217 protein-coding genes, 3 tRNA genes and 2 pseudogenes (2 of these 222 running past the window's edge) are annotated in these 230686 nt (G+C 66.7%); 116 read left to right on the top strand and 106 right to left on the bottom strand.

What is annotated here, in order from left to right; translation table 11 throughout:
- The 12 genes from ORI27_RS03570 to rpsF all read right to left on the bottom strand — a co-directional run.
- Nucleotides 1-1373 carry the 5' portion of an oxygenase MpaB family protein gene (locus tag ORI27_RS03570; RefSeq protein ID WP_265995127.1) on the bottom strand. The gene continues 16 nt to the left of window position 1, outside the view, so the window shows 1373 of its 1389 coding nt (coding positions 1-1373); the start codon lies at nucleotides 1371-1373; the stop codon falls past the left edge of the window.
- 418 nt (nucleotides 1374-1791) lie between these two features.
- Nucleotides 1792-2343, bottom strand: a complete 552-nt coding sequence (locus ORI27_RS03565) for a nuclear transport factor 2 family protein (RefSeq protein WP_265995126.1) — start codon at nucleotides 2341-2343, stop codon at nucleotides 1792-1794.
- 1458 nt (nucleotides 2344-3801) lie between these two features.
- Nucleotides 3802-4452 (bottom strand): TetR/AcrR family transcriptional regulator, encoded by a 651-nt coding sequence (locus ORI27_RS03560; RefSeq protein ID WP_265995254.1) that lies wholly within the window; start codon nucleotides 4450-4452, stop codon nucleotides 3802-3804.
- Nucleotides 4453-4489: 37 nt separating this feature from the next.
- Entirely contained in the window at nucleotides 4490-5269 is a 780-nt protein-coding gene (locus tag ORI27_RS03555; RefSeq protein ID WP_265995125.1) for an SDR family NAD(P)-dependent oxidoreductase, read from the bottom strand.
- Nucleotides 5266-6405 (bottom strand): acyl-CoA dehydrogenase family protein, encoded by a 1140-nt coding sequence (locus tag ORI27_RS03550; protein ID WP_265995124.1) that lies wholly within the window; start codon nucleotides 6403-6405, stop codon nucleotides 5266-5268. Before ORI27_RS03550 ends, ORI27_RS03555 begins: the two co-directional genes overlap by 4 nt.
- Nucleotides 6398-8554, bottom strand: a complete 2157-nt coding sequence (locus tag ORI27_RS03545; protein WP_265995123.1) for a 3-hydroxyacyl-CoA dehydrogenase NAD-binding domain-containing protein — start codon at nucleotides 8552-8554, stop codon at nucleotides 6398-6400. The genes ORI27_RS03550 and ORI27_RS03545 overlap by 8 nt, the downstream gene beginning before the upstream one ends.
- Before the next feature lie 11 nt (nucleotides 8555-8565).
- Entirely contained in the window at nucleotides 8566-9777 is a 1212-nt protein-coding gene (locus ORI27_RS03540) for an acetyl-CoA C-acetyltransferase (protein WP_265995122.1), read from the bottom strand.
- A 908-nt stretch (nucleotides 9778-10685) separates the two neighbouring features.
- Nucleotides 10686-13313, bottom strand: a complete 2628-nt coding sequence (gene dnaB, locus ORI27_RS03535; RefSeq protein WP_265995121.1) for a replicative DNA helicase — start codon at nucleotides 13311-13313, stop codon at nucleotides 10686-10688.
- A gap of 484 nt (nucleotides 13314-13797) precedes the next feature.
- Nucleotides 13798-14256, bottom strand: a complete 459-nt coding sequence (gene rplI, locus ORI27_RS03530) for a 50S ribosomal protein L9 (RefSeq protein ID WP_265995120.1) — start codon at nucleotides 14254-14256, stop codon at nucleotides 13798-13800.
- Between the two features lie 18 nt (nucleotides 14257-14274).
- Nucleotides 14275-14529, bottom strand: a complete 255-nt coding sequence (rpsR, locus tag ORI27_RS03525) for a 30S ribosomal protein S18 (RefSeq protein WP_094483921.1) — start codon at nucleotides 14527-14529, stop codon at nucleotides 14275-14277.
- A 62-nt stretch (nucleotides 14530-14591) separates the two neighbouring features.
- A complete protein-coding gene (locus tag ORI27_RS03520; protein ID WP_265995119.1) occupies nucleotides 14592-15110 on the bottom strand; it encodes a single-stranded DNA-binding protein in 519 nt (172 codons plus the stop codon).
- An 84-nt stretch (nucleotides 15111-15194) separates the two neighbouring features.
- Nucleotides 15195-15485 (bottom strand): 30S ribosomal protein S6, encoded by a 291-nt coding sequence (gene rpsF / locus ORI27_RS03515; RefSeq protein WP_265995118.1) that lies wholly within the window; start codon nucleotides 15483-15485, stop codon nucleotides 15195-15197.
- Nucleotides 15486-15671: 186 nt separating this feature from the next.
- Between rpsF and ORI27_RS03510 the strand changes: the two genes are divergently transcribed.
- Together ORI27_RS03510 and ORI27_RS03505 are read left to right on the top strand one after the other, a co-directional pair.
- Nucleotides 15672-15944 carry a type II toxin-antitoxin system Phd/YefM family antitoxin gene (locus tag ORI27_RS03510; protein ID WP_265995117.1) on the top strand — a complete coding sequence of 91 codons (273 nt, stop codon included), beginning with the start codon at nucleotides 15672-15674 and terminating at the stop codon, nucleotides 15942-15944.
- Between the two features lie 5 nt (nucleotides 15945-15949).
- A complete protein-coding gene (locus ORI27_RS03505; RefSeq protein ID WP_265995116.1) occupies nucleotides 15950-16357 on the top strand; it encodes a type II toxin-antitoxin system VapC family toxin in 408 nt (135 codons plus the stop codon).
- A gap of 39 nt (nucleotides 16358-16396) precedes the next feature.
- Here the strand turns inward: ORI27_RS03505 and ORI27_RS03500 are convergent, their stop codons facing one another.
- The 3 genes from ORI27_RS03500 to ORI27_RS03490 form a co-directional block, all read right to left on the bottom strand.
- Entirely contained in the window at nucleotides 16397-18007 is a 1611-nt protein-coding gene (locus ORI27_RS03500) for a glycosyltransferase family 87 protein (RefSeq protein WP_265995253.1), read from the bottom strand.
- Between the two features lie 101 nt (nucleotides 18008-18108).
- Complete coding sequence (locus tag ORI27_RS03495) at nucleotides 18109-20499, bottom strand: transglycosylase domain-containing protein (protein ID WP_265995252.1); 2391 nt, start codon at nucleotides 20497-20499, stop codon at nucleotides 18109-18111.
- A 97-nt stretch (nucleotides 20500-20596) separates the two neighbouring features.
- Nucleotides 20597-21031, bottom strand: coding sequence for a DUF5318 domain-containing protein (locus tag ORI27_RS03490; RefSeq protein ID WP_265995115.1), 435 nt, complete (start codon nucleotides 21029-21031; stop codon nucleotides 20597-20599).
- A gap of 112 nt (nucleotides 21032-21143) precedes the next feature.
- Here ORI27_RS03490 and ORI27_RS03485 point away from each other — a divergent pair, with 112 nt between their 5' ends.
- From ORI27_RS03485 to ORI27_RS03460, 6 genes are all read left to right on the top strand, one after another.
- The gene (locus ORI27_RS03485; protein WP_265995114.1) at nucleotides 21144-22001 is read left to right on the top strand and encodes a DUF1707 SHOCT-like domain-containing protein; all 858 of its coding nucleotides are present in this window, start codon (nucleotides 21144-21146) and stop codon (nucleotides 21999-22001) included.
- Between the two features lie 114 nt (nucleotides 22002-22115).
- Nucleotides 22116-22661, top strand: a complete 546-nt coding sequence (locus ORI27_RS03480) for a PadR family transcriptional regulator (protein WP_265995113.1) — start codon at nucleotides 22116-22118, stop codon at nucleotides 22659-22661.
- Nucleotides 22662-22719: 58 nt separating this feature from the next.
- Nucleotides 22720-23811, top strand: coding sequence for an inositol-3-phosphate synthase (locus ORI27_RS03475; RefSeq protein ID WP_265995112.1), 1092 nt, complete (start codon nucleotides 22720-22722; stop codon nucleotides 23809-23811).
- A gap of 73 nt (nucleotides 23812-23884) precedes the next feature.
- Entirely contained in the window at nucleotides 23885-24808 is a 924-nt protein-coding gene (locus ORI27_RS03470) for an alpha/beta fold hydrolase (protein WP_265995111.1), read from the top strand.
- A gap of 76 nt (nucleotides 24809-24884) precedes the next feature.
- Nucleotides 24885-26966, top strand: a complete 2082-nt coding sequence (locus ORI27_RS03465; protein ID WP_265995110.1) for a PhoX family protein — start codon at nucleotides 24885-24887, stop codon at nucleotides 26964-26966.
- A gap of 78 nt (nucleotides 26967-27044) precedes the next feature.
- Nucleotides 27045-27833, top strand: a complete 789-nt coding sequence (locus ORI27_RS03460; protein WP_265995109.1) for an LLM class F420-dependent oxidoreductase — start codon at nucleotides 27045-27047, stop codon at nucleotides 27831-27833.
- A gap of 19 nt (nucleotides 27834-27852) precedes the next feature.
- Here ORI27_RS03460 and ORI27_RS03455 read toward each other — a convergent pair whose 3' ends face one another.
- Nucleotides 27853-29016 carry a cytochrome P450 gene (locus ORI27_RS03455; protein ID WP_265995108.1) on the bottom strand — a complete coding sequence of 388 codons (1164 nt, stop codon included), beginning with the start codon at nucleotides 29014-29016 and terminating at the stop codon, nucleotides 27853-27855.
- Between the two features lie 111 nt (nucleotides 29017-29127).
- Between ORI27_RS03455 and ORI27_RS03450 the strand changes: the two genes are divergently transcribed.
- Nucleotides 29128-29793, top strand: a complete 666-nt coding sequence (locus ORI27_RS03450; protein ID WP_265995107.1) for a GntR family transcriptional regulator — start codon at nucleotides 29128-29130, stop codon at nucleotides 29791-29793.
- 154 nt (nucleotides 29794-29947) lie between these two features.
- A complete protein-coding gene (locus ORI27_RS03445; RefSeq protein WP_096312612.1) occupies nucleotides 29948-30406 on the top strand; it encodes a MarR family winged helix-turn-helix transcriptional regulator in 459 nt (152 codons plus the stop codon).
- 117 nt (nucleotides 30407-30523) lie between these two features.
- Here the strand turns inward: ORI27_RS03445 and ggh are convergent, their stop codons facing one another.
- Complete coding sequence (gene ggh, locus ORI27_RS03440; RefSeq protein WP_265995106.1) at nucleotides 30524-31864, bottom strand: glucosylglycerate hydrolase; 1341 nt, start codon at nucleotides 31862-31864, stop codon at nucleotides 30524-30526.
- An 89-nt stretch (nucleotides 31865-31953) separates the two neighbouring features.
- On the opposite strand from ggh, the gene ORI27_RS03435 reads away from it, so the two are divergent.
- A complete protein-coding gene (locus ORI27_RS03435; protein WP_265995251.1) occupies nucleotides 31954-32619 on the top strand; it encodes an SDR family oxidoreductase in 666 nt (221 codons plus the stop codon).
- 67 nt (nucleotides 32620-32686) lie between these two features.
- Here the strand turns inward: ORI27_RS03435 and ORI27_RS03430 are convergent, their stop codons facing one another.
- Both ORI27_RS03430 and leuS read right to left on the bottom strand, forming a co-directional pair.
- On the bottom strand, nucleotides 32687-33742 hold the full coding sequence (locus ORI27_RS03430) for an IS110 family RNA-guided transposase (protein ID WP_265995105.1): 1056 nt from the start codon (nucleotides 33740-33742) through the stop codon (nucleotides 32687-32689).
- 259 nt (nucleotides 33743-34001) lie between these two features.
- Nucleotides 34002-36875 (bottom strand): leucine--tRNA ligase, encoded by a 2874-nt coding sequence (gene leuS / locus ORI27_RS03425; protein WP_265995104.1) that lies wholly within the window; start codon nucleotides 36873-36875, stop codon nucleotides 34002-34004.
- Nucleotides 36876-37130: 255 nt separating this feature from the next.
- Here leuS and ORI27_RS03420 point away from each other — a divergent pair, with 255 nt between their 5' ends.
- Genes ORI27_RS03420 through ORI27_RS03410 form a run of 3 tightly spaced genes read left to right on the top strand, consistent with a single transcriptional unit; the run spans nucleotide 37131 to nucleotide 39443 of the window.
- On the top strand, nucleotides 37131-38078 hold the full coding sequence (locus ORI27_RS03420; RefSeq protein ID WP_265995103.1) for an LpqN/LpqT family lipoprotein: 948 nt from the start codon (nucleotides 37131-37133) through the stop codon (nucleotides 38076-38078).
- A gap of 23 nt (nucleotides 38079-38101) precedes the next feature.
- Nucleotides 38102-38440, top strand: coding sequence for a hypothetical protein (locus ORI27_RS03415; RefSeq protein ID WP_265995102.1), 339 nt, complete (start codon nucleotides 38102-38104; stop codon nucleotides 38438-38440).
- A gap of 16 nt (nucleotides 38441-38456) precedes the next feature.
- Nucleotides 38457-39443, top strand: coding sequence for a bile acid:sodium symporter family protein (locus tag ORI27_RS03410; RefSeq protein WP_265995101.1), 987 nt, complete (start codon nucleotides 38457-38459; stop codon nucleotides 39441-39443).
- Here ORI27_RS03410 and ORI27_RS03405 read toward each other — a convergent pair.
- Nucleotides 39430-40035: a YqgE/AlgH family protein gene (locus ORI27_RS03405; RefSeq protein ID WP_265995100.1), complete on the bottom strand. Its 606-nt coding sequence runs from the start codon at nucleotides 40033-40035 to the stop codon at nucleotides 39430-39432. The genes ORI27_RS03410 and ORI27_RS03405 overlap by 14 nt on opposite strands.
- A gap of 71 nt (nucleotides 40036-40106) precedes the next feature.
- Here ORI27_RS03405 and ORI27_RS03400 point away from each other — a divergent pair, with 71 nt between their 5' ends.
- The 4 genes from ORI27_RS03400 to ORI27_RS03385 all read left to right on the top strand — a co-directional run bounded on the left by ORI27_RS03400 (nucleotide 40107) and on the right by ORI27_RS03385 (nucleotide 45381).
- Nucleotides 40107-41393 carry an MFS transporter gene (locus tag ORI27_RS03400; RefSeq protein ID WP_265995099.1) on the top strand — a complete coding sequence of 429 codons (1287 nt, stop codon included), beginning with the start codon at nucleotides 40107-40109 and terminating at the stop codon, nucleotides 41391-41393.
- Nucleotides 41394-41435: 42 nt separating this feature from the next.
- The gene (locus ORI27_RS03395; protein WP_265995098.1) at nucleotides 41436-42209 is read left to right on the top strand and encodes a TIGR03084 family metal-binding protein; all 774 of its coding nucleotides are present in this window, start codon (nucleotides 41436-41438) and stop codon (nucleotides 42207-42209) included.
- A 128-nt stretch (nucleotides 42210-42337) separates the two neighbouring features.
- On the top strand, nucleotides 42338-42916 hold the full coding sequence (locus tag ORI27_RS03390) for a molybdopterin-dependent oxidoreductase (RefSeq protein WP_265995097.1): 579 nt from the start codon (nucleotides 42338-42340) through the stop codon (nucleotides 42914-42916).
- Nucleotides 42913-45381 carry a putative bifunctional diguanylate cyclase/phosphodiesterase gene (locus tag ORI27_RS03385; RefSeq protein WP_265995096.1) on the top strand — a complete coding sequence of 823 codons (2469 nt, stop codon included), beginning with the start codon at nucleotides 42913-42915 and terminating at the stop codon, nucleotides 45379-45381. Before ORI27_RS03390 ends, ORI27_RS03385 begins: the two co-directional genes overlap by 4 nt.
- Here the strand turns inward: ORI27_RS03385 and ORI27_RS03380 are convergent.
- The gene (locus ORI27_RS03380; RefSeq protein ID WP_265995095.1) at nucleotides 45291-45806 is read right to left on the bottom strand and encodes a pullulanase; all 516 of its coding nucleotides are present in this window, start codon (nucleotides 45804-45806) and stop codon (nucleotides 45291-45293) included. The two genes, ORI27_RS03385 and ORI27_RS03380, sit on opposite strands and share 91 nt — an antisense overlap.
- Before the next feature lie 7 nt (nucleotides 45807-45813).
- Nucleotides 45814-47313: a CCA tRNA nucleotidyltransferase gene (locus ORI27_RS03375; RefSeq protein WP_265995094.1), complete on the bottom strand. Its 1500-nt coding sequence runs from the start codon at nucleotides 47311-47313 to the stop codon at nucleotides 45814-45816.
- Between the two features lie 166 nt (nucleotides 47314-47479).
- Between ORI27_RS03375 and ORI27_RS03370 the strand changes: the two genes are divergently transcribed.
- The 8 genes from ORI27_RS03370 (at nucleotide 47480) to ORI27_RS03335 (ending at nucleotide 58207) form a co-directional block, all read left to right on the top strand.
- Nucleotides 47480-48283 carry an NUDIX hydrolase gene (locus ORI27_RS03370; protein WP_265995093.1) on the top strand — a complete coding sequence of 268 codons (804 nt, stop codon included), beginning with the start codon at nucleotides 47480-47482 and terminating at the stop codon, nucleotides 48281-48283.
- Nucleotides 48280-50613 (top strand): hypothetical protein, encoded by a 2334-nt coding sequence (locus ORI27_RS03365; protein ID WP_407666206.1) that lies wholly within the window; start codon nucleotides 48280-48282, stop codon nucleotides 50611-50613. The genes ORI27_RS03370 and ORI27_RS03365 overlap by 4 nt, the downstream gene beginning before the upstream one ends.
- Nucleotides 50610-54212 (top strand): murein biosynthesis integral membrane protein MurJ, encoded by a 3603-nt coding sequence (murJ, locus tag ORI27_RS03360; RefSeq protein ID WP_265995092.1) that lies wholly within the window; start codon nucleotides 50610-50612, stop codon nucleotides 54210-54212. The genes ORI27_RS03365 and murJ overlap by 4 nt, the downstream gene beginning before the upstream one ends.
- A gap of 63 nt (nucleotides 54213-54275) precedes the next feature.
- A complete protein-coding gene (gene sigM / locus ORI27_RS03355; protein ID WP_265995091.1) occupies nucleotides 54276-54824 on the top strand; it encodes an RNA polymerase sigma factor SigM in 549 nt (182 codons plus the stop codon).
- 67 nt (nucleotides 54825-54891) lie between these two features.
- Nucleotides 54892-55404 (top strand): hypothetical protein, encoded by a 513-nt coding sequence (locus tag ORI27_RS03350; protein ID WP_265995090.1) that lies wholly within the window; start codon nucleotides 54892-54894, stop codon nucleotides 55402-55404.
- 110 nt (nucleotides 55405-55514) lie between these two features.
- Complete coding sequence (trxB, locus tag ORI27_RS03345) at nucleotides 55515-56486, top strand: thioredoxin-disulfide reductase (protein WP_265995089.1); 972 nt, start codon at nucleotides 55515-55517, stop codon at nucleotides 56484-56486.
- Complete coding sequence (trxA, locus tag ORI27_RS03340; RefSeq protein WP_265995088.1) at nucleotides 56483-56815, top strand: thioredoxin; 333 nt, start codon at nucleotides 56483-56485, stop codon at nucleotides 56813-56815. Before trxB ends, trxA begins: the two co-directional genes overlap by 4 nt.
- A 144-nt stretch (nucleotides 56816-56959) precedes the next feature.
- Nucleotides 56960-58207: an N-acetylmuramoyl-L-alanine amidase gene (locus ORI27_RS03335; protein WP_265995087.1), complete on the top strand. Its 1248-nt coding sequence runs from the start codon at nucleotides 56960-56962 to the stop codon at nucleotides 58205-58207.
- Nucleotides 58208-58211: 4 nt separating this feature from the next.
- Here the strand turns inward: ORI27_RS03335 and ORI27_RS03330 are convergent, their stop codons facing one another.
- The 9 genes from ORI27_RS03330 to rpmH all read right to left on the bottom strand — a co-directional run bounded on the left by ORI27_RS03330 (nucleotide 58212) and on the right by rpmH (nucleotide 64292).
- Nucleotides 58212-58943 (bottom strand): acetyltransferase, encoded by a 732-nt coding sequence (locus ORI27_RS03330; RefSeq protein ID WP_265995086.1) that lies wholly within the window; start codon nucleotides 58941-58943, stop codon nucleotides 58212-58214.
- Nucleotides 58944-59170: 227 nt separating this feature from the next.
- Complete coding sequence (locus tag ORI27_RS03325) at nucleotides 59171-60139, bottom strand: ParB/RepB/Spo0J family partition protein (RefSeq protein ID WP_265995085.1); 969 nt, start codon at nucleotides 60137-60139, stop codon at nucleotides 59171-59173.
- On the bottom strand, nucleotides 60139-61095 hold the full coding sequence (locus ORI27_RS03320) for a ParA family protein (protein WP_265995084.1): 957 nt from the start codon (nucleotides 61093-61095) through the stop codon (nucleotides 60139-60141). Before ORI27_RS03320 ends, ORI27_RS03325 begins: the two co-directional genes overlap by 1 nt.
- A complete protein-coding gene (gene rsmG, locus ORI27_RS03315) occupies nucleotides 61092-61796 on the bottom strand; it encodes a 16S rRNA (guanine(527)-N(7))-methyltransferase RsmG (protein ID WP_265995083.1) in 705 nt (234 codons plus the stop codon). The genes ORI27_RS03320 and rsmG overlap by 4 nt, the downstream gene beginning before the upstream one ends.
- Nucleotides 61797-61845: 49 nt before the next feature.
- Nucleotides 61846-62373 carry a Jag family protein gene (locus ORI27_RS03310; protein ID WP_265995082.1) on the bottom strand — a complete coding sequence of 176 codons (528 nt, stop codon included), beginning with the start codon at nucleotides 62371-62373 and terminating at the stop codon, nucleotides 61846-61848.
- Nucleotides 62374-62408: 35 nt separating this feature from the next.
- On the bottom strand, nucleotides 62409-63503 hold the full coding sequence (gene yidC, locus ORI27_RS03305) for a membrane protein insertase YidC (protein WP_265995081.1): 1095 nt from the start codon (nucleotides 63501-63503) through the stop codon (nucleotides 62409-62411).
- Entirely contained in the window at nucleotides 63496-63777 is a 282-nt protein-coding gene (yidD, locus tag ORI27_RS03300) for a membrane protein insertion efficiency factor YidD (RefSeq protein WP_265995080.1), read from the bottom strand. Before yidD ends, yidC begins: the two co-directional genes overlap by 8 nt.
- Nucleotides 63774-64130: a ribonuclease P protein component gene (gene rnpA / locus ORI27_RS03295; RefSeq protein WP_265995079.1), complete on the bottom strand. Its 357-nt coding sequence runs from the start codon at nucleotides 64128-64130 to the stop codon at nucleotides 63774-63776. The genes yidD and rnpA overlap by 4 nt, the downstream gene beginning before the upstream one ends.
- Nucleotides 64131-64148: 18 nt before the next feature.
- Nucleotides 64149-64292 (bottom strand): 50S ribosomal protein L34, encoded by a 144-nt coding sequence (gene rpmH, locus ORI27_RS03290; protein WP_005142265.1) that lies wholly within the window; start codon nucleotides 64290-64292, stop codon nucleotides 64149-64151.
- Between the two features lie 577 nt (nucleotides 64293-64869).
- On the opposite strand from rpmH, the gene dnaA reads away from it, so the two are divergent.
- The 10 genes from dnaA to ORI27_RS03240 all read left to right on the top strand — a co-directional run bounded on the left by dnaA (nucleotide 64870) and on the right by ORI27_RS03240 (nucleotide 76910).
- Complete coding sequence (gene dnaA, locus ORI27_RS03285) at nucleotides 64870-66372, top strand: chromosomal replication initiator protein DnaA (protein WP_265995249.1); 1503 nt, start codon at nucleotides 64870-64872, stop codon at nucleotides 66370-66372.
- A 506-nt stretch (nucleotides 66373-66878) separates the two neighbouring features.
- Nucleotides 66879-68072, top strand: coding sequence for a DNA polymerase III subunit beta (gene dnaN, locus ORI27_RS03280; RefSeq protein WP_265995078.1), 1194 nt, complete (start codon nucleotides 66879-66881; stop codon nucleotides 68070-68072).
- Nucleotides 68072-68992, top strand: coding sequence for a phosphogluconate dehydrogenase (NAD(+)-dependent, decarboxylating) (gene gnd, locus ORI27_RS03275; protein WP_265995248.1), 921 nt, complete (start codon nucleotides 68072-68074; stop codon nucleotides 68990-68992). The genes dnaN and gnd overlap by 1 nt, the downstream gene beginning before the upstream one ends.
- A gap of 9 nt (nucleotides 68993-69001) precedes the next feature.
- On the top strand, nucleotides 69002-70147 hold the full coding sequence (gene recF / locus ORI27_RS03270) for a DNA replication/repair protein RecF (protein ID WP_265995077.1): 1146 nt from the start codon (nucleotides 69002-69004) through the stop codon (nucleotides 70145-70147).
- Nucleotides 70144-70716 (top strand): DUF721 family protein, encoded by a 573-nt coding sequence (locus ORI27_RS03265; protein ID WP_265995076.1) that lies wholly within the window; start codon nucleotides 70144-70146, stop codon nucleotides 70714-70716. Before recF ends, ORI27_RS03265 begins: the two co-directional genes overlap by 4 nt.
- Before the next feature lie 220 nt (nucleotides 70717-70936).
- Nucleotides 70937-72952 (top strand): DNA topoisomerase (ATP-hydrolyzing) subunit B, encoded by a 2016-nt coding sequence (gene gyrB / locus ORI27_RS03260; protein WP_265995075.1) that lies wholly within the window; start codon nucleotides 70937-70939, stop codon nucleotides 72950-72952.
- A 39-nt stretch (nucleotides 72953-72991) separates the two neighbouring features.
- Nucleotides 72992-75523, top strand: coding sequence for a DNA gyrase subunit A (gene gyrA, locus ORI27_RS03255; RefSeq protein ID WP_265995074.1), 2532 nt, complete (start codon nucleotides 72992-72994; stop codon nucleotides 75521-75523).
- A gap of 30 nt (nucleotides 75524-75553) precedes the next feature.
- Complete coding sequence (locus tag ORI27_RS03250; protein ID WP_265995073.1) at nucleotides 75554-76465, top strand: DUF3566 domain-containing protein; 912 nt, start codon at nucleotides 75554-75556, stop codon at nucleotides 76463-76465.
- A gap of 165 nt (nucleotides 76466-76630) precedes the next feature.
- Nucleotides 76631-76704, top strand: a tRNA-Ile gene (locus ORI27_RS03245).
- Between the two features lie 133 nt (nucleotides 76705-76837).
- Nucleotides 76838-76910: transfer RNA gene (locus ORI27_RS03240), tRNA-Ala, on the top strand.
- Between the two features lie 47 nt (nucleotides 76911-76957).
- On the opposite strand, the gene ORI27_RS03235 is transcribed toward ORI27_RS03240, so the two are convergent.
- Both ORI27_RS03235 and ORI27_RS03230 read right to left on the bottom strand, forming a co-directional pair.
- On the bottom strand, nucleotides 76958-78094 hold the full coding sequence (locus ORI27_RS03235) for a tyrosine-type recombinase/integrase (RefSeq protein ID WP_265995072.1): 1137 nt from the start codon (nucleotides 78092-78094) through the stop codon (nucleotides 76958-76960).
- A gap of 6 nt (nucleotides 78095-78100) precedes the next feature.
- A complete protein-coding gene (locus tag ORI27_RS03230) occupies nucleotides 78101-78604 on the bottom strand; it encodes a helix-turn-helix domain-containing protein (protein WP_265995071.1) in 504 nt (167 codons plus the stop codon).
- A 122-nt stretch (nucleotides 78605-78726) separates the two neighbouring features.
- On the opposite strand from ORI27_RS03230, the gene ORI27_RS03225 reads away from it, so the two are divergent.
- From ORI27_RS03225 to ORI27_RS03190, 8 genes are all read left to right on the top strand, one after another.
- A complete protein-coding gene (locus tag ORI27_RS03225) occupies nucleotides 78727-78942 on the top strand; it encodes a helix-turn-helix domain-containing protein (RefSeq protein ID WP_265995070.1) in 216 nt (71 codons plus the stop codon).
- A 94-nt stretch (nucleotides 78943-79036) separates the two neighbouring features.
- The gene (locus ORI27_RS03220) at nucleotides 79037-79501 is read left to right on the top strand and encodes a hypothetical protein (protein WP_265995069.1); all 465 of its coding nucleotides are present in this window, start codon (nucleotides 79037-79039) and stop codon (nucleotides 79499-79501) included.
- Nucleotides 79502-79633: 132 nt separating this feature from the next.
- Nucleotides 79634-81502, top strand: a complete 1869-nt coding sequence (locus ORI27_RS03215; RefSeq protein ID WP_266073872.1) for an AAA family ATPase — start codon at nucleotides 79634-79636, stop codon at nucleotides 81500-81502.
- Nucleotides 81499-81786 carry a hypothetical protein gene (locus ORI27_RS03210; RefSeq protein WP_265995066.1) on the top strand — a complete coding sequence of 96 codons (288 nt, stop codon included), beginning with the start codon at nucleotides 81499-81501 and terminating at the stop codon, nucleotides 81784-81786. The genes ORI27_RS03215 and ORI27_RS03210 overlap by 4 nt, the downstream gene beginning before the upstream one ends.
- Nucleotides 81783-82301, top strand: a complete 519-nt coding sequence (locus tag ORI27_RS03205; RefSeq protein ID WP_265995065.1) for a hypothetical protein — start codon at nucleotides 81783-81785, stop codon at nucleotides 82299-82301. The genes ORI27_RS03210 and ORI27_RS03205 overlap by 4 nt, the downstream gene beginning before the upstream one ends.
- Nucleotides 82302-82460: 159 nt before the next feature.
- Complete coding sequence (locus tag ORI27_RS03200; RefSeq protein ID WP_265995064.1) at nucleotides 82461-83288, top strand: phage major capsid protein; 828 nt, start codon at nucleotides 82461-82463, stop codon at nucleotides 83286-83288.
- A gap of 459 nt (nucleotides 83289-83747) precedes the next feature.
- Nucleotides 83748-83891 (top strand): hypothetical protein, encoded by a 144-nt coding sequence (locus ORI27_RS03195; RefSeq protein ID WP_265995063.1) that lies wholly within the window; start codon nucleotides 83748-83750, stop codon nucleotides 83889-83891.
- Nucleotides 83888-84397 carry a hypothetical protein gene (locus tag ORI27_RS03190; RefSeq protein WP_265995062.1) on the top strand — a complete coding sequence of 170 codons (510 nt, stop codon included), beginning with the start codon at nucleotides 83888-83890 and terminating at the stop codon, nucleotides 84395-84397. Before ORI27_RS03195 ends, ORI27_RS03190 begins: the two co-directional genes overlap by 4 nt.
- A gap of 163 nt (nucleotides 84398-84560) precedes the next feature.
- Here ORI27_RS03190 and ORI27_RS03185 read toward each other — a convergent pair whose 3' ends face one another.
- Nucleotides 84561-85772 carry a hypothetical protein gene (locus tag ORI27_RS03185; protein WP_265995061.1) on the bottom strand — a complete coding sequence of 404 codons (1212 nt, stop codon included), beginning with the start codon at nucleotides 85770-85772 and terminating at the stop codon, nucleotides 84561-84563.
- A 642-nt stretch (nucleotides 85773-86414) separates the two neighbouring features.
- Here ORI27_RS03185 and ORI27_RS03180 point away from each other — a divergent pair.
- The 10 genes from ORI27_RS03180 to ORI27_RS03135 all read left to right on the top strand — a co-directional run bounded on the left by ORI27_RS03180 (nucleotide 86415) and on the right by ORI27_RS03135 (nucleotide 96826).
- Nucleotides 86415-86768 (top strand): hypothetical protein, encoded by a 354-nt coding sequence (locus ORI27_RS03180; protein ID WP_265995060.1) that lies wholly within the window; start codon nucleotides 86415-86417, stop codon nucleotides 86766-86768.
- A 324-nt stretch (nucleotides 86769-87092) separates the two neighbouring features.
- Entirely contained in the window at nucleotides 87093-87263 is a 171-nt protein-coding gene (locus tag ORI27_RS03175) for a hypothetical protein (protein ID WP_265995059.1), read from the top strand.
- A gap of 450 nt (nucleotides 87264-87713) precedes the next feature.
- Complete coding sequence (locus tag ORI27_RS03170; RefSeq protein WP_407666210.1) at nucleotides 87714-88424, top strand: MlaE family ABC transporter permease; 711 nt, start codon at nucleotides 87714-87716, stop codon at nucleotides 88422-88424.
- Complete coding sequence (locus ORI27_RS03165; RefSeq protein WP_265995057.1) at nucleotides 88421-89269, top strand: ABC transporter permease; 849 nt, start codon at nucleotides 88421-88423, stop codon at nucleotides 89267-89269. The genes ORI27_RS03170 and ORI27_RS03165 overlap by 4 nt, the downstream gene beginning before the upstream one ends.
- 4 nt (nucleotides 89270-89273) lie before the next feature.
- Nucleotides 89274-90725 (top strand): MCE family protein, encoded by a 1452-nt coding sequence (locus ORI27_RS03160; protein ID WP_265995056.1) that lies wholly within the window; start codon nucleotides 89274-89276, stop codon nucleotides 90723-90725.
- A gap of 10 nt (nucleotides 90726-90735) precedes the next feature.
- Complete coding sequence (locus ORI27_RS03155) at nucleotides 90736-91764, top strand: MCE family protein (RefSeq protein WP_265995055.1); 1029 nt, start codon at nucleotides 90736-90738, stop codon at nucleotides 91762-91764.
- Nucleotides 91761-93038, top strand: coding sequence for an MCE family protein (locus ORI27_RS03150; protein WP_265995054.1), 1278 nt, complete (start codon nucleotides 91761-91763; stop codon nucleotides 93036-93038). Before ORI27_RS03155 ends, ORI27_RS03150 begins: the two co-directional genes overlap by 4 nt.
- Nucleotides 93038-94294 (top strand): MCE family protein, encoded by a 1257-nt coding sequence (locus ORI27_RS03145; protein ID WP_265995053.1) that lies wholly within the window; start codon nucleotides 93038-93040, stop codon nucleotides 94292-94294. The genes ORI27_RS03150 and ORI27_RS03145 overlap by 1 nt, the downstream gene beginning before the upstream one ends.
- Entirely contained in the window at nucleotides 94291-95421 is a 1131-nt protein-coding gene (locus tag ORI27_RS03140) for an MCE family protein (protein WP_323055534.1), read from the top strand. The genes ORI27_RS03145 and ORI27_RS03140 overlap by 4 nt, the downstream gene beginning before the upstream one ends.
- 1 nt (nucleotide 95422) lies before the next feature.
- Complete coding sequence (locus ORI27_RS03135) at nucleotides 95423-96826, top strand: MCE family protein (protein ID WP_265995052.1); 1404 nt, start codon at nucleotides 95423-95425, stop codon at nucleotides 96824-96826.
- A gap of 2 nt (nucleotides 96827-96828) precedes the next feature.
- Here the strand turns inward: ORI27_RS03135 and ORI27_RS03130 are convergent, their stop codons facing one another.
- Both ORI27_RS03130 and cwsA read right to left on the bottom strand, forming a co-directional pair.
- Complete coding sequence (locus tag ORI27_RS03130) at nucleotides 96829-98187, bottom strand: L-serine ammonia-lyase (protein WP_265995051.1); 1359 nt, start codon at nucleotides 98185-98187, stop codon at nucleotides 96829-96831.
- Between the two features lie 4 nt (nucleotides 98188-98191).
- On the bottom strand, nucleotides 98192-98602 hold the full coding sequence (gene cwsA / locus ORI27_RS03125) for a cell wall synthesis protein CwsA (RefSeq protein ID WP_265995050.1): 411 nt from the start codon (nucleotides 98600-98602) through the stop codon (nucleotides 98192-98194).
- Between the two features lie 88 nt (nucleotides 98603-98690).
- Here cwsA and ORI27_RS03120 point away from each other — a divergent pair, with 88 nt between their 5' ends.
- Entirely contained in the window at nucleotides 98691-99236 is a 546-nt protein-coding gene (locus ORI27_RS03120) for a peptidylprolyl isomerase (protein WP_265995246.1), read from the top strand.
- Between the two features lie 76 nt (nucleotides 99237-99312).
- Here ORI27_RS03120 and ORI27_RS03115 read toward each other — a convergent pair whose 3' ends face one another.
- Nucleotides 99313-99729: a PH domain-containing protein gene (locus ORI27_RS03115; protein WP_265995049.1), complete on the bottom strand. Its 417-nt coding sequence runs from the start codon at nucleotides 99727-99729 to the stop codon at nucleotides 99313-99315.
- A gap of 156 nt (nucleotides 99730-99885) precedes the next feature.
- Entirely contained in the window at nucleotides 99886-100167 is a 282-nt protein-coding gene (gene crgA, locus ORI27_RS03110; protein ID WP_265995048.1) for a cell division protein CrgA, read from the bottom strand.
- Nucleotides 100168-100216: 49 nt separating this feature from the next.
- Here crgA and ORI27_RS03105 point away from each other — a divergent pair, with 49 nt between their 5' ends.
- Complete coding sequence (locus tag ORI27_RS03105) at nucleotides 100217-101008, top strand: DUF881 domain-containing protein (RefSeq protein WP_265995047.1); 792 nt, start codon at nucleotides 100217-100219, stop codon at nucleotides 101006-101008.
- A gap of 28 nt (nucleotides 101009-101036) precedes the next feature.
- Nucleotides 101037-101756 (top strand): aminodeoxychorismate/anthranilate synthase component II, encoded by a 720-nt coding sequence (locus tag ORI27_RS03100; RefSeq protein WP_265995046.1) that lies wholly within the window; start codon nucleotides 101037-101039, stop codon nucleotides 101754-101756.
- Here the strand turns inward: ORI27_RS03100 and pknB are convergent.
- From pknB to ORI27_RS03065, 7 genes are all read right to left on the bottom strand, one after another.
- The gene (gene pknB, locus ORI27_RS03095) at nucleotides 101740-103629 is read right to left on the bottom strand and encodes a Stk1 family PASTA domain-containing Ser/Thr kinase (protein ID WP_265995045.1); all 1890 of its coding nucleotides are present in this window, start codon (nucleotides 103627-103629) and stop codon (nucleotides 101740-101742) included. The genes ORI27_RS03100 and pknB overlap by 17 nt on opposite strands.
- A complete protein-coding gene (locus ORI27_RS03090; protein WP_265995044.1) occupies nucleotides 103626-104903 on the bottom strand; it encodes a serine/threonine-protein kinase in 1278 nt (425 codons plus the stop codon). Before ORI27_RS03090 ends, pknB begins: the two co-directional genes overlap by 4 nt.
- Before the next feature lie 31 nt (nucleotides 104904-104934).
- A complete protein-coding gene (gene pbpA, locus ORI27_RS03085; RefSeq protein WP_265995043.1) occupies nucleotides 104935-106410 on the bottom strand; it encodes a D,D-transpeptidase PbpA in 1476 nt (491 codons plus the stop codon).
- Nucleotides 106407-107810: an FtsW/RodA/SpoVE family cell cycle protein gene (locus ORI27_RS03080; protein WP_265995042.1), complete on the bottom strand. Its 1404-nt coding sequence runs from the start codon at nucleotides 107808-107810 to the stop codon at nucleotides 106407-106409. The genes pbpA and ORI27_RS03080 overlap by 4 nt, the downstream gene beginning before the upstream one ends.
- Nucleotides 107807-109414, bottom strand: coding sequence for a PP2C family protein-serine/threonine phosphatase (locus ORI27_RS03075; RefSeq protein ID WP_265995041.1), 1608 nt, complete (start codon nucleotides 109412-109414; stop codon nucleotides 107807-107809). The genes ORI27_RS03080 and ORI27_RS03075 overlap by 4 nt, the downstream gene beginning before the upstream one ends.
- Nucleotides 109411-109878 carry an FHA domain-containing protein FhaB/FipA gene (locus ORI27_RS03070; protein ID WP_265995040.1) on the bottom strand — a complete coding sequence of 156 codons (468 nt, stop codon included), beginning with the start codon at nucleotides 109876-109878 and terminating at the stop codon, nucleotides 109411-109413. Before ORI27_RS03070 ends, ORI27_RS03075 begins: the two co-directional genes overlap by 4 nt.
- Before the next feature lie 151 nt (nucleotides 109879-110029).
- Nucleotides 110030-111427, bottom strand: a complete 1398-nt coding sequence (locus ORI27_RS03065; protein ID WP_265995039.1) for an FhaA domain-containing protein — start codon at nucleotides 111425-111427, stop codon at nucleotides 110030-110032.
- A gap of 225 nt (nucleotides 111428-111652) precedes the next feature.
- On the opposite strand from ORI27_RS03065, the gene ORI27_RS03060 reads away from it, so the two are divergent.
- The 4 genes from ORI27_RS03060 to ORI27_RS03045 all read left to right on the top strand — a co-directional run bounded on the left by ORI27_RS03060 (nucleotide 111653) and on the right by ORI27_RS03045 (nucleotide 113904).
- A tRNA-Leu gene (locus ORI27_RS03060) sits at nucleotides 111653-111735 on the top strand.
- A gap of 150 nt (nucleotides 111736-111885) precedes the next feature.
- Nucleotides 111886-112173 (top strand): type VII secretion target, encoded by a 288-nt coding sequence (locus ORI27_RS03055; protein ID WP_265995038.1) that lies wholly within the window; start codon nucleotides 111886-111888, stop codon nucleotides 112171-112173.
- A 4-nt stretch (nucleotides 112174-112177) separates the two neighbouring features.
- The gene (locus ORI27_RS03050; RefSeq protein ID WP_265995037.1) at nucleotides 112178-113470 is read left to right on the top strand and encodes a hypothetical protein; all 1293 of its coding nucleotides are present in this window, start codon (nucleotides 112178-112180) and stop codon (nucleotides 113468-113470) included.
- Nucleotides 113467-113904 (top strand): hypothetical protein, encoded by a 438-nt coding sequence (locus ORI27_RS03045; protein WP_265995036.1) that lies wholly within the window; start codon nucleotides 113467-113469, stop codon nucleotides 113902-113904. Before ORI27_RS03050 ends, ORI27_RS03045 begins: the two co-directional genes overlap by 4 nt.
- On the opposite strand, the gene ORI27_RS03040 is transcribed toward ORI27_RS03045, so the two are convergent.
- From ORI27_RS03040 to ORI27_RS02995, 10 genes and pseudogenes are all read right to left on the bottom strand, one after another.
- Nucleotides 113901-114128 (bottom strand): hypothetical protein, encoded by a 228-nt coding sequence (locus ORI27_RS03040; RefSeq protein ID WP_265995035.1) that lies wholly within the window; start codon nucleotides 114126-114128, stop codon nucleotides 113901-113903. The genes ORI27_RS03045 and ORI27_RS03040 overlap by 4 nt on opposite strands.
- A gap of 14 nt (nucleotides 114129-114142) precedes the next feature.
- Nucleotides 114143-115240: pseudogene (gene arsB / locus ORI27_RS03035) on the bottom strand (ACR3 family arsenite efflux transporter); the annotation flags it as partial.
- Nucleotides 115237-115611, bottom strand: a complete 375-nt coding sequence (locus tag ORI27_RS03030; RefSeq protein ID WP_265995034.1) for an ArsR/SmtB family transcription factor — start codon at nucleotides 115609-115611, stop codon at nucleotides 115237-115239. The pseudogene arsB and the gene ORI27_RS03030, both read right to left, overlap by 4 nt.
- 60 nt (nucleotides 115612-115671) lie before the next feature.
- Nucleotides 115672-118374 (bottom strand): molybdopterin-dependent oxidoreductase, encoded by a 2703-nt coding sequence (locus ORI27_RS03025; RefSeq protein ID WP_265995033.1) that lies wholly within the window; start codon nucleotides 118372-118374, stop codon nucleotides 115672-115674.
- A complete protein-coding gene (locus ORI27_RS03020; protein WP_265995032.1) occupies nucleotides 118371-119204 on the bottom strand; it encodes an FAD binding domain-containing protein in 834 nt (277 codons plus the stop codon). Before ORI27_RS03020 ends, ORI27_RS03025 begins: the two co-directional genes overlap by 4 nt.
- 15 nt (nucleotides 119205-119219) lie before the next feature.
- On the bottom strand, nucleotides 119220-120386 hold the full coding sequence (hpxO, locus tag ORI27_RS03015) for an FAD-dependent urate hydroxylase HpxO (protein WP_265995031.1): 1167 nt from the start codon (nucleotides 120384-120386) through the stop codon (nucleotides 119220-119222).
- Nucleotides 120387-120389: 3 nt separating this feature from the next.
- Nucleotides 120390-120710 (bottom strand): hydroxyisourate hydrolase, encoded by a 321-nt coding sequence (gene uraH, locus ORI27_RS03010; protein ID WP_265995030.1) that lies wholly within the window; start codon nucleotides 120708-120710, stop codon nucleotides 120390-120392.
- Between the two features lie 7 nt (nucleotides 120711-120717).
- Nucleotides 120718-121218, bottom strand: coding sequence for a 2-oxo-4-hydroxy-4-carboxy-5-ureidoimidazoline decarboxylase (gene uraD / locus ORI27_RS03005; RefSeq protein ID WP_265995029.1), 501 nt, complete (start codon nucleotides 121216-121218; stop codon nucleotides 120718-120720).
- Nucleotides 121215-123119 carry a solute carrier family 23 protein gene (locus tag ORI27_RS03000; protein WP_265995028.1) on the bottom strand — a complete coding sequence of 635 codons (1905 nt, stop codon included), beginning with the start codon at nucleotides 123117-123119 and terminating at the stop codon, nucleotides 121215-121217. Before ORI27_RS03000 ends, uraD begins: the two co-directional genes overlap by 4 nt.
- A gap of 71 nt (nucleotides 123120-123190) precedes the next feature.
- A complete protein-coding gene (locus ORI27_RS02995) occupies nucleotides 123191-124291 on the bottom strand; it encodes a GGDEF domain-containing protein (RefSeq protein ID WP_265995027.1) in 1101 nt (366 codons plus the stop codon).
- Nucleotides 124292-124381: 90 nt separating this feature from the next.
- On the opposite strand from ORI27_RS02995, the gene ORI27_RS02990 reads away from it, so the two are divergent.
- A complete protein-coding gene (locus tag ORI27_RS02990) occupies nucleotides 124382-124651 on the top strand; it encodes a YdeI/OmpD-associated family protein (protein ID WP_265995026.1) in 270 nt (89 codons plus the stop codon).
- 4 nt (nucleotides 124652-124655) lie between these two features.
- On the opposite strand, the gene ORI27_RS02985 is transcribed toward ORI27_RS02990, so the two are convergent.
- Nucleotides 124656-125255, bottom strand: coding sequence for a TetR/AcrR family transcriptional regulator (locus ORI27_RS02985; RefSeq protein ID WP_265995025.1), 600 nt, complete (start codon nucleotides 125253-125255; stop codon nucleotides 124656-124658).
- Nucleotides 125256-125324: 69 nt separating this feature from the next.
- On the opposite strand from ORI27_RS02985, the gene ORI27_RS02980 reads away from it, so the two are divergent.
- The 7 genes from ORI27_RS02980 to ORI27_RS02950 all read left to right on the top strand — a co-directional run bounded on the left by ORI27_RS02980 (nucleotide 125325) and on the right by ORI27_RS02950 (nucleotide 130462).
- Nucleotides 125325-126071: a hypothetical protein gene (locus ORI27_RS02980; protein WP_265995024.1), complete on the top strand. Its 747-nt coding sequence runs from the start codon at nucleotides 125325-125327 to the stop codon at nucleotides 126069-126071.
- Entirely contained in the window at nucleotides 126068-126811 is a 744-nt protein-coding gene (locus ORI27_RS02975; RefSeq protein WP_265995023.1) for a hypothetical protein, read from the top strand. Before ORI27_RS02980 ends, ORI27_RS02975 begins: the two co-directional genes overlap by 4 nt.
- Nucleotides 126812-126819: 8 nt before the next feature.
- Nucleotides 126820-127401: a cytochrome c oxidase subunit 3 family protein gene (locus ORI27_RS02970; RefSeq protein ID WP_265995022.1), complete on the top strand. Its 582-nt coding sequence runs from the start codon at nucleotides 126820-126822 to the stop codon at nucleotides 127399-127401.
- Between the two features lie 4 nt (nucleotides 127402-127405).
- Nucleotides 127406-127675 carry a cytochrome C oxidase subunit IV family protein gene (locus ORI27_RS02965; RefSeq protein ID WP_265995021.1) on the top strand — a complete coding sequence of 90 codons (270 nt, stop codon included), beginning with the start codon at nucleotides 127406-127408 and terminating at the stop codon, nucleotides 127673-127675.
- An 83-nt stretch (nucleotides 127676-127758) separates the two neighbouring features.
- On the top strand, nucleotides 127759-129411 hold the full coding sequence (locus ORI27_RS02960; RefSeq protein WP_265995020.1) for an amidohydrolase: 1653 nt from the start codon (nucleotides 127759-127761) through the stop codon (nucleotides 129409-129411).
- 16 nt (nucleotides 129412-129427) lie between these two features.
- Nucleotides 129428-130177 (top strand): YqjF family protein, encoded by a 750-nt coding sequence (locus ORI27_RS02955; RefSeq protein WP_265995019.1) that lies wholly within the window; start codon nucleotides 129428-129430, stop codon nucleotides 130175-130177.
- 9 nt (nucleotides 130178-130186) lie between these two features.
- Nucleotides 130187-130462, top strand: a complete 276-nt coding sequence (locus ORI27_RS02950) for a hypothetical protein (RefSeq protein WP_265995018.1) — start codon at nucleotides 130187-130189, stop codon at nucleotides 130460-130462.
- A gap of 3 nt (nucleotides 130463-130465) precedes the next feature.
- Here ORI27_RS02950 and ORI27_RS02945 read toward each other — a convergent pair whose 3' ends face one another.
- The 5 genes from ORI27_RS02945 to ORI27_RS02925 all read right to left on the bottom strand — a co-directional run bounded on the left by ORI27_RS02945 (nucleotide 130466) and on the right by ORI27_RS02925 (nucleotide 133171).
- Nucleotides 130466-131299, bottom strand: a complete 834-nt coding sequence (locus ORI27_RS02945; protein WP_407666205.1) for an acyl-CoA thioesterase domain-containing protein — start codon at nucleotides 131297-131299, stop codon at nucleotides 130466-130468.
- Between the two features lie 29 nt (nucleotides 131300-131328).
- The gene (locus ORI27_RS02940) at nucleotides 131329-131616 is read right to left on the bottom strand and encodes a GNAT family N-acetyltransferase (RefSeq protein ID WP_265995017.1); all 288 of its coding nucleotides are present in this window, start codon (nucleotides 131614-131616) and stop codon (nucleotides 131329-131331) included.
- Between the two features lie 95 nt (nucleotides 131617-131711).
- The gene (locus ORI27_RS02935) at nucleotides 131712-132137 is read right to left on the bottom strand and encodes an EVE domain-containing protein (protein ID WP_265995016.1); all 426 of its coding nucleotides are present in this window, start codon (nucleotides 132135-132137) and stop codon (nucleotides 131712-131714) included.
- A 32-nt stretch (nucleotides 132138-132169) separates the two neighbouring features.
- Nucleotides 132170-132457 carry a hypothetical protein gene (locus ORI27_RS02930; RefSeq protein WP_265995015.1) on the bottom strand — a complete coding sequence of 96 codons (288 nt, stop codon included), beginning with the start codon at nucleotides 132455-132457 and terminating at the stop codon, nucleotides 132170-132172.
- Between the two features lie 75 nt (nucleotides 132458-132532).
- Nucleotides 132533-133171: a TetR/AcrR family transcriptional regulator gene (locus ORI27_RS02925; RefSeq protein WP_265995014.1), complete on the bottom strand. Its 639-nt coding sequence runs from the start codon at nucleotides 133169-133171 to the stop codon at nucleotides 132533-132535.
- Between the two features lie 98 nt (nucleotides 133172-133269).
- On the opposite strand from ORI27_RS02925, the gene ORI27_RS02920 reads away from it, so the two are divergent.
- Nucleotides 133270-134409 carry a Rieske 2Fe-2S domain-containing protein gene (locus tag ORI27_RS02920; RefSeq protein WP_265995013.1) on the top strand — a complete coding sequence of 380 codons (1140 nt, stop codon included), beginning with the start codon at nucleotides 133270-133272 and terminating at the stop codon, nucleotides 134407-134409.
- Between the two features lie 207 nt (nucleotides 134410-134616).
- Here ORI27_RS02920 and ORI27_RS02915 read toward each other — a convergent pair whose 3' ends face one another.
- Nucleotides 134617-135027 (bottom strand): WhiB family transcriptional regulator, encoded by a 411-nt coding sequence (locus tag ORI27_RS02915; protein WP_265995012.1) that lies wholly within the window; start codon nucleotides 135025-135027, stop codon nucleotides 134617-134619.
- A 129-nt stretch (nucleotides 135028-135156) separates the two neighbouring features.
- Here ORI27_RS02915 and ORI27_RS02910 point away from each other — a divergent pair, with 129 nt between their 5' ends.
- The 6 genes from ORI27_RS02910 (at nucleotide 135157) to ORI27_RS02885 (ending at nucleotide 139210) form a co-directional block, all read left to right on the top strand.
- On the top strand, nucleotides 135157-135897 hold the full coding sequence (locus ORI27_RS02910; RefSeq protein WP_265995011.1) for a helix-turn-helix domain-containing protein: 741 nt from the start codon (nucleotides 135157-135159) through the stop codon (nucleotides 135895-135897).
- Nucleotides 135894-136688 (top strand): C40 family peptidase, encoded by a 795-nt coding sequence (locus ORI27_RS02905; RefSeq protein ID WP_265995010.1) that lies wholly within the window; start codon nucleotides 135894-135896, stop codon nucleotides 136686-136688. Before ORI27_RS02910 ends, ORI27_RS02905 begins: the two co-directional genes overlap by 4 nt.
- Before the next feature lie 81 nt (nucleotides 136689-136769).
- Nucleotides 136770-137129, top strand: a complete 360-nt coding sequence (locus tag ORI27_RS02900) for a DUF4226 domain-containing protein (RefSeq protein ID WP_265995009.1) — start codon at nucleotides 136770-136772, stop codon at nucleotides 137127-137129.
- Nucleotides 137130-137188: 59 nt separating this feature from the next.
- Nucleotides 137189-138589, top strand: a complete 1401-nt coding sequence (locus ORI27_RS02895; RefSeq protein WP_265995008.1) for a DUF4226 domain-containing protein — start codon at nucleotides 137189-137191, stop codon at nucleotides 138587-138589.
- 1 nt (nucleotide 138590) lies between these two features.
- A complete protein-coding gene (locus tag ORI27_RS02890; protein WP_265995007.1) occupies nucleotides 138591-138908 on the top strand; it encodes an ESX-1 secretion-associated protein in 318 nt (105 codons plus the stop codon).
- Nucleotides 138905-139210: a DUF2694 family protein gene (locus ORI27_RS02885; protein ID WP_265995006.1), complete on the top strand. Its 306-nt coding sequence runs from the start codon at nucleotides 138905-138907 to the stop codon at nucleotides 139208-139210. Before ORI27_RS02890 ends, ORI27_RS02885 begins: the two co-directional genes overlap by 4 nt.
- Nucleotides 139211-139215: 5 nt before the next feature.
- Here the strand turns inward: ORI27_RS02885 and ORI27_RS02880 are convergent, their stop codons facing one another.
- The 7 genes from ORI27_RS02880 to ORI27_RS02850 all read right to left on the bottom strand — a co-directional run bounded on the left by ORI27_RS02880 (nucleotide 139216) and on the right by ORI27_RS02850 (nucleotide 143174).
- Nucleotides 139216-139353: a hypothetical protein gene (locus ORI27_RS02880; RefSeq protein WP_265995005.1), complete on the bottom strand. Its 138-nt coding sequence runs from the start codon at nucleotides 139351-139353 to the stop codon at nucleotides 139216-139218.
- Between the two features lie 37 nt (nucleotides 139354-139390).
- A complete protein-coding gene (lipE, locus tag ORI27_RS02875; protein WP_265995004.1) occupies nucleotides 139391-140644 on the bottom strand; it encodes a lipase LipE in 1254 nt (417 codons plus the stop codon).
- Nucleotides 140641-141126, bottom strand: a complete 486-nt coding sequence (locus ORI27_RS02870; protein WP_265995003.1) for a peroxynitrite isomerase — start codon at nucleotides 141124-141126, stop codon at nucleotides 140641-140643. The genes lipE and ORI27_RS02870 overlap by 4 nt, the downstream gene beginning before the upstream one ends.
- Nucleotides 141127-141152: 26 nt before the next feature.
- Nucleotides 141153-141560 (bottom strand): VOC family protein, encoded by a 408-nt coding sequence (locus ORI27_RS02865; protein ID WP_265995002.1) that lies wholly within the window; start codon nucleotides 141558-141560, stop codon nucleotides 141153-141155.
- 49 nt (nucleotides 141561-141609) lie between these two features.
- Nucleotides 141610-142017, bottom strand: coding sequence for a VOC family protein (locus tag ORI27_RS02860; RefSeq protein WP_265995001.1), 408 nt, complete (start codon nucleotides 142015-142017; stop codon nucleotides 141610-141612).
- Nucleotides 142018-142036: 19 nt separating this feature from the next.
- Nucleotides 142037-142672 carry a class I SAM-dependent methyltransferase gene (locus ORI27_RS02855; RefSeq protein WP_265995000.1) on the bottom strand — a complete coding sequence of 212 codons (636 nt, stop codon included), beginning with the start codon at nucleotides 142670-142672 and terminating at the stop codon, nucleotides 142037-142039.
- A gap of 61 nt (nucleotides 142673-142733) precedes the next feature.
- Complete coding sequence (locus ORI27_RS02850) at nucleotides 142734-143174, bottom strand: STAS domain-containing protein (protein ID WP_265994999.1); 441 nt, start codon at nucleotides 143172-143174, stop codon at nucleotides 142734-142736.
- A 378-nt stretch (nucleotides 143175-143552) separates the two neighbouring features.
- Here ORI27_RS02850 and ORI27_RS02845 point away from each other — a divergent pair, with 378 nt between their 5' ends.
- Together ORI27_RS02845 and ORI27_RS02840 are read left to right on the top strand one after the other, a co-directional pair.
- Nucleotides 143553-145313, top strand: a complete 1761-nt coding sequence (locus ORI27_RS02845; RefSeq protein WP_265994998.1) for an N-acyl-D-amino-acid deacylase family protein — start codon at nucleotides 143553-143555, stop codon at nucleotides 145311-145313.
- 44 nt (nucleotides 145314-145357) lie between these two features.
- On the top strand, nucleotides 145358-146221 hold the full coding sequence (locus tag ORI27_RS02840) for a rhomboid family intramembrane serine protease (RefSeq protein WP_265994997.1): 864 nt from the start codon (nucleotides 145358-145360) through the stop codon (nucleotides 146219-146221).
- A gap of 13 nt (nucleotides 146222-146234) precedes the next feature.
- Here the strand turns inward: ORI27_RS02840 and ORI27_RS02835 are convergent, their stop codons facing one another.
- The 4 genes from ORI27_RS02835 to ORI27_RS02820 form a co-directional block, all read right to left on the bottom strand.
- Nucleotides 146235-146684, bottom strand: a complete 450-nt coding sequence (locus ORI27_RS02835; protein WP_265994996.1) for a hypothetical protein — start codon at nucleotides 146682-146684, stop codon at nucleotides 146235-146237.
- 78 nt (nucleotides 146685-146762) lie between these two features.
- On the bottom strand, nucleotides 146763-147383 hold the full coding sequence (locus tag ORI27_RS02830; RefSeq protein ID WP_265994995.1) for a LutC/YkgG family protein: 621 nt from the start codon (nucleotides 147381-147383) through the stop codon (nucleotides 146763-146765).
- Complete coding sequence (locus ORI27_RS02825; RefSeq protein ID WP_265994994.1) at nucleotides 147380-148873, bottom strand: lactate utilization protein B; 1494 nt, start codon at nucleotides 148871-148873, stop codon at nucleotides 147380-147382. Before ORI27_RS02825 ends, ORI27_RS02830 begins: the two co-directional genes overlap by 4 nt.
- Entirely contained in the window at nucleotides 148873-149613 is a 741-nt protein-coding gene (locus ORI27_RS02820) for a (Fe-S)-binding protein (RefSeq protein ID WP_265994993.1), read from the bottom strand. The genes ORI27_RS02825 and ORI27_RS02820 overlap by 1 nt, the downstream gene beginning before the upstream one ends.
- A gap of 154 nt (nucleotides 149614-149767) precedes the next feature.
- Here ORI27_RS02820 and ORI27_RS02815 point away from each other — a divergent pair, with 154 nt between their 5' ends.
- Complete coding sequence (locus ORI27_RS02815; RefSeq protein WP_265995243.1) at nucleotides 149768-151663, top strand: potassium transporter Kup; 1896 nt, start codon at nucleotides 149768-149770, stop codon at nucleotides 151661-151663.
- Between the two features lie 17 nt (nucleotides 151664-151680).
- The gene (locus ORI27_RS02810) at nucleotides 151681-152889 is read left to right on the top strand and encodes an FAD-dependent oxidoreductase (protein ID WP_265994992.1); all 1209 of its coding nucleotides are present in this window, start codon (nucleotides 151681-151683) and stop codon (nucleotides 152887-152889) included.
- Here ORI27_RS02810 and ORI27_RS02805 read toward each other — a convergent pair.
- Nucleotides 152886-153944, bottom strand: a complete 1059-nt coding sequence (locus ORI27_RS02805) for a phosphotransferase family protein (RefSeq protein WP_265994991.1) — start codon at nucleotides 153942-153944, stop codon at nucleotides 152886-152888. The two genes, ORI27_RS02810 and ORI27_RS02805, sit on opposite strands and share 4 nt — an antisense overlap.
- A gap of 44 nt (nucleotides 153945-153988) precedes the next feature.
- Nucleotides 153989-154612: a TetR/AcrR family transcriptional regulator gene (locus ORI27_RS02800; protein WP_265994990.1), complete on the bottom strand. Its 624-nt coding sequence runs from the start codon at nucleotides 154610-154612 to the stop codon at nucleotides 153989-153991.
- Nucleotides 154613-154651: 39 nt separating this feature from the next.
- Between ORI27_RS02800 and ORI27_RS02795 the strand changes: the two genes are divergently transcribed.
- Together ORI27_RS02795 and ORI27_RS02790 are read left to right on the top strand one after the other, a co-directional pair.
- A complete protein-coding gene (locus tag ORI27_RS02795; RefSeq protein WP_265994989.1) occupies nucleotides 154652-155812 on the top strand; it encodes a hypothetical protein in 1161 nt (386 codons plus the stop codon).
- Nucleotides 155812-156855: a phosphotransferase family protein gene (locus ORI27_RS02790; protein ID WP_265994988.1), complete on the top strand. Its 1044-nt coding sequence runs from the start codon at nucleotides 155812-155814 to the stop codon at nucleotides 156853-156855. The genes ORI27_RS02795 and ORI27_RS02790 overlap by 1 nt, the downstream gene beginning before the upstream one ends.
- 48 nt (nucleotides 156856-156903) lie before the next feature.
- On the opposite strand, the gene ORI27_RS02785 is transcribed toward ORI27_RS02790, so the two are convergent.
- Entirely contained in the window at nucleotides 156904-157659 is a 756-nt protein-coding gene (locus ORI27_RS02785) for an SDR family NAD(P)-dependent oxidoreductase (RefSeq protein ID WP_265995242.1), read from the bottom strand.
- A gap of 127 nt (nucleotides 157660-157786) precedes the next feature.
- Here ORI27_RS02785 and ORI27_RS02780 point away from each other — a divergent pair, with 127 nt between their 5' ends.
- Entirely contained in the window at nucleotides 157787-158797 is a 1011-nt protein-coding gene (locus ORI27_RS02780; RefSeq protein WP_265994987.1) for a zinc-dependent alcohol dehydrogenase, read from the top strand.
- 3 nt (nucleotides 158798-158800) lie between these two features.
- On the opposite strand, the gene ORI27_RS02775 is transcribed toward ORI27_RS02780, so the two are convergent.
- Entirely contained in the window at nucleotides 158801-159697 is an 897-nt protein-coding gene (locus ORI27_RS02775) for an LLM class flavin-dependent oxidoreductase (protein ID WP_407666209.1), read from the bottom strand.
- Between the two features lie 35 nt (nucleotides 159698-159732).
- Entirely contained in the window at nucleotides 159733-160281 is a 549-nt protein-coding gene (locus ORI27_RS02770; protein ID WP_265994985.1) for a TetR/AcrR family transcriptional regulator, read from the bottom strand.
- A 104-nt stretch (nucleotides 160282-160385) separates the two neighbouring features.
- Here ORI27_RS02770 and ORI27_RS02765 point away from each other — a divergent pair, with 104 nt between their 5' ends.
- From ORI27_RS02765 to ORI27_RS02750, 4 genes are read left to right on the top strand one after another with little or no spacing between them, the layout of a single operon-like run.
- On the top strand, nucleotides 160386-161627 hold the full coding sequence (locus tag ORI27_RS02765) for a cytochrome P450 (protein WP_265994984.1): 1242 nt from the start codon (nucleotides 160386-160388) through the stop codon (nucleotides 161625-161627).
- A gap of 14 nt (nucleotides 161628-161641) precedes the next feature.
- The gene (locus ORI27_RS02760; protein ID WP_265994983.1) at nucleotides 161642-161836 is read left to right on the top strand and encodes a ferredoxin; all 195 of its coding nucleotides are present in this window, start codon (nucleotides 161642-161644) and stop codon (nucleotides 161834-161836) included.
- Between the two features lie 3 nt (nucleotides 161837-161839).
- A complete protein-coding gene (locus tag ORI27_RS02755; RefSeq protein ID WP_265994982.1) occupies nucleotides 161840-162544 on the top strand; it encodes an NIPSNAP family protein in 705 nt (234 codons plus the stop codon).
- The gene (locus ORI27_RS02750; protein WP_265994981.1) at nucleotides 162544-163767 is read left to right on the top strand and encodes a cytochrome P450; all 1224 of its coding nucleotides are present in this window, start codon (nucleotides 162544-162546) and stop codon (nucleotides 163765-163767) included. Before ORI27_RS02755 ends, ORI27_RS02750 begins: the two co-directional genes overlap by 1 nt.
- 1 nt (nucleotide 163768) lies before the next feature.
- On the opposite strand, the gene ORI27_RS02745 is transcribed toward ORI27_RS02750, so the two are convergent.
- The gene (locus ORI27_RS02745; protein WP_265994980.1) at nucleotides 163769-164962 is read right to left on the bottom strand and encodes a cytochrome P450; all 1194 of its coding nucleotides are present in this window, start codon (nucleotides 164960-164962) and stop codon (nucleotides 163769-163771) included.
- On the bottom strand, nucleotides 164959-165867 hold the full coding sequence (locus ORI27_RS02740) for an alpha/beta fold hydrolase (protein WP_265994979.1): 909 nt from the start codon (nucleotides 165865-165867) through the stop codon (nucleotides 164959-164961). The genes ORI27_RS02745 and ORI27_RS02740 overlap by 4 nt, the downstream gene beginning before the upstream one ends.
- Before the next feature lie 93 nt (nucleotides 165868-165960).
- On the opposite strand from ORI27_RS02740, the gene ORI27_RS02735 reads away from it, so the two are divergent.
- From ORI27_RS02735 to ORI27_RS02715, 5 genes are read left to right on the top strand one after another with little or no spacing between them, the layout of a single operon-like run.
- Nucleotides 165961-166665, top strand: coding sequence for a TetR/AcrR family transcriptional regulator (locus ORI27_RS02735; protein WP_265994978.1), 705 nt, complete (start codon nucleotides 165961-165963; stop codon nucleotides 166663-166665).
- A 43-nt stretch (nucleotides 166666-166708) separates the two neighbouring features.
- Nucleotides 166709-170200 carry a carboxylic acid reductase gene (gene car / locus ORI27_RS02730; protein ID WP_265994977.1) on the top strand — a complete coding sequence of 1164 codons (3492 nt, stop codon included), beginning with the start codon at nucleotides 166709-166711 and terminating at the stop codon, nucleotides 170198-170200.
- Between the two features lie 27 nt (nucleotides 170201-170227).
- Nucleotides 170228-171409: an amidohydrolase family protein gene (locus tag ORI27_RS02725; protein WP_265994976.1), complete on the top strand. Its 1182-nt coding sequence runs from the start codon at nucleotides 170228-170230 to the stop codon at nucleotides 171407-171409.
- Complete coding sequence (locus ORI27_RS02720; RefSeq protein WP_265994975.1) at nucleotides 171406-172614, top strand: M24 family metallopeptidase; 1209 nt, start codon at nucleotides 171406-171408, stop codon at nucleotides 172612-172614. Before ORI27_RS02725 ends, ORI27_RS02720 begins: the two co-directional genes overlap by 4 nt.
- Entirely contained in the window at nucleotides 172604-173722 is a 1119-nt protein-coding gene (locus ORI27_RS02715) for a M24 family metallopeptidase (RefSeq protein WP_265994974.1), read from the top strand. Before ORI27_RS02720 ends, ORI27_RS02715 begins: the two co-directional genes overlap by 11 nt.
- Here ORI27_RS02715 and ORI27_RS02710 read toward each other — a convergent pair.
- From ORI27_RS02710 to ORI27_RS02665, 10 genes are all read right to left on the bottom strand, one after another.
- Entirely contained in the window at nucleotides 173702-174964 is a 1263-nt protein-coding gene (locus ORI27_RS02710) for a hypothetical protein (RefSeq protein WP_407666208.1), read from the bottom strand. The genes ORI27_RS02715 and ORI27_RS02710 overlap by 21 nt on opposite strands.
- Nucleotides 174965-174975: 11 nt before the next feature.
- On the bottom strand, nucleotides 174976-175740 hold the full coding sequence (locus ORI27_RS02705) for an SDR family NAD(P)-dependent oxidoreductase (RefSeq protein ID WP_265994972.1): 765 nt from the start codon (nucleotides 175738-175740) through the stop codon (nucleotides 174976-174978).
- Nucleotides 175737-178094, bottom strand: coding sequence for a CaiB/BaiF CoA transferase family protein (locus tag ORI27_RS02700; protein WP_265995241.1), 2358 nt, complete (start codon nucleotides 178092-178094; stop codon nucleotides 175737-175739). The genes ORI27_RS02705 and ORI27_RS02700 overlap by 4 nt, the downstream gene beginning before the upstream one ends.
- A 14-nt stretch (nucleotides 178095-178108) precedes the next feature.
- Nucleotides 178109-179080, bottom strand: a complete 972-nt coding sequence (locus ORI27_RS02695; protein ID WP_265994971.1) for an enoyl-CoA hydratase/isomerase family protein — start codon at nucleotides 179078-179080, stop codon at nucleotides 178109-178111.
- 32 nt (nucleotides 179081-179112) lie between these two features.
- Complete coding sequence (locus ORI27_RS02690; RefSeq protein WP_265994970.1) at nucleotides 179113-179949, bottom strand: mycofactocin-coupled SDR family oxidoreductase; 837 nt, start codon at nucleotides 179947-179949, stop codon at nucleotides 179113-179115.
- 6 nt (nucleotides 179950-179955) lie between these two features.
- A complete protein-coding gene (locus ORI27_RS02685) occupies nucleotides 179956-180456 on the bottom strand; it encodes a hypothetical protein (RefSeq protein WP_266073871.1) in 501 nt (166 codons plus the stop codon).
- An 11-nt stretch (nucleotides 180457-180467) separates the two neighbouring features.
- On the bottom strand, nucleotides 180468-181421 hold the full coding sequence (locus ORI27_RS02680; RefSeq protein WP_265994968.1) for an SDR family oxidoreductase: 954 nt from the start codon (nucleotides 181419-181421) through the stop codon (nucleotides 180468-180470).
- A complete protein-coding gene (locus ORI27_RS02675) occupies nucleotides 181418-182599 on the bottom strand; it encodes a cytochrome P450 (protein ID WP_265995240.1) in 1182 nt (393 codons plus the stop codon). The genes ORI27_RS02680 and ORI27_RS02675 overlap by 4 nt, the downstream gene beginning before the upstream one ends.
- A gap of 169 nt (nucleotides 182600-182768) precedes the next feature.
- Complete coding sequence (locus ORI27_RS02670; protein WP_265994967.1) at nucleotides 182769-185018, bottom strand: molybdopterin-dependent oxidoreductase; 2250 nt, start codon at nucleotides 185016-185018, stop codon at nucleotides 182769-182771.
- The gene (locus ORI27_RS02665; protein WP_265994966.1) at nucleotides 185008-185592 is read right to left on the bottom strand and encodes a TetR/AcrR family transcriptional regulator; all 585 of its coding nucleotides are present in this window, start codon (nucleotides 185590-185592) and stop codon (nucleotides 185008-185010) included. The genes ORI27_RS02670 and ORI27_RS02665 overlap by 11 nt, the downstream gene beginning before the upstream one ends.
- 134 nt (nucleotides 185593-185726) lie before the next feature.
- Between ORI27_RS02665 and ORI27_RS02660 the strand changes: the two genes are divergently transcribed.
- Entirely contained in the window at nucleotides 185727-186443 is a 717-nt protein-coding gene (locus ORI27_RS02660) for an enoyl-CoA hydratase/isomerase family protein (protein ID WP_265994965.1), read from the top strand.
- Nucleotides 186444-186449: 6 nt separating this feature from the next.
- Here ORI27_RS02660 and ORI27_RS02655 read toward each other — a convergent pair whose 3' ends face one another.
- The 3 genes from ORI27_RS02655 to ORI27_RS02645 form a co-directional block, all read right to left on the bottom strand.
- Nucleotides 186450-186833, bottom strand: a complete 384-nt coding sequence (locus ORI27_RS02655; protein WP_265994964.1) for a PaaI family thioesterase — start codon at nucleotides 186831-186833, stop codon at nucleotides 186450-186452.
- Nucleotides 186834-186862: 29 nt separating this feature from the next.
- Nucleotides 186863-188992, bottom strand: coding sequence for an elongation factor G-like protein EF-G2 (locus ORI27_RS02650; RefSeq protein WP_265994963.1), 2130 nt, complete (start codon nucleotides 188990-188992; stop codon nucleotides 186863-186865).
- A gap of 85 nt (nucleotides 188993-189077) precedes the next feature.
- Nucleotides 189078-190550: an adenylate/guanylate cyclase domain-containing protein gene (locus tag ORI27_RS02645; RefSeq protein WP_265994962.1), complete on the bottom strand. Its 1473-nt coding sequence runs from the start codon at nucleotides 190548-190550 to the stop codon at nucleotides 189078-189080.
- A 96-nt stretch (nucleotides 190551-190646) separates the two neighbouring features.
- Here ORI27_RS02645 and ORI27_RS02640 point away from each other — a divergent pair, with 96 nt between their 5' ends.
- Together ORI27_RS02640 and ORI27_RS02635 are read left to right on the top strand one after the other, a co-directional pair.
- Nucleotides 190647-191498, top strand: coding sequence for an LLM class F420-dependent oxidoreductase (locus tag ORI27_RS02640; RefSeq protein WP_265994961.1), 852 nt, complete (start codon nucleotides 190647-190649; stop codon nucleotides 191496-191498).
- Nucleotides 191499-191502: 4 nt separating this feature from the next.
- A complete protein-coding gene (locus tag ORI27_RS02635) occupies nucleotides 191503-192309 on the top strand; it encodes an SDR family NAD(P)-dependent oxidoreductase (RefSeq protein WP_265994960.1) in 807 nt (268 codons plus the stop codon).
- 114 nt (nucleotides 192310-192423) lie between these two features.
- Here ORI27_RS02635 and ORI27_RS33290 read toward each other — a convergent pair.
- Nucleotides 192424-192930: pseudogene (locus tag ORI27_RS33290) on the bottom strand (bestrophin-like domain); the annotation flags it as partial.
- Between ORI27_RS33290 and ORI27_RS02625 the strand changes: the two are divergent.
- Nucleotides 192821-193294, top strand: coding sequence for a hypothetical protein (locus ORI27_RS02625; protein WP_265994958.1), 474 nt, complete (start codon nucleotides 192821-192823; stop codon nucleotides 193292-193294). The pseudogene ORI27_RS33290 and the gene ORI27_RS02625 sit on opposite strands and share 110 nt — an antisense overlap.
- Complete coding sequence (locus ORI27_RS02620; protein WP_265994957.1) at nucleotides 193291-194121, top strand: mycofactocin-coupled SDR family oxidoreductase; 831 nt, start codon at nucleotides 193291-193293, stop codon at nucleotides 194119-194121. Before ORI27_RS02625 ends, ORI27_RS02620 begins: the two co-directional genes overlap by 4 nt.
- A 92-nt stretch (nucleotides 194122-194213) precedes the next feature.
- On the opposite strand, the gene ORI27_RS02615 is transcribed toward ORI27_RS02620, so the two are convergent.
- Nucleotides 194214-195881: an acyl-CoA synthetase gene (locus ORI27_RS02615; protein WP_265994956.1), complete on the bottom strand. Its 1668-nt coding sequence runs from the start codon at nucleotides 195879-195881 to the stop codon at nucleotides 194214-194216.
- Nucleotides 195882-195993: 112 nt separating this feature from the next.
- Nucleotides 195994-197559: an MFS transporter gene (locus tag ORI27_RS02610; protein WP_265994955.1), complete on the bottom strand. Its 1566-nt coding sequence runs from the start codon at nucleotides 197557-197559 to the stop codon at nucleotides 195994-195996.
- A gap of 181 nt (nucleotides 197560-197740) precedes the next feature.
- Here ORI27_RS02610 and ORI27_RS02605 point away from each other — a divergent pair, with 181 nt between their 5' ends.
- The 3 genes from ORI27_RS02605 to ORI27_RS02595 are packed head-to-tail and all read left to right on the top strand — an operon-like array spanning nucleotide 197741 to nucleotide 199276.
- A complete protein-coding gene (locus tag ORI27_RS02605) occupies nucleotides 197741-198376 on the top strand; it encodes a TetR/AcrR family transcriptional regulator (RefSeq protein WP_265994954.1) in 636 nt (211 codons plus the stop codon).
- Nucleotides 198369-198638 (top strand): LLM class flavin-dependent oxidoreductase, encoded by a 270-nt coding sequence (locus ORI27_RS02600; protein ID WP_265994953.1) that lies wholly within the window; start codon nucleotides 198369-198371, stop codon nucleotides 198636-198638. The genes ORI27_RS02605 and ORI27_RS02600 overlap by 8 nt, the downstream gene beginning before the upstream one ends.
- The gene (locus tag ORI27_RS02595; protein ID WP_265995239.1) at nucleotides 198602-199276 is read left to right on the top strand and encodes a TIGR03620 family F420-dependent LLM class oxidoreductase; all 675 of its coding nucleotides are present in this window, start codon (nucleotides 198602-198604) and stop codon (nucleotides 199274-199276) included. Before ORI27_RS02600 ends, ORI27_RS02595 begins: the two co-directional genes overlap by 37 nt.
- Here ORI27_RS02595 and ORI27_RS02590 read toward each other — a convergent pair.
- Both ORI27_RS02590 and ORI27_RS02585 read right to left on the bottom strand, forming a co-directional pair.
- The gene (locus tag ORI27_RS02590) at nucleotides 199266-200507 is read right to left on the bottom strand and encodes an MCE family protein (RefSeq protein WP_265994952.1); all 1242 of its coding nucleotides are present in this window, start codon (nucleotides 200505-200507) and stop codon (nucleotides 199266-199268) included. The two genes, ORI27_RS02595 and ORI27_RS02590, sit on opposite strands and share 11 nt — an antisense overlap.
- A 170-nt stretch (nucleotides 200508-200677) precedes the next feature.
- A complete protein-coding gene (locus ORI27_RS02585; protein WP_265994951.1) occupies nucleotides 200678-201544 on the bottom strand; it encodes an SGNH/GDSL hydrolase family protein in 867 nt (288 codons plus the stop codon).
- Nucleotides 201545-201614: 70 nt separating this feature from the next.
- On the opposite strand from ORI27_RS02585, the gene ORI27_RS02580 reads away from it, so the two are divergent.
- Nucleotides 201615-202262 carry a TetR/AcrR family transcriptional regulator gene (locus ORI27_RS02580; RefSeq protein ID WP_265994950.1) on the top strand — a complete coding sequence of 216 codons (648 nt, stop codon included), beginning with the start codon at nucleotides 201615-201617 and terminating at the stop codon, nucleotides 202260-202262.
- On the opposite strand, the gene ORI27_RS02575 is transcribed toward ORI27_RS02580, so the two are convergent.
- Nucleotides 202252-202476, bottom strand: a complete 225-nt coding sequence (locus tag ORI27_RS02575; protein ID WP_265994949.1) for a hypothetical protein — start codon at nucleotides 202474-202476, stop codon at nucleotides 202252-202254. The two genes, ORI27_RS02580 and ORI27_RS02575, sit on opposite strands and share 11 nt — an antisense overlap.
- Nucleotides 202477-202622: 146 nt before the next feature.
- On the opposite strand from ORI27_RS02575, the gene ORI27_RS02570 reads away from it, so the two are divergent.
- Together ORI27_RS02570 and ORI27_RS02565 are read left to right on the top strand one after the other, a co-directional pair.
- The gene (locus ORI27_RS02570) at nucleotides 202623-203993 is read left to right on the top strand and encodes a cytochrome P450 (RefSeq protein WP_265994948.1); all 1371 of its coding nucleotides are present in this window, start codon (nucleotides 202623-202625) and stop codon (nucleotides 203991-203993) included.
- Nucleotides 203994-204041: 48 nt separating this feature from the next.
- Nucleotides 204042-204287 (top strand): hypothetical protein, encoded by a 246-nt coding sequence (locus ORI27_RS02565; RefSeq protein WP_265994947.1) that lies wholly within the window; start codon nucleotides 204042-204044, stop codon nucleotides 204285-204287.
- 23 nt (nucleotides 204288-204310) lie between these two features.
- On the opposite strand, the gene ORI27_RS02560 is transcribed toward ORI27_RS02565, so the two are convergent.
- Both ORI27_RS02560 and ORI27_RS02555 read right to left on the bottom strand, forming a co-directional pair.
- Nucleotides 204311-204907, bottom strand: coding sequence for a VOC family protein (locus ORI27_RS02560; protein ID WP_265994946.1), 597 nt, complete (start codon nucleotides 204905-204907; stop codon nucleotides 204311-204313).
- A 74-nt stretch (nucleotides 204908-204981) separates the two neighbouring features.
- Nucleotides 204982-205782: a HugZ family pyridoxamine 5'-phosphate oxidase gene (locus ORI27_RS02555; RefSeq protein ID WP_265994945.1), complete on the bottom strand. Its 801-nt coding sequence runs from the start codon at nucleotides 205780-205782 to the stop codon at nucleotides 204982-204984.
- 222 nt (nucleotides 205783-206004) lie between these two features.
- Here ORI27_RS02555 and ORI27_RS02550 point away from each other — a divergent pair, with 222 nt between their 5' ends.
- The 8 genes from ORI27_RS02550 (at nucleotide 206005) to ORI27_RS02515 (ending at nucleotide 214552) form a co-directional block, all read left to right on the top strand.
- Complete coding sequence (locus ORI27_RS02550) at nucleotides 206005-207129, top strand: ABC transporter substrate-binding protein (RefSeq protein WP_265994944.1); 1125 nt, start codon at nucleotides 206005-206007, stop codon at nucleotides 207127-207129.
- A 4-nt stretch (nucleotides 207130-207133) separates the two neighbouring features.
- On the top strand, nucleotides 207134-207979 hold the full coding sequence (locus tag ORI27_RS02545; protein ID WP_265994943.1) for an ABC transporter permease: 846 nt from the start codon (nucleotides 207134-207136) through the stop codon (nucleotides 207977-207979).
- Between the two features lie 71 nt (nucleotides 207980-208050).
- A complete protein-coding gene (locus ORI27_RS02540; protein ID WP_265995238.1) occupies nucleotides 208051-208743 on the top strand; it encodes an ABC transporter permease in 693 nt (230 codons plus the stop codon).
- On the top strand, nucleotides 208740-209783 hold the full coding sequence (locus tag ORI27_RS02535) for an ABC transporter ATP-binding protein (protein ID WP_265994942.1): 1044 nt from the start codon (nucleotides 208740-208742) through the stop codon (nucleotides 209781-209783). Before ORI27_RS02540 ends, ORI27_RS02535 begins: the two co-directional genes overlap by 4 nt.
- 48 nt (nucleotides 209784-209831) lie before the next feature.
- Entirely contained in the window at nucleotides 209832-210308 is a 477-nt protein-coding gene (locus tag ORI27_RS02530) for a GreA/GreB family elongation factor (RefSeq protein WP_265994941.1), read from the top strand.
- A gap of 74 nt (nucleotides 210309-210382) precedes the next feature.
- On the top strand, nucleotides 210383-211357 hold the full coding sequence (locus ORI27_RS02525) for an NADPH:quinone oxidoreductase family protein (RefSeq protein WP_265994939.1): 975 nt from the start codon (nucleotides 210383-210385) through the stop codon (nucleotides 211355-211357).
- Between the two features lie 121 nt (nucleotides 211358-211478).
- Nucleotides 211479-213233, top strand: a complete 1755-nt coding sequence (gene treS, locus ORI27_RS02520; protein ID WP_265994938.1) for a maltose alpha-D-glucosyltransferase — start codon at nucleotides 211479-211481, stop codon at nucleotides 213231-213233.
- Nucleotides 213230-214552: a maltokinase N-terminal cap-like domain-containing protein gene (locus ORI27_RS02515; protein ID WP_265994937.1), complete on the top strand. Its 1323-nt coding sequence runs from the start codon at nucleotides 213230-213232 to the stop codon at nucleotides 214550-214552. The genes treS and ORI27_RS02515 overlap by 4 nt, the downstream gene beginning before the upstream one ends.
- A 197-nt stretch (nucleotides 214553-214749) precedes the next feature.
- On the opposite strand, the gene ORI27_RS02510 is transcribed toward ORI27_RS02515, so the two are convergent.
- Together ORI27_RS02510 and ORI27_RS02505 are read right to left on the bottom strand one after the other, a co-directional pair.
- On the bottom strand, nucleotides 214750-214959 hold the full coding sequence (locus ORI27_RS02510; RefSeq protein WP_323055528.1) for a ferredoxin: 210 nt from the start codon (nucleotides 214957-214959) through the stop codon (nucleotides 214750-214752).
- Nucleotides 214956-215858 carry an FAD:protein FMN transferase gene (locus ORI27_RS02505; RefSeq protein WP_265994935.1) on the bottom strand — a complete coding sequence of 301 codons (903 nt, stop codon included), beginning with the start codon at nucleotides 215856-215858 and terminating at the stop codon, nucleotides 214956-214958. The genes ORI27_RS02510 and ORI27_RS02505 overlap by 4 nt, the downstream gene beginning before the upstream one ends.
- 88 nt (nucleotides 215859-215946) lie before the next feature.
- Between ORI27_RS02505 and ORI27_RS02500 the strand changes: the two genes are divergently transcribed.
- A complete protein-coding gene (locus ORI27_RS02500; RefSeq protein ID WP_265994934.1) occupies nucleotides 215947-216627 on the top strand; it encodes a response regulator transcription factor in 681 nt (226 codons plus the stop codon).
- Entirely contained in the window at nucleotides 216624-217832 is a 1209-nt protein-coding gene (locus tag ORI27_RS02495; RefSeq protein WP_265994933.1) for a sensor histidine kinase, read from the top strand. Before ORI27_RS02500 ends, ORI27_RS02495 begins: the two co-directional genes overlap by 4 nt.
- A 19-nt stretch (nucleotides 217833-217851) precedes the next feature.
- On the opposite strand, the gene ORI27_RS02490 is transcribed toward ORI27_RS02495, so the two are convergent.
- Both ORI27_RS02490 and ORI27_RS02485 read right to left on the bottom strand, forming a co-directional pair.
- The gene (locus tag ORI27_RS02490; RefSeq protein WP_266073869.1) at nucleotides 217852-222204 is read right to left on the bottom strand and encodes a Calx-beta domain-containing protein; all 4353 of its coding nucleotides are present in this window, start codon (nucleotides 222202-222204) and stop codon (nucleotides 217852-217854) included.
- A 194-nt stretch (nucleotides 222205-222398) separates the two neighbouring features.
- Complete coding sequence (locus ORI27_RS02485; RefSeq protein ID WP_265994931.1) at nucleotides 222399-223718, bottom strand: nitroreductase/quinone reductase family protein; 1320 nt, start codon at nucleotides 223716-223718, stop codon at nucleotides 222399-222401.
- Nucleotides 223719-223851: 133 nt separating this feature from the next.
- Here ORI27_RS02485 and ORI27_RS02480 point away from each other — a divergent pair, with 133 nt between their 5' ends.
- Nucleotides 223852-224547: a hypothetical protein gene (locus tag ORI27_RS02480; RefSeq protein WP_265994930.1), complete on the top strand. Its 696-nt coding sequence runs from the start codon at nucleotides 223852-223854 to the stop codon at nucleotides 224545-224547.
- Nucleotides 224548-224575: 28 nt separating this feature from the next.
- Here the strand turns inward: ORI27_RS02480 and ORI27_RS02475 are convergent, their stop codons facing one another.
- Complete coding sequence (locus ORI27_RS02475) at nucleotides 224576-225922, bottom strand: wax ester/triacylglycerol synthase domain-containing protein (RefSeq protein ID WP_265994929.1); 1347 nt, start codon at nucleotides 225920-225922, stop codon at nucleotides 224576-224578.
- A gap of 104 nt (nucleotides 225923-226026) precedes the next feature.
- On the opposite strand from ORI27_RS02475, the gene recC reads away from it, so the two are divergent.
- Together recC and recB are read left to right on the top strand one after the other, a co-directional pair.
- On the top strand, nucleotides 226027-229290 hold the full coding sequence (recC, locus tag ORI27_RS02470) for an exodeoxyribonuclease V subunit gamma (RefSeq protein ID WP_265994928.1): 3264 nt from the start codon (nucleotides 226027-226029) through the stop codon (nucleotides 229288-229290).
- Nucleotides 229290-230686 carry the 5' end (the start) of an exodeoxyribonuclease V subunit beta gene (recB, locus tag ORI27_RS02465; protein ID WP_265994927.1) on the top strand. 1903 nt of this gene lie beyond the right edge of the window, so only the first 1397 of its 3300 coding nucleotides appear in the window; it begins with the start codon at nucleotides 229290-229292; the stop codon falls past the right edge of the window. The genes recC and recB overlap by 1 nt, the downstream gene beginning before the upstream one ends.

Raw genomic sequence — 230686 nt, 5'->3', positions numbered from 1 at the left:
TCGCCTTTCGTCGAACGGTCGTGGTGGGTGAAGGTCAGTGGGATGTGCTTGCCGCGGGCGATCTTGTTCAGCATCGCGACCCGCTCACGAGCCGCCGCCCCGCTCTTCTTCCTGCGCTCACGGATCGGGTTGGACCAGGGCAGTTTGTCGGCAACGGTCGCGATGCCGACATTGAGTTTGGTGATATTCGCGAAGACCCGCACGCGGCGTTCGAAGTCGTAACCGAGCGACTCGAAGAGGGTGCCCGCCACCATGGCTTCGATCTGCTGGTACCCGTATACGACGCCCGCGGGCGCAAGGGCGATGCTGGCGGTGATCTGGTTGGCGTATCGGGAGACCACCTTCTTGATCGGGTCGGGAAGCGCATCTGCCAGGGTCGTCAGGTGCGCGGGACCGGCAATGGCATCGACAAGCTCGGCCCGCCACGGCGACGGGTTCCCTCCGCGGGCGAGAACATAATTCAGCGATTTGATCAGCTCTAGGCCGTTAGGCGAATGGAGCAGTTCGGGCGCTCCCCACAACCGCCCGGAGTAGGTCGAATACTCGGCGAGGTCCTCGAGCTGCTGCGGGGTCAGCTTGCGCCCGAAGGCATGGTCGACGAGGCGTCCGAGCAACATACCGCTGCCGAAGCCGAGCAGCGACGTCACCGGAATGGGTTCGCCGAACTTGAGGTAGACGTCGTCACCCCACTTCCGCCGTAGCCCGCGGCTGGCCAGTGCGTGCATCAGCCGCACCCGCACCACATCCTGGAACGCCTCCGAATGGCGGTCGAAGATGTCCGGCAGCGTGAATTCGGCGAATACCCGGGCTGTTTCGATGAAGCGACGCGGACCGTCGTCGGCGAAGCGACCGGTGGCACCGGTGGCCGCGGAGATGTCGCCGGTCATCGCGGTCTCGTAGAACGCCCACGAGCGGATGATCGTGGTGGCGGCCCATGTGCTCGACATCGCCAGCATCCGGCCGCGCTCGGCGGCGACGAGATCGAACTGGGCGGGCAGCTGGTCCAGATGCTCGAAGAGATCCACGAACTCCTGCGGCGGATCGTCGAGCGAGGCGATGCCCTGAGTCAACGCCTGCTCGAAGAGTGCTCGGCCCTCTTCGGCACCGAGGTGTTCGAACGCGTCGACCACGCCGATCATGAGTTCGTCGCGCTGCCAGAAGTAGTCGTCGCGCAGGCGGGTGAGGTCGTTGGGTTCGACCTCTCTGTCGATGTCGATCCATTCGCCGAACAGGACCTCCCGCATCTGTCGCCACTGGTCGGCGAAGTGGTCGCGACCGGGCGGGATGGGCCGCAGCGGCCGATCGGGATGATCACGCCGGTTGAAATCGACGTCCTCGAGGAGGATCTGTGGACGCTCACCAGTCACCGTCATGAGGCGACGCTATCGCGGATACAGCTATTTGGGTACGCCGGTTCTCGGATTTGCGGGGGATGGCCGCGTTCGGGGCATCGGCCTCGAACGACGGATCGAGGACACCCCGGTGCGCTTGCGCGCGGGGCTGTGGCGGTGGCTGACGCCTATTTCGAGTGCCCGGCCGTGAACGCCTGGATGTGGGCTTGCGGTATATCGCCGAATTTCAGCACGAGTATTGGCCGTCCCACCTCGTTGAGAGGGAGCCCGAGGTGGCGATAGCCCCAACCGAAAAGGCGTTGCCGGGCTTGGTGGAGAGCCTGAAGAAGATGATTCCCGGACCAGCTGCGGCACTGAAGGCCACCGCCGCCGTTCATGTCGCAGTGTCGCACTACTTGGTACCTAGTGTGTGACTCAAGCCAACGGTAGCAGCTGACCGTTATTCATCGGCATCGAACGGCAGGGCGTCGGTATAGGTCATGTCCTCGCGATCGCGGCGTCCGAAGATGAACTTGTCGTCGACACCAGGGCGTTGACGAATCTGATCGAACCAACTCTGGCCGGACGGCTCCACCCGAGACCAGTCCCACAGCACTACGCGGCGCGCGATCTTCCAGCTACCGGCGCGCCGCTCAAAGCGATCCCAATAGCGACCTCGCACCATCTCGTCATGGAGTTGACCCTGGTCGTCGCGACGCTGGTGGAAAGAGGTGAAATAAGACTCCGCGCGAGCCGTATCGCCGTTGAGATCGATGAGGACATTGCTGATGGAGTGCTGGGTCAACAACAGAGGTGACCGTGCCAGGTTGGCCACGATGTTGCGCACCGGTCCGTTGGCCAGGCCGTGATAGTCGGTGCCGTCGTCGTGAAATCCCGACGCGTACAGATCGACATCGCCTCGATCAGTCCCTCGTGCGATGCGGTAAAGAACCTCGGTGATCTGCTGTTTGTCCGCCAGCTCCCGAACCACAGCAGCGAGGTCGTTCGTCACGGCCATCTCCTTAACATCACTCGATCACTTGAGAGCCTGAGCTCCCGGTATTGACATTTGTATGTCAATGCGTCCTGCGTGACGTCATGATTTGAACAGCTCGCTGCGAACCTATCGAATTGGAACCGCTGGGGCCCCGAGGACCAAATCGGAACGTTGAACCACATCCAGCCCCACCACATCATCGCGGCGGGCGCTCAGGTCTGCACTGGCAAGGTTTTCCATCTGAGCATTCCGGTCGGGAGCAAAGGGCCGCAGAACGGCGCGATCCACTTGATACCGATGCAGCCCTACGGATTGGGAGCCCCACGGACTGCAGGTTTCCGATGACTGGATCATCATGCCGTTGCGGTCAGGCACGCAGTGGGACGGCCTGTCCCGCTGCGCCTATGGTGGCCTGCTCTACAACGGTTACCCGGTCGATCAGATCTCCACCCGCTTCGGAGCCCGCAAGCTTGCGATTGATGCAATCACCGATCGCCTCGTCAGGCGAGGTGTTCTCCTGGACATTGTGGCGCCGAAGATGAACGGACACTGCGCGCCGACCGCGACGCGTTCAGCCAGTGGCAGTTGCGTCAGCGTGTCCTGTCTGGGATCGTCGCCGTGGATGCAACCGCCGCAATCGGTTTCACACCGGAAGCCGAGAGATGGCCGATACCTTGGCTATCCCCACGTCGACACCGTCACCTAATTGCGAACCTGAGTCAGGGCGCTCATGACCGAACCGAGTTCTGTCGACTCCCGACGCTCCGACAGCAGGATTCCACTGAGTCCGGTTCTTTCCGACACGCGCGACTGGACGAGGGCAGCCCGGGGATCAGGAACGCGGCCCGGAAGGATGCGGGCACTGACCATGTCCGACATCGTCATCTGGCGAACCCGTCGATGAGGTCCCTTACGACCGGTCGGAGATCACGCGGTTGACCTCACCGGCTTCCCCGTGACCCACCCATTTCCAAACGTGGTTGCCGTTCGAACTTGACGGAACAAGCGGCCCGCGGCGCTGGCAGCGGTCATGCGCCCGCCCCATGCGACGCCGCCCATATCGGCCGTGTCATCTTCCTGTTCTGTCCTGTGTCCGGGTGCCGGAGTGGGCAGTTCGTCGAATCAGAATCCTCGCCTCGTCGTGGCTGAGCTGCTGCAGCGCCGCTGACCGCCCAACCATGCCCGCCCCACACCAGCAGTCGAAGTGGTCGGCGCGCCCTCATAGGTCTCTCCTAGTCCAACTCGGTTCGGGTGGCGATGAGTATCCGCCAAACGCGAGCGGTTAGTCGACGACCTTTGTCAGCCGTCATTTCCCAAGGGAGAGCGTCCGATATCGTGATTTTCACCCCGCGTGACTGAGGGGTTTCGGACCACGGCGGACCGAATGAGGATTCTTGCGGCGAGCCTCCGTCGGTCACCGAGATAGGCCGACGCTCGGCCAGGACCAAGGACCGGAGGTGAATCGCCGGCCGTTCAACGACGGGAACGTCTAGCCGGCGCCACCCGAGTCCGGATGGCCTTCTCCCAGATGGCGCTGAGCGCGTCGATAAGCCGGTCTTCGTCGAACTGCCGATCGAGGGAGAACCAGACGTAACAGGTGTATTCGAGCATCGCGCCGAGTGCTTCTGCGGTGTATTCAGCGTCGACGTCAGGGCCGCCCACGCCTCGCGCCTTCATCGCCTCGATTCCGCGCTGGGTCCGCTCGACGAACGCTCTGCGAACGTCCAGGCGCAGATGTCTCATGTCCGGCGAGAAGGTACCGACCTGTTCCATCAACGCCAGAAATGTCGCATTCGGCCGGTACGCGTCGACGTAGCGGCGGACGGCGTCATGAACGCGGTCATGGAACTCATCGGCGGCAACCGGCACCGTCAGTGCAGCGAGCATCTCGTCGACGACGGCGTAGGAGACCGCCTTGAAAATGGACTCTTTGGTGTCGAAGTAGGTATAGAAGGTGCCGTGCGCGACGCCGGCCTCGGCGACGATATCGCTAACCTTCGTGTCGATGAAGCCTTTGCGCTCGAATACGGCGCGCGCCGCAGCTAGCAGTGCCCTTTTGCGCTGAGCACCCCGAGCCGTCGCCGGACCTTCGTCCCTGCGTGCTTGTTGGTCCTCTGTGGGCACGCGCAACAGGTACTCCTTGGTCGTTGACGTCAGAGTCTCAGAATATCGACACGTCCGCTCCACCGCCGTCCACGGTCAACGTCTGGCCGGTGACGTATCCGGAATCAGCAGATACCAGGAAGGCGACGGCTCCGGCGACATCTTCGGGTCGGCAGACCCTGCCGAACGGTGCGGACTGATCCATTTCGTCTATCGAGCCACCCGACGTCGCAGCGTTGACGAGACGACGGCCCATGTCGGTGGCCACCAGTCCGGGCGCGACGATGTTGGCCCTGATGCCGTGCGGTCGCTCTTCGCGGGCCAAGGTCCGGATGAATGTCTCCATGGCCGCTTTTGCCATCGTGTAAGGCGCCGCACCGGCCGGTGCCGGTCCGACGGTATTACTGGAGATCATCACCACGTCACCCCGGTCGCCGGCCCGCAGGCCCGGCAGCAGTGTTTGAACCAGGTTGATCGGGCCGAAGGTGTGCACCTGCATGAGCGACTCGAATTCGGTGATCGCAGTGGCCTCAATGCCGCGTCCGCGGCTCGCCGTACCGGCATTGCTCACCAGAATCCCGATCGGCCCGAGGTCGCGACGCACAGCCGCGACCATGGCCGCGACCGCTTCCGGGTCGTCTATCGAAGCGCAGAACGCGGCGGCGGTGCCGCCCGCGGCGGAAATCTCTTGCACCACTTCGTCGGCCGCGCCAGCGTCGCGGCGGTAGTTCACGGCGACGGCAGCGCCGTCGGCGGCGAGGCGGACGGCGATGCCGCGACCCACGCCGCGCGAAGATCCGGTAACGAGCGCGACCCGGCCGGCCAGTGTCCCGGTCACCGGATCACCGCCCGGCCGACGAGGTCCTTCAAGACCTCGTTGGAGCCGCCGTAGATCCGCTGAATGCGTGCATCACGCCAGATGCGCGCGATCGGGTACTCCTCCATGTATCCGTAGCCCCCAAACAGTTGCAGCACCCGATCGACGACCGTCCATTGGAGTTCAGTGGCCTTGATCTTTGCGCCAGCGGCTTCCTCGGCTGCCAGCTCGCCGCTATTGAGTGCCAGGATGCATTGATCTACGTAGCTCTGCATGATCAGGATGTCGGTGTGCAGCTCGCCGAGTGCCACGCGCACCGATTGCAGCTGCGCCAGCGGTGCGCCGAATGCGATTCTCTGCGTGCAGTGTTCGAGCGCCAGTGCCAGCGCGTGCCGCGCCGACGCGACCGCGGACACCGCGATGGACAGCCGCTCGCGAGGCAGGTTGGCGATCGCGTGACCGAACCCGCGGCCGGGTTCACCGATGATGTTCGCGACGGACACCCGGCAGTCCGAAAAGTACAGCTCGGCGGTGTCCTGCGCTTTGCGACCGATTTTGGCCATCGCGCGGCCCCGCTCGAATCCCGGTGTACCGGCCTCCACCACTACGAGGCTGGTACCCCGGCCGTCTCGTTCGCCTGTGCGCACCAACACGATCGCCAGATCGCACGTGGCACCGCTGGTGATGAACGTCTTCGAACCGTTGATCACGAGTTCGTCGCCATCGCGGCGCGCGGTGGTCGTGATGGACGCCAGATCGGAGCCGGCTCCGGGTTCTGTCATCGCGAGTGCGGTGACACCGTCGCCACGCGTGAATCTCGGTATCCACCTCATCTTTTGCGCATCGGTGGTCAATTCGGTCAAGTAGGGAACGACGATATCGTTCTGCATCAAGAACAGGTCGCTGGCGGCGCCGGAGCACACCACCTCCTCGGTCATCACGGCGTTGTACCTGAAGTCGACAATGCCGAGACCGCCATAGGCGGCGGGACACTCGAAGCCCAGGAAGCCCGCATCGGCTGCCTTGATAATGAAGCCGCGATCAGGTGTCCCTTGCTTCTCCCACTTTTCGACGTACGGGACCGCCTCGCGGTCGAGGAATGCACGAAACGCCGACCTGAACGCTTCGTGGTCTCCTTCGTACAGCTCCCTACGCACGGACGGCGACCGACTGGGTCTCCGACAACGATGCAGGCGGACTGAACCACGGTCCGAACTTGTCTGCAAATTGCGTCGCCCGCGTCACGAACGCGTCGCGACCCCCGGGGTATCCGTCGATGAATTGTGCTGCACCACCGGTCCATGCCGGAAAGCCGATGCCGAGAATCGATCCCACGTTCGCGTCCGCGGTGGAGCGGAGCAGTCCGCTCTCCAGGCACCGCGCGGTGTCGACTGCCTCCGCGAACAGCAGCCGGTCCACCAACTCCTGCAGATCCTCAGCCGGCCGGGTGGGACCGAAGGCCTCTTCCAGACCAGGCCACAGTCCCGCCCGCTTGCCCTCGACGTATTCGTAGAAGCCGGCTCCGGCGGCCCGGCCCGCGCGCTTGGCATCGTCGATCATCGACTCCAGCACCCGGTCGCCGGGATGCTCGGCGAACTCCGCGCCGGTGCGTTGTGCTTCCTCGCGGAACTGCCCGTATATCTTGTGCGGCAACGTCAGCGTCAGCTCATCGAGCAGCGCCAGGGTGCCAACTGGGTAACCGGCCTGCTGCGATGCCTGCTCGATCGACATCGGTGCGATGCCTTCGCCCACCATGGCGGCCGCTTCCAGCAGCCTGCTGAGGATCACGCGGCTGGTGAAGAAACCGCGGCCGTCCCCGACAACGATGGGAGTCTTGCCCAGTTGGCGCACCACGTCGAAGGCCTTCGCCACGGTGGCGTCGGAGGTCCGCTCGCCCACGATGATCTCGACCAACTCCATCCGCTCGACCGGCGAGAAGAAGTGCAGACCGATGAAATCCGCCGAGCGGCCGACGCTCCTGGCAAGGGCGCTGATGGGCAACGTCGAGGTGTTGGAGCACAGCAGTGCATCTGGTGAGACGATGTCGACGACCTCACCGAAGACCTTCGCTTTGAGGTCCGGGTCCTCGAAAACTGCCTCGATGACCAGATCACATCCGCTCAGGTCGGCGACGTCGGCCGTCGGCGTGATGCGAGCGAGGATCGCTTCGGCGTCCGCAGCCGCGCGCCGGCCGGCGGCGACCTGCTTGACCAGCACCCTCTCCGCGTACGCCTTGCCCTTCTCCGCGTGCGCCAGTTCGAGGTCCTTGAGAACGACCTCCATGCCGGCAAGCGCGCTGGACAGGGCGATACCGGCTCCCATCATGCCAGCCCCGAGCACCGCGACCCGATGTGCCGTGTGGGTCGGAAAGCCTTGCGGACGGCTGGCGCCCGCGTTCACGGTCTGCCGATCGAAGAATGTGCCCTGGATGATGTTCTTCGCGATCTGGCCGGTAGCCAGCTCGACGAAGTAGCGCGTCTCGATGTCGAAAGCCGTGTCGATGTCGACCTGGGTGCTCTCCACCGCGGCAGCCAGGATGTTGGCGGCGGCAGACATCGGGGCGCCCCTAAATCGGGCCCGCAGACCCGCCGCACGCCCCGGCAACAACGCCTCAACCGCCGGTTCGTAGGCGGTCCCACCGGGAATGCCCGCGACCGGATCCGCTTGTTGACCAATGCCGGTAATCGCGGCGTCGATCCAGGCGCGCGCCGCAGCCACCAATTCCTCTGGTGTGGACACGATTTCGTCGACCAGGCCGAGCTGCAGCGCCTCTGTCGGACGGAATGCGGTACCGGGCAACAGCACCTTATCCAGCGCGACGGCCAAACCCAGCAGACGTACGGTGCGCACCACACCGCCACCGCCGGGCAGCAAACCGAGATTCACTTCGGGCAGACCGATGCGAACCCCCTCGCCGTCGAGAACGATTCGGCGATGGCACGCGAGGGCGAGCTCCAGCCCACCACCCAATGCGCTGCCATTGATCGCGGCAACAACTGGCACATCGAGCTTCTCGATCGCGCGTAACTGGCGTTTGACCGCGTTCACAAAATCGGTCAGCTGCACGGCATGGTCCGGTTGCGCCGCCAACAGGTCGTGCAGATCACCACCGGCGAAGAACGTGGACTTGCCGGAGGCGATGATCACGCCTTTGAGCGCCTCACCCATCCCGCCGATGCGGGCCAGCGTGGCGTCCATCGATTCGAGGTATGCGGCGTTCATGGTATTCACCGACTGCGTCGGGTCGTCGATGGTCAGCGTGACTACGCCGCCCGTTTCGGCCCAGTCAATGATGTTGTTACTCATGGAAGTCCCTTTCAGAGCCGCTCAATGATGGTCGCGATGCCCATTCCGCCGCCTACGCACAGGGTGACCAGACCACGGCGCTGATCGCGGCGCTCGAGCTCATCAATGATCGTGCCGATCAGCATCGCGCCGGTGGCGCCAAGTGGGTGGCCGAGGGCGATCGCACCACCATTGACGTTGACGATGTCGTGCGATATGCCGAGATCACGCATGAACCGCAGGGGCACCGCCGAGAATGCTTCGTTGATCTCGACGAGGTCGATGTCCTTGATGGACAATCCCGCAACGGCCAACGCTTTGTGCGTGGCCGGCGTCGGACCGGTCAACATGATCGTGGGCTCCGATCCGCTCACCGCGGTCGAAACGACCCGCGCGCGGGGGGTGAGGCCCAGTTCCTTGCCCACCTCTTCGTTGCCGAGCATCACGAGCGCCGCGCCGTCGACGATTCCGGAGCTGTTTCCGCCGGTGTGTACATGGTCGATTGCCTGGAGCCAATGGTACTTCTGCAGCGCGACGGCATCGAAGCCGCTGCGTGTACCGAGTTGGGCGAATGCCGGCGTCAGCTTGCCGAGCGTCTCCAGCGTCGTCCCTGGGCGCATGTGTTCGTCGCGGTCCAAGATGGTGACACCGTTGCGGTCGAGGACTGGAACTACCGACTTGTCAAACGCGCCTTTGGCCCAGGCTTTTTCGGCACGTGACTGCGACTCCACCGCATAGGCATCGATATCCTGCCGACTGAAGCCTTCGATGGTCGCGATGAGGTCAGCTCCGATTCCCTGTGGGACGAAGCCGGTCGTCAGATTGGTCTCCGGGTCGTTGGCCCAGGCGCCACCATCGGATGACATCGGCACCCGAGACATGCTCTCGACCCCGCCGGCCAGCACCAGGGATTCCCAGCCGGATGCAACCTTCTGAGCGGCAATGTTGAACGCCTCCAGCCCAGAGGCACAGAACCTGTTGAGCTGCATGCCCGCAACGGTTTCCGGCAGCCCGGCCGAGATCGCCGCGATGCGCGCGATGTCGGCACCCTGATCGCGCAGCGGTGACACACAGCCGAGCACGAGGTCATCGATCCTGTTCGGATCCAGGCCGGCATTCCGCTGTTGCAAGGCGTGAATGAGACCGACCACCAGAGTGATCGGCTTGACGCCGTGTAGCGATCCGTTGCGGCCCTTACCTCGTGGCGTTCGCAGGGCATCGTAAACAAACACGTCGTGCGGCATGACGCGCTCCTTCGTTGCAGAGATTTGGTCGACGATGTGGTCCACCCGCCCCAGCAGCGGCGCCCAGTCGCTGGAGCCATGGTGTGCCAACTTGACATGTATGTCAAGTTGGCAGCTCACATCCACCGCTCAGGCCGCTCGGCCGCCACCGGAGAACCGGGCGGCAGCTGAACGCTTTCAGCCATAACCCATGTGATCGGCGGGAAACGTTGATTCACCAGTGCAATGGCATCCTCACCTGCCTCGGCCGCCCACCTGACGGCGCCGGTCATCGCGTCGTCCGGATCCGGTCGGCACCAGCGCTCAGCCACTCGAGTTGAGCGATCGTTTGTCCGAGGTTGCCGGACAGTGTGTTGACCCAGTGCAGGGGAGTTTCGCCACTTCGATCAGTCGGATCCGGAGCCGCCTAGCTCTCCCCTTAGTCGGAGCTCGCCGTCGGCTGTCGGCTCGTAACCTTGAGCTGCGAACGCCGCGACAACCCTGGAGGTCACGTCTGGTTCAATGACGCCGTTGGTAAAGCATCCGAGGGCTCGGAGGTCCACCAGCAACGCGGCGATGATGGGGCCCGCATTGCGTGGCCGTCTCACAAGCGCTTCGAGTACCTTCCGCACGCGAGACTCTTTGTTGGGCCCGCCTTGCGAATGATGTTGCGGTGCAAAATCTTCGAAGCCGTTCTCTTGAACACCGCTGAATGTTGAGGATAGGTCGGGCGGTCGACCCCTCCGTTGTACAGCTGTGCGAACCGTGCGGCGATATCCGCGCTAACAGGCGGGCGACTCACGATCTCCTGCGCTTCCCACTCTCACCACCATCGCGGCTCCACCCCTTGGGCATTCTCATCAAAATGCCCAAGGGGACATTTGAGGTGAGAATTGGACATCAAACTTGAGAAGCCACAGATGTCGCTTCTAACGTGCCATATTCGTAAACCGCGACAGGTGCAACTGGTGCGCGACCGTCACCGTTCTCGTCGGCCCCGCACGGTGTTTCGCGACAATCAGGTCGGCCTCACCGCCGCGCGGGTCGTCGGTTTCGAACGCATCGGGCCGATGCAGCAAAATCACCATGTCCGCATCTTGCTCGATACTACCCGATTCGCGTAGATCAGCTAACATTGGCTTCTTGTCGGTGCGCTGCTCGGGTCCACGGTTGAGCTGACTCATCGCGACCACCGGGACTTCCAGTTCTTTCGCCAAAAGCTTGATCTGCCTGGAGAATTCGGAGACTTCCTGCTGTCGCGACTCGACCTTCTTTCCGGAGGTCATCAGCTGCAGGTAGTCGAGCACGATTAGCCGGAGTCCCGCTTTCTGGTGCAGGCGGCGGGCTTTGGCGCGGATCTCCATCATCGTCAGATTCGGCGAATCGTCGATGTACAGCGGGGCTTCGCTGATCTCACTCATGCGCCGGGCCAACCGAGTCCAGTCGTCATCGGTCATCCGGCCCGACCGCATGTCGGCAAGCTTGATCTTGGCCTCCGCCGACAGCAACCGCATGACGATCTCGGACTTGCTCATCTCCAGCGAGAACACGATGCTCGGCATGCGGTTCTTGATGGAGCACGAGCGCAAAAAGTCCAGCCCCAGAGTGGAGTTATGGGTGGGGATCATTGCCCGGCCCGCGAGGTACAGGTGGTCGGCATTGTCGACCTCGACGCATCGCACCGGAACACTCGCAATGGGCCGAACGTCGACGATGAACCTGGATGACACTCGCGCTTTACCACCAGCCCGACGTTCCTTGTGCGCCAGCGCCTTGCGCGGCAACCGGAACACATCATCATCGGTGGAGAAGTTCAGGATGAACGCTGTCGAGCTGTCTTCCGACCGCCCCCGGACGCGTTTGGTTGCCCGCCCACATCGGTACCCGAGACTGACGATGAGCTCGAAGACGTCATCGGCCAACCGCCTGTTGGTCACCGAGAACTGGACCGTTCCGCCGTTGGTCACCGTTCCGTCGGTATCCAAAAGACCGGCGAGCATCTCACGCCGCTGGGCTTCCGAGGCGCGCAAGTATTCGACCGGAATGTGCTTGTTGTTGAGCACTCCGATGGTGCGAAGTCGAGCCTGCAGCGTGCCGACCTCGTTTCGGCACTGCTGGCAGAGCTGGAGTCCACATGATGGGCCTCCGCACCGTGAGCACGTCGGCGCCGACACCGGCTCGGAGATGAACCGTGCCTTGCCCCCGCAGACCCGTCCGCACGTGCGGACCTGACTTGTCTGGGGCACGAAGGACTTTCCACACACCACGCAGCTTCGAGCCAGTGGCGCACCCGCCGCGGGAAGACGCAGCTGGTAGCGATTCTTCGCCGCGTCAGATTTGTGCGCTTCGATGCCCTCGCCCTCGATACACATGACGATCTCGGGATCGGCGACGGTGATCTGGGCTGCTGCGCTGGTTCCAGCGCCCAGCCAGGCGCCGAGGGTGTACGGCGGGACGAGCAGGTCGCGATCCGGAGCCTGTAGCGGCTCGGCATTCGTCACCGAGTGGTTGAGCCGCTGATCCTTCGTCGAGCAGCGCTGCGTCTCGGCGATCTCCCGCGTTGTCCTGACGGCAGCGAAGGTCCGTTGGTTCTTGGTCCGGTTGTAGCCGACCGCGGCGGCCTGCGCAGACTTTCGCGGCGCCCGAGTCTCCGTCAGCCACTGATGCTCAGCATCGGCAACAAGCACCGTGCCGTCGGAGAACTCCACCTCGTAACACGGCCGCCCAACCATCACCTCGGTCGCCGCCACCACGCGTGTGGGACGCCCGTCGGCGTCAATCAGGTAGTCCCCGACCGCGACCTCGCCCATCGTGGTCCAGCCGTCCGGCGTCGGCAGCGGCGTATCCAAGGCCAGCGCCTTACCCATACCCGGCCTGGCCGCCACCACGATCATCTGGCCGGGATGCAGTCCGTTGGTCAGCTCGTCCAACTCCGTGAACCCGGTCGGCACACCACGGGACAGCCCACCGTTGGAGGCGATGGCGTCGATCTCGTCCATCGTGGGCTGCAGCAGGTCTTCCAGCGGCAGGAAATCCTCGGCGGTCCGCCGCTCGGTGACGTCGTAGATCTCGGCCTGCGCCCGGTCCACGATCTCGTTGACGTCGGCGCCCTCGGCACCGGCGTAGCCGTACTGCACCACCCGGGTGCCCGCCTCCACCAGCCGGCGCAGCAGCGCCTTCTCGGCCACGATGCCCGCGTAGTACCCGGCGTTGGCTGCGGTCGGCACCGTCGAGATCAGGGTGTGCAGATACGGGGCGCCACCGATGCGGCGGAGTAGCCCGCGGCGGTCCAGCTCGGCGGCGACGGTGACGGCGTCGGCGGGCTCACCGCGTCCGTAGAGATCCAGGATCGCGTCGTAGACGTTCTGGTGGGCGGGCCGGTAGAAGTCGCCCGGGCGCAGCCGCTCGAGCACGTCGGCGATCGCGTCCTTCGACAGCAGCATGCCGCCCAGCACTGACTGCTCGGCCGCGAGGTCCTGGGGAGGCTGGCGACCGAAGTCCTCCGAAGGAGCAGGACTATCCATCCCGGGCTGACCGAGATCGTCGACGACCGCCATCGGGATGCCCCCACCTCCTCCTAGGACCTGTCGAACGAGAGTTCGACGAGCTGGCCAGAGACTCTCACGGCCCACCGACGAAAATCGGTGACCGTGATGAAGTTCCGCACCGCCGACGGCTCACGCTAGACGTTGCTGGGGCCCTCGCATACCGGGCCTGTTCATCAACCTGTTAGTGGTTTGTGGATAGCTGGGGAAACCGGTGTTGAGGCCTTGGGGAAAACCTGTGGATCGGTACGTATCTTTTTGCGATCTGCCCAGCTGAGGGCAGGGTAGACCCACACAGGTTCTGTGGATGTTGAATTCGTCGGCGTGTCGTCACCGGTTGCGATCTCGGGCGTGTTGTGTTGCCGGGGGTTATGCACAAGGTTAACGGCTGGTTAGATTAGCTGAGTTGGTCGGACCGGAATGTGTTCGCCAGCGAACGACAATTCCCCGAGGGCGACCTCGACGCGGCCGCCACCCGGGGAATTGACGTGTAGAGCTAACTTTGCGCGACGACGTCGACGGTCACGTCGACGTTGACCTCGGGGTGCAGATGCACGCCGACGGTGTGGGCACCGGTCGCCTTGATGTGGGCCTTGGGCAGCTGCACGGTGCGCTTGTCCAGGTTGGGGCCACCGGCCTTCTTGATCGCCGAGACGATGTCGTTGGCGGTCACCGAGCCGAACAGCTTGCCGGAGTCCGCCGCGGCCTTCACCGGCAGCGAGATCGAGCCCAGGGCCGCGATGGCGGCCTTGATCTCGTCGGCGTGCTCACGGTCGCGCACGGTCTTCACCTCGCGCGCCCGGCGGATCTCGTCGGCCTGCTTCTGCGCACCGCGGGAGGCCACGATGGCCAGCCCGCGCGGCAGCAGGTAGTTGCGTCCGTAACCGTCCTTCACCTCGACGGTGTCACCGGCCACACCGAGGTGGTCGACCTCGGCAGTCAGAATCAGCTTCATCTCGATACTTCCGTTTCTCTACCGTGCCGCCGAGGTGAACGGCAGCAGAGCGACCTCGCGCGCGTTCTTGACGGCGATCGCGATGTCGCGCTGGTGCTGCACGCAGTTGCCGGTCACCCGGCGGGCGCGGATCTTGCCTCGCTCGCTGATGTAAGTACGCAGCAGCTGGGTGTCCTTGTAGTCGATGTCCTGCCCCTTCTTGGAGCAGAACACGCACTTGCGGGTCTTGACCGGCTTCTCCGGTGCCGGGCGCCGCTTATTGGACTTGGCCATGGGTCAATCTCTTTCGTTCTCAGGATGGCGCGCCCCAGGCGCGCAAAGGTTTTCGTTGGGTGTCAGAAGGGCGGTTCGTCGTCGCCACCGGCGAACGAACCCGACGCCGGGGCACTGCCCCACGGATCGTCGCCTGCTTCGCTGGCCGCCGCCGCGGGACGGGAACCGCCGCCACCGCCGCCACCGCCGAAGCCGCCGCCGCCACCGCCGCCACTGCGCGAGGCCTTGTTGACCTTGGCGGTGGCATAGCGCAGCGACGGGCCGATCTCGTCGACCTCGACCTCGAAGACGGTGCGCTTCTCGCCCTCGCGGGTTTCGAAGGACCGCTGCTTGAGCCGGCCGGTCACGATGACCCGGGAACCCCGGGTGAGGCTCTCGGCCACGTTCTCGGCCGCCTCACGCCAGATGTTGCAGCGCAGGAACAGCGCTTCGCCGTCCTTCCACTCCCCGCTCTGGCGGTCATAGATCCGCGGTGTGGACGCCACCGTGAAATTGGCGACGGCTGCACCGGACGGGGTGAACCGCAGTTCGGGGTCGGCGGTCAGATTTCCGACGACGGTGATGGTCGTGTCACCGGCCACAAGGTCCTCCTGGCATAGGCGGATGGATTCACCGCGAGCCTACGTAACAGCTCCGACGCGCGGCGAGGTTATCCACTGACGTGACTAGTGCTTGTCGGTCCGCATCACCTTGGTCCGCAGCACCGACTCGTTCAGGTTGAGCTGACGGTCGAGCTCGGACACGGTGGCCGGTTCGGCCTTCACATCGACGACGGCGTAGATGCCCTCGGCGTGCTTGGCGATCTCGTAGGCCAGGCGGCGCCGGCCCCAGATGTCGACCTTGTCCACGGTGCCGCCGTCGGTGCGGATGACGTTCAGGAACGTCTCCAAGGACGGGGCAACGGTGCGCTCGTCGAGAGTGGGGTCAAGGATGACCATGATTTCGTATGGACGCATGGGAACCTCATCACCTCCTATGGTCGTAGCGGCCACGGTAGGTCCGTGGCAGAAGGGTCGCCTGCGTCGGCAACCTGGCCAGGCTACTCCAGCGCTGGCTGATCAGCGAAATCAGCTCCGTTGGCGGTAGTACTTCAGCGCCCCGGAGAAGTATCGGTAGTACATCTTCGTAGTACATTGTCTACTATGAGCGATGTCCCGATCCGCGTGCTGAATCAAGAAACGGCCAGGGTGCTGGCGCGGGTGAAAGCCGGCGAAGAGATAACCGTCACGGAGCGCGGCGCGGTCATCGCGCGAATCGTTCCGGCGTCCGCCGGGCCGCTCGACGAGTTAGTCAGCGCCGGCCGGGTGCACCCAGCAACGACACACGGTCGCGCACCGAGGCCGACGATCCCCCTGGAAACTGGACCCGACGCCGGCGCGCTGCTATCCCAGATGCGCGAGGCGGAACGGTACTGAGACTGATGATCTACCTTGACACGTCCGCCCTGGTGAAACTCGTCCGTTTGGAACGGGAATCGACGGACCTCGCCGACTGGCTCGACGAGCGAACCGAACTTCGTTGGATCACCTCAACACTGGCTGAAGTCGAGTTGCCCAGAGCCCTCATCCGGGCAGGGCACCTGGCCGGGCTGGCTGCGGTGCCGGCCGTCCTGGCACGCCTTGACCGATTCGAAATCGACTCCGTTGTGCGGGCGACCGCTGCGGCCTTTCAGGACCCCGCGCTGCGTTCACTCGATGCCATCCACCTCGCTACCGCCGACGTCGCGGCATCCGTAGCGACACTGACGGCATTCGTCACCTACGACAGCCGACTGTCCGGTGCCGCCCATGCTCTCAGCATGCCGACTGCGGCACCGGGGACGAACTGAACCCTGAACCGCTCGGAGTCGTCGACATCCAGCGCGGTGTTACGCGGGAACAGTGCTATCGCGACTTGCATCCGGCGTCTGCGGTTCGGGATCCCCTAAGGCACTGTCGCGTGGTCGCAGCCAGCGCGGGAACCGCGTCGGGTACGCATCGGGCGCTCCGTCGAACACCCCGCCGGCCGGATCGTCCACCCTGCCGTTCCAGCGCGCCAGATCCAGCTCGGGCCGGTAGATCTGGCGGACCACCAACACCATCAGTGCGATCACCGCGATGTCGCGCAGCAGCACCGTCACGGTGAACCACTGCTCGGGCAGGCCCTTGTTGCCCTCGCCATACAGGTAGAACATCCGGGGCACCCACACCAGCATGTCAATGGTCATCCACGCCAACAGGATTCGACGGTGCGGTAACGCCAGGACCGCCAGCGGCACCAGCCACAGCGAGAACTGCGGACTCCACACCTTGTTCACCAACAAGAACGCTGCCACCGTCAGAAAGGCCAGCTGCGCCACCCGGGGCCGCTGCGGCGCCGTCCACGCGATGTACGCAATGGCCGCGCAACACAACAGGAACACCGCCACGACGAACGTGTTGAGAATCAGCGGTGGCTGCCAGAACCCGAGATTCGAGTCGAAGCCACCCCAGCCGGTAAGCGACTTCACCACGTTGTAGAGCGAATCCATGTCATCGCCACGACGGGAGTTGAGCCGGAAGAATTCCGACCAGCCGCGCGGAAACAGCAGCATCACCGGCAGGTTGACCACGAACCACGCGCCGACCGCCGACACCACCGTCCGCGAGGCGTCCGGCATCCGGTCACTGCGCACGGCCAGGACCAGGAGCGGGAACAGCAGCAGCGCCGGATACAACTTGGCGGCCACCCCGAGTCCGATCAGGATCCCGGCCAATACCGGTTTGCGCCGCGCCCAGGCCAGCAATCCGCCAACCGCCAAAGCCGTTGCCAGCGCATCGAAGTTGGTGAAGACCTGGAATACCAGCACCGGCGACGCGGCCACCAGCGCCGCGTCCCAGACCCGCCGGCCTGCCAACCACGAGGACGCCCATACCGTCGTCAGCCACGCCAGAGCCAGCCCGAACGCCGAGAAGTTGAAGAACATCACCACTTCGGCGATCACCGGCAGCGACACCGCTCTGGCCAGCGCGGTGTAGGTCTTGGCCAGCGCCATCGACACGTACTGGTACACCCCGGTCAGCACCGGATACTCCATGTAGCGGATCGCGGGCCTGCCGTCGTAGCGCGTCTGCGGCCGGCCGCTGGAGTCCGTCTCGATCCAACTGGACTTGTACGGAAAGCGCCCCTGGCTCAACAACTCCGCGCCATACAGCGGCACCGTGTCGGAGTAGCACAGTTCGAAGTAGGCGCGCTGGTTCTGCCAATTCGCCACCCGCTGATCGGGCGGCCCGCTGCCGACGGTCTGCAGGCACGGCGCCTTGGTGGAATAGCCCAGCGCCAGCACCACCAGCGCCATCAGGAACATCACCCGCAGCGGAGTGAACACCCTGGTGCGCCCGATCAGGGCATGGCGACCCACCGGGCCACCGACCACCTCCGCGAGTGCGGAACCCAACGTGTCGGTGCGGCTGGGCATGTCGCGGTCGTCGGCGCTGCGCCGGTCATCGGCCAGCGGCATCGGCGACACGGTGGCCCGGGCCGAGCCCACCGACGCGGCACCGGCCGGCGCGCTGGCCGGCCGGTCCGCCGAGGGGTCCTGCTGCTGGCTGTCGCCGTCGGTCACGGCGGCGGAGGCGGAGGCGGGAGGGGCGCGTTGGGGTCCCCGTCGACGGGCGGCGGCGGTGCGTCCGGCGGTAGCGGCGCCCCCGGCGGCGGCGGAGCTCCGGCCGGCACGGTGATGGTCGTCGGCGGGCCGATCGGGATCGTGATGCCCGGCGCGACTTCGATACTGGGCTGGATGACCGTTTCGGTCACGGTCGGTGTCGGCGGCGGAGGCGGCGGCGCCGGAACACCTGCGTAACCGCCCACCTCGGTCGGCTTGGGGAAAGACTCGTTGTCGGTCCCCTTCAAGGCCCCGTCCATCGTCGCCTTCCAGATGTCCGACGGGATGCCCGACCCGTACACCTGACTGCCGCCCTTGGTCACCAGCGGCTGGGTGCCGTCGGTGGTGCCCACCCAGACCGCCGTCGACAGCGACGGGGTGTAGCCGACCATCCAGGCGTCCCGGTTGGCCCCGGTGTCGCCGAGCTGGACCGTTCCGGTCTTGGCCGCCGAGGAGCGCCCGCCGGCCAAATTGTGCCCGTTGGACCAGCCCGCGATCGGCTGCATGGCCGCGGTCACGTTGTCGGCCACCGCTTTCGGGATCCGCTGCTCTCCGCTGTTGTCGGCGGTGCTCGCGTCGAACAGTACTTCGCCGCGGGCGTTGACGACCTTCTGCACGAAATGCGGCTTGTGATAGACGCCGGAGTCGGCCAACGTCGCGTACGCCGACGCCATGTCGAGCACTCGGGTCTCGTACTGACCGAGGACGACACCGTTGTTGGGCGGCCCGCCCTTGCCGTCCTCGGACAGCGTGTGCGGTACACCCGGGAAGCTCTCGGCCACCCCGGCACGGTGCGCGGCGTCGGCCACGTCGGCCGGCCCGTTCTTGAGCTTGAGCATCAGCCGGTAGTACGAGGTGTTCAGGGACCGTTTCAACGCCTCGGCGATGTTGCAGACACCGCAGCCCTCACCTTCGACATTGGTGATGGTGATGCCGTTGAGGGTCACCGGGGAGCTGTCGACCTGATAGCCCAGACCCATTCCCTGTTCCAGCGCGGCCACCAAGGCGAACACCTTGAAGGACGACCCGGTCGGCAGCCCGGCCTGGGCGAAATCGAAGCCCTGGGCGTCCGATCCGCCGTAATAGGCCTTCACGCCCCCGGTCTTGGGGTCGATGGACACCACCGCCGAGCGCATATCCGGCATCTGACCGTCGAGGTACTTCGACACCGCGTCCTCGGCGGCCTCCTGCGCCTGCGGATCGATCGTCGTGGTGATCTGCAGGCCCTGGGTGTTCAGGGTCTGCTCGTCGATGTTGAACAACTCCAGCAGTTCCTTGGTGACCTGCCGTTCGATCAAGCCGTTGGGCCCGGTGGTCACGTTGGCCGAACGGGCCTCGTCCGGCGGCACCGTCGGCGGGAAGACCTGTTGGGCGCGTTCCTGTTCGGACAACGCACCCATCGACACCATGCCGTCGAGAACCCAGTTCCACCGCTTGAGCGCGGCGTCGGGATCGACTGCCGGGTCCAGAATCGACGGCCCCCGGATCAGCGCCGCCAGCAGAGCACCCTCGGCGACGGTCAGCTGTTCGACCGGCTTGTCGAAATAGGCCTTCGAGGCCGCCGAGATGCCGTAGGCGCCCCGGCCGAAGTAGATGATGTTCAGATACGCCTGCATCACTTGGTCTTTGGACCATTCGCGCGACATCTTCGTGGAGATGACGAGCTCCTTAGCCTTACGGACCAGACCGCCGATACCGGAGCGGGCGTCGCCCACGAGCGCGTTCTTCACGTACTGCTGGGTGATCGTCGATCCGCCCTGCAGATCACCACCGAAGAGGTTGTTCTTCAGCGCCCGGGCGAAACCCGTCAGCGAGAAGCCGGGGTTGGTGTAGAAGTCACGATCTTCGGCCGCCATCACCGCGTTGCGCACCTGGACCGGCACCTGGTCGATGTTGACGTCGACCCGGTTACCTTCCGGGGGAACGATTTTGGCGAGTTCCGAACCATCGCTGGCCAGGATCGTCGACACCTGGTTGGTCCGGATGTCACCGGGCTGGGGCACCTGAACGATCAGATAGGCCATGCCGAAGGTGACGATCGGAAGCACCACCAGCACGACGACGCACAGGTACAGCGACCGGCGCACCCACTTCCAGTTGATCTGCTGGGAGAACGACGGCGGCTTGGGCGGCGGGGGGCCCGCGGGCCCACCGCCCGTCGGCGGCCCCGGCGGCGGCTTGGGCGGCGGCGTACCGTCCAGGGCCGCCTTGACAACGTCGATCGGGTCGCGCAGCGGCACGGTGTCGTCGCGAACCGGCTCGATGATCGAGGTCAGCCGGTCATCGGGCGGAACCTGTCGGCGCGGCGCGCTTCGGGCCGGACCAGACGGGCGCGCCTCGCCGGCCATCGGGATCCTCGTCGTCGGGTGCTCGGAGTTGCCGGACGCACCGTCGGCCCCCGATCCCATGCGGATGTCCGTGGCAGGCCGGTCGTGACGCCCTTCGCTATTCACTGGCCGTGCGCGCGTCGGAGCGTGCCGTCCGGGTGCCCCGGCGGGCACGCGTTCCCTTGGCGGGACGTGGCGCTCCGAGCACATAGGACTTGACCAAGTGATTCCATTCGCAGGTCCGGCATACCTCCACCACGTGCACCGAGAACTCGTCGAACTTCGTTGCGAGCAGCACCAACTCCTCGGCGGTGCGCGCCGAACCAGAGACCGCGCCCAGGTGATCGCCGAACACCCAGGACACTAGCGTCAGCGGCTCCTTGCGGCAGATGGGACACATCACCGAACTGGGCTTGCCGTGAAACTTGGCGGCGCGCAACAGATAGGGATTGGCGTCGCAGACCTCGGAGACGCCCGTCCGACCGGAGTACACCTCGGCCAGCAGGGAGCGTCGCCGAAGGGCGTAGTCCACCACCTGTCGCTGCAATCGCACGATGACCAGAGTACGTCGGGGATCTCAGCACCGACACGCAACCGACTCGCGGGTGGCCGTAATTGTCCGCCTGGTCTGCGCTCTTGCCGGTCGAACTCTTACGATCATCGCCGTGGCGACTTCGCAGACGGCTGGCACGCGCGCCAAGGACAGCGACCGCAACGACATCTGCCAGATCCTGGACACCGCGCTGTCCGAGGGGCAGCTGTCGATGGCCGAGCACGGGCAGCGGGTGAAGAGTGCCACCAACGCCACGACGCTGGGGGACCTGCGCGCACTGGTGTCGGATCTGCAGACCGCCAACGCACCGGTGCAGCTGCCCACCCTGAAGAAACCCCGGCTCACGGCAGCTTCCGGTGCCAACGGCAGTTGGGGCATCCGCGCGGCCATCGGCGCCGTGCTGATCCTGCTGGGGATCGGCATCGGCTGGGGTCTGTACGGCAATACGCCCTCGCCGCTCAACTTCACCTCCGATCCCGGCGCCAAAGCCGACGGTGTCGCGCCCGTGGTGCTGACACCGCCCCGCCAGTTGCAATCACTCGGCGGACTCACCGGACTGTTCGAGCAGATGAAGAAGAAGTTCGGCGACGCAGAAGGCTACCGGCTGGTGATCTACCCCGACTACGCCTCGCTGGATCGGCCGGACCCCACCGACGACCGCCGCGAGCTCAGCTACACCTACCGCGGCGGCTGGGGCGACCCGAGTTCGTCACCGGCCAGCGACGGCGCCAAGATCGTGGACCTGAGCAAGTTCGACGCCAAGGCTGTCGTAGGGGTGCTGCGCGGCGCTCCGGAGACCTTGAACATGAAGCCGGCCGACGTCAAGAGCACCTACCTCATCGTCGAGCCCAGCCGAGATATCACCGCTCCGGACACGGTGACGATCTCGATCTACGTTTCCAGTGACTTCGGCAGCGGCTCCGTCCAACTCGACCCGGACGGCTCGGTCAAGCAGGTCAACTACCCGTAAGTGGAGCGGCGTCCACCAGGACCGTCGGCGCTCAACTAGCGCCGAATATATCGCTCCGATACTATCTTCAGAGGTGTCGAAGCGCCGTAACGGACGAGCAAAGGAGGTGACCCGATGCTGGAGCTTGCCATCTTGGGTCTTCTCCTCGAGTCGCCCATGCACGGCTACGAGCTGCGCAAGCGACTGACGGGTCTGTTGGGAGCGTTTCGCGCTTTCTCCTACGGCTCGCTGTACCCGGCGCTGCGCCGGATGCAGGCCGACGGGCTGATCGCCGAGGACGCCGCCCCTGCCGGAACGACGGTGTTGCGCCGCGCCCGCCGGGTGTACCAGCTCACCGATGCCGGCCGCCAACGCTTCGCGGAGTTGGTCGCCGACACCGGTCCGCAGAACTACACCGACGACGGCTTCGGTGTGCACTTGGCGTTCTTCAACCGCACACCGGCCGAGGCGCGGATGCGGATCCTGGAAGGCCGCCGCCGCCAGGTGGAAGAACGCCGCGAAGGTCTGCGGGACGCCATCGCACGAGCGAGCAATTCGCTCGACCGCTACACACGACAACTGCATCAGTTGGGCCTGGAGTCCAGCGAACGCGAAGTCAAGTGGCTCAACGAGCTGATCGCCGCGGAGCGGGTCGCCCAGACCCACCCAGACCAGGCCTGACGCGGCCACCGAAGTACCTGAACAGCAGCCAGTAGAAGTACAAGTTAGGAGAACGTCCATGACGGAGCACAACGGAGCGTCGACAGATGTGCGGGTCGCCATCGTCGGCGTCGGCAACTGCGCGTCCTCACTGGTCCAGGGCGTGCAGTACTACAAGGACGCCGACGCCAACGCCACCGTCCCGGGCCTGATGCACGTGAAGCTCGGCCCCTACCACGTGCGCGACGTGAAATTCGTCGCCGCGTTCGACGTCGACGCGAAGAAGGTGGGCTTCGACCTGTCCGAGGCGATCTTCGCCTCGGAGAACAACACCATCAAGATCGCCGACGTGCCGCCGACCAACGTCGTCGTGCGCCGCGGCCCGACGCTGGACGGCATCGGCAAGTACTACGCCGACACCATCGAGGTCTCCGACGAGCAGCCCGTCGACGTCGTCAAGGTGCTCAAGGACGCTCAAGTCGACGTCATGGTGTCCTACCTGCCGGTCGGCTCGGAAGAAGCCGACAAGTTCTACGCGCAATGCGCCATCGACGCAGGCGTAGCGTTCGTCAACGCACTGCCGGTGTTCATCGCCTCCGATCCGGTCTGGGCCAAGAAATTCGAGGACGCCGGTGTGCCGATCGTCGGCGACGACATCAAGAGCCAGGTCGGCGCGACGATCACCCACCGCGTGATGGCCAAGCTGTTCGAGGACCGCGGCGTGCAGCTGGACCGCACCATGCAGCTCAACGTCGGCGGCAACATGGACTTCCTGAACATGCTCGAGCGGGAGCGCCTGGAGAGCAAGAAGATCTCCAAGACCCAGGCCGTCACCAGCAACCTGCAGAAGGAATTCAAGACCAAGGACGTCCACATCGGCCCGTCCGACCACGTCGGCTGGCTCGACGACCGCAAGTGGGCCTACGTGCGGCTGGAGGGTCGCGCGTTCGGTGACGTGCCGCTGAACCTCGAGTACAAGCTCGAGGTGTGGGACTCGCCGAACTCCGCCGGCGTCATCATCGACGCGGTGCGGGCGGCCAAGATCGCCAAGGACCGCGGCATCGGCGGACCGGTGGTCGCGGCATCGGCCTACCTGATGAAGAGCCCGCCCAAGCAGCTGCCCGACGATATCGCCCGGGCGCAGCTCGAGGATTTCATCGACGGAGAGTAGTCGTTCGTACCGAGACTGCGGTCAGATCGCGACTGGGACGTCCCATCGCGATCTCGCCGCAGTTTCGCGTTAGATGAGTTCTGTGATCTCCGACGAAGAACTGCTCGGCCTGGACGAATTCGCACTGCTCCCCGAGAACGCCGCGCAGGCCGGGGTGAGCGGTCCGCTGCCGCCGGTGACCAGGATCGAGTCCGGCCCGATCAGCGCGCTGAAGTGGGGCGCCGAACCGCCCCAGGTCGTATTCCTGCACGGCGGCGGGCAGAACGCCCACACCTGGGACACCGTCATTCTCGGCCTCGGTGTTCCGGCACTGGCCATCGATCTGCCCGGCCACGGCCGCTCGGCCTGGCGGCAGGACGGCGACTACGGCCCCCGGCTCAACGCCGAAACCCTGCGGCCCGTCCTGAACGACTGGGCGCCCAGCCCACGACTCGTGGTCGGAATGTCGTTGGGTGGGTTGACCGCGCTGCGCATCGCGACCGTCGAGCCAGCGCTCGTTCCCGAGCTGGTACTCGTCGATGTCACACCATCGGCGCCGGAACGTCATGAACAGATGAGCCAGGCCCAGCTGGGCGCTGTCGCGCTGGTGCAAGGTGAGCGCACGTTCCCCAGCTTCGCCGCCATGCTGGACGTCACCATCGCCGCTTCGCCGACCCGGAGTCGAGAATCGTTGCGCCGCGGTGTCTTCCACAATTCCAAACAGTTGGACGACGGCACCTGGACGTGGCGCTACGACTCGTTCCGCAAGGGTGCGGGTGCCGGCGAGGGGCTGCCCGAGTCGTTCGCCGGGCTGTGGGATGACGTCCCGTCCATCACGATGCCCACCACCCTGGTACGCGGCGCCAACTCCTTCTTCGTCAACGATGACGACGCCGACGAATTTGCCCGCACCGCACCGGGTTTCCAGCGGGTGATCGTCGTGCCCGATTCAGGCCACTCGGTGCAGGGCGACCAACCCCGCGCGCTGGTCGACATTCTTCGTGACGTACTCGGCTGAGCAGTTTCCCTGTTGTTCACCCGCTGATTCCCAGTAGATTCTCAGCTGATTCCCGGGTTGCCATAGCTTCGGGCTCATGGCTCTGCTGCCGCTGAATCTTCTGATCAATCACGACGGGCGCTCGGCGCGGCAACGCATCACATGCCGCTACCGGTGCGGCGATGCGTGCTCGCACCCAGCACCGAACACCAGTGATAACGCTTATTTCGGGGACCTCGTCCGGGAAGCGATGTCGCGGCGCTCCGCCCTGAAGGCCGCCGGCGTGGCGGTACTCGCGGTCGGCGCGGGCTCCGCGCTGGCGGCATGCGGCGGCGCCGAGACCAAGCCCACCGCGCAGTCAACGGCAACCACATCTGCGCCCCCGCCTGCGCCGCCGGCCGGGATGAACTTCGCCGCCGTGGCACCCAATATCGAGGACGCGGTCGTCGTTCCGAAGGACTACCAGCAGGCGGTGGTGATCAGTTGGGGTGACCCGGTGCTGCCGGGCGCCCCGGCCTTCGACGTCACCAAGCAGAACGCCGCCGCGCAACGTCAACAGTTCGGGTTCAACAACGATTTCGCCGGCCTGCTACCGATCGACGGCTCCCCCGGCCACTACCTACTCGTCGTCAACCACGAGTACACCACCGAGCGGTTCATGTACCCCGGATACAACGAGAAGCAGCCCACCCGGGACCAATTCGAGACGTCGGTCGCCGCACACGGGTTGTCGGTCGTCGAGGTGGAACGCACGCCCGAGGGACTCAAGCCGGTGCTGGGCCGCTACAACCGGCGCATCACCGCCGACTCACCGTTCACCCTGGTGGGCCCGGCCGCCGGCAGCGAATTCGTCAAAACCGCTGCCGACCCAGGCGGCCGCACGGTGAGCGGCACCGTCAACAACTGCTCGGGTGGTGTCACGCCGTGGGGCACCGTGCTGTCCGGCGAGGAGAACTTCAATTCCTACTTCGGCTCCGCCGAGGGCGCCAAGGCCCCGACCCCGATCGACGCGGACCGATGGAAGCGCTACGGCATCAAACTCAAGCCGAGCGAACGGCTTTGGGAGACCTTCGAGCCGCGCTTCGATCCCACCAAGACACCCAACGAAGTCAACAGGTTCGGCTATGTCGTCGAACTCAACCCGTGGGACCCGCAGTCGGTGCCGGTCAAGCACAGCGCGATGGGCCGTTTCAAGCACGAAGCCGCCAACATCTACGTCACACCCGACGGGACCGTCGTCGCCTATAGCGGTGACGATGAGCGGTTCGACTACATGTACAAGTTCGTCTCGGCCAAACAGATCCAGCCCGGACGCGACGGGGCGGCGATGGCCCACAACATGACCATCCTCGACGAGGGCACCCTCTACGTCGCCAAGCTGTCCACCGACATCCCGGCCAATCAGATCGACGGCTCGGGCACCCTGCCCGCCGACGGTTCCTTCCGCGGGTCGGGTACCTGGCTCCCGCTGCTACGCACGGGTTCGGACGGAGCGGCCGACTCGTTGGTAGACGGTATGACCGCCCAAGAGGTCGCGGTGTTCACCCGGTTCGCCGCCGACAAGGCCGGCGCCACCAAGATGGACCGGCCCGAAGACTTCGAAGCCAACCCGACGAGCGGCAAGGTCTACGTCGCGCTGACCAACAACGACGAGCGCGGAGCACCGGGCAAGGCCGCCGCCGACGCGCCCAACCCCCGCAATGACAACAAGAACGGTCAGATCCTCGAGATCACCGACGACCATGCCGGCACGTCGTTCACCTGGGACCTGCTGCTGGTCTGCGGGGATCCCGCCGCCGCCGACACCTACTACGGCGGGTTCGACAAATCGAAGGTCAGCCCGATCTCCTGCCCAGACAATCTCGCCTTCGACAAGCACGGCAATCTGTGGATCTCCACCGACGGCAACGCCCTGGACTCCAACGACGGCCTGTTCGCCGTCGCGCTCGATGGACCCAATCGCGGTGAGACGCGCCAGTTTCTGACCGTCCCGATTGGGGCGGAGACCTGCGGGCCGATCGTGCTGGACGACCTCGTCACGGTCTCGGTGCAGCACCCCGGCGAGCATGACGACAACAGCATCGACGACCCCCTGTCCAACTGGCCCGAGGGCGGCAACGGCACCGCCCGCCCATCGGTCGTGGCGGTATGGAAGCCGAGCGGGAATATCGGCGTCTAGCCGAGCCGACCATGCCGCCGAGGGACGAGACGGAGGAGGAGCGAGGCAATCCGGCCTAGCCGAACGTAGGGTCCAGGTGTGGCCTTTCCCATTCGCATCGGGGTGCAACTGCAGCCGCAGCATTTCACCGACTACAATCAGATCCGCGACGCGGTGCGCCGCTGTGAGGACATCGGCGTCGACGTCGTTTTCAACTGGGACCATTTCTTCCCGCTGTACGGCGATCCCGACGGCACCCACTTCGAGTGCTGGACCATGCTGGGAGCCTGGGCCGAGCAGACCTCCCGCATCCAGATCGGCGCCCTGGTGTCGTGCAACTCCTACCGCAACCCCGAGCTGCTGGCCGATATGGCCCGCACCGTCGACCACATCTCCGCGGGTCGGCTGATCCTGGGGATCGGCTCGGGATGGAAGCAGAAGGACTACGACGAGTATGGATACGACTTCGGCACCGTGGGAAGCCGCCTCGACGATCTCGCCGGCGCGCTTCCTCGGATCACGTCGCGGCTGGCCAAGCTCAACCCGGCTCCGACCCGCGACATCCCGATTCTCATCGGCGGTCAGGGTGAGCGCAAGACCCTGCGCCTGGTCGCCGAGTACGGGGATATCTGGCACGGATTCACCAACGCGCAGACCTATCCCGGCAAGGCCGAAGTGCTCGATCGCCATTGCTCGGACGTCGCCCGGGACCCGACCACCATCGAGCGCTCGGCCGGGGTGGAAGGCGGCAAGGACCTCGAGGCCCTGCGGGCCAGCGCCGAGGATCTGACCGGACTGGGTGTGACCCTGCTGACCGTCGGCGTCAACGGACCCGACTACGACCTCGGTCCGGCTGAGGCGCTGGTGCGCTGGCGCGACAACCGCTGATCCGGGACCGGTTGCCTCGCTAGCAGGGCTCGAACTCCAGCGGCAGCGACTCCAGGCCGAAGGTGCCGGCGGGCCACAGCACGGTGGCCTCGCCTGCCTGCCGATAGTCGGGGATCCGGGCGTGGAACTCCTCGATGGTGAGCCGCAATTCCCGCCGGGCCAGGTGCGAGCCGAGGCACCGGTGGATTCCACCGCCGAATCCGAGGTGGGTGGCCTTGGCGGTCAAGTCCATCTCGTGCGCGTGCGGGCCTTCCCGATTGGCCGTGAAGAGCATCAGCATCACCTGCGAGTTCGCCGGGATCCGCACCCCCTCGACCTCGACGTCTGCCGTCGTCACGCGCGGCACTCCCGGCACCGGGCCCTCGAGGCGCAGCATCTCCTCGACGAACGGCGGGATCAGCGATGGATCGTCGATCAGCCGATGGCGCAACACCGGATCGTTGGCCAGGGTGTGCAACGAGAACCCGATGGCACCGGTGACGGTGTCGAGCCCGGCCAGGATGATCAGGAAGCACAGGCCCAGAATCTCTGCGTCGGTCCAGGCCTCGTCGCCGTCGAGAGCCAGGATGTTGCTGAGCATGTCGTCGGCCGGGTGACTGCGTTTGAATTCGAGCTGTTCGGCAAGGAATCCGAAAAGCGCCATGCTGCACTCGATCACCGACTGCGACTGCTCCCGGCCCAGGGACGAGATGTCGGCCCCCTTGATGATGCCGGTCACCCAGCCCAGGAACTTCGGCAGGTGTTCCAGGGGTAACCCGAACAGCGTCAGGATCGCCTGGGTGGGGAATTTGTAGGACAGATCCGCCACGACGTCGCAGCGCCCGAGCGGGGCGAAGGCGTCGATGTGCCCCCGCAGCTGTGCGCGCAGATCGGCATCCATCGCTTCCATGCGTTTGGGTCCGAACATCGGGTCGAGCACCCGCCGGTAATCCGCGTGTCTGGGTGGGTCGATCGCGATCGGGATCATCCGAATCGCGTTGGCGACCCCGTCGAAGGCTTTCGCCGAGGAGAACAGCTCGGGGTGCTTCTGGGCATAGCGGACGCCCTCATGACTGGTGATCAACCAGATCGAGCCGACCCGGTAGACCGGACCCGGTCGGCGTAGATACTCCACGGCCGCGGTGCGCCCTTGCGGTACCGGTGTGTCCGCGTAGTAGGAGTCGGGCAGTTCCGTCGTCGTCATCCCCGGAGCGTAACGAGACTCACAGTCTTGTTACGAGTGATTTGGCCAGATCCACGCCAGAAACCGGGAGGATGTCCACGAGCATGTATCCCCCTGACGGCAGAGAGAGCGATGCCCAAGCGCTATGGGGTCAAAGAGAAGGATCAGGTCGTTGCGCATGTCCTCGACCTGCTGCTGACCGGGCGGCTGCGCTCCGGTGACCGGGTGGACCGCAATGAGGTCGCCGCCGCCCTCGGGTTAAGCCGGGTGCCGGTGCAGGAGGCCCTGGTGCAGCTCGAACGCGACGGCATTCTGGAATCGCGCTACCACCGTGGTGCGTTCGTCCACCGCTTCGATGCCGACGTGCTGCGCGAACACCACGAGGTGCATGGCCTGCTCACCGGTGCGGTGGCCGCCCGCGCCTCGACCAACCTCCGGGCTGCCGTGCTCGACGAGCTCGACCAGGTGATGACGATCATGCGCGCCGCCGCCAGACCACTCGAGTACATCGGGGCCGCCCACCGGTTTCGAGACATCCTCATCAAGGCATACGCCGGCCCACGGCTGACGGCGAGTATCCGGGCGTCGCGCAGCTTCATGCCCAATCAGTTCTGGGCCACCAACCCTGACGGACCCGCCCTGCTGATGCCGCTCGCCGAGACCGAATACGACGCGATCCGTCGACACCAGCCCGCGGCGGCGCGGCAGGCGTGCGTGGACCGCGCCGATCTGATGGCCGACGCGCTGATCATCGAGCTGAATCGGCGCGGTGTGTTCGCGGAATTGAACTCCGTCTGAGCGCACTGCGTGGCCGCACTGCCGTCGGTAATACCGTGAGCACCCGGACTGACCCCTCCCGGGCATGCTGACCGTCAGCACGGTTGGAGCAAGTGCGCCGCGAAAACCGCGTATCGCGCGGTTGACAGCCACCGACAGGTTAGACTAGCGAACTATGATTGAGGCCGAGCCGCAGGTCACCGACCTGTCTGGTGACCTGCAACGGGTCCTCTCGAAACTGTTTTCGGTCTTGCGTCGCGCCGACACCAAATCCACCACCGCCGGCGCGGACCTCACGCTGGCGCAGCTGTCGATCCTGCTGACCCTGCTGGACCAGGGTCCGATCCGGATGACCGAGCTGGCCGCACGCGAGCGGGTGCGCACCCCGACAACCACCGTCGCTATCCGCCGCCTGGAGAAGTTGGGCCTGGTCAAGCGATCACGCGATCCCTCAGACCTGCGCGCGGTCCTGGTCGAGGTGACCCCGCAAGGGTTGGTGCAGCACCGCGAGGCGCTGGCCGTGCGGCGAGCGAACCTGGCGGCGTTGCTGTCCAAGTTGACCGACGAGGAGCGGGAAACCCTCGCCAAGGCGCTGCGGCCCTTGGAGCGGCTGGCCGAGCAGGCCGAGAGCTAGTACCTAACGCCCGGCGGGCAGGAGCGAAGCGACCCGGGGATCTAACGCCCGGCGGGCAGGAGCGAAGCGACCCGGGGATCTAACGCCCGGCGGGCAGGAGCGAAGCGACCCGGGGATCTAACCCAGCCAGTCGAGGACTGCGGCAGCGGTCCAGGACTGTTGCATGCTGCCCAGCGGCTCCCCGGTGAACGGTTCGTAGTATTCGGCGAAGGTGCCGTCGCTGGCCTGCCGAAGGCCCTCTTGGCGAAGCAGCAGAGAGCGCTCGGCCCATCCGCGGCGCGCGAATGCCCAGGAGAACAGCCAGGTGAGCACCGGCCAGACCGGGCCGCGCCAGTACTCGCGCGGGCGAAAGTCCTTGGAAACCGGTGACGTCGAGGGGATCACCGCGTACTTCAGATCGGGATGCCCGCAGAACCGCGGACCTTCCAGCATCCGCAGCAGCGTGCGTTCGCGGTCGTGCGGGAGCCCTCCGCACAGCAACGGGGCGAACTGCGCGGCGGTCTCCGTCGAGATCCATTTTCCCGCTCTGACATCGAAATCTTTTGCCGCCCCAGTCCTTTCGTCGGCTGTCTCGACGACGCCGGCACGGAACCGCTCGGCCCACGAATACAGGTCGCGGACGTCGGCGTTGGGTCGCTTGTAGTCCTCACCGATATTGGCCAACACCTCACACGCCACCGAGAAGATCGCCGAGACGAAAACGTCCTCGACGGCGAAGCTCATCACCTTGGGCAGCAGATCGTCGTCGTAGCGAACCGATTTCATCTCCTCGAGCAACCACAGGTAGCGGTCGTACTCGGTGTCGGAGGGACGCTGGCTGGCATCGGTGACGATGTGGTTGTCCTCGCGCTGATACTCCGGGATAGCGCCGGGAACGACGTTGGCGTAGGCCGAATCCCAGCGCGGGGAGTTGTCCATGCCGGACTCCCAGCCGTGAAACAGCGTGACACGGCCGCGCTCGTCCTGATCGCGGGCCTCGGCCAGCCAGCGGTGCCAGCGCACCAGATCCGCCCATCGGCGATCCAGGAACGCCTCGGCGACGGCGCGGGTGGAGCGGCCCCTGGTCCGCGCGCGGTCGAGGATGCGCTGTACGGCGATCGCGTGCACCGGCGGCTGGGTGATCCCCGAGGTGTGCCGGGTGCGCGGGGCGTTGGCTGCCAACGCCGAGGTGGCCCAACGAGCCGGGCCCGGAAAATAGCCGTCGACCCCGTTGGCGAACACGATGTGCGGAATCATCCCGTTGGCCCACTGCGCGGACAGCAGCGTATCGAGTTCGACGACGGCGCGTTCCACGCTCAACGGGGCCAGCCCGACGGCCACGAAAGCGGCGTCCCAGCTCCACATATGGGGGTAGAGCAGCGGCGCCGCGGAGGTCATCACGCCCAGGTCGTTGCCGCGCAGAAGGTACGCCGCGCGGGCCGCCAGCTGCGTCGGGCCGAAGCTCGGGTCGAATGCCACGCTTTCATTCTGCGACGCGTGGGTGGGAATCGCAGGTCGGTAGGGTTGTGAAGATGTCTACCAGCGGGCAGGAGCGAACCGACCAGGGGATGAAATCAGTTCTCATCACCGGGGCCGGCGGCGGTATCGGATCCGCGATTGCGGAGGCGCTGGCACCCACCCACACTCTACTGCTTGCAGGCCGGCCCTCGACCCGGCTCGACGCCGTCGCCGCCCGCCTCGGGGCGACCACCTGGCCGCTGGACCTCACCGACCAGGACAGCATTGAGGCCGCCGCCGAGCCGCTCGCCGAGCTCGATGTGTTGGTCCACAACGCCGGTGTCGCCCATCCGGGAAAGTTCGACGAGTCCATACCCGAGCAGTGGCGGTCGTGTTTCGAGGTGAACGTGACCGGCCCCGTCGCCCTCACCCTGGCGCTGCTGCCCGCGCTGCGAGCGGCCCGCGGCCACGTGGTGTTCATCAACTCCGGCGCCGGACTGAACGCATCACCGGGCCTGGCGGCGTATTCGGCGAGCAAGTTCGCGCAGCGGGCGTTCGCCGACTCGCTCCGTGCCGACGAACCCGGCCTGCGGGTCACCAGCGTGCACCCCGGACGGGTCGACACCGACATGCAACAGGATCTGGTCGCCTACGAAGGCGGGCAGTACGACCCGGCGAAATACCTCAAGGCCGAGACCGTCGCGCGGATTGTCGCCGAGGTGATCGCCACCCCGCCCGACGCACACACCCATCAGGTGGTGGTCCGGCCGCGTTGATCTCGGGTCGAGATCGACATTTTGAGGGGATTTACTCGCACTATCTCGGCAGTTTATTGCTCCTATGTCAAGCGGCGAGGTGTTGATCGGGCTGGTGGCGTGATTTCTCGTCGGCGTGGAGGCGGTTGAAGACGGTGCGGCTGAGGCGTCGTTTGAGGCAGCGCAAAGCTTCGGAGGATGAGTCGCCGCCGGCTAGCCGTTTTCGGTAGTAGGCCTGCCCAGTATTGCCGGCCATGCCGATCTGGGTGATGGCGATGCGGTGCAGTGCTGCGTTGAGTTGGCGGTTGCCGGCTCGGTTGAGGCGCATGCGACCGGCGGTGTTACCCGACCAGGCCGGGATCGGGGCGGTGCCGTTGTGACGGGCGAACGCCGCCTCGCTGGTGAAGCGGCCGATGCCGGCGGATTCGCCGACCAGTTTGGCTGCGGTGAGTTCACCGCAGCCCGGCAGCGCCAACAGCGCTGGTGCTACCGCTTGCACGGCGGTGCCGATGCGGTAGGCCAGCGCGTTGATCATGGCGGTGAGTCGCACGATGTCGGCCAGCTCATCGGCAGCCACCTCGACCAGTACTCCCTCAAGGGTGCCCAACCAGTCCGCCAGGGCCTTATGGGTCTTGGCGCGATCCATCGATCCCTTCTTCGGGTTACGGACAGGATCGAGTTCGTGGACGCGGCCCAGGAATCGGTTGATGATCGACGTGCGTTGCGCCACAAGGTCTTCACGGCGATCAACCAACAGCTTCAACTCCCGTGAGACCGTGTCGTGGGCAGCCACCGGCAGATCAGGTTCACGCAGGACTGCCCGCGCCACCGCGAGTGCGTCGATCGGGTCAGACTTGCCCCGATCCCGTCCGCCAGCACGGTGCAGCGCCATCAACTTCGGCGCCACCCGCACCACCTTCTGCCCCACTGAAAGCAGATCGCGTTCCAGACGCGCGGACAGATTGCGGCAATCCTCGATGCCCCACACCAGCTCGCCGCCGAAGTTTTCGCGAGCCCATCGTATGGCAGCGGTGTGCCCGGACGTCGTTGCTGGGACCGTTTTCCTGCCGAGTTCGCGGCCGACGTCGTCAACGGCGACGAAGGTGTGCGTGCGCTTGTGTACATCGGCTCCAATGACCACCATGGACAGTGCCTTCCTTTCATCAGGTGGATGAGGTGAAGGTTGGGCCGACCGGCTGGACACATCTCAGTGGGGGCGATGCCACGCTCCTATCAAGTCACGCCGGTCGGTCCTTCCCACCTGATGCCGGCAAAACAAATCCATGCCAACCCCCACAGGGTGGCAGTCGGTTTGCGAGCACACACACCAGGTAAGAAGAACCCAACCACCGCAATAGCGGCAATCACCAAAATGACACTGAGTCGGTTTGGGCGGAAAGGAATCACACGACGAGGTTGACCAGGCGGCCCGGCACCACGATGACCTTCTTGGGAGTCGCGCCGGCCAGGAAGGCCTGCACCTTCTCGTCGGCCAGCGCGCTCGCCTCGAGGCTGGCCTTGTCGGCGTCGGCGGCGACGGTGATGCGTCCGCGAACCTTGCCGTTGACCTGCACCGGGTACTCGACGGTATCGGTCACCAGATACTGCGGGTCAGCCGTCGGGAATGGGCCGTGGGCCAACGACTTCTGGTGGCCCAGCCGCTGCCAGAGTTCCTCGGCCAAGTGCGGGGACAGCGGCGCCACCATCAATACCAGCGGCTCCAGGGCCGCGCGAGCGGCGACGCCTTCCTTGGTGAGGTGGTTGGTGTACTCGATGAGCTTGGCCGCGGCGGTGTTGTTGCGCAGGTTCGCGTAGTCGTCCGACACGCCCGCGATCGTGCGGTGCAGCAGCCGCAAAGTGTCATCGCTCAGTGCCTCATGCTCGGAAATCCTTGCTTCACCGGTAGATTCGTCGACCACGAGCCGCCATACCCGTTGCAGGAACCGATGCGCGCCGACGACGTCCTTGGTCGCCCATGGCCGCGACGCCTCCAGCGGGCCCATCGACATCTCATAGACCCGCAGTGTGTCGGCGCCATAGCTGTCGCAGATCTCGTCCGGAGAGATCGAATTCTTCAGGCTCTTGCCGATCTTGCCGAACTCCTGAAAGACCTCTGTCTCGCCGTCGGGACCGGGCAGGAAGAACTTTCCGTCGCGCTCGACCACGTCGGCGGCCGGCACGTAGGCGCCCCGGGAGTCGGTGTAGGCGAAGGCCTGGATGTAGCCCTGGTTCACCAAGCGGCGGTAGGGCTCCCGCGACGTGACGTAGCCGAGGTCGTGCAGCACCTTGTGCCAGAACCGCGAATACAGCAGGTGTAATACCGCATGCTCGACACCACCGACGTAGAGATCCACGCCACCGGGATCCGCCGCGCCGTGCTCGGCCGGTCGCGGACCCATCCAGTAGGCCTCGTTCTCCTTGGCACAGAACTCTTCTGAGTTGTGCGGATCGGCGTACCGCAGCTCGTACCACGAGCTGCCGGCCCACTGCGGCATCACATTGGTGTCACGGGTGTAGGTCTGCAGGCCGTCGCCCAGGTCCAGCTCGACGTGTACCCACTCGGTGGCCTTGTTCAGCGGGGGCGACGGCTCGCTGCCGGCATCATCGGGATCGAACATCACCGGCGAGTAGTCGGCGATGTCGGGCAACTCCACCGGCAGGGCGGATTCCGGCAGTGGGTGGGCGCGCCCGTCGGCGTCGTAGACGATCGGGAACGGCTCGCCCCAGTACCGCTGGCGTGCGAAAAGCCAGTCGCGAAGCTTGTATTCGACCCGGGCGCGGCCGCGGGCGTCGGCCTCCAGCCGCTCGGTGATCGCCTTCTTGGCGTCCGCAACGTTCAGCCCGTCGAGGTACTGCGAATTCACCAGCGCACCGTCTCCGGTATGCGCGGCCTCCGAGACATCGCCGCCAGCAATGACTTCCAGGATCGGAAGCCCGAACTCCGTCGCGAACTCCCAGTCACGCTGGTCGTGACCGGGCACCGCCATGATGGCGCCGGTGCCGTAGCCGACCAAGACATAGTCGGCGATGAAGATCGGAACCTGTTGTCCGTTGGCCGGATTGATCGCATACGTGCCGAGGAAGACCCCGGTCTTGGTCTTGTTCTCCTGGCGCTCGAGATCAGACTTCGCCGCGATGGAGCGCCGGTAGGCGGCCACCGCCTCAGCCGGGGAGGCCGCGCCGGAGGTCCACCGCGGATCCACGCCGTCGGGCCACTGCGTGGCGGCCAGGGTGTCGACGAGCTCATGCTCGGGGGCCAGCACCAGGTAGGTGGCGCCGAACAGGGTATCGGGCCTGGTCGTGAACGCCTCGATATCGACACCGTTAGCACCGAACAGCACCGACGCACCGGTGGAGCGACCGATCCAGTTGCGCTGCATCGTCTTGACCTTCTCCGGCCAGTCCAGCACGTCGAGGTCCTCGAGCAGCCGGTCGGAGTAGGCGGTGATCCGCATCATCCACTGCCGCAACCGCTTCCGGAACACCGGGAAATTGCCCCGCTCGCTGCGGCCGTCAGAGGTGACCTCCTCGTTGGCCAGCACGGTGCCCAGACCGGGACACCAGTTCACCAGCGAATCGGACAGGTACACCAGCCGGTAGCCGTCGACGACGTCGGACCGTTCCCCCGGCGAGAGCGCGGACCAGGCCCGTCCGTCATCGAGACTGCGTGCGCCGCTGGAGAATTCGTCCACCAATTCGGCGATCGGCCGGGCCTTGTTCTGGTCGGTGTCGAACCAGGCGTTGTAAATCTGCAGAAAGATCCACTGCGTCCACTTGTAGAAGTCGACGTCGGTGGTCGAGAAGCTGCGCCGCTGGTCATGCCCCAGACCCAGCCGGCCCAGCTGGCGGCGGAAGTTGACGATGTTGGCTTCGGTGCGGATGCGCGGATGCGTACCGGTCTGAATGGCGTACTGCTCGGCGGGCAGGCCGAACGCGTCGAAGCCCAACGCGTGCAACACATTGCGGCCGGTCATCCGGAAGTAGCGCGCGTAGACATCGGTGGCGATGTAGCCCAGTGGGTGCCCGACGTGCAGACCCTCACCCGAGGGATAGGGAAACATGTCCTGGACGAACATCTTGTCGTCGGGGACGGCCGCGCCGTCGGCGGGCGCCAGCGAGCCGACCGGATTGGGCACGTTGAAGGTGCCCCAGGCTTGCCAGTTGTCCTGCCAGTCCCGCTCGATGCGCCCCGCCAGTTCGGCGGTGTAGCGGTACCGCGGCACATCGGCGTCGGAGCCGTCAGGTTCCGCAGCTGCGGCGGTCGGCGATTCGGTCACGCACACAGGGTATAAGGGCCGCTCGAGACGCTGCGCACCCCTTTGGCAGCCGACTGTGACACCGCAGCTGCCGGCGGCGGTCTGTGACCTCCGTCGCAGGCGAGGCAACGACGCGATATCGGTTCCGTTGCGGTGCGGTCGACGGTTGATTCCAGCTCTGTTCCAGCCCTTTCCGCGGGCCTGGACGGACCGATACAGTCGGCCCCTGACAAAGGGGTCTCACCTGGCCCGACCGTGTCGAGAAGGACAGTCGCGATGATCACGATTACCCGTAATTGGCGGGTGGTAGTAGGTGGTGTAGCCGCCGGTACGGCCGCCGTCCTCGGATTTGCCGGCGCCAACGCGTCCGCCGAGCCGGTTCTTCCGGCTCCCCCCGCCCCGGCCCCGGTCACCGTCACCCAGACCGTCACCGTCGCCCCCGAGGCCGCCGCGGCCAACCTCGCACCTGCGGCCACCCCCGCGGTGGCGCCGGCAGCGGGTCAGGTCGCCACCGCACCGGCAGCGGGTCAGGTCGCCACCCTGCCGGCGGCGGCTCCCGTCGCCACCGCACCGGAGACCCTGGTACCGGCCGAGTCCGGCACCCTGACCGAGTACTTCAAGGACAAGGGCGTCGAGATGGAGCCGCAGAAGGCGGCCGGCTTCACCGCGATCAACCTCGTGCTGCCCATGCCGCGCGGATGGAGCGTCGTGCCCGACCCGAACGTCCCCGACGCGTTCACCGTGCTGGCCGACCGCCTCGGCGGTGACGGGCTGTACACCTCCAACGCCCAGCTGAAGGTCTACAAGCTGGTCGGTGACTTCGACCCGAAGGAAGCCATCACCCACGGGTACCTGGACAGCCAGCAACTGTTCAATTGGCAACCGACCGACGCGTCGATGGCCGACTTCGACGGTTTCCCGTCCTCGATCATCGAGGGCACCTACCGCGAGAACGACATGACGCTGAACACCTCGCGGCGCCATGTGATCGTCCCGTCGGGAACCGACCACTATCTCGTCTCGCTGTACGTGACCACCGCCGCCAACCAGGTGGTAGCCACCGCCGATGCGACCGACGCCATCGTCAACGGCTTCCGGGTCACATCACCGACGGCCGGCCCAGCGCCGGCCCAGGCTCCGGCACCCGAACCCGCGGCCGCCGCCCCGCTGGCCGACGCGGCGGCACCGGCCGCCGTGCCGGTGGTGCCCGTTCCGCAGCACTGAGCCCGGGCTCGTATTGTTGCCCCATGTTCGTCGTCGGCGTGGTGTGCCTGGGCATGGCCGTCCTGATCGGTGGCTCGGGCGTGTGGACGTTGACCCGGGCCTCGGCCGCTGACCTCACCGGACAAGTTCTGCGGGCGGTCGCCCCGACCCAACTGGCCGCGGCCGTCATGCTGGCCGCCGGTGGCGCCGCCGCCCTCGTGGCGCCGCCGAGCACCGGACTGACGGTGCTGATCGTCTGCGTGATCGGCGCGGTCGCAACCGTGGCCGCCGGCTCCTGGCAGGGAGCCCGCTATGCCGCTCGCCGGGAGGCCGAGGCCAGCTGCGCGGGCAGCTGCGCCAGCTGCTCGCTGTCCTGCAAGTGAGCCTGGCGGCTACCTGATGAGGGCCACGCTGTCCCGGTTCCCCATCGACACGTTCCTGTTGCTGCTCATCTCGGTCGTCGTGCTGGCCGCGTTCCTGCCCGCCAGCGGCGCGGCGGCCGACATCCTGTCGGTGGTCACCAAGGTGGTCATCGCCCTGCTGTTCCTGCTCTACGGCGCGCGGCTATCACCGCAGCAGGCCTGGCATGGGATGCGGCAGTGGAAGCTGCACCTGCTCGTGCTGGGCACCACCTTCGTGGCGTTCCCGCTGCTCGGATTGGCGGCGCGGGTGCTCGTCCCGTCGGTGCTGACCGAAGACCTCTACACCGGACTGCTGTTCCTGTGTCTGGTGCCCTCGACCGTGCAGTCCTCGATCGCCTTCACCTCGATGGCCCACGGGCACGTATCGGCGGCGATCGTCAGCGCGTCGCTGTCGAACATTCTCGGTGTGTTCCTCACACCGTTTCTGGTGCTGGTGCTCATGCCGATCGGCGGGACCATGCGGGTGGACGGGTCGGCAATCGGAGACATCGTGTTGCAACTGCTGGCTCCCTTCGTCGCCGGTCAGCTGTTGAGACGCTGGCTGGAGCCGGTGGTGACCCGCCACCCCGTGCTGACCAGAGCCGTCGACCGGGGCTCGATCCTGCTGGTCGTCTACGCCGCGTTCTCGGTGGGAATGACCGAGCACATCTGGAGCAGCGTCCAGCCGTGGCGGGTGGTCGCCGTGGCGCTGGTCAGCGCTGTGCTGCTGGCGATCGTGTTGGGCCTGACATGGATCACCGGCCGAGTTGCCCGACTGGACCGCGGCGACGCGATCGTGCTGCTGTTCTGCGGCTCGAAGAAGAGTTTGGCGTCCGGCCTACCGATGGCGCTGGTGCTGTTCCCACCAGCCACGGTGGGCCTGATCATGTTGCCGCTGATGTTGTTTCATCAGATTCAGCTGTTCGTCTGCGCGATGATCGCCAGCCGGCTGAGCCGGAGCGCGCCGCAGGTCAGTTCCGGCTGACGTCGATCGGATGGGTGGCCAGCAGTGACAGCGGCAGCGGCTGTCGGCGCAACACCCGCGACCACAAATCCACCCGCGGCTCGACCAGCACATCGGAAGGCAACGCTGACAAGACGATCCAGTCGTCGCGTTCGATCTCGCCCTCGAGTTGACCGATGGTCCAGCCCGAGTAGCCGGCGAAGATCCGCACCCCCTCGACGGCCGGGGCGATCAGATCGGGATCGGCGTCCAGGTCCACCATCACCATCCGGCCGGCGACGTGGCGCAGCCCGGGCATCCCCTGGGGGTCGGTTCCCACCCGCAGCGTGCCCAGGCACAGCGCCGCGTCGCGTTTGACGGGCCCGCCGATGAACATCGTCTTGGGCTTGGTGGCCAGTTTCGCCCACTGTGGCAGCACGTTGTACACGGCGGTCTCGCTGGGCCGGTTGAGCACCACACCGAGGGTGCCGCCGTCGTTGTGCTCGACCACGTAGATCACGCTGCGCCGGAACGTCGGCTCCAGTAGATCGGTGTTGGCCAACAGCAGCGTGCCGGGCCGCACCCGGTTCGCCGCGGGTGCGACGAAGTCTTCGGGATCTTCCGACTGCGCCACTCCACCATCATGGCATCACGGACCCGTTGCTGTGGTAACGGGCACGTGCCGATATTTGTACTGTTGGTCGGATGGTCGACAGCCGCGCCCTCGGTTCGCTATGGCGGTCGGTGCGCAGCTTGCCCGGGTTCTGGCAGCTGCTGGAGCTGCGGACGGCCAGTCAATTCGGTGATGGCCTGTTCCAGGCCGGCCTCGCCGGCGGGTTGTTGTTCAACCCGGAGCGGGCCGCGGATCCGTGGGCGGTTGCCGGCGCGTTCGCTGTGCTGTTCCTGCCGTATTCGCTCGTCGGCCCGTTCGCGGGCGCGCTACTGGACCGCTGGGATCGCCGGGCCGTCCTGGTCGCGGCCAACCTGGCGCGGCTGGTGCTGGTGGTCGCGGTCGCGCTGCTGCTCGCCGTCGGTGCCAGCGACCTGGCGATCCTCTGCGGCGCGCTGATCGTCAACGGCTTCAGCCGGTTCGTCACGTCGGGGCTATCGGCCGCGCTGCCCCACGTCGTCCCGCGCGAGCAGGTGGTGACCATGAACTCCGTCGCCACCGCGACCGGGGCGACCGCCACCTTCCTCGGCGCGAACTTCATGCTGCTCCCCCGCTGGCTCTTCGGCTCCGGCGACGCCGGCGCCGCCACGGTCATGCTGCTGGTGGCGATCCCCGTCGCCATCGCATTCGTGCTGGCGCTGCGCTTCCCCCGCCACCAGCTGGGTCCCGACGACACCGCGCGCGCGGTGCACGGGTCGGTGTTGTATGCGGTGGCCACCGGCTGGCTGTATGGGGCCCGGACCGTGCTGGCGACCCCGACGGTGGCGGGAACGTTGTCCGGCTTGGCCAGTCACCGCATGGTGTTCGGCATCAACACCCTGTTGGTGCTGGTGATCGTGCGGCACAGCGACACCCAGGCGGTAGCCGGCCTGGGCACCGCGGTGGTGTTCGTCGCCGCCACCGGCAGCGGCTCGTTTCTGGCCAACGTCCTCACTCCGCTGGCGATCAAGGGCTGGGGCCGATACGCGACCGCCAACGGGGCTTTGTTGTGCGCGGCGATAGTCCAATTAGCCGGCGCCACATTGCAGCTCGCGGTGATGATCGTGTGCGGATTCCTCCTCGGGCTCGCCGGCCAGATGGTCAAGCTGTGCGCTGACACCGCGATGCAGATCGATGTCGACGATGCGCTGCGCGGACATGTGTTCGCCGTTCAGGACTCGCTGTTCTGGGTGTCGTTCATCCTGGCGACCACCCTCGCCGCGGCGGTGCTCCCCGCCGACGGCCATGCACCGGGGCTCGCGCTCGCGGGCTCGGCGATCTATCTGGTCGGTCTTGCGCTGCACGTGTTTTTTCAGCGATCTCGGCGCGTGAACCGCCGCTGAGCGAACGAAAGCGCGCGGGGTGATGGGGGCTAGGTTGGGGTCATGACTGCCGCGGACCCGATCGTCGACGATCTGCGTGACGAAAGCGACGCCCTGGACGCACTCGTCGCACCGCTGGACCCGGCCGGCTGGGCCCAGCCCACCCCGGCGCCCGGGTGGACCATCGCGCATCAGATCGCCCATCTGTTATGGACCGATCGGGTCGCATTACTGTCCATCACCGACGAGCCGGCGTTCGACGAACAGGTGACCGCGGCCGCGGCCGACCCGCTGGGCTTCGTCGACAAGGCCGCCGAGGAATTGGCACTCATGCCACCCGCCGACCTGCTGGCGCAATGGCGCCGGATTCGGACGCAGCTGCACACCGCACTGCGCGGCGTTGCCGAGGGGCGAAAACTGGCGTGGTTCGGGCCGCCGATGAGTGCGGCGTCGATGGCCACCGCGCGGTTGATGGAGACCTGGGCGCACGGTCTCGACGTGGCCGACGCGCTCGGCGTCGTGGTCGCACCGTCGGCCCGGCTGAAGTCGATCGCCCATCTGGGCGTGCGGACCCGTGACTTCGCTTTTGCCGTGCATGGTCTGACTCCACCCGCCGAGGCGTTCCGCGTCGAGTTGACCGCCCCCGACGGCAGCCAGTGGACGTGGGGGGCCGACGATGCCGCCGAGCGGGTGACCGGATCCGCGGTCGATTTCTGCTACCTGGTCACCCAGCGCCGACCGCGCGCCGAGCTCGACGTGGTCGCCGACGGCCCCGACGCCGCGCGGTGGCTCGATATCGCTCAGGCATTCGCCGGTCCCCCCGGTCAGGGCAGATGACGCGCCGCAATCAGATGCACCGGTCTACTAGCTACTTCGCCAAAAGCTGATCATTCGGGCCGGTGAGCGCGCCAAACGCATTCCTCGAACGGGGAAAATAGTTGCCTTGAGCAGTATCATCGCCGTTCATGCGCACCCGCTTCCTCGCCGCCGTCGCAGCGGGGACACTGGGTGTGCTGGGCCCGGCGGGTTGCACGGCCACACCCCAATCCGATGACGCCTCACCGGCATCCGCGGCGTCGGCCTCGACGTCCAACCCGTACGGAATCGGCCCGATCGATCCCCCCGCCGCAGGGCAGCCCGTCCTGACGCTCACCGGCGGCAGTACACCCCTGTCCCTGACACTGGACCAGCTCAACGCCCTGGGCAGCACCACCATCACGATCGACGAACCCTTCGTCAAGTTGCGCGAAACCTACCGCGGTGTCCCGCTGGCCACCGTGCTGCAAAAAGCCGGGATCGCCGAGACCGCAACCATCGACACCGTCGGCCTCGACGACTACCACTACGTCAGCACCGCCAAGCCGATGATCGAGTCGCAGGCCCTGATCGCCACCGAATGCAACGGCGCGCCGATCCCCTACGACCAGGGCGGGCCGATCCGGATCGTGTTCCCGAACGGAACACCGCTGTCGTCACTGCTCGACGCGTGGAACTGGAGCCTGGCCTCGATCACCGTCACCTCCCCCGGTGGCGCCGGCTCGTGATCACCGACCACTGGCTGGCCCCGCCCGGCCCGCGGCTGCGGCTCACCCGTGGTCAACAGCTGGTGGCCGGTGTCCTGGTGCTGCTGCTCATCGCCCTGGTCGTGGTGGGCGTCCAGTCCTCGGCGCAACAGAGCGCACACGCCCACCGCATCGCCCGCAACGAGGCGGTGAGCGCCAACACGTTCTTCACGGTCCGTGATTCGCTGACCTACGTCGACCACACCCAGCAGTACCTGCTGGGTGTCGTGCCCCGCCGTGACGTGCAGCTGGCGCGGGCCCTGCTGGCCCAGCGCCTGCGGGTGATCGGCGCGAACGAGGTGAGCGCCGCCGAAGCCACCACCGCCGAATACCGCCGGGCCCTGACCGCACTGGACGGCGCGTTGGCCGAGGCGCCGGCCGGGGTGCTGGCCGTTGATCAGCGCAACCGGTGGGCCCGCATCATCGTGCCGAAAGCCGACGTCCTCTCGGAGGCGACCCGCGCGCTGGCCGTCAGCAGTCCGACCAGTCCGCAAAGCGTCAATCGGCGCACCGAGGAAGATCTGATGCGGGACCGGGTGATCGAGCTCAGCATGCTGATCACCGCCCTGGTCCTCGGCGCCGTACTGCTGTGGTGGGTCGCCGCCAATGTGGTACGCCAATACCGCAGCGCTCGAACGGCATTAGACGACGAGCGGCAGGCGCTGCGCAAAACAGAGGTCCGCCTCGACCGGGTCTCGGCGCTGGAGCGCGGTCAGGCACGCGTCCTGGAACGGATCGCGACCGCCGACCCAGTGCCGTCGGTCCTACGCCAGATCGCACAGCTGGCCGCCGACGTCACCGGAGCGGCGGCAGTCCGCATCGCGTTGGGTGCACGGTCGGTCGTCTATCCATCCGGCGCCGACGTGTCGGCAGATCCGGCCTGGACCGGCACGGTCACCGACACCGCGGACATCACCGGAACGCTCGAGGTGCTCGGCGATCCGCACGCCCTGGACGACCTGGCCCGCACCGCGCTCGTGCGGTGCCGGGACCTGGTGACACTGGCGCTCGAACGGGATGCGTCGGCGCGGCGGTTGTCCTACCAGGCCAGCCACGACGCCCTCACCGGGCTGGCCAACCGTGGCCTGCTGCTGGCCCGGCTATCGCAGAGTCTGCTGATGGCCCGCGAGCGCGGCACACCGCTGGCACTGCTGTTCTGCGACCTGGACCGCTTCAAGATCGTCAACGACTCCATCGGTCACGCCGGCGGTGACCAGCTACTCATCGAGGCGGCGCGCCGTCTGTCGGGCACGGTTCGCGAATCCGATACGGTGGCCCGCCTCGGGGGTGACGAGTTCGTCGTGCTGTGCCCGGAACTGCCCGACCGCGCCCAGGCCATCGCGCTGGCGGAGCGGATCCGCACCACACTCAGCGCCTCGTACACGATCGACGGCCAGGAGGCGTTCGTCGATGCGAGTATCGGGATCACCTTCGCCGACGAGTCGACGGTGTCCGGCGCCGAGCTGATGCGTGAGGCCGACGTGGCCATGTACCGCGCTAAGTTGACCGGCGGCGGCCATATCAACGTCTTCGATTCGTCTCTCGAGGCCGAGGTCGCCCAGCGCCTCGATTTCGACACCGCATTGCGGCACGCGGTCGAACGCCGGGAGCTGCGCCTGAGTGCCCAACCGATCGTCATGCTCGACACCGGCACCGTCACCGGTTTCGAGGTGCTGCTGCAGTGGCACCGGCCGGGACTGCCGGTGCTGTACCCCGGCGCATTCATCCCGCTCGCCGAGGACAACGGCATGATCGTCGAAATCGGCCGCTGGGTGCTGCGGGAGACCACCGAGACGCTGGCGGGCTGGCGAGCCGATGGCCTGGCGCTCGACCTGACGATGTCGGTCAACGTGTCACCCCGCCAGGTCCGCGAGCCCGGATTCGCCGAGGAGGTACTGCGCTTTCTCGACACCGCCGGTTTACCGCCCGAGTCGCTGATCATCGAGCTCACCGAACACGCCCTGGTCGACCTGCGGGTAGCCCATCCCACCCTCGCCCGGCTGCGCGAGGCCGGAGTCAGCGTCTCCCTCGACGACTTCGGAACCGGCTACTCGTCATTGACGCAGCTAAGCACCCTGCCGGTCGACCAGATCAAACTCGACCGCTCGTTCGCCGCGGCGCTCGACGAGGGCGACGCCAAACAACGCGGGGTGGTGCAGTCGGTGGTGTCACTGGCCAGCGCGCTGGACCTGGACCTGGTCGTGGAGGGCATCGAAACCGTCGCCGAACGCGACACCCTGCTGGACCTCGGGGCGCGCATCGGTCAGGGTTTCCTCTACCACCAGCCGGTGCTGTGGGACCTCGCTCGCCAGCTGCTCGAATCGGGCGGTGTCTGCGCGCTGTCCTCCGACGGCGATCAGAGTGGGCGGGCGTCGTCGGCGGAGCCGTCGCCATCGGCGTCCATCAGTTTCAGATCCCAGCGACCGTCCCCGTCGGTATCGACGTAGCCGGTGTCGAAACCTCCGTCGACGCCGGTCCGCAGTGCGCGGTCGGCCAACCCGTCGCGGTCGACATCGAGGAGTCGGTCTGCGCGCCCGTCACCGTCGATGTCGACGTCGCCGTCCGCGGTGTGCTCTACGCCGTCGAGACCGAACCAACGCGCCGGGGCAACCGGTCCCGCCGGCGTCAAGGCCCAAGTCCCGGATCCGTCGTCGGTGTAGAGATGCTCGGCGGTGCCGTCGTCGTCGAGGTCGAGCGCCGCGTGGTCGGCCAGACCGTCGCCGTCGAAATCGGCGAGCGCGTCGTCGAAAATCCCGTCACCGTCGACGTCCAACCGCACCCCGTCCAGCTGACCGTCGCCGTCGACGTCGATACCGGGGTGGCCGCTGAACATCGCCGCCGTTTCATCGCCGGATCCCAGGCAGTAGTCCATACCGGGATCAGACGCCGGGATCGCCCTTCGCGTTCCGTTCATTCCACCACGCCCGCAACTCGGTAACCGCTTCGTCGTGGGACAGCGGGCCGCGGTCCAGGCGTAGCTCCTTGAGGAAGTTCCAGGCCTGCCCCACCTGCGGGCCGGGCGGAATGCCGAGGAGCTGCATGATCTCGTTGCCGTCCAGATCGGGACGCACCCGCGCCAGGTCCTCCTTGGCGGCCAGCTCCGCGATCCGCTTCTCGAGTTGGTCATAGTTGGCCTGCAGCCGGGAAGCCCGCCGCTTGTTGCGGGTGGTGCAGTCGGCCCGAACCAGCTTGTGCAACTTGGGCAGCAGCGGCCCGGCGTCGGCGACATAGCGCCGCACCGCCGAATCGGTCCACTTGCCGTCGCCGTATCCGTGGAAGCGCAGGTGCAGATATACCAGCTGCGAGACGTCGTCGACCATCTGCTTGGAGTACTTCAGTGCCCGCATCCGCTTGCGGACCATCTTCGCGCCGACCACCTCGTGGTGATGAAAGCTCACTCCGCCGTCGGGCTCATGGCGGCGGGTGGCCGGCTTGCCGATGTCGTGCAGCAGCGCCGCCCACCGCAACACCAGGTCGGGGCCTCCCCGCTCCCCCGAGTCGCTAAGTTCCTGCCCCCCGGGACCCGGGTCCTCCAAAGCCATGGCTTGTCGCAGCACCGTCAGCGAATGCTGGTAGACGTCCTTGTGCTGATGGTGTTCATCGATGGCCATCTGCATGCCGCCGATCTCGGGCAGCACCACCTCGCCCATGCCCGTCTGGACCATCAGGTCGATACCGGCGACGGGATCGGTGCCGAGCAGCATCTTGTCCAGCTCGACGGCCACCCGCTCGACGGTGATCCGGCCCAGTTGCGGTGCCATCTCCACGATCGCGCGCCGCACCCGCTCGGTAACGTCGAACTGCAGCTGGGAAACGAAGCGCGCCGCCCGCAACATCCGCAGCGGGTCGTCGCCGAACGACACCTCGGGTGCCGACGGGGTGTCGAGGATCCGCTGCCGCAACGCGGTCAGGCCGCCGAGCGGGTCAATGAAGTCGCCGGGACCGTCGGCGGTGATGCGCACCGCCATCGCGTTGACGGTGAAGTCGCGGCGCACCAGATCGTCTTCGAGCCGGTCTCCGTAGCGGACCTGCGGGTTGCGCGACACCTTGTCGTAGCTGTCGGCCCGGAAGGTGGTGATCTCCAACCGGTGGCCGTCCTTGCCGGCGCCGACCGTGCCGAAGTCGATGCCGGTGTCCCACAACGCGTCCGCCCACGGACGGACGAGGCGCTGGACGGTGTCGGGCCGGGCATCCGTGGTGAAATCGAGGTCCGCGGTCAGCCGGCCCAGGACGGCATCGCGCACACTGCCGCCGACCAGGTAGAGCTCGTGGCCCGCCGCGGCGAACAAGCCGCCGATTTCGCGCAGCAGGCCACCCTGTTGGTTGAGCGCGACGAGGGCCCGGGCGAGCAGCTCGACGTCCTGGGAGGCTTCCGACACGTCGCGTGAGCCTAGCCGTTCGACGATGCGGGCGGGACTGCCGCCTGAGGAGGAGCACGGCAGGCAACCCGATCCGAGACCGGGCAGTACAACGATATGGCTGCGAGGCGGCCGCTACCGGCGAGTGCGGACGGGACGCCATCCCGTGCCAGCTACTATCGCTTGGGTGTCGGACGGCGAACAGGCCAAACCACGACGGCGCCGCGGACGGCGCCGCGGCCGTCGCGCGGCCGGTCCGGCAAACCCCACCTCCGCGGATACCCCAGCCAGCCAGAACACCGACGCGACGGCCGGATCCCCGGTCACCAACGGCGGCAACGGCCAGCCCCGACCGGGCAAACCCAGTCGGCCACGCACACCGCGCCGCGCGCCGGGCCGGCTGCGGACCGTTCACGAGACATCGGCTGGCGGACTGGTCATCGACGGCATCGACGGCCCACCGGAAGCTCAGGTGGCCGCATTGATCGGCCGGGTCGATCGGCGCGGGCGGATGCTGTGGTCGCTACCCAAGGGGCATATCGAACAGGGTGAGACCGCGGAGGAGACCGCCATCCGCGAGGTCGCCGAGGAGACCGGCATCCGCGGTCAGGTCCTGGCCGCGCTCGGCAGCATCGACTACTGGTTCGTCACCGAAGGGCGCCGGGTGCACAAGACCGTGCACCACTACCTCATGCAGTTCTCCGGCGGTGAACTCAGCGACGAAGACCTGGAGGTCACCGAAGTCGCCTGGGTGCCCGTCGGGGAGCTGCCCAAACGGCTGGCCTACGCCGACGAGCGCCGGCTGGCCGAAATCGCCTGGGAACTGATTCAGCTGCTGCAGTCCGACGGCGTCGCCGCGCTGCCCCCACTGCCGCGCACCACGCCGCGCCGGCGCCCCCAAACGCATTCGCACACCCGCAACCGTCGCTCCGACGACGCCGGGCCGCGTCAATCCGGCCCGCGGACGAACGGCTGCGGACCGGGAACGTGACCATGCCGAGGCGGGTCAGCAATCTGCCCCGGATCGTCGTGATCCTCGGTTTGCTTGCCTTGCTCGCGATGCCAACAACCGCGCCGGCCGCCGCCGGAGAACCCGGGTCGACGCCGTTCCTGCACGTGCGCATCGACAGCGTCAGCCCGGATCTGGTCACCACCACCAGCGAGCCGATGGTCACCGTCACCGGCACCGTCACCAACGTCGGCGACCGACCGGTGCGCGACGTTGTCGCCCGCCTCGAACACGCCCCCGCGGTGACGTCCTCGGCGGGTCTTCGCACCAACCTCGACGGCGCCAATGACCAATTCGAGCCAGTCGGCGAGTTCACCACCGTCGCCGCCGAGATGCAACGCGGCCAGGCGGTCGGATTCACGTTCAGCTACCCGATCCGGTCGAGCCTGGTTTCATCGCTGGGCATCGACCGGCCCGGGGTGTACCCGCTGCTGGTGAACATCAACGGCACCCCGGATTACGGTGCCGCCGCCCGCCTCGACGACGCCCGATTCCTGCTGCCGGTCCTGGGCGTGCCGCCCGACGCCACCGACGGTTCGCCGGACCCACTGACCGACGTCGTGCCTCCCGACACCACCAAACCGGTCGCGGTGACGATGCTGTGGCCATTGGCGGACAAGCCGCGACTGGCGCCCGGGGTGCCGGGCGGAACCACTCCGGTACGGCTGATGAACGACGACCTGGCGGTATCGCTGGCCCCCGGTGGGCGCCTGGACACTCTGCTGTCGGCGGTCGAGTTCGCCACCAGCCCGCCGGTGGATCCCGGCGGGGATACCGCGCGCGCGCTGTGCCTGGCCATCGACCCCGACCTCCTGGTCACCGTCAACGCCATGACCGCCGGCTACGTCGTCGCCGACGCACCCGACGGACTAGGCACCGCCGCACACCCGGGCACCGGGCAGGCCGCGGCCGTCGCCTGGCTGGACAAGCTGCGCGCCCTCGCCAAACGAATGTGTGTCACACCCACCCCGTACGCGCAGGCCTCCCTGGGCGCTCTGCAACGCGTCGGAGATGCCGGGCTCAAAGCCGCGGCGACCAGCGCCACCGGCGACATCATCGATCAGATCCTGGGCATCACCTCCCTGCGCGGCGCCACGATCCTGGGTGACGGACCGCTGACCCCGCGCGGGCTCGACCTGCTGAACGCCCAGGGTTCGACGGTCGCGATCGCCGCCGCGGACTGTGCCGCGCAGGACTCCTCGACCGGGGAGCCGATGATCGCCGACGTGACACCCCGGCGGTTGTCACCGCAGGTGGTGATGGCGCCCTTCGATCCGGCGGTCGGCGCCGCGCTGGCCGGCGTCGGGACGGACCCCGACCTGCCGACCTATCTGGACTCGTCGCTGAACGTTCCGGTCAACCACGACTCCACCGTCGCCCGCCGACAGAACGCGATCGCGGCGATGTCGTGGCGGGCGCTGCAGCTCGGGGCCGAACCGCGCGATCAGATCCTGCTGCCGCCGTTGAAGTGGAGCCCACAACCCAGCGACGCACAGGCGATACTCACCGCACTGGCCACCACCATCCGCTCGGGTCTGGCCGTCGCCCGCCCGTTGGACACGGTCATCACCGAATCGGCGGCGGTGGCCGCCGCCGACCCCAATGCCGAACTGCCGGGTGTGACCAGGGGCCGGTTCGACGACGATGTCGTCGCCACGATCGCCCATCAGGTCGGCCGGCTGTGGGGGCTGACGGCCGCGCTGACCACCGATCCTCGGACCGGGTTGACCGGCCCCCAGTACACCGCGCCGCTGCGTGAGGACATGCTGCGCGCGCTGAGCCAGACCGAACCACCCGATGAGCGCAACCAGTTGGCCCGCAGCCGGTTGGCGGTGGTCGGCACCACGATCGCCGACCTGTTCGGGGCGGTCACGATCGTCAATCCCGGTGGCTCATACACGCTGGCCACCGAGCACAGCCCGCTACCGCTGGCGCTGCGCAACGACCTCTCGGTCCCGATCCGGGTGCGGTTGCAGGTCGACGCCCCGCCGGGCATGAGCGTCACCGACCTCGGCGAGCAGGAGGTTCCGCCGGGCTACCTGCCGCTGCGGATCCCGATCGAGGTGCATTTCACCCAACGGGTCGCCGTCGACGTCACGCTGCGCACCCCCGACGGGCTGCAACTGGGCGAGCCGGTGCGACTGTCGGTGCACTCCAACGCCTACGGCAAGGTGCTGTTTGCGATCACCCTGGTCGGCGGCACGGTGCTGGCGCTGCTCGTCGGCCGCCGGCTCTATCACCGCTTCCGCGGCCAGCCGGACCCCGCCGACCTTGACCGACCACGGCGGGCGAGCACCGAAGGCCGTCGATGAAGCCGCCGGCCGGGCGCTCGGCCGGCGATGTGCGGCCCGGTACCCGCGCTGGCGCGGTTCGCACCGAGCTCTCCGACGCCGCGGTGGTGTCGCGCTCCTGGGGGATGGCCCTGGCCACCCTGGTCAGCCGCGTCACCGGGTTCATCCGCATCGTGCTGCTGGCGGCGATCCTCGGTGCGGCCCTGTCCAGTGCCTTCACCGTCGCCAATCAGCTGCCGAACCTGATCGCCGCGCTGGTCCTGGAGGCCACCTTCACCGCGATCTTCGTTCCGGTGCTGGCCCGGGCCGAACGCGACGACCCCGACGGCGGAGAGGCCTTCGTTCGGCGGCTGGTCACCCTGGCCACCACACTGCTGATGGTGGCCACGGTGCTGTCGGTGGCGGCGGCCCCGCTGCTGGTCAGACTGATGCTCGGCCGTGACCCGCAAGTCAACCAGCCGCTCACCACCGCGTTCGCGTATCTTCTTCTGCCGCAGGTGATCTTCTACGGGCTGTCCTCGGTGTTCATGGCGATCCTCAACAACCGCAATGTGTTCGGGCCACCCGCTTGGGCGCCGGTTGTCAACAACGTCGTGGCGATCGCCACCTTGGGCCTGTATCTCATTGTGCCGGGCCCGCTGTCGGTCGATCCGGTGCACATGGGCAACGCCAAGCTGTTGGTGCTCGGTGTCGGAACCACGCTCGGTGTGGTCGCTCAGACCGTGGTTCTGCTGCTGGCGATCCGGGTGGAACGGATCAGTCTGCGCCCGCTCTGGGGAATCGACGATCGGCTCAAGAGATTCGGCACCATGGCCGGGGCCATGGTGCTCTACGTGCTGATCAGTCAGGTCGGCCTGGTGGTCGGCAATCAGATCGCCAGCACGGCGGCGGCCTCCGGACCGGCGATCTACAACTACACCTGGCTGGTGCTGATGCTGCCGTTCGGCATCATCGGCGTGACGGTACTGACGGTGGTGATGCCGCGGCTGAGCCGCAACGCCGCCGCCGACAACACCCCGGCCGTGCTGGCCGATCTGTCACTGGCCACCCGGCTGACGATGGTGACGTTGATCCCGATCGTGGCGTTGATGACCGTCGGCGGTCCGGCGATGGGCAGCGCTCTGTTCGCCTACGGCAGGTTCGGCGAGGTCGACGCGAACTATCTGGGCATGGCGATCAGCCTGTCGGCGTTCACCCTGATCCCGTACGCGCTGGTGCTGCTGCAGCTGCGGGTCTTCTACGCCCGCGAACAACCGTGGACCCCGATCCTGATCATCGTCGCGATCATCACCGTCAAGATCGCGGCATCACTGCTGGCGCCTCACCTGACCGGGGACCCCGAACTCGTCGCCGGGTATCTCGGCCTGGCCAACGGCATCGGATTCCTGGCCGGGGCCGTGCTCGGCTACGTGCTGTTGAACAGGGCGCTGAAACCGCCGCACGGCAAGCTGTTGGACCTCGAAGTGCTCCGATCGATCCTGGTCACCACGGCCGCGTCGCTGCTGGCCGGCCTGATCGCCCATGTGGTCGACCGGCTGCTCGGATTGCAGACCCTCACCGACCGTGCCGGCGGCGTGGGCTCGCTGCTGCGGCTGCTGGTGCTGAGCCTGATCATGCTGCCGATCCTCGCCGCGGTGATGCTGGCCGCACGTGTTCCGGACGCCGTCGCCGCCTGGGGCGCGGTCAAGGGCCGGATCCTGCGGACCCCGCCGGGGCCCCCTTCCGGGCTTCCCGCGCTCGACCGGGCGCAGGTCCCAACCCCGGTCACGTACCCTGAGCACAGCAATTCGCCCAGAGCCGGGCGGCGACCACAGCGGTATGCGCCACCGACGGACGGGTCCGCAGTGACGACGGGGAAAGGACCGGAGGTGAACGACCAACCCTCGGGCATGCCTCCCTCCGATTCGACCGGCGACGCCACAACGAAGATCCCGCGCCAGGCCGCCGACGACTTCCAGCCCGACGTGCCCGGCGAAGTCCGGGTCGACACGGTGTCGCCTCAGACGGATAGCAGCGAAGCGCCCCGGGCTGAGGAAGCGAGCCCCGCGGCACCACCCACCCCCGACTTCGCCGGCGATCCGTCCCGCGAGCCACTGGCGTTCGATCCGCCCCGCGAACCGGCGATGGAACCCGCCGCTGAGACCGGCGATGACGACACCCCCCTGATGCCGGGGGCCAGCATCGCCGGCGGCCGATACCGGCTTCTGGTCTTCCACGGCGGCCCACCCGGACTGCAGTTCTGGCAGGCGCTCGACACGGCCCTGGACCGCCAGGTAGCGCTGACCTTCGTCGACCCCGACGGGACCATGCCGGACGGATATGTGCAGGAAATCCTCTCTCGCACACTCAAACTCAGCCGCGTCGAGCGGACCGGGATCGCCCGGGTGCTCGATGTGACCAACACCGGGGCCGGGGGGCTGGTCGTCTCGGAGTGGATCCGCGGCGGGTCCTTGAAGGAAGTGGCCGACACCTCCCCCTCCCCCATCGGCGGTGCACGCGCCGTCCAGTCGCTGGCCGCGGCGGCCGAGGCCGCCCACACCGCGGGCGTCGCTTTGTCGATCGATCATCCCAGTCGGGTGCGGGTCAGCATCGAAGGCGATGTCGCCCTGGCGTTTCCGGCGACCATGCCCGGCGCCACCCCGGAGGACGACATCCGCGGCATCGGTGCCGCGCTGTATGCCCTGCTGGTCGATCGTTGGCCGCTGCCGGAGAAGGGCGCCCCGAGTGGTATGCAGCCGGCAGAGACCGACCCGGCCGGCGAGCCGCTCGAACCACGGGCGGTCGACAGGGCTATCCCCTTCCAGATTTCGGCCGCAGCAGCGCGCTCAGTGCAAGCCGGTGGTGGCATCCGTTCGGCCCCAACACTTTTGAATCTGCTTCAGCAGGCGACTGCGGTCGCCGACCGCACCGATCTGATCGAGCCGGTCGAGCCGACGGGGTCGGCCTCGCCACGACCGGCTGCCGAGGCCGACCCCGAGGCGCAGGCCCGGCGGCGGCGCAATCTGCTCATCGGGGTCGGGGTCGGCGCGGCGATTCTGGTGGTCGCCCTGATCGTGTTGGCCTCCGTGCTGTCCAGCATCTTCGGTGATGTCGGCGGCGGCCTCAAAGGCGACCAGCTGGGCCTGAACCCATCGACGTCGCAGAGCGAGGGCGAGAGCGCTCCGAGCGGCAGCACCGTCACACCTGTGAAGGCGACCGTCTTTTCGCCGGAGGGCGGTGCCGACAACCCGGACAAGGCCGACCTGGCACTGACCGGCGGCCCGGGTAACGGCTGGGCGACCGACACCTACACCGATCCGGATCCGTTCCCCAACTTCAAGAACGGCGTCGGCCTGCTGTTGCAGTTGCCGCAGCCGACCACCGTCGGCAGTGTGTCGCTGACGGTGCCCAGCACCGGCACCCAGGTCCAGATCCGGTCGGCCTCGAGCGCCGACCCGGCCAGCCTCGAGGACACCACCGCGCTGACCCAGCCCACCACGTTGCAGCCGGGCGCCAACACGATTCAGGTCGACGCGAAGTCGCCGACGACGTACCTGGTGGTGTGGATCTCGACGATGGGCACCACCGATGGCAAGAACAAGACTGAGATCTCCGGTCTGACCGTCAAGGCCGCGTCCTGATTTCCTAACAGGCCCCTGCTCGGGTGAAGTGCCCGCCGACCCCCGGGAAAATACTGTCCGGGCGTGCTCAGCTTCGTCGGACCGGACACCGCTCGCAGTGACGCCGAGTTGCTGGCCGCCCACGTGGCCGGTGACCGTCACGCATTCGCCGAGCTCTTCGCGCGGCACCACCGCCGCCTGCACGGGCTGGCCCGCCGCCGGACACGATGCGCCGAGGACGCCGCCGATGCCCTGCAGGACGCCATGTTGGCCGCGCACCGCGGGGCCGCCGCTTTCCGGCATGATGCGGCCGTCGGCAGTTGGCTGCACCGCATCGTGCTCAACGCCTGCCTGGACCGGCTGCGCCGCGCCGCGGCACAGCCCACGATCGCATTGACCGATGAAGGCTCCGTGGCCGATCGCACCGCCGAGGTGGACACCGCGCTGGAGGTGCGCCGCGCCCTGATGCGCCTGCCCGCCGACCAGCGGGCGGCGGTGCTGGCGGTCGATATGCACGGGTATTCGGTGGCCGACGCTGCCGCACTGCTGGGCGTCGCCGAGGGCACGGTGAAGAGTCGCCGGGCCCGGGCTCGGGTCCGGCTGTCCGGGCTGCTGCGGGCCGACGCTCCCTAACATCTCCCGGGTCGCTGCGCTCCTGCCCTCCGCCGCCGACGCCCGGCTGACCCGGCACACTGGTCGGGTGGAGCCTGAGACCGGCGAGACCGCGCCGCACACCGTCACGCCGGCACCCACCCGCGGCGCCACACACTCCCGGCACCCGGCCATCCGAACCGGGCGGCTCGTCGCCGCGGGTCTCGGCGTGGTCGCCGTCCTCACCGCCGTCGGCGTCGGAACCGCGGCGCTGCTGCGCTCCACCGGCCCGACGTCCAGCACCCTGACCAGCGCCAGCCTGATCACCGTCACCCCCAAGATGCCGATCACCGGTCGCGAGTTGAACGCGCTCGTCGCCCGCAGCCCCGACTTCGGCCCGCTGACCGATCCCAGGCGGCGGGCCGCGTGCCTGAGCGCACTGGGCTACCCCGGCTCGACGCAGGTGCTGGGCGCACGGACACTGCAGGTCGGCGGCGAACCCGCCATTGTGTTGGTGTTGCCCGGGGACCAACCGGACGTGCTCGTCGGGGTGACCGTCGCGGCCACGTGCAGCGCCGCAGACACCGGGCTGATCGCCGACACGACCGTCCGGCGCCCATAGTTCACGGCGGGGAACACTGCGGCCTACCCTGTTGTTTGACCAGGTGCCCTCCAGGCACCTCGACGCGCAGGCCCTCCGTCTGCAGCCCGGGACCGGGCAGAAAGGCTGGTATGAGCGCCAACCACGTTCATGACGTCATCGTCATCGGATCAGGCCCCGCCGGCTACACCGCGGCGATCTACACCGCCCGCGCGCAGCTGCAGCCCCTGGTCTTCGAAGGCACCTCCTTCGGCGGCGCACTGATGACCACCACCGAGGTGGAGAACTTCCCCGGGTTCCGCTCGGGCATCACCGGTCCGGAGTTGATGGATGAGATGCGCGAGCAGGCCCTGCGCTTCGGCGCCGACCTGCGGATGGAAGACGTCGAGTCGGTCGAACTCGAAGGCCCCGTCAAGAAGGTGGTGACCGCCGACGGCGAGACCCACCTGGCACGTTCGGTGATCCTCGCGATGGGTGCCGCCGCCCGATACCTGGGTGTGCCCGGCGAGCAGGAGCTGCTCGGTCGCGGCGTCAGTGCCTGCGCGACGTGTGACGGATTCTTCTTCAAGGACCAGGACATCGCCGTCATCGGCGGCGGAGACTCCGCGATGGAAGAGGCGACGTTCCTCACCCGGTTCGCCCGCAGCGTCACACTGGTGCACCGCCGCGACGAGTTCCGCGCGTCGCGGATCATGCTCGAACGCGCCCGCGAGAACGACAAGATCACCTTCCTGACCAACACCGCGGTCGATGCGGTCGAGGGGGATACAACCGTTAGCGGCCTGCGCGTGCACAACGTGATCACCGGCGAGGAATCCACCCTGGCCGTGACGGGCGTCTTTGTGGCGATCGGTCACGATCCCCGCTCCGAACTGGTGCGCGACGCGGTGGACCTCGACCCGGAGGGCTACGTGCTGGTTCGGGATCGCACCACCGCCACGTCTCTGGATGGTGTGTTCGCCGCCGGCGACCTCGTCGATCACACTTACCGGCAGGCCATCACCGCCGCCGGGATGGGTTGTTCGGCCGCCATCGACGCCGAGCGCTGGCTCGCCGACGCCGACGACCCCACAACCACCGAGATGATTGGAGCACACCAATGAGCGACGGCGGCGCGACCGTAACGGTCTCCGACGACTCCTTCCGCGAAGATGTTCTGTCCAGCAATACCCCTGTCCTCGTTGACTTTTGGGCAACCTGGTGCGGCCCGTGCCGAATGGTCGCCCCGGTACTGGAGGAGATCGCGACCGAGAAGGCCGGCTCGCTGACGGTGGCCAAGCTCGATGTCGACGCCAACCCGGCGACCGCCCGTGACTTCCAGGTGGTTTCGATTCCGACGATGATCCTGTTCAAGGATGGTGAACCGGTAAAGCGAATCGTTGGTGCAAAGGGCAAGGCCGCCCTTCTGCGCGAGATCGCCGACGTCGTCTAAACCGGACCGAGACGATTCCGTTACAGCGGGCTTCGCCTGCCGTTTTCCGGAATGCGGCAGGCTTCTGAGAGAATGCCTCCTAGCCTGTGTGCAATCGTCAGCGATGAAGATGGCCCGCTGACAACGGTGATCGAAGGGCCCTGTATGTCGAGTCTTCGCCACGGCGCCGGGGGGGATGCCTCCTGGCACCGGAGCGGCCGAGATGATGTCTTGCGCCGCGGTGACCGCAGCAGCGCCGTCGTCGAGATACGCGCGGCCTTGGCTGCGCTCGGCCTGGTGGACAATCCCGACGAGGATCTCACCACCGGAAGGCGCGTGGCGGCCGACGTGTTCGACGCCGACCTCGACCACGCGGTGCGCGCCTTTCAGCAACGCCGCGGACTGCTGGTCGACGGAATCGTCGGCGAGGCCACCTACCGGGCTCTCAAGGAAGCCTCCTATCGGCTCGGGGCACGCACCCTGGTTCACCAATTCGGCGCCCCGATGTACGGTGACGACGTCGCCACGCTGCAGTCCAAGTTGCAGGAACTCGGCTTCTACACCGCTTTGGTGGACGGCTATTTCGGTTTACAGACCCACAATGCGCTGATGTCCTACCAGCGCGAATACGGCATGGCCGCCGACGGTATCTGCGGTCCGGAGACTCTGCGCTCACTGTACTTCCTCGGTTCGCGGGTCACCGGCGGCTCGCTACACGCGATCCGGGAAGAGGAACTGGTCCGGCGCTCGGGGCCCCGGCTGTCCGGTAAGCGGATCATCATCGACCCGGGCCGAGGCGGCAACGACCGTGGCCTGATCAGCCACGGCCCCGACGGACCGATCAGCGAAGCGGATCTCTTGTGGGACTTGGCAAGTCGGTTGGAAGGCCGGATGACCGCGATCGGCATGGAGACTTTCCTGTCCCGGCCGGCCGGTCGCAGTCCGATAGATGCCGAACGGGCTGCCACCGCCAATACCGTCGGCGCCGATCTGATGATCAGCCTGCGCTGTGAGACCCAGCCCACCCCCTCGGCCAATGGCGTCGCGTCGTTCTACTTCGGCAGTTCGCATGGCTCGGTGTCGACGATCGGCCGCAACCTGGCCGATTTCATTCAGCGGGAGGTCGTGGCACGCACCGGGTTACGCGATTGTCGGACCCACGGGCGCACCTGGGATCTGCTACGCCTCACCCGGATGCCCACCGTCCAGGTCGACATCGGCTACATCACCAACCCGCGGGACCGCTCGATGCTGGTGACCAATCAGGCCCGTGACTCCATCGCCGAGGGCATCCTGGCGGCCGTCAAGCGGCTCTATCTGCTGGGTAAGAACGACCGTCCCACAGGCACTTTCACGTTCGCCGAACTTCTCGCCCACGAGTTGTCAGTCGAACAGGCTCGACCGGCTCTCTAGGCCGTCAACCCCGAATCTGGGCGCCGGCACCGACCGGCTGCTCCAGTTGCGCACTCTTCAGCAGCCGCTCCAGCGCCTCCTCGACTTCGGCCTTCCAGCCCAACCCCTTGTCCAGCTCCAGTCGCAGCCGCGGGAAATAACGATGCGGCGCAACGACCGTGAATCCTGCGTCAAGCAAGAAGTCGGCACCGATCATGCACTGGTCGAAGGAACAGTCCCCCAGCGCCTCGATCGCGGGGCGCAGCCCGGGATCGATGGCGTCCGCGTCGAGGAGTTCGGTGGCGTCCGCGGTTCGGCCGAACGCCTCCAGCGCCCGCACGCCGCGCCGGACGAGCTCGCTGACCACATGGCTGATCAACGAGTGCATCAGCCCGTCGGTCTGCCCGGGTTCGATACCCATCGACGTCAGCAGCACCGCGTCCGCGCTGACCGGTCCGGTCGGGAAGCGGTGCGCGCGCGGAACCGCGCGCGGCGGCGCGTAGAGGACATAGCCGAGGCACGGCTCCTCGCCGCCCGACTCCGATCCCTCGACCGGAGCTCTGGTGGCCACCTGACCGCACGATCCCCACTCCAGCATGACCATCGACAGCCACGCTTCCTTCTCGAACTCGGGGTCGGGAAGGTACTCGCCGCCGCCGAGCGTGGCCGGGTCGAGTTCCCAGAACACGCACCGGCGGGCATGCTTCGGTAACTGCTCGAACGCTTCGAGCCGCAGCGGCATGATGCGAACGGACACTAGCCTCCCCGGCTTTCACGCGGTGCAAATGTGCACGACAGCCCCTCCAGGATAGGAGAGCCGACGCCGAACATGCCAGTAGTCGTCGGGCAACCGGTACGACAGCTGATCGGCGGTGAAATGCATTGGTGCGCTGGATGATTCCTCGCCCAGCGGGCTCGGCAGCGAACGATCGCCGGGGCTGGCGTCACAGTGACGGAACGGGCCGGTATCGTGGCACCTGCTTTTCAGCCCGCCGACCGGTTCATCATGTCCACAATCCGTTGCAGGTCGTCGACGGAGCCGAATTCGACCACGATCTTGCCCTTGCGCTTGCCCAGGCTCACCGTCACCCGGGTGTCAAAGGTGCTCGAGAGTCGCTCGGCGACATCTTGCAGCCCGGGCATCTGGATCGGCTTGCGGCGAGGAGCACCGGGTGCCTTCGTGTCCGATCGATTCGCAAGGGTGACCGCCTCTTCGGTGGCTCGCACCGACAGTCCCTCCGCGACGATCCGCGCCGCCAGTTCTTCCTGAGCCTCCGGACCGCCTTCCAGTGAGAGTAGGGCCCGCGCGTGACCGGCCGAGAGGACACCGGCAGCCACCCGCCGCTGAACGGCGATCGGCAACCGCAGCAACCGAATCATGTTGGTGATCACCGGACGCGACCGGCCGATGCGAGCCGCCAGTTCGTCGTGGGTGACCTCGAACTCGTCGAGCAACTGTTGGTAGGCCGCCGCCTCTTCCAACGGGTTGAGCTGAACGCGGTGGATGTTCTCCAGGAGTGCGTCGCGCAACAGATTGTCCTCGGCGGTCTCCCGCACGATGGCCGGGATGGTGGCCAGCCCAGCCTCCTGTGCGGCGCGCCAGCGCCGCTCCCCCATCACCAGTTGGTAGCGACTCGGCGCTCCCGATACGGGAACCTCCCGCACCACGATCGGCTGCATGAGACCGAACTCGCGGATGGAGTGCACCAGCTCGGCGAGCGCTTCTTCGTCGAAGACCTGGCGCGGCTGGCGCGGATTGGGCTCGATGGCCGCCGGGTCGATCTCCCGGTACACCGCACCGACGCTGTCGACGTCGAGCGGAGCGGTTCCGCCGATCACCACATCGGCGGCAGCATCGCCCAGGCGCGGCCCGCCGTCCGCCGGCCCGGTCGGGATCAATGATGCGAGCCCGCGACCGAGGCCGCCCTTGCGCTTCGACGACGGTTGGGTCATTACTGTGCCTCCACTGATGCCGGGTTGGCCCGTTGCGCGAGTTCTCGACTGGCGTCGAGATAACTCATCGCACCACGTGAACCGGGATCGTAATCGATGATCGTCATGCTGTAGCCGGGTGCCTCCGACACCTTCACGCTGCGCGGAATCACGGTTCCCAACACCTTGTCGCCGAAGTAGCGCCGGACCTCCGCCGCCACCTGGTCGGCCAGTTTGGTCCTGCCGTCGTACATCGTGAGGACGACGGTCGAGACGGAGAGCCGCGGATTGAGGTGCGCCCGGACCATCTCGATATTGTTCATCAGCTGCGAGACACCCTCCAGCGCGTAGTACTCGCACTGGATCGGGATCAGCACCTCGGGGGCCGCGACGAGCGCGTTGATCGTGAGCAGTCCGAGCGACGGCGGGCAGTCGATGAAGACGTAATCGAAGTCGGAATCGTCGAGCGCGGCCAGGGCGGTGCGCAATCGATTCTCTCGGGCGACCATGCTGACGAGTTCGATCTCGGCGCCGGCCAGGTCGATCGTCGCCGGTACACAGAACAGCAGCTCGCTGTGCGGGCTCTGGCGGATCGCCGCCTGCAACGGAATCTCCCCCAGCAGGACTTCGTACGACGACGGAGTCCCGGAATGCCGGTCGGCGATGCCCAGTGCGGTGCTGGCGTTGCCCTGCGGATCGAGATCGATCACGAGGGTCTTCAATCCCTGTACGGCGAGGGCGGCCGCGAGGTTGACCGCTGTCGTCGTCTTCCCGACGCCACCTTTCTGATTGGCGACGGTTAAGACCCGGCGGTGGCGGGGTCGGGGCAGCTGCCCGGCGACCGTATGCAAAACCTGCATGGCGCGCTCGGCCGCGGCTCCGATTGGGGTCTCGTAGTCGCTGGGCGCGTTCCATGTTTCACGTGAAACATGGGCGTCGGCCGTCCCCGACGAATCGGGGCTGGGTGGGACAGTCATGATCCTCTTCTCTCCGAGGTTCGCGTGGGCCGATTCCCGCCCGCCGCTCGCTCCCCCCGAACCGCGGACACCACGGTCACGGGAGGATCCGAATAGCTCTCGCCACATCTCACCACCTTCACATCGGTTGCGCCTAACGACGTCATCCCGCGCCGACCCTCGACGATTTCTTCCTCAGCGCGTTCGCCCTTCATCGCCAACATCCGCCCGCCCGGACGTAATAGCGGCAGGCTCCACCGCGTGAGTTTGTCGAGAGATGCCACCGCACGCGACACCACCACGTCGGCTCCCCCAGCTCGGGTCCGGACGCCTGGTTCCTCGGCCCGGCCACGGATGATCTCCACCGGCAACTCCAAGGCGGCAACCGCTTCCTCGAGAAAATCCGTTCTTCGCAACATCGGTTCGATGAGCGCGACGTGGACGTCAGGGCGGGCGATGGCCAGCGGGAGGCCGGGCAGCCCGGCTCCACTGCCGATATCCACGACGCGTGCCCCGGGCTCGACGAGCTCTCCAACGGCGGCACTGTTGAGAATATGGCGCTCCCACAGCCGCTCGACTTCTCGAGGGCCGATGAGCCCGCGCTCAACTCCGGGCCCGGCCAGCAGATCGGCATATCGGTGTGCCACATCCAGTCGGCCGCCGAAGACGGCCGCGGCGGCCGTCGGAGGTAGGGGCGCAACGCCATGTTTCACGTGAAACATCCTCCGGCCATCGTGGCGCCCCGGCACCGAGAACTACACCGATGTAACTTCAGCCCTTCAGCACCACAACGCGGCGCGAAGGCTCCACGCCCTCACTCTCGCTGTGGACACCGTCGACACCCGCAACGGCGTCGTGAACGATCTTGCGCTCAAACGGCGTCATCGGTGCCAACTCTTCACGTTCGCCAGTCTCCAACACCCGGTGAGCCACCTTGTCGCCCAAGGCGCTGAGCTCCTCCCGGCGACGGCGGCGCCAGTTCGCGATGTCGAGCATGAGCCGGCTGCGCTCCCCCGTCTTCTGGTGCACAGCTAACCGGGTCAACTCCTGAAGCGCATCGAGGACCTCGCCCTTCCGGCCGACCAGCTTCGACAAGTCCTCGCCACCGTCGATACTCACGATCGCGCGGCTGCCCTCCACGTCGAGGTCGATATCGCCGTCGAAGTCCAGCAAGTCCAGCAACTCCTCGAGGTAGTCGCCCGCGATCTCACCCTCGGCGACAAGACGCTCTTCCAGGTCGTCGCCCTTCTCCGCTGCAACGTCGGTATCAGTCACGTCCGTGACGTCGGCATCCGTCATGTGTCTCTCCCTCTTCTCACCGGAGCGATCCCCGGTCAACGCTTACGTTTCTTGGGCCGTGCCCCAGGGCGCGGCGTGCGGTTGGTCGCCCCATCGTCGGCAGCCCCCTCCGTCCCGGATTCGGCATCTGCGTCCGTGCCGGTGTCGGCGTCATCCGCGGCGGCAGAGCTATCGACGGACTCGGTGCCTGAACCGTTGGTGGCTACCGGCGCACCCTTCTTCGGCTTGGTCGGTTTGGCGCCCGGCGCCGGCGCGTTCGCCGCGCGGCGAGCCAGCGCCTCCTCCTTCTTCGCCTCTTCTTCCTTCTCGATCTTGCTGAACACGTAGTGCTGCTGCCCGAATGTCCAGATGTTGTTGGCCAGCCAGTACATGATGATGGCCAACGGCAAGAACGGCCCACCGACCACCACGCCGAGCGGGAAGACGTACAGCGCGAGTTTGTTCATCATCGCGGTCTGTGGGTTGGCCGCCGCCTCCGGACTCTGGCGCGCGACCGAGGCCCGGCTGTTGAAGTAGGTTGCGATGCCCGCCAGGATCATGATCGGAACCCCGACCGCGATGACGGAGGCTCGGTTGAATTCGGTGAAGGCATCGAGCCCGTGCTGCTGGATCATGGTCGCGCCCAACGGTGCCCCGAACAGATGCGCATCGAGAAAGTTCGCCACGTCCGTGGGACTGAAGAAGTAGTTGCCGGTCGCCCGGTTCTCTTCAACGGTGAGCTGGATCTGACCGAACCCGCCCTGCGTCCGGTTGAACGACCGCAGTACGTGAAACAGCCCGAGGAACACCGGGATCTGGGCCAGCATCGGCAGACAGCCGAGGATCGGGTTGAACCCGTGTTCGCGCTGCAGCTTCTGCATCTCCAGCGCCATGCGCTGGCGGTCCTTGCCGTATTTCTTCTGCAGCGCCTTGATCTGCGGCTGCAGCTCCTGCATCTGCCGCGTGGTACGGATCTGCCGGACGAACGGCTTGTACAGCAGCGCACGCAGGCTGAACACCAGGAACATCACCGACAGTGCCCACGCGAAGAAGTTGGTCGGGCCCAGGATGGCCGCGAACAGCTTGTACCAGAGCCACATGATGCCCGACACCGGGTAATAGATGATGTCCAGGCTGAACCAATCAAACATGCGTGCTCCTGCCGTCTTTGTCGAGACTGGACCCGGGCGCCTGCGGGCACCGCTCGGGTATTGGATCCCATCCTCCCCGATGCCAGGGCCCGCACTTTCCCAGCCGGATCAGGGCCAACCAACTCCCCCGGATCAAGCCGTATTCGGTCAGCGCCTCCACGGCGTACTGACTACAGGTCGGGGTGAATCGGCACGTTGGCAGCCGCAGCGGCGAGATGGTGTGCCGGTAAAGCTCGATGAGGAAGATCACGCCTCGCACCGGAAGACGAGTCACCGTGTCTTCTCCATCAACTCATGGGTGCGGCGAACCCCGTTTCGCAGCTGCTGTTCCAACCGAGCCGACATCGCATGGCGGCTCGTGGGCAACGCCCGGATCACCACGCACTCATCGGCGGTGAGATCCGGCAGAACCCCCCGGGCAGCGTGTCGCAACCGTCGGGACACCTGGTGGCGTTGTACCGCATTGCCAACGGATTTGGCGACGATCAGACCGACTCGCGGCCCGGCTTCAGTGCCCGCGTCACGTCGTGCGTGCACGACGATATCCGGCTGCGCCGCTCGCACCCCGTGCTTGATGGTGGCGCCGAACTCCGCAGACCGTGTCATCCGGAACTGAGCCGGCAGCACGCCGCGTGATCTCGTGGATCAGGCAGTCAGCGAACGACGACCCTTGCGGCGCCGGCCCGTCACGATCGCCCGCCCCGCGCGGGTGCGCATACGCAGACGGAAGCCATGAACCCGCGCCCGGCGCCGGTTGTTCGGCTGGAAGGTCCGCTTGCCCTTGGCCACGGCTGTCTCTCCTCGTCGTATTGCAGTCGCTGTCCGATATACACGCGTGTACGTGTTCCCGGACGAACGCGACTGCCGTTGGTAAGCTCTGGTCTCGCTCGTAACCGGCGCGGTCCCGAAACCCGGTCGCAGCCGTATCGCCGACGTTCGGGCGACTGTTCGAGGGTACTGACGTCACTTCGCCTGGTCAAACCGCCTTGTCGTGCCCTCCATCACCGCACACATCGACAATCGTCACATCCGTCACCGGTGCCCGGTCCACCGTTATGCCAACGTGATCCGAATGTTGCAGAACGGTTGGCACCCGCCCCGAAAACTGTTAGCTTCTGCCAGAGCCGCTTCAGCACGACGCGGCAGCCCATCACGAAGCGGGGACACAGGCCGGCGATAGTCCAGAAGTCACCGAATTGCTCGGATTAACTGCCGACCCGCGACCCTGCGCCGATATGCTGCGAGACGAGGACGACTGTCCTGTCCACACCTGTGGATAACTATGTGGACAGATCTGTCGTCGTCTCGTCTGCTTTTGCCTATGACCGCGGAATTTGCTCGACTTTCGGACCAGGGGGATCTGTCGTTGACCGAAGATCCCGGTTCAGCGTTCGCCACGGTGTGGAGTTCGGTTGTCGCCGAGCTCAACGGCGACGGAACTGCGGACTCACGTCTCAGTAATGGCACCGGCGGCCATGTACCGCTGACTCCACAACAACGCGCCTGGCTCAAACTCGTCCAGCCGCTCACCATCGCCGAGGGCTTCGCCCTCCTCTCGGTACCGAGCAGCTTCGTGCAAAACGAGATCGAACGTCACCTACGGACACAGATCGTCGACGCCCTCAGCCGTCGGCTGGGCCAACGAGTCGAACTCGGCGTGCGGATCGCCCCACCGAGTCTCGACGATGACAACGACACCGCCGCGCCGGATCTCCCCACCACCGATCTGGAACTCGATGAGGTCGACGAGGACCGCGAAGCATTGGCCAGCGCGCACGAGACATGGCCCAGCTATTTCATCGAACGCCCCCGCAGCAATGCCTCCACTGAGACGCCGGGTACGAGCCTCAACCGACGCTACACATTCGACACCTTCGTCATCGGCGCATCCAACCGCTTCGCGCACGCGGCCGCCCTGGCGATCGCCGAGGCTCCGGCCCGCGCCTACAACCCGTTGTTCATCTGGGGCGAGTCCGGGCTCGGTAAGACTCATCTGCTGCACGCGGCCGGCAATTACGCCCAGCGACTGTTTCCCGGGATGCGGGTCAAGTACGTCTCCACCGAAGAGTTCACCAACGACTTCATCAACTCCCTGCGTGACGACCGCAAGGTCGCGTTCAAACGCAGCTACCGCGATATCGACGTATTGCTGGTCGACGACATCCAGTTCATCGAGGGCAAAGAGGGTATCCAGGAAGAGTTCTTCCATACCTTCAACACTCTGCACAACGCCAACAAGCAGATCGTCATCTCCTCCGATCGGCCGCCCAAACAGCTGGCGACCCTCGAGGACCGGCTGCGGACCAGGTTCGAGTGGGGACTGATCACCGACGTCCAGCCACCCGAACTCGAAACCCGTATCGCCATCCTTCGTAAGAAGGCTCAGATGGAACGGCTCGACGTTCCCGACGACGTCCTCGAACTCATCGCCAGCAGCATCGAGCGCAACATCCGTGAACTCGAGGGCGCCCTCATTCGGGTCACGGCTTTCGCCTCGCTCAACAAGACCCAGATCGACAGGTCGCTTGCCGAGATCGTGTTACGTGATCTCATCGCCGACGCCGGCACCATGCAGATCAGTACCGCGGCCATCATGGCCGCTACGGCCGAGTACTTCGATACCACCGTCGAGGAACTGCGCGGCCCGGGCAAGACCCGGGCGCTGGCCCAGTCCCGACAGATCGCCATGTATCTGTGCCGTGAACTGACCGACCTCTCCCTGCCGAAGATCGGCCAGGCGTTCGGTCGAGACCACACCACGGTGATGTACGCCGAGAAGAAGATTCGCGGCGAAATGGCCCATCGGCGTGAGGTGTTCGATCACGTCAAGGAACTCACCACGCGGATCCGCCAGCGCTCCAAGCGCTGAGATTCCACTATTTCGCATCATCCGGGCCAAAAACTTTGGCCACTGTCGTACCAGTGGTCACGCCACGCGCCTGTGCACACAGGTGTGGACAACACCGGTCATCGCGATCGAATCACCGGGATCACGATGAACAACTCGCGGCTGTGCACATCCACCCCGTTGTTGACCGACTGTCATACACAGTTAGTGCACATGCCCACACCGCACCCAAGCAGGCCGTCATGCCGTCGGTCCACAGCTTGCACAGGCCCTATTACTGTTGCCGTTATCTCTCTTCCAATCTCCTCTTTGAAGACAGCCTTGGGGAACAGCCCGTTCACAGGTCGTGCGGCACGGTCCGAGAGTGCTCGTGTCACCCCCATCGATTAGCTTTCAAGATGGCGTCCGACGCTCTACGGTTGTTGTTCTGACTGCCGTTCTGCGGCTGTCGCTCACAGATCACGCTCGCCAGTGCTCCGGCATGAGGTGACCGCTGGTCGGAGTTATTTGGGTGATGAAGGGACAGTGTGCACGTGGCAACTACGACGGTTGGCTCCGACTTGAAGTTCCGTCTGGTGCGAGAGGACTTCGCCGATGCGGTCGCCTGGGTTGCCCGTAATCTTCCGACCCGCCCGACGGTGCCGGTGCTGGCAGGGGTGCTGCTCACCGGTAGTGACGACGGTCTGACGATCTCCGGGTTCGACTACGAGGTCTCCGCCGAAGTCCGGGTTCCCGCTGAAATCGCCTCGGCTGGAAGCGTTTTGGTTTCCGGAAGGCTGTTGTCCGATATCACCAGAGCGCTGCCGGCCAAGCCGGTCGATGTCAGCGTCGATGGCACCAGGGTGGCTTTGACGTGCGGGAGTGCGCGGTTCTCACTGCCCACGATGGCAGTGGAGGACTATCCGGCGCTGCCGGCGTTGCCCGACGAAACGGGTGTGATCTCCGCCGATCTGTTCGCCGAGGCGATCGGCCAGGTGGCCGTGGCGGCCGGCCGAGATGACACCCTGCCGATGCTGACCGGCATCCGAGTGGAGATTTCCGGGGAGACAGTGGTTTTGGCCGCCACCGATCGGTTCCGGCTGGCGGTGCGTGAACTGACGTGGGCGACGTCCTCGCCGAGCCTGGAAGCTGCCGTCCTGGTTCCGGCGAAAACCCTCGCCGAGGCGGCAAAGGCGGGAACATCCGGCACCGAAGTGCACCTGGCGCTCGGTGCGGGCTCGTCGGTGGGTAAGGACGGGCTGCTGGGGATCCGCAGCGGCGGCAAACGCAGCACCACCCGGCTTCTCGACGCCGAGTTCCCGAAGTTCCGTCAACTGCTGCCCGCCGAGCACACCGCGGTGGCGACGATCGGGGTGACGGAGCTGACCGATGCGATCAAGCGGGTGGCGCTGGTCGCTGACCGCGGGGCGCAGGTGCGGATGGAGTTCGGCGATGGAGTGCTGCACCTGTCCGCCGGCGCCGATGACGTGGGCCGCGCTGAGGAGGATCTGCCCGTAGAGTTCGCCGGGGAGCCCCTGACGATTGCCTTCAATCCGACCTACCTGACCGATGGCCTGGGTTCGTTGCATTCCGATCGGGTGACGTTTGGTTTCACGACTCCGAGCCGACCCGCGGTGCTGCGGCCGGCGAACGGTGATGAACAGGCCGAAGGCACCGGGCCGTTCCCTGCCGTTCAGACCGACTACGTATACCTGTTGATGCCGGTGCGGCTACCAGGCTGATCCGGACCCCGACAGAGAGGGCGCACATGCAGTTGGGTTTGGTTGGTCTTGGCAAAATGGGCTTCAACATGCGTGAGCGATTGCGCGAGGGCGGCCACGAAGTCATCGGGTACGACCCGAGACCCGAGGTGACCGATGTGCCCAACCTGGCCGGCCTGGCCGAGGCGCTCAGTGCCCCTCGTGTGGTGTGGGTGATGGTGCCCTCCGGGTCTATCACCGATAGCACCATCAGTGAGCTCGCCGAGGTTCTCAGCCCCGGTGATCTGGTGATCGATGGCGGTAACTCCAGGTACACCGAGGATGGTCCGCACGCGGAACTTCTTGGTGACAAAGGGATTTCATTCGTCGATGCCGGAGTTTCCGGTGGTATCTGGGGATTGACCGAGGGTTACGGTCTGATGGTCGGCGGCAGCGACGAGGATGTGTCGCGGGTGATGCCCATCTTCGACACCCTTCGCCCGCCTGGGGATCAGGCCGACGGTTTCGTCCACGCCGGTCCGGTCGGCGCGGGTCACTACGCCAAGATGGTGCACAACGGTATCGAGTACGGGCTGATGATGGCTTATGCCGAGGGTTACGAGTTGTTGGCCGCCGAACCGTTGATCAAGGACACCCAGGCGGTGATCCAGGCCTGGACCAACGGCACGGTAGTGCGGTCGTGGTTGCAGCAGCTGTTGGCCAAGGCACTGAAGGAAGACCCCGCATTCGATGCGATCTCTGGCTATACCGAGGACTCCGGTGAGGGTCGCTGGACGGTCGAAGAAGCGATCCATCATCGGGTGCCGATGCCGGTGATCGCGGCGTCGTTGTTCGCGCGATTCGCTTCGCGGCAAGAAGATTCGCCGACGATGAAGGCAGTGTCGGCATTGCGCAACCAGTTTGGCGGACACGCGGTCAAGCGGGTCTCGGAGTCGGGATAGCCGGACCCGATGTATGTCCGGCACCTGGCGCTCCGCGATTTTCGGTCGTGGCAACACGTCGATCTCGAGTTGGCGCCGGGCCGGACGGTGTTCGTCGGCCCCAATGGCTTCGGTAAAACCAATCTTGTTGAGGCACTGTGGTACTGCGCGACCTTGGGATCGCATCGCGTCGCCACCGACGCTCCGTTGATCCGGGCCGGCGCCGAGCGCGCCGTGGTGTCGACAATTGTCGTCAACGAAGGCCGGGAACTGGCGGTTGATCTGGAAATCGCGGCGGGCCGGGCCAACAAGGCCCGGCTGAACCGCTCTCCGGTCCGTAGCACGCGCGAGCTGCTCGGCGCGGTCCGCGCGGTGTTGTTCGCCCCGGAGGATCTCGCGCTGGTGCGTGGTGATCCAGGAGAACGCCGCCGCTATCTCGACGAACTCGCGTCGGTGCGCCGGCCGCGGGTGGCCGCGATTCGCACCGACTACGACAAGGTGCTCAAACAACGCACCGCCTTGTTGAAATCAGCTGCGGGAGGACGGTTTCGGGGCGATTCCGGGGTGTTGGAAACCCTCGATGTGTGGGACGGCCACCTTGCCGCTCACGGTGCGGAATTGATGGCCGCCCGCATCGAGTTGACGAACCTGTTGGCACCGGAGGTGGAGAAGGCCTACCAGCTGCTGGCGCCCGCGTCACGACCCGCTGCGATCAGCTACCGCAGCAGCGTCGAAGTCGACGGCAATGCTCCTGACGTCGACTATCTGGAAGCTACGCTTCTCGCCGGACTCGCCCGCCGGCGTGACGCCGAACTGGAACGCGGGATGTGCCTGGTCGGTCCGCACCGCGACGACCTCGAGCTGAGACTGGGTGATCAGCCGGCGAAGGGATTCGCCAGTCATGGCGAATCCTGGTCGATGGCACTGGCATTACGCTTGGCCTCCTATGAACTGCTGCGCACCGAAGGCAGTGAGCCGGTGCTGATCCTCGACGATGTGTTCGCCGAGTTGGACAACGCCCGCCGCCGGGCGCTGGCTGGTGTCGCCGCTGACGCGGAGCAGGTACTCGTCACCGCCGCGGTCGGTGAGGACATCCCCACCGACTGGGATGCCACCCGCATCGGCATCACGTTGCGCGACGACGACGGCGGACGAATGTCGGAGGTGACGTCGTGACCGGACCCGACGATGAGGCACAGGACACGACCGGCCCACCCGAACACCTCGCCGGTCTGGCCGGGATGGATCTGGTACGCCGCACCTTGGAGGAAGCTCGCGGCGCGGCGCGCAGTCAGGGTAAGGAAGTCGGCCGCGGCGGCCGCTCCCCCGGTGCTCGCCGGGGCGCCGACCGCGGTAATCGCCGCACCTGGTCGGGACCGGGGCCCGATCGTCGTGATCCCCAACCGCTCGGCACCGCGGCCAACGAGCTGGCCAAGTCCCGCGGCTGGACGACCCGGGTGGCCGAGGGTGCGGTGTTCGCACAGTGGTCCGAGGTCGTCGGCGAGCAGATCGCCGAGCACGCTCAGCCCGCGGCCTTGCAAGACGGCGTACTCAGTGTGACGGCGGAGTCGACCGCCTGGGCAACCCAGTTGCGGATGGTCCAGGCACAACTGCTGGCGAAGATCGCCGCAGCGGTCGGCGACGGTGTGGTGACCAGGCTGAAGATCACCGGGCCGGTCGCTCCGTCGTGGCGGAAGGGCCCGCTGCACATCTCGGGGCGTGGTCCGCGCGACACCTACGGGTGACCCCACTACCACAGTCGGCTGACAGCCACGACACGCTCATCGACAACTCTGTCAAGCGTCGAGACTCATGCCGATCCGAAAAATTCCGTGCACGGCGCAACTAGGTGTGCAGAAACGCCGCCGCAGAATCAGTCCGAAGGGGACTTACCGGTAGACTGGTTCAGACCCGCGCGCGGTCGCGAATCGCGCGCTTGCGAACCCCAAGGAGAGCGTTCCGCTAGTGGCTGCCAAAGAACAGTACGGTGCCGACTCGATCAAAGTCCTCGAAGGCCTGGAGGCGGTCCGCAAACGGCCGGGTATGTATATCGGCTCAACCGGTGAACGAGGGCTGCACCATCTCATCTGGGAAGTTGTCGATAATGCCGTCGACGAGGCGATGGCGGGGTTCGCCACCAAGGTGTCGGTGCGCATCCTCGAAGACGGCGGAGTCGAGGTAACCGATAACGGCCGCGGCATCCCGGTAGCCATGCACGCAACCGGCATCCCGACCGTCGATGTGGTCATGACGGTCTTGCACGCCGGCGGCAAGTTCGAAGAAGGCGCCTACAGTGTGTCCGGCGGTCTACACGGCGTGGGCGTGTCGGTGGTTAACGCGCTGTCGAGTCGTCTCGAGGCCGACATCCGCACCGACGGTTTCGAGTGGTTCCAGACCTATGACAATTCGGTGCCCGGCACGCTGCGCAAGGGTGATCAGACCAAGCAGACCGGTACAACCATCCGGTTCTGGGCCGATCCGACCATTTTCGAGACGACCAACTACGACTTCGAGACGGTCGCCCGGCGGCTGCAGGAGATGGCCTTCCTCAACAAGGGCCTGACGATCGACCTCACCGACGAACGCGTCACCGCCGAACAGGTCGTCGACGAGGTCGTCAGCGACACCGCCGAAGCGCCGAAGTCCGCCGAGGAGAAGGCCGCCGAAGCCGCCGCGGGCCAGCACAAGGTCAAGCACCGGGTGTTCCAATACCCAGGTGGCCTGGTGGATTTCGTCAAGCACATGAACCGGACCAAGAACCCGATCCAGCCCAGCGTCATCGACTTCGACGGTAAGGGTGAGGGCCACGAGGTCGAGATCGCGATGCAGTGGAACGCCGGCTACTCGGAGTCGGTGCACACCTTCGCGAACACGATCAACACCCACGAGGGCGGCACCCATGAAGAGGGGTTCCGCGCCGCGCTGACCACGGTGGTCAACAAGTACGCCAAGGACAAGAAACTGCTCAAGGACAAGGATCCGAACCTCACCGGGGACGACATCCGCGAGGGCCTGGCGGCGGTCATCTCCGTGAAGGTGTCCCAGCCCCAGTTCGAGGGCCAGACCAAGACCAAGCTCGGCAACACCGAGGTGAAATCGTTCGTACAGAGGATCTGTAACGAGCAACTCACGCACTGGTTCGAGGCCAATCCCACCGAGGCCAAGACCGTCGTCAACAAGGCAGTGTCGTCGGCTCAGGCGCGCATCGCGGCTCGAAAGGCTCGAGAACTGGTGCGGCGCAAGAGCGCCACCGACATCGGCGGTCTGCCCGGTAAGCTCGCCGATTGCCGCTCCACCGACCCCAAGCTGTCGGAACTGTATGTGGTGGAGGGTGATTCGGCCGGTGGTTCGGCAAAGAGCGGCCGGGACTCGATGTTCCAGGCGATTCTGCCGCTGCGCGGCAAGATCATCAATGTCGAGAAGGCTCGCATCGACCGCGTGCTGAAGAACACCGAGGTCCAGGCGATCATCACCGCACTGGGCACCGGCATCCACGACGAGTTCGACCTGGCCAAGCTGCGCTATCACAAGATCGTGCTGATGGCCGACGCCGACGTTGACGGACAACATATTTCGACGCTGTTGCTCACCCTGTTGTTCCGGTTCATGAAGCCGCTGGTCGAGAACGGCCACATCTTCCTGGCGCAGCCCCCGCTGTACAAGCTGAAGTGGCAGCGCTCCGAGCCGGAGTTCGCCTACTCCGACCGGGAGCGCGACGGCCTGCTCGAGGCCGGCAAAGCCGCCGGCAAGCGGATCAACGTCGACGACGGCATCCAGCGCTACAAGGGCCTGGGCGAGATGGACGCCAAGGAGCTGTGGGAGACCACGATGGACCCGTCGGTCCGGGTGCTGCGTCAGGTCACACTGGACGACGCCGCCGCGGCCGACGAGCTGTTCTCCATCCTGATGGGCGAAGACGTCGAAGCCCGGCGCAGTTTCATCACGCGTAACGCCAAAGACGTTCGTTTCTTGGATGTTTAGCGACGTACCCCCCCGTCCTAGGGACGAAAGAGGAATCACATGACTGACACCACCCTGCCCCCAGGCGACGAAGCCGGCGACCGCATCGAACCGGTCGACATCCAGCAGGAGATGCAGCGCAGCTACATCGACTACGCGATGAGCGTCATCGTCGGGCGCGCGTTGCCGGAGGTGCGCGACGGCCTCAAGCCGGTGCACCGCCGCGTGCTCTACGCGATGTTCGACTCCGGCTTCCGGCCCGACCGCGGACACGCGAAATCCGCACGCTCCGTTGCCGAGACGATGGGCAACTATCACCCGCACGGTGACTCGTCGATCTACGACACCCTGGTGCGGATGGCCCAGCCGTGGTCGCTGCGCTACCCGTTGGTCGACGGCCAGGGCAACTTCGGCTCACCGGGTAACGACCCAGCGGCCGCCATGAGGTACACGGAGGCGCGCCTCACGCCGCTGGCCATGGAGATGTTGCGTGAAATCGACGAGGAGACAGTCGATTTCATTCCGAACTACGACGGGCGTGTGCAGGAGCCGACGGTTCTGCCGAGCCGCTTCCCCAACCTGCTGGCCAACGGTTCGGGCGGTATCGCCGTGGGCATGGCCACCAACATCCCGCCGCACAACCTGCGCGAGCTGGCCGAGGCCGTCTACTGGTGCCTGGATAACCACGAAGCCGACGAAGAAGCGACGTTGGCCGCCTGCTGCGAGCGGGTCAAGGGCCCGGACTTCCCCACCTCGGGTCTGATCGTGGGATCCCAAGGCATCCACGACGCGTACACCACGGGCCGCGGCTCGATCCGGATGCGCGGCGTGGTGGAGATCGAGGAGGACACCCGCGGCCGGACGTCGATCGTGATCACCGAGCTGCCGTATCAGGTCAACCACGACAACTTCATCACCTCGATCGCCGAGCAGGTGCGTGACGGCAAGCTCGCCGGAATCTCCAATATCGAGGACCAGTCCAGCGACCGGGTGGGCCTGCGCATCGTCGTCGAGATCAAGCGCGACGCCGTGGCCAAGGTGGTGCTGAACAACCTCTACAAGCACACCCAGCTGCAGACCAGCTTCGGCGCCAACATGCTGTCGATCGTCGACGGTGTGCCCCGGACGCTGCGCCTGGACCAGATGATCCGCTACTACGTCGCCCACCAACTCGACGTGATCGTCCGGCGCACCACCTACCGGCTGCGCAAGGCCAACGAGCGGGCCCACATCCTGCGCGGTCTGGTCAAGGCGCTCGACGCCCTCGACGAGGTCATCGCCTTGATCCGGGCGTCGGAGACCGTCGATATCGCCCGGGCCGGCCTGATCGAGCTGCTCGACATCGATGAGATCCAGGCCCAGGCGATCCTGGACATGCAGCTGCGCCGGCTGGCCGCCCTGGAGCGTCAGCGCATCGTCGACGATCTCGCCAAGATCGAGGCCGAGATCGCCGACCTGGAAGACATCCTGGCCAAGCCGGAACGTCAGCGCGCGATCGTCCGCGACGAACTCGCGGAGATCGCCGACAAGCACGGTGACGACCGGCGCACCCGGATCGTCGCCTCCGACGGCGAGGTCTCCGATGAGGACCTGATCGCCCGCGAGGACGTCGTCGTCACGATCACCGAGACCGGCTACGCCAAGCGCACCAAGACCGATCTGTACCGCAGCCAGAAGCGGGGCGGCAAGGGCGTGCAGGGCGCCGGTCTCAAGCAGGACGACATCGTCAGGCACTTCTTCGTGTCCTCGACCCACGACTGGATCCTGTTCTTCACCACGCAGGGCCGGGTGTACCGGGCCAAGGCGTACGAGCTGCCGGAGGCATCACGCACCGCGCGGGGCCAGCACGTGGCCAACCTGCTGGCCTTCCAGCCTGAGGAGCGCATCGCCCAGGTCATCCAGATCAAGAGCTACGAGGATGCGCCGTACCTGGTACTGGCCACCAAGAATGGCTTGGTCAAGAAGTCGAAGCTGACCGACTTCGACTCGAACCGCTCGGGCGGCATCGTGGCGGTCAACCTGCGCGACGGCGATGAGCTGGTCGGTGCGGTGTTGTGCTCCGCGGAGGACGATCTGTTGCTGGTCAGCGCCAACGGCCAATCGATCCGGTTCTCCGCGACCGACGAGGCACTGCGGCCGATGGGCCGGGCGACCTCGGGTGTGCAGGGCATGCGATTCAACGAGGACGATCGGTTGCTGTCGCTGAATGTGGTGGTCGAAGGCACGTACCTGCTGGTGGCGACCGCCGGTGGTTACGCGAAGCGGACGGCCATCGACGAGTACACCGTGCAGGGGCGCGGTGGTAAAGGCATCCTGACCATTCAATACGACCGGCGGCGTGGCAGTCTGGTGGGCGCATTGGTGGTCGATGAGGACAGTGAGTTGTATGCCATCACCTCGGGCGGCGGTGTGATCCGCACCGCGGCCCGCCAAGTCCGCAAGGCCGGGCGCCAGACCAAGGGCGTTCGCTTGATGAACCTGGGAGAGGGCGACACACTGTTAGCCATTGCCCGCAATGCCGAGGAACAGGACAGCACGGACGAAGTGGCCGGGCTGGAGTCTGAATCAGACGACACATCCGAAGAGACATAGCGCGGCGGGGCGGACAGGTAAGGAGTGGCGGTGAGCGCACCGAACGAGCCGGGCCAACCCGGACCGGGCGAGGGCCCGGGCAACGGGAACGGTTCGGCCGACCGGTCCGGTGCCCGACCGGGTGCCAACGGTGGGTCCGGTGAGGTTCCGCCATGGCAGCGCGGTGCGGCGCGGGCACGGCAGGGTGGTGCTCCGCAGCGACCGCCAGGTGAGGGACCAGCCCGCCCGCAAGGGGGACCGCAGTCGAACATCGAGGCACGGGTGAACCGGTTCATCACCGGTTCGGCCGCCCCCGACCTGTCCGGCGCGGGTGGTCCGCCGTCCGGCCCGCGGCCGGAAAGCGACACCCCGGGGAACCGGCCGGAGCCACGGCAGGAATCTCGTCCGGAGCCACGACCCGAGCAGCGCGCCGAACGAACCGAGGTCGCCCGACCGGAGGGGTACGGCAGTGAGCTCCCGGACCTGTCCGGGTCGAACCCGCCCAAGCCGGTGGCGCAGCAGCGCAAACCCGTGCCGGAGCAGCCGGCGCGGCCGTCCGGTGCGGTTGCCCGGGTTCAGGCGGCGGCCGGCCGATCTCGAGGTCCGGTGCGCGCCAGTATGCAGATTCGGCACATTGATCCGTGGAGCGCGCTGAAGGTGTCGCTGCTGCTGTCGGTGGCGCTGTTCTTCGTGTGGATGATCGCGGTGGCGTTCCTGTACCTGGTGCTCGGCGGCATGGGTGTGTGGAGCAAGCTCAACAGCAACGTCGGCGACCTGTTGACGGCCACCAGCGGTGGCAGCGGTGAGCTGGTGTCCAGCGGGACGATCTTCGGCGGCGCGGCGCTGATCGGGTTGGTGAACATCGTGCTGCTGACGGCGATGGCGACCATCGGTGCGTTCGTTTACAACCTCAGCACCGACATCGTCGGTGGGGTCGAGATCACGCTGGCTGACCGGGACTAACCGGCCCGGCCGCATCCCCTTGCCGAGCAGACACAAACTCGCGCGGAAAGGCCGTCCGGAAGGCGATTCTGTGTCTGCTCGCCGGTGAAGAAAGCGCCCGCGGCTTGCGGTTTGGGTGCAGTGCCGGTGGTGCGGTAATCTCGTCGCTCGGTCGTATGCGAATACGGGCCTATAGCTCAGGCGGTTAGAGCGCTTCGCTGATAACGAAGAGGTCGGAGGTTCGAGTCCTCCTAGGCCCACGATGTCCTGGTCGACGGGAAGGGCGCCCGTGCGGATTGCACTGCTGATCGTGGTGTTGGCCGCGGGCGCGCTGATCATCGGTAGCCGCCGCGGCGAAATCTGGCACACCCTCGACGACTGAGACACCCGGACGGGGCCTTAGCTCAGTTGGTAGAGCGCTGCCTTTGCAAGGCAGATGTCAGGAGTTCGAATCTCCTAGGCTCCACAAGAATTGATGCAGGTCAGACAGATATTGTCTGGCCCGCTTTGTGTTCAGGCCGCGTCCGTGCCCACATCTTGCCCACACTTCCGAGTTAATAGTGCGTTGATCGCTACGCCGACGGCCTCGACATCCGAGCCGTACAAGTGGCCGTAGCGGTCCAGCGTCAGGGCCGCCGACTCGTGGCCGAGCATGTTCTGCAGGCTCTTGATGTTGGCGCCGGCCTGGATCGCTAGCGATGCCGCGGTGTGCCGCAGCTCGTGAAGCTTGAAGTCGTAGACGGTCGTGGCGCTCTTCTTGACCGGGTCGACAACGGCGCGTGGGAACAGCCCGGCGGCCCCGACAGCGTCAGACCACCACCGGCGCCTGACGTTCGTCCCCCGCATATGACCGCCGTGCGAGTCGGGGAACACAAGAGCGTCAGGCTCACCCACCGTGAGGAGGTCGGCGACAAATGCCGGCAGGCTTACGATCCGGCCCTTCCCGTTCTTGGGAGTGCCGATGACGAACTTGCCGTCGACGAGCGTCACAGACCGCGAGATCCGGATGGTCTTCTGATCAAGGAGGACGTCTCGCCAGCGGAGCTCGGCCACCTCGCCGAACCGTAGACCGCAGGTCCCCAGCACGTACACCAGGGGCCGATGCTCGCCGGCCGCGGCCGCGAGTGCGTGCAGCTGTTCCAACGTCAGGAACCGCTGCTCGACTGACTCCACCGAAGGCAGCTCGACACCATCGACGGGATTCATCACCAACCGGTTCTCCGCCACCGCCATCGCCAACACCTGACGCAGGACCCCAATCGTCTTGTGCACCGATGCCGGCGCATGTGTACGGCTCAGGTCCGCCACCCACTCGCGCACCAACTGCCGGCTGACGTCACCCATCGCCACCGCGGCGTGGTCGGCGATAAACGTGTCCAGAACCACCTGATACCGGGCCCTGGTCGACGGCTTCAACTTGTGCTTCGAGCCCAGCCACTCACGCGCGTACTCACCGAGCTGCACCCGGCCAGCGGCTGGCGCGACATATGCGCCGCGGCGCTTGTCGACCTCCAACTGATTGGCCCAAGCCTCGGCGTCACGTTTGGTCCGGAAGCCGCGCTTGTCGGTCTGACGACGATCCGGTGTCCGATAGCGAACCCGGTAACGCGTTGCCCCGGCGGTCGTCTCGTACTTCTCAATCGTCGCCATGTCGGGCTACTCCTCCTCGCGGAGCGCCATCAGCTGGAGGGTCTTCTCTTGCATCTGCTTGTAACGATCGTCCACGCTGGCGAGCCAGTCGCACATCTGTTCTTGAAACCACGTGGGCCACGACCGTGTCAAGAACGCTTGAGGACTTTCGAATTCAACCGGAAAGTATCCTTGCTCCGAAGCGCGCAGCCACTCCCAAACCTGTTCAGCGGTAAATGTTCTGGGCAAGCCGGTGACGTGCACTTCGGCACCCTTCATCTCGGTGTTGGGCATCAACAGCGCGATCGGGGAAACGCGAAGAGCAACGGCTAGCGCCATCAGGTCATCCGCAGTAACGCGTCGGTCACCCGATTCGATCCGGCGAATGCCCACCGCGTTGATAGACCAGTTTGCGGCCGACTGCAGCCTCTGTGACAACTGCGTGTAGTTCATGCCGTGTCGTTCGCGTAGCCGCCGCACGTTATCGGCCACCGTCAGCGCGGTTGGCCCGATGTCGGCTTCCTTACCCACCACTCCAAGAATACTGCCATAGTTTGACAGAAGAATCAACATCTCTTGACAGCGATTGCTGAACCGTGGTATTGAGTTAGGAACTGTCAAAGATTGGCAGAAAAACCGACAGGAGTTGTAATATGGCAGACCTGATCGCTGCGGAGGAGTTGCCTTCGGTAGCGAAACCCGAACAAGTCGCGATCGTCGTTCAGACGACAGCGGACGCACTCGCCCAGGACCGATACCGCCGCAGAGGGATTCCGTTCGTGAAGATCGGCGGACGTGTGCGATACCTCCGCGAGGATGTCCTGAAGTTCCTGGCGGACAACAGGATTGGCGGACCAGATGCCGCCTAACCCAACGACAACGGCCCCCGTGAACCCGATTGCGCCAACAACCGGCGGGGACCGCTGCAACCCATCACCCAACAGAGATCAGGAGGGAACCATCATGGCACAACAACCCGACGAGAGCACGCACCTTATCCGCTGCGACATCTGTGGCCGGCAAGGCTGGCACCCGACCAACCGGTGCCCCGAGACCGTGCAGGATTACCACGATCACCACACCGTCTGGTGCACGAACCATGACGATGAGGAGTTCACCGGGCCCAGCCCGCACGAGCCGTATTGCTCGAAACTGCTCCACGGTATCGAGTTGATCCCGGAGGGTGATGCCAGGCGAGCTGCGATGTGGGTGATGCCCACGGCCGCGTTCACGCGCGGTCCGTTCACACCCGCTGAATACGCCGAACGGGAGTACCGCTATGGCGGCGTCGAACTCTGCATCGAAACGTGGACTGGCCCTGACTCCAACGATGGGGAGCCGAAACTCCGGCCAACCTCCGATACCGCTCGAACCCTGGCCGCAACGCTGATCAGCGCCGCTGACATCGAGCAGGGGTTGACTCGATGACCGAGCACAACCTCTGTAGCGGGTGCATCGATTCGGGGCTCCTGGTCTGCACGTGCGAGTTCTACGCCAACTGGCCCCGGCAGCGCCCGACGATCCGCCCGTGGCTCGGCCGGAACGCTGAACAGTTCCGATTTGGGCACCGCGCCGGGCGATCCGACGCCGCCCGCCGACTGTGGCGTTACCTCAACCCGGAAGGGCGCCAGCTGGCCACCGCGATCGCCACCGAAGGAAACGATGAATAACGGAAAATCGAACGGGGAGGCCGCGCGCAAGGCGCGGCCATCCCCCATTTTGGATCGGGAAACCGTCGCCATCGGCGGGCACGAATACTCGGCCGAATACCCGCCCGACGAACTCAACAAACTGGCGGCCCGATTCGTACAGGACCGAGGTGTTGACATCAACGGGAACGGCCCGTGCCCTGCTTGTGGCCTCGAATCGATCTACTCGCGCGCCGAAGATCGCTATCTGCATGTCGACGGTAGCGATAACAAGCGCTGCTGGGCGCACATCTCTAGCGGCTGTATCGAGGACGGACCTCTCCCGCCCCCGTCTGCACTGGACTTCCTCGACAACGTTCAAGTCCCCGGCCGCAAGGTGGTCGTCACCCGCGGTTCCGCAATCACGCCCCGTCGCATCGAGTGGTGGGAAACCGACATCATTGTTAAAGGCGAGATCAATCTCCTGGCTGCCCGCGAAAATTCCGGGAAGTCAACCCTGGCCGCCGCGTGGGCAGCGCGCGAAACCCAAGCCGGCGGAACAGTCTTATGGGTCGGCACCGAGGAGTCCCGCGAGTACGCCCAGGTTCCCAGGCTGATCGCCGCCGGCGCCGACATGGGTCGTGTCGTCTTTGTCGACATTGACCCCACCGGCGCGGCGGCCATCTTGGGCGCTCTCCAGTTCCCCCTCGACCTGCCACACATCGAAGACGTCATCCGACGCCACCAGGTGACGATGATCGTCTTGGATCCCTGCAAGGGGCTGGTCCCGTCGGACTTCAAGGGCAACGACGATGTTGCTGTCCGGCAGTACCTGGAGCCGATCGGGGCACTGTGCAACCGCACCGGGGTAACCCTGATCGGTCTGGCGCACTTCGGCAAGAGGGACAGCCGCGACCCCGGCAAGCTGCTACTCGGCTCCATCGCCTGGAGTCAGGTGGCCCGCTCGGTGATCTCGGTAGCGGAGGACCCCGACACCGACACCAGAGTGCTGACCAACACCAAAGCCAACTATTCCTCGCAGGCGCGGTCGATCGAATTCCGGATCGTCTCCCAAGCGATTGACACCGCTGACGGCCCGGCGTTCATGGGCGCGGTCGAATGGATCGGCGACACAGCCAAGGACGCCCGCCAACTCCTCGGCGAACCCCACCGCGCGGACGATCCCGAAGAGTTCGACGAGCACGACTACACCGCCGACCTGAAACAGTCCTGGCTGTACCGCTATCTCGACGACGCGCGCAAAGACCAAGCCCAGGTGCGCCCCAAGGATGCCGTCGCCCTCGCAGCGGACAAAGGGATCAGTCGCCGAACGGTATTCCGCTTGTTCGAGACGCTAGCAAACGCTGGCATGGCCGAATCCGTCGACAGCCCTGGATTCCCGCGGGTCACTCACTGGCGACTAGCCGGTGACACTACAGGGCCTGTCATGGAACCCGGTGACACTACTGGCACTACAGGGCATGACCTGCAGAAACAGGCTGGCACTACAGCAGAACTGTTCGATCAGGCTGGCACTACAGCAGAAACCCCCTCTGATAAGGCCGAACAGTCGTCAGATTCCCCTGTAGTGCCTGTAGTGCCATCGGATTCGCATGACACCCCGCTAGGTGGCATCACTGCGGAAACCCCAGGCATGACCGACCGGGTCAAAGCCATCCTCGCCAAGAAGCCTCAGCAAACCCAAGAAGGAGAAGTAGACGCGTGGCCCACGACATCCCGGCCCCAGGCGCTCATCGCCGGCGACGACGGTTACGGCCTGTACCCAGGGGATATGACATGACGCAATCGAACGTCCCGGCAGGTTTGCTTCCCGAGGCGGTCGACCTGCGCCGCGCCGCCGCGGTCCTGCTGGCCGCCGACCCGGTACTGATCAACGCCGAAGGAATCGGCGATGTCATCACCGAGGTGAAGCACGACCTGCGCATCACCGAATTGGTCGTCGCGGTTTCCATCGTGGCGCACCGCATCACCGATATCGGCACCGACGACAAGCAGAAACAGCTGTGGGAGGAATGGGCCCACTTCAAAGCAATAGAGGAACAGCGGAAAGGAACCCACCGATGACTGACCAAGCAACCACGCCCGAGACCGCCATAGACACCACCGTGACGCCGAACGACATGGGAGAAGACACCGAGTCAACAGCGACGGACACGACTGCCGACGCCACCCAAGATCAGGATCAGGTCGACGACGGCACCGACGCCGAGGAGTCGAGCCCGAACGCCGAGGCAGCCAGATGGAGGAAAAAGCTGCGGGAGACCGAATCCCAGCTGGAGACGATGGCCGCCCGTGTCGAAACCCTTCAGCGGCAACAAGTCGACGCCCAGGTCAGCGCAGCCGGCGTCAAACCGCAAGCCGTGTATAGCGTTGCCGACCTGGCCGACTTGGTGGGCGAGGACGGCAGTGTGGACACCGAGAAAGTCACCGAGGCGGTCGCCAAGGCGAAGGAACAGCTCGGCATCGGAATCAGCAAGGGGTCATTGGTGCCTGGGGTTGGTCAGCGTCCTGAGAAGCCACCGCAAGCCGAAAACCCGTGGACGACTGCCTTTAGGCCGAAAGCCGCCCAACAGCGGTAAACTCGAACGTGCGGTCGGGTCAACGCCCCAGGCGGGCGCCCTGACGCACGATTCTCGCCAGGTGCGGGCATGGCATTAGCCCAGGTGGCAGCCATTGAAACCAATACGTTTCTTTGACGCTGCCCTATGCGGCGCCATACCCAAACACCTGGAGTTCCAATGACTTTGACCACGAGTACCGCCGACTTCGGGTGGCGGCCCGACAGCGTATTCTTCCCACCCGCCGACGTCGTCCCCCAGGCCCTCATTTTGCAGGTCGCGACCCAGGGCGGCGTAATCGACGGCGACCAACCCAGCTTGCACGTGCCGTTCGTCAACGACACCGAGGATGCCGGCTACGTCGCCGAGGCCGCCGAGATCCCGGAGTCGAATCCCGGCTTGGACGAAGTTTTGATCGTCACCAAGAAAATCTCCCGCTTGGTGTCGTTGTCGAATGAGCAGTACCGCAAGCAGATGACCGCTGAGCAGGTCAGTCAGAGCGTGGCCCGCGACCTCGTCCAGAAGGCCGACGCCAGTTTCATAGGCGACCTGTCGAACCCTGTCGGCCTCATCAACACAATCGGCACCCTCGGCGGCTACAACATCGCCTCCAACCTGGACGACCTCGTCGAAGCTGTCGCCGCGATCGAGGACAACGGCGGCACACCCGGCGCCATCATCGTCTCCCCGAACACCTGGGCGTCGGTGCAGAAACTCAAACTGGGGGCCACGTTTGATAACGCGTACACGTTGGGTGTCGGCGTTGAGGTCGCCCAACCACGACTCCTCAGCTTGCCGGTGTTCAAGAGCCGGTTCATCCCGGATTGGACGGGCCTGGTGGTCGACCCCGGTGCTGTGGTGGCCGCGGTCGGACCGGTCCAGGTCGCCGTGTCCGAGCACTCCATGTTCGCCAGCGACTCCGTGCAGTTGCGCGCAACCTGGCGCATCGGCTGGGCCTGCCCACGCCCCGACCGCATCGCGAAGTTCTCCACCGAGATGGGCTCATAGGTTCTTGGCGCGCACCACAGGCGTGTTCGTGGCGGTCCACCTGTGGTTGCGGCGCCGAGAAGTGGCCGGTCGCCCCTCGTCCTTTCACTTGCCCGAACCCGAGGGGCGACCTGGCCACCCCAACCCGCCTCTGACCAGCGGCTACCCCCAGGGGGGTACATCCCCGGCCATCGCGGTCTCTGCCACTCAAGGCTTAGGCGAGCAGAGAGGGAGCAGGCTTTTTTCCGCCACCTGGCAGGAGGTCGGAGGCCGGGATTTTTTCAGGTCTCCCTGTCGCGGCGCCACGAAAAATACGTTTGTCCCGTGATTGTCTAGGTGACTCCGGGTTGCCACTGTTGCTTGCTAGGGACTCTTCGGCCAGGGCGGTTGCAAGGCGCGTCCAGTCTGCCGATTATGTCGGACCGGGTCGATTAGCATGCGGACCTATAACGCGAGCCCATTCGAGGGGAGCTTCTGATTGTGACTACGCCATCGATGGAGTCAGGCGATTCGGACATCGGTGATGGTTTGGAGAGCCCGGAGAGGCCACCGAACCTCGACGGCATCGACTTCGATTCGATCTTCAACAACCGCGACCCCGATGGGGAGACCCGCCGTAGGTGAGTGACCAAGGCAAGCAGTACGCCGCGTTCATCGAGGCTGAGCTGAAAGCCGAGTACGACCGCCGAAATGGGACAAATACTCGTGCCGCAGGGGCGCTGACTGGGGCGACGGGATTCGTAACGCTGGTGCTCGCCGTGTATGCGGTACTACTCCACAAGGACTTCACACTCAGTGGGGCTGCCAAGTGTTGGCTCATCTCCGCGCTAATGGCGCTGCTGGGCGCTGGAATCCTGGCCGTGGCCGCTGGCCTGCCGTGGCGCTACAAGGCCACCGCTCCAGCGACGCTGCGTTACTTCCTTCGGGAAAGCTGGGAGGACAGCGAGGTGACCGCCAGGGGGCGAACTGCATATTGCAACATGGTCGTCCTGCATTCATTGCGGTTAGGGAACCAGATCAAGACGGCGTTTCTTATCGGCGCTGCAGTTGCCCAGGTCGTGGCGATCTTCTCGTTGGCACTCTCCGTGCTTGCGCTTCTTGGGGCTGAGACTGATGCGCCCGCCAAGTGACCTCTGGCACAAGGGGCGTTAACGGTTGCGCTGCGCTGAGTTCGTCGATGAGACGCTCCGGCGTCGACATGAGTCAGCGGCACCCAGCTCTGCGGCGATCTCCAAGACCGGTCCAACGGGGTTGAGTGGGAGGGGTCGTGAGGGCAAGCCGTCCGACACGGGTTCAGAACTGGGCGATGAAATCATCCTGAGAGTCTTTGCCACTTCGCACAATTCGGTCGAAGTCTGAATGATTCTTGAACAGCACGACAACCAAATAGACGATGACCAAAGCGCAGTAGCCGGCACCGACCACCCACACGATGGCTTGGACATGACCGCTGAAGTTCATAATCGTTGTCACGATCGCTGCGAGGAGCGTAGCCGCCCCAGTAAACGCAACAGCAATGCGTGGCAGCAAGAGCATTCTTGCTCGAATCTCGTGTTCGTTTTCACGGGCTATATATGCCGACAGTCCTGTTGAGGCGAGCAGTAACACTGCGACTGTTGCATCCGAGCGATTGGTGCCGGCGAAATCAAGTGCTCCCCGCCAGAGCTGGCCGGCACTCCCCATAGTCAACAGCAGGAATGCCACCAGGGCGCTTACGATTGCTGGCCACACGAAACCCCGAAGCAGGGGCCTTAGCGTCACGAAGGCGTAGTGGTCGGCTTGCACCGTTACATCGTGAGAGGTGTAGAGCGTTACCCTGCCCGGAGTTATTCGGTATTGAAACTGATCGTGGCTCAACGTGGGTGCGGCGTCGGTCGGCGTCGCCATAGAGATCTGCCGTGCGAGTAGTGCGTCGACGATGAAGGTGCCCTCCGGGGCAACCACGCGCAGATGTTCTCGACCCGCTTTGCCGACGTTGGGTGCAGAGATGGCATAAAGCCAGTCCGCGGCGCCAATCCGGTTGGTCAAGTGGGCGTCACCGGGCACCAGCTCGGACACTTCCAAGATTCGGAACTTGATTAGGCACGTCGGACCCTCAATGGGGATCCAGACCAGTAGCGAGAACTGTGTAGTGAATCTCGCGACGTACTCTTTGAACTCGGGATCGCGGAGGCAGTTCTGCCACAGATCTTTGTCAGCGGGCGTGTATATCGCATCCCTGAGTTGCCAAGCATCTACTGCCGACGGTGGGTGCGTTGAGTTCAATATCGCCTCGTCGCGGCCGGTGGGCATACCTTTCGCGATGTCGTAGAGCTTGTACTGCAGATGCTTCGGCATGTTGCGTCGAAGTTCTGGATCGAGGGCGGCGAGCATGCAAGCCTGTGCTGCGCAGGAATCTTGATCTGACGTTGCGACCGCGATCGCTGCGCCGTTGGCGTCCCGCACGTCAAGGTCGATTAGTAGGCTTTTCTTGAAGGTCGTGATCGGTATATAGAGGCCCTTCACGGGTGCCGGCGTTGCTTGCGGCGGGGTCTCAACCGCGGGAGCGGGGGCGCCAGGCTCCGCTGGGGTGGTTATACCGGCGTCGCGTGCGATACGCGCGACGGCGTCCACGTCGACGTCGAGTGTGAGGTGTCTTTCGGTCCGCTGTGAATCGACGATATGAACCGTCTCGACCCTGCGGCTAATCCATGAGGGATCCTCATGGAGACAGTGCATGTACGCCCCGAGACAGGCGAGGGCCGACCACTCGTCGGGCCCGTGAGGGATCCTCACCTACTCGGGCAGCGGAATCTTCGCCAAGGTTTCCGGGTCGGCGTCTGCTCCCTCGGCGGACGGCACGAGGGTTGCTCCGCGAAGACCCTTTTTTACGACTCGACGAAGTATCCGCAGCTGACCTGGCGAGTACTCCTTTTCAAGGATGTCCCAGGCCGGGGTCCTTTTAGCCACGTCTGACCTCCGGTAACCCCGATACATCGTCCTGCCCCCCGATAGCGGATCTCGGAACAATCTCTGCGTGTCGCCTTGACAATACGTCAACGCGTGATCCGCCAAACCCGTTCCCCATATACGCTCCAGTGTGTTCGACGACGGATGCTGCTTATCGGGCACGTATTACGTAATACGTAAATAGTAACGGGAGCCCAGGTGGACAACGAGGCGCTGCGGGACGTGTCGCGCGGCTTGTTCGGCAACCGCCACAAGCTGGAAGTGATCGCTGCGATCGCGCGCATGTTGGCTGCAGGCGTCCAGGAGGTCTATCCCCGGATGGTTTCGAAAAAAGTCACCGAGGCTGCCGACAAGCAAGTAGTGGAGGTGTTTAACCAGCTCGAGAAGGGCGGGTTGCTGATTCCGGTCGCTGACAAGACGGATCGACAACAGATTCATTGGTATCGCCCTCGTGAAAGTGGCGTCTGGGAGATTGCACTTGCACTAGTTGACGAGTTCCGGGCGGCACCTTGGACCCCGGATGAACTCGGATCGTCGACGGATGGGGTTTAGGAAAGCAGGTGATGAGGAGCTGGCAACCACATCATGCCCACAATCCACCCACAGTTACAGATAACTACGGTTAACCACAGTGGTGTGTTTTCGCACGTAGACCGATATGAAAGCGCCTGAACCGCAGCGTGATTCGCCTTTGCAAGGCAGATGTCAGGAGTTCGAATCTCCTAGGCTCCACAAGTATTCACGCAGGTCAGACCGTATCCGGTCGGACGCGGGCGTTGACGGTTACGCCTTGTTCTCATGATTCAAACCACCTTTTACCGTCGGCTCACGCCGTGGCAACCATCGAGTCCCAGGCTGTGCTCGAAGGGGTGCCACATGACGGTAGTCACTCAATTGCAGCGAAGCTGGCGCAGGTTTCGGCGTCGGCTCAGGTATGAAGCCCGGCACGGCGAGGGGTCCATCCACCCGATGGCGAGACTCGCCATCATCGCGGGGATGTTCGTGGCCACGGCCGCCCTGGCCGGCTATGCCCTCGCCATGCGATGACCGGATGACCGACGGTCACCGCGGAGGTCGGAGACGATAACTCAGCTCACCACCGGGACGGCCGTGTGCAGGGGCAGCGTCTTGTTGCACCGGCGGCAGGTGAACGTCTTTCGGGACGCCAAGATCGTCTGCTCGTGGCTGCAAATGCCGCACTTCACCTTGCGGCGTGAGAGATACCCCCAACCCATACCCGACATCATGCACCCTGAGAAGGTCCTGTGAGGACTAGTTGCGTGATGAACTTCTCGGATACCCCGTCCGCTGCGCCGTGCGCGGCAACCTTCTGCCCCTCAACCAAGTGACCTTCGGCCCCTCCCGCATAGTTCTTTGCTGCATAGCGTGAATCCCTGAGGTGCCGCAGACCGTCGGCAGCAGGGCCAGGGGGGTCACGACGTGGTGTCGGCGGATAACGTGCTCAAGCCGGTCCGGTCCATCGGCGGCTTCTATGCCATGGCCCTGGACGCCCTCGTCGCGATGTTCAAGCCGCCGTTCGCCTGGCGAGAATTCTTCCTGCAGACCTGGTTCGTGGCGCGGGTGGCCGTCGTCCCGACCCTGCTGCTGGCCATTCCCTTCACCGTTCTCGTGGTCTTCACGATCAACGTCCTGCTCACCGAGTTCGGGGCCACCGACTTCTCCGGGACCGGGGCCGCCAACGCCGCGGTCACCGAGATCGGGCCGATCGTCACGGTGCTCGTCGTCGCCGGTACCGGGGCCACCGCGATGTGCGCCGACCTCGGTGCCCGCACCATCCGCGATGAGCTCGACGCGCTGCGGGTCATGGGGGTCGATCCCGTGCACCGCCTGGTGGTGCCCCGGGTGCTGGCGGCCACGGTCGTCGCCGTCTCCCTGGTGTCGTTGGTGACCTTCGTCGGATTGGTCGGCTCGTTCGGCTTCGCCGTTTTCGTCCAGCACGTCACTCCCGGAGCGTTCGCAGCAGGTCTCACCCTGTTCACCGGGTTACCCGACATCATCTTGGGGCTGGTCAAAGGGGCGCTGTTCGGGATGGCCGCCGCGTTGATCGCCTGCTACAAGGGCATGTCGGTTCGCCGTGGCCCGCAGGGGGTCGGCAACGCCGTCAACGAGACGGTCGTGTACTCGTTCATCGCGCTGTTCGTCATCAACATCGTGGCGACCGCCGTCTACTACACGAGCGTGAAATGACAGCCCTCCAGCGGCATACCGGCTGGCCGGCAAACGCACTCCACGGTGCGGTCGGTGGCTGGAACCGGATCGGCACACAGATCAAGTTCAATGCCAGATCGGTGCGCGAGATCGGCTTCGCGATGCTCAGATACCGTACCGAGATACTGCGCCTCATCGCTCAAATGAGTTTGGGGACAGGCGCACTGACGCTCATCGGCGGCACGGTCGTCGTCGTCGGCTTCCTCACGTTGACCACCGGTGCGGTGATCGCCGTGCAGGGCTACAACGAGCTGTCCGGTATCGGCGTGGAAGCGATGACGGGATTCATCTCCGCCTACGTCAACGTCCGCATCATCTCCCCCGCCGTCGCCGGAATCGGGTTGGCCGCCACCATCGGTGCGGGTGCCACCGCGCAGCTCGGCGCGATGCGCATCGCCGACGAGATCGACGCGCTCGAAGTGATGGCGGTGCGCTCGGTCGCTTACCTGGTGTCCACCCGCGTCGTCGCCGGGGTGGTGGTGGTGATCCCGCTGTACTGCGTGGCGATGGTGTGCGCTTTCCTGGCCGCCCGATTCGGCACCACCGGCTTCTACGGCCAGTCCACCGGTGTCTACGACCACTACTTCAACACCTTCCTCAACTCGACCGACCTGCTCTGGTCGTTCTTCACCGTGGTGCTGATGGGTATCGCGGTCATGCTGGTGCATACCTACTACGGCTACACCGCCACCGGCGGGCCGGCTGGGGTCGGGGAGGCGGTCGGCCATTCGGTGCGCACCTCGCTGATCGTCCTGACGCTGCTGCTGCTGGCGGTCGCGATGTCCATCTACGGGCAGTCCGGCAACTTCCACCTCTCCGGGTAGCGCGATGGCCGATCCCCGTTCAGAAGGCTTGCACCCGGCATGGTGGACCCTGATCTTCGTCGTCGCCACCGCCGGTGCCATCGTGGCGACCACGACGCTGTTCTCCGGATCACTACGCGACTACGTACCGGTGACGCTGACCTCGGACCGTGCCGGCCTGGTGATGGACCGCGGCGCAAAGGTCAAGCTGCGCGGTGTCCAGATCGGGCAGGTGGGCCGGGTCAGCGGCGGGGGAAATCAGGTGAGCCTGCGACTCGAGATCGAGCCGGACCAGATGAAGTACATCCCGGCCAACATCGAGGCACGCATCCGGGCCGGAACGTTGTTCAGCGGCAAGTTCGTCGAACTCGTCTACCCGAGCGATCCGAGCCCGCAGCGACTAGCCGCCGGGGCGGTCATCAACTCCGACAATGTCAGCACCGAGATCAACACGATGTTCAGCGACGTGGCGGACATTCTCAAACAGGTTGACCCGGCCAAACTCCAGGCGGTGCTCTCCGCGCTGGCTGACGGATTGCGCGGCCGCGGCACCATGATCGGCCAGACCATCACCGACACCAATGCGGTGCTCACAGAGGTCAACGCCCGCGCCGACACCATCAGCGCCGACCGCCAGGCGGTCAAGGAGATCAGCGACACGTACAGCGGTGCTGCTCAGGACATCCTGACCACGCTCGACGCCGCGGGCACCATCAGCACCACCATCACCGACAACGTGGCACCGCTGGATGTGTTGCTCACCGGGGTGGTCGGATTGGCCCGCAGCGGCATCGACCTGATGGGCACCAGCCAAGCCAGCCTGACCACCGCGGTGACCGCCTTCGAATCCACCGCCCGGCTGCTGCTGAAGTACAACCCGACGTTCACCTGCACTCTGGTCGGGGCCAAGACCGCGCTGGACACCGGCTATCTGGACGCGACCGGCGCCGCGAACCACAAGTCGCTGATCCTGGACAGCGCACTGCTTTTCGGCCCCGACGCCTACCGGTATCCGCAGAACCTGCCGATCATCGGCGCCAAGGGCGGACCGGGCGGCACACCGGGCTGCGGGTCGCTGCCGGATGTGGCAGCCAACTGGCCGCTACGCCAGTTGATCACCAACACCGGATGGGGAACCGGCCTGGACATCCGGCCCAATCCGGGCATCGGCTTCCCCGGCTACGCCGACTACTTCCCGGTTACCCGCGGTGTCCCCGAATCACCGAGTGTCCGCTATCCGGGCGGCCCCGCGCCCGGGCCGATCCCCTACCCGGGATCCCCACCGTACGGTGCGACACTGTATGCCCCGGACGGGACGCCGCTGTGGCCCGGGCTGCCGCCGGCCCCGCCGCCCGGAGCCGCCCGAGAGCCCGGCCCGCCACCGCCGGGGGCGGAACCCTTCGTCGTGCCCGCACCCGCCCACCTGCAGCCGACGCCGACGCCCCCGCTGCCCGAAGCGGCGGCACCGTCACCGTGACGAGGCCGCGATGAAAGAGAATCTGCGCGGCGCGATCTGGCGGGTCGCGGTGTTCCTGGCGGTCTGCGCACTGGGTCTGGCGGCGATGCTGGCCATCTTCGCCCAACTCCGGTTCGAGGCCGAGAAGACCTACACCGCGGAGTTCCGCACCGTATCCGGACTGGAGAACGGCAACTTCGTCCGCATCGCCGGCGTCGAAGTGGGCAAGGTCAAAAACATCAGGATCCGAGACGACGGCATCGCCCTCGTGGAGTTCGGTACCGACGCATCAGTGAGGTTGACCGAGGGAAACCGAGCGGTCATCCGCTACCGCAACCTCATCGGAGAGCGCTACCTCGCCCTCGAAGAAGGAGCCGGTGGCACCAAGACCCTTCAGGCCGGTGCCACCATCCCGCTGTCGCACACCGCCCCGGCACTGGACCTCGACGCCCTGCTCGGCGGCTTCCGCCCCTTGTTCCGGGCACTGGACCCCGAACAGGTCAACATGTTGTCCAGTCGGCTGATCGACGCCTTTCAGGGCGAAGGCACGACTATCACGGCACTGCTGACCCAGACCGCAACCCTGACCAACACCCTGGCCGACCGTGACCAGCTGATCGGGCAGGTCATCACCAACCTCAACAGCATCGTGGGATCACTGGGTGACCAGAGCTCACAGTTCGCCACCGCCGTCGACTCCCTGTCGGCGACCTTGACGACGATGGCAGATCGACGACACGACCTGCGCAACGGGCTGGCCTACGCCAACGAAGCCGCCGCGTCGATCACCGACCTCCTCGCCCGGGGCCGCTCGCCGCTGGAAAAGGTTGTCCACGAGGCAGATCGGACCGCCGATGTCGCGCTGGCCGACCGCGACTACTTCGACCACCTGCTCAACACCCTGCCCGACGTCTACCGGATGCTCAACCGCCAAGGACTCTACGGGGACTACTTCAGCTTCTATCTCTGCGATCTGATCCTGAAACTGAACGGTAAAGGCGGACAGCCGGTTTACGTCAAGATCGCCGGCCAGGACAGCGGAAGGTGCACGCCTCGATGAAGACCTTCGCCGAACGCAATCCGATCGCCGTCGGGGTCGCCGGTGTCACGATCACGGTGGCGGTGGTCCTGGGCGCCCTCAACTACGGAAAGCTGCCGTTCGTCAACTCCAACAAGCACTATTCGGCCTACTTCGCGGAGGCGGGCGGGCTGCTCGCGGGAGCCGCGGTGCAGGTGTCCGGCTTCAAGGCGGGTGAGGTCAGCAGCATCGATCTCGACGGACCACGCGTGTTGGTCACCTTCGAGGTCGACAAGAACATCCGGCTCGGTGATCGCACCGAGGCCGCGATCAAGACGAGAAGCATTCTCGGGGCGAAAATCCTCGAACTCACACCCAAGGGCGGTGGGACGCAATCCGGGCCCATTCCGCTCGACCGAACCACCTCGCCCTACCAATTGCCGGATGCTCTGGGCGATCTCACCGCCACCATCAGCCAGCTGGACACCACCCGACTCTCGGATTCCTGGAAGGTACTGGCCGACGAGTTCTCCCAGAGCCCGCCGGCGCTGAGGACCGCCCTGCAGGGTGTGGCCCGGTTCGCGCAGACCCTCGACCAACGCGACACCCAGTTGCGCAAACTACTGGCCGACGCCAACAAGGTGACGACGGTGCTGGCCGAGCGCAGCGACGCCATCGTCAAGATGCTCGTCGACAGCAATGCGCTGCTGGCCGACCTGACGAGCCAAAGCCGTGCCCTGGACGAGATCTCGGCGAACATCGCCGCGTTGAGCCGGCAGATCAAGGCCGTCATCGCCGAGAACCGGCAGACGTTGCGGCCAGCACTGGACAAGCTGAACCAGATACTTGCGATCGTCGACGACCGTAAGGACCGAATACGGCTGGCGATCAAAGGGTTCAACCAGTACGCGATGTCACTGGGAGAATCGATGTCCTCGGGACCGTTCTTCAAGTTCTACATCGCCAACCTGTTGCCCGGCCAATTCATTCAACCGTTCGTCGACGCCGCCTTCTCCGATCTCGGCCTCGACCCCAACGTGTTGGCACCCTCGCAGCGCACCGATCCGCAGACCGGCCAGCCCGCGACACCGCCACTGCCGCTGCCGTTTCCGCGCACCGGCCAAGGCGGCGACCCCCGATTGACCCTGCCCGACGCGATCACCGGCAGGCCGGGCGACCCGCGCTACCCGTACCGGGAACCGCCACCGGCCCCGCCACCCGGGGGACCGCCGCCCGGACCGCCAGCCGATCCCTCACCCGCCCCGACACCGACACCGGTGCTCGTGCCGGCGCCACCGCTGAACGAGGAGGGCTGATGCCCACCCGAGCCCACATCCGCATCGCCGTGACCGCGACGTTGGTCGTGCTGATCGTCGCCGCCGCGACGGTATTGGTGCACAGCTCCGGTACGGCGAACAGGCGAACCGTCGTCGGGTACTTTGCGAACAGCAACGGCATCTTCGTCGGTGACGAGATCCGGATTCTCGGCGTCCCCGTCGGCAGGGTCGACAGGATCGAGCCGCAGCCCAGTCGCGTCAAGATCACCTTCTGGTACGACGCCAAATACCCGGTTCCCGCCGATGCCAGGGCGGTCATCCTCGCACCGGCGATCGTGACCGCGCGCGTCATCCAACTCACCCCGGCGTATACCGGTGGGCCGCAGATGCAGAACAACGCCGTGATCCCCCGGGAACGTACCGCGGTACCGATCGAGTGGGACGATCTGCGCGAACAGCTCGAGCGACTCAGCCGACTGGTGCAACCGACCGAACCCGGCGGCACCAGCACCCTGGGATCGGTTCTGCACACCACCGCCGAGGCCTTGCGCGGCCAGGGACCGAACATCAGGGACACCATCATCAAACTGTCGCAGGCGGTTTCGGTGCTGGGCGACCACAGCGACGACCTCTTCAGCACGTTGAATAACCTGTCGATCCTGGTGTCGGCCCTGCAGGACAGCGGCGACCTGATGCGACAACTGAACACCAATCTGGCCACGGCAACCGGGCTGTTGACCGACGACCCCGACGAAATCGGCGCCGCCGTATCGGCACTCGATGCGGTGGTGGGTGACGTGCACAGCTTCGTGGCCGACAACCGGGAGTCGCTGGGTAACACCGCCGACAGACTGGCGTCGGTGTCCTCGGCGCTCAACGCCAGCCTCGACGACATCAAACAGGCTCTGCACGTCGCCCCCAACGAGCTGCAGAACCTGATGAACACCTATCAGCCCGCACAGGCGACGATGGGCGGCGCCTACGCCTTCAACAACTTCGCTGATCCGATCACCTTCCTGTGCGGGGCGATCCAAGCGGCCTCACGACTGGGCGCTGAACAGTCGGCCAAGCTGTGCGTGCAATACCTGGCGCCCATCGTGAAGAATCGCCAGTACAACTTTCCGCCGCTGAGCGAGAACCTCATCGTCGGCGCCACCGCGCGGCCGAACGAGGTGACCTACAGCGAGGACTGGATGCGACCCGACTACATCCCGCCGGTGAATCCCGCTGTCCAGCAGACGGACCCGGCCGATGGTCTGACGGGCATGATGACCCTGCCTGGGGAGGGCCCATGAGACGGACCAAGGTGATCGCCGCGGTGGCGGTGTTGTCGGTGGCCGCCGGAACCTCGGGCTGCGCGTGGCGCGGACTGAACTCGCTTCCACTACCGGGGACCGCTGGCCGGGGTCCGGGCTCCTACACCGTCCAGGCGGAGCTGCCCGATGTACGCACCATCGAGCCGAATTCCCGTGTGCAGGTGGGCGATGTCACGGTGGGCACCGTCACCAAGATCGAGCGGCAGGGCTGGCATGCCCTGCTCACCATGAGTATCGACGGTGACGTTGATCTGCCGGCCAACGCCACCGCGACGGTCGGCCAGAGTGGCCTGCTCGGCTCGCTGCACGTCGAACTGGCCGCGCCGGTGGACATCGCACCACAGGGCGAACTGCACGACGGATCGCTGATTCCGCTGTCGTCGGCCGGTGTGTACCCGTCGAGTGAGCAGGTTTTGTCGGCGGTCTCGTTGTTGCTCAACGGCGGCGGGATCGGTCAGGTCCAGGACATCACCGAGTCGCTGAGCGTCGCGCTAGCCGGTCGCGAGCAGGACCTGCGCAGCCTCATCGCGCAGCTGGACACGTTCACCCGCTACGTCAACCACCAGGCCGGCGACATCATCGCCACCACCGAGAGCCTGAACAGGCTGGCCGGGCAGTTCGCCGAGCAGCGCCCGGTGGTCGACAAGGCCCTGAAGACCATCCCGGAGGCCCTGCGGGTGATCAGCGACCAGCGGCAGACCCTGGTGGAGGCGCTCGATCAGCTGGGCAAGTTCAGTGCGCTGGTGGCCCAATCCACCAACGAAACCAAGGACAGCCTCCTCGAGGAGCTCAGGGCCCTGGGGCCGGTACTGGAATCGTTGGCCGACGCCGGCCCGGCGCTGACCCGGTCGCTGGGTCTGTTCGCGACGTACCCGTTCCCCGCCGATACCGTCGGCACTTGGCAGCGTGGGGATTTCGCCAACCTGACAGCCGTCATCGATCTGACCCTGAGCCGCCTGGATGCCTCATTCCTCACCGGCACTCGCTGGGAAGGTGACCTGACCGAACTCGAGCTGCAGTGGGGCCGCACAATCGGGCAACTGCCGAGCCCGTACACGGCGGGCAATCCCCTTGTCGCACCGTACCGTTGGGACCAGGGACGCTGACATGCCGCCGTTGACACTGCGTATTCGGATCCAATTGGCGCTGTTCGCCGTGATCGCGGTGGTCTTCGCGACAGCCATGATATTCGGCTACATCCGGCTGCCGGCCATGTTCGGGGTGGGCCGCTACCAGGTGACCGTCGAGCTGCCCCGGACCGCGGGGATTTATCCGGGCGGCAACGTCACCTATCGGGGAGCGGAGGTCGGCCGCATCACCGATGTGCACCTGACCGACACCGGTGTAGCGGCGGTGTTGTCGCTGAAATCCGGCACCGCCATCCCCGCGGACCTCGACGCGCAGGTGCACAGCCAGTCGGCGGTCGGAGAGCAATACATCACCCTGTTGCCGCGCCGGGATTCGCCGCCGCTGCGCAACGGCGATGTCATCCCGCTCGACCGCACCACGGTGCCACCGGATTTCGACGCCGTACTGGACGCGATGGACACCGGCCTGAAGGCCATCCCGCACGACGATCTCAAGACGGTCGTCGACGAGTCGTACACGGCCGTCGGCGGCCTGGGACCGGAGTTGTCCCGACTCATCACCGGCAGCGCCGAGTTGGCCGGCGGGGCGCGCAAGAACCTGGGCCCATTGTTGACCCTGATCGACCAGTCGAAACCGATCCTGGACGCCCAGACCCAGTCCTCGAGCGCGATCCAGGCCTGGGCCACCCACCTGTCAACCATCGGCCGCCAACTCCAGGACAACGCCCCTGCCGTCGAGGGCCTTCTGCGCCAGGGAGCCCCGGCCGTCGAGGAGGCCCGCCAGCTTCTCGACAGGGTTCGGCCCACCGTGCCCGTGATCGCCGCCAACATGGCCAGCGTCGCTCAGGTGGTGCTGACCTATCAGCCCGGTGTGGAACAACTCCTGGTGCTCCTGCCGCAGGCGGCGGCCACCGCGCAGGCGATGGTCCTGGCCAACCGGGACACCCAGCAGCCCTACCGGGGGGTTTATCTGAGTCTGAATCTGAGCCTCAACCAACCACCGCCGTGTACCACCGGCTTCTTGCCCGCCCAGCAGCAGCGGGCGGCGGCCCTGCAGGATTATCCGGATCGCCCGGCCGGCGACCTGTATTGCCGGGTACCCCAGGATTCGCCGTTGGGCGTGCGGGGGGTACGCAACATCCCGTGTATGACCCGCCCCGGAAAGCGGGCGCCGACCGTGGCGATGTGCGAAAGTGCCGACAACTACCTGCCGCTCAACGACGGGTACAACTGGAAGGGCGATCCGAACGCCACGCTGTCCGGCCAAGGCGTGCCGCAGCCGCCGCCCCCGATCGCCGGCGCCGAATACGATCCTTCGACGGGAACGTTCATCGGACCCGACGGGCGCCAGTACACCCAGCGTGATCTCGCGCCCAGCCAACAGCCTCCAGACTGGCAGTCAATGTTGCTGCCGGGCAGCTGAACTCAGCACTCGACCACGTTGAGGGCCAGCCCGCCCAGCGCCGTTTCCTTGTACTTGTCGGCCATGTCGGCGCCGGTGTCGCGCATCGTCTTGATCGCCGTGTCGAGGCTGACGAAATGCGAACCGTCGCCGTGCATCGCCATCCGGGCGGCGGTGATGGCCTTGACCGCCGCGACGGCGTTGCGTTCGATGCACGGGATCTGGACCAGCCCGCGCACCGGGTCGCAGGTCAGCCCGAGGTTGTGCTCGATGCCGATCTCGGCGGCGTTCTCGACCTGCGCCGGTGTGCCGCCGAGCACCGCGGTGAGTCCGGCGGCCGCCATCGAACAGGCCGAGCCGACCTCGCCCTGACAACCGACCTCCGCACCGGAGATGGAGGCGTTGGCCTTGAACAGCACCCCGATCGCCGCGGCGGTCAGCAGGAACTGCACGACCCCGTCGTCGTCGGCCCCGGGCACGAAGCGGGTGTAGTAGTGCAGCACCGCCGGGATCACCCCGGCCGCCCCGTTGGTCGGGGCGGTGACCACGCGGCCGCCACTGGCGTTCTCCTCGTTGACGGCCAGCGCGTAAACGGTCACCCAGTCGATGGCGTACAGCGGGTCATCGGGGGTCTGCTCGAGTTGGGCGGCCAGCTGCCCCGCACGCCGGCGGACCCCCAGCCCGCCGGGCAGCACCCCGCCATGACGCAGGCCCGCGGCCACGCACTGCTGCATCACCGACCAGATCCGCAGGACCGCACCGCGCAGGTCGTCGTGGCGGGCCAGGGCTCGTTCGTTGTCGGCCATCACGGTGGCGATGCTGCAACCTCGCTGGACGGCGAGCGCCACCAATTCGGTTGCGGTGCTGAAGGGATACGGGATGTCGGACGACCCGCTCGACGGCGCCGAGGCTTCCGTCTCGTCGACCACCGCGCCGCCGCCGACGGAGTAGTACACCCGTCGATCCAGCTCGGCCCCGTCGGCGCCGAGCGCGGCGAAGGCCATCCCGTTGCTGTGAAAATCCAAGCGCCGCAGACTCTTCGCGATATCGGAGTCGATGTCGAAGGTGATCACCCGGCCGCCGGCCAGGGTCAGTCGACGGGTCTCGCGGACCGCTTTCAGCAGCGGGTCGACGGCCGAAGGGTCGACCGTCTCCGGGTCGGCGCCGGTAAGTCCGAGGATCACCGCACCGATCGTGCCGTGCCCGGTGCCCGTCGCGGCGAGCGACCCGTAGAGCGCGACCCGCACCCGATCGACCGCATGGAGCACCCCCGAGGCGGCGAGCCGGGCGGTGAAGCGGGTGGCCGCTCGCATCGGCCCGACGGTGTGTGAACTCGACGGCCCGATACCGATGGAGAACAGGTCGAAGACGCTGACGGCCACGACGTCAGAGCTTGGGGGTGACCTCGACGCTGGGCGGCCGCGGCGACGGTTCGGGCGTCGCGGACCGCCGCGCGATCGTGACGGCGACCGCGGCGCCGGCCACCACCGCGAGCCCGAGGAAGCCGAAGACGACCAGTCGCCGCCGTCGTCGGTGCTGCGACTTGCGGGCCTCCTGCAGCATCTGGGGCAGCTCCGCGACGACCTGTTTGACGGCTTCAGCCTCGTTGGCGACCTCGAGTTGAACGGCCCGGGCCTCGCGAGCACGACGTTTGAGCGCGCTGGCAGCGGACTCCGCCCCGTGGACGCTCACCCCGACCACGCCTCGGGTGATGTCGACCGGACCGACTGCGGTGTAGTGCAGTCCGCGGTTCAACCGCTCGCGCGACGTGAGTTTGGGTTCTGTCCTGCGGCCCATCTGATCCTCCCGACCTGGCGGCTGCTGATGGCATCAACACTGCCACAGCGCCCGGAAGGGTGGCCCCGAGTTGGAGCACGCGAGGGTGGTGGCACACTGGGATCCCGTGACTAGCCCCATTGCCACCGCGACCGCGACCCTGCACACCAACCGCGGCGACATCAAGATCGCCCTGTTCGGCAATCACGCCCCCAAGACCGTCGCCAACTTTGTCGGTCTGGCCCAGGGCACCAAGGAGTACTCGACGCAGAACGCCTCGGGCAGCACGTCCGGACCGTTCTACGACGGTGCCGTCTTCCACCGCGTCATCGACGGCTTCATGATCCAGGGCGGTGACCCGACCGGAACGGGCCGCGGCGGCCCGGGCTACAAGTTCGCCGACGAGTTCCACCCCGAGTTGCAGTTCGACAAGCCCTACCTGCTGGCCATGGCCAACGCCGGGCCGGGCACCAACGGCTCTCAGTTCTTCATCACCGTGGGCAAGACCCCGCATCTGAACCGCCGGCACACCATCTTCGGCGAGGTCGTCGACCCCGAGTCGCAGAAGGTCGTCGACGCGATCGCCAGCACGGCCACCGATCGCAACGACCGGCCCGCCGATGCCGTGGTGATCGAGTCCGTCACCATCTCCTAGGTGGTTCGTCCGCCGAGGCTGCACTTGTTTGCGCCCCTACCCGGGAAACGCGCATAACAACTGCAGTCTCGGCGTCCTAGTTACCCGCGAACCCCGCGTCGGTCAGCGCATCGAGCACCGGCAGCGGATCGACACCCAGATCCCAGCGGCTGAGCACGATCAGCTGGTCAGCGCCCGTCTCGATCTCCAGCAGTCGGGTCTTGCGGCCAATGCGCCGGAACTCGGTGATCCGGATCAGCGTGATATCGGCCCGCGGTAGCGTCTGGGTCCGGAACCACCCGCGGTACACCAGCGCCTCCCCCGCGATGGCCAGTCGGGGTCTGGCCCGCCACGATCCGATCGCGAAGACCAGCAGGCCCGCGGCAGCAATCCCGATGAGGATCCGGCCCGGGGGGTCTGTGACAACCGTCACACAGAAGATTGCCATCAAGATGCCAGCAACGCCGAGACCTGCGACGGCCCCGGATTTGGGGCCCCATTCAGTTTGCTGCATGGGTTCCTCCGGCCCATCTACCGTGGCTGATGGAGTTATCCACAGGTGCTATCAACAATGGGGATGAATCACACGCGTGTGATTGGGTGACCAGAAGGTTGCCAACCTGAAAACAGCGAACGCATGGTTTGGTTCCACTACAGTGGTCGCCGCCGTTCAGCGCCACCGCATCGTCAGCAACAAGCCGGTGATCATGAACGCGAAGGCGATCGCGTAGTTCCACGGACCCAGATTGGCCATCCACTGCAACGCGGCGGGCACGTCGAGGCCGGACGCGGCCAGCTGGAACACCAGCAGCCAGGCGAGCCCGATCAGCATCAGGCCGACGAACAGCACAACGAACCACACGCTCGACGGTCCGGCCTTCACCTTGACCGGGGTACGGCTCACCGGATTGATCGTGAAGTCGTTCTTCTTGCGAACCTTGGACTTGGGCATGGGTACCTTCGGGCCGGGATCTTCTGCGACGATGGTGCGCAGATCGACTATGAGATTAACGCAGCGGCGCCGCGAGCCGACAACTCCGGCACCAGCCACGACGGGCGTCACGCGTTCGCCGTGGCGGTTCGGCGTGCCGGTGGTGTGCCTGCTGGCCGGTGTACTGCTGGCCGCCACCCACGGCGTTTCCGGTGGCAGCGAAATCCGCCGGGCCGACTCCCCACGGCTGGTCGACCTGGTCCACGATGCCCAGAGTTCGGTCGACCGGCTCAACGCCCAGCGTGACGCGCTGGCCGCACAGGTCGACTCCACCCATGGCGCCTCGGCCGGCACCGCCCTGGCAGCCATGTTGGCCCGCGCCGACGAACTGGCCGGTGAAGCCGGACTGGATCCGGTACACGGCGCAGGTTTGATCGTCACCCTGTCCGACGCCCAGCGCGACGCCGACGGGCGCTTCCCCCGCGACGCCACCCCTGACGATCTGGTGGTTCACCAGCAGGACATCCAGGCGGTCCTCAACGCCCTGTGGAGTGCCGGGGCCGAGGCGGTCCAGATGCAGGACCAACGCATCATCGGCACATCGGCGCCGCGCTGCGTCGGTAACACCCTGCTGCTCAACGGGCGGACCTACAGCCCGCCGTACAAGATCACCGCCATCGGCGACGCGGCCGCCATGCAGGCCGCGTTGGCCGCCGCTCCCCTGGTCACGCTGTACAAGCAATACGTGGTGCGGTTCGGGCTGGGGTACAGCGAGCAGACCCGCGACGACCTCATGGTCGTCGGCTACACCGGAACGGTCCGGATGCGCTACGCCCAGCCGGCAGGTCGGGTGGGCTACTGAGCGGTCCTGCCCCAGGTAACCTGACCTGGTGCAGGTCTTGGTCGTCGACAATTACGACAGCTTCGTGTTCAACCTGGTCCAGTACCTGGGTCAGCTCGGGGTGGACGCGCAGGTCTGGCGCAACGACGACGCCCGTTTAGGCGGAGAGGCCGAGATCAACACAGTCGCCGCCGAATTCGACGGGGTGCTGCTCAGCCCGGGACCGGGTACGCCCGAACGTGCGGGTGCCTCGATCCCGCTGGTTGGCGCCTGCGCCGCGGCGGCCACCCCGCTGCTGGGCGTGTGTTTGGGCCACCAGGCGATCGGGGTGGCGTTCGGCGGAACCGTCGACCGCGCTCCGGAACTGCTGCACGGAAAAACCAGCACCGTCTATCACACCAATAGTGGTGTGCTGCACGGACTTCCGAACCCATTTACGGCGACCCGCTACCACTCGCTGACCATCCTGCCCGAGACGGTGCCGGCGGAGCTGGAGGTCACCGGGCGGACGAAGAGCGGTGTCATCATGGCGGTACGTCACGTCGAGCTGCCGATTCACGGCGTGCAGTTCCACCCGGAATCGATCCTCACCGAGGGCGGCCACCGGATGCTGGCCAACTGGCTCGGCGATTGCGGGCAGGCGCCCGAGGAAGCCCTGGTGCGTCGCCTGGAGCAGGAGGTCGCCGACACGGTCCGGCACGCCCTCGGCGGCGGGCGGGAACGCAGCGACCGGGAAGTGTCCGAGCTCTCGGCTACGACGCAAAGCTGAGGGTGATCGTCGACCCGAAGTTCACCCCGGTGCCCGGCGCGGGACTTTGTGTCACGACAGCATTGGACCGCTGACCGCTGTTCTGGACGTCGGCGCCCTTGTCCAGCACGCCAGTCCAGCCAAGGCCCCGCAAGCGCGGTTCGGCGTCCGTCCAGAACATGCCCCGCAGGTCCGGCATGACGAACTGGTTGCCCTTCGACACCTGGATCTGGATGACGGTGTCCTGGGGCACCACCTGGCCGTTGGGCGGATCGGTGCCGACCACCTGGCCGGACGGCTCGGGGCTGTCGGTGGGCACCGGCAGCGTCTTGAGGAAGCCGGAGGCGGTGAGGATCTGGGTGGCCACGTCGACGGTCTGCCCGGCGACGTCCGGGACCTCAGCCGTCTGCGGCCCGTTGCCGACCACGATCGTGATCTCGTTGGTGATCGCCGAGGTCTGGTTGGCCGGCGGAACGGTGGACAGCACCTTGTCCTTCTGCTCCGGGGTGGACGCCGAGTTCGATTGTTTGAACTTGGTGAACCCGGCGTCCTTGAGCTTCTGCACGCATTCGCCGTAGGTCAGCCCGGTGCCGCCGCCGGTGCAGTCGGGCACCTCGCGCTGTTCGGGTCCGGTGGAGACGTTGATCAGGATCTCGTCGCCGGCGCTGGCCGAGGTGTTGGCCGCCGGATCAGTGTCGATGACCTTCTCGGGTGGAACGGTGTTATCGGGTTTCTGCTGGGTGCGGATCTTGAAACCCTTGTTCTGCAGTGCGGCGATCGCGTCGGCGGCTGCCTGGCCGCGCACATCGGGGACCTGCACATTGCGGGGGCTGCCGCTGACCATGTTGATCGCGACCGTGACCACCACGGTCAGCACGGCCAGCACAGCGACCGCGATCAGCCAGCGGCCGATCGATCCGCCGGCCCGATCACTCTCGGCAAAGGCGCCCGGCCGCGGGATCTGGTGGGTCTCGTCGCCGTGCGACGGCGCCCCGGGCGCGTTCAGCAGCGAGGTTCGCTCGGCCGCGCTGAGTACCTTGGGCGCCTCGGGGGCCTCGCCGTTGTGCACCCGCACCAGATCGGTGCGCATCTCGGCGGCCGTCTGATAGCGGTTGTCCGGGTTCTTGGCCAGCGCTTTGAGCACCACGGCATCCAGCTCCGGGGATACGCCCGGGTGCTTCTGCGACGGCGGCACCGGATCCTCACGGACATGCTGGTAGGCCACGGCCACCGGCGAATCGCCGATGAACGGCGGCTCGCCGGTCAAGATCTCGTAGAGCACGCAGCCCAGCGAGTAGACGTCGGAGCGGGCGTCGACCGGCTCGCCGCGCGCCTGCTCGGGCGACAGGTATTGGGCGGTGCCGATCACCGCGGCGGTCTGGGTGACGCTGTTGCCGGTGTCGGCGATAGCCCGGGCGATGCCGAAGTCCATCACCTTCACCGCACCGGTTTTGGAGATCATGATGTTGGCCGGCTTGACGTCGCGGTGGATGATGCCGTGCTGGTGGCTGAAGTTCAGCGCCTGGCACGCGTCGGCGATGATCTCGATGGCGCGCCGGGGCGGTATCGGGCCGTCGGTGTGGACGATGTCGCGCAGGGTGACCCCGTCGACGTACTCCATCACGATGTAGGGCAACGGCCCGTTGGTGGTCTCGGCCTCACCGGTGTCGTAGACGGCCACGATGGCGGGATGGTTCAGGGCGGCGGCGTTCTGCGCCTCACGGCGAAACCGCAGGTAAAAGCTGGGATCACGGGCGAGGTCCGCGCGCAACACCTTGACGGCGACGTCCCGGTGCAGCCGGGTGTCGCGCGCCAGATGCACCTCGGACATGCCACCGAAGCCGAGGATCTCACCCAGCTCGTAGCGGTCGGAGATGTGCTGTGGGGTGGTCATTGCGGTTTCTCGTCGTGTCGATCGGGCTCGGCCAGGGCGGTGATGGCCACGCTGGCCGAAGTGAATCGGATTAGCCCGATCTGCCTTCCAGATTTACCGGTGAGCGAGTCATCCGTCCAACCGGCCGGCGCCGACTGGCTGGTCGGGGGGACCGTGTCGGTCACCGTCTGCTCGACCGGTTTGTTCTCTTTGTTCTGGCGATCGGCGAGCACGATCAGGATGGCGCTGATGATCGCCAGGGCGCCCAGCACACCGGCGGCCCACAGCAGGGCCCGCTGACCCGAGGAGAAGGTGCGCCGGGGCGGTGGTGGGCGGTGACTGCCGGTGTTGGCGCGTGGCCGCATCCCGGTGGCGGGGGCCGCGGGCAGGCGCGGGGAACTGCCGGGGATCGAAGCCGGCGTGGCGCGGATGGTCGGCGACGAGTTGGGCCGTGGTGGGCGTCGGCCCGCCCGCACCGCGGCCACCGCATCGGCGAACTGCCCACCGTTGCGGTAACGCATGCCCGGGTTCTTCACCAGGGTGATCTCGATGAGCTCGCGCACGTTGGGTGGGAGATCGGCCGGCAGCGGTGCGGGCGTCTCCTTGATGTGCTTCATCGCCACGGTGAGCGCACCGTCGCCCATGAACGGACGCTTGCCCGAAACCGATTCGTAGCCAACGACTCCCAGCGAGTACACGTCGCTCGCTGCGGTGGCGTCGTGGCCCAGGGCCTGCTCGGGCGCGATGTACTGGGCGGTGCCCATCACCATTCCGGTCTGGGTGACCGGGGCGGCGTCGACGGCTTTGGCGATACCGAAGTCCGTCAGCTTCACCTGACCCGTCGGCGTGATGAGGATGTTGCCGGGCTTGACGTCGCGGTGCACCAGGCCGGCGGCGTGCGCCACCTGCAGTGCTCGCCCGGTCTGTTCGAGCATGTCCAGGGCGTGCCGCAGGGACAACCGGCCAGTGCGTTTGATCACCGAGTTCAGTGGTTCCCCGTTGATCAATTCCATCACCAGGTAGGCGGTGCGACCCTCGCCCTCCATATCGGTTTCGCCGTAGTCGTGCACGGCCGCGATGCCGGGGTGATTGAGCATGGCGACGGTGCGCGCCTCGGCCCGGAACCGTTCGACGAACTCAGGGTCGGAGGAGAACTCCTGCTTGAGCACTTTGATGGCGACCCGGCGCCCCAACCGGCTGTCGACGGCCTCCCACACCTGGCCCATGCCGCCGGTGGCGATCAGCCGTTGCAGGCGGTAACGGCCCGACAGCGTCACTCCAACGCGGGGGCTCATTGCTTGCCTCGCTTCGCTCGCCTGCGGGGGCTCATGACGCCCCCTGAAGTGCCGCCGCGATGGTGGCCCGGCCGACCGGGGCGGCCAGCGCACCACCGGTGGCCGACAGCCGGTCCCCGCCGTCCTCGATCAGCACCGCCACCGCCACCTTGGGGCTTTGGGCCGGCGCGAACGCGATGTACCAGGCGTGCGGCGGGGTGTTACGCGGGTCGGTACCGTGCTCGGCGGTACCCGTCTTGGATGCGATCTGCACGCCGGGAATCGCCCCTTTCTGCTGGGTCATCTGCTCGGCGCCGATCATCAAATCCGTTAGCTTAGCCGCGACCTGGGGCGACACGGCCCGGCGCACTTCCTTGGGGGCCGCGGTACTGATGTTGGACAAGTCGGGTGCCGTGAGGCTGTTCACCAGGTAGGGCTGCATCAGCACACCCGAATTCGCGATCGCGGCTGCCACCTCGGCGTTCTGCAAGGGTGTCACTGCCACGTCCTTCTGACCCATGCTCGACATCCCCAGGGCGGCCGCGTCGGCGATCGGGCCGATCGTCGACTCCGCGACCTCCAGCGGGATCGGCGCCGGCGGACTGTCGAACCCGAACGCCTGCGCGGTGCTGCGCAGGGCGTCGGCACCCACCCGGATACCCAGTTCGACGAAAGCGGTATTGCAGGATCGGGCGAAAGCCTCGCGCAGCGAGGCGGTGGGGCCGCCCCCGCATGGCGAGCCGTCGTAGTTCTCCAGGGTAGCGGTGCTGTTCGGCAGCTGGATCTTCGGCGCCGCGGTGAGCTGGTCGTTGTCGGTGATCCCGGACTCCAACGCCGCCGCGGTGGTGACCACTTTGAAGGTCGAGCCCGGCGGGAACGTCTCGGCGATGGCGCGGTTGGTCAGCGGCGAGCCTGGGTCGTCGCGCAGCTGCTGCCAGGCGGTGCCCTGTTCGTCGGTGTCATGGGCGGCCAGCAGATTCGGGTCGTACGACGGCGAGGACACCATCGCCAGAATCTTGCCGGTGGACGGCTCCAGGGCCACCACCGCGCCGCGGCAGCCGCCGGTGCAGCCCTGCTGCATCGCCTCCCAGGCGGCCTGCTGAATCCTCGGCACGATCGTCGTATCGACGTTGCCGCCGCGCGGGTCGCGCCCGGTGAAGAAGTCGGCCAGCCGCCGCCCGAACAGCCGCTGATCCGAGCCGTTGAGGATGCTGTCCTCGGCGCGTTCCAGTCCGGTGCTGGAGTACCGCAGCGAATAGAAACCGGTGACCGGTGCGTAGACGTACGGGTTCGGGTAGACCCGCAGGAACCGATAGTGGCCGTTGGTGGACACCGAATAGGCCAGCAGCTGGCCGCCGGCGGTGATCTGGCCACGCTGGCGCGAGTATTCGTCGAGCAGCACCCGCTGGTTGCGCGGATCGGCCCGCAGGCCGTCGGCGCGGAAGACCTGGGTGATCGTCGCGTTGACCAATAGCAGCACGATCAACGCCATGATGGTCACCGATATGCGGCGCAGTGAGGTGTTCATACCCGCTCGATCACCTCGGTGCTGGACGCCGCGAGCGACGCGTGCGGGTTGGTGATGATCGGGCGCCGGGCGGCGTGTGAGATCTTGACCAGGATCGCCAGCAGCAGATAGTTGGCCACCAGTGACGAGCCGCCGTAGGACATCCACGGTGTGGTCAGCCCGGTCAGCGGGATCAACCCGGTGACGCCGCCGACGACGATGAACAGCTGGATCGCCAGTGTCGAGGCCAGCCCCGCTGCCAACAGCTTGCCGAAGCTGTCCCGCACGGCGATCGCGGTGCGCAGCCCGCGCACGATCACGATGGTGTAGAGCATCAGCACCCCGGCCAGGCCGACCAGCCCGAGCTCCTCGCCGATCGCCGCGATGATGAAATCGGTCGATGCGGCGGGAACGGTGCCCGGCTGACCGTTGCCCAGCCCGGTGCCGAAGATGCCGCCGGTGGCGAAGCTGAACTGCGCCTGCACCATTTGGTAGCCGGTGCCCTCGGGGTCGCCGAACGGATCCAGCCAGGTCTGCACCCGAACGCGGACATGGTCGAACAGGTAGTAGGCCACCACGCTGCCTGCGGCGAACAACGTCAGTCCGATGACCACCCAGCTGAACCGGTCGGTGGCGATGTAGACCATGACCAGGAACGAGGCGTACAGCAGCAGCGAAGTACCCAGGTCCTTCTCGAAAACCATGACCCCGACGGAGATGATCCACGCCGCCAGCAGCGGCGCCAGATCGCGTGGCCGGGGCACGTCGGTCCCCAGGAAGTGTTTACCCGCGCTGGTGAATACGTTGCGCTTGGCGACGAGCACGGCCGCGAAGAAGATCAGCAGCAGGATCTTGGAGAACTCGGCGGGCTGAATACTGAAGCCCGGGAATCGAATCCAGATCTTGGCGCCGTTGGTCTCGGAGAACTGACTCGGCAGCAGCGCCGGAATCGCCAGCAGCACAAGCCCGGCCAGTCCGAACGTGTAGCCGTAGCGGGCCAGGATGCGGTGGTCCTTGAGGAAGACGACCACCAGCGAGAAGCCGACGACGCCGACCAGGGTCCACAACATCTGCTGCTCTTCGCTGGGGCCCCGGTGTGGGGTCAGCGCGCCGGGAATCAGGTCCAGGCGGTGGATCATGACCAGGCCCAGTCCGTTGAGCAGCGCCACCACCGGCAGCAGTACCGGGTCGGCGTACGGCGCGAAACGGCGGATCGCGAGGTGGGCGCAGACGAACAGGGTGAGGAACGCCAGCGTGGAACTGGCCAGATCCCAGCTGATGCCCTGCTCCTGATTCGCCTCGACGATCAGCAGCGCCACGACGGTGATCAGGGTGGCGAAGCACAGCAGGGCAAGCTCGGCATTGCGCCGGGTTGGCGTCACCGGCGCCAGCGTCACGGGTGATTGGGGCTGGGTGCTCATGTCGCCGCCCGGCAGTCGATGCCCGGCTGCGGCGGCGCCGCGGGCAGTTGCGTCACCGTGGGCGCCGGTGTCGTCGGAAGGGCTGGCGCGCCGGAAGAGGTTGCGGCGGTACTGCTTTCACTCGACGTGGGGCTGGGGCTGGAGACTGGTGAGGGCGACGGCGCAGGTGTGGGCGTGGTCGACGGTGTGGGCGTTGCCGACGGCGACGGACTCGATGTCGGTGCCGGCGTGGAGCGGGCCGAGCTCGACGACGGCCCCGGCGCAGGAGATGCGCTCGGAGCCGGAGTCGTGGTGGGCGAAGCGGCCGCGGTGGTGCTCGGTGTGGTGGTCGGCGGCGGCGCGCAGGGCGGCAGCAGCGAGCTGTGCGCGAGCTCCCGCAGCTGCCCGATCGCGTCGTCGAGGCTGCCGGCGGGAAGCCCGGCCGACACCTGGGCACGTTCGGAGGGGCGCAGGTCCTGCAGTCGCATCAGCTTGCAGCCGAGTGAGTCGGTCGGCTGGCCGTAGCTGATCTGGGACAGCTCGTTGCGGTCGTTGAGGCAGCCCAGCAGATAGGGCTCCTGCAGCGGGACGCCCAGTATCGAACCTTCGACCCCGCGCATGATCGCCACCGTGCTGTCGTAGGCGCTGACGTAATAGTTACTGCGGATGATCGCGCGGCCCACCGCCAGACCGGCCAGCACCAGCAGCAGCACCACCGCCGCGGCGATGATCATCCGCCTGCGTGAACGCGGTTTGGCCGGCGGTTCGGGTTCGACCACCACCCGCTTGGCGGCCGCGGGCCGGGGGGTGATGGCCGACGCGCGACCCGCGGCGGTGTTCGGTGGCGCGGGGTCGTCGTCGTTGCCGGAGACCGCCCCGGCCAGGATCGGCTGGGTCTGCCCGCCGTAGTCGTGGTCGACGACATCGGCCACCACCACGGTCACGTTGTCCGGGCCGCCGCCGCGCAGGGCCAACTCGATGAGCCGGTCGGCGCTTTCGGCGACATCGGGAATCTGCAGCGCCTCCAGGATGGTCTCCTGGCTGACCGGGTCGGACAGCCCGTCGGAGCACAGCAGATAGCGGTCGCCCTCCTTGGCCTCGCGCATGATCAGCGTCGGTTCCACCTCATGCCCGGTCAGGGCGCGCATGATCAAGGAGCGCTGCGGGTGGCTGTGCGCCTCTTCGGCGGTGATGCGGCCCTCGTCGACCAGGGTCTGGACGAAGGTGTCGTCCTTGGTGATCTGCGTCAGCTCTCCGTCGCGCAGCAGATATCCGCGGGAGTCGCCGATGTGCACCAGCCCGAGTCTGTTGCCCGCGAACAGAATTGCGGTCAAGGTGGTTCCCATGCCCTCGAGCTCGGGCTCCATCTCGACGTGCGCGGCGATGGCCGAGTTGCCTTCGTGCACCGCGTCGTCGAGCTTGCTCAGCAAGTCGCCGCCCGGCTCGTCGTCGTCGAGGTGGGCCAGCGCGGCGATCACCAGCTGGGACGCCACCTCGCCGGCGGCGTGCCCGCCCATCCCGTCGGCCAGCGCGAGTAGTCGCGCGCCGGCGTAGACCGAGTCCTCGTTGTTGGCGCGCACGAGCCCGCGGTCGCTGCGGGCGGCATAGCGAAGGACAAGGGTCACGGGCGCAGCTCGATTACCGTCTTGCCGATGTGCACCGGCGTGCCAATCGGAACGCGTACTGCCGTCGTCACCTTCGCCCTGTCGAGGTATGTGCCGTTCGTCGATCCTAGGTCTTCCACATACCACTCGGAACCGCGCGGGGACAGCCGGGCGTGGCGGGTGGAGGAGTAGTCGTCGGTGAGCACCAGGGTGGAGTCATCGGCGCGCCCGATCAGAACCGGTTGAGTTCCCAGGGTAATCCGGGTACCGGCCAGTGTCCCCTCGGTGACCACCAGATAGCGGGCGGCGTGGCGCTGTTGGCGCGACGGCAGCAGTGTGCCGCGCAGCGCCAGGCCCCGGCGCACCATCACCGCGCCGGTGGGCGCGTAGATGTCGTTGCGCAGTATGCGCAGCACAGACCAGATGAACAGCCACAGCAACAGCAGGAAGCCGGCGCGCGTCAGCTGCAGAACTAGTCCCTGCATCCGGCGTCCTCTCCGTCCTCATGCCCCGCACGCCGTTCCCGGGATACCAGCAGGCACCGGGCCGACTTCGGCACCGTCACGATACTTGGACACCGGTGGGTGCGCGGGTGAAGCCACTCCCGCGTCACCCGAGCTGCGGCCCCCGCCGACCTTAGTGAACTCGGACGATGATCTCGGAATGGCCGAGCCGGATGACATCCCCGTCGGCCAGCTGCCACTCCTGTACCGGCGCGTTGTTGACCGTGGTTCCGTTGGTGGAATTCAGGTCGGAAAGCAACGCGACCTGACCGTCCCACCGGATCTCCAGATGCCGGCGGGACACCCCGGTGTCGGGCAGCCGGAATTGGGCGTCCTGGCCGCGGCCGATGACGTTGGCGCCCTCGCGCAGCTGGTAGGTCCGTCCGCTGCCGTCGTCGAGCTGCAGGGTGACGGCATGTCCGGCGGTCGGATACTCGCCCTGGGCGGGTGGCTGGGCGTAACCGCCGTAGCCGCCGCCGGGGGGCTGGCCGTAGTCGTAGTCGCGGCCGGCGGGCTCGGGGTAGCCGCCCTGTTCGTAGCGACCGTAATCGGGCTGGCCGTACTCGGGCCGGCCGTAATTGGCGTAACCCTGGTCGTAGCCACCCTGGTCGGGGTAGGCGGGACGATGCTCCGGCCGGCCGTAGCCGGGGTCCTCGTGCCGCCCCGGTCCCCGGCCGTAGTCGTAGTCGCCGGCCGGCGGGCCCTGGGGCGGGTAGCCGCCCTGTGGCGGGCCGTAGCCAGGTGCGCCGTAGCCGGGTGGCGGTCCCTGGCGGTAGCCCTGGTCATACCCCTGGCCGTAGCCACCGCCGGCGGGGGGCCGCTGCTCGTAGCCCGCACCGTAGGAGTAGCCGCCCTGGTCGGGGTAGCCCTGACGCTGGCCGTAGCCCGGCTCGCCGGCCGGAGGGGCGTACCCGCCCTGCTCGGGCCCGCCTTGCTCGGGCGGGTACGAGCCGCGCTGCTCGGGGGCGCCGCGCTGTTCGTCCGGGCGCGGATAACGGTCGTCGTAGTAGTCGTCGCCGGGCCGCCCCTGACCCTGGTCGCCGCGGTAGGTGGGGTTGTCGCTCATCGCTGGTACTCCTGGTTCTGCGGTGTACGCCTGGTTCGATTGTGGCGGGGCGGTGCTGGCTCGGGACGGGTGGGGGTCGACGTCAGGATTGACGACGCCGCGCGCACGGTATTGGCCGGTGTGCAGGCTCGGCGACTGCTCGAACCTGACGACCACATCACCATACGTTTGCCATCCCTGATCTCGGATGTATCCGCCCAAGTGTTTGGCAAAAGTGTCCGTGGTGAGATCGCGATCCGCGCTCACCTTCTCGAAGTCGGATGCACTGAGAGTAATGACGTATTCGTTGGGGGCCAAAAATTGGTCGCGGGAGAGCGTTTGCACACCGGCGGAGGCTTCCCGCCGCAAGGCGGCCTCTACCTCCGCAGGGGCGATGGATCCGCCGAACACCCGGGCGAACGCGTCGCCGACGGTGTTCTCGAGTCTGCGCTCGATGCGTTGAACCAGACCTCTCTGGTTACTCATCTCACCGCCTGCCTCGAGACCGCCGCGTATCGCGCCGGCGCCTATAACCCCTTGATGGTATCGGCCCAGGTCGGCGCCCCGTCACCATGAGAATTCTGAGAATCCCGTTACACCAGGTCAGGGCCTCGGGCGAGCGGGTGTGACGGCCGTCGCCGGCCTGGTGGGGGCCGCGGGCGCGGGTTGGGGATCAGTGCATCAACCGTGATACGCTCCCCCGGTTGTTTCGGGCGAGTGGCGGAATGGCAGACGCGCTGGCTTCAGGTGCCAGTGTCCTTCGGGACGTGGGGGTTCAAGTCCCCCTTCGCCCACAATGAGCGGTTCTACGAACTGCGGCGCATGAGGTCACGAACCAGAAATGGGTCGTGACCTTTGTGCATCCGCGGGGCCACCGCCGCCCCTGAACGGTTCTCTTCGAGCTGGAGTGCGAGTCGCGGCAGCGGACCGCTATATTGACCGGTATGGGTTTGCTGGATGTCGATCCCGCCGGATTGCAGGCGCTGGCCACCCGGTGTCGATCGTGGTCAGCGGGGGTAGCTGCAACGACACCGCCCACTTCCTCCGCAGGGTCCTGCCAGGCCACCGCAGCAGCGGTGAATCTGGTGCACGCCGCCACCGCGACGGCGGGAGCGCAGTTGGCCACTCGTATTCAGACCGTGGCGAGCAGCCTCACCACCGCCGCGGCGCACTACAGCAGCACCGACGACAGCTCCGCGTCCGACCTCGCCGCCTTGGGCAGAAGACTCTGAGCCGGTGGCAGCCACAGGAGCTCCCACTTTGGCCCAGGTCCGGGGCTGGGACACCGACCACCTGACGAGCGCCGCCACCCACTGGACGCAGGTGGCCACGGTCTGGGAGGACAACTTCACGCAGCTGTCCCAGCAGATCGGCACTCCCGGCGGAACGCCGTGGATGGGCCAAGCCGCGGAGGCCGCCCAGCAGAGCGCCTATGACGATCGTCTGAAGGTCGTCGGATTGGCCGATCAGCTACACGACGCTTCGACGCTGGCCCGCTCCGGTGCACAGCGGATCACCGCGGCACGCAACGCGGTGCTCGCCGCTGTCGACGCTGCCCAGCAGGTCGGATTCACCGTCGGCGACGACTTTTCGGTATCCAGCCACGAAACGGGTGACGCCACATACCTGGCCGCCCGCCAAGCCCAGGCCGAAGCGGTGGCCGCCGATATCCGGACCCGCCTCGGCGAACTGATGGCAACCGATCAGCAGGTGGCGGCCACCATCACCACGGCCGCCGACGGTCTGGGCGGTGCTGCGCTCCCCGGAGTGGATGACTCCGCCGGCGGCGTCCAGGCGTTGGACAACACCACCGGTGGAGACTCCGACAAGCCCAAGATCCAGCTCGTCGACAACGAAACGACCACCGATCGTCCCCCGGGTCTGCCGGGTGTGCCCCCGGACAGTCCGTTCGTCGGCGACATCCGATACGGGCACTGGGAGGAGGTGTCGTCCTCGCCGACCGGGCCCTATCCCCAGGACGGCCCGGGCCCGCTCGCGACGGAGTGGCATCCGTTCGACGCCGAGAAGCAAGGCGATTTCACCCCCGGCCTGGGCGGTACAACCGGCATGTACACGCCCGGCAAGAATTGGGCGGACCCGGATGCTCCGCCATGGGCGCAGTACCAGGAGGCCTACCGATTCCGGGTGGCGGGCTTCCAGCCCACCGAATACACCCGGCAGGTCACCGAGAACGGTCGCGCGGTGACCCAGCAGTGGATGCAGAACACCTATGAGTACCAGCGCAACACCAGGCTGCTGCTCGGTGGGGATGTGCTGGCGGACCGGCCCAGCGACATCGCGGGCCTGAGCCCGCCGCCGCGCATCGACCACGAATGGAAGCCGATCACGTTGCCCCAGATCGCGGTGCTGTCTGCACAGAACCCGGCCACCACCTATTACGTGCCCAACGAGTGCGGCCCACAATCGACGTTCGTCGGTGGGCTGCCCGGCGGCGGCTACACGGCGGGCCCGACGGTGCCGGTGATGAGACCTTCGACGGGCGGGCCGCTGATCCAGGTGCCCGGATGAGCCGGCGCTGGTGGTGGACCGGCAGCGCGGTGATCGTGGTTGTCGCCGTGGCCGTTGGAGCATGGTTTCTGTTGGGGCGCAGGCATTCCGACGACAGCTGCGCGGCGGTCCGAGACATGATCGCCGTCAATCGGCAACACTCGGCGCAGGTCGGTGCGCAAGCCGACAACGGGGTGCAGCCGACACAAGACGAGTACGAGCAGTGGGCCGATCGCCTGGGGGAACTGGCCTCGACGGTCGATGACGAGACGCTGGCGCCACACGCCCGCCGGATGGCCGACCTGGCACACCAATCGGCGGCACTGAACCCGGCCATCCTCGCCGAACTATCGGCGCCGCAGCCCAGTCCGGGTCCTGCTGCAACCAAGTACGCCGCGCTCAATCAGCAGTTCGTCGCCGAGCAGACGGAACTTGCCCACGCTTGTCCGGCTTAGCCCCGGCCGGACGGAGTGTCGTCGTCGGGTTCGATGACGTTGCCGTACTCATCGACCCACGGCGGTAGTGGGGTCCGGGCATAGCCGTAGTAGGTGCCGGTCGGTGACCAGGGCGGCAGTGCCTCGCGCCGGCGCTTGCGCCGGATGTACGTCACCACGAAAGTGGCGGTGGCCACCACCAGAAACGCGACCAGCGCCACCTCGGCGAGCAGGAGCAGTGTCATCGGCGGCGGTGCGGCGCAGGGCTGTTCGCCGGTCCAGGGCGGGACCGCCCAGAGGCGAAACGGCCGCGCAACGCCAGCGAGACGTAGACCAGCCCCACCAGAACGGGGACTTCGATGAGTGGGCCGACGACGCCGGCCAGGGCCTGGCCGGAGGTCGCCCCGTAGGTGGCGATCGCCACGGCGATGGCCAGTTCGAAGTTGTTGCCGGCCGCGGTGAACGCCATCGTCGTGGTGCGCTCATAGCCCAGACCCAGCGCCGCGCCCAGAGCGTAGCCACCACCCCACATGAGAGCGAAGTAGGCCAGCAGCGGCAGCGCGATGCGGGCCACGTCCCACGGCCGGTGGGTGATCTGATCGCCCTGCAGCGCGAAGAGGATCACGATCGTGAAGAGCAGACCGTAGAGCGCCCATGGCCCCACCCGCGGCAGGAACTTCGACTCGTACCAGTCGCGACCCTTGGTGCGCTCACCGATGCGGCGGGAGAGGTACCCGGCCAGCAGCGGAATGCCGAGGAAGATCAGCACCGATTTCGCGATCTGCCACGGTGAGGTGTCGATCGCGGTTTGTTCCAGGCCCAGCCAGCCGGGCAGCACCGACAGGTAGAACCACCCCAGCACGGCGAACATCACCACCTGGAAGACCGAGTTCAACGCCACCAACACGGCGGCGGCCTCCCGGTCGCCGCAGGCGAGGTCGTTCCAGATGATGACCATGGCGATGCAGCGGGCCAGGCCGACGATGATCAGACCGGTGCGGTATTCGGGCAGATCGGGCAGCAACAGCCAGGCCAGCGCGAACATCAACGCCGGTCCCACCACCCAGTTCAACACCAGGGAGGAGACCAGCAGTCGGCGGTCCCCGGTGACGGTGTCGAGGCGGTCGTAGCGGACCTTGGCCAGCACCGGGTACATCATGACCAGCAGCCCCACCGCGATCGGCAGGGAAATCCCGTCGATCTGAACGCTTTCTACCGCGGTGTTCAGGCCGGGTATCCAGCGCCCCAGCAGCAGCCCGGCGATCATCGCCGCGCCGATCCACAGCGGCAGGAACCGATCCAGCGTGGAGAGCTTGCCGACGACCGCCGGATGGGTCGCCGATTCCGTCCCGGTCACGCCGGCACCCCAGCCGACTCCGCGGCAGTGCCCAGCAGCACCGCCAGGCCCGCCAACGCCTCGGGTACCACCGCGTAGTACACCCAGGAGGCGCGGCGCTGCGAGGTCAGCAGCCCGGCGTCGCGCAGCACCTTGAGGTGATGCGAGACCGTCGGCTGGGAGACGTCCACCCCGACCGAGATGTCGCAGACGCAGGCCTCGCCGCCGGCATGGCTGGCGATCGCGGAGAACAACCGTAGGCGCACCGGATCACCCAGCGCCTTGAGTTTGACCGCCATTTCCGCCGCGGCGGCCGCCGACAGCGGTTCCCCCAGCAGAGCCCCGGGCGGGCAGCACGGGTCAACGTTCGAAGACTCACGTCGATTCGACATATATCGATATTGACTGGTATCGATGTCAGACGCAAGCGAACACCGGGATCACCACCCTGCCTAGCGGCCGGCGATCGCCCGCCACACCCGGGCCGGCGTCATCGGCAGCTCGCGCAGCCGGGCCCCGCACGCATCGGCGATGGCGTTGGCCAGCGCCGGCGCCACCGGGTTGTAGGGCGACTCGCTCATCGACTTCGCCCCCATCGGCCCGAGTTCGTCGTAGGTGTCGGCAAAGAGGACCTCGGTGACGGGCAGATCGGCCAGCTGTGGGATGTGATAGTCGCGCAGCGTGGGGTTGACGACCGCTCCGTCGGGCCCGATGTGGATCTCTTCGAACAGCGAGGATCCGATCGCCTGCGCCACGCCGCCTTCCACCTGGCCGCGGCACTGCTCGAGATTCATCACCACGCCGGCATCGGCCGCCTGAACCGAACGCAGGATCTGAACCTGGCCGGTCTCGATGTTCACCGCGACCCGGAACGCCTGCACATTGAACGCCACCGAGCGCGGAGTTCCGTCATGCCGGCCCTGTCCCACCAGGTCGGCCGGCAACCGGGCGAAGTCCACGAGTTCATCTCCGCATTGGACGCCGTGCCGGTTCAGGCTGCAGTAGGCCGGGGAAGTGCCGGTCAGCTCCGCGGCGGCCCCTACGACGAGCGTCCGCAGGTCTTCGCAGGCGTCGAGAACGGCCCGGCCGGCCACCACGGTGCCGGCGGAGCCGAACGCGCCGGTGTCGTAACCGACTGCGTCGGTGTCGGATTGGCGAATGAGCACCCGGTCGGCGGCGGTATTGAGGGCGGTCGCCGCGAGCTGGGCGTGCACCGTGGTGGTGCCGTTGCCGAACTCGGCGGTGCCGACGGCCAGGGTGTAGATACCGTCGGCGTCGACGGAGATCCGGGCTTCGGCGAAATGTCCCCGCGGCGGGATCGTCGCGATCATCGCCAGCGCCATTCCCTCCCCGACCCGCCACTGTGTGCCGTCCGGGGGCGCCAGACCCCCGCTGCTCCCGAGGGCGGCTTGGGCCAGATCCAGGCACTGGTCCAGCCCGTAGCTGCCGAAGGCCAGATCGTGATGATCGGCCTGGGCATCCACGAACGGGTCGCCGGGGACCACGACGTTGCGGCGACGGAACTCGAAGGCATCGATGCCCAGCCGGCGGGCCAACTCGTCGAGGGCCGACTCGACCGCGAAGATGATCTGCCCGAGCCCGTATCCACGGAAGGCGCCCGACGGAAGGTTGTTGGTGTACACCGAGCGGGCATCGACGCGTTTGTTGGCACACCGATACACCGACACCGACTCGCTGCAGCCGTGAAACATCACGCCCGGGCTGTGGTTTCCGTAGGCCCCGGCGTCGGTCAGCACGTCGATCGACAAGGCGGTCAGCCGTCCCGCCGCGTCGGCCGCCGTCACCACGTCGACGATGAACGGGTGCCGGCACGGTGCCAGGGTGAACTGGTCGGATCGGCTGAACTCCCAGCGCACCGGGCGCCCCAGCCGCAGCACCGCCAGCGCGACGATGTCCTCGCACAGCATCTCCTGCTTGGCGCCGAAGCCGCCGCCGACCCGTTTGGTCAGCACGTGGACCGACTCGCGGTCCAGGCCGAAGATGTGACACAGCTCGTCTCGCACCAGGAACGGCACCTGCGAACTGGTCCGAATCACCAAGCGGCCCTGGTCATCACGCCAGCCGGTGCAGCCGTGGGTTTCGAGGTGCGCGTGTTGGACGCGCCGGGTTCGCCACCGCCCGCGCACCACGGCGCCGCCGGAGGCGACGGCCTCGGCGACTCCGGAATCGATGTCGCCGGTGCCGCCGTGCACTTCGGCGACCAGGTTGCGGGCCGGGTCGGCGATGCGTGATTGGCCGCCCTTGTCTCCGTGTACCAGCGGCGCGCCCGGTGCCAGTGCGGCCTCGGGATCGAATACAGCGGGCAGCTCGTCATAGTCGACGACGATTGCCCGGCAGGCTTTTTCGGCGATCGCCGCACTGTCGGCGACCACGGCGGCCACCCGCTGGCCGACGAACCGGACGACATCGTCGAGGATGTAGGTGTCATCGGGGTCGTCGGTACGGGCGTCGTGGCGGGCGGTCGAGAACGCCACCGGTGGGCTGTCCAGATGGGTGAGTACCAGGTGGACGCCGGGGATGGCCGAGGCGGCCGCGGTGTCGATCGCCACGATCCGGGCGTGCGCCACCGGGCTTCCGAGTACGGCCATGTGCAGCAGACCTTCTGGTGCCCAGTCCAGGGTGTACTGCTCGGTTCCGGTCACCACCCGCGGCCCGGCGAGCGCCCCGATGGAACGCCCGGCGTCACCGCCGCCGGGCTTGTCGATGTTGACCTTTCCGGCCAGCGCATCGGTGATGGCGCGATAGCCGGTACAGCGGCACAGGTTGCCCTTGAGGTTCTGTGGCAGGTCCGCCAGCTGCTCATCGCTGAGCGTCGAGGCGGTGGTGACCATGCCCGCGGTGCAGAATCCACACTGGAAGCCGCCGGCCTCGACGAAGGCGCGCTGCATCGGATGCAGGTCCTCCGGCGTCCCCAGCCCGGCGACTGTGGTGACCGTCCGCCCCTCCGCACGAAAGGCCGGATAGATGCACGAGTGCACCGCCTGCCCGTCGACGAGTACCGAGCAGGCTCCGCAATCGCCGGCGTCGCAACCCTTCTTGACCTCGAAATGGCCGTGCTCACGCAGGAACGTGCGCAGGCACTGGCCCGGAGCCGGATCGTCGGAGTATTCGCGATCGTTGACGGTGAACGTCATGCCAGCTCGCTTCGCACCTGCTCGGCGAGCACCGGCGTGATCGCGGCCCGCCAGTCGGGATCGCCATGCGCGTCACGGGTCCACGCATCGTCAGGAATGGTCGCGCAGGCGGCGCGAAGCGACGCAGCGTCGGGCAGTGCGGGAAACTCGAACACGAAAGGTCGCACGGTGGCCGCCGTCACGGACAGGACGAACGCACCACCGTCGCGGTCATGGTCGCGCCTGCCGATCACCACCGCGCTGGACCGGCCCAGAGCCGACGGCGCGAGCTTGCGGAACGCGGTGCGCCCTCGCAGCGCCGATCCGGGCAGGTGGACCGACCGCAGGATCTCGCCGGGGGCGAGTACGTTGGCGGCTTCCCCGGTGACGAATTCGGTTACCGGAAGCCGGTACTCGCGGCCGTCGGGACGCCAGACGGTCAATGTTCCGTCCAGCGCCGACACCAGGGAGACCATCGCGCCGGCGGGAAACGAGAGGCAGATATTCCCGCCGATGGTCGCGGTCCGCCAGATCTTGAATGAGGCCAACAACGCCGTGCAGCACTGATGTAGCAGGGGCGCGGCCAACCATTCGGGATGGCTGTGCACAAGGCTGCCGGACAATGCCGAGATATCCGCGAGCGTGCACGTCGCGGCCAGCTCGATCCCGTTGTCACCCAGCGTGATCGGTTCCCAGCCAAGACCTGTGATGTCGACCAGCTGACGGACCTGCGGCTGCGGTTGGGAGAAGAGCCACGTCCCGCCGGCAAGGATCGCGTCGCCGTCGGCCAATGATAACAGTTCTGAGCGGCGCGCGGGAACGCTCACCGTCTCGATGCTGTTCAGATCCATCGATAGGCCACCGGGTCAACTCACGGGGGTGAGCGGGCCACCGACGATGTTGCCGACGATACCGCGAATGACGTTGGTACCGTCCTCATTCCGTAGCTCGGAGTACCAGGCTTCGGTGGCCGCCGGATCTTTGGCATGCATGAGATCGCAGCGCTTACGCGCCCGCAGGACCAGGTCCCCGGCCCGCTCGACCCGGGCGCGCTGGTAGGCGGCCAGTGCGGCGTGGACGTCGTCGGGGTTGTCGCGCAGCGCCCACTGCAGGGCGATGGCGTCCTCCATGGCCGAACATCCACCCTGCCCGATATCGGGAGTGGTGTTGTGCGCCGCATCGCCGAGCACCGCGACGCGGCCTTTGACCCAGGTGTCGAACGGATCGAGATCCAGGATCTCCACCCGGTTGGTCGTCATCGGGTCGAGCAGGTCGATCAGGGTCTGCACCCCGGGTGCCCATCCCGCGAAATGGGAGCGCAGAACCTCACGGGCACTGCTCTTTTCGTAGGTGATGCCCTGCGGTTCGACCACATCGAAGAAGAAGTAGAAACGCCCGTCGGCCACCGGCATCGCCGAAACCCGTTTGCCGTCGCCGACATAGACGGTCCACTCGGTGGCCGGACTGATCCGTTCGTCCACGTCGACAAGCCCGTTGTAGTTCACGTAGCCGGCGTAGCGTCGGGTGACGGGTCCGCCGAGCACGTATTCGCGGGTTATCGAGCTGGCCCCGTCGGCGCCGATGATGATGTCGGCGGTGACCGAGGTCCCGTCGGCGAAGGTGGCGGTCGCGGCGTCGGTACCATCGGCGACGCTGACCATCTTCATCCCGAAGTTGATCTCGTCGATGCCGTAGGCCTCCATCAGCATCGATTGCAGTTCGGCGCGCGCGATCGGGTAGGGTCGCTGGCCCACCTGGTCGATCAGCGGTTGCATCGAGAAGCGGCACATGGTGTCACCGGAGTGGGCGTCGGCGTAACTCATCGAGTTGACGATGCCGCCGAGGCGGGCCGTCTCCTGTTCCAGGCCCAGGTAGTTGAGGCATTTGACGCCGTTGGACCACACCGAGATGGCCGCTCCGACCGGCTTGTTCTCGGTCACGCGTTCGTAGACCTCGGTCTCGATCCCGATCTGGCGCAACGCGATTGCCGCACTCATGCCGCCCATCCCGGCGCCGATGATGACCACCTTCACTGTTCAGCTCCCTCGATATGTGGAGTAGGAGTACGGCGCCAGCAGCAACGGAACGTGATGGTGCGCTGCGGGATCCGTGATCTCGAAGGCGACGGTGACCTCGGGATAGAACGTGGTGACGCCGGCAGCGGCGAAGTAACCGCCGGTGTCGAAGCTGATCCGATAGCAGCCTTCGCTCAATTGTCCTCCGAACGAGCCGATCCGCCCGTCGTCATCGGTGCGTCCCGATGCCAGGACGGCGCCGTCGGCACCGGTGAGCGTTACGGCGACGGCGACCGCAGGTGTTCCGGTGACAGCGTCGAGGACGTGCGTGGAAAGGCTCATGAGCTCATTATTCGACAGGCTCGCTGACCAGCCGCTCCAGACGCAACCGGTTGATCTTGCCGAGCTCGTTGCGCATCACCCGGCGTTCGGTGAGCGGGTCGTTCTGCAACCGCTCGGTGAGGATGGCCAGCAGCTCCTCGGCCGACCGCCCGCTCGCGCAGACGAGATAGACATAGCCGAACCGCTCCTCGTATTCGGCGTTCCGAGCGGCTAATTCGGCGCGGATGTCGTCGCCGGCCGTCGCGACGGCGGCCTGCTCGCGGGCCGAGGACGGGCTGTCCGGGCGGGCCCCGATTCGCGGATGACCGTCGAGGGCGGCATCGATCTCGGTGTCGGGCAGTTCGGCCAGCGCCCGGTCGGCACGGTCGTAGAGAGCTTCGGCGTCGCGGAAGGGTGCACCGGCCAGCACCCGGCGGGCCCAGATCGTCGAGGAGCAGACTTCGAACAGCTGGTGCATGCGCTGACGTTCGGTCAGTGCGTTGAAACCTTCCAGGCCAAGGGCTTTCACGTGAGCTCGTCGAGCCTGCTGAACCGCGCGGCGGCGATCGGGTTGGCGTCGGCGACCAGATCGCTGAACCGGTAGTTGACGATTTTGGCGATCTCGATCAGCGCGAAGGCCTTTTCGGCACCGGGCGAGTTGTCGATGCGCGACCAGCCGTTCTTGAGCACCCGATCGAATCGCTCGGTCTCCCTGGCGCAGATCACCAACGGGAAGCCGAAATGCTCCTCGTAGGCCGTCGCCAACTCGACGACATCGTTGTGGTCGTCCTCGTCGAGTTTGGACAAGGCCACATGGTCGACGGCCAGTGCGTGGCCCGTCGCGTCCTCGGCGCCCAGGTTGGGAAAGGCCCGGATCAGTTCCAGCTGCTGCTCGGACGAGCCGGTCAGCACGGCGTCCTGGAACGCCTCACGGAGCGCCCTGGTGTCGGTGAACGGCCGCTGCTCGAAGGCCCGCTCGACTGCCCAGGGCACATCCTGGACGACATGGCCGAACACTTCGGTGAACCGCTCCCTGGTCATCGCGTTCACTTCGTCGAGGGTGATGGATCCCCCGCCGGCAACCCGCGGCCCGCGAGATCCGGTGTGGAAGAACACGATATTCAGCAGGATCGCGGCGACGGCTCCGATGCTGATACCGCTGCCGAACAGGAGGTCGATGCCTGCCGGCATCGCCTTCGATACGTCGGGATAGGAGGTCACCCACAAGGCCAGGGCGAGGCTGGTGGTCACGATGATGAGGTTGCGGTGGTCGGTGAAGTCGACCTTGCCCAGGGTTTGGATTCCGACCACGGCGACGGTGGCGAACAGCGTCAACGCCGCGCCACCGAGCACCGGGTTGGGGATCGAGGAGACGATGGCCGCGACCTTCGGCAGGAATCCCAGAATGATCATGATGACGCCGGCCGCTGCCACCACCCAACGGCTCTTGACACCGGTCAGCCGGACCAAGCCGACATTCTCCGAGAACGCGGTGTACGGGAACGAGTTGAAGATGCCGCCGATCACGGTGGCCAGTCCGTCGGCGCGCAGCACGTTGCCGATGTCGGCGGCCTTGACGCGTTTGCCGACGATCTCGCCGGTGGCGATGGTCGACCCGGTGGATTCGACCGCGGTGATCATGAGCACGATGATCATCGTCAGGCAGGCGACGATGTCGAATTTGGGCATACCGAACAGGAATGGCTGGGTGAATCCGATCGCGGACGCCTCGCCCACCTTGTCGAAGTTCATATCGCCCAGCGCGAAGGCCACCGCGCAGCCGATGACCAGTCCGAGCAGGACGGCGATGGTCGCCATGAAACCGCGGAAGAGCCGTTGGATCGCCACGATGATCGCGATGGTGCCCAGCGCGTAGAGGAACCAGCGGACGTTGGTGGGGTCGTGTTCGCCGGTGTGCGGGTTGGTCACCGCATCACCGGCGCCGACGGGCACCAGACACAACCCGATGATCGTGATCAGCGTGCCCGTGACGACCGGCGGGAAGAAGCGCAGCAGCTTGATGAAGATCGGTGCGATCGCGAAGGTGAAGACGCCGGCCACGATCACCGCGCCGTAGACGTAGAGCAGGCTTGCCGACCCGCCGCCGTGGGCCAGACCGATGGCGATGATCGGTGACACCCCGGCGAACGTCACGCCCTGGAGCAACGGCAGTCGCACGCCGACTTTCCAGAACCCGACGGCCTGGATGATCGAGGCGATGCCGCAGGTGAACAGGTCGGCGGTGATGAGTTTGACCAGATCCTGCTGCGGCAGTTTGATGGCGCCGGCGATGATGATCGGCACCAATACCGCACCGGCGTAGAAGGCGACGACGTGCTGGAAGCCGTAGGTAGCCAGCTTCGGGATCGGCAGCACTTCGTCGACGGGATGCACTCGCTTGTGCTGTTCGCTTGTGGTCGGGGCCGACATGCTTACTAACAATCACGCATGTTCGCCGACTCTGCATGTCGACGCCGGTTGGGCAACCCCTGCCGGGCAGCTCAGTGGCCGACCCGGGCAGGCCGACAGATTCGGGTCTGATTGCCACCCGCGCGCTTGGCGGCGTACATGGCGGCATCGGCCGAGCAGATCAGGTCGTCCACCGCGGACGGGCCGTCCCAGCGGACGATGGCAGCCCCGACGCTCGCGGTGACCGGGTGCGGTAACCCGGCGACGGCGGCGCACAGTTGTGATGGCAATCGTTCGGCCGCCTCGGCGGACACGACGTCGACGACGGTGAACTCCTCGCCACCAAAACGCCCGATGATGGCCGAACTGTTGCTCGCCTCGCGGAGCACCCACCCGACGGCGGTGAGCGCCTGATCGCCCGCCACGTGGCCGTAGGCGTCGTTGAGCCTCTTGAACTTGTCCAGGTCGATCATCACCACGACGAGATGCAGATCGTCGCGGGGTGAGGTCAGCAGGTTGGTCGCCCGCTCGTAGAAAGCCCGTCGATTCAGAACGCCGGTCAGTGGGTCGTGGTCGGACCGGACGACGTCGGCCCCCAGCGTGCGCACCACCGTTTGAATCGCCAGGGGCACCGCAAGGTTGAGTTCGATGACCAGCCACAACCCCGCGGTCGCAACTGCCAAGCCGTTGTCCGGGGCCGCCCGTACCGCACAGACCGCGCCTGCGGTGATCGCGATGCTGACGTTGACGGCGACTGCCTTTGCGTTGTGGAAGAACGCGGCGTATCCGCCGAGGATCGCCAGGCCGGTACATCCCATCAGCGCGATGATCGGCTCGGGCTGCATCACGCACCCTGCCGCGATGAGTACGCCGCCGATGCCCGCCATCGCAAGCGATTGCTTCTTGGTCGGCCATCCCCGTAACCACAACACGGCGTATCCGAGACCGACGACCACTGCGACAACGCTGAAGGCCACCGCGACTGCCATCGGCACGTTTCGGGACGTCAGTCCGGCCACCGCCATGAGCATCAGTGCCCCGGAGATGATCGCCATGAGCAGCCGCGTGGGCATCGCCAGCCCGCGAGCGCTGAGATACGTGGTGAGCCAGTCGAACTGATCGGGCTGATGCCACCATCGCGCAACGGGACCCCCAACCTGGCCGCCCTGCCTGGAAGTCCACTCGTCGTCCACCGGTTGTCCCCTCCCGCGTGTGCTCCACGTTAGCGGCGCGTAATCGATGGCGGAGGGAAGTTATCGGAGTGGTTGAGTTACCGTCACGAAGTGACCGCTCGACACGTCCCCGCTGGGGTGGTGCACGAGCTCCCGGCAGACCTGCGCAGTGCCCTGCTCGGCAACGACACCGCCCTTGCGGCATGGCGTGACATCACTCCGCTGGCCCGCAACGAATTCATCTGCTGGGTCGAAGACGCCAAGCAAGACGCGACCCGCGCGCGGCGCATCCGTCGCACCCAGGAAGAACTGGAGGAAGGCATGCGGCGCCCGTGCTGCTGGCCGGGCTGTAAGCACCGGGAGCGCAACGGCAAGGCCTAGCCGGTCACGGCCGCACGGCGCGCAGACCGTACATGTAGGTGGTGAGGTAGTCGTCGATGAATGGCCGACGGAACTCCGGCGTCTCCGGAATGGTCATCAGCAGCGCGTAGAGGCCGACGAGGAACGTCACCCCGTTGTGCAGCACGTCGACATCGGCAGGGATTTCACCACGGTCGCGTGCGCGCCCGAGTTCGTCGACGACGGTGACGATCACCGGGTGGTTACGCCACTCGTCTGACGGCGGACGGCTTGCGGAAAAGTGCAGCGCCAGAAAGTCTTTGAACAAAGGTCCACCAAGCCGGCGCTCCAGTTTCTCCAGCACCCGGAAGCACTCGGTGAGTGTGTCGCGCAGCGTGTGCGGCTTGGCGAACGAGCGGGCGAGCTCAGCGGCCATCCGGTCCTCCTCGCGCTTCTCCAGCTCGATCAGGACGTGTTCCTTGGTGGGGAAGTGAAAAAAGAAGGTGCCGTGAGCGACCCCGGCGGCCGAGGCGATCGCCGTCGTGTCCGCCGCCGCCATACCGGCACGTTTGAACTCCGCCGTGGCCGCCCCGAGCAGCCGTTCGCGCGTCTGCGCGCCCTTGCGGACCGGCTTCTCGGTCAACATAGAACTGACTCCACTCAGAAAATGCTACCGTGTGCCCGATCTGAGTCGACTCAGTTTGGAGGCCGGACGATGCAGATTCTCGAGCAGGCACAGGACCTGCCGAAGGCCGGGAACATCAAGGCACAGTGGGTGAGCCTGTGGACCGGGCCCGTGGTGGGCGTCGTGCTGCTGGTCGCCGCGCTGGCCTTTCCGGGTTTCTGGCCACCGATGTCCCCGACGATGACCGCGCAGCAGGTGGCGTCTTTCTACGCCGACCACACCGCGTGGATCCGCTTCAGCCAGGTGACCTTCAATCTGTGCGGCATCATGATCCTGCCGCTGCTGATGGTGATCGTCGTGCAGATGAAGCGGATGAAGGGCCAGAGCCACGTCTTCGCCTACTGCTATCTGACGGCAGTGGTCAGCGGCGCCACCATCTTCGCGCTCTCCAATATCTTCTTCCTGGTGGCGGCGTTCCGTCCGGAGCGCAATCCCGAACTCATCCAGCTGCTCGACGACCTGGCCTGGATCGTGTTCATCGCACCGGTTGGCATGGTCGTCTCACAGTTCGTGCTGGTGGCCCTGGCGGTCTACTTCGACGACCGCGACGATCCGGTCTTCCCCCGGTGGGTCGGACACTTCTGCTTGGTGGTCGCCGCGGCGATGGTGCCCGCGGCGGGCGCGGCGGTGTTCCAGACCGGTCCCCTGGCCTGGGACGGGTTGTGGTCGTTCTGGGTGCGCAACGTCGCCTACGTGGTCTTCGTCATCGTGATGTTCTTCGTCCTGCGCCGGGCGGTGTACCGGCAGGCTGTCGACGACGGTGTGGTGGCCGCGTGAGTGTCCTCACCCCGGATCGATCGTCGTCGAAGACGGCCGGCGGCGGCCAGCGCGATGTCTGGTGGATGACGTGGTTCTTCCCGGCCTGGTACGCGGCGTTCGGTGTGATCATCTGCCTGCTGACCAGGGTCACGCCGCCACCCCGGCCGGACGTGACCGCCGCGGACAAAGTGGCGTTCTTCAATCAGCACCACCTCACCATCCAGATCGGTTTCACCGTGCTGCTGGTCCTCCTCGGCGGCGCCGCGATGACCAACGGTCTGGTCGCCTACCAGATGAAGCGGATGTCGGTGGGCTCAGTGTTCGCCTACGGCTATCTCGGCGGGATGAGTGTCGGCGCGATACCGGGATTCCTGTTGGTGACCGTGTGCTTCCTGACCGCGGCCTTCCGGCCCGACCGCGATCCCGAATTGATCAGCCTGCTCTACGACCTCGGAATGCTGTCCTACAACGGGTCTTTGGGCTGCTTCTCAGTCGCCTATCTGGTGCTGGCGATCGCGATCCTCTACGACCGGAACAACATCTTCCCCAAATGGTTTGCCTACGTGTCGATCTGGCAGATCATCACCGAAGTGATCGCTACCCAGATGTTCGTCTTCCCGTCGGGTCCGTTCGCGTGGAACGGCTCGATCGCCTTCTGGTGGGCCGTCGTGGTGTTCTCGGTGTGGCTGGGGGCGCTGATCATGTTGTTGCGCAGGGCGGCCGCGAGCCAGGCCGCTGATGAGCCGGCGTTGGACTAGGAGCTCTGGTGACGGTATCTGAGCAGGCCCCGCGGCGGGCGCGGCAGCCACATGTGCCCGGTGATGGGCACATGTGGGTCATGGTCCTGGGTGACCTGGTCATCTTCGGCGGCTATTTCATCGTGTTCCTCATCTACCGATCGATGAACCGCGCCGCGTTCCTGGCCGCGCAACAACATCTCGACATCACCATCGGGGTGGTCAACACCGTGATCCTGTTGACCAGTTCGTGGTTCGTGGCTCGGGCGGTGCTGTGTGCGCGGGCCGGCGATTCACAACGGGCGGTCCGCCTGCTGTGGGGTGGGGCGGTCAGCGGAGCGGCCTTCATGGCGTTGAAATGCTATGAGTGGTTCCGCGAAATTGTTGCTGGGCATACCAATTCGGACATGTTCTACTCGTTCTACTATGTCATCACCGGCGTGCACCTGATCCACGTCCTGATCGGTCTGATCGTTCTGGGTGCGCTCATGCGTGAGTTGCGCACCCCGGGTCGGCGCCGGATGTGGGTAGTCGAATCCGGTGCGACGTATTGGCACATGGTCGATCTGCTGTGGGTGGTCATCTTCGCCCTGCTGTACGTGATGAGGTGAGACGGTGACCAGCGAGCGGACGATCACGTGGACCTGGCTGGTTCTGGTGGCGATCACCGTCGGGTCGTGGTGGTTGGCGCCGGCGCACACCCGGGGCGTCGCGTCGGCGAGTGTGGCGGTGACATGTGTGGTGCTGGGGCTGGCGCTTGTGAAGGCCCGCTTGATCATCCGCAATTTCATGGAGGTGCGCACCGCCCCGAACTGGCTCAAGCTGGCGACCGACGCCTGGCTGGGTGTGCTGTTCACGGCCGTGCTGGTGATCTACCTGGTGTGAGGCGCTCCGCAGCACCGGTTGGAGCGCGGGATCTCTGCCCTACCGTCACACTGGGACGAGGCAGATTCGCGTAGGAGACGGATATGAGCTCGACCCTGTTCACCGGCGGCGTGATCTGGACGGGTGCTGGTGACGACTCCGACGCCCTCCTGGTCGCCGACGGGAAGGTATGCGCCCTGGGCGCACGGGCCCGCGAACTCGCTGCGGGGCTGGACTGCGACAACGTCGACCTCGACGGCGGATTCCTCATGCCGTCCTTCGGCGACGGGCACGCCCACCCGCTGTATGGCGGGCTGGAAGCGGTCGGCCCCGCGGTCCGGGGTTGCGGCACGATCGATGAAATCGTCACCGCGGTCAAGATTTACGCCGAAGAACACCCCGACGAAGAGTGGATCGTCGGCGCGTCCTACGACGGCAGCCTGGCTCCCGGGGGTCTCTTCGACGCCCGCTGGCTGGACGCGGCCGTGCCGGACCGGCCGGTGGTGCTGCGCGCCTGGGACTACCACACGCTCTGGTGCAATACCGCGGCCATCGAACGCGCCGGCATCACACCCGATACCCCCGATCCCGTTCTCGGTGAGATCCCGCACCGCCCGGACGGTTCCGTGCTGGGCACATTGCGGGAATGGGGTGCAACGGATCTGGTGATGTCGGTGATGCCGGCCCGCGACGAGGCCCAACGCATCGGCGCGCTGGGCACCGCCGCGGACTATTACCTGGCTCGTGGCGTCACCTGGGTACAGGACGCCTGGGTCGAACCCGCTGACGTCGCCACCTACGTCGCGGCGGCCCGGCAAGGTGCCCTCCGGATGCGATTCAACCTGGCGCTGTACGCCGATCCCCGCTATTTCGACAGCCAGATCGAGCATTTCGCCGAGTCCCGACAAGCCGTGCGGGACGCGGATTCACCGTTGCTGACCGCGCAGACGGTGAAGTTCTTCGCCGACGGAGTTGTCGAGAACGAGACCGGCGCGCTGCTGGCCCCCTACTGCTCCGGGCTGCACAGCCATTCCGGCGGGGCAGAGCGAAGCGAGTCGGGGGACAGCCACGGCATGCGTAACTGGGAGGGCGACTCACTGGCCGCGGCGGCGCGCCGGGTGGACGAGCTCGGGATGCAGATACACATCCACGCCATCGGCGACGCCGCGGTCCGCCAGGCCCTCGATGCGATCGAGTACGTCGCCGCCCGAAATGGGGCACGGGACCGCAGGCCGGTGATCGCCCACGTTCAACTGGTCGACGCCGCCGACATCGGGCGGTTCGCCGCACTCGATGTCATCCCCAACATGCAACCGCTGTGGGCGCAGATGGACGCGCTGATGACCGTGCTGACCATCCCCCGCCTCGGCGCCGACCGCAGCGACCGGCAGTACCAACTGCAAACCCTGAACCGCTCCGGTGCCGCGCTCGCGTTCGGCTCGGATTGGCCGGTCTCGTCGGGATCTCCGCTGGACGGAATCGCGGTGGCGACATCGCGGCGCACTCCCGACGGGCAGCCCGAGGGTGGCTGGACGCCGCATGAGATCGTGCCGATCGAGCGCGCGCTGTCCGCGTACACCGATGCAGTGGCCTACCAGGCGTTCGCCGAGCCGACCTGGGGCCGCATCACTCCCGGCGCCGACGCCGACCTGGTGTGGCTGCACCACGATCCGCGAGGTGTTCCGGCCTTGGCGCTGCCCGATCTGCCGCTTCGGGCGACCTATCTTCGCGGCGCAGCCGCCTATACCGCCGGCTAGCAGGGACAATCGTCGGGTGACCGACGATGTGGCCGGCTTCCCGGTCGCCGCTCCCGGGCTGGACGGGCCGGCGTGGTTCGACCAGAGTTGGCTGGATCTGACGTTCGTGCACTGGCCGGTACGCCCGGCCGAGGTCGCGAACCTGTACCCGCCCGGCACCCGTCCCGATGTGTTCGACGGCATGACCTACGTCGGGCTGGTGCCGTTCCGGATGGGCTATACGAAGTTGGGTGCGGGCCCGGCCCTGCCCTACTTCGGCGCCTTCGCCGAGACCAACGTGCGGTTGTACTCGGTGGACGATGCCGGTCGCCACGGTGTGCTGTTCCGGTCCCTGGAGACCGCGCGACTGGCGGTGGTTCCGGTCATCCGTCTCACCATGGGCGTGCCCTACACCTGGGCCCGGATGCGGATCACCGGGTCAGCAGGGGCGATCACCTATGACAGCGTGCGGCGCTGGCCGCGCCGCGGGCTGCGCAGCCGGGTCAGCGTCCGCCCCGGCGAGGCGGTCGAGCCGACGGCGTTGGAGATCTGGCTGACATCACGCTGGGGTGCCCACACCCGAAAAGCGGCCCGGACCTGGTGGGTGCCCAATGAGCATGACCGATGGCCGCTGCAGGCCGCTGAGCTGCTGGAACTCGACGACGAACTGGTCGCCGCCGGGCGTGTGCGCGCGGCCGGCGACGCACTGCGGGTGCTCTACTCCCCCGCCATGCGGACCAGGTTCGGCCGACCGATCGTGGTCGCCGGACCGTCGGTCTCGCAGTAAGCTCACAGCATGGCTCTACGGGTGGGGATCAGTCGGGCGTTGCTGGCCGCCGCGTGCGGTGCGCTGTTCGTGGCCGCACCCGTCGTTGTCGCCGCACCGGCCAGTGCGTGCCCGATCGGGCATCTGTCCGACCCCATCACCGGCCGGTGTTATGTGGCCAACGGCGTGCCGAGTGTCGGCGGAATCCCCTGCATCCCGGGCAAATCGCTGGGCACCTGCCTGGGCATCCTGCAGAATCAGTCGCCGCCGGGCGGTGGCCCTCCGGTGGGCGGCGTCTGGCCCTGACCGTCACGCTCGAGGATGGAACGACTCCACCGGATTGACCAAACCCACAGTGATCGCGTTGCCGATCGGCCCCTGCTCATCGAACACCGCCGCCGCGCCTGCGGCCACACCGTCGTGGCTGTTGTGCGATATGGCCGCCAGGCCGATGTACTCCCCGACCGGCGCCCGGGCCAAGGTCAGGGTGTAGTCGGCGTTGATATACCGCAATCCCCCTGTACCCCAATGAGATAGCGCGCTCGTCGCGTCCGCGGCCATCGCGGCCTGGACGAACGGGCTGGTGATCTCGCCGGCGACCAGGGGGCGGACCTGTCGGATCCAGGCGTACTTGGGGCCTGCGGAGTCGTGCCATTCGGTGAACCCCATCGCACCGCTGGACAGACCGTCTCCCCCGTATCCCCAGACGAACATCATCAGGTCCTCGGGAAGCGGACCGGGATCGGGGGGCAGCGGCGGCATCGTTATCGATGATGACCACACGTCGCCGACCGGGTGCTCGCCGCGGCGGAGGAACATCGCACTGGCCCGGGACACCACCACGTCGTCCTGGAGGAGCTCGGCATCGACCAACCGGATGCGCCGACCGTCGCGCCGAACGGTGGTGCGTACCTCGAGCGGCGTGATGGCGGTCGGACGCAGGAGGTCGACAGTGAGTCGGGCGGGCTGTAGCCCGGGTCCGCTGCCCACGTCCTCCAGCGACCGGGCGAGGATGCCACCGACGACGTGACCGCTGATGGTGGGACCCCACGGACCCTGGGCCGCCGCACCGGGCAACAGCACGTCGCCGTCGCGGACGAGGTAGGCATTCGATGTTTGATCGGTGTTGCCCAGATCTGCCACGAGCTCACACGATAGCGGTGCGGCAGCGGTCAGCTGATGTGTGCCCGGTGAAGGAATCGCTTGGTGTCGAGGGTGACCGGATCGACGACGTCGGCGAAATCGCGGTGTTTGTCGAGGTAGCCGGCGACGATCGGACACACTGCGACGATGCGTAACCCCGCATCCCGGGTGGCGGCCAGCGCCTCGGAGACCAGGATGCCGGCCAGCCCGCGACCTTCAAACGCATCATCGACCCCGGTGTGGTGGAAGATCCGCCGGTGATCGTGAACTGGTCCGCGCCGGCGCCGGTCGAGGGTAGCGGGCGGCGTCGCGATCACCTCGGAACTATCGAAGCCCGTTGAACTGCAAGGAACTTCACGTGGAGCGGTCTCGAGGTTGCTCACACCCGGAGCCTACCCGCCGCGGACGTACCTCAGGCGGCGCGCGACCCGGTCATCGCCGACCGGATGAGTTGGAAGTCGGGCTGCTCGATGCGGAACACGCCGAATCGGAATTTGTAGCCCCAACGCTTGGGGTCGGTGATGAAGTCCAACCGTTCCAGCAGGGGCCGGATGGGTGTCGCCGTGCACGGCAGGAACTCCATGCTGCGCCGCCAGGGCTGGAAGTCCGGTGACATCTTGGACTGGTAGGGATCGTCGTCGACGACCTGTCCGATCGCGGTGAACGCCTGCAGTGAATCCCCTTGTTCCAGAGCGGTTTTTGGCGAATAGAAGATGATCCAGTCGCCACGGGACATTGCGCGCAGCATGTGCGGCTTTCCGTGATTTGCCTGGGTGAAGCCGCCGGCGACGCCGCGTTGCACGTGGTCGGCGCTGACGGTATTGATCCAGTACGTCATGGCCCCACGCTAGGTCGGGGGTCCGACTAGTTCTAGTCCGTGCGGGCGTCGGCTGACGGGCCGCGACCGTCGGCCGAGATGTCCGGCGCGAACATCTCCGGCAGCATGACCGGGTCGACCGGGCCGGGGTCGGGCGCATCGTCATCGACGGGTGCTGCGGGAACGGTCGGCCGGCGGTCGGCCCGCCAGTCGCGTAGTAACAACAGAATGCCGATGCCGGCCAGTACGACAACGCCCACCGCCACGAAAGCGTTGTCGGTCAGGATTGCCACCAGCAGCGCGATCAGCCCGGCCAGGGCCATCACCACCACGATCCGCACGGACCCGCCTCCCGTCGACAACCAGTGAATACTGTTCTATCCGGATATCCACTCCCCCGACGGGAATTGGCGCAGTCAGCGAGTCGCCGTGGCGGTGACCGGTGCGGCGGTCAGCATCGCGGCCAGCATCGTCACGATCTCCTCGAGGCTGTCCGCGTTGCTGACATCCCCCGAGGCGCTCCGCTCCTGCCCCCGGGGACCGTCACCGCTTTCCACCCGCCGTTCGTGGTCGGCGAGCAGGGCGAACATCGTGGTGGCGACGGCACCGACGCGGCCTTCCCTGGCTCGGCGTTCCTGCAGCGGAACCAGCCTGGCCAGCGCATCGAGGATGCGCGGCCATGCGGACTCCGCGGGGCTCTGCGGCTCCTTGTTCAGCCGGATCCGCACCACTTCGAGGAAGCGGGCGTAGTGGGTTCCTTCGCTGTGGAAGAACGGTTCGACCAGGATCCGCAGCACCGCGTGCGCGTCGGCCATCTGCTCGTCGGACATGCAGTCCAACATGGCCTGCCGTTCCACTTCCATCGGAACCAGCCGACGGGCCACCACCGCATCGATGAGGTCCTGCCTGCTGCGGAAGTAGTAGTTGACTGCCGAGTTGTTGCGCTGCCCGGCCGCCACTGCGATCTCCCGCAGCGGTACTTCGAAACCGTGCTCGGCGATCAGCCGTTCGGCGGCGTCGAGTAGCTCTTCTCGAGATCGGGCGCCGCGGTCCACGTCGGCAGTCTAAACGAATGCTAGGCAGGTTTAAGCACTTGTGCTTAAATTAATACCGGGTGCGGTTTGTTCAGATCCGAGCGAAAAGGATGCGCCACATGACCGAGATCCGGGAGATCGACACCGGTACGCCGATGACGCGGTATGCGCGCGGTTGGCATTGCCTGGGGCTCGCAGAGAACTTCCGCGACGGCAAACCGCACGGTATCCAGGCCTTCGGCGGCAAGCTGGTGGTCTACGCCGATTCGAAGGGCGACATTCAGGTGCTCGACGGCTATTGCCGGCACCTGGGCGCGGACCTGGCGATGGGTTCGGTCAAGGGTGACAACATCGCCTGCGCGTTCCACGACTGGCGATGGAATGGCGCGACCGGGCGCTGCGTGGAAATCCCCTACGCCCGGCGGGTTCCCAAGTTGGCTCGGACCCGCAAGTGGCAGACCTTGGAGGTCAACGGACAGCTGCTGGTGTGGCATGATCCCGAAGGATCGACACCGTCGGAAGATCTGACCCCGCCGCAGATCGAGGGCATGGGCACTGACCAGTGGTCGAAGTGGACATGGAACTCGATCCTCATCGAGGGCGCCCATTGTCGCGAGATCGTCGACAACAACGTCGACATGGCGCACTTCTTCTACATCCACTACGCCTACCCGACGTACTTCAAGAACGTCTTCGAGGGGCACACGGCCAGCCAGTTCATGGAATCCAAAGGTCGCCAGGACTTCACCGAGAATCCCGAGCAATTGTGGGAGGGCACCAAGCTGCGCTCCGAGGCCACCTACTTCGGGCCGTCGTACATGATCAACTGGCTGCATAACGACCTCGGGCCGGACTTCACCGTGAATTCGGTGCTGATCAACTGCCACTATCCGATCAGCCAGAACTCCTTCATGCTGCAGTTCGGCGTGTCCGTCGAGGTGCCCCAGGGCATGTCGAAGGAGAGGGCCGACAAGCTCGCCGAGTCGTACTCCAAGGTGTACGAAGTCGGCTTCCTGCAGGACGTCGAGATCTGGAAGCACAAGACCCGGATCGAAAATCCGCTGCTGTGCGAGGAAGACGGGGCGCTCTACCAATACCGGCGCTGGTATGAGCAGTTCTACGTCGACGCCGCCGACGTCACCCCGGACATGACCAACCGGTTCGAGCTCGAGGTCGACACCACGCACGCCTACGACGTGTGGCAGCGCGAGGTGGACGAGAACCTCCAAAAGCGTGCCGAAGCAACACTATCCGGCTAGGCCGGATAGATGACCTGGGCCCGGCTAGGCCGGATAAATGACCTGGGCCCGGCCAGGCCGGATAAATGACCTGGGCCCGGCCAGGCCGATGCTGCCCCGCCGTTCCCTCTCGGGGGCATCAGGGCTGTCGGAAAGGCGATATCACCGGTGATATCGGGTTCCCAACACACCAGATGATCCGCAGGGTCGATCGAGCGTGGCGGTGACTCAGGCTGCGGTGCGCGGCCGGCCCAGTGGAAGGTGGACGACGGTTGCCACCGGGGGTGGCAGGGCCTCGCTGCGCGCCAGCAGGTCCGCGCTTTCGGGGAGCTCGCGCGGACTGAGCCGGCCATCGGCGATGCGTTGCAGGATGTCGTGGGCTCGGGCCAGCTGGTCTCGCTTCCGGTACTGACCCCCCGGCAGCTTCACTCCGGCCCATACTCCGTACTCCTCGCCGCCCTCGACCGCGCTGCGGGCGCAGGCCCGCTGCTGGGCCAGGGGACAGCGACGAAGGCATATCGTCCTGGCGCGGGTGGCGGACTGCTCGTAGACGCGGGCTTTGGCGGCGCCATCGCTGGCGTCATCGTCGGCGTAGCCGAACCAGAGATCGGGCTCGACGGAGCACGGGCGGTTGTTCATCGTTGCCTCCTGGGCGAGATTCAGTGACGAAAGCGTATAGCGCCCTGATGTCGTGCGCAAGAGAAACGTAGAAGAAAACATATATCCGATGATGCCTGTGTACGATCCGTATATGGCTGGAGCCCGACGGTGAGCCGAGAGGCGGCGGGCGCGGCCATCCGGACACTGCGCGAAGCTCGAGACTGGTCACTGGCCGACCTGGCGGCGGCCACCGGTGTCAGCATCATGGGCCTGAGCTTTCTCGAGCGCGGCGTTCGCAAGCCACACAAAGGCACAGTTCAGAAGGTTGAAAATGGGCTTGGACTCCCGCCGGGTACCTACGCGCGCCTGGTCGTCGCGGACGATCCGGACGTCGAAGTCGCCCACTTGCTCGCCGGGACGCCGGCCGGCTCAGCCCAACCGAAAGCCGCCGCCGGCATCGTGGTCAACCGCCACAGCGATGCCGACGTGCTCGAAGCACACGCCGAAGCGCACCTGGAATCGCTCAACTCGTTGATAGCCCGGCTACCAGCGGAGACGTCAAACGAATATGAAACGTATATTCAGACCGTGATCGAGCAATGCGTGAAGGCGGAACTGCTGGCCGCGAACTCGTGGCGCGTCGCGATCAATGCCGGCGCACCTTCGGCCGACCGGTTGATGACTCACCTCAGGTCGCTGGAAACCATCCGAACCGGCCTGTTGGCCCGGATGCCCGGCAGCATCAGCGCCCGCTTCGATCAGGCGTGTGCCCGCTCGGATCTCCCGGAGTCGGTGATCGCGACCCTGCTGGGCGTCGGCGTCGAGCAGCTGTGGGACATCCGTAACCGGGGCGCCGTCCCGCCGGGGGCGCTGCCGCGGGTGCGGGCGTTCGTCGAGGGGCAGTCGTGACCACGGCCGAGCTGGAGATCCTGGCCCGCGCGCATGCCCTGTTCACCGGACAGCGAGAGATGCCGGTGCTCGCGGCACCGGCCGGGCTACCGCCGACGCTGACCGGAGGACTGCCGGACGGCTACCGGCACAGCGCAGTTCGGCACGGCGACGACTTCGGGGCTGCCCGCCGCGTCGACGCCGAACTGGCGGCGATCCTGACCCGTGTGCAGCGCGACCACCGCCAGGCATATCAGCAGACCCGCGCCGTACTCGACGCAGCCCACGCCGACGCCGCATCGACGCCGGACAATCCGGTCGCCCAGCGCGAACTGTTGCGGCGCCGGGCCGCTCGGCTGCGGGCCCAGCACGCCCACATCCTTGCCGCGCGCCGACGGACCCGGCGGCGGCTGGCCCTGTTGCGGGCGCTGGGATATCGCATCCGTCGCCGTCGAGCAGTAGCGGCGCCGCTCTCGTCGCGGGCCGCGCTGGCCGTGCGCGCCGCCCTGTCCAGGCTGGGCTGCCCCTATGTCTGGGGTGCGACCGGCCCGGACCGGTTCGACTGCTCGGGCCTGGTGAAGTGGGCCTACGCCCAGGCCGGCGTGCACCTCGATCGCACGACCTATGAGCAGATCAACGACGGTGTGCCGGTGGCGGCCGCCCAGGTGCGGCCCGGCGATCTGGTGTTCCCGCACACCGGGCATGTTCAACTGGCGATCGGCAACGGCCTGGTGGTGGAGGCACCACACGCCGGAGCCAACGTGCGGATCAGCCGGATGGGGGACACCGTGGCGATTCGCCGGCCGGGCTGAGTCTCGGTGTCTCGCTCCTCGGCGGCATCGTCGACCCGGCGGTGAGTTGTTCGGCGAAATCCCGCTGAGTACCGTCGACCCATGGCAGAGCACGTCGGCGCGTCGGGGGAGGCCCTCGAATCGGCCCGGCTGTCGCTCGCCGCCCGCGATCGGGACCTCGCCGAGGCCGACGCCGAATTGGCCGAGATCGTCTCAAGCGCACACGCAGCCGCTGAGGAGGCGATCCGCAGGCTGGACGCCGTTGGCGCCGTGATCGAAGCGGCTGTCGCCAACGCAGCTGTGACCGCTCCGCTTGAAGGGCGCGAGTTCGCCCGGTTCCTGATCGCCAAGCAGCGCGAGATCAGCGACATCATCGTCACGGCCCGCGCCGACGCGGAGATCAAAACGGTTGCGCTACAGCAGCTTCTCGACCGATATCGGGGCCCGTCCGGTCCGCTGTGAATGGGTGAATTGTCCGCCCCGGACCAGCTGGATACAGTCGCCGGCATGAAAGGCCACCGGTGGCAAGCTACCAAGACCTGCTCGACGCGATAGCGCGGGTCGGCGCGGCCACGGGTGACGACCGGGCCTGGATGACGGGGTTGTCGGATACCGACCTCGCCATGGTCACCAGCCCGGTCAGCGTCGTCTCGCCGAGTGCAATCGACAACGTGCTGAGCAGAATTCGTGCCCGGCACCGCCAGGTATTCGATCCACCCCCTCCTGCCGAGCCGGGCCCGGCCATCGCGGAGGGCCGCGCAGCTGAAGCCATTCGCACCGCTGAAGCATCACTGGCGCAGCAGAATTCGGCGAGTGCGCGGCTCGACCTGCAGGTCGTCGCGGCGGTGCTCAACGCCCACGTCACCCATGCCGCCGGCCGGGCGGCCCTCGACAACCTGCAGCACGATATCGAGGCGGCCGTCACCACCCGCACCGATCTGGACACCCCGGCCGGCGCCCGGTCCTTCCAGCGGTACCTCATCGGAAAGTTGCGCGACATCAAGACGGTGGTGGAGACGGCGGGCCTGGACGACACCTCCAAGGCGTCGCTGGCCGCCGCGCTGGCGTCGCTGTACGTCGCTGCCACACCGGACGGCGTCGGTGATCGCCCGGCCGAACCGCCATCGGTCGAGCCGGCCGCCGAGCATCGGCCGCCCGCAGCAGACATCCAGGCCGACGTCGGGACCGATCCGCTCGCCGACATGCTGCTGCCCGACGACCTCACCGCACTTCCGCCCGACCCGGGAACACCCGGGCAACCGGCGGTCGCTCCGATGATGCCCCCGCCGGCCGGGGTTCCGGCCCTCAGCGGAGGCGGTGGCAGCCCGGCCACAGGTGCGGCGCCGATCCCGGCGGCGCTCGCCAACCCGGCACCGCTTCGGCTGCCCACCGACGACAACCTGTTCGACGACCCGATGTTCGACGAGCCCGTCGACGACCCGCCCGACGAGCCGGAATCCGCCGCTGACGGCCTCGCCCCAGGGGAGGAGGAGCCCACCGCCCCGACGCCGGACGACTCGAATGTCGTGCACCTGCCCAACGGTGAAACTGTGACCGCGCCGAGCCCGCAGCTGGCCGCCGCGATCACCGCGGCGGTCGCGGGCACGCCGATCGCGGAGGCCTTCCGGCAGCAGGGCATCACGATTCCAGCGCCGGGCAGCACCGTTGCGCATCCGATCGATCCGACCCGGGTGATTCCCGGCGATGTCGGGATGCTGATCGATCGGCACGCGCTGGCCCTGGGCAACGGCAAAGCGGTGTTCAACAATCAGATCCAGCCCATTGCCAGCGTCACCGGCCCGAGCTTCCTAGGGTGGGAGCATCCGCCAGAACCGGGGGCTGGTACCCCGACCCCGAAGTCAGACCAACCGGCCCCGACCCGGCCCGCGGTGACGGCCGGCCCGCCGGCGATAGGAGAATGAGATGGCCGAGCGCATCCATGTGGTGCCCGACGAGTTGCGCCGGGCGGCGCGGGACCACCAGGACATCGCCGAGCAGCTCAGCACGGTGCCGTCCCGGCACGCGGACATCCTGGCCAGCCTCGATTCACTCGGCCCGATCTTCGGTGAACTTCGCGAGGCCGGCCGCGAGCTGCTGGACCAGCGGCGTGCCTGCTACGAGCAGCAGGCGGCCGCTCACGCGGAGCTCGCCACCAACCTGCGCCATGCCGCCGATGTCTGGGAGCACCAGGACAGTGCGGCCGCCGCGCAGCTCGGCACCATCAGCGAGGACGGTCCATGACCGGGCCCGCCCCCGAGTTCGACGCTGTCCACCCCAGCGGGCATATCCTGTTCCGCTCGTGCCGGGGCGGTTACCTGCACAGCGTGGCCCTGGCCGAACCGGCGATGGACGCCGATGCGGACGTCCTCGCCGAAGCGATCCTGCTGACCGCCGAGGTGTCCTACCTGAAGGCGTTGATGCAGGTGCGCGCTGAAATCCTGGCGGCGGGCCACACCCCGTCGTCAGACGTGCCGGGCGCTCGTGACCTCGAGCTCACCACCGAGGCGCTGGCCCGGCATCGGCTGCGGCCCGAGCGGCACTGACGCGGCTATCGCCCCTGCGGGGATTCGGTATCCGGGGTGATGGCCCGCGGCGGCGCGACAGGATTGGCGCCGAACAGTTCTCGCGCTCGCTGCAGCAGGGCGCGTACCTCGTCGAGTTGTTGTTGCAGCAGCGAGTCACCCATGGCCGGTACGTTATCCGCCGCGTCGGAGCGGCACAATTCACCCGCCGGTGCGCGGGATCTCCGCGGTGATGCGGTCGAGCAGCGCGGTGTAGCGGCCGGCCTCACGGTGGTGTCCGGGCTTGCCGCTGCTGATCACCCCGGCCGCGAGCTGCCGTTGCGGATCCGCCCAGACGGCCACGTTGGTCAGCCCGGTGTGGCCGAATGCGCCGGGGGCATCGCGTCCGAACGGCCCGAACCTGGTGGACCCCAGCATGTAACCGGTTCCCCAGCGGATCGGCGCCAGTCCCGTCGCGATGTCCGGCCGCAGCCGCCGGGCCGGCGCCGCCGCGGCTCGCAACGTCTCCGCCCGCATGATTCGTACGCCGTCGAGCTCACCGCCACGGCACAGGATTTGGGCGAATCGGGACAGTTCGTCGGCGGTCGAAATGGTGCTCGACGACGGGATGACACCGGTGAGAAACAGCGGGGTGTTGGAGAACGGGATGATCTGCTGCGGCGTGCCGCCGACGGCGGTGCGGAATGCCGCTGCCAGCGGAGCGGGCAGCGGCCTACCGGTCACGTGACTGGGTGCTACCAGATGGACATCCTCTTCGGCCACACCGTAATTGGTCCACCGGAAGCCGAGCGGATCCAGGATCTCCTCGGCCAGGATGTCGCGGATGCTGCGTCCGGTGGCCGCCGACACGATCTCGCGGACCAGTGGGCCCCAGGTCAGGCCGTGGTAGATGTGCATCAACCCAGGGCGGTGGATCGGCTTGAGCTCGCCGAGTTTGGCCCGGGCGTAGTCACTGTCGTTCATCCGCTTGAGGTTGGGACGCGGACCGGTTGCGAACGGAACCCCGGCGCTGTGGGTGATCACGTGGCGGATGGTGGTGCGGTCCTTACCGTGACTGGTGTAGTTCGGCAGGTAGTCGCAAACCCGGTCGTCGAGCGAGAAGTGGCCCTGCTCGACGAGCATGTGCACCACCGTGGTGCTGATCGCCTTGGCCGCGGAATACACGCAGAACGGGGTGCCGGTGGTGACCGGCACCTTCTCGGCGTCGGTTGAGTCAGTGGGTCCGTTGCCCCAGCCATGGCCGATCGCCCGGTTGAGAACGACTTTGCCGTTGTGCCGCAGGCACAGCTGAATTGCCGGGTGCATGCCGGCGGAGTACCAATGCCGCGCCGCCCGCCAGATCCGTTCGGCGCTGGCCGCCGGGAAGTCGCTGTGGTCCTCAGCGCCGATATCGGTGACGGCGTCGAGATCGGTCGGAACTCGGATGCGACCCTCGCGGGCGGGGGAGTAGCTCACCCCGGCTGCCTGTGCAATGTCGCCGCCAGGTGGTGGGTGAGCGGAATCCCGACAGCGGCCATCGATAGGCGGTAGGTCAGCTGGTCACCCTTGACGACGATGGAACGGGTCAGGGCGGTAACGCTTTTCGCCGATCCGGTCAGCCCGACGGAGGTCGAGGCCATCTCGATGGCCAGGCCGTCTGTGTCGACGGACAGGGTGCCCTCGTCGATCTCGGTGACCCCGGTGGGGTGCACCACCACCAGTTCGATCCGGTCCGGTTCGGGCAGCCGGAGGTAACCGGTTTCGGCGTGCAACGGGCGGCCGTCGTCGGTGGCGCGGGTCTTTTGCGAGTAGGTCAAGAAGGGTTTGCCGACATGGCCGATGGTGATCTCCTCGCGGTACCCGAAGGGATCGATGGTCGGGTACTCGCCGGCGCCGGCTCCCGTCCAGGTGCCCAGCAGGGGGGCGAGGACCGCGATGTCGGGATGCAGATCGGGCACGGTGCCCAGAGTACGACGCGGTCGGCTCACAATGGGCCGACGAGCTCCACCCAGTTGCCGTCCGGGTCGGCGACGAACATCCATCCCATGCCGGGGACCGGGGCGAACTCGGCGAGTTCCTGCGCGATCTCGTATCCGGCGGCCTTTACCTGCTCTGCGGCCTTGGTCGTACTGGTCACCACCACGGTGTAGTAGCGGATGCCGGCCGCGGCGGGACCTCCGCCCGGTGTCGCGGGCGCGGCGGGCGGCTCGTCGAGGGTGATCAGCTTGAGCACGTTGTCACCCAGGGCGTAGCGCTTCATGGTGCCGCCGGGGAAGTCGAGGTCGCCCTGGTAGGGCAGGCCGAGGAAGTTCTCGTAGAACTCGACCATCGGTCCGAGGTTGGTGGTGACCAAACCGACTTCGATGTTCTTGGCGAGCAGATCGATGGCCATGGGCTTCCTCCGGGCTGAGTTCGGTTGACGACCGAAGGATAACGACACCTCAGATCGGCCCGGCGAGTTCGACCCAGTTGCCGTCCGGGTCGGCGACGAAAAGCCAGCCGATTCCGGGGAGGGCGGTGAATTCCGTGAGCGGCTCGACGATCTGGTAACCGGCGGCGGTGACCTGCTCGGCCGCATCCGAGACGTTCTTGACCACCAGGGACAGGTAGCGGACGCCGGTCTGGGCGCGTCCGCCGCCAGGTGTCACCGTGGCGGGCGGGTCCTCGTCGTAGGTCACCAGCTTGAGGGTGTTGTCACCGATCAGGTAGCGCTTCATGGTGCCGCCGGGGAAATCGAGGTCGAGCTGGAATGGCAGGCCGAGGAACTTCTCATAGAACTCGACCATCGGCGCAAGGTTGGTGGTGACCAGACCGATTTCGACACTGGGGGCGAGCAGCTCGATGGTCATGGTGTCCAAGGGTATTGGTTCAGGGCTTTTCGCCGATGGTGATCAGGTCCCACACGCCTCTCGTCCACAGCGGCCGGTGGACCCGGTGCTGTTCGATGATGGCAAATCCGGCATCGGTGAACAGTGCCCGCATCTCCTGCGCGGACGGATTGTGCGCGGCGCTGGACCGTGAGTTGGTCAGCCGCCCCAGCAGGGGAAGCTGGGGCGGGCTGATGGTGGCGATCGCGGCCAGGCCGCCCGGGCGAAGCACCCGGTAGAACTCGCGCATCGCCGCCGGCTGGTCGAAGAAGTGGAATGCCGACGTCGAAACGACGGCGTCCAGCGTCGCATCGTCGAACGGCAGCTGTTCGGCCGGGCCCTTTCGCCAGTCCACCTGTGCTGAGCGGGCCTGCGCCTGCCGGAGCATCCCGTCAGACATGTCCACGCCGTAGACCTCGTCGGGCTTGAGTTCGTCGGCGATGCGAGCGGCGAGAATGCCTGTGCCGCAGGCAATATCGGCTACCCGGCGAGACCCGTGGGCGCGCAGCTCATCGATCACTTCGTCCTGGGCGGGACGGTAGACCCACTGCTGAAGGCCCGGGTGGTCATAGAGCGGCGCGGCGATGGTCCAGAACCGCGTCACGACATCGTTGAGATTGCGACCGGATGTCGCCATGGCTGCCCGCTTCCGCTTGAACCGACCGAGTCCCGGCCAGTCTAGGAAGCCCCCGCCGGGGCTACTTCGGCAGCGGTGCGAGTTGCAGGTGGGTGTGTGGGCCCCGGGCCAGCACGGCCATCGCCGAGACGATGTTGCCCGCGGTGGCGAGTTGCGCCTCCGGATCACAGACGCGCAGCACCCGGGTTACTTCGGGGCCGGGAACCAGGACCCAGTCGACACCGCGCCGTGAGCAGCGTGAGCCCACGGTGTGCAGGGCCGAGAAACCATCGATTCCGAAGAAGCTGAGCTTCGACAGGTCCAGTACCAGCTGGTCGTGTCCGGGCAGGAGCGCCTCGAGGTAGCTGAGCAGGTCCCCGGAGTTCGATGCGTCGATCTCGCCGGCGGCGGCGACGAGGACGGTGGTCGAACCGAGCTCCCGAGCCCGGAAAAGCCCGTGATCGGCGCGGTCGCGGCCTGAGCGGGTAACAGCCAGGGGCGCCGCGGTGGTGGCAACAGACATCACGCCTCCAGATTTGATGTTCCGCAATGCGGCCGGATCGGCCTGGTCGAAGCTCGAGTCGAGACTTCGCTGCGAGGGTTCTCAGGCCCTCGCGCATCGGCATCTCCGGGCGGCTGTGAACTCAACCTGCTGGAAATGTACTACGGATTTCGTTGCAGAGCTACGGAATGTTTCCGGTGCCCATATTCGCACTTCAAACCCGATTCAGGTGTCCCGGAATTGGGACGGCGGTATGCAGATCTGGCAAATATTGACGCTACTGCAATTGAATCCGTAGGTAGTCGGCGACGGACGCTGATGACAGTTTTGCAATTGTGTCTACCGCTCGTGAGTGACCGGGATTACCCTGGCTTTCGGCGCACCGTCGAGGAGGCATAGATGTACGACCTGACGATTACTGGCGGCACTGTGGTGGACGGGACCGGCGACAAACCTTTCCGGGCCGACATCGGCATCAAGGACGGTCGCGTCGTCGAAGTCCGCCGGCGCGACGGCGACGACGGCGGACTGCAGGGGGAGTCCGCCGCGACCATCGATGCCACCGGGAAGGTCGTCACCCCCGGTTTCGTCGACATCCACACCCACTATGACGGGCAGATCAGCTGGGACGGTCTGCTCGAACCGAGCAGCATGCACGGGGTGACCACCGTGGTCAGCGGCAACTGCGGCGTGGGTTTCGCCCCGGTGCAGCCTGGTCGTGAGCAGTGGCTCATCGAGCTGATGGAGGGCGTCGAGGACATCCCGGGCACGGCGCTGACCGAAGGCATCACCTGGGGCTGGGAAAGCTTCCCGCAGTACCTCGATACCATCGAAAAGCAGCCACTCGCAGTTGATTTCGGTACCCAGATCGCCCACGGGGCCGTCCGCGGTTACGCCATGGGAGACCGCGGCGCCCGCAACGAGGCCGCTGACGAGGACGACATCGCCGCGATGGCGCGCATCGTCCAGGAGGCCATCGAGGCCGGAGCACTGGGCTTTTCGACCTCGCGGACCGAGGCCCACCGCGCCATCGACGGCGAACCGGTACCCGGCACCTACGCCGCCGAGGACGAATTGTTCGCGCTCGGGCGGGCAATGGCCCGCGGCGGTCAGGCCGTCTTCGAAGTGGCCCCGGCCGGTACCGCGGGTGAGAACCTCGACGGCCCGATTCGGGAGCTGGACTGGATGGTCCGGCTGGCCGCCGAGATCGACCGGCCGCTGTCCTTCGCGATGGTGCAGACGCAGTCCGCCCCGGACCTGTGGAAGAAACAGCTCGACATCGCGGGCCGGGCCCTCGACGACGGAATCCGTGTGCACCCCCAATTCGCCGCGCGCCCGTTCGGAATGCTGTTCGGGTTCGCCGGCTATCACGCCTTCACTCACCGGCCGACCTTCCGGAAGTTGAAGGCCGAGCTCAGCCCGGCGGATCTGGCCGCACGGCTGGCGGATCCGGCTGTGCGCGCCGCGATCCTGGCCGACACCGATCTGCCACCGCAGCCGCTCCCGCTGTTCGACGCGCTCTACGCGATGATCCAGCACAGTGCCGACAGCATCTATGCCATCGGCGATCCACCGGATTACGAGCCGACGCCGGATATGACCGTCGGCGCGATCGCCCGGGCCCGCGGCGAGGACCCACTGGCCACGATGTACGACCTGATGCTGGAGTCCGACGGCACGGCGATGCTGATGATGCCGTTCTTCAATTACGTCGAGGGCAACCACGACGCGATCCACGAGATGATGACGCACCGCGCCGCGGTGTCCGGGTTGTCCGACGGTGGCGCGCACTGCGGCCTGATCTGCGATGCGTCGTACCCGACGTTCATGCTGACCCACTGGGCCCGCGACCGCCGGCGTGGTCCGCGCTTCCCGCTGGAATATGTGGTCCGCAAGCAGACCCTCGACACGGCCACCCTGTTCGGTCTCACCGACCGGGGAGTGCTGGCGGTCGGCAAGAAGGCCGACGTCAACGTCATCGACCTCGACGCGCTGACCCTCGGTGTGCCGCTGATGGCCTACGATCTCCCGGCCGGCGGAAACCGGCTGATCCAGGGGGCCAGCGGCTACGACGCCACCGTGGTCAGCGGTGTCGTCACCCGCCGTAACGGCGCGGACACCGGAGCGCGTCCGGGCAAAGTACTGCGCGGCGTGCGCTGAATGCGGTGCCGCGAGCGCGGCACAGTATGTTCGGTGACAGGACTATGAGCAATCCCTATACACCGCAAACTCCGGCGGGCACACCGACCTGTTACCGCCATCCCGATCGCCCGACCTACGTCCGGTGCACTCGATGTCAGCGACCCGTCTGCGGTGACTGTATGCGCAGCGCGGCCGTCGGCCACCAGTGCGTCGACTGTGTGGCGCAGGGCGCGAAGAGTGTCCGCCCGGTGCGGACCGGGGCAGGTGGCGTGCTGCGCTCGGGGCGACCGCTGGTCACCTACACGCTGATCGCGATCAACGTGGTGATGTTCGTGGCGCAGATGACCTCGCGGGATCTGCAACGCCAACTCGTCCTGTGGGCCCCCGGCGTCGCCGGCGGTGAATACTTCCGGCTGGTCACCTCGGCGTTCATGCACTACGGCGTCGTGCATCTGCTGTTCAACATGTGGGCGCTGTACGTGATCGGGCCGCCACTGGAGGCCTGGCTGGGGCGGCTGCGGTTCGGTGCGCTCTACGGGCTCAGCGCGCTGGGAGGGTCGGTGCTGGTGTACCTCCTGGCCCCGATCGGGGCCGCCACCGCCGGCGCCTCGGGTGCGATCTTCGGGCTTTTCGGGGCCACCTTCGTGGTCGCCAAACGCCTCAGCCTGGATATGCGCTGGCTGATCGCGATCATCGTGGCCAACCTGATCCTGACGTTCACCGTGCCGTCGATCAGCTGGCAGGGTCATATCGGCGGCCTGGTCACCGGAGCGGGGATCGCCGCGCTGTTTGCCTACGCCCCCCGCGACCGCCGCAACCTGGTGCAAGGGGGGGTCTGCGCGGCGCTTCTCGTGTTGTTCGGCGCGCTGATCTACTGGCGTACCGCCGAATTGATCGGTCAGTACGGGGCGTTGATCACCGGCTGAGTGGGCGATTCGGCTAGAAGCGGGTCAGCCAGAACGGATAGGTCAACGTGCCGGGCCGGCCGTCGCAACCGGCGTCGAAGCTGGACACCAACGTGCCGGCCAGGGTCGTGGCGTCCCAGGTGTAGACGTCGTGGGTCGGGACCACCGGGCCGTAATAGATGTCGCCGCAACGCAGCCCGATGGGGTCGTCGATGGTCATCGTGTACTGCCCGTCCTCCAGCTTCGCGATGCCGTAGAAGCCATATGCCTTGGCGATCGGCATGGGGTTGGCCGAGATGTAGACGCAGTCCGGCGAGAACGTGATCGCCGGCGGGCAGGGGTTGGCGGCCCAGACCCAGGTGTGGAAGTCGCGCCGGTCCGGGATGATCATGTTGTAGTTGCCCGGCCACAGTTCCGCGGAGGCGGGCGGGGCCAATGTCATCGCCGCCGCCGTGAGCGCAACGCCTATCGCCAACGTCCGCACGGGCGGGCTCCCTTCGTAGATGCTTGCGAGGAAAAATCTAAGCGGTCCGGTCACCCGAATCGAGCGGAATCCGCAATGTCACCGGCTGACCAGCAGCACGTCGAGGGTGCGCGGGCCGTGCACCCCCTCGACGCGGTTGAGTTCGATGTCGCTGGTGGCGCTTGGTCCGGAGATGAAGGTCAGCGGGCGGTACGGGTCGAGGACGGCGAATGCCTGGGGGACGGTGTCGACGATCTGATCGGTGAACACCACACAGATGTGGTGGTCGGGGATCAGGGTCAGGGCCCGTCGGCCTTGGGTGGGTCCGGCGTCCAGGACGATCGTGCCGGTGGCCGCGATGCCCAGTGCGCAGCCGGTGACGACGGCATCGGCGCGGTCGAGTTCGGCTATCGGCAGCGGCCGTTCCGGGTCGTCGGCGACGGTGCGGATTCTCATCACCCAGTCCGACGGCAGGCCGGACGGGATGGCGACCCGGCTGTCCGGGCCGGTCAACGCTGCGACGGTGCCCGCGATCGCGTCGACATCGACGGGCAGTACCCGTGCGCGATACTCGGCCACGGTCTCGGCGAACCGTTCGGGGTCACCGGACCCGACCAAGGGTTGCCGCTGGTAGTCACGGGGGATTTGCACGGGTTCGGGTGGGGCGGCGGCCAGCGCGCCGCGGATCCGCTCCAGGACGATGCGGCGTGATTCGGTCATTCCGATACCCCGTCGTGGGTGCGTGCCCACCACTGCCGAAAGGTCTCCGCGGGCGGGGCCGGGACGTCGCGGCTGGTGGTCCAGCGCGACGCGGGCCACGGCAGCGCGGTGATCCGGCGGTCGGCCCCGGCCACCAGCCGCCCGGCCCCAAGTAGCTTCTCCGCGGTGGCGAAGCGTTTCGGCGATGACATCGCCCACGCCGCGGCCCGCATCGCCATGTCCTGACCGGGCGCCCGGTGACCGTCGACCTGGGCGGCGCGCAGGTGCACCAGGATCGTCGGGATGTCGATGCGCACCGGGCAGGCGTCGAAGCAGGCGCCGCACAACGACGAGGCGTACGGCAGCGAGGCGTTGGGGTCGTCGTGGCCCCGCGTCCCGGTCAGCTGCGGACTCAGGATCGCCCCGATCGGGCCCTGGTAGACCGAGCCGTAGGCGTGCCCGCCGGTGCGTTCGTAGACCGGGCAGACGTTGAGGCAGGCGCTGCAGCGGATGCAGTGCAGGGCGGCGCGGCCCACCGGATCGCCGAGCACCGCGGTTCGCCCGTTGTCCAGCAGCACCAGATGGAACTCCCGCGGCCCGTCGCCGGGGTGTACACCGGTCCACATCGAGGTGTACGGATTCATCCGTTCGGCCGTCGACGAACGCGGCAGCAGCTGCATGAACACCTCGAGATCGGTGAAGCGTGGCACCACCTTCTCGATGCCCATCACGGTGATCAGCGTCTGCGGGAGCGTCACGCACATCCGGCCGTTGCCCTCGGACTCGACGACGGCAAGGGTGCCGGTATCGGCGACGCCGAAGTTGGCGCCGCTGACGGCGACCTTGGCCGACAGAAACTTTCGCCGCAGGTGCGCCCGCGCCGCCATGGCCAGCACGCGGGGCTCGTCGGTCAGCTCACCGGCGTCGGGCATTTCCCGGGCGAAGATCTCCCGGATCTCGGCGCGGTTGCGATGGATGGCCGGAACCAGAATGTGGCTGCCGGTGTCATGGCCGAGCTGGATGATCAGCTCGGCCAGGTCGGTTTCCACGGCCGCGATACCCTCGGCCTCCAGATGCTCGTTGAGGCCGATCTCCTGGGTCGCCATCGACTTGACCTTGACGACCTCGTCGGCGCCGGCGTCCCGGATCAACCCGGTGACGATCCGGTTGGCGTCGGTGGCGTCGCGGGCCCAGTGCACCACCCCGCCGCGGGCCGTCACATTGGCTTCCAGTTCTTCGAGTAGCTCGGGCAGCCGGGCCATGACGTCGTGCTTGAGGGCGCTCCCCGCGGCCCGCAGCTGCTCCCAGTCGGGGCATTCGGCCACCGCCGCAAGGCGTTTGGTGCGGATGGTCGCGGTGGCATGTCCGACGTTGCGGCGCATCTGGGTGTTGGCCAGTTCTTGGCGTGCCGCGTCCGGAAACGGTTGGGCACCACGCAGATTGCCGGTGCCGGGTATCCCGAGGAAGGAGCGGCGGGCAGGAGCGAAGCGACCCGGGGATGGATCCGCCATCAGCGGATCTCGGTCGAGGCGAGGATCTCGGCGAGATGCACCGTACGGACGGGTGAGCGCATGCGGCTCAGACCACCACCGATATGCATCAGGCAGGAACTGTCACCGGCCGTGCACACCTCGGCACCCGAGGCGATGACCGCCGACATCTTGTCGGCCAGCATCGCCGTAGAGGTGTCGGCGTTCTTGATCGCGAACGTGCCGCCGAACCCACAACAGGTTTCGGCCTCGACGAGCTCCACCAAGGTCAGTCCCCGCACCTGACGTAGCAGTTGCAGGGGCTTGTCGCCGACTCTGAGCAGCCGCAGCGAATGGCAGGTGGGGTGATAGGTGACCCGGTGCGGGTAGTAGGCGCCGACGTCGGTCACCCCCAGCACGTCGACCAACAGTTCGGACAGTTCGTAGGTGCGGGCGGCGACGGCCTCGGCACGCTGGGCCAGGGCATCGTCATGGGCGCGGCGGGCCACCATCGCGTGCTGATGTCGCACCGACCCGACGCACGAACCCGACGGCGCCACGACGACATCGCAACCGCTGCCTTCGAACACGTCGACGTGCTGGCGTACCAGATCGGTGGCCTGGGTGAGATAGCCGGTGTTGATATGCATCTGGCCGCAGCAGGTTTGCCCCTGTGGGAAGGCCACCTGGTGGCCCAGCCGCTCCAGGAGTTCGACGGTCGCGATCGCGGCCTTCGGGAACATCGCGTCGGCCAGACAGGTCGCGAACAGGGCTATGCGCATCGCGTCCACCGTACGTCGGCACAGCGCTGCGGCAGCTACCATTCGTTCCACGTCGCCGGGGATCGACGCCGGGCGGACCGATCAAGGGGACTGACCTGTGAGCACAGATTTCGCGGCTCCGGTGCATTCGGTCGCGAGTAAGGCTCGAACCGGCATGATCGTCGGTGCGCTCGGTGTGGTGTTCGGCGACATCGGTACCAGCCCGATCTACACCCTGCAGACGCTGTTCAACCCCGGCGATCCGCACCCGGTGCCGATCACCCGCCCCAACGTGTACGGAGTGGTGTCGCTGATCTTCTGGTCGGTGATGCTCATCGTCACCCTGACCTACGTAACGCTGGTCATGCGCGCCGACAACGAGGGGGAGGGCGGCGTCATGGCGCTCATCACCCTGGTGCGCAGATTGGGCCGCCGGTCCAGTCCGCGGACCATCGGCGCCCTCTCTGCTCTCGGAATCCTCGGTGCTGCACTATTTTTCGGTGACAGCATGATCACACCGGCGATTTCGGTGCTTTCCGCGGTGGAGGGCCTCAAGGTCGTCGACCCCTCGCTGTCGGAGTTGGTGGTACCGATCACCGCCGTCATCATCGGCGGCCTGTTCGCGGTCCAGCGGCACGGCACCGCCATGGTGGGCCGGTTCTTCGGCCCGGTGATGATCGTGTGGTTCGTGGTGATCGGAGCCTGCGGGGTGCGCGGGATCCTGAGCCATCCGCAAATCCTGAGGGCGCTGTCCCCGACCTGTGCGCTCGAGTTCATCTTCAGCCACTTCCACATCGCCTTCTTCGCCCTCGCCGCCGTCGTCCTGGCGGTCACCGGCGCCGAAGCGCTCTACGCCGATATGGGTCACTTCGGCCGCAAGGCGATCACCTGGGGGTGGCTCGGCCTGGTGTTGCCGGCACTGGTGCTCAACTACTTCGGCCAGGGCGCGCTGCTGCTGCGCGACCAGAGCGTGGTCAACGCCCCCTTCTTCCTGCTGGTACCGAACGGCTGGGAACTGCCGATGATGGTGCTGGCCACCGCGGCGACGGTGATCGCCTCGCAGGCGGTGATCACCGGGGCGTACTCGGTGGCCTCGCAGGCGGCCCACCTCGGTTACCTGCCGCGACTGCGGGTGGAGCACACCTCGGCGTCGTCGATCGGCCAGATCTACGTGCCCTGGATCAACGGGATGCTCCTGGTGGCGGTGCTGATCCTGGTGTTCGCCTTCCGCAGTTCGACCGCACTGGGGTACGCCTACGGGATGGCGGTGACCGGGACGATCACCATCACCACGCTGTTGTTCTTCTATGTGGCGCACAAGCGCTGGCGGTGGCCGCTGTGGCTGGTGATCAGCGGCGGCGGTGCACTGTTGGTGGTGGACCTGATGTTCCTGGCGGCCAACCTGACCAAGCTCGTCCACGGCGCGTGGTTGCCGCTGCTGATCGGGTTGTTGACCTTCACCGTGCTGATCACCTGGCAGCGGGGCAGCGACGTCGTCGTCCGTGCCCGTGACCGCGCCGAAGGTCCGCTACCGGCATTCATCACCGAGATCACGCACCACACGCCGCCGCTCCCGCGCACCCCGGGAACGGCGGTGTTCCTCAATCGGGACAGTGCAACCGCGCCCCTGTCGATGCGTGCCAACGTCAACCACAACCACGTCCTGCACGAGCGGGTGATCATCTTGTCGATCGTGGTTCCGCCGCTGCCCCGAGTGCCCGACGAGGAACGCATCACCGTCAAGGATCTCGGCGACCATCGCGATGGCATCTTCGGCGACCATCACGACGGCATCCACCATGTGGCCGCCAAGTTCGGGTATATGGAGCGGCCCGATGTGCCGGCTGCGTTGCGGATGGTGGATCCGGAGCAGATCGGCGGTGAGCTCGATATCGAGAACGTCTCCTTCTTCCTGTCCAAGATCGAACTCTGTCCGGGTGACCAGCCGACGATGGCGCCGTGGCGAAAGCGCATCTTCATCGCGACCTCGTTCATGGCCGCGGACTCCGCCGGGTACTTTCGGCTGCCGCTCGACCAGACGGTCCTCATCGGCGCCCGGATCCAGGTTTAGCGCCGTACGGTTAGGCCATGACCGACTCCACGACATGCGCGATCGTCGGCGGAGGCCCTGCCGGCATGGTGCTCGGCTTGTTGTTGGCCCGGGCGGGTATCGAGGTCACGGTGCTGGAGAAGCACGCCGACTTCCTGCGTGACTTTCGCGGTGACACAGTTCATCCCACGACGCTGAGGCTGCTCGACGAATTGGGCTTGTGGGAACGCTTCACGGAGCTGCCACACAGCAAAGTCGACCACGCGGAACTCACCGTGCGCGGGAAGCCGCTGACCATGGTGGACTTCCGCCGGCTGCATCAGCCACATCCCTATGTGGCGATGGTGCCGCAATGGGATCTGCTGAACCTCCTGGCCGAGGCCGGTGAAGCCGAACCGACTTACACCCTGCGGCTGCGTCATGAGGTGACCGGGCTCCTGCGCAGTGGCGAACGGACAATCGGGGTCACCTACACCTCGCCGGACGGCGACGGAGAGCTGCGGGCCGACCTGACCGTGGCCTGTGACGGACGGTGGTCGATCGTGCGGCAGTGCGCCGGCCTGACCGGGCGGGACTTCCCGGTGCCGTTCGACGTGTGGTGGTTTCGGCTCCCACGGGAGGGCGGCGGGGAGTACACCCTGATACCGCGGATCGCTCCGGGCCGGGTGCTGATCATGATTCCGCGGGAGGGCTATTTTCAGGTCGCATATCTGATTCCGAAGGGCAGCGATCAGCAGTTGCGGGCTCGCGGCCTGGACGCCCTCAAAGCCGAACTCGCCGATCTCATTCCGGAGGCCAACGCCGACAGCCTGACCTCGCTGGACGACGTGAAATTCCTCGACGTGCGACTGAACCGCCTCAACCGCTGGCACACCGAAGGGCTGTTGTGCATCGGCGACGCCGCGCACGCGATGTCGCCGGTCGGCGGGGTGGGTATCAACGTGGCGGTCCAGGATGCGGTCGGTGCCGCGACGCTGCTGGCCGACCCGCTGCGCCGCCATGCGGTGACCGACCGCGACCTGTCAGCGGTGCGTAAGCGCCGGCTGCCGCCGACCCTTATCACCCAGGCGGTGCAGCGGATGCTGCACCGCCAGCTGGTAGCGCCGATCCTGCGTGGGGAGAGCGCTGATCCACCGGCCTTGGTGACGGGACTGATCGAGCGGCTGCCGTGGCTCGCGGCGATTCCGGCCTACTTCATCGGTATCGGGGTCCGGCCCGAGCACGCTCCGGATTTCGCCCGGCGCTAGGCCAGCCGGGTTTCCAGCAGCTCGATGACGCCGAGGTCCTCGATCGCGGTCGTCGTGAGAAGCATTGCCGCGCGGGCAATCTCGGCCGGCTGCCACTGGGAGCCCATCGCCGCGGTCGATACCGCGGCAATCCAGGAATACACCGAGAACAGCCGATACTGGTCGACGGCGGTGCGCTCGTCGAGTGATCCGCCGTGCGCCGCCAGTGTGGATCGATAGCGGGTCAGCAGGGCTTCCTGCTCGGCTCGGCGGACCTCGGTCGGCAGCGAATTGCACAGGAAATACGCCACATCCCGCATTCCGGGTCCACGCCCGACGACGGCCCAGTCGTAGAACCCGGTGCGGCCGTCGTCGACGAAGAGGTTGCCGCTGTGGGTGTCGCCGTGGATCAGGGTGAGGTCGCCCTGGCCGAACAACGAGATGATGTCGCTCGAGCGGTCGATGTACAGCCGCGCCAGCCGGCGAAACGCCGGTCCCATCTCCTCACCGAACTGATCGAGGGCAAGGCGGATGAAGTGCGTGCGCCGGGCCGCGGTCTTGGGATCGTCAGGCTTGCGCCGCATACCTTCCGGTGTCGCCAGCCAGGGGATGTCGCGGCCGAGGTAGGTGGCGTGCAGGACGGCGAGCTCGCTCATCGCCGAGCCGGCGACGTCGAGGATATCGTCGTCGTCCGGGCTGGGGAATCGGCATCCGGAGGCCACCAGATCCTCGAGGACCATCACGAACGCCCCGTCGGCCTCGTCGTATGCGGAGTGCCAGACCCGCGGAATCCGCACGGGCAGTTCGCCTCCGAGATTGGCGTACAGCCGCGCCTCGGCGACGCCGAGGCCGACTTGGCGCAGGAAGGCCCGTTGCTCGGGGCTGAAGGGCTGCAACTTGACGAACAGTGTCTGGGGCAGCGCGTCGCTGCGTACTCGGACCCGGGCGCGGCCGGTGGTGCCGGAGTGGGCGTCGAGCACCTCCACCGCGGTGACCGGTTCGCCCAGCGCCGCACTGAACCAGGACGGCGTCAGGTCGTCGACATCGGCGGGGATGTTCAAGGCACCGGTGGTCATCGGGAGAAAGTTAGCGCATCGAACACAGATCGGACAATATCCCGCTATTGTCCGATCTGTGGCACGAGTGCACGCAGCAGGTACTGCTCGACGAATCGGCGTTTGGCGGCCGCGGGCCGGTGTCGCCAGGCGGGGGCGACCAGGAACAACGCTGTGGTGTGCAGCCAGCGAGCCGTCTCGCGCAGCTCCAGGTCGGCGTGCAGCTGTCCGTCGGCCTGCCATCGCTCGAACAGCGGGCCGTAGTGCCGCAGGATCACATCCACGATCTGCTCGGAGCCGATCTCGAGGGCAGTCGTCAGCGCGGTGCTCTCCCCGGACATCAGTGCTTCGTTCAGCGGATCGCCGACCACGGACTGGACCGGAGCAATCATTAGTTCCTGGATCGAGCCCACGGCGTCGTCGGGTTGCTGCAGCGATCCGACGTGCCCGGCCAACGCATTGTCGATCCGCAGCAGCAGCAGCGCCAGCAGAAGGTCGTCCCGCGACGCGAAGTAGCGGTACACCGTGGACCGCACCACCCCGGCCTCCTCGGCGACCTCGGCCATCCGGATCTGGGTGTTGCCGCGGCGCACGATGCACCGGCTCGCGGACTCGAGTAGACGTTGTCGTGCCTCGCCGTCGTCGAGCAGCGCCCGGTCGCCGCCCCAGCGACGGCTCACTGTCCCCATGCGCCAGATGGTACGGCGCAGCGCACGGAAGGTAAATCAGTGGCAATCAAGGACATCGGTCCGCTGTTGGGCGCCGACGAGGGGCTCAACCACCAGATCGTCGACACCTTCGCGACGCTGGCGCAGTCCGACCAGGCCTGGACCGAGAAGATCTGGGCCTCGATCGCCCGCACCGACGGCTCGCTGCAATTGGACTTCGGGCTGGGCAAGTATCAGAACCGGGGAATCATCGACGGGTTCGCGGGGATCTCCCGCGGGCGTGAACAATGGACGCTACGCGGCAGTCGCGAATTGCATTCTGCTCCAGAAGCGCTGAGCGTCGGACCGATTCAGCTCGAGATCGTCGAGCCACTCCGCCAGATGCGTTTCCGGCTGGAGCCCAACGATGTGCAACCGATCTCGTTCGACGTGGTGCTCTCCGGTGTCACACCACCGTTCTTCGAGGAGCGCAATCTGGTGCGCAACCGGCGTACCGGACGTGTCGACGTCGACGTCATCCGCTACCACCAGGGCGGCTGGGCGACGGGGACCGTCACGGTCGACGGTCATACCCAGGAGATCCGGCCCGACGAGTGGTTCGGTATGCGTGACCACTCCTGGGGAGTTCGCCAGGCCATCGGTTCACCGCCGGATGACCTGATCCCGGCGCCCCAGGCGCCGGCGGGGACCCGAGGTGGGATGAAGTGGTCACCGGCGTTCTTCCAGAGACCCGATGGAACCTACTACGAGACGGCGATTTTCATCGTCGAAGGTCCGTGGGAGTACAGCTCCGCCTACCTCAATGACGCCGACGGGACGCAACTATCGGTACGGCGGGTGACACCGAAGATCAGCTACGACACCAGGACTCGTTTCGTCAGAGGCGGCGAACTGGTGATGACCATGGAGTCGGGCGAGGTGCGGGTGATCGAGGTCGAGGCGCTCGGGGAATCCGGCTTCTTCCTCAAGACCGGCGGGTACGGAGCCTGGAAGGGGCACAAGCACGGATCATGGAAGGGGGCATTGCACCTCGACGGTGAGTACATCGCCGACTGCTGGTCCGACGAAAACCTGCGCAGCCTGGGCCAGTTCCGGGACACTCCGATCCGGGTCCGCGACGGCGACGCCGTCGGCTACGGGATCATGGAAAGCCTCATCGGCGGCGTATGGCCCGAGTTGGGTCTTACGGCGGAATCCGATCACAAAGTCTCCTACAACTGATGACGGGCGCCAGCTCAGATGTGGCCGACCGGCTCACCTCGTGGCTGCGGACCCAGCTCCCGGACGCCGAGGACGTCGCGGTGGAGGGCCTCGACCGGGTCGACTTCGGGCACTCGGCCGAGATGCTGTCGTTGACGATCGTGACGCACGAGCGCGCCGACGTGGTGCTGCGACTGCGGCCGCGCCCGCCCGCGCTGCTGGAACCCTACGACCTGGCGCGGCAGTTCAGAATCCTGTCCGCACTACGTCCGACCGCGGTCCGCTCGCCGAATGTGTTGTGGCTCGAGGAGTCCGGCAGTGTGCTCGGTCGCCCGTTCCTCGTCATGCAGCGAGTGCCCGGCGATGTCTACGAGATGCAGGCACCACAGGCCGCGACCGATGCCGGGATTCGGCGGATGTGCGAGGGGATGGCCGAGCAGCTTGCCGCCGTGCACAACGTGGATCTGCAGGCGACCGGGCTTGATGCGCTCGGCGACGGGCGTGATCACCTCGACCGCGAGATCGCCCACTGGGCCGACGAGATGCATCGGGTGCGGCAGGGACCGCTGCCCGCGCTGGAACGCCTGCTCGTGGAGTTGCAGGCCGGCAAACCCGACCAGTACCCAACGGTCACCCTGGTCCACGGGGACGCCAAACCCGGCAACTTCGCCTTTGTCGCCGACGAGGTCAGCGCGGTTTTCGACTGGGAGCTGACCGGCGTGGGCGACCCCCTGACCGACCTCGGGTGGATGGAACTGCTGTGGATGCAGCCGGTGGGAATCACCAGCCATCCCGCGGCGCTCAGCTTCGAGGAGTTCCTCGCCCACTACCAGGCCGCCAGTGGCATCACCCCGCGCAACCGGCCCTGGTATCGGGCGCTGAATGCCTTCAAGATGGCGGTGATCTGTCTGATCGGGTCGATGCTCTACGACAGCGGAGCCAGTGACGACGAGCGATTCGTCCTGAATGCGCACGGCATTTCGCCCCTGACCCAGCTCGGGTTGGCCGAGCTCGGCGTCACTGAACAGTTGGAGGACGGGCCGGTACTTCCCCGACCTCGGTGATCTGGGCGCGCTAACCGCCGCTGAGCGAACGAAAACGCGCCGAAATCATCAACCGCCGACCATGATCAGCCCGCCGTCGACGGGGAGCAGCTGACCGGTGATGAAATGCGAACCCTCGCCGGCCAGGAAGACCAGCACCGGGCCGAGATCGCGATCGGGGTCGCCGAGCGCTCCGCCCAACGGGATGGTGGCCTTGATCTGCTGGTCGATGAACGGTGCGGCCTCGGGTCCGAGGAACTCGCGCAACCGATCCGCGCCACGGGTCTGCATCGCCGGCGCCAGCGCGTTGACCGTGACGTTGTCGGCCGCCCACGCCTTGGCTGCCGAGCGGGTCCAGGCCTGCACCGCGCCCTTGGATGCGGCGTACACCGCGGAGATCGGACTGCCCATCACCGCTTCGGCCGAGCCGAAATTGATGATCCGGCCGCCACCGGACTTGCGCATCACCGCGTGCGCGGCCTGGTTGGTGAGGATTGCGGTCTTCACATTGGTGGCCAGCAGGAAGTCGATGTCATCGGCGAGAATGCTCCCCGGGATCCCCTGGTGCCAAAGCCCTGCCGCGTTGACCAGCACGTCGAGCCCGCCCATCACGGCCACCGCGGCATCGACCATCGCGTCCACGGCGACGGGATCCCGTGCGTCGCACGGCAGCCAGGTCGCCGCTGACTCATCGGTCGGCTGGGTCCGGTGGTAGGTCGCGACGACGTGCGCGCCGGCGGCGACGAGTGCCCGAACCGCCGCGGCGCCCAGACCGCTGGCCGCACCGGTGACCACCGCGCGGCGCCCATCCAGCGGCCGGCTCATCGGGCGAACGGGGTCGGCGCGGCGGCCGCGTGCCTTACCATGGCGGTCACGGTAGGGCTCGGTGCCGCCGGTGTCAACCGTCGAATATTCGAAAAGCATTGTGCGACTGTGACTCTGTGAGGACCACATGAAAGCGGCCATGGTGACCGGCCCCGGCGAGACCGAGGTCCTCGACGTCCCCGACCCGGTCGTCGGGCCCGCCGACGTCCTGGTCAAGGTCCGGGCATGCGGTATCTGCGGCTCGGATGCGCTCTACATCTCGATGGGCGGCCTGCCGCCGCGCCAGGGCCGCATGCCGCTCGGTCACGAGCCCGCCGGTGAGGTCGTCGATGTCGGCCGGGATGTCACCGGCGTCAAGGTCGGCGACCATGTCGTCATCAACCCGATCGGCGCGCCGAGCGGCATCATCGGCAACGGCGGGCCCACCGGAGCGCTGGCCGAGTATCTGCTCCTGGAGAGCGCGGTGCGCGGCCGAAGTTACGAGGTGATCCCCGCCGAGATTCCCTTCGACGTGGCCGCCCTCAACGAGCCGATGGCCGTCGCCAGACACGGGGTGAACCAGACCAGACCGACGCGACAGGACAAGGTCGCGGTCTTCGGCGCGGGGCCGATCGGGCTCGGCGCCACCATGGCCTACAAGTCGCTGGGCGTGCGTCACGTCACGGTGGTGGATCTGATCGGATCACGGCTGGACAAGGCGCTGGCGGTGGGTGCCGACGCGGTGATCAACGCCGGCGACGAGGACGTGTCGCAGCGGCTCATCGAGCTACACGGCAAGGGCGAGGCGCAATGGCCCGGCAAGGCCGGTACCACCGTGTATCTGGACGCCGCCGGGGCGCCCACCGTGATCAACACCGCACTCGGCGCCGCCCAGCGCGGGGCGCGGCTCGGGATCGTCGCCGTGCACAAGGAGCCGGTGGGTGTGGATTTCATCAACATCATGGCCAACGAGATCACCCTCGTCGGCTCCATGGGCTACCCCACCGAAATCTTCGAGGTGACCAAAGATCTGATCGCGAACTGGGAGAAGTACGCGGTGATCGTCAGCCACACCTTCGGATTCGACGACGTGCAGGACGCGCTGCGGACCGCCGCGACGCCGGGTGCCGCTGACAAGGTGGTCGTCACCTTCGAGTGAGGCTCACAGCCGAGGGAGCACCTCACCGGCGAGCAGCTCGAGCGTGGCGTCCGAGGCCCGGTCGTGGGTGAACAACACCACCTGGCCGAAGCCCATCTCGCGCAGCTGGCCGAGCCGGTCGACGATGGCCTGTGGCGTGCCGACCAGACCGCCGTCATGCAGACCGAATCCCGGTCCACCAAAACGCTTTTCGGCGATCCGAGTGACCTCGGCCAGGGCCGCGTCGTCTGGGGCGATGGCCAACACGGCCTCGACCGACATCACGATCGTCGCCGGATCGCGCCCGATGTCCTCGCACAACGATCGTAGGATCGCCAGCTTGTGTTCCATCTCGCCCAGTGCATAGGTGGGGACATTCCAGACGTCGGCGTAGCGGGCCACCAACGGCAGGGTGTACTTCTCGCCGGAGCCGCCGACCACGAGGGGAGGCCGGGGCTGCTGGACGGGACCGGGTTTGATCGGCATGTCCCGCACCGTGTAATGCGTTCCGGTGAAAGCGATTCGCTGCTCACCGAATGCCTGGGTGAGGATCTCCAGCGTCTCCCGCAGGCGTTCGGAGCGTTGTGCGAATGATCCCCAGTCCATTCCCATGCGGTGGTGCTCGTCTTCGATCGAGCCGCTGCCGATACCGAGCTCCAGCCGGCCACCGGACACCTGGTCCAGCGTCGTGGCCATCTTGGCGAGCACGGCCGGGTGGCGGAATTGGTTGCACAGCACCATATGTCCGACCCGCAGCCGCTCGGTACGGCTCAGCAGCGCCGTCGCAAGTGTCCACGCCTCCAGCGAATCGATGTCGGGGAGGCCGGGACCGTACATGTGGTCGTAGAGCCACAGGGAACCGATGCCGAGCTCCTCGCACCGGTGTGCGCGGTGCAGGACCTCGGCGTAGCTGAAGCCCATCTGCGGGACGTAGATCCCGATGTCGAGGGGAGCGTTCACTGCCTGATGCCGACGGCGTGGCGCAGCTGAGCCAGGAACTGGTCGGCGTCGTCACTGCGGACCACATAGTGCGACACCGCGACGCGGATGGCGGTGGCCGCCTTGAGTCCCGCGTTCGGCCCGCTCAGCAGCCGCTGAAGCCGGGACCGCATCACCGGCAGGATCCGTGCCAGCTGGGCGACGACCACCTCCGGTTCGATGTCGATGAGCCGCACCCCGGAGTAGGTCTGCTGATAGGACACGATGAACTGCAGTGCCGCATCGAGCTTGTCGGTGCCGCGCAGCCCGGCGGTGGCGCGGCTGATGCCGGTGTCGAACATCTCGCGTTCGTAGGCGCCGAACGCGTCCAGCAACTCGGACTTGGAGGCGAACCAGCGGTACAGCGTGGGCCGGGAGACACCGGCCTGCAGCGCGACCTCGGACAGGCTCAGCTTGGTCTGGCCGTTGCGGGCCAGCACCTCGGCGGTGGCGTTGAGGATGCGCCGCCGCGAGGAGGACTCGTCCTCGTCGGGTATCGCGGTGCTACCTGCCGGCGCCTGGCTCACGTGTACAGGATTACAGGTCGAGGCCGCAGTGTCACGTCCGTTGACACATCCGAGACCGAAAACACTGTCTTTACAAATACTGGGCAAAGTGTCACGCTGGGCACGTGTCTGCGGACCAACGTGAATACAGCCCCCACGACATCACATCGCGGCGATTCTGGGGCCAGCCGTTCGATGTCCGCGAGCAGACCTTCGCGGCGCTGCGGGCGACCGACGGCCTCACCTGGCACGAGCCGTTTCCGTCGCTGTTCCCGATGGAGGAGCCCGGGTACTGGGCGTTGACCCGTCGCGCCGACATCGTCCACGCCAGCCTGCACCCCGAGTTGTTCAGTTCGGCCCAGGGCATCGCGTTGGACCCGATGCCCGCCGACATCCAGCGGATTGCGACGTTCTTCCTGATGATGGACCCACCGCAGCACACCACGTATCGCCGCCTGATCAGCTCCGCCTTCACCCCGCGCCACGTCGCGCAGATCGACGAGCAGGTCCGCAAGAACGCCGCCACCGTCGTCGACGAACTGGTCGGCGCCGGTGAGGTGGACTTCGTCGCCGCCTGCTCCGCGCGGCTGCCGATGATGACGATCTCCGAGATGCTCGGAGTGCCCAACTCCGAGCGGGAGGCCGTGGCCAAAGCCGCCGAGAAGCTGTTCTCCATGAGCGACGACGAGTACTCCACGATCGAGGAGCGGGCCGAAGCGACCGTCAACGAGATGCTCCTGCTGGCCGGTACTGGGATCGAGCTGGCAAAATTTCGCCGCCGCCATCCCGGTGACGACTTGATGACCAGCATCGTGAACGCCGAGGTCGACGGGCACCGGCTGACCGACGAGGAAATCGGGGCCTTTCTGATCCTGCTCGCCTCGGCCGGCAACGACACCACCAAACAGACGACATCACACGCCATGCTGGCGCTGGCGGCGAACCCGGATCAGCGGGCGTGGCTGATGGCGGACTTCGACGCCCGGATCGGCCCGGCGGTCGAGGAGTTCATCCGGTGGGCCACGCCGGTGCTGCAGTTCGCCCGGATCGTCACCGAGGACACCGAACTGGCCGGTCAACAGCTGCGCGCCGGGGACAAGGTCGGGCTGTTCTACTGCTCGGCCAATCGGGACGAGGCTGCGTTCGACCGGCCCGAGGTCTTCGACGTGGCGCGCTCGCCGAATCCGCACCTGGGTTTCGGCGGCGGTGGTCCACACTTCTGCCTGGGCAACCAGCTTGCTCGCACCGAGCTGAGGAACCTGTTCCGGGAGTTGCTGTTCCGGGTCGATGTCGAGTTGGGTGAACCCGACTACCTGCTCAGTAGCTTCGTGCACGGGATCAAACGGATCCCGGCGTTCGTCCGGTGAGTGCGGGGCTGTTCATGCGTATTGAAGTAGACCTCGGCAAGTGCACCGGGCACGGTATCTGCGAGACCATCGCCGAGGACGTGTTCGAGGTGAACGACGATGGCAGTGTCCGGATTCACGGCGGTCAGCGTCCGGAGTCGGACCGGGCCCGGATGCAGCAGGCGGTCACCCAGTGCCCGGCCGCGGCGCTGACCCTGGTCGAGGACTGATCGGTGAAGAAGTTCTACAGTCACACCCTGCTCTACCTGCACGAGACGATCGCGCTGGGTTCCGAGCGCAGCGACCGGTTCACCGAGCAGTTCACCAGCGTCTATCACCCGATGATGGAACAGCTTGGGGCACGGTTGTTCTCCATCTGGGAGACCACGCCCTACAACGGGCATTGGCCGCAGGTGACGATCATCTGGGAGATCGACGCGTTCGCCGACTACGCCCGCATCGGTCGGGCTCAGGCGCCGGGCGGGAGCCACCGCCAAGCGGCGGCAGAATGGTCGGACTATCTCGCGGGTGTCGGCGCGTCGGGCGAGGGCCGGATCATGTACGCCGGCCGATGCAACCGCACGCTGGCTGAGCTTCAGGACGCGAAATTCGGTGCCGGGCTGGTCATCCAGGAGATCATGCAGACCAAACCCGGGCGGCAGGACGACTACATCCGCGAGCTGGAGCGGCTGTATGTCCCGTGGTCGGAGAGCACCGGGAAACGCTGGCTCGGATCGTTCATCACCACGTTCCGTTTCAACGAGGTGATCCATTACTGGGCGCTCGACGGCGACTGGGACTGCTTCGAGAACCACTACCCATCGTGGAAGGACAGCCCGCCCGCCGAGATCGTCACCTGGATGAGCGTCGCACCCGCCTTGCGCGACGGCTGGGAAGACTCCATCCTGCAAGCCCTGCCACCGTCCCCACTCCGATAATGGTTGTGATGAAAGACTTCTCGTACAGCCCGTTCGACCCGGCGGTGATGGCCGACCCGCGGCCGTTTTACCAGACACTGCGCGACCACCACCCGGTGTACTACGTGGAGGACATCGACACCTTTGCGTTGTCGCGGTTCGCCGACGTGTGGGAGGTGCTGGCGATCAATGACGGCACCTTCGTCGCATCCGAGGGGACACTGCCGGCGGCGGCCGTGCTGGCCCATCGTAACGACGGGCCGGTTCCGGATCCACCGCTGCATCCCTTGCCGTTTCACGCCAACTTCGATGCTCCGCTCTACGACGATGTCCGCCGGTGCACCGCCGGACAGTTCCGGCCGAAGTCGGTGGCGGGCTGGCAGGACCGCATTCGCGAGCTGGCCAACCAGCGTCTGGACGAGCTGCTGCCCCGCGGTACCTTCGACCTCACCCAGGAGTACGGCGGCATCGTCGCGGCCTCGGTGGTCTGCGAGCTGGTAGGGCTGCCAGCCGATTTGGCGCCCGACGTACTGGCCACCGTCAACGCGGGCAGTTTGGCCGAGCCCGGTCGCGGAGTCGAGGTGGCCAACGCCAGACCGGGCTATCTCGAGTACCTGATCCCCGTCGTTGAGCGGGTGCGGGCCGGCACCTTCGGCGGGCCGCTGCCGATCGTCGAGAACCTGCTGGCCTATCGGCTGCCCGACGGGTCGGCGCTGACCGACAGCGAAGTGGCCGTCCAGATGCTGGGGGTGTTCATCGGCGGCACCGAGACGGTGCCGAAAATCGTCGCACACGGGTTGTGGGAGCTGAGCCGCCATCCCGAACAGCTGACGGCGGTGCGTGCGGACCCGGCCACCAATGTGCCGGTGGCCCGCGAGGAGATCATCCGGTACTGCGCGCCGGCCCAATGGTTCGCCCGAACGGTACGGCGGCCCTTCACCATCCACGACACCACCATCGAGCCGGGTCAGCGGATCATCACCCTGCTGGGCTCCGCCAACCGTGACGAACGGGAATTCCCCGAGCCCGAGACGTTCCGGTGGAACCGGCCCATCGAACGGTCGCTGGCGTTCGGCCGCGGTCAGCACTTCTGCCTGGGCTATCACATGGCTCGGCTGGAGATCGCGATCATGCTGCAGGAATGGCTCCGCCGGGTCGGTGACTACCGCATCCTCGGCGAGGAGGCCCAACGGCCGCCGTCCAGCTTCCAGTGGGGCTGGAACAACGTCCCGGTTCAGGTGTAGCTCAGCCGACGGTCGCCGGCATGGACTCCCAGCCGCGCACCGTCGAGGTCGGGCTGAGTTCGGCATCGGTGAGGTCGACCTCCCATTCCGGGAAACGGTCGAGTATCTCGTCGAGCGCGATGCGTCCTTCCAATCTGGCGAGGGCGTTGCCGAGGCAGAAGTGGGTGCCGACACCGAAACCTAAGTGCTGGTGTGGAGTTCGGTGAATGTTGAACGATTCACTGTCCGGTCCGAACTGTCGCGGATCGCGGTTGGCGGCCCCGATCAAGAGCATCATCGGGCTGCCGGCCGGCACACTCTGCCCGTAGTACTCAAGGTCTCGGGTGACGTACCGGCTGATGTGTGGTGCGGGCGGCTCCCAGCGCACCAACTCTTCGACGGCTGCGGGCAGCAGCGAGCGGTCTTTGACGAGGTCACGGCGCTGATCGGGATGCTCGGCCAGCACCTTGCCCGCCCAACCGATCAGCCGCGTGGTCGTCTCCGCGCCCGCCGTCGCGATCACCTGCAGGTACAACAGCAATTCGTCGCGCCGGAGGCGCCTGACGGTGCCCGTCTCGTCGGCGAACTCGGCGGTCAGCAGTTCGGTCATGATGTCGTCGGACGGGTGGTCGGTGCGCCAGTCGATGTACTCGGCGAAGACCTCGCCGGTGGCGATGGTTCCGTTCGGGTTCTCGGTCATCGGCCGCCCCCGCTCGGTGCGCAGTGTCGAATCACCGTGATCGACGACATGTTGTTGCTCGGCCTCGGGAATCCCGAGCAACATCCCGATCACCCGCATCGGCATCTGCGCTCCGAGATCCTTGACGAAGTCGAAATGACCCGAACCGACCAGCGGATCCAGACAACGGGCGGTGAACTCCCGAATCCGGGGTTCCAGAGCGGCAACCTTGCGCGGGGTGAAGATCCGTGACAGCAGCTTTCGGTGGATGTTGTGAATCGGGGGATCTTCGAAGATCAAAGTGCCCGAGGGAATCTCCATACCAGACTTGATGATTTCGAGGATCGCCCCCCGGGCCGAGCTGAACGTCTCGTGGTCGTGCAGTGCGCCGTCGACGTCGGCGTATCGGCTCAGTGCGTAGAACTCGTGCTCAGGATTGTAATAGAGCGGCATCGCCTCCCGGATCCTGGCGAATGTGGGATACGGGTCGGCGTTGAGCGCGACATCGTACGGGTCGTAGGCGAGTACGTCGTTCATGTGCGGTGCCTTCCGAGGAACTCCAGGATGTCGGGCGCAGCCTGCACCCAGGTGTCGAACAAGTTGAACCCCTCGGACTTTCCCTGTGCCATCGCTTCCGACGCTCGTTCCCAGGCATCCTCGGGCCACGGCGGATCGATCAGTTCCGATCCTTTGATCAAACACTGAACTTCCAGGGATGTCCGCTTGGGATGGTTGAGGTCGTTCTCCCCGCCCCGGATGATCAGTGTGGGAATCGTGAGATCCTCGACGTAGTGGTCGTCGACACCGGGGATCGTCTGACCAGGTTTGGTGACGAACGCATTGAGCCAGCGCAGCATGATGCTTCCGAACTCGTCGGCGGTGAACGCCAGCAGACGGTCCCGGTTGGCCGGGTTGGCCGCGATGCATTCGCGCCAGTCCTTGACGTCCAGCACGCCCGCCATGCCCCGACCCCGCACGGCGAGGATGCTGGGCATGGCGTAAACGTGGCCGAGGACGAATGTGCCGAAGATCCCGCCGACGATGTTCCACAGCACCAATCGGGTCACCTGCTGCGGATAAAGGATCGCGGTCAGTATGGAATCGCGAGCTCCACCCGATCCGCCGGCGAGGATGCACGGACCAATACCCAGCGCGGTGACCAGCTCGTTGAGGACGACCGCCCGCATATGCGACTCGGATTCGCCGAACAGCTGGACGTCGGACTTCCCGCAGTTCGGGCGGTCCCACAGCAGCACCCGGTAGCCACCGCCGGCGAGCGCCTCGGCCAGCGGGCGCAGGCCGGGGATGTCCTTGCTGAACCTGCCGCCGGGCGTGAGCACGATGAAAGCACCCTCCGCGCCAATGATTTCGTACACGACGTTGCCTCCGCAGACTTCGATCGTCTGCTCACCGGAGCGGTCGAGCTGAGGTGACGTGGTCATCGATTGCGATCGTGACACAACGGCAGGAGCAGAGCATCCCATATCTAAATAAATTCCTTGATTTAGTTTTACCTGTGGTGTTCACTTACAACGGTGAGCCCCGCCAAAGACCAGCGCACTGACCGATCGTCCGTCACGCGGGACGCGCTGCTGGTGGCTGCCGAGCGCCTCTTCGCCGAGCACGGAATGCACGGGGTGTCGAACCGGCAGATCAGCGAGGCCGCCGGGCAGGGCAACAATGCCGCCGCCTGCTATCACTTCGGTTCGCGTGCCGATCTACTGCGGGCGATCGAGGCCAGGCACCGCACCGCCATCGACGAGATCCGGATGCGCAAGCTCGCCGAGATCTCGGAGACCAAGGAGTTGCGGGACTGGATCGGCGTCCTGGTCTATCCCTTCACCGAGCATCTCGAGGCCCTCGGCACGCCCACGTCGTATGCCCGTTTCGCGGCTCAGGCGATGGCCGACCCCACCTATCGCGATCTGGTGGTCGCTGGCGCGTTGACGTCGGAACTGATGTTGAAGACGGTCCGCGGTATCAACCGGTGCCTTCCGGACCGCCCGAAGCGGGTGCGTCTGGGCCGCTGGATGATGGCCTCGAATCTGTTGATGCACACCTGTGCCGAAATCGAGGGCGAGCTGGCGGTCGGCCGACCCTCGGTGAGTTCGAACTGGTCGGTGGTGGCCGAGGAGTTGATCACTGCGCTCGTGGGCCTGTGGGAAGCACCGCCGGCTCGGCTGGACAACGCCGCCTCGACGCGGCCGGACCGCGATGTCGACGCCTCGATTGTCGTCTGACCACCGATCTGCCTCGGTGTCGATCCAATGAAGGTGTGAAGCCATGGCTTTCGTCGGGCGCAGCGATGTCAAGGATCCGGGTGCGCAACAGGAGCAGTGGGATCGGATAGCCCGCCGGCGTGAACGGCTCTACACCGACGACGCTCAGTTCGCCACCACCAAGCCCGACGACGCTGTCGCTGCCGCGGCACGCCAGCCGGGTCTGCGGATCGCTCAGGTGATGGCCACCGTCATGGAAGGTTACGCCGACCGGCCTGCCCTGGGTGCCCGCGTTAGGGAATTGCACACCGACCCGGCGACCGGGCACACCAGCTTGCGCTTCCTTCCCGACTTCGCCACCACGAGCTACCGCCAGTTGTGGGACCGGGTTCGTGCGGTCGCCGCCGACTGGCACCATCACCGCGAAAACCCGGTAATGACAGGGGATTTTGTCTGTGTCCTCGGGTTCGCCAGCATCGACTACGCGGTCATCGAACTGGCCTGCATCCACCTCGGCGCGGTGGTGGTACCGCTACAGACCAGCGCGCCGGCCACCCAGCATGCACCGATCCTCACCGAGACTCAGCCACGGATTCTGTTGGCCAGCATCGAATCCCTGGACACGGCGGTGGAGGCTTTGCTGGCCGGGGCCGCTCCGCAGCGACTCATCGTGTTCGACTACGAACCATGCGATCACACCCATCGAGCCCGCTTCGACGCGGCCACGCAGCGGTTGACCGGCGCCGGCGGCGCGCTGACGATCGAGGTGCTCGACGCCATCGTCGACGCCGCGGCAGACCTATCCCCGGCACCATTGCACGTCGCGGCCGACGACGAGGATCCGCTGGCCTGGGTCTTCTACACCTCGGGCACCACCGGCACCCCCAAAGGAGCGATGCTCACCGAAAGCCTGTGCATCGGTTCGTGGTTGGCGCAGTCGGATCAGCCGGTGATCACGCTGAGCTACATGCCGATGAGTCACCTCATCGGCTACGGCTACGTGCTGATGACCCTGGCCAATGGCGGCACGAGCTATTTCGCCGCCAGCAGCGATCTGTCCACCCTGTTCGACGACCTGGCGGCGGCCCGGCCGACCACCCTGAGCCTGGTGCCGCGGGTGTGCGAGATGTTCTATCACCACTACCTGGGCGAGCTGGACAAGGCCACGATCGCCGGTGCCGACGAGAAGGAAGCGGGCGAGCGACTGCGCGAAGACCTGCGCGAGCGCGTGCTCGGCGGCCGGGTGCTGGCCTGCGGTTGCGGCTCCGCGGCGCTGTCGCCGGAGATCAAGGACTTCATGGAGTCGGTGCTCGACCAGCACCTGATGATCGGTTACTCCTCGACGGAGATCGCCGGTGGCATGCTGTTGGCCGACGAGCACGTGCTGCGCCCGCCGGTCATCGACTACAAGCTCGACGACGTTCCCGAACTCGGGTACTTCACCACCGACAAGCCTTTTCCGCGAGGCGAACTGCTGGTGAAGTCGGAGCGGTTCATGGCCGGGTACTACAAGCGGCCGGACCTGACCGCGACGATGTACGACGCGGGTGGCTACTACCGGACCGGCGACATCATGGCCGAGGTGGCGCCGGACAAGCTGCGGTTCGTTGATCGGCGCAACAACGTCATCAAACTGTCCCAGGGTGAATTCGTCGCGGTCGCCCGGCTCGAGGCGCTGTACACCAAGAGTCCGCTGGTCCGGCAGATCTACCTCTACGGCTCGAGTGAACGTGCGTTCCTGCTCGGCATCGTGGTGCCGACCGACCCGGCATCGTCGACGTCGGCGATCGCGGAGTCGCTGCTGGAGATCGCCCACGAGAACCAGCTGAACAGCTACGAGATCCCACGCGACTTCCTCATCGAGACGGAGCCGTTCAGCCTGGAGAACGGGTTGCTCTCCGGAGTCGGAAAGTTCCTGCGGCCCAAGCTCAAAGACCGCTACGGGCAGCGTTTGGAACAGCGCTACGCGGAGTTGGCCGACAACCAGGCCAGGCAGCTGCGCGCCCTACGGGCCGAAGGCTCCGCCCTACCAGTTTCCGAGGTGGTCACCCGGGCGGTGCAGGCCACCTTGGGACTCTCGCCCGGGAACATCGTCCCGAACGCTCGTTTCATCGACCTCGGCGGTGACTCCCTGTCGGCGCTGACGATCTCACGCCTGCTGGCCGACATCATCGGTGCCGAGGTACCGGTCGGGGTGGTCACCGATCCGACCGGCAGCCTCGCCGCGCTGGCGGCATTCATCGAGCGGCAACGCAACTCCGACTCGAAGATGACCTTCGGTTCGGTGCACGGTGCGGGCGCCGCCGAGATCCGGGCCGCCGATCTGACGCTGGACAAATTCATCGACGCCGAAATCCTCCAGGCGGCAACCGCCTTGCTGCGGCCGACCGCGGAGATTCAGTCCGTCCTGGTCACCGGAGTGACGGGCTTCCTCGGACGATTCCTGGGCCTGGAATGGCTGCAGCGGATGGCCGACGTCGGCGGAACAGTGATCTACCTGGCGCGCGGCGCCGATGCCGCGGGTGCTCGCGCCCGCATCGAAGCGGCGCTGGAATCCGATCCGGCGCTGCTCCAACGATTCCGCGCGCTGGCGGACCGTCACCTGGAGATCATCGCCGCCGACATCGGCGAACCGGGATGGGGCCTCGACGACGCTACCTGGGCGCGGCTGGCCGACTCCATCGACCTGATCGTGCATCCGGCCGCACACGTCAACCACGTGCTGCCCTACGACCAGTTGTTCGCAGCCAACGTGGCCGGCACCGCCGAGCTGATCCGGCTGGCGTTGACCACGAAACTCAAGACCATCCACTACATCTCGACGATGGGCGTCACCGCGGTCACCGACCACATTGTCGGCGAGGACGCCGATATTCGCCTCGACGTCCCGGTGGTGTCGCTGAGCGACGGATACGCCAACGGTTACGGCGTCAGCAAGTGGGCCAGTGAGGTGTTGCTGCGGGAGGCCCACGACCTCTGCAACCTGCCTGTCGCAGTGTTCCGGCCGGGCATGATCCTGGCCGACAGCCGCTACGACGGCCAGCTCAATGTGCCGGACATCTTCACCCGCCTGCTGTACAGCGTCATCGCCACCGGTGTCGCACCGAGTTCGTTCTACGTCGGCGGCGCCCGCGCACACTATGAGGGACTCCCGGTCGACTTCCTGGCCGGCGCCGTCGCCGAGGTGGGAACCCTGGGCGGAGATGCGTTCCAGACCTACAACACCACCAATCCGCACGACGATGGGGTGTCCCTGGACACCTTCGTCGACTGGCTCACCGACGGTGGATTCCCGGTGCGTCGCATCGACGACTACGACGAATGGCTGCGTCGGTTCGAGACCGCGATGCAGGCGCTCCCCGAACGGGCCAGGCAGCAATCGGTTCTCGCGGTGCTCGACGTGTACCGCCACCCCGCCGCGGCGGTGCCCGGCTCGCCGGTGCCCGCCGCACGGTTCCGCGCTGCCGTCGAATCGGCCGGCCGCGAGATCCCCAGCATCTCGCGTGAACTCATCGCCAAGTACGTCGACGACATGAGACTGCTCGGCATGCTCTAGCCCACACGTCAGCCCGAAGGGACATCGATGTCAGTACCAACGAAGCTGCACTACCCCCCGGCTGGATTCGGGGCGCCGAAGAACCGTCGCGGCCACGCCCGCGGCAGCCGCGAAGACATCGGGCTGCCCGCGGGCACCGAGATCTTCTCCGCCGACAACCACCTCTCGGTCGCGGCGGACATCTTCTACGACAAGTTCCCCGACGACCTGAAGGACGAGGCGCCGCGGATCTGGTACGAGGACGGCGCCTACCTGGTGGGCGTCAAGGGCCAGTCGTTCGTGGTCGGTGATTTCAGCGCGGTGCTGATGCAGTACGACGACCTGCCCGGCGCGGCGACCGGGGCCGCCGACATCGGCACCAGGATCCAGGAACTCGCCGACGACGGTGTGGACAAGGAACTGGCATTTCCGAACGCCGTGCTGGCCCTCTTTCATTACCCGGACAAGGAGCTGCGCGAACGGATCTTCCGGATCTACAACGAGTACGTCGCCGAGATTCAGGAACGCTCGAACGGTCACTTCTACGGGGTCGGGCTGATCAACTGGTGGGATCCCGCCGGTGCCAGGCGAACGCTGGACGAGCTGAAGGCCCTTGGTCTCAAGACGTTTCTGATGCCGCTCTACCCGGGCTTCGACGACGACGGCGTGGTGATCGACTACGGCTCGACCGCGATGATCCCAGTGTGGGACGCGATCGAGGAGGCCGGGCTGCCGGTCACTCACCACATCGGCGAGACCCCGCCGAAGAGCCCGTGCGAGTTCGGCAGCGTCGCGGTGGCGATGATGATCAATATCGATTCGTTCCGGGACATGTTCGCGCGCTACATCTTTTCCGGCATCCTGGACAAGCATCCCGGCCTGAAGGTGGGCTGGTTCGAGGGCGGCATCGCCTGGGTACCGTCGGCGCTGCAGGACGGCGAACACGTGCTGGCCTCCTATCGGCACATGCTCGATCACCCACCGCGCCACGACATCCGCTACTACTGGGACACCCACATGTCCGCCTCGTTCATGGTTGACCCCCTTGGCCTGCGACTGATCGAGGAGATCGGTGTGGACAGAGTGATGTGGTCCAGCGACTACCCGCACAACGAGAGCACGTTCGGCTATTCCGAGCAGTCGCTGTCGGCGGTGGTGGCCGCGCTCGGGCCGGAGAACGCCGCCAAGGTGGTCAGCGGCAACATCAAGAACTTCCTGGGGGTCTCATGAGCGGGTTCGCCATCCCCGACGAGCCCGACCGCGGGCGGATGTACCGCGAGGTCGGTGCCCGCATCCGCACCGCCATGGCAGACAACGGTGTTGATGCCCTGATCCTGCTGATGAACGGACACGTCAGCTACGCCACCGGGGCGAGCTGGCCGCTGCTGGACGCCGGGCTGTCGCACATCGAACGGCCGGTGGCGATCGTGCTGGTCGATGACGAACACCCGCACGTGTTCCTGCCGTTCCGGGAGGGTGCCTCCGCCGAGTTCCAGGTCCCCGCAGACCACCGCCATCGCGCGGCGTATCTCGAATACGACGACGGAGTCGAAGGATTCGTCAAGATTGTCGAGGGACTGATCCCACCCGGCGCCGTCGTCGCCGTCGACGAATTGACCGGAGCCATGCGGGGATCCGGCAGCAGGCTGTTCGCCAACACCTCGATCGACGCCGCCGCGGTGCTGGCCGCTGCCCAACTGGTCAAGACACCCGACGAGATGGCGTCCATTCGCCGTGCCTGCAGAATCACCGAAGAAGCCGTCGTCGATGTCCAGAAGGCCCTGGCCCCCGGCGTGCGCCAGCTCGACCTGTCCGCGGAATTCGTCCGCCGCGCGTTTGAATTGGGTGCGACCTCCAACATGCTGGAAGCGATCTGGCAGGTCATGCCGATGACGCGCGCCGAGGGCGTGTGGACCACCCACGGCGATCTGGCACTGCCGCTCTTGCCCACCGAACGGGCGCTCGAACTCGGGGACGTGCTGTGGACCGACGTCAGCATCACCTACGGCGGCTACTGCTCGGACTTCGGCCGCACCTGGATCGTCGGCGACCAACCCACGCCACAACAGCAGGACCAGTACCGGCAGTGGCGACACATCCTGGACGCGGTACTGGCGGTGACCAGAGCCGGCGCCACCTCGGGCGACCTGGCCCGCGCGGCGATCGCCGCCAACGGCGGCAGCAAGCCGTGGCTGCCGCACTTCTATCTGGGGCACGGCATCGGCACCTACCCGGCCGAAACACCCATGATCGGAACCGATCTCGGCGAGGCGTTCGATGACAACTTCGTCTTCCCCGAGGGAATGATATTGGTGCTCGAACCGGTGGTCTACCAAGACGGCACCGGCGGCTATCGCAGCGAGGAGATCGTGATCATCACCGACGACGGCTACCAATCCTTGACCGACTACCCGTACACGCCCTATGGCGACTGAGACCCTGCCCGACGATCGGGCACTACGCATCGCCCGGCGCGAGCGGGCGCTGGAGCAGATGGCAATACACGACCTGGACCTGTTGGTGCTGGGCCGGCAGGCCAATGTGCGGTACGTGAGCGGCACACCGCAGTTGTGGGTCGCCGGCACACGGCCGTTCGGCCCGATCTGTGTGCTGGAGCGGGCCACCGGTGAGGTGCACCTCAACAGCACGTGGGACGAGGGTGTGCCCGACGAGATCGGTCGCGACCGGCTCTACGGTCTGTCCTGGAGCCCGTTCACCCTGACCGACGTGCTCAAAAGTCTGCCCGCGTCGGTGGGCGCACGGCGGGTCGGAACCGATGCGCTGTCACCGACATTCGCCCAGTTGTTGCCGCAGGCCTTCCCGAATGCCGAACTGGTGGACGGCGAGCCGGCGATGCGCGCGGCCCGTCGGATCAAGACCGATGACGAGATCGTCGCGTTGCGGCTGGCCGTCGACGTCGCAGGCACCGCGCTGGCCGCGGCCCTGCGTGAGCTCGCACCCGACAGCCGCGAGCCGTCGCTGGTCGGCGCGCTGATGGAAGCCATGACCATGGTTGGGGTCAGCACACCCGCCACCCAGAACGGGGCGTGGGTGACCTCGCGCGACCACCCGTGGCGCCGAGCCTCCGAAGACGGCCGCATCCGAGCCGGCGACCTGGTGGCCTTTGCGGCCGGGGCGCTCGCCGGCGGTTACGTCGGCGAGGTCGGCCGCACCGCGGTCGCCGGCGACGAGCCATCCGGTGCCGCCGCGCTGTTCGGCCGCTCGAAGTCGTTGACGGAAAGGTTGTTTGCCGCCTGCCGGCCGGGGGCACCTGCGACCGGTCTGCTGGATGCTTACCGAGAGGCCGGGGAGGCACTGCCGCCGATGCCGGTCGCGCACGGCCTCGGCATGGGTTTCGACTCCCCGGTTGTGTCCGCCGACCTGGCCCGGTCGGTCGCCGCCGCGACGCTGGAAGCGGGCATGGTGCTGGCTGTCACCGGCTACGTGTGGCAGGAAGGCGTCGGGGCGGTGTTCACCCGCGATGCCGTGCATGTCACCGAAGACGGGCCGGTGGTGCTGACCTCAGTGCAGGGCGGCCAGTAGCGCGCCGATGTCGCGGGTCTGCCACAGGTTGAGCACGTTGGTCAGCATTTGCAGCGGTGCGCGAATCATTTCGTCTCCCTTGATGGCCGGGTCGAATCGCGTCATCGTCCTGGCCGGGTCGCCGAGGCGGGCGCGGATCAGCGCGGGAACGTCGAGCAGCCACGTCGCGCCCATGATCGCCGCATACTGCAGCACCTGAGCAGTCAGCTCGGCGCGGTCGATCGACAGTCCGCCTGCCGCGTGGTACTCGTGGGCGAACAGGGCTACGAGGTCGTCGAAATCTTCGTCCCACAGCGATGTTTCGGCAGCCGAGAGTGCACCCCACAATGCCATCGCGACGTTGAGCTGGCTGACACAGCCCCAGTCCAGCAGGCCGCACCGTAGCCGGCCGGCCTCGTCGCGCCAGAACCAGGCGTTGTCGACGTTGGCGTTCCAATGGCACAGCGCGATGTGGTCCGCGCTGGCGGCCAGCCGGCGCCACAGCGCGGGCTCACTGGCGACGATGAGCGGGACCTGGCCGGTGAGGCTGGAAAGAAACTCTGGGGCGCGAACATTGGCGGGCAGCAGGCCGGGGTGGGCGCCGGCGAACTCGGTGAGTCGGGTCAGCTGACGAGCCAGCCTGTCCTCCCGAAGCGGGGGCCGCTCACCGACGGTGGCGGCCTGCAGGTCGACCGGAAACCGGTCGGCCACGTCGTCCGCTGCCCCGCCTCGATGCCAGCCGGCCAGCAACGCCAGCGATGACACCAGGGTCCGGTAATGCTCGACCGGGTCGGACATCTCGTAGTCCAGGCACTTGTGGTGTTGCGGCTCGATGCCATGCGCGCCGAATGGGATTCGCTCGGTGATCAGGATGCCGGTCCCGGTGCCGGGGTGGTAGTCGGCGAACGCGGTGGCGGGCACCGTGATGGGAAATCCGGGTCGTCGGGCGAGTTCGGCGAAGCGCACCTCGGGCTGCATCTGGGTGCGGCCGACATCGCGTAGTGGATCATCGAGGTCGCGGGAGAATTTGACGAAAAGGTCAGTGCGCAGGGATGGTTCGGGCCGGGCGTACTCGACAGACAGCAGTGCCTTGCGGCCGGTGCTTCCACCGCCCACCTCTTGCCACTCGGTGACCCGGGTGACGATGTTGTCGGGCGAGAGGGACCCGTAGGCGTGAAACGCGGTTGTCAGGAACCGAGTGCCTGCGGCCGCGAATGCCGCGGGATGCGTGGGCAACTCGACGGCGGTGTCGTCGCCGATGATCGGGCCGGCCACTACCAGGTCTGCTCGGCCGCGCGTACCAGGATCTGGTTGACGGCGACCCGGCGGTCGCGGGTGACCATGTAGTGCACCGCATCGGCGACGTCCTCGGACCGCAGCTTCGTCATGCCGGCGGTCCGTTCATCCATGGCGGCCCGGTCCGACGCCGGGAGGTGGTCACCGATCTCGGTGTCCACGGTGCCCGGTCCGACAATCCCGACCCGCACCCGCCTGCCGATCAACTCCTGGCGCAGCCCCTCGCTGAAGGCGTTGACCCCGAACTTCGTCAACGAGTAGACCGCCGTGCCGGGACGGGCCACCCAGCCGGCCGTCGAACTGATCGTGACGATGTCAGCGACCCCGCGAGGCGAATCGCCTGCCGCCGCCACCAAGTGCGGCAGGGCTGCGCGGGTGGTGTATAGGACACCCTGGATGTTGACCGACACCAGGTCGTCCCAGTCCGCCAGCGGTGCGTCGACGGCTTCGCCCATCCGCATCAGACCGGCGTTGTTGACCAGTGTGTCGAGGCGGCCCCACGCGGCAACGGTCGCATCGACCGCTCGCTGCACCTGATCGGCGACTGTTACGTCGGCGGCAACCACCAGCGCTTCACCACCGGCGGCCTCGATATCGGACTTGAGCTGTTCGAGGCGCTCGGCCCGCCGCGCCAGCAGGGCGATCTTGGCGCCGCCGCCGGCCAGCGCGCGTGCGGTCGCCTCGCCGATGCCGCTGCTGGCGCCCGTCACCAAGGCCACGGTGCCCGCCAACGTGGCGGTCATGTCGCGGGCGCCGTTCGATGGCCGGCAGCCAGGATCTCGTTGAGCACATAGTCATTGTCCTCGCCGAGATCCGGTGCGCCGCGCTCGACCGTGACCGGGGACCGCGACAGCCGCCAGGACGCCCCGAGGATCGGGCGCTGGCCTTCGAGATGGTCGGAGACGAACCGGTAGGTGCCGCGTTCCCACAGCAGTGCGTCTCCGATGACCTCCACGGCCGACGCGCTCTTGGTGGCGGGGACACCGGCAGATCGCAGGCGCTGCGCCAAGCCCGCGGCGTCGTGGGTCGCGGTGAGCGCCGCGACCGCGGCATCGAGCGACTCGAGGTTGCGTTGCCGGTCGTCTGCGGTGGCGTAGCGGGCATCGGATGCGAGCTCGGGTGCGCCGAGCTCCGCACAGAGGCAACGCCATTCGTCGTCCGCGCCGACGGCGATGCTGATCCACTGCTGTTCACGGCACGGATAGCAGCCGTGCGGCGCGAAGTCGGGGTGCCGATTGCCGTCCGGTTTCAGCGGGACGCCGGTCATGGCGTGTTCGGCCAGTCGGTCACCGACCATCGACGAGAGCACCTCGACCGCGGACACGTCCACGAACTGTCCCTTCCCGGTTCGTTCCCGGTGCAACAGCGCGGCAATCGCGCCGACCGCGGCCGCGGCGCCGACAGTGGAATCGCCGTAACGCATGTTGGCACCCAGCGGCGGACCACCCTCGTACCCGACCAGTGCCGCCAAGCCCGCCAGTGACGAGAATGACGGCGCGTAGCCGGTCTGATAGCCCAACGGGCCGTCGTTGCCCCACATCTTGATCGACACCGCGATGATGTCGGGCTTGATCGCCGTCAGGTCGGCGTAGCCCAAGCCCTGCCGCTCCACCGCGCCGGGGCGCAGATTGTTGACCACGATGTCGCTGCCGGCCACCAGGTCCCGCATCGCGGCCATCCCGGCCGGTGTCTTGATGTCGAGGTCGACGCTGAGGATTTCGGGGTTGATGCTCAGGAAGTAGGGCGCATGGTTGATATCGGTCCCGCCGTAGGCCCGCATCTCTTCGGGAAGCGCCGAGCACTCCACCTTGATCACCTCGGCGCCCAGCAGCGCCAACAGTTTTCCCGCATAGGGACCGGCCCAGACCTTCGTCAGTTCGACCACGCGCACGCCTTCGAGCGGGCCGCCTCGCCGCCGAGCCGGCGGCTTGAGCTGCGAAGCCTGCCGTCTATGGCGGTCGCGCGGCTTACCGATGGCGTCGAGAACGTGCGCGGTGTCCTCGCCGAGGCGTGGTGCGGGGCTGGTGATCTGAGCGGGCGAGGCAGTGAGTAGGTATGGCGGCCCGGGGTAGGCGGCGGTGCCGAGCACCGGGTGGGTCACGTCGGTGAAGAACCCGCGGTACCGGTATTGCGGTGAGTGCAGCAGATCGGACGCACTGTTGACCGGTACCAACGGCAGGTTCAGTCGCTGCGCGGCTTCCGCGGTGGCCTCCCGTGGCCGCGTGGACATCCACTCGGCGAAGTGGCGCTTGAACGACGCCACCTTCTCAGGCGTGACCGAGAACTCCAGCCAGTCGTCGTCGAACGCATCGAGCCAATCGGCGTGGCCGAGGAACTCCTCGAGTGCGAGCCAGTGGCTGCGGCTGGTCATGTACAGGTAGACGAACCCGTCGGCACAGGCGAACATCGACGCCGGGCCCTGCTGGTCGTAGTCGTCGCGGGTGCCGGCCGGGGACACCTCTCCGGTGATGAAGCGGCCGAGGATGCAGTCCGCCCGGGCGACCTGCACAGCGTGTTGCGAGATGTCGATGAATTCGCCGTCGCCGGTGTGCATCTGACGAAACAGTGCTGACATGACGCACAGCGCGGCATCCAATCCGGCCTCGTAGTCGGCGGCGTAGCGGCCCGGCCCTTTCAGCGGCGGCTTGGCCGGATCGGGCTGGCTGGGCGTGTGATGACCCCAGCCGCCGGCCTGGAAGACGTTGAGGCTTCGACTGTTCTGCAGTTCCGGAGGCGCTCCCGCGCCGAACGGGGTGATGGAGCAGACCACGACGCCGGGATGGTCGGCACTGAGCTGCTCGGCCGTGACCGGGTCGTGGTCATCGATGACGGCATCAGCACCGGCCACCAGTCCGCCGACATCCGGCGCAGTCAAGATGACCGAACACTTGTTGGTGTTCAGGTACGCAAACAGTCCGCTACGTTCGGGATCGGCCCCGAGGTCCAGAAGGGGAGCCATGGCCCGGGTGGGACTACCCCGCCCGGGCCGCTCCACTTTGATCACCTCGGCGCCGAGGTCGGCGAGCAGCTTGCCGCAGTACTCGCCGGCCACGCCCTCGGCCAGTTCGATGATCCGGAACCCGGACAGCGCCGACACGTCAGCTCGTTCGGTCAAGGCTTGGCGCGGCCCGACTTGCTCAGTCGCCATTCCGGCGGGAAGTTCATGTCATTGTCCTTGACCACATTGTTGAGGCCCTTCTCAAAAGTTCCAGCGGTCAGGTCCACGGTGTTCGCCACGTCATTGGTGATCATCGGCAGCATGCCTTCGACCATGCCGGTGAGCAGGCTGCCGAAGTACTCGCCCTTGTGCTGCTTGTAGAGCTCCAGGAACGTCTTCTGCACCGCGACGGTATCGGTGGGCCGCGATTTCGAGCAGGCCAGCGCGTACTTGAGCGTCTCGGCCTCCAGATCCTCGCGCGGCACGACGCTGTTGACGAAACCGCAGTCGTACATCTCTTTGGCGCTGAACGGTCTTCCGGTGAAGAGCATTTCGGAGAACTTGCGCAGGCCCATGGTCTCGGCCCACCACCACAGCCGTGGGCCCCAGCCCACATACCGGAAGGCGGGATGCCCGAAGAGCGCATCGTCTGAGGAGATCACCAGATCGGCGTCGCCGGCCTGGTAGAAGTGCCAGCCGTAGCAGTAACCCTTGGCTTCGATGATGCTGACCTTGCGCAGCTCCTGCAACGGCCGGTTGCCCGCGCGGGCTTTGGCGTAGAAGTCGGTGACGGTCGACAGGTAGCGGTAGGAGCCCCCGGGCGGGTACTTGACGTCGTCGTCGTTGATGGCCAGTTCGTGCAGCAGCGGCATGCCGGGGTTCTCGATCATGCCCCGCTGCTCGGGCAGGTCACCGCCGCTACCGAAATCCTCCCCCTCGCCACGGATCACGACGACCTTGACGTCGTCGTCGACGTTGCACTTGTGGATGATGTCGGCGTAGAGCTGACGCATGCCCAGTGATGTCGCGTTCTGGGCGTCCGGTCGATCGAAGGTGATGTAGGCGATCCGGTTCTCGCGATCCTTCTCGAACTTGATGTACTGCGCCGCTTCCTTTTTCATTTCTTCGTAGTCGAACTCAGGCATTATCACTCCTCATTGGTTGATGTGTCGATTTGTTACTTGAGTAAAGCGCCCGCGTCGACGGGGAGTTGAACGCCAGTGACATAGCGGGATTCGGGACTGGCGAGGAACAGCACGGCATTGCTGATGTCCTCGGGCTCCACCCAGGGCGTCGGCAGTGTGTGCATCATCTGGGAGACCGGGGCGAAGTCTTCCGGTCCCGGATCCTCCTTGTGCGGCGCGAACAGCCGGAAGGTGGCGTCATTCAGCGCCATCGGGGTGTTCACCTGCGTCGGGTGCACTGAGTTGACTCGGATGGAGTGCTGGCCGAGTTCGACCGCGAAGGTGCGCATGAGGCCGACGACACCGTGTTTGGCGGCGATGTAGTGGCCGGTGTGCGCCATGGCTTTCATGCCCCCGACCGAGCTGGTCAGGATGATCGACCCGCCACGTCCGCCGGAAAGAATGTGAGGTACAGCGGCTTTCACTGTGTGCCAGACTCCGGTCAGGTTGATGTCGATCATGTCTTTCCAGACGTGCTCTCCGAGCTTGTGGAGTCGGTTTCCGGCGTTGCCGATGCCCGCGTTGGCCACCACGATGTCCAGCCGGCCCAGCTGGTCCACGCCGGTGTCGACGGCGGCCGTCAGCGCGTCGTAGTCGCGCACGTCCGCTTCGGCCGTCACGATCCGCCGTCCCAGGCTCCGGACGAGGTCGGCGGTCTGCGCCAGGTCAGCCGGGCTCGACGGCGGGTACACCACATCAGGGATGGCGCGGCAGATATCGATCGCGATGATGTCGGCACCTTCTCGGGCCAGTCGCACCGCGTGGCTGCGGCCCTGCCCGCGGGCCGCTCCCGAGATGAATGCGACCATTCCGTCAACCCGACCAGCCATGACGGTCTACCCCCCGTTCACCGTGGTGAGCACGTTCGGTCGTGGCAATGGTTGACGAATCCGTCCGGTCCGCCACTGGCAGTACAGCTCTGAAGCTGCCGACCCGGTGTCGCAGCCGACTGCCGCACGAGCGTGATCGAGGAAGACAACAGCCGCGCGGCTGACGGGGATCCCCACGTGCCGCACGTCTCGCCCCCGGCTATCCCACGCCAGTACCTCGATGAGAGGCTCGCCCATGGCTTCGTCGACCCAGCGTCGGACCACGGGGTCGTCACGGTAGACGCTTTCTGACACCGCGACCGCGCGCAGCAACGTGTCCGCGGCAGGTTCTTCAGACAGGTCCTCCGCACGGGAGGCGCCGATGATCCGCAAGGCGAGGTCATTGTCGGTACCACCTTCGTCGTGCGTCGCAAAAACCCTTACATCCCAACCGGTTAGCGATCGGTCGCAGATCAATCCGCCCACTTGTGCGACGGCCTCGGTGACTGTCTGGCACACCAGGGCCATGCGATACCGGGTCAACATGCGGGCTCGACCGCCGGATAGGTCACTCCGGTGAGGTTTTCCGACTGCTGCCACAGTCGACCACACTCGTCCACATCGAGGGCCAGTCTGTTCAGTTTGGCGAAGGTGACGCCGCCGCCGGCGGTTTCGTACAGGCCGCGGGGCCCGTAGTAGGTCGCCCCGGCGGCATCCGGCGAGACCGCAGCGTAGAGCGTGGGCTTGATACCCTCGTCCACCTCGAGCCACATGAACGGCAGCAACCGCCAGGTCGCCTGAGTGAGCCGACTGGTCAGCGTGGGCTTGTCGAGGCCGTACGATGCGCCGCTGAGCAGATTCGTCTTGCTGAGGCCGGGGTGCGCGGCGTTCGATGCGATACCCCACCCGCCCGCCTGGCTGCGCCGGTCGAGCTCGAAGGCGAACATCAACTGCGCGAGCTTCGCGACCCCGTAGGAGTACATCGCCTTGTATCCACCGGTGGCATTGACGTCGTCGAAGCGAAGGTTCCGCTGCGTGGCCGCGATGCTGCTGACCGTCACCACACGGCCGCCGCGCAAGAGTGGCAGCAGCCGTCCGGTAAGTGCGAAGTGCCCTAAATGATTGGCGCCGAACTGTAATTCGAACCCGTCGCTGGTCTGCTGACGGGTCGGTGGGGTCATCACACCGGCGTTGTTGACCAGCACATCGACCCACCGGCCGTCGCTGGTCAGCCCGTCGGCGAACGCCTCGACGCTGGCCAGCGAGGCCAGGTCTATCGTCTTGACGCTCACCTGCGCCGCCGGGTTCGATTGGCGGATCTTCGCGGCGGCGGCTTCGCCCTTGGTGCTGCTGCGCACCGCCATCACCACGTCGGCGCCCGCCGCCGCGAGCCGCTTCGCCAGCCCGAAGCCCAGTCCGCTGTTCGCCCCCGTGACGACGACGTGCTTGCCGGACAGGTCCGGCACCGCCAGCGTCAGGTCAGGGCGGTTCACCACGTCACCGGCAGTTCGTGCATGCCGTAGGCCAGCGCGTCGTGCTTGAACGGCAAGTCGCTGACCGGTCCCACCGGTTGCAGCGTGGGGATGCGCCGGAACAGCGTGGGCAGCACGATCTGCAGTTCCATCCGGGCCAGTTGGCCGCCGACGCACGAATGCCGGCCGTAGCCGAGCGCGACGTTGGGTCCGTCGTCGCGATCGAGCTTGAGCTGGTCGGGCTGCGGGAACTGGCGCGGGTCCCAGTTGGCCGGCGCGACATCAAGGATGATGCCTTCACCGGCCCGGATGACGTCGCCGCCCACCTCGATGTCCTCGGTCGCGATGCGCCGCTGGCCGGTCTGGATGATGCTGCAGTACCGCAGCAGTTCCTCGACGGCGACCGCGACGACCTTCGGGTCCTCCGTGTCGCGCAGCATCGCCAACTGCTCGGGGTTGTCGAAGAGTGCCGCGATGCTGACGGAAATCTGACCGGCAGTCGTCTCGTGCCCGGCGATCAAGACTCCGGTGGCGAGCTGGGCCGCCTCTTTCAGGGAGATCTCTTCGGCCTTCACCCGTTCGGCAAGATCGGATACCAGGTCTTCGGCGGGATCGTCCATCTTCTTCTCGAGCAGCGCTTTGAGGTATCTCGCCAGTGCGCCAGCGCCTTTCGCGGCATCCTCGGCGGTGGCATCGCGGGCCATGCCCATGTTGGACTGCTCCTGGAAGAAGTCCGCATCCTCGTAGGGCACCCCGAGCAGATGGCTGATCACGAGCGACGGCACCGGCAGAGCCAGCCCGCTGACCAGATCGGCGGGCTGTGGTCCGGCCAGGATGGCGTCGATGTGCTCGTCGGTGATCTTCTGCACGGCCTCGCGCAGGGCTTCGACCCGCCGGAACGTGAACGGCTTGGACAGCATGCGGCGATAGAAGGTGTGTTCCTCGGCATCGGAGGTGAAGACCGAACGGGGACGTCGGTGGACCGTCGACTTCATCCCCTCGTTCCAGTGCGGATAGCCCTCTTTGCGGTCGTCGACGCTGGCCCGGCCGTCGGCGAACAACGCGCGGATCGCCTCGTATCCGGTGATCAACCACGGCGTGCTGCCATCCCAGATCCGCACCCGGGCCATCTGGGCGGATTGGTTGACTGCCAACGACTCTGGCGGCGGCGCGAACGGCAGCCCGGCCGCGCGACTCATCGGGAACTCGGGCACATCCGAAGTGTCAGCCGCAGTCACAGGTCTCAGTGAACAACACCCGACGCAGTAAATCAATCAATTTATTTGATTGGCTGTGGGCCGTCCATTGGGATTTCGGCGCGCAAACCGGCGCTGGCGGGCGAACGAAAGCGCGCCGAAAACTGCTGAGCTACCCGGCCGCGACCAGGCCGGCCGGCACCGCCTCGATGCGGGCCGGGACGTGCTTGTGCCACGGTGTGCCGGCGTAGGGGTCGCGCCAGTCGGTAGAGGTCAGCGCGTTCGGGGCGACCCCGGGGACCCGGGTGTGCCCGTCGGCGTCGACGAAGTCGAGCCCGAATCCGTTGGGCAGTGCGGCGTGCCCGGCCAGCATGGTTTCGCTGACCTCGACGACGGCCTCGGCGCTGCCGGCGGCGGTGGTGATCCGCGCGCGCCCACCATCGACCAGGCCCAGGGCTTGGGCGTCCTCGACGCTGACCCGCAGCGCACCGTCAGCGTCGCGTTTGCGCCAGGACGGATCGCGCAGGATGTCGTTGGCGGTGAACGCACGCCGCTCGCCGGCGGACAGCACGATCGGGAACTCCGGACTGGTCAGCTCCTGACCGGCGCCGGCCAACCCCCGAATGTCGTCGAGCATCTCCGGGATCACCAGCTTGATCTTGCGGTCGGCGTGGCTCATCAGTGCCCAGTCGTCGGCGTACTCGTGCACGCTGAACGTCACCCCTGACTTGCTGGCCAGGATCGCGTCGAACAGCGCGTTGCCGTCGGCATGACCGGCGCGCCGTACCGCGTCGGGGTAGGTGACGGCGGCCTTCTGCGCCAAGCCCCACAAGGCGGCCGCGCCGGCCAGCCGGTCGGGCAGCGTCGGACCCAGCGTCTCGTAGAGCACGTAGGGCAGCACCTTGCCCAGCGCCGGATTGGCGGCCAGCTCGGTGAAGAACGCACCGGTGTAGGCCTCGCGGCCCGCAGCGGCGGCCTCGCGCAGCGGACGCAGGTCGTCATCGCTCACCACATCCAGCGCGCGCACCAGTCGCGCCCAGATCTCCGGCTCGGGAAGTGTGCCGGGAATCGGCTCGAAAAGTGGATGCCGCAAGTGAAACTCGTTGCGCGGGAACTCGAAGTTGAAGAACGTGGCTTCGGGCTTCTCGAATTGGCTGGCCGCCGGCAGTACGTAGTGCGCCAACCGTGCCGTCTCGGTCATCGCCACGTCGATCACCACCAGCAACTCCAGCGATTCGAAGGCGGCACGGCAGGTTTCCGAGTCGGCAATGGAGTGGGCGGGATTGGCGCTTTCGACGATCATCGCCCGGAACCGATCCGGGTGGTCGGTCAAGATCTCCTGCGGCACGACGTTGGACGGCACCAGACCGGCGATGATCGGCGCGCCGGTCACCGGGGAGCGCCCGACACCGCTGAGACTGAACAGCGGGGCGAATGACGAATGCAGATGCTGCCCACCTCGTTTGGCGAAACTGCCAGTCAGGATCCACAACAGCTTGTTGAGGTAGGAGCACAATGTGCTGTTCGGCGCCTGCTGCACCCCGAGGTCCTCGAAGACGGCGACGGACTCGGCGCCGGCGATGCGCCGCGCGGCCGCCCGTAACAACTGCTCATCGACACCGCTGCGCTGCGCATACTCCCCGACGGGGATTGTCTTGAGCACCTCCCGGACGTCCTCGGCGCCGTCGACGTGCTCGGCGAGGAAGGTTTCGGCACAGAGGTTTTCCTGTACCAGCACCGCCGCCAGCGCCGCCAGGCACCAGGCGTCCGTGCCCGGCCGCACCCGTAGATGGAAGTCCGCCATCTTCGCGGTGTCGGTCACCACCGGGTCGATGACGATCATCGAGCGGGCGGGATCCTTGGCGATATCGTTGAGCACCGTGCGCGCCCGCGGAAAGCTCTGCGACATCCACGGGTTCTTGCCCACGAACACCGACACTTCGGCGTGCTCGAACTCGCCTCGGGTGTGCCCGCCGTACAGCTGCATATCCACCCAGTTCTCGCCGGTCTTCTCCTGGGCCAGGGCATTGGATCGGTATCGCGAACCGATCAGCTTGAGAAAGGAACTGCTGTAGGCACCGCCGAGGTGGTTACCCTGACCGCCGCCGCCGTAGTAGAAGATCTTCTCCCCGCCGTAGGCGTCGGCGATCCGTTTGAACCCCGCCGCGATCTCGGTGATGGCGGTGTCCCAGGAGATCTCCTCGTAACTGCCATCGGCCCGGCGGCGCATCGGCGAGGTCAGCCGGGCGCGGTTGTTCTGGTAGTGGTCCAGGCGGAGCGCCTTGTTGCAGGTGTAGCCCTGCGAGGCGGGGTTGTCCTTGTCTCCGCGGATTCGGGCCAGCGTGCGGCCTTCGGTCTGCACGACGATGCCGCAGTTGCATTCGCACAGGATGCAGGCGGTGGGGTGCCAGTCAGCGGACATCGGGACTTCCTTCTCTCAGTGCGGCTTCGAGTAGTTCGCGCAGCAGTCGATGGACGGCGTCGAGAGGCTTGAGGTCCCGGGCCGCGCGGGCCAGCACGATGGCGCCCTCCAGGGCTGCGGTCACCGAGACCGCCAGGTCCTGGGCGCGGTCCTCGGCGATTCCGTCGACGACGAGCCGCTGCGCGATCAGGTCGTTCCACCGGGCGAATGCCGCGGCCGCCCGCTCGACTGTCGGGTTGGGCTTTTCCGGTTCGCCGGACTCGATCGCGACGGCCAGCACCGGACAGCCGGCGCGATAGTCGGTCTCGATCAGATTCTTGCGATAGAAGCGGGTCAACCCGTCGAGCATCTCGACGCTGGTGTCCGCCTTGGCCAGCCGGGCGGCGACGAAGTCGGCCACGTAGTCGACGGCCTCGCAGACCAACTGGGTGCGACCGCCGGGGAAGTAGTGGTACGCCGAGCCGCGTGGTGCTCCGCTGTGCGCCAGGACGTCAGCGATCGCCGTCGACTGCGCTCCGCGTTCACGGATCAGCAGTGCGGCGGAGGCGACCATCCGGTCACGCGGGCTCGTCATGCCTATGTATGCAACCATACATAATGACGCAACGCCAGCGTCGATTCTGCGGCCAGCGCGCTATTCGGCGCGTACGGCGGGCTCCCACCGCAGAATGGATGCGCGCAGCGCAGTCTCGACGAGATGGGGGCCTGATGATCTGCGAACGTCGCGATGGGCCGATCGTCTGGGTGTCGTTCGACCGGCCAGAGCGCCTCAATGCGTTCACCGGGCCGGCCTACCGCGATCTGCACACCGTCCTGCGGCGCTGCCAGGCCGACGGCGAGATCCGGGCGGTGATTCTGACCGGGCGGGGACGGGCATTCTCGGTGGGTGCCGACCGGTCGCTGTTGGACCCGAATACTCCCGACGAGGACCGGCGGATCGCCGGCGACGAGTTCACCGTGCTGCTCGACGTTCTCGCCACGTTCAACAAGCCGCTTTTCGCGGCGGTCAACGGGCTTGCGGTGGGGTTCGGCGCGACGATGCTGCTGTATTGCGATGTCGTGCTCGTCGCCGAATCGGCCCGCATGCGACTGCCGTTCACCGAATTGGGAATTGTCCCGGAGGCCGGAAGTTCAGTGCTGCTGGCGGGTCGGGTCCGGTGGGCCGACGCTATGTGGTCGGTGTTGTCCAGTGAGTGGATCGATGCCGAGGCCGCGCACGCCATGGGCCTGGCGTTGCGGGTGATACCCGATGCCGACCTGCTCGAGGCGGCCGCGGCCGCCGCAAACACCGTCGCCCGGCTCGACCCGGCCGCCGTCGCGGCCACCAAGCGGCTGATGACCGCGGGCCGCGGTGAGATTGCGCGCCAGGCGATTTCACGTGAACTGTCCGAAATGCGTGACCTCGCCAGCCGAGCGGCGAGATGACGGACGTCAGACCGCGGCGAAGTTGACCGTAGCGGTGGCGGCCAATTCGTTGTCCTCGCCGCGGTGGATATCGACTTGGACGACCACCGAGCGCTTGCCGGTGCGCAGGATCGTGGCCACTGCGCGGGCCGGGCCGACCTTGATCGGCCGCAGGTAGCGAATGAAGAGGTCGGTAGTGGCGATGCCGAACCCGAACGGGGTCGCGCGGGAGGCGAGTTGCCCGGCGGCCACATCGGCCATGGTGGCGATCAACCCGCCCTGCAGGCCGCCGGCGGTGTTGGTGGTGCGCTCGTCCACCGGCATCTCCATGACGAACGAGCCGTCGTCGGACTCCACGGTGTGCAGGCCGAGCTGGTCGAACAACTCCCGGAGGGAGCGCGGTGCCGTCATGGAGAACGACGTTACCGCGCAACCGCCGATCAGCCTGCCTGCACCTTCGCGGCGGCGGCCTCCGGCATCGGCTCGTAGCGGGCGAAATTCCGGGTGAACCACGCCGAACCGTGGGTCAGGCTGCGCAGGTCGATGGCATATCGGGTCAGCTCCACCTGCGGCACCTCGGCGCGGATCACGGTGTGGCTATCGCGGGCCTGTTCGGTGCCCAGCACCCGGCCACGGCGCCCGGACAGGTCGCCCATCACGGCACCGACGAGTTCGTCGGGCACCTCGATGGTGACCTCGTCGACTGGCTCCAGCAGATTGATCCGGGTTGCGGCGGCGGCCTCCCGTAACGCGAGTGCGCCGGCCATCTGGAAGGCCATGTCGGACGAGTCGACGCTGTGCGCCTTGCCGTCGGTGAGGGTGACCCGGATGCCGACGACGGGATAGCCGGCGTGCACGCCTTTTTCCATCTGGGCGCGCACCCCTTTCTCCACACTCGGAATGAATTGGCGGGGCACCGCACCGCCGACGACCTTGTCGACGAATTCGAAGCCGGTGCCCTCGGGCAGCGGCTCCACCTCGACATCGCACACCGCGTACTGGCCGTGCCCGCCGGATTGCTTGACGTGGCGACCGTGTCCCTTGGCCGAGCCGCCGAAGGTCTCACGCAGCGGGATTCGCACCTCGACGGTGTCGACGTTGACGCCGTAGCGGTTGGCCAGCGCGTCGAGTACGACACCCGAGTGCGCTTCACCCATGCACCACAGCACGATCTGGTGCGTCTCCGGGTTCTGTTCGATACGCAGTGTGGGGTCCTCGGCCGCCAGCCGAGCCAACCCGGTCGACAGCTTGTCCTCGTCGGTCTTGGTCCGGGCCTGGATCGCCACCGGAAGCAACGGCTGGGGCATCGCCCACGGCTTGAGCAGCAGCGGATCGGCCTTGTCGGACAACGTGTCTCCGGTCTCCGCGCGGGTCAGCCGACCGATCGCGCAGATATCGCCGGCGACCACCTGGCCGGCCGGCCGCTGATGTTTGCCCAGTGGGAACGACAGCGTGCCGATGCGCTCGTCCTCGTCGTGATCGGCGTGCGTGTTCGCTTCGAAGAAGGCCGAAAAATGGCCCGACACATGCACTGTCGTGTCGGGCCTGATGGTGCCGGAGAACACCCGGACCAGACTGACCCTGCCGACGTAGGGATCCGATGTCGTCTTGACCACCTCGGCCAGTAGCGGCCCGTCCGGATCGCAGGACAACCCCGCGCGCGCCACACCGTGTGGGTTGTAGACCTCGGGCAGCACATGTTCGGGCGGGGAGGGAAAGCCGCGGGTGGCGACTTCGAGAAGTTCATACGTGCCCACCCCGGTGCCACTGCACACCGGGATGACCGGGAAGAAGGAGCCGCGCGCGACCGCCTTCTCCAGGTCGTTGATCAGGACCGCCTCGTCGATCACCTCGCCGCCGAGGTAGCGCTCCATCAGGGACTCGTCTTCGGACTCCTCGATGATGCCTTCGATGAGCGGACCGCGATGCTCGGCGATCGCCTCGGCATAGGCGTCGTCGGGCGGGTGCACGGTTCGGGTGCCGTCGCGGTAGTCGTACTGGCTGCCCGACAGCAGCCCCACCAGTCCGTTCTCGGTCGGCAGGTAGAGCGGCAGGACTTTTTCGCCGAACGCTTCCCGGGTCGCGCGCAGCGCGACGGCATAGTTGGCGCGGGCATGGTCGAGCTTGGTGATCGCCACCGCCCGCGGCATGCCGACGTCGTCGCACTCGTGCCACAGCGCGCGGGTCGCGTCGTCGATGCCCTCGTTGGCGGCGATCACGAACAGCGCACATTCGGCTGCCCGCAGGCCGGCCCGCAGCTCGCCGACGAAGTCGGCGTACCCGGGTGTGTCGATCAGGTTGACCTTGATGCCGTCGTGGGGGATGGGTGCCAGCGCAAGCCCCACCGACCGTTGCTGGCGGATGGCCGCGTCATCGAAGTCGCACACCGTCGTCCCGTCGATGACCGAACCCGGTCGGGACAGCACCCCGGACGCGACCAGGAGTCCCTCGACGAGAGTGGTCTTGCCGGCGCCGGACGGGCCGACGAGAACGACGTTGCGAACGGCGGACGGACTGTCCGCGGCGGGAGCCGATCGGGCGGCCTGAGAAGTGTTCGTCTTGTCAGCCATGACGTACCTCCTGGCGCATGAAGCACCGAATCGATATCACCCACCATTCACCCCATCGCGGCGTGCGCACAAGAAAACAGCGGAATCAGGCCAGCGGCGCCGACATTCGAGTGGGCTCGAGGCGGCCGCGCAGCACCTCCGATGCACACTCGGTCCAGTGCGCGCGCTCGCCCGCGTCGGCTTTGCGCAGGGCCACATCCGAGCACAGCGCGCGCTGCGCGGTGGCTTTGGCCCGATCGGCCAGTCGCGCAGCCTCGTTGACGGCGTCACCGATCACGGTGTACTCGTAGCGGTGCTCGGCGCCGATGTTCCCGGCGAACACCGGCCCGGCGGAGACCCCGATGCCGAAGTCCACCACCGGGAGCCGGCGCAGGGCGACCGTCAGGGCGCGGGCGGTCGCCAATGCGTCGGCGGCCGACCGGGTGTTGGGCAGTGGGGCACCGAATACCGCCAGCACCGCGTCGCCCTGGAACTTGTTGATCAGCCCGTGGCGCTCGTCGACGGCGGCGACGACGATCTGGAAGAAATCGTTGAGCACGTCGGCCACCTCGGCCGGTGACCGGCTCTGGGCCAATTGGGTCGAGCCGACGAGGTCGACGAACAGGACGGCGGCCTCGCGTACCTCGCCGGTGAGGGCGTCCGCGTCGCTGACCGCCCGCAGCGCCACATCCGTTCCGACGTAGCGGCCGAACAGATCGCGGAGCCGGTCGCGCTCGGCCAGACCGGCAACCATCCGGTTGAATCCGCTCTGCAGGCGCCCGATCTCGGAGCGCTCGTAGACCTCGACCCGGGTGGTGATCTGGCCGCGCTCGACCTTGGCCATGGCCTCGACGACGTCGTGCACGGGATCGGAGATCGAGACGGCGACGATCGCCATCCCGCGAAGCCCGACGAAAACCGAGATCACCGAGAGCGCGATCACCGGGATCTCGATCGAGGCCGTCTTCTCGATGATCCAACCGTTGGACCGCATGATCACCACGACCGCGATCCCGATCGTGGGCAGTGCACTGCTCATCAGCCACATCAGCAGCAGCCGCGCCAGCACGCCCGGTACGGTGTCGCGGCCGGTGAGGCTGGTCGCGGCGGCGGTGATCGGGCGCATCGGCCGCTGGATGAACAGCAGTGCCGCGCCGGTCGATGTGGTGATGCCCAACAGCACCGACATCCCGATCAGCCACGCGGCCACCGCACCACCGTCGCGATTGACGATGAACAGCACCACACCGCTGATCGCCCAGAGGGTGGTCAGCATCGCGGCTTGGTTGCGCAGAAACCGCTGGACGAACCGTCGGTCGTCGTCGTCGGGCGCCTCCCCGGCAGTGAACCAGCGCAGCTTGCGATCGACGATCACAACGGCATAACCGATGGAGCCGCCGAAGCCGAGGACCGACAGGACGATCGCGGCGATCAGGGTGTCGGTCTGGAACACGGTGTCGGCGGCGGCGACCAGATCGTGGCGCAGCGGCATGACCAAAGCGGTCAACTCGACCGCGGCCAGGATCTGGGCCAGCACGAGTGCGGCGGCGTAGCGGACCTTGAGCCTGCTCGCCGTCATGGTCCAAACGCTACTGGGACGGCGCTGCAGAATCACGCTCTCTGAAAGTGAGAGTTGCACTTCCGAAGCAGAGTCCCGCTGCGTAACATCCGCGCTGTGAAGTTCGGGATTCCGCTGGGTGGCGTGCACCCCGGCCTGTGGCGTGACGTGACGGTGCGGGCCGAAGAGCTCGGATATGAATCGGTCTGGTTGCCCGAACATCTGGTGCTACCAGCCACGATGTCGGGCAGTCCACATCACGGTGACAGTCATCCGCCCATCCCCCCGCAGACCCCGATGTACGACGCGATCGCCTACCTGTCCTATCTCGCCGGCCAGACCAGCACGATCCGCCTGGGCACCTACGTCTACAACATCGGGCTGCGGCATCCGTTCGTCAGCGCCCGCGCGGCCACCACCCTGGACATCGTCTCTGGTGGCCGGTTCGACTTCGGTGTCGGCGCGAGTTGGCTGCGTGAGGAGTGGGACGCCGCGGGGCTGGACTTCACCACCCGCGGTGCCCGTGTCGACGAGGCGCTGAGAGTGTGCCGGGCGCTGTGGACCGACGCGGTGGTGGAGCACCACGGCCGCTTCTTCGACTTCGATCCGGTGGCGTTCGAACCCAAGCCCGTTCAGCCGGGTGGTCCGCCGATCCACGTTGGCGGTGACGGCCTGCCGGCGTTGCGGCGGGCGGCACGTTTCGGTGCCGGCTGGATTCCGATGAACCACACCCTGGAACAGATTCCTGGGTCGGTGCGGAAACTGTCGACACTGTGGGCCGAGCACGGCCGGACCGGTCGGCCCGAGGTCACCACATCGGCCCCGGCCGATTCGCCCGCGGATGTTGCGCGGGCCGCCGACGCGGGTATCGACCGGATGATCGTCATGCCCTGGCGGCGCACCCGGGAAGCCCTCGACGGCATCGCGCGCTTCGCCGACGAAATCTTGACCGCAACACGGACCGGCTAGCGCGGTGACGATCGCGCCGTCGGACATCCTGCTCACCGATCGGGTGGCGGTCGTGACCGGCGGAGGGGCCGGCATCGGCCGCGGCATCGCCGACGGGCTGGCTCGATTCGGTGCGAAAGTCGCGATCTGGGACCGTGATCCGCAGGTCTGTGCCGACACCGCCAGGGAGCTGGGAGTGCTCGGCCTCGTCGTCGACGTACGTGACGCCGAGCAGGTCGACGGCGCACTGGACCGCACCTGCGCGGAGCTCGGGCCGGTGGACATCCTGGTCAACAACGCCGGCGGAGTGTTCGCCTCACCGCTGTTGGACACCAGTGAGAACGGTTGGGATGCCTTGTACCGGGCTAATCTTCGCCACGTGCTGTTGTGTACGCAGCGGGTCGCCCGGCAGCTGGTCGCCGGCGGGCGCGGCGGCAGTGTCATCTCGCTGACGTCCATCGAGGGCGTGCGGGCCGCACCCGGTTACGCGGCTTACGCCGCGGCGAAGGCCGGGGTCATCAACTACACCAGGACGGCGGCCTTCGAGCTGGCACCGCACGGTATCCGGGTCAATGCCATCGCACCCGACATCACCGTCACCGAGGGTCTGCTCCGGCTGTCCCCGGACGGGATCCGCCCCGAGCTCAGCCAGGCGGTCCCGCTGGGGCGGCTCGGCGAGGTGGACGAGATCGCCTCGGCGGCAGTCTTTCTCGCTTCCGATATGGCCCGCTACATCACCGGCCAGACCTTGCACGTGGACGGCGGAACGCAGGCTGCGGGCGGGTGGTACCACCCAACGGACGGCGGCGCAGCGCGGTTCGGCCCCGGCTGAGCCGGCTACCGCTGCGGCATCTCCAGGAACTGGACGACTTTCTCCAGAGGCTTCGAGGGCGTAATGCCGCACCGGCGCCTCGACGCTGTAGACGATGGCCCCGCCCAGGACCAGTGCACTGGTCAGCAGAATGACGGCCCACAAAGACCAGGAAGGTCCGACGTCGGTGGTGGCCTGGATCAGGCGTTCGGTGCGGGCCGTGCTGATGTGGTTGAGGGAGTCCATGGACGAGGACAGAAATGCCTTCTGCGTGTCGTCGCGGGGCACGGTGCCCTCGTATGCGGTGTAAAGGCGGCCGAGTGCGGTCTCGGCTTCGGGCAGGACACGGCCCTCGGCGGCCAGCGGCCACTCGGCGATGGCGGCGCTCTCGTAGTCCAACAGGTGTTGGTGGATCCGGTCCTGGTCGGCCTGGTCGAAGGCGGAAAGGTATCTGACCAGCTGCACCCCGGCCGCGCCTTCGGCCCTGGTGTCGGCTCCGGCGTCGGAGAGCTGACCCCACAGTGCATGGACGATGAAGCCCACGAAGAAGGCGTACACCATCCCGATGACTCCGAAGGCGAACTTCATCACATCGTTGTGCTCGGCGGCACGCAGCCGGGGAAACCGGTGCCGGATGAACACCTGGATGAGCACCGCCGCACCGGCGACGACCAGCACAACGGCGACGAACAGCAGCCACGCCGGGAAGTTGCTCACCAGCCAACGCGTCACACGTCACGCTCCTGTCTTTGGCGATCACCGGCCGGAACGGCTCGACTCTAAGTGCCCGCGGCGGGATAGCGGCCCACTTCGTCAGGAATTCGCCAGGCGCGCTTACCGCATTCCCGGCCATCCAGCGATCCGGCAATCGTATGGTGTAGGGGTGATCGCCGGCGCGGTGATCACCATTGACGCCCAGGAGGATGTGGTGATCCGTCGGCCTGAAAATCCGCTGATGACAAGGCAATTCACCCCTCGAGGAACCGTCGCCGGGATAGCCGGATGACCGCGGCGACGGATCGGCCGTTGGCGGGCAAGGTCGCCTACGTGACCGGCGGGGCCAGGGGACAGGGCCGGGCCCACTGTGTCCGGCTGGCCCGGGCCGGCGCGAACATCGTCACCATCGACGCCTGCGGGCCGGTGGGCAACCACATCGGCTACGAGCCGGCCGCGCCCGAGGATCTGGCCGAGACCGTCCGGCTGGTCGAGGACGAGGGCGTCAAGATCAGCGCCGACCGGGTCGACGTGCGCGACCTCGCCGGGCAGAGGCGGGTAATCTCCGGCGCCATAGAGCAATTCGGCCGCCTCGACGTCGTCGTGGCCAACGCTGGAGTGATGAGCTGGGGACGGGCTTGGGAGATTCCTCCCGAGATGTGGCAGGAGATCATCGACATCAACCTGACCGGGTTCTTCAACACGGTGCAGGCATGCGTTCCGGCGATGATCGAAGCCGGCAACGGTGGGTCGATCATCGCGATCAGTTCTTCGGCCGGGATCAAGTCGGTTCCCGGCGCAGGGCACTACTGCGCCAGCAAGTTCGGCGTTGTGGGACTGGCGAACTCGTTGGCGCTGGAGTTGGGGGAGTACGGGATCCGGGTCAATTCGGTGCACACCTACGGTGTCGACACCGCGTTGGGCAATGACCTGTCGATGTACGAGATCTTCCAGAAGCACCCGCAGTACATCCACAGCTTTTCCCCGGGTGCACTGCCCACCGACTCCTTGATCGCGCCGCATCAGGTCAGTGAGGTGGTGCTGTTCCTGGCGAGCGACGCCTCGGCGCTGTTGACAGCCGCCCAGATTCCGGCCGACAAAGGCTATATGAAGGTTTGATCGTCGAATCCCGAGCCGAGCGGAACCTCAGGGCGGGATTGGGCCCGATTTTCCGCCGTGGCGTTACGTTCGTGGAGTAGGCACGCAGCTGACTAACTCTGAGCGCCGAGGCTTTCGACGGCGAGCTCCTTGGCCCACCGGTAGTCGGCCTTGCCCGCGGGCGAGCGCACGACTTTGTCGGTGCGGATGAATGCCTTCGGCAGTTTGTACTGTGCGATGTGGGCACGGCAGGCCTCGGCAAGCTCATCATCGGTGGCGCTGCGGCCTTCGGCGAACTGGACGATGGCGACCACTTCGCTGCCCCATCGTTCGGAGGGCCGCCCGGCCACGACGACGTCGTACACCGCCGGATGGCTGGCGACGGCACGCTCGACCTCCTCGGCGAAGATCTTCTCGCCGCCGGAGTTGATGGTCACCGAGTCGCGGCCGAGGAGCTCGATCTGGCCGTCGGCCAGGAACCGGGCCCGGTCGCCGGGCACCGACCAGCGCACTCCGTCGATGGTGGGGAAGGTTCGCGCCGACTTCTCGGCGTCATTCAGATAACCCAGCGGTACGTAGGCCCGCCGAGCAAGCCAGCCCTCTCCGTCGCCCGGCTGCAGGACCCGGCTGAAATCCGTTGCGATGATGGCGGTGTCGTGCTGGGGAGTGAAGGTGGCCGCCTTCTGCTCGACACCCTTGGCTGCCATCGTGGTCATCTGCATTCCGGTCTCGGAAGCACCGACCGCGTCGAGCACCATCAGGTTCGGCAACGCGGCCAGCAGCCGCTCGCGCACCGTTGGTGACAGCGGCGCCCCGCCGTTGGTGATCGTCACCAGGCCGGAGAGGTCGTACTTGCCGGTCTCGATCTCGTCGAGAAGCGGCCGGGCGATCGCGTCGCCGACCACCGGGATGCTCAGCACCCGTTCGCGTTCGGCCAACCGCATCACCGCCGGGGCGTTGAGACGGTCGACGTCGTCGGGCAACACCATCCAGCCGCCGGTGCTGAACATGTTGAAGGCGGCCCACTGCGCCGCACCGTGCATCAGCGGCGGAATCATCAGGATCGACCGGAATCCCGCATTGGCGCGGGCCTGTTCGGCAAGCTCGGCATAGGACTCCAGCGACTTCTCGGCCCCGAACGGCCTGCCACCCATCGCGGACATGAAGATGTCGTGTTGGCGCCACAGCACGCCCTTGGGCATACCGGTGGTGCCGCCCGTGTAGAGGATGTAGAGGTCGTCGCCGCTGGGGGTGGGCATGCCCCCGGCCGGGGCGGGGGTGGTGACGATCGATTCGTAGTCCACCGCACCGGCCAGCAGCTCGTTGCCGCTAGCGTCGGCGACCTGGATGAGCACCCGCAGTTCGGGCAACCGGTCGCGGATGGAGGCGACGTGCGGGGCGAACTCGGCGCCGTAGACCAGCGCTTTGGCCTTGGAGTCGGTGAGTAGGTAGAGGAGCTCTTCCTCGACGTAGCGGTAGTTGACGTTGAACGGCGCGACGCGGGCCCGGTAGCCGGCGATCATCGCCTCCAGGTACTGGTTGCCGTTGCGCAGGTAGAGCCCGATGTGGTCCTGGCCGGACTGGTGCGGGGCGAGTTGGTCACGCTCGGTGTGGCAGCCCAGCCCCTGGGTGGTGAGGTAGTGCGCGACACCGTCGATGCGGGCGTCCATCTGCGCGTACGTCCAGCGATGATCGCGCCAGATCAGCGCTTCATGATCAGGCAGGGTCTCGGCGACGGTATGAAACACCGACGAAAGGTCGAAGCTGACGTCGTTGCTCATCGGCGCTCCTTCGTGGGACCCAGACTAGAACGCGTTCTAGTCTGCCACGGCACAGACCGCCAGCTTGGTGCGGAACGTCACCCAGCGGGACCGCACCAAGCCAGCGTGGTGGCTAGCTCGCCTCGCCGCGCCGCACGAACAGCGCCAGGACCGCGCCGATCCCCGCCGCGGCGGCCCCCACCCACATCGACAGCTGCAGTCCGGACATGAATGCCTCGTGACTTCCGCTGGCGATCGTGGCGGTCAGCTGCGGCGGGGCGCCCGGGATCGACGGTGCCAACCCCTTGGACACCAACTCCTTTGCCGGAGCCAGTTTTTCGGCGATCGGAGCGGGGGTGCCCGCGGCGGCCAGCTTGTCGACGAGGGTCGAGCCGACCTTACTGGAGAGCACCGAACCCAGGATCGTGGTGCCCAGCACGGCCCCCAGTTGCACCGAAGTACTTTGCAGGCCGCCCGCGACCCCGGCATCGTCGACCGGCGCGTTTCCGACGATGGCGTCTGAGCTCGCGGTCAACACCAGCCCGACGCCGGTGCCCAGGAGGGCGAACGCCGGCCAGATCGCGCCGTAGCCGGAGTCGGTCTGCAGCCGGCTCAGCAGCGCGAGCCCGCCCGCGACGCCGAGCAGGCCGCTGACCATCGCCGGGCGCGGGCCGAACCGCTCGGTGAGGACACCTGACAGCGGGGCCATGACCATCATGGCGGCGCTCAGCGGGAGGGTGCGCACACCGGTCTCCACCGGGCTCCAGCCCTGCAGGTTCTGCAGGTAGAGCGTCATGAAGAACAGGGCACCGAAGAGCGCGAAGAAATTGATGGTGACAACCGCGGCGCCGATCGACAGTGACGGGTTGCCGAACAATCGCAGGGGCAGCATCGGGTCGGCGGTGTGCCGTTCGACGATGACGAAGGCGCCCATCAGGACGCAGCCGCCGATCAGGAAGGCAACCGTCTGCGGGTCCAGCCACCCCCATTCCGGTGCCTTGATCAGCCCGTACACCAGCAGGAACAGGCTGCCGGACAGGGTGAGGATGCCCGCCACGTCCAGTCGGGCCCGCTCGTCGCTGCGGCTCTCGATGATGGCGGCAGCGCCGATGAGCACCGCGATCACCGCGATCGGCACGTTGATGTAGAAGACGGACTCCCAGCTGAGGTGTTCTACGAGAACGCCACCCAGGACAGGCCCGGCGGCCACCGACACCCCGGTCGCGGCACCCCAGATCCCGATCGCGGCATTGAGTTTGTGCGGCGGGAAGGCGTTGCGGATGATCGCCAGCGTGCTGGGCATGAGCAGAGCGCCGAACACCCCCTGCAGCGCGCGCAGGGCGATCACGCCGCCGACCGTGCCGACGATGCCGATGCCGACGGAGGTGACGGCGAATCCGACGACGCCGACACCGAAAGCCAGGCGACGGCCGAACATGTCGCCGAGTTTGCCGCCGAAAATCAGCAGCGAGGCGAGGCTCAACAGGTAGGCGTCGGTGATCCACTGCAGGTCGGACAGCGACGCGTCGAGGTCGGTGGCGATCCGCGGGTTGGCGATGGCGACGACGGATGCGTCGAGGCCGACCATGATGACCCCGACGGACACGGCGGCCAGAATCCACCACGGATTGCCGCGTAGGCCCTGCCTCGGTCGCGCGTGGCGCGCGTGTGCGGGGCGCTGAACTGTGGTGATGGCCACGGTTCGACTCCTTTCAGTAAGTGGAGGCATTCCACCACTTATTTTCCGTCGACCCTAGCGACAAATGGTGGAATGCCTCCACTTCCGGGCGTACGCTGGTGGGGTGATTCCTGGCGCACACAGGGGTGCGGAGCGATCCAGGCCACTGCGGGCTGACGCTGAACGCAATCGGGAGCGGATCGTGACCGCGGCCGCCCGACTGTTTGCTGAACAGGGCCTGTCAGTTCCCTTGGAAGACGTGGCTCGGGTTGCCGGCGTGGGCGTGGCCACGCTGTATCGGCGCTTCCCGACCCGTACCGATCTGGCGATCGCGGCGTTCGAACGCAACATGACGTCCTACGAGGACGCGGTCGACAAGGCCCTGAACAATCCGGTGGCCTGGGACGGCTTCCGTGACCTCGTATACGAGGTGTGTGCGCTGCAGGCGTCCGATCCAGGTCTGCGGGCGCTGCTCACCACGGCGTTTCCGGCCAGCTCGGTGATCGAGCAGCGCGCCACCGAAGCGGTGGACAAACTCGGCCAGGTCATCTGCCGCGCTCAAAAGGACGGAATGCTGCGCCCGGACATCGGTGTGGGTGACATCGTGGTGATGTTGCTGGCAAATACCGGGGTGCTTGAAGCCACCCGGGAGCACGCACCCAACGCCTGGCGCCGATTCGCCGCGCTGATGGTCGACTCGTTCCGGGTCGGGCCGCACGAAGCGCTGCCGCCGCCCACCTCCGCCGAAGAGCTCCGCAGCTCGATCGCCATGCTCACCGGGGACACCTTGCGGATCGAATCCCTGCCGCCGACGGAACCAGGAGTGGTCCATGACTGACCGCCCGACCATTGACTTCCCAGCCCGGATCGGCGTGTGGTGGGCCAGCGAGAGCTGGCCGATGCTCGCGGCGGTCGAGGTGGCCCAGGAAATCGAAGCGCTCGGATACGGTTCGCTGTTCATCCCGGAGGTCGGCCTCAAAGACGCCATGGTGCAGTCGGCGGTGTTCCTGGCCGGCACGCAGCGACTGGTGCTGGGCACCGGAATCGCGAACATCCACGCCCGCTGGCTTCCATCGCCGAAGGTGGCGGCCGCAGCCTGACCGCGACCTATCCCGGCCGGTTCGTTCTCGGCCTGGGTGTCAGTCACGGCCCGCTGGTGGAGAACATGCTCGGTGGCACCTACGAAAAACCCCTGGCCACCATGCGTGGGTATCTGGAGCGGATGGCCGGGCTGCCGGCCTTCGTCGAGCCCGGTTCGGGCCGGCCCACCCGCCTGCTCGCCGCCCTGGGACCCAAGATGATCGAGTTGTCGGGCACCCACGCCGACGGTGCGCACCCGTATCTGGTGCTCCCCGAGCAGACCGCCACCACCCGGGAGATCCTCGGACCCGACAAATGGGTGGTGTCCGAACAGGCTGTCGTCGTCGGCGAGAGCGCCGAGGAGCAACTACGCAGGGCACACCTGCACCTCGAGGTCTATTCGGGGTTGCCCAATTACCGCAACTCCTGGTTGCGCCAGGGCTTCAGCGAGTCCGATCTGGTCCGCGGCGGCTCGGACCGGCTGGCCAGCCGCATCGTCGGGCAGGGATCGGTGGAGCAGGCGGCCGCCTCGGTGACCGCACACCTTGATGCCGGAGCCGACCATGTGGTGGTTCAAGTACTTGGTGATGGCGATCCGACCTGGGATCCGCGCCCGGCCCTGCGTGAACTGGCCGAGGTGCTCGACCTCAGGGGTTGATGGTGTTCTCGCCGACCTGACGTCCCCACACGTACTCGGTGAGGATCGGCTGGCCGAGCTCGAAGTGGTTGTAGGGCGCCAGCGAGGCACCGTAGTCGGCCACCAGGAACGGTGCCGGCCAGAAGTCGCGGGTGATCGGCTGCCAACAGCCCGGCGCCCCGCCAGGACCGCCTTTGGCGTTCACCCGCGGCAGGTTGTCGGGATACACGTACGGGTTGGGTGCGCCGGTCAGACCGATGTGAAAGTCGATCGAGTAACCATTGCCGCCGGCGGCTTCCTTGGCGGTCGACGTCGCATAGTTGCGGATCGTGCACAGGATCGCGGGGCTGTAGGTGTCGAGCAGTTGGGCGGTGGGAATCAGGTCGGCCTGGCCGCGCACGAAATACGGGCCGCCGCGCTCGAAGATGTCGCCGCCGGTGTTGCCGAAGCCGGTCGAGGCCAGCAGCGCGGCGTCCAGATCCTTCTGCTCCTCGTTGAGGGTGCGGGCGGTGGTGACCGCGTGGTCGAGGAAGTCCCACAGATCCGGGCTGGCCTTGGTGTAGACCTCGGCCAGCTTGGCGAGCTGCTGGACGTTGCTGCGGATCTGCGGCATCTGCGGGTTGATGTCGTCGAGCACCGCGTTGCCGTTGAGGATCGACTGCCCGAACTTGGTGCCGAGCCCGTCCAGCGCCTCGGCGGCGGCCGACAGGGTCAGGTTCAGCTTGACCGGGTCGACCTTCTCCGAGATCGAGGTGAGCGTCTCGAACAACGTGTTGAACTCGGTCGTGACGTGCGAGACGTCGATCACGTCGTTGCTGGAGATGCGCTGTTTGGCCGGGTTCGGCGGACTGCGGAAGGAGACGTACTTATTGCCGAAGACGGTGCTGGCCTTGACCTCCGCGATGGCGTTGGCCGGGATCAGTGGGACGTATCTCGGGTTGACGTCCAGCGACAACTTGGCCTGGGTGGTCCCGTCCCGCTCGATGGCGTCGACGCCGGTGACCCGGCCGATCTCCACTCCGTTGTAAGTCACCTTCGACCCGGGGTCCATCACCAGACCGGCCCGCTGCGAGATCAACGTCAGCTGGGTCTTGGGCGTGAAATCGCCACGAAACTGCATGTAGACGGCTACGACGATGATCGTCGACAGGATGGCCGTCACCACGAATGCGGTCTTGATCGGCGGCGAGTACTGCCAGTGCCGGGCCCGGGACTCGAACCAACCGGGTGCCGCACCGTTGCGGTCACTCATCAGGTCCGCGCCTAGACGTCACGGGTTCCCCCAAACCGACAGCAGTTCGACTGCAGCTCGCTAATCGTTGTGTTGCCACTATCCCATGCACGCGGGAGGTGTCGGCGCTTTCAGACCAATCGATATCAGTGAGGAACTCGGGGGAGGGAAGATCACGTGATCTGGGTCACTCATCGGTAGTGAACTCCCAGCTCGCGCTGCCGCGGGGTGGCGGCGGGCGGCTCGGGCGTCCGTCGGGCAGGTTGGTGGGCTGCCCGAACCCGCTCTGAAACCGGCTGCAGCTCAGAATATTTCGGATCCCTGCCGTCGCCTGAGGACCGGCCGCGGGCATGCCGCCACAGCCAGGGTATGAGGAGACCGCGGGTCCACTGGGCTTGTGCATACAACCGTTCCCAGAAGCTGTCTTGGACAACCTCGCCGCTGGGTTTGGCCCAATCATGGTTGCTGCCGTGAAGTCTCAGCGCCTCTGCGGCAGCTTCGGCGAACAGGATGTGCCCCCGGGTCGACGCGTGCATGCGGTCGTGGCTCCAGACGGAGGACTCGCTCATCGACGCCGCGCTGTAGAGGTCGACCAGCCCGAAGCCGTGCCGTTCAGCTGCCCCCCGGATGACCGCGTTGACCTGCTGGATCCGCGAGCCGATCAGCCGACCCACGGGCAGCAATTTGGCGACGTCGGGGAACAGCGTGGTCACCACGGTGGCCCCAGAATCCGCGAGTTGTTGATAGACGTCGCCGAGATCGGCCATTGCGGAGGTGAACGTGCGGCCCGGTCTGGTCACGTCATTCATCCCGATGCAAACGGTGACCAGATCGGGGTCCATAGCCAGTGCTTGGGGCAATTGGTCATTGAGAACGTCAATGACGCGTTTACCCCGAATCGCGAGGTTGGCATACCTCAACCCGGGATAGCGGGCGTCCAGGAGGACGGCGAGCCGGTCGGCGAAGCCGATCACGCCGACGGTGTCATCGCCGTCCCACAGGCCCTCGGTCTGGCTGTCGCCGATCGCGACGTACCGGGAGAAACCGATGTCCGACACGATCTTCCACTGTAGTGCCAGGCACGGCAGTACGATCGGCAGGCGAAGGGGAAGACGGGGTGTACAAACGGTGAAGTCGGCGGAGTCGGTCGAAGCCGCGGCGCCGTCCGCGGACCGGCTTCCACCGAACCCACGTCAGCGACTCGTCGACGCATTGGCGGCCTCGATCACCGACGTCGGCTATTCGGCTACCACCGTCGCCGACATCGTCCGCCGGGCGCGGACCTCACGGCGCACCTTCTACGAATACTTCACCGACCGCGAAGCGTGTCTGGTTGCGCTGCTCGCCGACACCAACCGCAGGGCCGTGGAGACGATCTCGGCGGCCGTCGACCCGAGGGCGCCGTGGGAAATGCAGATCAGGCAGGCGGTCGAAGCATGGGTCGCCAACGCAGAGTCGCAGCCGGCGGTGATGCTGAGCTGGATCCGTGACGTGCCCGCACTCGGGATGGCCGCGCGTGAGCTACAGCGTCAGGTGACCGAGTCGTTCATCGCGATGGTCGCGACGTTGTCCGACACCGAGGAATTGCGGGCCGCCGGCATCCCGGTGGTCTCACGACAGCGCGCACTCATGCTCATCGGGGGCCTGCGGGAGCTGACCGCGGTGACCGTCGAGAGTGGTGGGCGGATGAGCGACATCACCGACGAGGCGGTTGATGCCGCCATCGCACTGCTCGGACCGGGACGCAACGGGAGAGCCCGCGCGGTTACTTCTTGAGCCAGGTGCGGACTTTGGCCAGATCCCGGGTGTAGCCCTCGTACATCTCGTCGTCGAAGAACGACGCACCACTGATCACGTCGGTGCCCTGCCAGATGACCCGCACCCGGTATCTGTCGCGGAGGAACACATCGACACGGCCGTGTTCCCGGCGGTTCCAGCCCCTCTCGGCGCCGGCCTCCGAAAGGGACGCTCGCTCGTCGGTGCCTGCCATCACTGAATTACTCCTCTTGGGTCGCGGGGATGCGCCCCGAGCGCCCACCCTACTGCGGGGGATCCGCCGGGCGGGCGTTGTGCCGTTCGGTACATCAGCGTACCGTGGCCGGTACATCGACGTACCGAAGTGAAGGGTTGAGCAGCATGGCGCAGGCGACGAGCGATCCGGTACGACTGCCACCTGGTCCGCACACCCCCAAGTTGATCCAGGGCCTGCGATTCTTCACCTCCCGCCGGACCGCGGTCGGCGAGTTGAGCAGGCGCTATGGCTCCGCGGTGACCCTGAATCTGCCGATCTTCGGCAAGGCCGTGCTGATCAGCGATCCCGCCCTGGTCAAGGATTTGTTCACCACCGGCAGCGATCTGGTGGGCCGGGCCACCAATCTGGGCGAGGTGCTCGGGCCGGGCTCCACATTCAGCCTCGACGGCGACGAACACCGTGAGCGGCGCAAACTGCTGGTCCCGCCGTTTCACGGCAAGCGTATGCACAGCTACGAGGCCATCATCTCCGAAGAGGTGATGCGCGAGATCGCCAGCTGGCCCGACGGCGTCGAGTTCGCGACGCTGCCGTCGATGATGCGCATCACCCTCAACGCCATCCTGCGCGCGGTGTTCGGTGCCGAGGGCGAGGCGTTCGACGAACTGCGCGAGCAGCTGCCGAAGGCCGTGGTGGTCGGCTCCCGCCTTGCCGTGCTGCCGAAATTCCTCCGCCGCGATTTCGGCCCGCGTAGTCCGGGCGGCGCCATGCGGCGCTACCGGCAGCGCTACGACGAAATCGTCGATTCTCTGATCGCCGATGCGCGCGACGATCCGGAGTTCGAGCAGCGCACCGACGTGCTCTCGCTGATGCTGCGGGCGCGCTACGAAGACGGGTCAGCGATCTCCGACCGCCACGTCGCCGACGAGCTGCTGACCCTGTTGACCGCCGGGCACGAGACCACGGCGACCACGCTGGCCTGGTTGATCGAACGGATCCGCCGCCAGCCGACGCTGTTGGACGAGCTGACCCAGGAGGTCGACGCCGGCGGCTCCGAACTGCAACAGGCAACCATCTGGGAGGTGCAGCGGACGCGGCCCGTCATCGACGGGACCTCGCGACTCACGCTGCAACGAATACGGCTCGGCGAGTGGGTGATTCCCGAGAAGCATGTCGTGATCGTCAGCATCGCGTCCATGCACGCCCGGGGTGACCGGTTCGAAGACCCGTCGACATTCGACCCGCACCGATTCGTCGGCAACCCGCCGGACAACTACGCCTGGATCCCCTTCGGGGGCGGTATCCGCCGGTGCATCGGAGCCGCGTTCGCCAACATGGAGATGAACGTCACGCTGCGAACACTGCTGCGCGAGTTCAGCTTCGAACCCACCGACGCGCCGGGCGAGGCCTACCACTCACGCGGGATCGCCAACGCCCCGGGCGACGGTGGACTCGCGGTCGTCCACCGGCGCGCGACGTTGACACGGCTGATCGATTCTGCGACCGGTGCGAGCGCGCTCGGCGTGCCCTCGTCCTGAGCGCACAATGGAGGTCTGGACACGTCCGACGGCAGAGGAGGTCCCCCGATGATCACCGCAGATGACGTTCGCCGACTACTCGACCGCCAGACCGATGCGGTGCTGGTTCTCGTCGAAGGCCGCATCAAGGTGGTCGAGCCCGCGGAGTTGGACACCGACGCGTATCGAGGCGCGCTGCAGGTGATCACCCGCGCGGAACTGGTGGAACAGGCGGGCGGTGAGCAGTTGTCCGATCGTGAACTGGCCGAGCAGGCGGCAGCTCTCGACACGGCCGTCTCCGAGCTTGGCGGCTGACTCACGCGCACGGTGCGCAGATGTCAGCTCATCAGCAGTTCGGTGACGTTCAGCTGTGGGCAACTCAGCGCCCACGATCTGGTGATCAACTCGGATTCGCTTGTGCCGGAGCGCAAAGCGGCCAGCATCAGGTCGGGATCGAATGACGGCCCAACGGGATCGAGCCGGCACTCTTCCCCGTAGAGGTATTGCGTGGCTTCCTCCGCGGGCATGTTCTGGATCTGGAGTTCGGCCAGGTTCCCGTCGGGGTCGCGGTAATAGAGCGACGTGGTGATGCCGTGCTGAACAGGGAGGTACGGTCGGATACCCGCGTCCTTGAGGGATTCGTATTTCGACAGCAAGCTGCTCAGCGTCGCGAACGTGTACGACGAATGTCCCAGCCCCACCGTCCTCGATGTGCGTTCGTCGGGTCGGGGCAACTGCCGCATGGCGATGCGGTGATGTTCCTCGTCGAAGGTCATCAAACACAGCACCTCGTTCTCGAACACGACGTGTGCGTCCAGAACCGTGAGATACCAATCCCGGAGAACGGGCAGCTGACCGGTCTGCAGTGCAACGTGGGAAAGCCTTTTGGCCGTCCCCGACGATGAACTGGCGGGCACGGGTTCTGTCGTGGCCACCGATTCATGGTGTCACGAATCGCCGCTCCTGTACGGAGGTCGAACGATTGCCCGTAGGCAAGAATCGCGGTGCGCTAGTGACGTCGGCAGCGGGCAACCAGATCCACTGCCGCGGCGCGTAGGTCGTCGGCCGATGACAGCGGGGCGCTGAAGCCAACCCGGGTGTACGCCACGCCGCGGGCGGTGTCGACGCGCAGGTCGAGCCCATAGCGATCGATGTCGGTGCACACCGCGACCGTGGTGTCGGGGTAGCCGCCGAGTACGCGAGCCATCTCCACCAGGTTGTCGGCGTGATCGGCGTTGAGATGGGCGATCGCCCCGGAGGCGCCCGGGCGAACCGGGTCGGGTGCGGCCGCGGCGTAGTCGGCTGCGGTCGCGGAGTCCATCCGGCCGTAGCCGCCCACCCAGCGCACCCGATGCACCCGCAACACCCACAGGGTGAAGTCCGAATAGTCGACGTAGTACTTCGCGGCGGCGACGGCCGACAGATGCGCATCGCGCGCCGCCGGCAGTTCGTCGCCGGTCGGGCGTTCGGCGACGCCGGCCAGCGTGATCCGGCCACTGGCCAGCGGGTCGGACGATGTGGTGGGGGCGACGATGGCCAGGCTGGCGCGGGGATCACCGGCGAGATTGCGGCCGTGCTCAGCCATGTTGGAGACACAGAGCACCGGCGCGCCGTCCAGTAGCCCGTACGTGACGAACGAAGCCCACGGATCTCCGGCTGCGGTCAAACTGGCCAGAGTCGTGGTGTTGGTGGACGCGGCGATGCTGCGCGCCTCCTCGGCTGCCGAGGGCCTGGTCGCGTCGGCGATATCGGTCAGCGGCGGCGGGATCGAGGGCGCATCTCCAGGGTCGCCATGGTCGCGGGTAACCACGTCGGCACGATACCGCGCTCACTTCGTTCGCCGCGGGCGGCACGATACCGCGCTCACCGAAATGAGATCGCAAGTGACGTCGTCGAATCCGTTCAATGCTCCGAAATCGTGGTTAACCCGGCGGTAATCTCGCAGCGTCGTGACGATCCCGTTCACCTTCGCGACACGCTGTGGTCGTCACAGCGCCACCACGTCGCCTCCTGAGCACAAGAAGGTTCGATCATGAAGAACGTACGTCTGGTCCCTGCCGTCGCCGCCCTCGTCTTGGTGGCCGCCGTCGCCTGTGCGCCGCCGGAGAAGAAGAGCAGCGAGGACAACACCGATTCAGGAGTGCCGGCCGCCTCGGCGACGTCCGCAGCCGATTTCGGCGGGATGGACGGGCTGGTGGCCGCGGCCAAGAAAGAGGGCGAACTCAACGTCATCGCCCTGCCACCGGACTGGGCCAATTACGGCGCGATCATCAAGGCGTTCAGCGACAAGTACGGCATCAAGGTGAACTCGGCCCAACCCGATGCCGCCAGCCAGGAGGAGATCAACGCCGCCAATCAGCAGAAGGGCCGCAGCACCGCGCCGGACGTCTTCGACCTCGGCCAGTCGGTCGCGCTGGCCAACACCTCGTTGTTCGCGCCGTACCAGGTGGCGACCTTCGACAGCATCCCGGACGCCATGAAGGATCCGAACGGTACCTGGGTCAACGACTACGGCGGTTACATGTCGATCGGCTATGACTCGGCCAAGGTCCCCGACATGAGCATCGTCGATGATCTGCTCAAGGACGAGTACAAGGGCAAGGTCGCCCTCAATGGAGACCCGACCCAGGCCGGTGCGGCCTTCTCCGGTGTGGCGATGGTGGCGCTGTCCCAGGGCGGCTCGGCCGACGACATCGCTCCCGGTGTCGCGTTCTTCAGCAAGCTCAAGCAGGCGGGCAACTTCCTGCCCGTCGACCCGACGCCGGCGACCATCGAGTCGGGGCAGACACCGGTCGTCATCGACTGGGATTACCTCAACGCCGCCGAAACCAAGAAGCTGCCCAGCTGGAAGGTGTTCGTTCCGCAGGGCGCCGTGCTCGGTGGTTACTACTTCCAGGCCATCAACAAAGACGCCCCGCACCCGGCCGCGGCGCGACTCTGGCAGGAGTTCCTGTTCAGCGATCAGGGGCAGAACCTGTTCCTGGCCGGAGGTGCCCGGCCCGTTCGCGCCGACGCGATGGTCAAGGCCGGCACGATCGACTCGGCGGCCTATGAGAAGTTGCCTCCGGTCAGCGGGACTCCCGTGATCATGACCCAGGCCCAGACCGATGCGGCGACCAAGTATCTAGCCGACAACTGGGCCAAGGCGATCGGCTGACGCTGTGGCCCGGCGGCTCCGAGCGGCCCTGCCCCTATTGCCCTTCGGGGTGTTCGTCACGATCTTTCTGATCATCCCCACGGTGACGGTGATCGTGTCCGCGTTCTATCTGGACGGCGTGTTCTCGCTGCAGCGGATCGGCCTGCTGTTCTCCGGCACGGCATTGGCCGCGCTGGGCAAGAGCGTGCTGCTGTCGGCGAGTACGGCAGCTGTCGGTGCGGTCCTCGGTGCGTTACTGGCGTGGCTGGTCGTCACCAGTCCGCCTACCTCGCCGCTGCGCCGGGTGGTGTTGTCGTTGTGCAGCGTGCTGGCCCAATTCGGCGGCGTGGCGTTGGCATTCGCGTTCCTGGCGACGATCGGCCTCAACGGCGTGCTCACGCTATGGGTATTGGATCGCTTCGGGTTCAATCTCGCCGGCGACGGGTGGCTGTACTCGCTGCGCGGCCTGATCCTGGTCTACACCTACTTCCAGATTCCGCTGATGGTCATCGTGTTCACCCCGGCGCTGGAAGGGTTGCGCGCGGAGTGGCGCGAAGCCGCGGTCAGTCTGGGGGCCTCACGCTGGGCCTACTGGCGCGAGGTGGGCTTCCCGTTGCTGATGCCCGCCTTCCTCGGTTCGGCATTGCTGTTGTTCGCCAACGCGTTTGCCGCCTACGCCACCGCCGCCGCACTGGTCAGCCAGGGCAGCCCGATCGTGCCGCTGTTGATCCGCACGGCGCTGACATCGGAGGTGGTGCTGGGTCAGTCGGGCTTCGCCTACGCGCTGGCGCTGGAAATGGTGATCGTGGTTGCGGTGGTGATGGTGGCCTACAACGTGCTGGTGCGACGGACCGCCAGGTGGCTGCAGTGAGAGCCAACAGGATCGGTCGCGGTCTGCTGCTGGCGCTGTTCGGGCTGTTCTTCCTCTTTCCGCTGTATGCGATGGCCGATTTCAGCACCCGCGACCTGATCCACGGGGGACGCACGCTGCAAGCGTGGAAGAACCTGGTGGCCAACGACATGCTGTACCACGCGATCATCATCTCGCTGTTGCTGGCGGTGTTCACCGTCGTGCTCATGCTGGCGATGTTGGTGCCGACCATGATCTGGGTCAGACTGCGGGCGCCATGGGCCAGGCGGCTGGTCGAGTTCCTCTGTCTGCTGCCGCTGACGATTCCCGCCCTGGTGATCGTCGTCGGTTTGCGCAACGTGTACCTGTGGGTGGTGTATTTCCTGGGCGAGTCGGCGTTGACCCTGACGTTTGTCTACGTCGTGCTGGTGCTGCCGTTCGCCTACCGGTCCATCGACGGGGCGCTGTCGTCGATAGACCTGAAAACCCTTGCCGAAGCAGCCCGTTCCCTCGGTGCGGGGTGGACTACCACCATTCTGCGGGTGGTGGTACCCAACATCTGGTCGGGCATCCTGTCGGCGGCCTTCATCTCGATAGCGGTGGTGCTCGGCGAGTACACCATCGCCTCGTTGAGCGGGTATCAGAACCTGCAGGTGGTGATCGTCGCGATCGGGAAGAGCGATGGACCGACGTCAGTGGCGGCATCGCTGGCGACGCTGGTGTTCGGTTTCGTTCTGCTGCTGAGCCTCTCGCTGGTCACCCAGCGCCGGAAAGGACACCGATGACCGGGGTCGCCGTTGACTTCACCGACGTGACACGGGTTTACGGGACGGTCCGCGCGCTCGACGGACTGACGTTGCACCTGCAACCCGGTGAGATGGTCGCCCTGCTGGGGCCTTCGGGCTGCGGCAAGACCACCGCCCTGCGCATTCTCGCCGGGCTGGACGAGCCGACCTCGGGCCGGGTCGCCGTCGACGGCACCGACGTCACCGACGTGCCACCGAACAAGCGCGACATGGGCATGGTCTTCCAGGCGTACAGCCTTTTTCCGCACTTGACCGTCCTCGACAACGTCGCATTCGGGCTCAAGCTGCGCGGCAAAAGTAAGGCCCAACGCACGTCGCTGGCCGGCGACATGCTCGACCTTGTCGGGTTGTCGGCGCACAAGCAGAAGTACGCCAGCCAGCTGTCGGGCGGTCAGCAACAGCGGGTGGCGTTGGCCCGCGCACTGGCCATCCAACCCCGCGTGCTGCTGCTCGACGAGCCGCTGTCGGCGCTCGATGCCAAGGTGCGGGCACAGCTGCGCGACGAGATCCGGCGGGTGCAGCTCGAAGTCGGCACGACGACGCTGTTCGTCACCCACGACCAGGAAGAAGCACTGGCCGTCGCCGATCGGGTCGGGGTGATGAATCAGGGTCGCCTGGAGCAGATCGCCGCGCCCGCCGATGTCTACGCCCACCCCGCGACCCCGTTCGTCGCGGAGTTCGTGGGCCTCAACAACAAGGTCGACGCCCAGCTGGCCGATGGCCGTGCGCATCTGCTCGGCACCTCGTTGCCCGCGGCGGCGGGCTCGATCACCGCCGGCGCCGGGGTAGCACTGGTGCGACCGGAATCGGTGCGGGTCGCCGCTGATCCCCTCGGTCCGGCCACCGTTGCCTCGGTGTCGTTCCTCGGCCCGATTTCGTTGGTGCATTGCGTCTTTGACAACGGGACGCGGCTGATCGCCCAGAGCGCCAGCTCGCAGGCCGCCGAGCTGTCCGCCGGGATCCGGGTCCTCGTGACCATCGAGCAGCCCGACGTGCTGGTGGTGCCGTCGGACGCGTAGCGGCGGGTTCACGTATGGGCGGCGTGACCGAACGGTACGTTGGCGGGCATGGTTCAGGACAGCGGATCGACGGAATTCACCGACCAGGAGCGCGGTCGGATCGAGGAGGAGCTGGCCGACCTGCGCCGGCGCCGTGATCAAATGCGCGCCGAACTGCAGGACGACGCCGAAACCGTGGGGGACCGCGGTGACGCCGCCGATGCACTGCAGCGGTCGGAGGATCTGGCCGGTATCGATGAGCAGATCAACCGGTTGACCTGGCTGTTGGCCGGGGGCAATGCCGACACCCCGGGGCAGCTGTCCAACGGCACGAAGGTGACATTGCGCTTCCCCGGTGATGAGCCGGTCCAGATGCGGATCATCCACTTCCTGGAGGAGACCCCGGCCGGTGAAGAGGACACCACCCTGACGTCGGACAGCCCGCTGGGCTTGGCGTTGTTCGGGCGGCGGGCCGGCGAGACCGTCACCTACTCGACCCCGCGCGGCGAACTGCAGGTCGAGCTGCTCGCGATCGACATTCCGTAGCCTGCCGGTCTCGAATCGCGAGGCCGGGTTGCCGTGACACACTGGCGACGCGATCAAGTCGGTATGGAGGTGGGATGCGGGCGATACAGGTGACCGAGCTGGCCGGTCCGGAATCGGTGCAGCTGGTCGATATCGACGAGCCAGCGGGTGAGGGCGCGATCCTGGTCGACGTGCACGCCGCGGGTGTGGCCTTTCCCGATGCGCTGCTGACCCGCGGGCTCTACCAGTACAAACCAGAGCTGCCGTTCACCCTCGGTGCCGAGATCGCCGGGGTCGTGCGGTCCGCACCCGGCGGCGCCCCGGTGAAGCCCGGCGACCGGGTGGTGGGTTTGACGATGATCACCGGCGCGATGGCAGAAACCGTGGTTCTCACACCTGAGCGGGTGTTCCCGCTGCCTGACAATGTCAGCTTCGAGGCCGGCGCCGGACTGCTGTTCAACGACCTGACGGTGTACTTCGCCCTGACCGTTCGCGGTCGGCTGGCAGCCGGCGAGACGGTGCTGGTGCACGGTGCGGCCGGCGGTATCGGCACCTCGACGCTACGGCTTGCACCGGCGCTGGGGGCCAGCCGGGTGATCGCGGTGGTGAGCACCGAGGACAAGGCGGAGATCGCCAAGGCGGCCGGCGCCACCGACGTTGTGCTGGCCGACGGATTCAAGGACGCGGTCGCCGAGCTGACCGCCGGCTTGGGCGTCGACATCGTGATGGATCCGGTTGGCGGCGACCGGTTCACCGACTCGCTGCGATCGCTGGCACCGGCTGGGCGCCTGCTCGTGGTCGGCTTCACCGGCGGAGAAATTCCGACTGTCAAGGTCAACCGGCTGCTGCTGAACAACATCGACGTCGTCGGGGTCGGCTGGGGTGCGTGGACGATGTCTCACCCCGGTGCGCTGGCCGAGCAGTGGGACGGGCTGGCCGCCCTGCTCACCTCCGGTGTGCTGGCGGCACCGCAGCCCGAGGTCTACCCGCTCGAGGCGGCTGCCGCCGCGGTCGCCTCGCTGGAGAATCGCACGGCCAAGGGCAAGGTCGTCGTCCGCGTGCGGGGTTAGCCCTAGCCCGCGACCGTGCGTGTCGGTGCACCGACACGCCGACACAGTAAGCAGTCTGCGCACGCTCGCGCGACACTCGGGTGACGATTCGGTTCGGCCAGTGTGGGGTAGTGGAATTGAGATGGAGTTGAGCAGCGACCCGACGGAAGGCAGCCACATCGAGGGCGGTGTGGTTGAACACCCGACTGCCGACGACTTCGGGCACGCCCACGCCCTGCCCGCCGATCGCGTCTGGTTCAAGAGTGCGGTGTTCTACGAGGTGCTGGTCCGGGCGTTCTACGACTCCAACTCCGACGGTGTCGGCGATCTGCGTGGCCTGCTCGAACAGCTCGACTACCTGCAGTGGCTCGGCGTCGACTGCCTGTGGCTACCGCCGTTCTACGACTCGCCGCTACGTGACGGCGGCTATGACATCCGCGACTTCTACAAGGTGCTGCCCGAGTTCGGTACCGTCGACGACTTCGTGTCCCTGCTCGACGCCGCTCACCGGCGCGGCATTCGGATCGTCACCGACCTGGTGATGAACCACACCTCCGATTCACACCCGTGGTTCCAGGAATCGCGCCGCGATCCGGACGGACCGTACGGGGATTTCTACGTGTGGAGTGACACCAGTTCCCGCTACGCCGACGCGCGGATCATCTTCGTCGACACCGAGGAGTCGAACTGGACGTTCGACCCGGTGCGCAAGGAGTTCTACTGGCACCGGTTCTTCTCCCACCAGCCCGACCTGAACTACGACAACCCCGCTGTGCAGGAGGCGATGATCGACGTCCTGCGATTCTGGCTGGACCTCGGGATCGACGGCTTCCGGCTGGACGCGGTGCCGTATCTGTTCGAGCGGGAGGGCACCAACTGCGAGAACCTGCCCGAGACCCACGCGTTTCTCAAGCACTGCCGCAAGGTGGTCGACGACGAGTATCCCGGGCGGGTGCTGCTGGCCGAGGCAAACCAGTGGCCGGCCGATGTCGTGGAATATTTCGGCGACCCGGCCACCGGCGGCGACGAATGCCACATGGCGTTCCATTTCCCGCTGATGCCCCGGATATTCATGGCGGTGCGCCGGGAGTCGCGTTTCCCGATCTCGGAGATCCTGGGCCAGACCCCGGAGATCCCGGAGATGGCGCAGTGGGGGATCTTCCTGCGCAACCACGACGAGTTGACCCTGGAGATGGTCACCGACGAAGAGCGTGACTACATGTACTCCGAGTACGCCAAGGACCCCCGGATGAAGGCCAACGTGGGCATCCGCCGCCGGCTGGCCCCGCTGCTGGACAACGACCGCAACCAGATGGAGTTGTTCACCGCGTTGCTGCTGTCGCTACCGGGCTCACCGGTGCTGTACTACGGCGACGAGATCGGGATGGGTGACATCATCTGGCTCGGCGACCGCGACGCCGTGCGGACCCCGATGCAATGGACCCCGGATCGCAACGCGGGATTCTCCACCGCCACACCAGGGCGGTTGTATCTGCCGCCGAACCAGGACGCGATCTATGGCTATCAGTCCGTCAACGTCGAGGCGCAACGTGACACCTCGACGTCGCTGTTGAACTGGACTCGCACCATGCTGGCGGTTCGCCGCCGCTACGACGCGTTCGCGACCGGTACGTTCCGGGAGCTCGGGGGCTCGAACCCGTCGGTGCTGACCTATGTGCGCGAGATCGACGGCGGCGACACGGTGCTGTGTGTGAACAATCTGTCCCGCTTTCCCCAACCGATCGAGTTGAATCTGCAACATTGGAACTCCTACACACCGGTGGAGTTGACCGGGCATGTGGCGTTTCCGCGTATCGGCCAGCTGCCGTATCTGCTGACGTTGCCCGGGCACGGGTTCTACTGGTTCAGGTTGTGTCCGTCGGAGGAGAAGCAATGAGCTCACCGGTGAACCTGCCCTGGACGGAATGGCTGCCCGCCCAACGGTGGTATGCGGGTCGCAGCCGCACCCTGTCGTCCGCCGAGGCCGTCGAGGTGGTGGCGCTGCGGCCCGAATTGGACCTGACGCTGGTCGACGTCACCTATACCGACAGCTCCACGGAGCGTTATCAGGTTATCGTCCAGTGGGATTCGGCTCCGGTGGCCGAGTACGGCGCGGTCGCCACGATCGGCTCCGATGACGACCACACCGCCTACGACGGTCTCTACGATCCGTCGTCGGCGGGGTTCCTGCTGTCCTTGATCGACTCGGGTGCCCGGATCGGGGACATCACCTTCGCCAAGGAACCGGACGTGACGCTGCCGCTCGATGCTGCGCCGCGGATCTCGGACGCCGAGCAGACCAACACCAGCGTGGTGTTCGACGACCAGGCCGTTTTCAAGCTGTTCCGCCGGGTTTCGGTCGGTATCAACCCCGATATCGAACTCAACCGGGTACTGGGCCGGGCCGGAAACCCGCACGTGGCGCGGCTGCTCGGGTCGTTCGAGACGCGCGACGGCGGCCAGCCCTGCCCGCTGGGCATGGTGACGGCCTACGCCGCGAATTCCGCCGAGGGCTGGGATATGGCCACCGCGAGCACTCGGGACCTATACGCCGAAGGTGACCTGTACGCCTATGAGGTCGGTGGTGACTTCGCCGGTGAGGCTTACCGATTGGGGGAGGCCGTGGCGTCGGTGCACGCCACGCTGGCCCAGGAACTGGGCACCTCGACCGGTATGCTGCCCGTCGACGTGATGCTCGAGCGGCTGGGCACCGCCGCGGCGGCGGTACCCGAACTCGCCGAGTATCAGCCCGCCATCGAGGAACGCTACGCCAAGCTGGCCGACGAGCCGGTCACGGTGCAGCGTGTCCACGGCGATCTCCACCTAGGCCAGGTACTGCGCACCCCGGTGGGCTGGCTGCTGATCGATTTCGAAGGGGAGCCGGGTCAGCCGCTCGACGAGCGACGCAAACCGGACTCTGCACTGCGCGATGTCGCCGGCATGCTGCGCTCGTTCGAATATGCGGCTTATCAACAACTGGTGGACCAGACCACCGACCGGCAGCTGGCCGCGCGGGCCAAGGAGTGGGTCGACCGCAACTGCGCGTCGTTCTGCGACGGCTATGCCGCGGAATCCGATGCCGACCCGCGCGATCACGCCACCGTGCTCGCAGCATACGAGTTGGACAAGGCCGTGTACGAAGCCGCCTATGAGGCGCGTCACCGGCCGAGTTGGCTCCATATCCCGTTGCAGTCGATCGCGCGGTTGGTGGGGTAGGGGCGCGACCGCCGAGGGTAACGCCAGCGCGGCCTCACGTTCGCGAGCCTGTCTCTGGGCCGGGCAGCTAGGTGGTCAGAAATGCGATATCACCGGTGATATCGCATTTCTGCCGAACATCCCTGCCCTGGAGAGAGCTTCGCGCCCAGTCGAGGTCGGATGGTGGTTGACCCGTTGCGCTGGTCGACGAAACGACGTCAGTCCAAAAGGCGCAGCGCCGTCCGCGGGCAGCGTTTGACCGCGGCCCGCGCGTATTTGGCCGACTCGGGCGGAATCGCCGGTTCGCGAGAGCCCTTGTGCGCCAGCGGATATCCCCAATCATCGCGGGTGAAAACGTCCGGGAGGAGCTCGGCGCACAGGCCTCTGCCGTCGCAGCGGGTCCAGTCGATGTGCAGTCGTTGTGTCACTGTGGCCACCCTCCTACGGTGCGCACCGTCCCGTCTCGCTCGACGAACCGAGCGGGCACGCCCAGTGCGGCAACCCAATCCGGTGCGCGATGTCCACGAATGATCGCCGCGGTGCTGATGGTGTTGGCGGCCAGGCAATTGTCGGCCGCCACGCTGACGCTGCGCCACACCGGCTCTGCGGAACGACCGGTGCGGGGATCGATGATGTGGTGCACGACGTCGCCACCGTTCCACCACCGCCGCCGCGAGGTGCTCGATGTCGCCAGCCCCGCGTCCGAGCCCAAGGTGACCCGGCTGGCCGGATCGTCGTCGGTGTCCTGGACCAGTACCTGCCATCCGCCCTCCGGGGCGGGGCCCGCCGTGGCGATGTCACCGCCCAGGTTGACCAGGACCCCGCTGCCGGTCTGCCCATGTACCCGCCGTGCACAGCGGTCGGCCGCCGCGGCTTTGGCCGTTGCGCCCAGATCGAGGACTACGCCGGCGGGCAGCCGAACGGTGCGGCCGTCGAATTCCACCATCGACCAGTCGGGAGCGACCGCCAGCGACGCCACCCTGGGCTGCATCCGATCGAGTTGGCCGATGTCGCGGTCGTAGCCCAGCGCGATCATCGCCGAGCCGACGGTGGGATCGACGTCGCCGTCGGTGAATCGGGCCGCGGCCAACGCGTCCTCGATCAGGTGTGCCAACAGCGGGCTGACCGGTGTGCGGACGCCGCCCGCCAGCCCGCAGATCTCGGAGTCGGGTCGGAACCGTGACGCTGCCGTCTCGACCGCGTCGAGCTCGGCGTCGACCACCGCGCGCGCTGCCGGCAGCGTTGCGGGCTGGGTGACCAGCAGATGCATATCGGTGCTCCACCGGCTCCACTGCGACTGCCCGGGGCTGACCAGGGTCGAGACCATGGTCCCTATGCTGCGGGCGCCTTCTTTGAGCGCTGTAAGAAATCCTTTCGCAGGCGATGTGCGCCGCGCCCGTGGCACCCTCACATACGTGCCGAAGCCGAACGCCGGACCCGCGCTGCTCGTCGTCGAGGACGATCGCGCGCTGAGTGCGATGCTGGCCACGCTCTTCACCGACGAGGGCTATCGGGTGGACACCGCCTACGACGGGCAGCAGGGCATGCACCGCGGTCTGTCCGGCGAGTACGACGCGCTCATCATCGACCGGGGGTTGCCGGTGATGGACGGGTCCGATCTGGTGGCGCTGCTGCGGTCGCGCGGTATCACCACACCGGTGCTGATCCTCACCGCGCGCGGTGCGGTGGAGGATCGGGTGGAAGGGCTGGACGCCGGCGCCCAGGACTACCTGGTCAAACCCTTCGAGGTTCCCGAGCTGCTCGCCCGGGTGCGTGCGTTGTTGCGGCGCGTCGACGATGCGGGCAGCGTCGTTGCCGCGGGTGGCCTACGGCTGGACCGGGTGACCCGGCGGGTCGCCGGTGTGGCGACCGGCGGTGACGAAGTCGAGCTCTCCGAGCGGGAGGCCTCCCTGCTCAGCACGCTGATGGCCGCACCCAAGCGGGTGTTCAGCCGCGCACAGTTACTCGATTCGGTGTTCGACGGCGTCGAGTCGGGTGGTGCCGTCGATCTCTACGTCCACTATCTGCGGCGAAAGCTCGGCAAGCAGGTGATCCGCACGGTGCACGGCGCCGGCTACCGATTCGGGCTGGAATGACGCCGGCCGGTGACCTCGCCGTGGTCAGGCGGGCGGGCCTGATCATCGCTATCCAGGCCTCCGCTGCGCTCGCGCTGGTCCTGCTCGTGGTGGGTGGCGTGGTGTTCACGGTGTACGTGCGTACCCAGAACCGCCAGATCGATGCCGAACTGCAGACGCTGGCGATGTCGGCCGACGACGCCAACGACCCGCCGCCCGATATGGAACTGGCGCTGCGGGACAACAACGGCCACGTATCGACCAGTGACGGCGGACAACCTGGTGTGCCCCTGCTGTCCGGGCCGACCGGATTCGGCGACCTGCGGGCCGACGGACGGCATTACCGCACATTGGCTGTGGACCGGCCGGAGGGCCGGGTGGTGGCGATGATGGATCTGGCGCCCAACTACGCGGGCCGCAACCGCCTGCTGATTGCGGTGGCGTTCGCCGAATTGGCCGGGATCGTGGCATCGGTGGCGGTGGTCGCGATGTTCACCCGGCGGTCGGTGCGGCCACTGGCGCAGGCGTTGGCGTTGCAGCGGCGCTTCGTCGCCGACGCCTCGCACGAGTTGCGGGCACCGCTGACGGTGCTGCACACCCGGGCTCAGATGCTGGCGCACCGGGCCGACGATGCGGATGTGCAGAAGGTGCGCGAGGAGGCCGAGGCGCTGGTCGCCGACACCCGGGCGCTGAGCGACATCGTCGACGACTTGCTGGCCTCGGCGACGATGACGGCCGGCAAGCCGCCGCGGGATCGGGTCGACCTGGCGGAGGTGGTTGCCACCGTGCGCGACAGCATGGCACCCTACGCCGACGCGCTCGGGGTGATGTTGCGCCTCAAAGAACCAAGCAGTGCCACCTCTTTCGCGGTGACCGGGTCACGGGCGGCGCTTCGGCGTGCCCTCACCGCGTTGGTGGACAACGCGCTCGGGCACGAACACCGCGGCGGCACCGTCGAGATGCGCCTGCGACGGATCGGCTCGGCGGTCAGTGTCGAGGTCGCCGACGACGGCGTCGGCATCGACGCCGAGTCGATGGCCACACTGTTCACCCGGTTCGCGCACGGTACCGAGCACACCACCCGCACGGGCCGGGAATCCTACGGCATCGGGCTGGCACTGGTGCGCGAGATCGCCCAGGCCCACGGTGGCGAGGTCACGGCCACCTCGACGCCAGGTCAGGGAGCGACCTTCGCATTGACTGTACCTGCTGCGCAACGTGTTTGATCGCCACGGTTACCGAGACTCAGAGCGACACGGCCACCGAGGTATCAAGCGCCGTCAAGTTGTTCCCCAGCGGGTCGCCGAGCGCCACCATGCTCTGGAAGTACTCGATCACCCGCTTGTGGGACACGTCGAGCGCCGGCCACTGCGGCCAGTCCCAGGTGTCGTTCATGAACGGTTGCAGCTGGTCGTGGCTGAGAACCGTCAGGTGGTTGACGTCGTGGGCGGTGGCGGAGCCTGCGAGGACGAGCCGGCCGTTGGCCCGATCGTGCATCCATCCGCCGTAGTGCGGCTCCATCTTCAACGTGTCGATGAACGCCGTCTCACCACCGGTTTCCATCAGGTACTCGGCGAAACCATCGTGACCGTACTGCGCCACCATGGCCGTGACATCGGCTGCTGAGCCCAGGCGCGCCGTTCGTTCGATGTCGGCGACGACCTGCGGGTCGAACTTGTCGTCGGCGATCCACCCCACTTTGGCGCCCTGCATCGCGTAGTAGAGGCCGACGCCCTGCAGATCGTTGTCCCACGCCTGCGCGTTGTTGGTCAGGCTGTTGGCGAACGCCCACGTCCCGACGTCATCGAGGGTCACCGGCGCGAGCCCGGCGAACTGCCGCTGGTTGTTGTAGGCGACCAGCGCCTCGGTCGTAATGGCGGTCCGGCCACCTTCCAGCGCATTCATTCCGGTGTGGTCGCTGCCGTGGAACATGCCGAACGTCATGATGTCGATGTACTGGTCGGTTCCGGTATCGGGCATCGGCATCCCCGTGTCGTCGGGCGGCGTGCCCGGATCGGCGGGCGGGGTCTGGGTATCACCGCCGGTTGTCGGGTCGACTGGGCGGTCGAGGATGGTGCCGGTGCCCATGGCGTCGGACAGCGTTGCTCCCGACGGATTCGAGAGCATGAGGGTGAATGTCTCGTCGTTCTCAGCCAGCGAATCGCCGTTCACGGGAACCGTGATGATCTTCTGGGTTTCACCCGGGGCGAAGGTGATCGTGCCCGCCACCGAGACGTAGTCGAGGCCCGCGGTCGCGGTGCCGTTCGACGTCGCGTACTGCACCGTCACGGTCTGGGCGGACGGGGCGCCCAGGCTGACCACGAACGACGCCAGCGATGTGCCGCTGTCGCCGGTGAACTCGATCGGCGTCAGGTAGACCATCTTGTTGTCGTTGATGGTCTTCCAGTCGTCGGCCAGAATGCCGCCGGTATCACCGGAATTCGGGTTCCACGACCAGAACGTCCAGCTCATGTCCTCGGTCCCGGCTCCGATGTCGACCGTGCCGTCGTTGTCGAAGTCACCCGACAGGTAGGACGTGAGCGCTTCGAACCACACGGCGTCCTTGGGATCCTGCAGTTTGGTGCCGAACTCGCCGACGTAGATCGGCGCGATGTTGTCCTCGTAGATGTAGCCCCAGGCGTTGCGGAACACGTTGGGCAGGTTGGCGCCGAAGTTGGCGGATTGGAACCATGGTTGGGCGTAGACGGAATTCGGATAGTCGTGCGGAGAGTAGACGAGCTGGTTGGCCACGTCGAGCACGATCGGACGGTCCTTGACCCCCATCAGGTTCCCGCCCCACCAATAGCTCTGACCCTGGTAGGTTCCCACGCCTTCGACGAAGATCAACAGATTCGGATTCTCTTGCAGAACAGCGTTTCCGGCTCGCTCCGCGGCACGCGCCCAGTCGGTCGCGCCGCCTCCGCCCCACGTGCCGTTGTACGGCTCGTTGTGCAGGTCGAAGCCGATCACGGTCGGGTTGTCCTGGTAGCGGTTAGCCAGCATCTGCCAGTCGGAGACCCACTGGTCCTCGCTGTATTGGCTGTTGTACCAAAGGCCGTTCTCGCTCGTGCCCGCGCCGGCGGTGCTGCGGTGATGGTCGAGGATGACCCGCATTCCGTCCTGGCCGGCGTAATCGATGATCGCGTCCAGCACCTCGATGCGCGATAGACCCTGCAAGTCGGGATTCAGGTTGTAGTTGATGCCCGACGGCGCCGCCGAGGTGTGCAGCATCTCGCTGGAGTACGGGATCCGGATTGTGTTGAATCCCTGGGCCGCCATCTGGTCGATCATGTCTTGGTAGTTGCGGGTCCACAGGCCGTCCGGCACCCCGTTGCTGCCCTCCGCGCCGAACCAGTTGACTCCCGAGATCTGCACCGGTTGGCCCTGTGAATCCAGGATCTGGTTGCCCGAGGTGTGCAGGAAGCCCGCCGCGATGCCCGACGAGCCCGGTTCGGTCACCGACGCATCGGAGATGCTGATTCCCGGCGTCACCGCGACGTCGTCGTTGGTGACGGTGCCGGTGGCGGTGCCGCGGGCGATGGTGGCGCCGGTGGGGTTGGCCAGGGTGACGGTGAAGGTTTCGCCTGCTTCGACGGCTGTGTCGCCGGTGATCTTGACGGTGATGGTTTGGGAGGTGACGCCGGGGTTGAACGTGAGGGTGCCGGTGGTGGCGGTGTAGTCGGCGCCGGCGGTGGCGGTGCCGTTGGCGGTGGTGTAGCCGACGGTGACCGGTGTGGTGGCCGGTTTGGACAGGGTGACGGTGAAGGTGGCGTTGGTGGTGCCGCTGTTGCCTTCGGCGACGGTGGTGTCGGTGATGGACACGGTCGGGGCGGTCGGTGGGGTGCTGACCGCGACGCCGTTGACGGTGAGGTTGGTGGGGGTGGCGGCGATGGCGCCGGGGGTGGCTTGGTAGCCGAACGAAGTGCTTTGGCCGGCAGCGATTTTCGCGTTGTATGACATGTTGCTGATCACGTAGTGCGTGCCGACGTGGCTGGTGATCTGGCCGTTCCAGATGTTGACGATCTGGGCCGGGGAATCGAACTCGACCGTCCAGCCGTTGAGGTCCTGGCCCGCGGTCACCGTCATGTCGGCGGTGTGACCCGAACCCCAGTCATTGACCACGCTGTAGGTGACCGAATTGCTGCCCGAAGAGGGACTCTGGGTGTCGTCGTTGGTGACGGTGCCGGTGGCGGTGCCGCGGGCGATGGTGGCGCCGGTGGGGTTGGCCAGGGTGACGGTGAAGGTTTCGCCTGCTTCGACGGCTGTGTCGCCGGTGATCTTGACGGTGATGGTTTGGGAGGTGACGCCGGGGTTGAACGTGAGGGTGCCGGTGGTGGCGGTGTAGTCGGCGCCGGCGGTGGCGGTGCCGTTGGCGGTGGTGTAGCCGACGGTGACCGGTGTGGTGGCCGGTTTGGACAGGGTGACGGTGAAGGTGGCGTTGGTGGTGCCGCTGTTGCCTTCGGCGACGGTGGTGTCGGTGATGGACACGGTCGGGGCGGTCGGTGGGGTGCTGACCGCGACGCCGTTGACGGTGAGGTTGGTGGGGGTGGCGGCGATGGCGCCGGGGGTGGCTTGGTAGCCGAACGAAGTGCTTTGGCCGGCAGCGATTTTCGCGTTGTATGACATGTTGCTGATCACGTAGTGCGTGCCGACGTGGCTGGTGATCTGGCCGTTCCAGATGTTGACGATCTGGGCCGGGGAATCGAACTCGACCGTCCAGCCGTTGAGGTCCTGGCCCGCGGTCACCGTCATGTCGGCGGTGTGACCCGAACCCCAGTCATTGACCACGCTGTAGGTGACCGTCGGCGACGGAGACGACGTCGTCGCGGTTGTCGCGGTGGAGGCGGACACCTTCCCGGTGGCCTGAGGCACTGCCAGCAGCGACTGCGTTCGGCGGTACAGGCCCCACAGCAGATCCTGTAGCGGATTGCCGGCCGGCACCGAGGGGCGAACCGGCGGGATCCCCAGCGCTCGCAGCACCTGCGATGGCGACGGAAGCAACGCGGGAATCTGGAGCGGCTTGGGCGGCACGAAGCCGGCCGTCGGCGATTTCACGAAATTGTCGAGTGCCGCGACGAGTGCCGACGGCGCCGAGGAAGCTGCCACGGGGGACTGCGCCGGCTCTGGTGTGGGATTGCCGGGAAGTGCCGTCGCTGCGGCCGGACTGTTGCTGACCGCCCTGCTCACCCCGCCCCGCAGTGAGGTCGTGCGTTCGACCGGCTTGTTGCCGGACGATGACTTGTCAGCCGAGGTAGAAGTTAGCGCACTGGTCGGACGCCGTGAGGGGCTGCCCGTCCGGTGGCCATTGCCGGCGGCCGGATTCGATGCCGACTGCCGGCTCGTATGACCACCCGCCGACGAACTACCCGACGAGGTGTCCCCGGAACGACTACTTGTGGATGTGGAACCGGCGCCAGCCGCAGTATCAGCATGTGCGACCCCCGAACCGGCTGCTAGGGCCGCACCGACACCCAGACTCAGCGCACCGGCGCCCAGCCAACCGTAGGGCTCCCGGCGCCGGCGGCGGTGCGCCCCGCCCTTCTTCCCGTTGACGTTGGCCGTCGCGACGGCCTCGGTGTGACGTGTCGCAGCATCCATTGCTCTGCCCTTCCTAGACGCGGATAGCACAGCTTTGCTGACGCGCCGCCCGAAGTCGAGCATTTCGGGAAAAGATTCGGTGAATCTTCGTTTGCTGCACCAAAATTCGTGGAGTTGCTGTCCAGCTGTTGGACAATGCGGACGAGGGTGTCTACGGGTTCGACAATCGCCGACGTGGTCGAGCGCGACCGCCGTCAGGGTTCGCGATGTTGACCGCGGTAGTGGATTTCGAAGACCGGATATCGCCGAGCAGCCCGGCGGAGTTCGTCCGGTCCCGGCTCGGCGGCTACCCCGAAGTAGTGCCGAGCTTCGGCGTGGGAACCCCACGATCGGCCCGTGCGGCCGGCTCTGGACAGGTAGGCCCGGATGATCTCCGGCCGGTCCGCGTCGGGGACTTCCGCCAGCGTGGCGGCCCGTCGGATCCGCCCGCCAACCACCACCTGCCCGTTCGCGGCGCGTACGTTGCGGACCCACTCGGACTCGCCGGCGAGCGAGACCAGATAGTCGGCACCGTCGCGGGAGACGCGCACCAGATTGGTCCGGTGGATGACCCCGGTCTGCCGGCCGGGTACCTCGAGCACGACCGCATAGCGCGGACTCAGCCCCAACGCCGTGAGTAGCCAGCCCACCGGCTGCAGCTTCCGGTACAACACCGGGCCCGGTCGGTATCGCACCGGTGCGGTGTAGTCGACCGGCCCGATCAGGCCCGCGAACCGCCGGGTGGGTGGGGTGCCGATCCGTTGCGCGAATGCCCGCAACGCGGCGGCGGTGTCGACGGTCCACGGGCGCCCGTGACCCGGAGCGATCACTGTCGGTTCCAGCGCCGCCAGCCGGTCGATCGACCGCGCCGCCAGCGTCGAGTTCCAGGTCGTGTACCGCGGCGGCCCGTTCAGCTCGGCCCGGTGCCGCATCATTCCGGTGATCGAATTCACCGCGATGGTCAGCACGGCGTCACCGGTGAGCACGACACCGTCGGATGGGCGGTGATAGGCCACATGGCCAGGGGTGTGTCCGGGCGTCGGCACCACCGCCCACTGCGCCAGACCGGCCGGGGCTGCAGCGGGATCGAGAGATTCGACCACCGCGCTGAGATCGCCGACGTCGACCCTGGCGTAAAGCCGGGCGGGCAGCAGACGCACAAGTGGGCCGATCAGCCACCGGTCCAAGGGATTCGAGTACCGAGGGAGGTACTTGCCCGGAGCCATCGGCAGCTCGTCGGGATGCACCAACACCGGCACGTTCCAGCGCCGCGCCAGCTCGCGGGTCGATCCGGCGTGATCGGCGTGCAGGTGGGTCAGCAGGATCGCGGCGGGCCGAGCATCCGGTCCGAACAGATCATCTGCCGCCGCGGCGATGGTGTCCTGCTGGCCGGGCCAGCCGGCGTCGACCACGGCCCACCGGGAATCATCTCGGATGAAGTAGACGTTCGACGACAACATGCCCTGACCGACGGTGAGCCCCCATACGCCGTCAGCGATTTCGACATACTCGGCCGGTGGCCTGGCCCGCGTCATACCCGGCATCCCTTCGTCGGCGATGTCAACGAGTGTGTGACCGGGGCGCGGTGTGAGAACAGGGTCGTAGGTCCCCGCGGTCGCAACCCGAGTCACCTGCAGTCGGACTACGGTAGGGGCGGAGGGAGGCAATGTGGATCGGACTTCGTATGTCCTCGCCGCGTGGATAGCTGCAGCGGCGATGGTCGGGTTTTCGGTCCCAGCCCTCTTCGTCGGTGTGCTGCGCCTTCGGCGTAGCGCCTATCTCGTCCCGTACATCATTTCCACGAGCCTGTTTCTCATCGTCTTCGTGCGGTGGAACCGCCTGGAACCGCGCGAGCTACTTGCGCACAACTGGATGTGGGGCGTGGGTGTTGGCGTGTTGCTTGCGGGATTCACCGTCGGCAACGTTCTTTCGCAACCGGTTTCACCGAGGCGGCGGGGCGTGCCATTGGCTTTGGACGTGTTCTGGTCCGGGGTGGTTTACGGAACGGTCGATGCGCTACTGCTCTCGGTGCTGCCCGTCTTGGCGACCTGGCAAGCCGTCGGCACCGCAGGTTGGACCACCTCATGGATCGGCAAGGGCGCGGTCGCAGTCCTCGCGTTGTGCGCAAGCCTGGTGGTTACGGTCGCCTATCATCTGGGCTATCCCGAATACCGCCACGGCGGGCTGTTGGGTCCCGTCGTCGGGAACACCGCGATGACACTCGGATTCGTGATCTCGGGCAATCCGTTGGCCGCAGTGATCAGCCATGTCGCGATGCACGTCGCGGCGGTGCTGCGAGGCCCGGCCAGGGTTGCCCAGCTGCCGCCGCACTATCCCGACGCCCATCGCGGGCGATCCTGTTGAGTAGTCCGGTTTTCGCTGCAATCCGACGTCACCGGGCCGAGGACATCACCAGTTGCAGCTCGTCCCGCAGCGCAGCGGCCAAGCGCTCCGGAGCGGGAAAGTGGTCGGGGTCGGTGATGGCTGTGATGGTCAGCGTGCCTGCATACGACAGCGCTTCGAAGAAGATGGTCACGTTGCCCATCGCCCCGACGGCCACCGGGATGGCGGCTGTGATCGGGTGACCACTGAACCGCGCTTGGTCGGCCGGACCGCGAAGATAGCTGACGAGGCTGTGCAACCGTCGTTGACGGCGCATGTACCACCGATATCCGCCCCATGCGGCGAACCGCCGAAAGATTGGTCCCAGCAGCGCGATCAGCGGCGGAGCGGTGACCTCGAGTGAGCTCGTGGCGCGACTGACGCGATGTAGCCGATCGGCGATGTCACCGACCGCGGGAACTGTGACGAGAGCCGGTGTCACCATGTTGCCGAACGCCGGCGAATCCGCGGCACGGATCGACACGGGTACTGCCACCACGAAGCTGCCCAACGATTCGCCCCTGTCCAGCAGGGTCGTCCGGAGCGCGGCCGATATCGCGACCAGCAGCGCGTCGTTGACAGTGGCACCGTGTCGGTGCGCGGCTGCACGCAGCACGACGTGGTCTACCGAGACGACGTCCAACCGAACGCGGTTTCCGGTCGGCTGCAATAGTGCGCATCGAGCGGCCGGTGAAGGCCGAAGGCCCCCGGCTGCCGTCACCGAACTTCGCAGCCAGCGCACCGTTTCGCCGCACCGGCGAACAGCACGCCACTTGTCGCGGATGGCGTCGGCCGCCAGTGACCGAATGGCGGGTCGTGGTAGCGGGAACGCGACGTCCGCCGAGTCCGAGTCCGGGGTGCGGTCGACGAGGTGGGCCAGCAGGCCGAGACCTCCGACGCCGTCTGCCAAGGCGTGGTGCAGCACGACAACCAACGCCGTCTCGCCGCCCGCCAGCTCGGTGACCAGCACCGCTGACCACAGTGGGACATGTCGGGGAAGCGGCGAGGTGATCAGGTCCGCGGCGGTATCCAAGAGTGCACGTTCGTCACCGGGTTCTCGGCACCGAATCGCACGGACATGGTTGGCGATATCGAATCCGGCGTCGTCGAGCCAGATCGGACGGCCGCAGCCCAGTGGAACGGCGGTCAGCCGTTGGCGTAGTCGCGGCACGGCTGCGATCCGCTCGCCGATGAGTCGCCTGACCTCTGAAAGGTCGACTTCGGCGGCGTCAGCGAGTCGCAGGATGACCCCTGTCTGCTCGGCGATCGGACCGGAATCCATTGCCAGAAAAGCCAGGTCGGCAGCGCTGGCCCGATCGACGGTCGGGGCACCTGCCGGACACGAGCTGTCGTCCATCCACCGATCGAACCGCATTCATCGTTCTGGGCCCAGGGCCGAATGTCCACAAGCGCGCCGCGTCGGCATCTGAGGGTGGCTGCCGCCGGTCTACGGTTATGCCGATGGCTTTGCACCTGCACCGCGCCGAGCGGACCGACCTGCTCGCTGACGGGCTCGGCACGCTGCTGGCCACCCCGCAGTCCGACCCGTTCGCCGAAGAACTCGTCGTGGTGCCAGCACGCGGGGTCGAACGCTGGCTCAGTCAGCGGCTCTCACACATCCTCGGAGGCACCGACTCGGGTGGCGGGGTCTGCGCGGGTGTGTCATTCCGGTCGCCGGCGTCGCTGATCGGCGAGATCGCCGGAACCGCCGAGGCCGACCCGTGGTCGGCCGACGCGATGACCTGGCCGCTGCTCGAGGTCGTCGACGCCAGTCTCGACGAGCCGTGGTGCCGCACACTGGCCACCCACCTCGGCCACTTCGAGTCGGGAGAGGAAAAGGAGTTACGTCAAGGCAGGCGCTACGCGGTCGCACGCCGGCTGGCCGGACTGTTCGCCTCCTACGCCCGGCAGCGCCCGCAACTGCTCGTCGACTGGCTTGGCGATGACCCCAGCGGCCTGGATACCGACCTGCGCTGGCAGCCACCGCTGTGGCGCGCCCTGGTCGAGAGGGTGGGCGCCGAACCACCGTCAATTCGGCATGCGAAAACCGTTGCGCTGCTGCGAACATCGGGAACCGATCTGCCGGCCCGACTATCGCTGTTCGGGCACACCCGATTGCCGAGCACCGACGTCGAGCTCATCGACGCGCTGGCCGAACACCATGATGTGCATCTGTGGCTGCCGCATCCCAGCGCCGAGTTGTGGTCGGCGCTGGCCGGCCTACATGGTGCGGTCGCCCGCAGCGAGGACACCAGCCATCGACTCGCTGCCCACCCGCTTCTGGCCACGCTGGGACGCGATGTGCGCGAACTGCAACGAAGCCTGCCCGCCGCGGCCACCGACGAATTCCTTGCCTCCGAGCGGGCCCCAGACACGCTGCTGGGATTCCTCCAATCCGATATCTCCGCCAATGCCATACGGCCGCAGGGTCGTTCGGTTGCGCCCGAGGACCGCTCGGTGCAGGTGCACAGCTGTCACGGGCCCGCCCGCCAGGTTGACGTGCTGCGGGAGGTGCTGCTCGGCCTCCTGGCCGACGACGCGACGCTGGAGCCCCGCGACATCCTGGTGATGTGCCCGGACATCGAGACCTACGCGCCGCTGATCGTCGCGGACTTCGGCCTCGGCGACATCGTGCACGGCGCACATCCCGCCCACCAGCTGCGGGTACGGCTGGCCGACCGCGCGCTGATCCAAACCAACCCGCTGCTGGTCGTTGCCGCCAAACTCCTGACCCTGGCCGGCAGCAGGGTCACCGCCACCGAGGTGCTGGACTTCGCTCACCTACACCCTGTGCGGGCGCGTTTCGCCTTCACCGACGACGATCTGGAGACGATCACCCGCTGGGTACAGCAGGCCAACATCCGGTGGGGCTTCGACCAGGAGCACCGCGCCCCATTCGGAATCCCCTTCATCCAGAACACCTGGCGCTTCGGGCTCGACAGGGTGCTGGCCGGGGTCGCCATGTCCGACGATTCGAAGGACTGGCTCGGCGTCACGCTGCCACTCGACGACGTCGGCAGCAACAGCGTGGAGTTGGCGGGCCGGCTCGCAGAATATGTCGCACGGCTGCAACACGCCGTCGAGTCGCTGCGGGGTGTCCGACCGTTGGCGGATTGGCTGGCCGCACTACAGGACGGCGTGGCCGTGCTGACACTGACCACCGGTGACGAGGGCTGGCAGATCAGCCAGTTGCAGCGTGAATTCGGTGACGTGCTGACAACCGCCGGGCCGCATGCCGGCACCGGTATGCGCTTGCCGGATATCACCGCCCTGCTGGACCGCCACCTGTCCGGCCGGCCGACGCGGGCGAACTTCCGCACCGGAACGCTGACGGTATGCACCATGGTCCCGATGCGCTCGGTGCCACACCGGGTGGTGTGTCTGGTCGGGCTGGACGACACCGTGTTCCCGAGAATCGGCGTGGTCGACGGTGATGACGCGCTGGCCCGAGATCCGATGACCGGTGAGCGCGACGTCCGTTCCGAAGATCGTCAGCTGCTGCTGGACGCGATCTGCGCGGCGAGCGACAAACTCGTCATCACCTACACCGGCGCCAACGAGTACTCCGGGCATCCCCGTCCGCCCGCCGTTCCGCTGGCCGAGCTACTCGACGCACTCGACCGGACCACCGGCGAACCGGTCCGTGAGCGCATCCTTGTCCGCCATCCGTTGCAGCCCTTCGACATTCGCAACGTGACGCCCGGCGCCCTCGGGGTGCCCGGCGAGCCGTTCACGTTCGACAACAGTGTGCTCGCCGCAGCGTCGATCGTCCGCGGCCAGCGGCCCGAACAGCCCGACTTGCTGGCCCGGCCACTGGCGGCCCCCGCGCCCGACGATGTGACGCTCACCGATCTGCTGAAATTCTTCGCCAATCCGGTGAAGGGTTTCTTCACCGCACTCGACGTGACGTTGCCGTGGGAGGTCGACGGTGTCGAGGATGCGATGCCGGTCGAGATCGACAACCTGCAGCAATGGACGGTGGGCCAGCGGCTGCTCACCGACATGCTGGCGGGTATGGATCCCGAGCGGGCCGGCCAGGCGGAATGGCGCCGGGGTTCACTCCCGCCGGGCCGTCTCGGCTGGCGGACGGCCGGCGAACTGCGAGACCAGGCCGTCGAATTAGCCAGGGCCGCACTGGCCCACCGAAGCGGGGCTCCGCAGGCCTACGACGTCGACATCGACCTCGGTGGGGGCCGTCGTCTCACCGGAACCGTGCCCGAGGTGTTCGGCACGCGACTGCTCGAGGTGACGTTCTCCAAGCTCGATGCCCAGCATCTGTTGCGCGCCTGGATCCCGATGCTGGCCTTGACGGCAGCGGCGCCCGGACGGTGGTCGGCGGTGTGCATCGGCCGGCAGCGGCGCCGGACCGGGGTTATCGAACGTATGCTGGGGACGCCGCAGGAGGATCCGGTCGTCGTCCTGCGCGAGCTGGTGGCAATTTACGACGCTGGCCGCCGAGAGCCGATTCCACTGCCCATCAAGACATCTCATGCGTGGGCGGTGGCGCGGATCAGTGGTCAGGATCCGCGCGGCGAAGCGTGGTCGAAGTGGCGCTACGAGCGTGACGACCCCGCGATCGAACGGGTTTGGGGCCGTGATCCGGGCCTGGATCCGCTGCTGACGCCGGTGCGCCCGGGTGAGGAGGCCGACGGCGAGACGACGCGGTTGGGCGCGTACGCGGCGCGCCTGTGGGCACCGCTGCTACGGGCGGAAGACGGCGCCTGATGCACGAATTCGACCTGCTGGAGCCCCTCCCCGCCGGGTACTCGACAACGGTGCTGGAGGCCAGCGCCGGAACCGGCAAGACCTTCACCCTTGCCGCCTTGGTGACCCGCTACATCGCCGAAGGCCGGGCCAGTCTTGACCAGATGCTGCTGATCACCTTTGGCCGCGCCGCCACCCAGGAATTGCGGGAACGAGTGCGCCACGCGTTGCAGGACGCCTTGCGCGCGTTCGACGACCCCAGTCTGGCCCGGGGCAACGACGTCCTGGTCGCGCTGATCTCCGGCGACCCGGCGGAAACGGCCGAGCGTCGGGAGCGGCTGCGCGACGCACTGGCCGGCTTCGACGCGGCGACGATCGCCACCACCCATCAGTTCTGTCACCTCGTGCTGAAATCCCTTGGCGTCGCGGGTGATAACGACACCAACATGAAACTGGCAGAGAACCTGGACGACCTGGTCGGCGAGATCGTCGACGACCTGTACCTGCGGCATTTCGGTCAGGACCGCGAACGGCCGCCGATCACCCGCACAGAGGCCCTCAAGCTGGCACGTGAAGTCGTCGCCAACCCGCGCACCGAGTTGCGTCCGCTGGATCCTCCGCCGGGCTCGCCGCCGGCGATACGTGTCTCCTTCGCCAATGACGTTCTGGCGGAGCTGGAACGACGCAAGCGCCGCAGTGGCATCCTCAGCTACGACGATCTGCTCAGCCGGTTGGCCGATGCCCTGGAAACATCCGATTCGCCCGCCGCCAAGCGCATGCGCCAGCGGTGGTCGGTGGTGATGGTCGATGAGTTCCAGGACACCGACCCGGTGCAATGGCAGGTCATCGAGCGAGCTTTCAGCGGCAAGTCCACGCTGATTCTGATCGGCGATCCCAAGCAGGCGATCTACGCGTTTCGCGGCGGTGACATCTTCACCTACCTGAATGCCGCCAAGTCCGCGGGGCAGCGTCGCACCCTCGGAGTCAACTGGCGCAGTGACGCGGCATTGGTGGAGCGCCTGCAGGTTGTGCTCGGCGGGGCCGAACTCGGCGACCCGGACATCAAAGTCCTGCCGGTCAACGCTCGCCACCACGGCCACCGGCTGTCGGGCGCACCGCACAACGACGCGTTTCGGATGCGGGTGGTCAGCCGAGAAGTGTTCGGACAGCGCGGAACCCGCACGATCCGGATGGACTCCCTGCGTCCGCACATCGCCACGGACATGGCAGCCGACATCGCGGGGTTGCTGGCGAGTGCGGCAACCTTCGATGGAGAGCCCCTACAGGCCCATCAGATCGCCGTCATCACCGAAAGTCATGCCGATGCGCGCGCCTGCTTCGACGCGCTGGCCGCGGCGGGGGTACCGGTCGTCTATACCGGTGACACCGACGTGCTCAAGTCCCGGGCCGCCGACGA

This window comes from Mycobacterium pinniadriaticum (assembly GCF_026242045.1).
In the GTDB taxonomy this organism is placed as follows: domain Bacteria; phylum Actinomycetota; class Actinomycetes; order Mycobacteriales; family Mycobacteriaceae; genus Mycobacterium; species Mycobacterium pinniadriaticum.
The sequence above is the reverse complement of the archived record's forward strand: the minus strand, read 5'-3'. Positions and strand labels throughout refer to the sequence as shown.

Coding starts and splice junctions, on each gene's coding strand:
- ORI27_RS03545 (WP_265995123.1), bottom strand. CDS start 8,554: ATGAGTAACAACATCATTGACTGGGCCGAAACGGGCGGCGTAGTCACG.
- ORI27_RS03540 (WP_265995122.1), bottom strand. CDS start 9,777: ATGCCGCACGACGTGTTTGTTTACGATGCCCTGCGAACGCCACGAGGT.
- dnaB (WP_265995121.1), bottom strand. CDS start 13,313: ATGGCGGTCGTCGACGATCTCGGTCAGCCCGGGATGGATAGTCCTGCT.
- rplI (WP_265995120.1), bottom strand. CDS start 14,256: ATGAAGCTGATTCTGACTGCCGAGGTCGACCACCTCGGTGTGGCCGGT.
- rpsR (WP_094483921.1), bottom strand. CDS start 14,529: ATGGCCAAGTCCAATAAGCGGCGCCCGGCACCGGAGAAGCCGGTCAAG.
- rpsF (WP_265995118.1), bottom strand. CDS start 15,485: ATGCGTCCATACGAAATCATGGTCATCCTTGACCCCACTCTCGACGAG.
- ORI27_RS03510 (WP_265995117.1), top strand. CDS start 15,672: ATGAGCGATGTCCCGATCCGCGTGCTGAATCAAGAAACGGCCAGGGTG.
- ORI27_RS03505 (WP_265995116.1), top strand. CDS start 15,950: ATGATCTACCTTGACACGTCCGCCCTGGTGAAACTCGTCCGTTTGGAA.
- ORI27_RS03500 (WP_265995253.1), bottom strand. CDS start 18,007: ATGCCGCTGGCCGATGACCGGCGCAGCGCCGACGACCGCGACATGCCC.
- ORI27_RS03495 (WP_265995252.1), bottom strand. CDS start 20,499: ATGGCCGGCGAGGCGCGCCCGTCTGGTCCGGCCCGAAGCGCGCCGCGC.
- ORI27_RS03480 (WP_265995113.1), top strand. CDS start 22,116: ATGCTGGAGCTTGCCATCTTGGGTCTTCTCCTCGAGTCGCCCATGCAC.
- ORI27_RS03475 (WP_265995112.1), top strand. CDS start 22,720: ATGACGGAGCACAACGGAGCGTCGACAGATGTGCGGGTCGCCATCGTC.
- ORI27_RS03470 (WP_265995111.1), top strand. CDS start 23,885: ATGAGTTCTGTGATCTCCGACGAAGAACTGCTCGGCCTGGACGAATTC.
- ORI27_RS03465 (WP_265995110.1), top strand. CDS start 24,885: ATGGCTCTGCTGCCGCTGAATCTTCTGATCAATCACGACGGGCGCTCG.
- ORI27_RS03455 (WP_265995108.1), bottom strand. CDS start 29,016: ATGACGACGACGGAACTGCCCGACTCCTACTACGCGGACACACCGGTA.
- ORI27_RS03450 (WP_265995107.1), top strand. CDS start 29,128: ATGCCCAAGCGCTATGGGGTCAAAGAGAAGGATCAGGTCGTTGCGCAT.
- ORI27_RS03445 (WP_096312612.1), top strand. CDS start 29,948: ATGATTGAGGCCGAGCCGCAGGTCACCGACCTGTCTGGTGACCTGCAA.
- ORI27_RS03435 (WP_265995251.1), top strand. CDS start 31,954: ATGAAATCAGTTCTCATCACCGGGGCCGGCGGCGGTATCGGATCCGCG.
- ORI27_RS03430 (WP_265995105.1), bottom strand. CDS start 33,742: ATGGTGGTCATTGGAGCCGATGTACACAAGCGCACGCACACCTTCGTC.
- ORI27_RS03420 (WP_265995103.1), top strand. CDS start 37,131: ATGATCACGATTACCCGTAATTGGCGGGTGGTAGTAGGTGGTGTAGCC.
- ORI27_RS03415 (WP_265995102.1), top strand. CDS start 38,102: ATGTTCGTCGTCGGCGTGGTGTGCCTGGGCATGGCCGTCCTGATCGGT.
- ORI27_RS03410 (WP_265995101.1), top strand. CDS start 38,457: ATGAGGGCCACGCTGTCCCGGTTCCCCATCGACACGTTCCTGTTGCTG.
- ORI27_RS03400 (WP_265995099.1), top strand. CDS start 40,107: ATGGTCGACAGCCGCGCCCTCGGTTCGCTATGGCGGTCGGTGCGCAGC.
- ORI27_RS03395 (WP_265995098.1), top strand. CDS start 41,436: ATGACTGCCGCGGACCCGATCGTCGACGATCTGCGTGACGAAAGCGAC.
- ORI27_RS03390 (WP_265995097.1), top strand. CDS start 42,338: ATGCGCACCCGCTTCCTCGCCGCCGTCGCAGCGGGGACACTGGGTGTG.
- ORI27_RS03380 (WP_265995095.1), bottom strand. CDS start 45,806: ATGGACTACTGCCTGGGATCCGGCGATGAAACGGCGGCGATGTTCAGC.
- murJ (WP_265995092.1), top strand. CDS start 50,610: ATGAAGCCGCCGGCCGGGCGCTCGGCCGGCGATGTGCGGCCCGGTACC.
- trxB (WP_265995089.1), top strand. CDS start 55,515: ATGAGCGCCAACCACGTTCATGACGTCATCGTCATCGGATCAGGCCCC.
- trxA (WP_265995088.1), top strand. CDS start 56,483: ATGAGCGACGGCGGCGCGACCGTAACGGTCTCCGACGACTCCTTCCGC.
- ORI27_RS03335 (WP_265995087.1), top strand. CDS start 56,960: ATGTCGAGTCTTCGCCACGGCGCCGGGGGGGATGCCTCCTGGCACCGG.
- ORI27_RS03325 (WP_265995085.1), bottom strand. CDS start 60,139: ATGACCCAACCGTCGTCGAAGCGCAAGGGCGGCCTCGGTCGCGGGCTC.
- ORI27_RS03320 (WP_265995084.1), bottom strand. CDS start 61,095: ATGACTGTCCCACCCAGCCCCGATTCGTCGGGGACGGCCGACGCCCAT.
- rsmG (WP_265995083.1), bottom strand. CDS start 61,796: ATGTTTCACGTGAAACATGGCGTTGCGCCCCTACCTCCGACGGCCGCC.
- ORI27_RS03310 (WP_265995082.1), bottom strand. CDS start 62,373: ATGACGGATGCCGACGTCACGGACGTGACTGATACCGACGTTGCAGCG.
- yidC (WP_265995081.1), bottom strand. CDS start 63,503: ATGTTTGATTGGTTCAGCCTGGACATCATCTATTACCCGGTGTCGGGC.
- recF (WP_265995077.1), top strand. CDS start 69,002: ATGTATGTCCGGCACCTGGCGCTCCGCGATTTTCGGTCGTGGCAACAC.
- gyrA (WP_265995074.1), top strand. CDS start 72,992: ATGACTGACACCACCCTGCCCCCAGGCGACGAAGCCGGCGACCGCATC.
- ORI27_RS03235 (WP_265995072.1), bottom strand. CDS start 78,094: ATGGCGACGATTGAGAAGTACGAGACGACCGCCGGGGCAACGCGTTAC.
- ORI27_RS03225 (WP_265995070.1), top strand. CDS start 78,727: ATGGCAGACCTGATCGCTGCGGAGGAGTTGCCTTCGGTAGCGAAACCC.
- ORI27_RS03220 (WP_265995069.1), top strand. CDS start 79,037: ATGGCACAACAACCCGACGAGAGCACGCACCTTATCCGCTGCGACATC.
- ORI27_RS03210 (WP_265995066.1), top strand. CDS start 81,499: ATGACGCAATCGAACGTCCCGGCAGGTTTGCTTCCCGAGGCGGTCGAC.
- ORI27_RS03205 (WP_265995065.1), top strand. CDS start 81,783: ATGACTGACCAAGCAACCACGCCCGAGACCGCCATAGACACCACCGTG.
- ORI27_RS03200 (WP_265995064.1), top strand. CDS start 82,461: ATGACTTTGACCACGAGTACCGCCGACTTCGGGTGGCGGCCCGACAGC.
- ORI27_RS03175 (WP_265995059.1), top strand. CDS start 87,093: ATGACGGTAGTCACTCAATTGCAGCGAAGCTGGCGCAGGTTTCGGCGT.
- ORI27_RS03170 (WP_407666210.1), top strand. CDS start 87,714: ATGGCCCTGGACGCCCTCGTCGCGATGTTCAAGCCGCCGTTCGCCTGG.
- ORI27_RS03165 (WP_265995057.1), top strand. CDS start 88,421: ATGACAGCCCTCCAGCGGCATACCGGCTGGCCGGCAAACGCACTCCAC.
- ORI27_RS03160 (WP_265995056.1), top strand. CDS start 89,274: ATGGCCGATCCCCGTTCAGAAGGCTTGCACCCGGCATGGTGGACCCTG.
- ORI27_RS03155 (WP_265995055.1), top strand. CDS start 90,736: ATGAAAGAGAATCTGCGCGGCGCGATCTGGCGGGTCGCGGTGTTCCTG.
- ORI27_RS03150 (WP_265995054.1), top strand. CDS start 91,761: ATGAAGACCTTCGCCGAACGCAATCCGATCGCCGTCGGGGTCGCCGGT.
- ORI27_RS03145 (WP_265995053.1), top strand. CDS start 93,038: ATGCCCACCCGAGCCCACATCCGCATCGCCGTGACCGCGACGTTGGTC.
- ORI27_RS03140 (WP_323055534.1), top strand. CDS start 94,291: ATGAGACGGACCAAGGTGATCGCCGCGGTGGCGGTGTTGTCGGTGGCC.
- ORI27_RS03135 (WP_265995052.1), top strand. CDS start 95,423: ATGCCGCCGTTGACACTGCGTATTCGGATCCAATTGGCGCTGTTCGCC.
- cwsA (WP_265995050.1), bottom strand. CDS start 98,602: ATGGGCCGCAGGACAGAACCCAAACTCACGTCGCGCGAGCGGTTGAAC.
- ORI27_RS03115 (WP_265995049.1), bottom strand. CDS start 99,729: ATGCAGCAAACTGAATGGGGCCCCAAATCCGGGGCCGTCGCAGGTCTC.
- crgA (WP_265995048.1), bottom strand. CDS start 100,167: ATGCCCAAGTCCAAGGTTCGCAAGAAGAACGACTTCACGATCAATCCG.
- ORI27_RS03105 (WP_265995047.1), top strand. CDS start 100,217: ATGAGATTAACGCAGCGGCGCCGCGAGCCGACAACTCCGGCACCAGCC.
- pknB (WP_265995045.1), bottom strand. CDS start 103,629: ATGACCACCCCACAGCACATCTCCGACCGCTACGAGCTGGGTGAGATC.
- ORI27_RS03090 (WP_265995044.1), bottom strand. CDS start 104,903: ATGAGCCCCCGCGTTGGAGTGACGCTGTCGGGCCGTTACCGCCTGCAA.
- pbpA (WP_265995043.1), bottom strand. CDS start 106,410: ATGAACACCTCACTGCGCCGCATATCGGTGACCATCATGGCGTTGATC.
- ORI27_RS03080 (WP_265995042.1), bottom strand. CDS start 107,810: ATGAGCACCCAGCCCCAATCACCCGTGACGCTGGCGCCGGTGACGCCA.
- ORI27_RS03070 (WP_265995040.1), bottom strand. CDS start 109,878: ATGCAGGGACTAGTTCTGCAGCTGACGCGCGCCGGCTTCCTGCTGTTG.
- ORI27_RS03065 (WP_265995039.1), bottom strand. CDS start 111,427: ATGAGTAACCAGAGAGGTCTGGTTCAACGCATCGAGCGCAGACTCGAG.
- ORI27_RS03055 (WP_265995038.1), top strand. CDS start 111,886: ATGGGTTTGCTGGATGTCGATCCCGCCGGATTGCAGGCGCTGGCCACC.
- ORI27_RS03045 (WP_265995036.1), top strand. CDS start 113,467: ATGAGCCGGCGCTGGTGGTGGACCGGCAGCGCGGTGATCGTGGTTGTC.
- ORI27_RS03040 (WP_265995035.1), bottom strand. CDS start 114,128: ATGACACTGCTCCTGCTCGCCGAGGTGGCGCTGGTCGCGTTTCTGGTG.
- ORI27_RS03030 (WP_265995034.1), bottom strand. CDS start 115,611: ATGTCGAATCGACGTGAGTCTTCGAACGTTGACCCGTGCTGCCCGCCC.
- ORI27_RS03025 (WP_265995033.1), bottom strand. CDS start 118,374: ATGACGTTCACCGTCAACGATCGCGAATACTCCGACGATCCGGCTCCG.
- ORI27_RS03020 (WP_265995032.1), bottom strand. CDS start 119,204: ATGGATCTGAACAGCATCGAGACGGTGAGCGTTCCCGCGCGCCGCTCA.
- uraH (WP_265995030.1), bottom strand. CDS start 120,710: ATGAGCCTTTCCACGCACGTCCTCGACGCTGTCACCGGAACACCTGCG.
- ORI27_RS03000 (WP_265995028.1), bottom strand. CDS start 123,119: ATGTCGGCCCCGACCACAAGCGAACAGCACAAGCGAGTGCATCCCGTC.
- ORI27_RS02985 (WP_265995025.1), bottom strand. CDS start 125,255: ATGTTGACCGAGAAGCCGGTCCGCAAGGGCGCGCAGACGCGCGAACGG.
- ORI27_RS02980 (WP_265995024.1), top strand. CDS start 125,325: ATGCAGATTCTCGAGCAGGCACAGGACCTGCCGAAGGCCGGGAACATC.
- ORI27_RS02960 (WP_265995020.1), top strand. CDS start 127,759: ATGAGCTCGACCCTGTTCACCGGCGGCGTGATCTGGACGGGTGCTGGT.
- ORI27_RS02950 (WP_265995018.1), top strand. CDS start 130,187: ATGGCTCTACGGGTGGGGATCAGTCGGGCGTTGCTGGCCGCCGCGTGC.
- ORI27_RS02935 (WP_265995016.1), bottom strand. CDS start 132,137: ATGACGTACTGGATCAATACCGTCAGCGCCGACCACGTGCAACGCGGC.
- ORI27_RS02920 (WP_265995013.1), top strand. CDS start 133,270: ATGACCGAGATCCGGGAGATCGACACCGGTACGCCGATGACGCGGTAT.
- ORI27_RS02915 (WP_265995012.1), bottom strand. CDS start 135,027: ATGAACAACCGCCCGTGCTCCGTCGAGCCCGATCTCTGGTTCGGCTAC.
- ORI27_RS02900 (WP_265995009.1), top strand. CDS start 136,770: ATGGCAGAGCACGTCGGCGCGTCGGGGGAGGCCCTCGAATCGGCCCGG.
- ORI27_RS02890 (WP_265995007.1), top strand. CDS start 138,591: ATGGCCGAGCGCATCCATGTGGTGCCCGACGAGTTGCGCCGGGCGGCG.
- ORI27_RS02885 (WP_265995006.1), top strand. CDS start 138,905: ATGACCGGGCCCGCCCCCGAGTTCGACGCTGTCCACCCCAGCGGGCAT.
- ORI27_RS02880 (WP_265995005.1), bottom strand. CDS start 139,353: ATGGGTGACTCGCTGCTGCAACAACAACTCGACGAGGTACGCGCCCTG.
- ORI27_RS02865 (WP_265995002.1), bottom strand. CDS start 141,560: ATGGCCATCGATCTGCTCGCCAAGAACATCGAAGTCGGTTTGGTCACC.
- ORI27_RS02860 (WP_265995001.1), bottom strand. CDS start 142,017: ATGACCATCGAGCTGCTCGCCCCCAGTGTCGAAATCGGTCTGGTCACC.
- ORI27_RS02855 (WP_265995000.1), bottom strand. CDS start 142,672: ATGGCGACATCCGGTCGCAATCTCAACGATGTCGTGACGCGGTTCTGG.
- ORI27_RS02850 (WP_265994999.1), bottom strand. CDS start 143,174: ATGTCTGTTGCCACCACCGCGGCGCCCCTGGCTGTTACCCGCTCAGGC.
- ORI27_RS02845 (WP_265994998.1), top strand. CDS start 143,553: ATGTACGACCTGACGATTACTGGCGGCACTGTGGTGGACGGGACCGGC.
- ORI27_RS02840 (WP_265994997.1), top strand. CDS start 145,358: ATGAGCAATCCCTATACACCGCAAACTCCGGCGGGCACACCGACCTGT.
- ORI27_RS02830 (WP_265994995.1), bottom strand. CDS start 147,383: ATGACCGAATCACGCCGCATCGTCCTGGAGCGGATCCGCGGCGCGCTG.
- ORI27_RS02825 (WP_265994994.1), bottom strand. CDS start 148,873: ATGGCGGATCCATCCCCGGGTCGCTTCGCTCCTGCCCGCCGCTCCTTC.
- ORI27_RS02820 (WP_265994993.1), bottom strand. CDS start 149,613: ATGCGCATAGCCCTGTTCGCGACCTGTCTGGCCGACGCGATGTTCCCG.
- ORI27_RS02815 (WP_265995243.1), top strand. CDS start 149,768: ATGATCGTCGGTGCGCTCGGTGTGGTGTTCGGCGACATCGGTACCAGC.
- ORI27_RS02810 (WP_265994992.1), top strand. CDS start 151,681: ATGACCGACTCCACGACATGCGCGATCGTCGGCGGAGGCCCTGCCGGC.
- ORI27_RS02805 (WP_265994991.1), bottom strand. CDS start 153,944: ATGACCACCGGTGCCTTGAACATCCCCGCCGATGTCGACGACCTGACG.
- ORI27_RS02800 (WP_265994990.1), bottom strand. CDS start 154,612: ATGGGGACAGTGAGCCGTCGCTGGGGCGGCGACCGGGCGCTGCTCGAC.
- ORI27_RS02790 (WP_265994988.1), top strand. CDS start 155,812: ATGACGGGCGCCAGCTCAGATGTGGCCGACCGGCTCACCTCGTGGCTG.
- ORI27_RS02785 (WP_265995242.1), bottom strand. CDS start 157,659: ATGAGCCGGCCGCTGGATGGGCGCCGCGCGGTGGTCACCGGTGCGGCC.
- ORI27_RS02780 (WP_265994987.1), top strand. CDS start 157,787: ATGAAAGCGGCCATGGTGACCGGCCCCGGCGAGACCGAGGTCCTCGAC.
- ORI27_RS02775 (WP_407666209.1), bottom strand. CDS start 159,697: ATGGGCTTCAGCTACGCCGAGGTCCTGCACCGCGCACACCGGTGCGAG.
- ORI27_RS02760 (WP_265994983.1), top strand. CDS start 161,642: ATGCGTATTGAAGTAGACCTCGGCAAGTGCACCGGGCACGGTATCTGC.
- ORI27_RS02750 (WP_265994981.1), top strand. CDS start 162,544: ATGGTTGTGATGAAAGACTTCTCGTACAGCCCGTTCGACCCGGCGGTG.
- ORI27_RS02745 (WP_265994980.1), bottom strand. CDS start 164,962: ATGAACGACGTACTCGCCTACGACCCGTACGATGTCGCGCTCAACGCC.
- ORI27_RS02740 (WP_265994979.1), bottom strand. CDS start 165,867: ATGACCACGTCACCTCAGCTCGACCGCTCCGGTGAGCAGACGATCGAA.
- car (WP_265994977.1), top strand. CDS start 166,709: ATGGCTTTCGTCGGGCGCAGCGATGTCAAGGATCCGGGTGCGCAACAG.
- ORI27_RS02725 (WP_265994976.1), top strand. CDS start 170,228: ATGTCAGTACCAACGAAGCTGCACTACCCCCCGGCTGGATTCGGGGCG.
- ORI27_RS02720 (WP_265994975.1), top strand. CDS start 171,406: ATGAGCGGGTTCGCCATCCCCGACGAGCCCGACCGCGGGCGGATGTAC.
- ORI27_RS02715 (WP_265994974.1), top strand. CDS start 172,604: ATGGCGACTGAGACCCTGCCCGACGATCGGGCACTACGCATCGCCCGG.
- ORI27_RS02705 (WP_265994972.1), bottom strand. CDS start 175,740: ATGACCGCCACGTTGGCGGGCACCGTGGCCTTGGTGACGGGCGCCAGC.
- ORI27_RS02695 (WP_265994971.1), bottom strand. CDS start 179,080: ATGCCTGAGTTCGACTACGAAGAAATGAAAAAGGAAGCGGCGCAGTAC.
- ORI27_RS02690 (WP_265994970.1), bottom strand. CDS start 179,949: ATGGCTGGTCGGGTTGACGGAATGGTCGCATTCATCTCGGGAGCGGCC.
- ORI27_RS02685 (WP_266073871.1), bottom strand. CDS start 180,456: ATGGCCCTGGTGTGCCAGACAGTCACCGAGGCCGTCGCACAAGTGGGC.
- ORI27_RS02675 (WP_265995240.1), bottom strand. CDS start 182,599: ATGAGTCGCGCGGCCGGGCTGCCGTTCGCGCCGCCGCCAGAGTCGTTG.
- ORI27_RS02670 (WP_265994967.1), bottom strand. CDS start 185,018: ATGTCCGCTGACTGGCACCCCACCGCCTGCATCCTGTGCGAATGCAAC.
- ORI27_RS02665 (WP_265994966.1), bottom strand. CDS start 185,592: ATGACGAGCCCGCGTGACCGGATGGTCGCCTCCGCCGCACTGCTGATC.
- ORI27_RS02660 (WP_265994965.1), top strand. CDS start 185,727: ATGATCTGCGAACGTCGCGATGGGCCGATCGTCTGGGTGTCGTTCGAC.
- ORI27_RS02655 (WP_265994964.1), bottom strand. CDS start 186,833: ATGACGGCACCGCGCTCCCTCCGGGAGTTGTTCGACCAGCTCGGCCTG.
- ORI27_RS02650 (WP_265994963.1), bottom strand. CDS start 188,992: ATGGCTGACAAGACGAACACTTCTCAGGCCGCCCGATCGGCTCCCGCC.
- ORI27_RS02645 (WP_265994962.1), bottom strand. CDS start 190,550: ATGACGGCGAGCAGGCTCAAGGTCCGCTACGCCGCCGCACTCGTGCTG.
- ORI27_RS02625 (WP_265994958.1), top strand. CDS start 192,821: ATGAAGCCCACGAAGAAGGCGTACACCATCCCGATGACTCCGAAGGCG.
- ORI27_RS02620 (WP_265994957.1), top strand. CDS start 193,291: ATGACCGCGGCGACGGATCGGCCGTTGGCGGGCAAGGTCGCCTACGTG.
- ORI27_RS02615 (WP_265994956.1), bottom strand. CDS start 195,881: ATGAGCAACGACGTCAGCTTCGACCTTTCGTCGGTGTTTCATACCGTC.
- ORI27_RS02600 (WP_265994953.1), top strand. CDS start 198,369: ATGACTGACCGCCCGACCATTGACTTCCCAGCCCGGATCGGCGTGTGG.
- ORI27_RS02590 (WP_265994952.1), bottom strand. CDS start 200,507: ATGAGTGACCGCAACGGTGCGGCACCCGGTTGGTTCGAGTCCCGGGCC.
- ORI27_RS02575 (WP_265994949.1), bottom strand. CDS start 202,476: ATGGCAGGCACCGACGAGCGAGCGTCCCTTTCGGAGGCCGGCGCCGAG.
- ORI27_RS02570 (WP_265994948.1), top strand. CDS start 202,623: ATGGCGCAGGCGACGAGCGATCCGGTACGACTGCCACCTGGTCCGCAC.
- ORI27_RS02565 (WP_265994947.1), top strand. CDS start 204,042: ATGATCACCGCAGATGACGTTCGCCGACTACTCGACCGCCAGACCGAT.
- ORI27_RS02550 (WP_265994944.1), top strand. CDS start 206,005: ATGAAGAACGTACGTCTGGTCCCTGCCGTCGCCGCCCTCGTCTTGGTG.
- ORI27_RS02540 (WP_265995238.1), top strand. CDS start 208,051: ATGGCCGATTTCAGCACCCGCGACCTGATCCACGGGGGACGCACGCTG.
- ORI27_RS02535 (WP_265994942.1), top strand. CDS start 208,740: ATGACCGGGGTCGCCGTTGACTTCACCGACGTGACACGGGTTTACGGG.
- ORI27_RS02530 (WP_265994941.1), top strand. CDS start 209,832: ATGGTTCAGGACAGCGGATCGACGGAATTCACCGACCAGGAGCGCGGT.
- ORI27_RS02525 (WP_265994939.1), top strand. CDS start 210,383: ATGCGGGCGATACAGGTGACCGAGCTGGCCGGTCCGGAATCGGTGCAG.
- treS (WP_265994938.1), top strand. CDS start 211,479: ATGGAGTTGAGCAGCGACCCGACGGAAGGCAGCCACATCGAGGGCGGT.
- ORI27_RS02515 (WP_265994937.1), top strand. CDS start 213,230: ATGAGCTCACCGGTGAACCTGCCCTGGACGGAATGGCTGCCCGCCCAA.
- ORI27_RS02505 (WP_265994935.1), bottom strand. CDS start 215,858: ATGGTCTCGACCCTGGTCAGCCCCGGGCAGTCGCAGTGGAGCCGGTGG.
- ORI27_RS02495 (WP_265994933.1), top strand. CDS start 216,624: ATGACGCCGGCCGGTGACCTCGCCGTGGTCAGGCGGGCGGGCCTGATC.
- ORI27_RS02490 (WP_266073869.1), bottom strand. CDS start 222,204: ATGGATGCTGCGACACGTCACACCGAGGCCGTCGCGACGGCCAACGTC.
- ORI27_RS02485 (WP_265994931.1), bottom strand. CDS start 223,718: ATGACGCGGGCCAGGCCACCGGCCGAGTATGTCGAAATCGCTGACGGC.
- ORI27_RS02475 (WP_265994929.1), bottom strand. CDS start 225,922: ATGGACGACAGCTCGTGTCCGGCAGGTGCCCCGACCGTCGATCGGGCC.
- recC (WP_265994928.1), top strand. CDS start 226,027: ATGGCTTTGCACCTGCACCGCGCCGAGCGGACCGACCTGCTCGCTGAC.